The organism is Paracoccus contaminans (assembly GCF_002105555.1).
In the GTDB taxonomy this organism is placed as follows: domain Bacteria; phylum Pseudomonadota; class Alphaproteobacteria; order Rhodobacterales; family Rhodobacteraceae; genus Paracoccus; species Paracoccus contaminans.
This window is the reverse complement of sequence record NZ_CP020612.1, coordinates 1,396,358-1,615,410: the sequence shown is the minus strand read 5'-3', so window position 1 is coordinate 1,615,410 and position 219,053 is coordinate 1,396,358. Positions and strand designations below refer to the sequence as shown.

At 69.0% G+C, this 219,053-nt stretch carries 229 protein-coding genes, 1 tRNA gene and 3 pseudogenes (1 of these 233 cut by a window edge); 94 read left to right on the top strand and 139 right to left on the bottom strand.

Annotated elements, in window-relative coordinates; genetic code table 11:
* Positions 1-62 precede the first annotated feature (62 nt).
* From B0A89_RS07645 to queG, 5 genes are all read left to right on the top strand, one after another.
* Positions 63-1,577, top strand: a complete 1,515-nt coding sequence (locus B0A89_RS07645; protein WP_085377637.1) for a glycosyltransferase — start codon at positions 63-65, stop codon at positions 1,575-1,577.
* 86 nt (positions 1,578-1,663) lie between these two features.
* Complete coding sequence (locus tag B0A89_RS07640) at positions 1,664-2,206, top strand: DUF1269 domain-containing protein (protein ID WP_085377636.1); 543 nt, start codon at positions 1,664-1,666, stop codon at positions 2,204-2,206.
* A 46-nt stretch (positions 2,207-2,252) separates the two neighbouring features.
* Complete coding sequence (locus B0A89_RS07635; RefSeq protein WP_085377635.1) at positions 2,253-2,978, top strand: transglycosylase domain-containing protein; 726 nt, start codon at positions 2,253-2,255, stop codon at positions 2,976-2,978.
* A 75-nt stretch (positions 2,979-3,053) separates the two neighbouring features.
* Positions 3,054-3,734 carry an FtsZ-binding protein FzlA gene (gene fzlA, locus B0A89_RS07630; protein WP_085377634.1) on the top strand — a complete coding sequence of 227 codons (681 nt, stop codon included), beginning with the start codon at positions 3,054-3,056 and terminating at the stop codon, positions 3,732-3,734.
* A 58-nt stretch (positions 3,735-3,792) separates the two neighbouring features.
* Entirely contained in the window at positions 3,793-4,812 is a 1,020-nt protein-coding gene (gene queG / locus B0A89_RS07625; protein WP_420814374.1) for a tRNA epoxyqueuosine(34) reductase QueG, read from the top strand.
* Between the two features lie 111 nt (positions 4,813-4,923).
* Here queG and B0A89_RS07620 read toward each other — a convergent pair whose 3' ends face one another.
* The 4 genes from B0A89_RS07620 to B0A89_RS07605 form a co-directional block, all read right to left on the bottom strand.
* Positions 4,924-5,553: a nucleoside/nucleotide kinase family protein gene (locus tag B0A89_RS07620; RefSeq protein WP_240558447.1), complete on the bottom strand. Its 630-nt coding sequence runs from the start codon at positions 5,551-5,553 to the stop codon at positions 4,924-4,926.
* Positions 5,550-6,323: an ATP-binding cassette domain-containing protein gene (locus B0A89_RS07615; RefSeq protein WP_085377632.1), complete on the bottom strand. Its 774-nt coding sequence runs from the start codon at positions 6,321-6,323 to the stop codon at positions 5,550-5,552. The genes B0A89_RS07620 and B0A89_RS07615 overlap by 4 nt, the downstream gene beginning before the upstream one ends.
* Positions 6,320-7,348 carry an ABC transporter permease gene (locus B0A89_RS07610; RefSeq protein ID WP_085377631.1) on the bottom strand — a complete coding sequence of 343 codons (1,029 nt, stop codon included), beginning with the start codon at positions 7,346-7,348 and terminating at the stop codon, positions 6,320-6,322. The genes B0A89_RS07615 and B0A89_RS07610 overlap by 4 nt, the downstream gene beginning before the upstream one ends.
* A 63-nt stretch (positions 7,349-7,411) precedes the next feature.
* Positions 7,412-8,437 carry a substrate-binding domain-containing protein gene (locus B0A89_RS07605; RefSeq protein ID WP_205949735.1) on the bottom strand — a complete coding sequence of 342 codons (1,026 nt, stop codon included), beginning with the start codon at positions 8,435-8,437 and terminating at the stop codon, positions 7,412-7,414.
* Between the two features lie 174 nt (positions 8,438-8,611).
* Here B0A89_RS07605 and B0A89_RS07600 point away from each other — a divergent pair, with 174 nt between their 5' ends.
* On the top strand, positions 8,612-10,273 hold the full coding sequence (locus B0A89_RS07600) for a long-chain fatty acid--CoA ligase (protein ID WP_085378818.1): 1,662 nt from the start codon (positions 8,612-8,614) through the stop codon (positions 10,271-10,273).
* 240 nt (positions 10,274-10,513) lie between these two features.
* On the opposite strand, the gene B0A89_RS07595 is transcribed toward B0A89_RS07600, so the two are convergent.
* Positions 10,514-11,956 (bottom strand): aldehyde dehydrogenase family protein, encoded by a 1,443-nt coding sequence (locus B0A89_RS07595; RefSeq protein ID WP_205949806.1) that lies wholly within the window; start codon positions 11,954-11,956, stop codon positions 10,514-10,516.
* A 193-nt stretch (positions 11,957-12,149) separates the two neighbouring features.
* Here B0A89_RS07595 and B0A89_RS07590 point away from each other — a divergent pair, with 193 nt between their 5' ends.
* A complete protein-coding gene (locus tag B0A89_RS07590) occupies positions 12,150-12,809 on the top strand; it encodes a peroxiredoxin (protein ID WP_085377629.1) in 660 nt (219 codons plus the stop codon).
* A 108-nt stretch (positions 12,810-12,917) separates the two neighbouring features.
* Here B0A89_RS07590 and rpmD read toward each other — a convergent pair whose 3' ends face one another.
* The 22 genes and pseudogenes from rpmD to tuf form a co-directional block, all read right to left on the bottom strand.
* Entirely contained in the window at positions 12,918-13,103 is a 186-nt protein-coding gene (gene rpmD / locus B0A89_RS07585) for a 50S ribosomal protein L30 (protein WP_085377628.1), read from the bottom strand.
* Between the two features lie 3 nt (positions 13,104-13,106).
* The gene (gene rpsE, locus B0A89_RS07580; protein ID WP_085377627.1) at positions 13,107-13,724 is read right to left on the bottom strand and encodes a 30S ribosomal protein S5; all 618 of its coding nucleotides are present in this window, start codon (positions 13,722-13,724) and stop codon (positions 13,107-13,109) included.
* A gap of 123 nt (positions 13,725-13,847) precedes the next feature.
* Complete coding sequence (gene rplR / locus B0A89_RS07575) at positions 13,848-14,207, bottom strand: 50S ribosomal protein L18 (protein WP_085377626.1); 360 nt, start codon at positions 14,205-14,207, stop codon at positions 13,848-13,850.
* A gap of 11 nt (positions 14,208-14,218) precedes the next feature.
* On the bottom strand, positions 14,219-14,752 hold the full coding sequence (rplF, locus tag B0A89_RS07570; protein ID WP_085377625.1) for a 50S ribosomal protein L6: 534 nt from the start codon (positions 14,750-14,752) through the stop codon (positions 14,219-14,221).
* A 10-nt stretch (positions 14,753-14,762) separates the two neighbouring features.
* Positions 14,763-15,161 (bottom strand): 30S ribosomal protein S8, encoded by a 399-nt coding sequence (gene rpsH / locus B0A89_RS07565; protein ID WP_157115284.1) that lies wholly within the window; start codon positions 15,159-15,161, stop codon positions 14,763-14,765.
* A 10-nt stretch (positions 15,162-15,171) separates the two neighbouring features.
* Positions 15,172-15,477 carry a 30S ribosomal protein S14 gene (gene rpsN / locus B0A89_RS07560; RefSeq protein ID WP_085377624.1) on the bottom strand — a complete coding sequence of 102 codons (306 nt, stop codon included), beginning with the start codon at positions 15,475-15,477 and terminating at the stop codon, positions 15,172-15,174.
* Positions 15,478-15,496: 19 nt separating this feature from the next.
* Entirely contained in the window at positions 15,497-16,057 is a 561-nt protein-coding gene (gene rplE, locus B0A89_RS07555) for a 50S ribosomal protein L5 (protein ID WP_085377623.1), read from the bottom strand.
* Positions 16,057-16,362 (bottom strand): 50S ribosomal protein L24, encoded by a 306-nt coding sequence (gene rplX / locus B0A89_RS07550; protein ID WP_085377622.1) that lies wholly within the window; start codon positions 16,360-16,362, stop codon positions 16,057-16,059. Before rplX ends, rplE begins: the two co-directional genes overlap by 1 nt.
* Positions 16,362-16,730 carry a 50S ribosomal protein L14 gene (gene rplN, locus B0A89_RS07545; protein ID WP_036717337.1) on the bottom strand — a complete coding sequence of 123 codons (369 nt, stop codon included), beginning with the start codon at positions 16,728-16,730 and terminating at the stop codon, positions 16,362-16,364. The genes rplX and rplN overlap by 1 nt, the downstream gene beginning before the upstream one ends.
* 92 nt (positions 16,731-16,822) lie before the next feature.
* Positions 16,823-17,095 (bottom strand): 30S ribosomal protein S17, encoded by a 273-nt coding sequence (gene rpsQ / locus B0A89_RS07540; RefSeq protein ID WP_085377621.1) that lies wholly within the window; start codon positions 17,093-17,095, stop codon positions 16,823-16,825.
* Positions 17,096-17,105: 10 nt separating this feature from the next.
* Positions 17,106-17,312 (bottom strand): 50S ribosomal protein L29, encoded by a 207-nt coding sequence (gene rpmC, locus B0A89_RS07535; protein WP_085377620.1) that lies wholly within the window; start codon positions 17,310-17,312, stop codon positions 17,106-17,108.
* A 198-nt stretch (positions 17,313-17,510) separates the two neighbouring features.
* On the bottom strand, positions 17,511-17,924 hold the full coding sequence (rplP, locus tag B0A89_RS07530; protein ID WP_085377619.1) for a 50S ribosomal protein L16: 414 nt from the start codon (positions 17,922-17,924) through the stop codon (positions 17,511-17,513).
* A gap of 13 nt (positions 17,925-17,937) precedes the next feature.
* Positions 17,938-18,663 (bottom strand): 30S ribosomal protein S3, encoded by a 726-nt coding sequence (gene rpsC, locus B0A89_RS07525; protein ID WP_085377618.1) that lies wholly within the window; start codon positions 18,661-18,663, stop codon positions 17,938-17,940.
* Positions 18,664-18,764: 101 nt separating this feature from the next.
* A pseudogene (rplV, locus tag B0A89_RS07520) lies at positions 18,765-19,142 on the bottom strand (50S ribosomal protein L22); the annotation flags it as partial.
* A 5-nt stretch (positions 19,143-19,147) separates the two neighbouring features.
* Positions 19,148-19,426 carry a 30S ribosomal protein S19 gene (gene rpsS / locus B0A89_RS07515; RefSeq protein WP_085377616.1) on the bottom strand — a complete coding sequence of 93 codons (279 nt, stop codon included), beginning with the start codon at positions 19,424-19,426 and terminating at the stop codon, positions 19,148-19,150.
* 3 nt (positions 19,427-19,429) lie between these two features.
* On the bottom strand, positions 19,430-20,269 hold the full coding sequence (gene rplB / locus B0A89_RS07510) for a 50S ribosomal protein L2 (RefSeq protein ID WP_085377615.1): 840 nt from the start codon (positions 20,267-20,269) through the stop codon (positions 19,430-19,432).
* Between the two features lie 90 nt (positions 20,270-20,359).
* Positions 20,360-20,659, bottom strand: a complete 300-nt coding sequence (locus B0A89_RS07505) for a 50S ribosomal protein L23 (protein WP_085377614.1) — start codon at positions 20,657-20,659, stop codon at positions 20,360-20,362.
* Between the two features lie 131 nt (positions 20,660-20,790).
* Positions 20,791-21,405, bottom strand: a pseudogene (gene rplD, locus B0A89_RS07500) (50S ribosomal protein L4); the annotation flags it as partial.
* Positions 21,402-22,301, bottom strand: coding sequence for a 50S ribosomal protein L3 (gene rplC / locus B0A89_RS07495; RefSeq protein ID WP_085377612.1), 900 nt, complete (start codon positions 22,299-22,301; stop codon positions 21,402-21,404). The pseudogene rplD and the gene rplC, both read right to left, overlap by 4 nt.
* 6 nt (positions 22,302-22,307) lie before the next feature.
* A complete protein-coding gene (gene rpsJ, locus B0A89_RS07490) occupies positions 22,308-22,616 on the bottom strand; it encodes a 30S ribosomal protein S10 (RefSeq protein ID WP_085377611.1) in 309 nt (102 codons plus the stop codon).
* 195 nt (positions 22,617-22,811) lie between these two features.
* Positions 22,812-23,441, bottom strand: a complete 630-nt coding sequence (locus tag B0A89_RS14615) for a hypothetical protein (protein WP_157115283.1) — start codon at positions 23,439-23,441, stop codon at positions 22,812-22,814.
* Between the two features lie 166 nt (positions 23,442-23,607).
* Positions 23,608-24,783 carry an elongation factor Tu gene (gene tuf / locus B0A89_RS07485; RefSeq protein WP_085376690.1) on the bottom strand — a complete coding sequence of 392 codons (1,176 nt, stop codon included), beginning with the start codon at positions 24,781-24,783 and terminating at the stop codon, positions 23,608-23,610.
* Positions 24,784-25,069: 286 nt separating this feature from the next.
* On the opposite strand from tuf, the gene B0A89_RS07480 reads away from it, so the two are divergent.
* On the top strand, positions 25,070-26,011 hold the full coding sequence (locus B0A89_RS07480) for a tellurite resistance TerB family protein (protein WP_240558444.1): 942 nt from the start codon (positions 25,070-25,072) through the stop codon (positions 26,009-26,011).
* Between the two features lie 51 nt (positions 26,012-26,062).
* On the opposite strand, the gene parC is transcribed toward B0A89_RS07480, so the two are convergent.
* Positions 26,063-28,282 carry a DNA topoisomerase IV subunit A gene (parC, locus tag B0A89_RS07475; protein WP_085378816.1) on the bottom strand — a complete coding sequence of 740 codons (2,220 nt, stop codon included), beginning with the start codon at positions 28,280-28,282 and terminating at the stop codon, positions 26,063-26,065.
* Positions 28,283-28,593: 311 nt separating this feature from the next.
* Here parC and B0A89_RS14825 point away from each other — a divergent pair, with 311 nt between their 5' ends.
* The 9 genes from B0A89_RS14825 (at position 28,594) to B0A89_RS14600 (ending at position 34,783) form a co-directional block, all read left to right on the top strand.
* Complete coding sequence (locus tag B0A89_RS14825; RefSeq protein WP_085377609.1) at positions 28,594-28,923, top strand: SH3 domain-containing protein; 330 nt, start codon at positions 28,594-28,596, stop codon at positions 28,921-28,923.
* Positions 28,924-28,942: 19 nt separating this feature from the next.
* Positions 28,943-29,761: an SDR family NAD(P)-dependent oxidoreductase gene (locus B0A89_RS07465; RefSeq protein ID WP_085377608.1), complete on the top strand. Its 819-nt coding sequence runs from the start codon at positions 28,943-28,945 to the stop codon at positions 29,759-29,761.
* 43 nt (positions 29,762-29,804) lie between these two features.
* The gene (locus tag B0A89_RS07460; RefSeq protein WP_085377607.1) at positions 29,805-30,005 is read left to right on the top strand and encodes a twin transmembrane helix small protein; all 201 of its coding nucleotides are present in this window, start codon (positions 29,805-29,807) and stop codon (positions 30,003-30,005) included.
* Positions 30,005-30,574: a cob(I)yrinic acid a,c-diamide adenosyltransferase gene (locus B0A89_RS07455; protein ID WP_085377606.1), complete on the top strand. Its 570-nt coding sequence runs from the start codon at positions 30,005-30,007 to the stop codon at positions 30,572-30,574. The genes B0A89_RS07460 and B0A89_RS07455 overlap by 1 nt, the downstream gene beginning before the upstream one ends.
* 111 nt (positions 30,575-30,685) lie before the next feature.
* Positions 30,686-31,444, top strand: coding sequence for an electron transfer flavoprotein subunit beta/FixA family protein (locus B0A89_RS07450; RefSeq protein WP_085377605.1), 759 nt, complete (start codon positions 30,686-30,688; stop codon positions 31,442-31,444).
* Positions 31,444-32,370, top strand: coding sequence for an electron transfer flavoprotein subunit alpha/FixB family protein (locus B0A89_RS07445; RefSeq protein WP_085377604.1), 927 nt, complete (start codon positions 31,444-31,446; stop codon positions 32,368-32,370). Before B0A89_RS07450 ends, B0A89_RS07445 begins: the two co-directional genes overlap by 1 nt.
* 513 nt (positions 32,371-32,883) lie before the next feature.
* Positions 32,884-33,759, top strand: coding sequence for a 3-hydroxybutyryl-CoA dehydrogenase (locus B0A89_RS07440; RefSeq protein WP_085377603.1), 876 nt, complete (start codon positions 32,884-32,886; stop codon positions 33,757-33,759).
* Positions 33,760-34,340: 581 nt separating this feature from the next.
* Positions 34,341-34,613: a hypothetical protein gene (locus B0A89_RS14605; protein ID WP_157115281.1), complete on the top strand. Its 273-nt coding sequence runs from the start codon at positions 34,341-34,343 to the stop codon at positions 34,611-34,613.
* Complete coding sequence (locus B0A89_RS14600) at positions 34,613-34,783, top strand: hypothetical protein (protein WP_157115280.1); 171 nt, start codon at positions 34,613-34,615, stop codon at positions 34,781-34,783. Before B0A89_RS14605 ends, B0A89_RS14600 begins: the two co-directional genes overlap by 1 nt.
* On the opposite strand, the gene plsY is transcribed toward B0A89_RS14600, so the two are convergent.
* The 5 genes from plsY to B0A89_RS07415 form a co-directional block, all read right to left on the bottom strand.
* A complete protein-coding gene (gene plsY, locus B0A89_RS07435) occupies positions 34,780-35,364 on the bottom strand; it encodes a glycerol-3-phosphate 1-O-acyltransferase PlsY (RefSeq protein ID WP_085378815.1) in 585 nt (194 codons plus the stop codon). The two genes, B0A89_RS14600 and plsY, sit on opposite strands and share 4 nt — an antisense overlap.
* Positions 35,357-36,631, bottom strand: a complete 1,275-nt coding sequence (pyrC, locus tag B0A89_RS07430; RefSeq protein WP_085377602.1) for a dihydroorotase — start codon at positions 36,629-36,631, stop codon at positions 35,357-35,359. Before pyrC ends, plsY begins: the two co-directional genes overlap by 8 nt.
* Entirely contained in the window at positions 36,628-37,287 is a 660-nt protein-coding gene (locus B0A89_RS07425) for a hypothetical protein (protein ID WP_085377601.1), read from the bottom strand. The genes pyrC and B0A89_RS07425 overlap by 4 nt, the downstream gene beginning before the upstream one ends.
* 13 nt (positions 37,288-37,300) lie before the next feature.
* Positions 37,301-38,269: an aspartate carbamoyltransferase catalytic subunit gene (locus tag B0A89_RS07420; RefSeq protein WP_085377600.1), complete on the bottom strand. Its 969-nt coding sequence runs from the start codon at positions 38,267-38,269 to the stop codon at positions 37,301-37,303.
* Between the two features lie 125 nt (positions 38,270-38,394).
* Complete coding sequence (locus tag B0A89_RS07415; protein WP_085377599.1) at positions 38,395-38,991, bottom strand: YqgE/AlgH family protein; 597 nt, start codon at positions 38,989-38,991, stop codon at positions 38,395-38,397.
* Positions 38,992-39,101: 110 nt separating this feature from the next.
* Here B0A89_RS07415 and B0A89_RS07410 point away from each other — a divergent pair, with 110 nt between their 5' ends.
* Positions 39,102-39,908, top strand: coding sequence for a protein-disulfide reductase DsbD domain-containing protein (locus tag B0A89_RS07410; RefSeq protein WP_085377598.1), 807 nt, complete (start codon positions 39,102-39,104; stop codon positions 39,906-39,908).
* Here B0A89_RS07410 and B0A89_RS07405 read toward each other — a convergent pair.
* Positions 39,887-40,702, bottom strand: coding sequence for a uracil-DNA glycosylase (locus B0A89_RS07405; protein WP_085377597.1), 816 nt, complete (start codon positions 40,700-40,702; stop codon positions 39,887-39,889). The two genes, B0A89_RS07410 and B0A89_RS07405, sit on opposite strands and share 22 nt — an antisense overlap.
* 10 nt (positions 40,703-40,712) lie before the next feature.
* Positions 40,713-41,756, bottom strand: a complete 1,044-nt coding sequence (locus B0A89_RS07400) for an L-threonylcarbamoyladenylate synthase (RefSeq protein ID WP_085377596.1) — start codon at positions 41,754-41,756, stop codon at positions 40,713-40,715.
* Positions 41,757-41,873: 117 nt separating this feature from the next.
* Between B0A89_RS07400 and B0A89_RS07395 the strand changes: the two genes are divergently transcribed.
* The 4 genes from B0A89_RS07395 to B0A89_RS07380 all read left to right on the top strand — a co-directional run bounded on the left by B0A89_RS07395 (position 41,874) and on the right by B0A89_RS07380 (position 45,717).
* Complete coding sequence (locus tag B0A89_RS07395) at positions 41,874-43,565, top strand: acyl-CoA dehydrogenase (protein ID WP_085377595.1); 1,692 nt, start codon at positions 41,874-41,876, stop codon at positions 43,563-43,565.
* Positions 43,562-44,725: an MBL fold metallo-hydrolase gene (locus B0A89_RS07390; protein WP_085377594.1), complete on the top strand. Its 1,164-nt coding sequence runs from the start codon at positions 43,562-43,564 to the stop codon at positions 44,723-44,725. The genes B0A89_RS07395 and B0A89_RS07390 overlap by 4 nt, the downstream gene beginning before the upstream one ends.
* Before the next feature lie 112 nt (positions 44,726-44,837).
* Positions 44,838-45,020, top strand: a complete 183-nt coding sequence (locus B0A89_RS07385; RefSeq protein ID WP_157115279.1) for an aa3-type cytochrome c oxidase subunit IV — start codon at positions 44,838-44,840, stop codon at positions 45,018-45,020.
* A 49-nt stretch (positions 45,021-45,069) separates the two neighbouring features.
* Complete coding sequence (locus tag B0A89_RS07380; RefSeq protein WP_085377592.1) at positions 45,070-45,717, top strand: hypothetical protein; 648 nt, start codon at positions 45,070-45,072, stop codon at positions 45,715-45,717.
* Positions 45,718-45,774: 57 nt separating this feature from the next.
* Here B0A89_RS07380 and B0A89_RS07375 read toward each other — a convergent pair whose 3' ends face one another.
* From B0A89_RS07375 to B0A89_RS07315, 13 genes are all read right to left on the bottom strand, one after another.
* Positions 45,775-46,107, bottom strand: coding sequence for an AzlD domain-containing protein (locus tag B0A89_RS07375; RefSeq protein ID WP_085377591.1), 333 nt, complete (start codon positions 46,105-46,107; stop codon positions 45,775-45,777).
* A gap of 1 nt (position 46,108) precedes the next feature.
* The gene (locus B0A89_RS07370) at positions 46,109-46,813 is read right to left on the bottom strand and encodes an AzlC family ABC transporter permease (RefSeq protein WP_085377590.1); all 705 of its coding nucleotides are present in this window, start codon (positions 46,811-46,813) and stop codon (positions 46,109-46,111) included.
* Between the two features lie 116 nt (positions 46,814-46,929).
* On the bottom strand, positions 46,930-47,256 hold the full coding sequence (locus B0A89_RS07365; RefSeq protein WP_240558442.1) for a DUF1491 family protein: 327 nt from the start codon (positions 47,254-47,256) through the stop codon (positions 46,930-46,932).
* Entirely contained in the window at positions 47,256-48,263 is a 1,008-nt protein-coding gene (gene era, locus B0A89_RS07360; RefSeq protein ID WP_085377588.1) for a GTPase Era, read from the bottom strand. Before era ends, B0A89_RS07365 begins: the two co-directional genes overlap by 1 nt.
* Positions 48,260-48,949 (bottom strand): ribonuclease III, encoded by a 690-nt coding sequence (gene rnc, locus B0A89_RS07355; protein ID WP_085378814.1) that lies wholly within the window; start codon positions 48,947-48,949, stop codon positions 48,260-48,262. The genes era and rnc overlap by 4 nt, the downstream gene beginning before the upstream one ends.
* 13 nt (positions 48,950-48,962) lie before the next feature.
* Complete coding sequence (gene lepB, locus B0A89_RS07350) at positions 48,963-49,754, bottom strand: signal peptidase I (RefSeq protein WP_085377587.1); 792 nt, start codon at positions 49,752-49,754, stop codon at positions 48,963-48,965.
* Positions 49,755-49,808: 54 nt separating this feature from the next.
* On the bottom strand, positions 49,809-50,234 hold the full coding sequence (gene acpS, locus B0A89_RS07345) for a holo-ACP synthase (protein WP_085377586.1): 426 nt from the start codon (positions 50,232-50,234) through the stop codon (positions 49,809-49,811).
* Complete coding sequence (locus B0A89_RS07340; protein ID WP_157115278.1) at positions 50,231-51,130, bottom strand: hypothetical protein; 900 nt, start codon at positions 51,128-51,130, stop codon at positions 50,231-50,233. Before B0A89_RS07340 ends, acpS begins: the two co-directional genes overlap by 4 nt.
* A gap of 3 nt (positions 51,131-51,133) precedes the next feature.
* A complete protein-coding gene (locus B0A89_RS07335) occupies positions 51,134-51,586 on the bottom strand; it encodes a hypothetical protein (RefSeq protein WP_085377584.1) in 453 nt (150 codons plus the stop codon).
* Positions 51,583-52,323 carry a pyridoxine 5'-phosphate synthase gene (locus tag B0A89_RS07330; protein WP_085377583.1) on the bottom strand — a complete coding sequence of 247 codons (741 nt, stop codon included), beginning with the start codon at positions 52,321-52,323 and terminating at the stop codon, positions 51,583-51,585. The genes B0A89_RS07335 and B0A89_RS07330 overlap by 4 nt, the downstream gene beginning before the upstream one ends.
* A gap of 28 nt (positions 52,324-52,351) precedes the next feature.
* On the bottom strand, positions 52,352-53,209 hold the full coding sequence (locus tag B0A89_RS07325; protein WP_085377582.1) for a 4-(cytidine 5'-diphospho)-2-C-methyl-D-erythritol kinase: 858 nt from the start codon (positions 53,207-53,209) through the stop codon (positions 52,352-52,354).
* Positions 53,206-55,179 (bottom strand): tetratricopeptide repeat protein, encoded by a 1,974-nt coding sequence (locus B0A89_RS07320; RefSeq protein ID WP_240558440.1) that lies wholly within the window; start codon positions 55,177-55,179, stop codon positions 53,206-53,208. Before B0A89_RS07320 ends, B0A89_RS07325 begins: the two co-directional genes overlap by 4 nt.
* Before the next feature lie 92 nt (positions 55,180-55,271).
* Positions 55,272-56,927 carry an electron transfer flavoprotein-ubiquinone oxidoreductase gene (locus B0A89_RS07315; protein WP_085377581.1) on the bottom strand — a complete coding sequence of 552 codons (1,656 nt, stop codon included), beginning with the start codon at positions 56,925-56,927 and terminating at the stop codon, positions 55,272-55,274.
* A 225-nt stretch (positions 56,928-57,152) separates the two neighbouring features.
* On the opposite strand from B0A89_RS07315, the gene greA reads away from it, so the two are divergent.
* From greA to B0A89_RS07300, 3 genes are read left to right on the top strand one after another with little or no spacing between them, the layout of a single operon-like run.
* Positions 57,153-57,623 carry a transcription elongation factor GreA gene (gene greA, locus B0A89_RS07310; protein ID WP_085378812.1) on the top strand — a complete coding sequence of 157 codons (471 nt, stop codon included), beginning with the start codon at positions 57,153-57,155 and terminating at the stop codon, positions 57,621-57,623.
* A complete protein-coding gene (locus B0A89_RS07305; RefSeq protein WP_085377580.1) occupies positions 57,616-58,548 on the top strand; it encodes a hypothetical protein in 933 nt (310 codons plus the stop codon). The genes greA and B0A89_RS07305 overlap by 8 nt, the downstream gene beginning before the upstream one ends.
* Before the next feature lie 28 nt (positions 58,549-58,576).
* Positions 58,577-59,821 (top strand): glycerate kinase type-2 family protein, encoded by a 1,245-nt coding sequence (locus tag B0A89_RS07300; protein WP_085377579.1) that lies wholly within the window; start codon positions 58,577-58,579, stop codon positions 59,819-59,821.
* A 340-nt stretch (positions 59,822-60,161) separates the two neighbouring features.
* Here the strand turns inward: B0A89_RS07300 and leuB are convergent, their stop codons facing one another.
* A complete protein-coding gene (leuB, locus tag B0A89_RS07295) occupies positions 60,162-61,283 on the bottom strand; it encodes a 3-isopropylmalate dehydrogenase (protein WP_085377578.1) in 1,122 nt (373 codons plus the stop codon).
* 148 nt (positions 61,284-61,431) lie between these two features.
* Between leuB and B0A89_RS07290 the strand changes: the two genes are divergently transcribed.
* Positions 61,432-61,839, top strand: a complete 408-nt coding sequence (locus B0A89_RS07290; RefSeq protein WP_240558438.1) for a hypothetical protein — start codon at positions 61,432-61,434, stop codon at positions 61,837-61,839.
* Between the two features lie 10 nt (positions 61,840-61,849).
* On the opposite strand, the gene B0A89_RS07285 is transcribed toward B0A89_RS07290, so the two are convergent.
* The 4 genes from B0A89_RS07285 to leuC form a co-directional block, all read right to left on the bottom strand.
* Positions 61,850-62,749: a DUF2270 domain-containing protein gene (locus B0A89_RS07285; protein ID WP_240558437.1), complete on the bottom strand. Its 900-nt coding sequence runs from the start codon at positions 62,747-62,749 to the stop codon at positions 61,850-61,852.
* Positions 62,746-63,846 (bottom strand): endonuclease/exonuclease/phosphatase family protein, encoded by a 1,101-nt coding sequence (locus B0A89_RS07280; RefSeq protein ID WP_240558435.1) that lies wholly within the window; start codon positions 63,844-63,846, stop codon positions 62,746-62,748. The genes B0A89_RS07285 and B0A89_RS07280 overlap by 4 nt, the downstream gene beginning before the upstream one ends.
* Positions 63,847-63,853: 7 nt before the next feature.
* Positions 63,854-64,459: a 3-isopropylmalate dehydratase small subunit gene (leuD, locus tag B0A89_RS07275; RefSeq protein WP_085377576.1), complete on the bottom strand. Its 606-nt coding sequence runs from the start codon at positions 64,457-64,459 to the stop codon at positions 63,854-63,856.
* 208 nt (positions 64,460-64,667) lie between these two features.
* Entirely contained in the window at positions 64,668-66,104 is a 1,437-nt protein-coding gene (gene leuC, locus B0A89_RS07270) for a 3-isopropylmalate dehydratase large subunit (RefSeq protein ID WP_085377575.1), read from the bottom strand.
* A gap of 274 nt (positions 66,105-66,378) precedes the next feature.
* Between leuC and rsfS the strand changes: the two genes are divergently transcribed.
* Complete coding sequence (gene rsfS, locus B0A89_RS07265; protein ID WP_085377574.1) at positions 66,379-66,873, top strand: ribosome silencing factor; 495 nt, start codon at positions 66,379-66,381, stop codon at positions 66,871-66,873.
* A gap of 18 nt (positions 66,874-66,891) precedes the next feature.
* Complete coding sequence (gene rlmH, locus B0A89_RS07260; protein ID WP_085378809.1) at positions 66,892-67,365, top strand: 23S rRNA (pseudouridine(1915)-N(3))-methyltransferase RlmH; 474 nt, start codon at positions 66,892-66,894, stop codon at positions 67,363-67,365.
* Here rlmH and B0A89_RS07255 read toward each other — a convergent pair.
* Positions 67,362-68,900: an ArnT family glycosyltransferase gene (locus tag B0A89_RS07255; protein ID WP_085377573.1), complete on the bottom strand. Its 1,539-nt coding sequence runs from the start codon at positions 68,898-68,900 to the stop codon at positions 67,362-67,364. The genes rlmH and B0A89_RS07255 overlap by 4 nt on opposite strands.
* The gene (locus B0A89_RS07250) at positions 68,897-69,718 is read right to left on the bottom strand and encodes an LOG family protein (RefSeq protein ID WP_085377572.1); all 822 of its coding nucleotides are present in this window, start codon (positions 69,716-69,718) and stop codon (positions 68,897-68,899) included. Before B0A89_RS07250 ends, B0A89_RS07255 begins: the two co-directional genes overlap by 4 nt.
* Positions 69,719-69,822: 104 nt before the next feature.
* On the opposite strand from B0A89_RS07250, the gene dapD reads away from it, so the two are divergent.
* Positions 69,823-70,647: a 2,3,4,5-tetrahydropyridine-2,6-dicarboxylate N-succinyltransferase gene (gene dapD / locus B0A89_RS07245; RefSeq protein ID WP_085377571.1), complete on the top strand. Its 825-nt coding sequence runs from the start codon at positions 69,823-69,825 to the stop codon at positions 70,645-70,647.
* A 26-nt stretch (positions 70,648-70,673) separates the two neighbouring features.
* Here dapD and B0A89_RS07240 read toward each other — a convergent pair whose 3' ends face one another.
* The gene (locus tag B0A89_RS07240) at positions 70,674-70,886 is read right to left on the bottom strand and encodes a hypothetical protein (RefSeq protein WP_085377570.1); all 213 of its coding nucleotides are present in this window, start codon (positions 70,884-70,886) and stop codon (positions 70,674-70,676) included.
* Positions 70,887-70,910: 24 nt separating this feature from the next.
* Entirely contained in the window at positions 70,911-71,066 is a 156-nt protein-coding gene (locus B0A89_RS14595) for a TM2 domain-containing protein (RefSeq protein ID WP_157115277.1), read from the bottom strand.
* Between the two features lie 167 nt (positions 71,067-71,233).
* On the opposite strand from B0A89_RS14595, the gene B0A89_RS07235 reads away from it, so the two are divergent.
* On the top strand, positions 71,234-71,482 hold the full coding sequence (locus B0A89_RS07235) for a GlsB/YeaQ/YmgE family stress response membrane protein (protein WP_085377569.1): 249 nt from the start codon (positions 71,234-71,236) through the stop codon (positions 71,480-71,482).
* A 72-nt stretch (positions 71,483-71,554) separates the two neighbouring features.
* On the opposite strand, the gene B0A89_RS07230 is transcribed toward B0A89_RS07235, so the two are convergent.
* From B0A89_RS07230 to rsmI, 5 genes are all read right to left on the bottom strand, one after another.
* A complete protein-coding gene (locus tag B0A89_RS07230; RefSeq protein WP_157115276.1) occupies positions 71,555-72,820 on the bottom strand; it encodes a lytic murein transglycosylase in 1,266 nt (421 codons plus the stop codon).
* 80 nt (positions 72,821-72,900) lie between these two features.
* Entirely contained in the window at positions 72,901-74,415 is a 1,515-nt protein-coding gene (locus tag B0A89_RS07225; RefSeq protein WP_085377568.1) for a YifB family Mg chelatase-like AAA ATPase, read from the bottom strand.
* Positions 74,416-74,937: 522 nt separating this feature from the next.
* Positions 74,938-75,885, bottom strand: a complete 948-nt coding sequence (gshB, locus tag B0A89_RS07220; RefSeq protein WP_085377567.1) for a glutathione synthase — start codon at positions 75,883-75,885, stop codon at positions 74,938-74,940.
* A gap of 72 nt (positions 75,886-75,957) precedes the next feature.
* Positions 75,958-76,395, bottom strand: coding sequence for a YraN family protein (locus B0A89_RS07215; protein WP_338045716.1), 438 nt, complete (start codon positions 76,393-76,395; stop codon positions 75,958-75,960).
* 4 nt (positions 76,396-76,399) lie between these two features.
* Positions 76,400-77,353 (bottom strand): 16S rRNA (cytidine(1402)-2'-O)-methyltransferase, encoded by a 954-nt coding sequence (rsmI, locus tag B0A89_RS07210; RefSeq protein ID WP_085377566.1) that lies wholly within the window; start codon positions 77,351-77,353, stop codon positions 76,400-76,402.
* Positions 77,354-77,485: 132 nt separating this feature from the next.
* Here rsmI and B0A89_RS07205 point away from each other — a divergent pair, with 132 nt between their 5' ends.
* The 3 genes from B0A89_RS07205 to murJ all read left to right on the top strand — a co-directional run bounded on the left by B0A89_RS07205 (position 77,486) and on the right by murJ (position 83,192).
* Positions 77,486-78,682, top strand: a complete 1,197-nt coding sequence (locus B0A89_RS07205) for a penicillin-binding protein activator (protein ID WP_085377565.1) — start codon at positions 77,486-77,488, stop codon at positions 78,680-78,682.
* 2 nt (positions 78,683-78,684) lie between these two features.
* The gene (locus B0A89_RS07200; RefSeq protein ID WP_420814373.1) at positions 78,685-81,486 is read left to right on the top strand and encodes a [protein-PII] uridylyltransferase; all 2,802 of its coding nucleotides are present in this window, start codon (positions 78,685-78,687) and stop codon (positions 81,484-81,486) included.
* A 173-nt stretch (positions 81,487-81,659) separates the two neighbouring features.
* Positions 81,660-83,192, top strand: a complete 1,533-nt coding sequence (gene murJ / locus B0A89_RS07195) for a murein biosynthesis integral membrane protein MurJ (protein WP_085377563.1) — start codon at positions 81,660-81,662, stop codon at positions 83,190-83,192.
* 16 nt (positions 83,193-83,208) lie between these two features.
* Here the strand turns inward: murJ and B0A89_RS07190 are convergent, their stop codons facing one another.
* Positions 83,209-83,919, bottom strand: a complete 711-nt coding sequence (locus B0A89_RS07190; protein ID WP_085377562.1) for a rhomboid family intramembrane serine protease — start codon at positions 83,917-83,919, stop codon at positions 83,209-83,211.
* Between the two features lie 83 nt (positions 83,920-84,002).
* Here B0A89_RS07190 and trpS point away from each other — a divergent pair, with 83 nt between their 5' ends.
* Entirely contained in the window at positions 84,003-85,025 is a 1,023-nt protein-coding gene (gene trpS / locus B0A89_RS07185) for a tryptophan--tRNA ligase (protein WP_085377561.1), read from the top strand.
* A gap of 132 nt (positions 85,026-85,157) precedes the next feature.
* Here the strand turns inward: trpS and B0A89_RS07180 are convergent, their stop codons facing one another.
* On the bottom strand, positions 85,158-86,237 hold the full coding sequence (locus B0A89_RS07180) for a PA0069 family radical SAM protein (RefSeq protein ID WP_085377560.1): 1,080 nt from the start codon (positions 86,235-86,237) through the stop codon (positions 85,158-85,160).
* Between the two features lie 144 nt (positions 86,238-86,381).
* On the opposite strand from B0A89_RS07180, the gene B0A89_RS07175 reads away from it, so the two are divergent.
* Entirely contained in the window at positions 86,382-86,591 is a 210-nt protein-coding gene (locus tag B0A89_RS07175) for a hypothetical protein (RefSeq protein ID WP_085378806.1), read from the top strand.
* Between the two features lie 4 nt (positions 86,592-86,595).
* Here B0A89_RS07175 and B0A89_RS07170 read toward each other — a convergent pair whose 3' ends face one another.
* From B0A89_RS07170 to B0A89_RS07155, 4 genes are all read right to left on the bottom strand, one after another.
* Entirely contained in the window at positions 86,596-87,198 is a 603-nt protein-coding gene (locus B0A89_RS07170; RefSeq protein ID WP_085377559.1) for an HNH endonuclease, read from the bottom strand.
* A 168-nt stretch (positions 87,199-87,366) separates the two neighbouring features.
* Positions 87,367-88,017, bottom strand: a complete 651-nt coding sequence (locus tag B0A89_RS07165; RefSeq protein WP_085377558.1) for an alpha/beta hydrolase — start codon at positions 88,015-88,017, stop codon at positions 87,367-87,369.
* Positions 88,014-88,637: a DNA-3-methyladenine glycosylase family protein gene (locus B0A89_RS07160; RefSeq protein WP_085377557.1), complete on the bottom strand. Its 624-nt coding sequence runs from the start codon at positions 88,635-88,637 to the stop codon at positions 88,014-88,016. The genes B0A89_RS07165 and B0A89_RS07160 overlap by 4 nt, the downstream gene beginning before the upstream one ends.
* Positions 88,634-89,281 carry a GntR family transcriptional regulator gene (locus B0A89_RS07155; protein WP_085377556.1) on the bottom strand — a complete coding sequence of 216 codons (648 nt, stop codon included), beginning with the start codon at positions 89,279-89,281 and terminating at the stop codon, positions 88,634-88,636. Before B0A89_RS07155 ends, B0A89_RS07160 begins: the two co-directional genes overlap by 4 nt.
* Positions 89,282-89,739: 458 nt before the next feature.
* Between B0A89_RS07155 and B0A89_RS07150 the strand changes: the two genes are divergently transcribed.
* From B0A89_RS07150 to B0A89_RS07140, 3 genes are read left to right on the top strand one after another with little or no spacing between them, the layout of a single operon-like run.
* Entirely contained in the window at positions 89,740-90,411 is a 672-nt protein-coding gene (locus B0A89_RS07150; RefSeq protein ID WP_085378805.1) for a pyrimidine 5'-nucleotidase, read from the top strand.
* Positions 90,412-90,450: 39 nt separating this feature from the next.
* A complete protein-coding gene (locus tag B0A89_RS07145; RefSeq protein ID WP_085377555.1) occupies positions 90,451-90,684 on the top strand; it encodes a hypothetical protein in 234 nt (77 codons plus the stop codon).
* On the top strand, positions 90,684-91,895 hold the full coding sequence (locus B0A89_RS07140; protein WP_085377554.1) for a UbiH/UbiF family hydroxylase: 1,212 nt from the start codon (positions 90,684-90,686) through the stop codon (positions 91,893-91,895). The genes B0A89_RS07145 and B0A89_RS07140 overlap by 1 nt, the downstream gene beginning before the upstream one ends.
* 53 nt (positions 91,896-91,948) lie before the next feature.
* On the opposite strand, the gene B0A89_RS07135 is transcribed toward B0A89_RS07140, so the two are convergent.
* Positions 91,949-92,407 carry an Lrp/AsnC family transcriptional regulator gene (locus B0A89_RS07135; protein WP_085377553.1) on the bottom strand — a complete coding sequence of 153 codons (459 nt, stop codon included), beginning with the start codon at positions 92,405-92,407 and terminating at the stop codon, positions 91,949-91,951.
* A complete protein-coding gene (locus tag B0A89_RS07130) occupies positions 92,404-92,859 on the bottom strand; it encodes an Lrp/AsnC family transcriptional regulator (RefSeq protein ID WP_085377552.1) in 456 nt (151 codons plus the stop codon). The genes B0A89_RS07135 and B0A89_RS07130 overlap by 4 nt, the downstream gene beginning before the upstream one ends.
* Positions 92,860-92,981: 122 nt before the next feature.
* On the opposite strand from B0A89_RS07130, the gene ilvC reads away from it, so the two are divergent.
* Positions 92,982-94,004, top strand: a complete 1,023-nt coding sequence (gene ilvC, locus B0A89_RS07125) for a ketol-acid reductoisomerase (RefSeq protein ID WP_085377551.1) — start codon at positions 92,982-92,984, stop codon at positions 94,002-94,004.
* A gap of 96 nt (positions 94,005-94,100) precedes the next feature.
* Here the strand turns inward: ilvC and B0A89_RS07120 are convergent, their stop codons facing one another.
* The 6 genes from B0A89_RS07120 to ndk all read right to left on the bottom strand — a co-directional run bounded on the left by B0A89_RS07120 (position 94,101) and on the right by ndk (position 100,866).
* Complete coding sequence (locus B0A89_RS07120; RefSeq protein ID WP_085377550.1) at positions 94,101-94,349, bottom strand: DUF333 domain-containing protein; 249 nt, start codon at positions 94,347-94,349, stop codon at positions 94,101-94,103.
* Positions 94,350-94,428: 79 nt separating this feature from the next.
* Entirely contained in the window at positions 94,429-97,899 is a 3,471-nt protein-coding gene (gene dnaE, locus B0A89_RS07115) for a DNA polymerase III subunit alpha (protein ID WP_085377549.1), read from the bottom strand.
* Positions 97,900-98,130: 231 nt separating this feature from the next.
* Positions 98,131-98,367, bottom strand: coding sequence for an acyl carrier protein (locus B0A89_RS07110; protein ID WP_085377548.1), 237 nt, complete (start codon positions 98,365-98,367; stop codon positions 98,131-98,133).
* 153 nt (positions 98,368-98,520) lie between these two features.
* Positions 98,521-99,258, bottom strand: a complete 738-nt coding sequence (gene fabG / locus B0A89_RS07105) for a 3-oxoacyl-[acyl-carrier-protein] reductase (protein WP_085378804.1) — start codon at positions 99,256-99,258, stop codon at positions 98,521-98,523.
* Positions 99,259-99,328: 70 nt separating this feature from the next.
* Positions 99,329-100,255, bottom strand: coding sequence for an ACP S-malonyltransferase (gene fabD / locus B0A89_RS07100; RefSeq protein ID WP_085377547.1), 927 nt, complete (start codon positions 100,253-100,255; stop codon positions 99,329-99,331).
* 188 nt (positions 100,256-100,443) lie between these two features.
* Entirely contained in the window at positions 100,444-100,866 is a 423-nt protein-coding gene (ndk, locus tag B0A89_RS07095) for a nucleoside-diphosphate kinase (protein ID WP_085378803.1), read from the bottom strand.
* A 139-nt stretch (positions 100,867-101,005) separates the two neighbouring features.
* Between ndk and B0A89_RS07090 the strand changes: the two genes are divergently transcribed.
* The 4 genes from B0A89_RS07090 (at position 101,006) to B0A89_RS07075 (ending at position 104,746) form a co-directional block, all read left to right on the top strand.
* Positions 101,006-102,868 carry an ABC-F family ATP-binding cassette domain-containing protein gene (locus B0A89_RS07090; RefSeq protein ID WP_085377546.1) on the top strand — a complete coding sequence of 621 codons (1,863 nt, stop codon included), beginning with the start codon at positions 101,006-101,008 and terminating at the stop codon, positions 102,866-102,868.
* A gap of 76 nt (positions 102,869-102,944) precedes the next feature.
* Positions 102,945-103,700, top strand: a complete 756-nt coding sequence (locus tag B0A89_RS07085; RefSeq protein WP_169712144.1) for a MipA/OmpV family protein — start codon at positions 102,945-102,947, stop codon at positions 103,698-103,700.
* Between the two features lie 105 nt (positions 103,701-103,805).
* Complete coding sequence (locus B0A89_RS07080; RefSeq protein ID WP_085377544.1) at positions 103,806-104,180, top strand: SUF system Fe-S cluster assembly protein; 375 nt, start codon at positions 103,806-103,808, stop codon at positions 104,178-104,180.
* A 50-nt stretch (positions 104,181-104,230) separates the two neighbouring features.
* On the top strand, positions 104,231-104,746 hold the full coding sequence (locus B0A89_RS07075; RefSeq protein WP_085378802.1) for a DapH/DapD/GlmU-related protein: 516 nt from the start codon (positions 104,231-104,233) through the stop codon (positions 104,744-104,746).
* Between the two features lie 5 nt (positions 104,747-104,751).
* On the opposite strand, the gene B0A89_RS07070 is transcribed toward B0A89_RS07075, so the two are convergent.
* The 6 genes from B0A89_RS07070 to B0A89_RS07045 form a co-directional block, all read right to left on the bottom strand.
* Entirely contained in the window at positions 104,752-105,441 is a 690-nt protein-coding gene (locus B0A89_RS07070) for a DUF1523 family protein (protein ID WP_085377543.1), read from the bottom strand.
* Positions 105,442-105,454: 13 nt separating this feature from the next.
* Positions 105,455-105,733, bottom strand: a complete 279-nt coding sequence (locus B0A89_RS07065; protein WP_240558432.1) for a hypothetical protein — start codon at positions 105,731-105,733, stop codon at positions 105,455-105,457.
* The gene (locus B0A89_RS07060) at positions 105,733-107,145 is read right to left on the bottom strand and encodes a DUF6638 family protein (protein ID WP_085377542.1); all 1,413 of its coding nucleotides are present in this window, start codon (positions 107,143-107,145) and stop codon (positions 105,733-105,735) included. Before B0A89_RS07060 ends, B0A89_RS07065 begins: the two co-directional genes overlap by 1 nt.
* Positions 107,142-109,070: an AAA family ATPase gene (locus B0A89_RS07055; protein WP_157115275.1), complete on the bottom strand. Its 1,929-nt coding sequence runs from the start codon at positions 109,068-109,070 to the stop codon at positions 107,142-107,144. Before B0A89_RS07055 ends, B0A89_RS07060 begins: the two co-directional genes overlap by 4 nt.
* Positions 109,067-110,239 (bottom strand): hypothetical protein, encoded by a 1,173-nt coding sequence (locus tag B0A89_RS07050; protein WP_085377540.1) that lies wholly within the window; start codon positions 110,237-110,239, stop codon positions 109,067-109,069. Before B0A89_RS07050 ends, B0A89_RS07055 begins: the two co-directional genes overlap by 4 nt.
* Before the next feature lie 69 nt (positions 110,240-110,308).
* Entirely contained in the window at positions 110,309-111,388 is a 1,080-nt protein-coding gene (locus B0A89_RS07045; RefSeq protein WP_085377539.1) for a hypothetical protein, read from the bottom strand.
* Positions 111,389-111,498: 110 nt separating this feature from the next.
* On the opposite strand from B0A89_RS07045, the gene B0A89_RS07040 reads away from it, so the two are divergent.
* The 6 genes from B0A89_RS07040 (at position 111,499) to B0A89_RS07015 (ending at position 117,475) form a co-directional block, all read left to right on the top strand.
* Complete coding sequence (locus B0A89_RS07040) at positions 111,499-112,797, top strand: acetylornithine deacetylase/succinyl-diaminopimelate desuccinylase family protein (RefSeq protein WP_085377538.1); 1,299 nt, start codon at positions 111,499-111,501, stop codon at positions 112,795-112,797.
* Between the two features lie 77 nt (positions 112,798-112,874).
* Positions 112,875-113,123 (top strand): FtsB family cell division protein, encoded by a 249-nt coding sequence (locus B0A89_RS07035; RefSeq protein WP_420814436.1) that lies wholly within the window; start codon positions 112,875-112,877, stop codon positions 113,121-113,123.
* A gap of 93 nt (positions 113,124-113,216) precedes the next feature.
* On the top strand, positions 113,217-114,278 hold the full coding sequence (pdhA, locus tag B0A89_RS07030; protein WP_085377536.1) for a pyruvate dehydrogenase (acetyl-transferring) E1 component subunit alpha: 1,062 nt from the start codon (positions 113,217-113,219) through the stop codon (positions 114,276-114,278).
* 12 nt (positions 114,279-114,290) lie between these two features.
* A complete protein-coding gene (locus B0A89_RS07025) occupies positions 114,291-115,691 on the top strand; it encodes a pyruvate dehydrogenase complex E1 component subunit beta (protein WP_085377535.1) in 1,401 nt (466 codons plus the stop codon).
* Positions 115,692-115,760: 69 nt separating this feature from the next.
* Positions 115,761-116,027, top strand: a complete 267-nt coding sequence (locus B0A89_RS07020) for a hypothetical protein (RefSeq protein WP_157115274.1) — start codon at positions 115,761-115,763, stop codon at positions 116,025-116,027.
* 14 nt (positions 116,028-116,041) lie between these two features.
* Positions 116,042-117,475 (top strand): pyruvate dehydrogenase complex dihydrolipoamide acetyltransferase, encoded by a 1,434-nt coding sequence (locus tag B0A89_RS07015; RefSeq protein WP_085377533.1) that lies wholly within the window; start codon positions 116,042-116,044, stop codon positions 117,473-117,475.
* A gap of 356 nt (positions 117,476-117,831) precedes the next feature.
* Here the strand turns inward: B0A89_RS07015 and B0A89_RS07010 are convergent, their stop codons facing one another.
* A complete protein-coding gene (locus tag B0A89_RS07010; RefSeq protein ID WP_085377532.1) occupies positions 117,832-118,608 on the bottom strand; it encodes a division plane positioning ATPase MipZ in 777 nt (258 codons plus the stop codon).
* Between the two features lie 159 nt (positions 118,609-118,767).
* On the opposite strand from B0A89_RS07010, the gene B0A89_RS07005 reads away from it, so the two are divergent.
* Positions 118,768-119,652, top strand: coding sequence for an MBL fold metallo-hydrolase (locus B0A89_RS07005; protein ID WP_157115273.1), 885 nt, complete (start codon positions 118,768-118,770; stop codon positions 119,650-119,652).
* A gap of 185 nt (positions 119,653-119,837) precedes the next feature.
* Here the strand turns inward: B0A89_RS07005 and rpmE are convergent, their stop codons facing one another.
* The 9 genes from rpmE to ffh form a co-directional block, all read right to left on the bottom strand.
* On the bottom strand, positions 119,838-120,059 hold the full coding sequence (gene rpmE, locus B0A89_RS07000; RefSeq protein ID WP_085377531.1) for a 50S ribosomal protein L31: 222 nt from the start codon (positions 120,057-120,059) through the stop codon (positions 119,838-119,840).
* Positions 120,060-120,070: 11 nt separating this feature from the next.
* The gene (gene rplS / locus B0A89_RS06995) at positions 120,071-120,469 is read right to left on the bottom strand and encodes a 50S ribosomal protein L19 (RefSeq protein WP_085377530.1); all 399 of its coding nucleotides are present in this window, start codon (positions 120,467-120,469) and stop codon (positions 120,071-120,073) included.
* Positions 120,453-121,325, bottom strand: coding sequence for a tRNA (guanosine(37)-N1)-methyltransferase TrmD (gene trmD, locus B0A89_RS06990; RefSeq protein ID WP_085377529.1), 873 nt, complete (start codon positions 121,323-121,325; stop codon positions 120,453-120,455). The genes rplS and trmD overlap by 17 nt, the downstream gene beginning before the upstream one ends.
* Positions 121,322-121,645 carry a hypothetical protein gene (locus B0A89_RS06985; RefSeq protein WP_085377528.1) on the bottom strand — a complete coding sequence of 108 codons (324 nt, stop codon included), beginning with the start codon at positions 121,643-121,645 and terminating at the stop codon, positions 121,322-121,324. Before B0A89_RS06985 ends, trmD begins: the two co-directional genes overlap by 4 nt.
* Positions 121,638-122,144, bottom strand: a complete 507-nt coding sequence (gene rimM / locus B0A89_RS06980; RefSeq protein WP_085377527.1) for a ribosome maturation factor RimM — start codon at positions 122,142-122,144, stop codon at positions 121,638-121,640. Before rimM ends, B0A89_RS06985 begins: the two co-directional genes overlap by 8 nt.
* A 65-nt stretch (positions 122,145-122,209) precedes the next feature.
* Complete coding sequence (rpsP, locus tag B0A89_RS06975) at positions 122,210-122,662, bottom strand: 30S ribosomal protein S16 (RefSeq protein WP_085377526.1); 453 nt, start codon at positions 122,660-122,662, stop codon at positions 122,210-122,212.
* A gap of 24 nt (positions 122,663-122,686) precedes the next feature.
* Entirely contained in the window at positions 122,687-122,983 is a 297-nt protein-coding gene (locus B0A89_RS06970; protein ID WP_085377525.1) for a chorismate mutase, read from the bottom strand.
* On the bottom strand, positions 122,980-123,534 hold the full coding sequence (locus tag B0A89_RS06965; protein WP_338045715.1) for a GNAT family N-acetyltransferase: 555 nt from the start codon (positions 123,532-123,534) through the stop codon (positions 122,980-122,982). The genes B0A89_RS06970 and B0A89_RS06965 overlap by 4 nt, the downstream gene beginning before the upstream one ends.
* Positions 123,531-125,027: a signal recognition particle protein gene (ffh, locus tag B0A89_RS06960; RefSeq protein WP_085377524.1), complete on the bottom strand. Its 1,497-nt coding sequence runs from the start codon at positions 125,025-125,027 to the stop codon at positions 123,531-123,533. The genes B0A89_RS06965 and ffh overlap by 4 nt, the downstream gene beginning before the upstream one ends.
* A gap of 212 nt (positions 125,028-125,239) precedes the next feature.
* Between ffh and B0A89_RS06955 the strand changes: the two genes are divergently transcribed.
* Positions 125,240-125,821 (top strand): peroxidase-related enzyme, encoded by a 582-nt coding sequence (locus B0A89_RS06955; RefSeq protein WP_085377523.1) that lies wholly within the window; start codon positions 125,240-125,242, stop codon positions 125,819-125,821.
* A gap of 4 nt (positions 125,822-125,825) precedes the next feature.
* Here the strand turns inward: B0A89_RS06955 and B0A89_RS06950 are convergent, their stop codons facing one another.
* Together B0A89_RS06950 and B0A89_RS06945 are read right to left on the bottom strand one after the other, a co-directional pair.
* Positions 125,826-126,608, bottom strand: a complete 783-nt coding sequence (locus B0A89_RS06950; RefSeq protein ID WP_085377522.1) for an aldolase/citrate lyase family protein — start codon at positions 126,606-126,608, stop codon at positions 125,826-125,828.
* Positions 126,609-126,625: 17 nt separating this feature from the next.
* Positions 126,626-128,608: a protein meaA gene (locus tag B0A89_RS06945; RefSeq protein ID WP_085377521.1), complete on the bottom strand. Its 1,983-nt coding sequence runs from the start codon at positions 128,606-128,608 to the stop codon at positions 126,626-126,628.
* Positions 128,609-128,806: 198 nt separating this feature from the next.
* On the opposite strand from B0A89_RS06945, the gene ccrA reads away from it, so the two are divergent.
* Complete coding sequence (gene ccrA, locus B0A89_RS06940) at positions 128,807-130,099, top strand: crotonyl-CoA carboxylase/reductase (RefSeq protein WP_085377520.1); 1,293 nt, start codon at positions 128,807-128,809, stop codon at positions 130,097-130,099.
* A 65-nt stretch (positions 130,100-130,164) separates the two neighbouring features.
* Here ccrA and B0A89_RS06935 read toward each other — a convergent pair whose 3' ends face one another.
* The gene (locus B0A89_RS06935; RefSeq protein ID WP_085377519.1) at positions 130,165-130,392 is read right to left on the bottom strand and encodes a hypothetical protein; all 228 of its coding nucleotides are present in this window, start codon (positions 130,390-130,392) and stop codon (positions 130,165-130,167) included.
* Between the two features lie 313 nt (positions 130,393-130,705).
* Here B0A89_RS06935 and B0A89_RS06930 point away from each other — a divergent pair, with 313 nt between their 5' ends.
* Both B0A89_RS06930 and B0A89_RS06925 read left to right on the top strand, forming a co-directional pair.
* Positions 130,706-130,912: a cold-shock protein gene (locus tag B0A89_RS06930; RefSeq protein WP_085377518.1), complete on the top strand. Its 207-nt coding sequence runs from the start codon at positions 130,706-130,708 to the stop codon at positions 130,910-130,912.
* A 147-nt stretch (positions 130,913-131,059) separates the two neighbouring features.
* The gene (locus B0A89_RS06925) at positions 131,060-132,601 is read left to right on the top strand and encodes an AAA family ATPase (protein WP_085377517.1); all 1,542 of its coding nucleotides are present in this window, start codon (positions 131,060-131,062) and stop codon (positions 132,599-132,601) included.
* Positions 132,602-132,673: 72 nt separating this feature from the next.
* Here B0A89_RS06925 and B0A89_RS06920 read toward each other — a convergent pair whose 3' ends face one another.
* Positions 132,674-133,843 (bottom strand): aspartate aminotransferase family protein, encoded by a 1,170-nt coding sequence (locus tag B0A89_RS06920; protein WP_085377516.1) that lies wholly within the window; start codon positions 133,841-133,843, stop codon positions 132,674-132,676.
* 153 nt (positions 133,844-133,996) lie between these two features.
* Positions 133,997-134,818 carry an ABC transporter permease gene (locus B0A89_RS06915; RefSeq protein WP_085377515.1) on the bottom strand — a complete coding sequence of 274 codons (822 nt, stop codon included), beginning with the start codon at positions 134,816-134,818 and terminating at the stop codon, positions 133,997-133,999.
* A gap of 115 nt (positions 134,819-134,933) precedes the next feature.
* Between B0A89_RS06915 and B0A89_RS06910 the strand changes: the two genes are divergently transcribed.
* From B0A89_RS06910 to B0A89_RS06895, 4 genes are all read left to right on the top strand, one after another.
* Positions 134,934-135,716, top strand: coding sequence for a GcrA family cell cycle regulator (locus B0A89_RS06910; protein ID WP_085377514.1), 783 nt, complete (start codon positions 134,934-134,936; stop codon positions 135,714-135,716).
* A 357-nt stretch (positions 135,717-136,073) separates the two neighbouring features.
* Complete coding sequence (locus B0A89_RS06905) at positions 136,074-136,508, top strand: DUF2335 domain-containing protein (RefSeq protein ID WP_085377513.1); 435 nt, start codon at positions 136,074-136,076, stop codon at positions 136,506-136,508.
* Positions 136,509-136,584: 76 nt separating this feature from the next.
* Positions 136,585-138,282: a methionine--tRNA ligase gene (gene metG / locus B0A89_RS06900; RefSeq protein ID WP_085377512.1), complete on the top strand. Its 1,698-nt coding sequence runs from the start codon at positions 136,585-136,587 to the stop codon at positions 138,280-138,282.
* Positions 138,275-139,051, top strand: a complete 777-nt coding sequence (locus tag B0A89_RS06895) for a sulfite exporter TauE/SafE family protein (RefSeq protein ID WP_169712143.1) — start codon at positions 138,275-138,277, stop codon at positions 139,049-139,051. Before metG ends, B0A89_RS06895 begins: the two co-directional genes overlap by 8 nt.
* A 127-nt stretch (positions 139,052-139,178) precedes the next feature.
* On the opposite strand, the gene B0A89_RS14590 is transcribed toward B0A89_RS06895, so the two are convergent.
* Positions 139,179-139,379, bottom strand: a complete 201-nt coding sequence (locus B0A89_RS14590; protein WP_157115272.1) for an AbrB/MazE/SpoVT family DNA-binding domain-containing protein — start codon at positions 139,377-139,379, stop codon at positions 139,179-139,181.
* Between the two features lie 246 nt (positions 139,380-139,625).
* On the opposite strand from B0A89_RS14590, the gene rocF reads away from it, so the two are divergent.
* Together rocF and argF are read left to right on the top strand one after the other, a co-directional pair.
* Entirely contained in the window at positions 139,626-140,546 is a 921-nt protein-coding gene (rocF, locus tag B0A89_RS06885) for an arginase (RefSeq protein WP_085377509.1), read from the top strand.
* A 240-nt stretch (positions 140,547-140,786) separates the two neighbouring features.
* Positions 140,787-141,713 (top strand): ornithine carbamoyltransferase, encoded by a 927-nt coding sequence (argF, locus tag B0A89_RS06880; RefSeq protein ID WP_085377508.1) that lies wholly within the window; start codon positions 140,787-140,789, stop codon positions 141,711-141,713.
* Positions 141,714-141,790: 77 nt separating this feature from the next.
* On the opposite strand, the gene B0A89_RS06875 is transcribed toward argF, so the two are convergent.
* Positions 141,791-142,246 carry a hypothetical protein gene (locus tag B0A89_RS06875; protein WP_085377507.1) on the bottom strand — a complete coding sequence of 152 codons (456 nt, stop codon included), beginning with the start codon at positions 142,244-142,246 and terminating at the stop codon, positions 141,791-141,793.
* 64 nt (positions 142,247-142,310) lie between these two features.
* Complete coding sequence (locus B0A89_RS06870) at positions 142,311-143,354, bottom strand: A/G-specific adenine glycosylase (protein WP_085378798.1); 1,044 nt, start codon at positions 143,352-143,354, stop codon at positions 142,311-142,313.
* Positions 143,355-143,493: 139 nt separating this feature from the next.
* Between B0A89_RS06870 and B0A89_RS06865 the strand changes: the two genes are divergently transcribed.
* The 5 genes from B0A89_RS06865 (at position 143,494) to lpxK (ending at position 148,152) form a co-directional block, all read left to right on the top strand.
* Complete coding sequence (locus B0A89_RS06865; protein ID WP_085377506.1) at positions 143,494-144,006, top strand: DUF721 domain-containing protein; 513 nt, start codon at positions 143,494-143,496, stop codon at positions 144,004-144,006.
* A gap of 10 nt (positions 144,007-144,016) precedes the next feature.
* Complete coding sequence (locus B0A89_RS06860) at positions 144,017-144,784, top strand: DsbA family protein (RefSeq protein ID WP_085377505.1); 768 nt, start codon at positions 144,017-144,019, stop codon at positions 144,782-144,784.
* Between the two features lie 913 nt (positions 144,785-145,697).
* Positions 145,698-145,952 (top strand): DUF4170 domain-containing protein, encoded by a 255-nt coding sequence (locus B0A89_RS06855; RefSeq protein ID WP_085377504.1) that lies wholly within the window; start codon positions 145,698-145,700, stop codon positions 145,950-145,952.
* 14 nt (positions 145,953-145,966) lie between these two features.
* The gene (locus B0A89_RS06850; protein WP_085377503.1) at positions 145,967-147,145 is read left to right on the top strand and encodes a hypothetical protein; all 1,179 of its coding nucleotides are present in this window, start codon (positions 145,967-145,969) and stop codon (positions 147,143-147,145) included.
* 5 nt (positions 147,146-147,150) lie between these two features.
* Complete coding sequence (gene lpxK / locus B0A89_RS06845; protein WP_085378797.1) at positions 147,151-148,152, top strand: tetraacyldisaccharide 4'-kinase; 1,002 nt, start codon at positions 147,151-147,153, stop codon at positions 148,150-148,152.
* Here the strand turns inward: lpxK and B0A89_RS06840 are convergent.
* Positions 148,131-148,216, bottom strand: a tRNA-Leu gene (locus tag B0A89_RS06840). The two genes, lpxK and B0A89_RS06840, sit on opposite strands and share 22 nt — an antisense overlap.
* A 100-nt stretch (positions 148,217-148,316) precedes the next feature.
* Here B0A89_RS06840 and B0A89_RS06835 point away from each other — a divergent pair.
* Positions 148,317-149,444, top strand: coding sequence for an alkane 1-monooxygenase (locus tag B0A89_RS06835; protein WP_085377502.1), 1,128 nt, complete (start codon positions 148,317-148,319; stop codon positions 149,442-149,444).
* Positions 149,445-149,502: 58 nt separating this feature from the next.
* Positions 149,503-150,738, top strand: coding sequence for an MFS transporter (locus B0A89_RS06830; protein WP_157115271.1), 1,236 nt, complete (start codon positions 149,503-149,505; stop codon positions 150,736-150,738).
* A 110-nt stretch (positions 150,739-150,848) separates the two neighbouring features.
* Here the strand turns inward: B0A89_RS06830 and B0A89_RS06825 are convergent, their stop codons facing one another.
* The 6 genes from B0A89_RS06825 to B0A89_RS06800 all read right to left on the bottom strand — a co-directional run bounded on the left by B0A89_RS06825 (position 150,849) and on the right by B0A89_RS06800 (position 157,405).
* Positions 150,849-151,970, bottom strand: a complete 1,122-nt coding sequence (locus B0A89_RS06825; RefSeq protein WP_085378795.1) for a site-specific DNA-methyltransferase — start codon at positions 151,968-151,970, stop codon at positions 150,849-150,851.
* Positions 151,971-152,062: 92 nt separating this feature from the next.
* Positions 152,063-152,707, bottom strand: coding sequence for a ribonuclease HII (locus B0A89_RS06820; protein ID WP_085377501.1), 645 nt, complete (start codon positions 152,705-152,707; stop codon positions 152,063-152,065).
* Between the two features lie 39 nt (positions 152,708-152,746).
* Positions 152,747-153,685, bottom strand: coding sequence for a bifunctional allantoicase/(S)-ureidoglycine aminohydrolase (locus B0A89_RS06815; protein WP_085377500.1), 939 nt, complete (start codon positions 153,683-153,685; stop codon positions 152,747-152,749).
* Positions 153,686-153,785: 100 nt separating this feature from the next.
* Positions 153,786-155,198 (bottom strand): allantoinase PuuE, encoded by a 1,413-nt coding sequence (gene puuE, locus B0A89_RS06810; protein WP_085377499.1) that lies wholly within the window; start codon positions 155,196-155,198, stop codon positions 153,786-153,788.
* A 98-nt stretch (positions 155,199-155,296) separates the two neighbouring features.
* Complete coding sequence (locus B0A89_RS06805) at positions 155,297-156,463, bottom strand: MFS transporter (RefSeq protein ID WP_205949805.1); 1,167 nt, start codon at positions 156,461-156,463, stop codon at positions 155,297-155,299.
* A gap of 150 nt (positions 156,464-156,613) precedes the next feature.
* The gene (locus B0A89_RS06800) at positions 156,614-157,405 is read right to left on the bottom strand and encodes an oxepin-CoA hydrolase, alternative type (RefSeq protein WP_085377497.1); all 792 of its coding nucleotides are present in this window, start codon (positions 157,403-157,405) and stop codon (positions 156,614-156,616) included.
* A gap of 191 nt (positions 157,406-157,596) precedes the next feature.
* On the opposite strand from B0A89_RS06800, the gene B0A89_RS06795 reads away from it, so the two are divergent.
* Both B0A89_RS06795 and B0A89_RS06790 read left to right on the top strand, forming a co-directional pair.
* Positions 157,597-158,919, top strand: a complete 1,323-nt coding sequence (locus B0A89_RS06795; RefSeq protein ID WP_085377496.1) for a L,D-transpeptidase family protein — start codon at positions 157,597-157,599, stop codon at positions 158,917-158,919.
* 209 nt (positions 158,920-159,128) lie between these two features.
* Entirely contained in the window at positions 159,129-159,794 is a 666-nt protein-coding gene (locus B0A89_RS06790; protein ID WP_240558669.1) for an extensin-like domain-containing protein, read from the top strand.
* A gap of 323 nt (positions 159,795-160,117) precedes the next feature.
* On the opposite strand, the gene B0A89_RS06785 is transcribed toward B0A89_RS06790, so the two are convergent.
* The 3 genes from B0A89_RS06785 to B0A89_RS06775 form a co-directional block, all read right to left on the bottom strand.
* On the bottom strand, positions 160,118-160,987 hold the full coding sequence (locus tag B0A89_RS06785; protein WP_205949789.1) for a YsnF/AvaK domain-containing protein: 870 nt from the start codon (positions 160,985-160,987) through the stop codon (positions 160,118-160,120).
* 33 nt (positions 160,988-161,020) lie between these two features.
* Entirely contained in the window at positions 161,021-161,488 is a 468-nt protein-coding gene (locus B0A89_RS06780; RefSeq protein ID WP_085377494.1) for a YsnF/AvaK domain-containing protein, read from the bottom strand.
* Positions 161,489-161,592: 104 nt separating this feature from the next.
* Complete coding sequence (locus B0A89_RS06775; RefSeq protein WP_085378793.1) at positions 161,593-162,903, bottom strand: FliI/YscN family ATPase; 1,311 nt, start codon at positions 162,901-162,903, stop codon at positions 161,593-161,595.
* A gap of 109 nt (positions 162,904-163,012) precedes the next feature.
* Here B0A89_RS06775 and B0A89_RS06770 point away from each other — a divergent pair, with 109 nt between their 5' ends.
* The 9 genes from B0A89_RS06770 to B0A89_RS06730 are packed head-to-tail and all read left to right on the top strand — an operon-like array spanning position 163,013 to position 167,685.
* The gene (locus B0A89_RS06770) at positions 163,013-163,402 is read left to right on the top strand and encodes a FlgB family protein (RefSeq protein WP_085377493.1); all 390 of its coding nucleotides are present in this window, start codon (positions 163,013-163,015) and stop codon (positions 163,400-163,402) included.
* Positions 163,403-163,413: 11 nt separating this feature from the next.
* The gene (flgC, locus tag B0A89_RS06765) at positions 163,414-163,803 is read left to right on the top strand and encodes a flagellar basal body rod protein FlgC (protein WP_085377492.1); all 390 of its coding nucleotides are present in this window, start codon (positions 163,414-163,416) and stop codon (positions 163,801-163,803) included.
* A 13-nt stretch (positions 163,804-163,816) separates the two neighbouring features.
* Positions 163,817-164,134: a flagellar hook-basal body complex protein FliE gene (gene fliE / locus B0A89_RS06760; protein WP_085377491.1), complete on the top strand. Its 318-nt coding sequence runs from the start codon at positions 163,817-163,819 to the stop codon at positions 164,132-164,134.
* A gap of 9 nt (positions 164,135-164,143) precedes the next feature.
* Positions 164,144-164,410 (top strand): flagellar biosynthetic protein FliQ, encoded by a 267-nt coding sequence (locus B0A89_RS06755; RefSeq protein ID WP_085377490.1) that lies wholly within the window; start codon positions 164,144-164,146, stop codon positions 164,408-164,410.
* Between the two features lie 2 nt (positions 164,411-164,412).
* Positions 164,413-165,126, top strand: coding sequence for a flagellar hook-basal body complex protein (locus tag B0A89_RS06750; RefSeq protein ID WP_085377489.1), 714 nt, complete (start codon positions 164,413-164,415; stop codon positions 165,124-165,126).
* Between the two features lie 11 nt (positions 165,127-165,137).
* Positions 165,138-165,923: a flagellar basal-body rod protein FlgG gene (flgG, locus tag B0A89_RS06745; RefSeq protein ID WP_085377488.1), complete on the top strand. Its 786-nt coding sequence runs from the start codon at positions 165,138-165,140 to the stop codon at positions 165,921-165,923.
* Positions 165,923-166,336 (top strand): flagellar basal body P-ring formation chaperone FlgA, encoded by a 414-nt coding sequence (gene flgA, locus B0A89_RS06740; RefSeq protein WP_085377487.1) that lies wholly within the window; start codon positions 165,923-165,925, stop codon positions 166,334-166,336. Before flgG ends, flgA begins: the two co-directional genes overlap by 1 nt.
* An 11-nt stretch (positions 166,337-166,347) precedes the next feature.
* Complete coding sequence (flgH, locus tag B0A89_RS06735) at positions 166,348-167,088, top strand: flagellar basal body L-ring protein FlgH (protein ID WP_085377486.1); 741 nt, start codon at positions 166,348-166,350, stop codon at positions 167,086-167,088.
* Between the two features lie 9 nt (positions 167,089-167,097).
* Positions 167,098-167,685 carry a hypothetical protein gene (locus B0A89_RS06730; RefSeq protein WP_240558668.1) on the top strand — a complete coding sequence of 196 codons (588 nt, stop codon included), beginning with the start codon at positions 167,098-167,100 and terminating at the stop codon, positions 167,683-167,685.
* A gap of 698 nt (positions 167,686-168,383) precedes the next feature.
* Here B0A89_RS06730 and B0A89_RS06725 read toward each other — a convergent pair.
* On the bottom strand, positions 168,384-169,544 hold the full coding sequence (locus tag B0A89_RS06725; protein ID WP_085377485.1) for a glycosyltransferase: 1,161 nt from the start codon (positions 169,542-169,544) through the stop codon (positions 168,384-168,386).
* A 622-nt stretch (positions 169,545-170,166) separates the two neighbouring features.
* Complete coding sequence (secA, locus tag B0A89_RS06720) at positions 170,167-172,869, bottom strand: preprotein translocase subunit SecA (protein WP_085377484.1); 2,703 nt, start codon at positions 172,867-172,869, stop codon at positions 170,167-170,169.
* Between the two features lie 199 nt (positions 172,870-173,068).
* On the opposite strand from secA, the gene B0A89_RS06715 reads away from it, so the two are divergent.
* The 4 genes from B0A89_RS06715 (at position 173,069) to B0A89_RS15320 (ending at position 176,133) form a co-directional block, all read left to right on the top strand.
* Positions 173,069-173,950 (top strand): peptidylprolyl isomerase, encoded by an 882-nt coding sequence (locus B0A89_RS06715; RefSeq protein ID WP_085377483.1) that lies wholly within the window; start codon positions 173,069-173,071, stop codon positions 173,948-173,950.
* A 2-nt stretch (positions 173,951-173,952) separates the two neighbouring features.
* Entirely contained in the window at positions 173,953-175,440 is a 1,488-nt protein-coding gene (gene argJ, locus B0A89_RS06710) for a bifunctional glutamate N-acetyltransferase/amino-acid acetyltransferase ArgJ (RefSeq protein ID WP_085377482.1), read from the top strand.
* On the top strand, positions 175,437-175,865 hold the full coding sequence (locus B0A89_RS06705; RefSeq protein ID WP_085377481.1) for a (deoxy)nucleoside triphosphate pyrophosphohydrolase: 429 nt from the start codon (positions 175,437-175,439) through the stop codon (positions 175,863-175,865). Before argJ ends, B0A89_RS06705 begins: the two co-directional genes overlap by 4 nt.
* A gap of 139 nt (positions 175,866-176,004) precedes the next feature.
* The gene (locus B0A89_RS15320; RefSeq protein ID WP_276207449.1) at positions 176,005-176,133 is read left to right on the top strand and encodes a hypothetical protein; all 129 of its coding nucleotides are present in this window, start codon (positions 176,005-176,007) and stop codon (positions 176,131-176,133) included.
* 215 nt (positions 176,134-176,348) lie between these two features.
* Here the strand turns inward: B0A89_RS15320 and infB are convergent, their stop codons facing one another.
* The 7 genes from infB to B0A89_RS06670 all read right to left on the bottom strand — a co-directional run bounded on the left by infB (position 176,349) and on the right by B0A89_RS06670 (position 185,986).
* On the bottom strand, positions 176,349-178,889 hold the full coding sequence (infB, locus tag B0A89_RS06700) for a translation initiation factor IF-2 (RefSeq protein WP_085377480.1): 2,541 nt from the start codon (positions 178,887-178,889) through the stop codon (positions 176,349-176,351).
* Positions 178,879-179,517, bottom strand: a complete 639-nt coding sequence (locus tag B0A89_RS06695; protein WP_085377479.1) for an RNA-binding protein — start codon at positions 179,515-179,517, stop codon at positions 178,879-178,881. The genes infB and B0A89_RS06695 overlap by 11 nt, the downstream gene beginning before the upstream one ends.
* A 15-nt stretch (positions 179,518-179,532) precedes the next feature.
* Positions 179,533-181,212: a transcription termination factor NusA gene (nusA, locus tag B0A89_RS06690; protein WP_085377478.1), complete on the bottom strand. Its 1,680-nt coding sequence runs from the start codon at positions 181,210-181,212 to the stop codon at positions 179,533-179,535.
* A gap of 2 nt (positions 181,213-181,214) precedes the next feature.
* Entirely contained in the window at positions 181,215-181,874 is a 660-nt protein-coding gene (gene rimP, locus B0A89_RS06685) for a ribosome maturation factor RimP (protein ID WP_085377477.1), read from the bottom strand.
* 207 nt (positions 181,875-182,081) lie between these two features.
* The gene (locus tag B0A89_RS06680) at positions 182,082-183,467 is read right to left on the bottom strand and encodes an AI-2E family transporter (protein ID WP_085377476.1); all 1,386 of its coding nucleotides are present in this window, start codon (positions 183,465-183,467) and stop codon (positions 182,082-182,084) included.
* Between the two features lie 123 nt (positions 183,468-183,590).
* Positions 183,591-184,871 carry a saccharopine dehydrogenase family protein gene (locus B0A89_RS06675; protein ID WP_085377475.1) on the bottom strand — a complete coding sequence of 427 codons (1,281 nt, stop codon included), beginning with the start codon at positions 184,869-184,871 and terminating at the stop codon, positions 183,591-183,593.
* A 14-nt stretch (positions 184,872-184,885) separates the two neighbouring features.
* On the bottom strand, positions 184,886-185,986 hold the full coding sequence (locus tag B0A89_RS06670; protein ID WP_085378791.1) for a carboxynorspermidine decarboxylase: 1,101 nt from the start codon (positions 185,984-185,986) through the stop codon (positions 184,886-184,888).
* A gap of 200 nt (positions 185,987-186,186) precedes the next feature.
* On the opposite strand from B0A89_RS06670, the gene grxC reads away from it, so the two are divergent.
* The 3 genes from grxC to B0A89_RS06655 are packed head-to-tail and all read left to right on the top strand — an operon-like array spanning position 186,187 to position 187,738.
* Positions 186,187-186,447, top strand: a complete 261-nt coding sequence (gene grxC / locus B0A89_RS06665; RefSeq protein WP_085377474.1) for a glutaredoxin 3 — start codon at positions 186,187-186,189, stop codon at positions 186,445-186,447.
* 8 nt (positions 186,448-186,455) lie between these two features.
* A complete protein-coding gene (locus B0A89_RS06660) occupies positions 186,456-187,295 on the top strand; it encodes a carbon-nitrogen hydrolase family protein (protein ID WP_085378790.1) in 840 nt (279 codons plus the stop codon).
* Entirely contained in the window at positions 187,292-187,738 is a 447-nt protein-coding gene (locus B0A89_RS06655) for a MarR family winged helix-turn-helix transcriptional regulator (protein WP_085377473.1), read from the top strand. Before B0A89_RS06660 ends, B0A89_RS06655 begins: the two co-directional genes overlap by 4 nt.
* On the opposite strand, the gene ubiG is transcribed toward B0A89_RS06655, so the two are convergent.
* Entirely contained in the window at positions 187,735-188,502 is a 768-nt protein-coding gene (ubiG, locus tag B0A89_RS06650; RefSeq protein WP_085377472.1) for a bifunctional 2-polyprenyl-6-hydroxyphenol methylase/3-demethylubiquinol 3-O-methyltransferase UbiG, read from the bottom strand. The genes B0A89_RS06655 and ubiG overlap by 4 nt on opposite strands.
* A gap of 55 nt (positions 188,503-188,557) precedes the next feature.
* On the opposite strand from ubiG, the gene pip reads away from it, so the two are divergent.
* Entirely contained in the window at positions 188,558-189,532 is a 975-nt protein-coding gene (gene pip / locus B0A89_RS06645) for a prolyl aminopeptidase (RefSeq protein WP_085377471.1), read from the top strand.
* A 112-nt stretch (positions 189,533-189,644) separates the two neighbouring features.
* Here pip and der read toward each other — a convergent pair whose 3' ends face one another.
* From der to B0A89_RS06630, 3 genes are read right to left on the bottom strand one after another with little or no spacing between them, the layout of a single operon-like run.
* A complete protein-coding gene (der, locus tag B0A89_RS06640) occupies positions 189,645-191,144 on the bottom strand; it encodes a ribosome biogenesis GTPase Der (protein ID WP_085377470.1) in 1,500 nt (499 codons plus the stop codon).
* Complete coding sequence (locus B0A89_RS06635; RefSeq protein ID WP_085377469.1) at positions 191,141-192,472, bottom strand: PQQ-like beta-propeller repeat protein; 1,332 nt, start codon at positions 192,470-192,472, stop codon at positions 191,141-191,143. The genes der and B0A89_RS06635 overlap by 4 nt, the downstream gene beginning before the upstream one ends.
* Before the next feature lie 35 nt (positions 192,473-192,507).
* On the bottom strand, positions 192,508-193,236 hold the full coding sequence (locus B0A89_RS06630; protein ID WP_085378789.1) for a tetratricopeptide repeat protein: 729 nt from the start codon (positions 193,234-193,236) through the stop codon (positions 192,508-192,510).
* Between the two features lie 160 nt (positions 193,237-193,396).
* Here B0A89_RS06630 and B0A89_RS06625 point away from each other — a divergent pair, with 160 nt between their 5' ends.
* Complete coding sequence (locus B0A89_RS06625) at positions 193,397-193,996, top strand: superoxide dismutase (RefSeq protein WP_085377468.1); 600 nt, start codon at positions 193,397-193,399, stop codon at positions 193,994-193,996.
* 301 nt (positions 193,997-194,297) lie between these two features.
* On the opposite strand, the gene B0A89_RS06620 is transcribed toward B0A89_RS06625, so the two are convergent.
* The 6 genes from B0A89_RS06620 to B0A89_RS06590 all read right to left on the bottom strand — a co-directional run bounded on the left by B0A89_RS06620 (position 194,298) and on the right by B0A89_RS06590 (position 201,233).
* Entirely contained in the window at positions 194,298-194,831 is a 534-nt protein-coding gene (locus B0A89_RS06620) for a sarcosine oxidase subunit gamma (protein ID WP_085377467.1), read from the bottom strand.
* Positions 194,824-197,754, bottom strand: coding sequence for a sarcosine oxidase subunit alpha family protein (locus tag B0A89_RS06615; RefSeq protein ID WP_085377466.1), 2,931 nt, complete (start codon positions 197,752-197,754; stop codon positions 194,824-194,826). The genes B0A89_RS06620 and B0A89_RS06615 overlap by 8 nt, the downstream gene beginning before the upstream one ends.
* Before the next feature lie 121 nt (positions 197,755-197,875).
* Positions 197,876-198,277 carry a sarcosine oxidase subunit delta gene (locus B0A89_RS06610; RefSeq protein ID WP_085377465.1) on the bottom strand — a complete coding sequence of 134 codons (402 nt, stop codon included), beginning with the start codon at positions 198,275-198,277 and terminating at the stop codon, positions 197,876-197,878.
* Positions 198,278-198,522: 245 nt separating this feature from the next.
* Positions 198,523-199,794 carry a sarcosine oxidase subunit beta family protein gene (locus B0A89_RS06600; protein WP_085377463.1) on the bottom strand — a complete coding sequence of 424 codons (1,272 nt, stop codon included), beginning with the start codon at positions 199,792-199,794 and terminating at the stop codon, positions 198,523-198,525.
* A gap of 206 nt (positions 199,795-200,000) precedes the next feature.
* Positions 200,001-200,192, bottom strand: a complete 192-nt coding sequence (locus B0A89_RS06595) for a DUF1127 domain-containing protein (RefSeq protein ID WP_085377462.1) — start codon at positions 200,190-200,192, stop codon at positions 200,001-200,003.
* Between the two features lie 324 nt (positions 200,193-200,516).
* Positions 200,517-201,233, bottom strand: a complete 717-nt coding sequence (locus B0A89_RS06590; protein ID WP_085377461.1) for a 16S rRNA (uracil(1498)-N(3))-methyltransferase — start codon at positions 201,231-201,233, stop codon at positions 200,517-200,519.
* Between the two features lie 15 nt (positions 201,234-201,248).
* Between B0A89_RS06590 and ubiA the strand changes: the two genes are divergently transcribed.
* The 3 genes from ubiA (at position 201,249) to B0A89_RS06570 (ending at position 204,950) form a co-directional block, all read left to right on the top strand.
* On the top strand, positions 201,249-202,193 hold the full coding sequence (gene ubiA, locus B0A89_RS06585; RefSeq protein ID WP_085377460.1) for a 4-hydroxybenzoate octaprenyltransferase: 945 nt from the start codon (positions 201,249-201,251) through the stop codon (positions 202,191-202,193).
* 37 nt (positions 202,194-202,230) lie between these two features.
* Positions 202,231-204,222, top strand: a complete 1,992-nt coding sequence (locus B0A89_RS06580) for an OmpA family protein (protein ID WP_085377459.1) — start codon at positions 202,231-202,233, stop codon at positions 204,220-204,222.
* A 470-nt stretch (positions 204,223-204,692) separates the two neighbouring features.
* Complete coding sequence (locus tag B0A89_RS06570; protein ID WP_085377457.1) at positions 204,693-204,950, top strand: hypothetical protein; 258 nt, start codon at positions 204,693-204,695, stop codon at positions 204,948-204,950.
* Between the two features lie 20 nt (positions 204,951-204,970).
* Here B0A89_RS06570 and B0A89_RS06565 read toward each other — a convergent pair whose 3' ends face one another.
* Positions 204,971-205,840, bottom strand: coding sequence for a 50S ribosomal protein L11 methyltransferase (locus tag B0A89_RS06565; protein ID WP_085377456.1), 870 nt, complete (start codon positions 205,838-205,840; stop codon positions 204,971-204,973).
* The gene (gene msrA / locus B0A89_RS06560; RefSeq protein WP_085377455.1) at positions 205,840-206,514 is read right to left on the bottom strand and encodes a peptide-methionine (S)-S-oxide reductase MsrA; all 675 of its coding nucleotides are present in this window, start codon (positions 206,512-206,514) and stop codon (positions 205,840-205,842) included. The genes B0A89_RS06565 and msrA overlap by 1 nt, the downstream gene beginning before the upstream one ends.
* A gap of 138 nt (positions 206,515-206,652) precedes the next feature.
* On the opposite strand from msrA, the gene B0A89_RS06555 reads away from it, so the two are divergent.
* Positions 206,653-207,624, top strand: a complete 972-nt coding sequence (locus tag B0A89_RS06555; RefSeq protein WP_085377454.1) for a P1 family peptidase — start codon at positions 206,653-206,655, stop codon at positions 207,622-207,624.
* A 78-nt stretch (positions 207,625-207,702) separates the two neighbouring features.
* Here the strand turns inward: B0A89_RS06555 and B0A89_RS06550 are convergent, their stop codons facing one another.
* Complete coding sequence (locus tag B0A89_RS06550) at positions 207,703-208,371, bottom strand: DUF1236 domain-containing protein (protein WP_085377453.1); 669 nt, start codon at positions 208,369-208,371, stop codon at positions 207,703-207,705.
* A 177-nt stretch (positions 208,372-208,548) separates the two neighbouring features.
* On the opposite strand from B0A89_RS06550, the gene B0A89_RS06545 reads away from it, so the two are divergent.
* On the top strand, positions 208,549-210,015 hold the full coding sequence (locus B0A89_RS06545) for an NAD-dependent succinate-semialdehyde dehydrogenase (RefSeq protein WP_085377452.1): 1,467 nt from the start codon (positions 208,549-208,551) through the stop codon (positions 210,013-210,015).
* A 51-nt stretch (positions 210,016-210,066) separates the two neighbouring features.
* Here the strand turns inward: B0A89_RS06545 and B0A89_RS06540 are convergent, their stop codons facing one another.
* Positions 210,067-212,298 carry a M10 family metallopeptidase C-terminal domain-containing protein gene (locus B0A89_RS06540; protein ID WP_169712142.1) on the bottom strand — a complete coding sequence of 744 codons (2,232 nt, stop codon included), beginning with the start codon at positions 212,296-212,298 and terminating at the stop codon, positions 210,067-210,069.
* Between the two features lie 234 nt (positions 212,299-212,532).
* Between B0A89_RS06540 and B0A89_RS06535 the strand changes: the two genes are divergently transcribed.
* Together B0A89_RS06535 and B0A89_RS06530 are read left to right on the top strand one after the other, a co-directional pair.
* Positions 212,533-212,916 (top strand): STAS domain-containing protein, encoded by a 384-nt coding sequence (locus tag B0A89_RS06535; RefSeq protein WP_085378788.1) that lies wholly within the window; start codon positions 212,533-212,535, stop codon positions 212,914-212,916.
* Complete coding sequence (locus tag B0A89_RS06530; protein ID WP_085377450.1) at positions 212,913-213,518, top strand: ATP-binding protein; 606 nt, start codon at positions 212,913-212,915, stop codon at positions 213,516-213,518. Before B0A89_RS06535 ends, B0A89_RS06530 begins: the two co-directional genes overlap by 4 nt.
* An 823-nt stretch (positions 213,519-214,341) precedes the next feature.
* On the opposite strand, the gene B0A89_RS06525 is transcribed toward B0A89_RS06530, so the two are convergent.
* From B0A89_RS06525 to mtaB, 6 genes and pseudogenes are all read right to left on the bottom strand, one after another.
* Positions 214,342-214,962, bottom strand: a complete 621-nt coding sequence (locus tag B0A89_RS06525) for a COG3650 family protein (protein WP_085377449.1) — start codon at positions 214,960-214,962, stop codon at positions 214,342-214,344.
* Between the two features lie 15 nt (positions 214,963-214,977).
* A pseudogene (locus tag B0A89_RS06520) lies at positions 214,978-215,690 on the bottom strand (VIT1/CCC1 transporter family protein).
* Between the two features lie 117 nt (positions 215,691-215,807).
* Positions 215,808-217,754, bottom strand: a complete 1,947-nt coding sequence (gene dxs, locus B0A89_RS06515) for a 1-deoxy-D-xylulose-5-phosphate synthase (RefSeq protein WP_085377448.1) — start codon at positions 217,752-217,754, stop codon at positions 215,808-215,810.
* A 52-nt stretch (positions 217,755-217,806) separates the two neighbouring features.
* On the bottom strand, positions 217,807-218,676 hold the full coding sequence (locus B0A89_RS06510) for a polyprenyl synthetase family protein (protein ID WP_085377447.1): 870 nt from the start codon (positions 218,674-218,676) through the stop codon (positions 217,807-217,809).
* Between the two features lie 2 nt (positions 218,677-218,678).
* Positions 218,679-218,921 (bottom strand): exodeoxyribonuclease VII small subunit, encoded by a 243-nt coding sequence (locus B0A89_RS06505; RefSeq protein WP_085377446.1) that lies wholly within the window; start codon positions 218,919-218,921, stop codon positions 218,679-218,681.
* Between the two features lie 128 nt (positions 218,922-219,049).
* Positions 219,050-219,053: the 3' end of a tRNA (N(6)-L-threonylcarbamoyladenosine(37)-C(2))-methylthiotransferase MtaB gene (mtaB, locus tag B0A89_RS06500; RefSeq protein WP_085377445.1), read on the bottom strand. It continues 1,268 nt past the right edge of the window; the window shows 4 of its 1,272 coding nt (coding positions 1,269-1,272); the start codon falls outside the window, past its right edge; its stop codon occupies positions 219,050-219,052.

The window sequence follows — 219,053 nt, the reverse complement described above, 5'->3', positions numbered from 1 at the left end:
TGGATTGAGCCGTCCGCGCCGCTGCGATAAACCGCCCGCGCAACCGGGGCGGCGGGGCGCGCATGGCTGTCGTTTATTCCATCTTTCATCGTCTGGGAAAGGGCGGGGGCGGCAAGGTCCGGGCGGTGCAGCACCGGCTCAATGCCTTTGCCGAGATGCGCGGCTTTGATCCGGTGCTGCTCAATCTCGATCACCATATCCGCCAGCGGCTGAACTTTGCCGCGCTGCGCCGTGCAGGCGCCCTGCATCCCGCCGTGACCTATGCCTCGCTGCCCGATGCCTGCCTGGGCGCGGCGATCAAGGCCGGCATCGGGGTCTTTACCGACTATCCCGCAGGCGCGGCGACCAGGGCCCGCGTCAGCACCGGGCGCAACAAGGGGTATGATGCCCTGGGCGCAGTCGTCACCAGAACCTACCAGACGGGCAAGGATGTCAGCCGGATCACCCTGATGGACGATGTGCCCTATCAGCTGAACGTCGCGCGGCCGGATGGATCGGTCGTCACGACCGATTTCGCCGCGGGCCGGCCGATCGGGCGCTGGCGCAGGCTGGGCGGCGAATTCAAGGGCGGCACCAACCTCGTGACCGGCACCTTCCACCAGATGGCCCGCATGTTCGAGGCGAGCCTGTTCGAGCTTGTGGACTGGACGGACGCGGTCGTTTTCTTCGATGGGATCACGTCGGCCTATCTGGCCCCCTTTGCCACGCCGCGCAGCATCCTGTTCCTCCATACCGATCACCGCGACCCCGACGGCAGGATCAATGCACGCGCCAGGGGTCTGATCGAAGGCTATCAGGGCGCCGCCATCGTGACCGCGACCGAGGTGCATCGCAGGCGCCTTGAGGCCGACCTGGTGCCCGCCCGCCCTGTCGAGGTGCTGCCGCACTTCATCCAGATCGAGGCGCACCCGCCCGTGCCGCGCAGGCATCTGGTCACCGTCTCGCGGCTGGACCTTGCCGGAAAGCCGATCGACCAGGCGATCCGGGCCTTTGCCGCGATCATGGATGATTTTCCCGGCGTCGATTACCTGATCCATGGCGACGGCGCGGGCGAGGCCCAGCTGAAGGAACTGATCGCCAGGCTGGGCTGCGGGCATCGGGTGCGGCTGATGGGCTATACCGATGCGCCGCTGGCCGTCTTTCGCGGGGCGCTGGCGGCGGTCTGCCCGACCTTGACCGAAGGGTTCGGGCTGTCCATCCTCGAGGCGCTTTCCTGCGGGTGCCCGGTGATCTCGCATGATGTGGATTATGGCCCCCGAGAGATGATCGACGGCCGGAACGGTCTGCTGGTGCCGCCGGGGGACGAGGCGGCGCTGGCGGCGGCGATGCGGCATGTGCTGGCCGATCCCGCCCCGTTCCAGCAGGCGAGCGCAGAGGGGCTGGAGCGCTACAGCCGCCCGCGATACCTGGAAAACTACAGACGGCTGGTCCTGCAGGTGCTGCACGGGGCCGCGGCAGGGCCGCCGGCCGCGGCGCAGGACGGCCCTGCGGGGGCGCAAAGAGAGCCATCTGCCCCCGGCAGGCTGGATCATTACGCCTGGCATGACAGCGCGCGGGCCTATCGGCTGGACGGCTGAAGGCGTGGAATTTTCCGCCTGACCTGCCTGAACCGCCCTTTCATCCGCCGCGTTGTGCAGCCGGTTCCACCATGCGGAGAATCGGGATGCCCCAACTGATCGTCATCGGCTTTGACCGGCAGCAGGATGCCTTTGCCCTGCGCCAGGAATTCGCAGCGGCCCAATCGGAATACCTTCTCAAGCTTGAGGATGCCGTCGTCGTCACCCGCCCCAGCGAGGGTGAATACCAGCTGCACCAGGCATTGAACCTGACCGCGGCGGGCGCGCTTGGCGGCACCTTCTGGGGCGGGCTGATCGGGCTGTTGTTCCTCAACCCGCTGGCCGGGGCCGCGATCGGCGCCGGGGCGGGGGCGCTGTCAGGATCGGCAACAGATTATGGCATCCCGGATGATTTCATCCGCCAGATCGGCAAGACCGTGCCGGTCGGCAGCGGCGCCGTCTTCATCCTCGCCGACGAGATGAACCTCGACAAGCTGCTGCCGCGCATCGCCCATTACGGAGGCAGCGCGCGGGTGATCAAGACCTCGCTGTCGAACGAGGACGAGGCACGCCTGCGCGAAACCCTGTCCGCCCCAGGCTGGCCCGCCCGCGGCGTCACGTCCGGCAGCGCGGGTTCTGCGGCGCCCTGAACGGGCCTGCTTGACGCATGCGGCTGCGGCATGAGACGAGCCGTCCATGCCGCAGCCTTCCGCCCTTGGCGCCCCTGCCCTGCCGGACCCGCCTGCCGCGGCAAGGCGCCGTTCGCCTGCAAGGCATATGTGGCGGCTGGCCCGCTGGGCGGTGCTGCGGCTGTTCTGGATCATGCTGGCGCTGGTCATGCTGTTCGGCTGGCTGGTCAATCCGCCCACGACCTGGACGATCGCCACCCAGGCGGGGGCGCCGCATCCGTGGACCCGCGCCGATGACATCGCGCCGGTGATGCTGCGTTCGGTCGTCGCGGCCGAGGATGCCAATTTCTGCGCCCATTGGGGTTTCGACATGGCCGAGATCCGCCGCGTCATCATGCGCGGGGAACGGCGCGGCGCATCGACCCTGACCCAGCAGACTGCCAAGAACGTCTTCCTGTGGCAGGGGCGAAGCTGGGGGCGCAAGCTGATGGAAACGCTCTACACCCCGATGATCGAGACGCTGTGGACCAAGCGGCGCATCCTTGAAGTTTATCTGAACGTGGCCGAGTTCGGCCCCGGCATCTTCGGCATCCGGGCGGGCGCCGCCCATCATTTCGGCCTGGCCCCCGACCGGCTGAGCGCCGCGCAGGCGGCGGCGCTGGCATCGGTCCTGCCCGCGCCCAAGCAGCGCCTTGCCCGGCCCGGCTCGGCCCGTGCGCGGGCGATCGCCGACGGGGCGGAAACCATCCGGCGGGACGGCCGCTCGGCCTGCTTCGAGGGAACGGGGCACTGACCGCCGCCGGTTGAAAGGCGCGGCCTGGACGCGTATCACCGCGCGATCCCGACGATGGCCGGACAAAGACGCACGATGAATACCCATTCCACGCCGCGGCTGTATCATGTCGCCCTGTCCCCGTTTTGCCGCAAGGTCCGGCTGGTGCTGGGCGAGAAGCGGATCGAGGTCGAGCTGGTCGAGGAACGCTGGTGGGAGCCGGGGTCCGAGATCATGCGCCGCAACCCTGCCGGCAAGATCCCGGTCCTGCGGATGGATGGGCGGCTGCTGTCGGAAAGCCAGGCGATCGTGGAATATCTGGACGAGACGATCCCCTCGCCCCCGCTGATGCCGGGCACGCCGGCCGAGCGCCACGAGGTCCGCCGCCTCTGCGCCTGGTTCGACGACAAGTTCAACGACGAGGTGACGCGGCCGATCCTGTCGGAGCGGGTGTGGAAGAAGATGATGAAGGCCGGCTATCCCGACAGCAAGCTGGTCAAGTCCGGCCTGCGGGCGATCAAGGATCATATCGACTATCTGACATCGCTGCTGGAAACGCGCAAATGGCTGGCTGGCAACATGTTGACGCTGGCCGATTTCACCGCGGCGGCGCATCTGTCCTGCCTCGACTACATCTCGGACGTTGACTGGGACCGCTCGCCGACGCTGCGCGACTGGTATGCGACGGTCAAATCGCGCCCTGCCTTCCGCAGCGTGCTGGCCGACCAGGTGTCGGGGCTGTCGCCCGCCCCCCATTATGCGCAGCTCGACTTCTAGGCCGCAGGGGGGCGCTGCCCCCCGTCCGCCGGGGGCGGACTCCCCCCGGGATATTTCCGTGCAGAAGAAGGATCTGGTCGCGCAGGCGCTGGCCGAGGGGTTTTCCGCGGTGCGCGTGACCACGCCCGATGCGGTGCCGCAGGCGGCGGCGCGGCTGGCGGCATTCGTGGCGGCGGGGCGGCACGGGCAGATGGGCTGGATGGCCGAGCGCATGAACTGGCGCGGCGATCCCGCGGCGCTGTGGCCCGAGGCGCGGGCGGTGATCATGCTGGCCGAGGCCTATACCCCCCCGCACGACCCGCGCGAGGATCTGGCACGGCCGGGGCGCGGCGCGGTCAGCGTCTATGCGCAGGGGCGGGATTACCACGACATCGTCAAGGCGCGGCTCAAGCGCGTCGGCCGCTGGCTGATCGACCGCGCGGGGGGCGAGATCAAGGTCTTTGTCGATACCGCGCCGGTCATGGAAAAGCCGCTGGCACAGGCAGCGGGCCTGGGCTGGCAGGGCAAGCACACCAACCTGCTGAGCCGCGCGCTGGGCAACTGGTTCTTTCTGGGGGCGATCTTCACCACCCTGCCTTTGCTCCCCGACCCGCCCGAGGCCGAGCATTGCGGCTCCTGCCGCGCCTGTCTGGACGCCTGCCCGACGGATGCCTTTCCCGCGCCCTTTCAGCTCGATGCACGGCGCTGCATTTCATACCTGACGATCGAACATCGCGGCCCGGTGGACGAAGGGCTGCGCCCGCTGATGGGCAACCGCATCTATGGCTGCGACGATTGCCTTGCCGCCTGCCCCTGGAACAAGTTCGCGGTTGCGGCGGGCGAGATGCGCTATCACGGCCCCCACCGCGCCCCGCTGCTGGAGGATCTGGCGGTGCTGGACGATGCGGGGTTCCGCGCGCGCTTTGCCGGCAGCCCGATCAAGCGGATCGGGCGCGACCGGATGGTGCGCAACGTGCTGTATGCGATGGGCAACAGCGGCATGGCGCGGCTGCGCCCCCTTGCGCAGGGGTTGGCGGAGGACGCCGACCCGGCCGTGCGCGATGCCGCCCGCTGGGCGGCGGGGCGGCTGGCAGGCTAGCGGGCATCGGCTGGCCAAGACGGTGCGAGTGATGCTGCGGGCAATCCCGCAGCGGCGCCCGCGGCCATCCGCCACGGGAGAGGGCGCCGCGGCTTTACCGCGGACCGCCCGTCAGTCTGCCGAACCGCCGCTTTCCAGCGTCAGGTCGGCCGCGGCAGAGCCGTGCAGGACAAGATCGAGATTGGCCAGGTCATTGGCGAGATGCCGGGCAATGGCGGCCTCGTCGCGCCCGAGGCCCTGCCAACGCCGGCGCAGCCGCTCCGCCAGCACTGCCCGGTCGGCCGTTACCATGACCGTCAGATCGAACAGCGGCCGCATATCGCGCCAGACCGGACGGTCGAGCAGCAGATAGTTGCCCTCGACCAGCACCAGCGGATGTTCGGGGCCGATGCGGCCCGCGCCTGCGATGGCGATGTCCCGCTCGCGGTCGAACAGGGGATGGATGACCTCGCCCCCTTGTCGCAGACGGCCGAGCAGCGACAGGAACCCGGCCGCGTCAAAGCTGCCTGGGCTGCCCTTGCGATCCAGCAGGCCGCGCGCGGACAGGATGCGGTTGTCAAGGTGATAGCCGTCCATCGGCAGCACCGTCGCCCCTGGCAGCATGGCGGCGGCCTGTTCGGCAAGCGTGGACTTGCCTGCCCCCGGCGGGCCGGCCAGCGCGACCAGCCGGCGGCCCGGCGCCAGGGCGTCGATGGCCGCGGCCAGCGGCCCGGCGATCGCCTCGGCCCAGGGGCCGTTCACGCCGCCACGCCTTCGGGCATCTTGGCGCCCGTCATGTAGGCGACCGCGTCGGACATGCTGTGCTCGCGCGGGTTGATGACGCATAGCCGCCGGCCCAGGCGGTGGATATGGATGCGGTCCGCGATCTCGAAGACATGCGGCATGTTGTGGGAAATCAGCACGATGGGCAGCCCGCGCGAGCGCACGTCAAGGATCAGGTCGAGCACCCGCCGGCTTTCCTTGACGCCCAGCGCCGCCGTCGGCTCGTCCAGGATCACGACCCTCGAGCCGAAGGCCGCGGCCCGCGCCACCGCGATCCCCTGCCGCTGGCCGCCCGACAGGGTTTCAACCTTCTGGCCGATGTTCTGAATCGTCATCAGCCCCAGCTCGGTCAGCTTTTCACGGGCGATCCGGTCCATCCGGGCGCGGTCGAGAATGCCGAGCCAGCGCCCCAACAGGTCCCCCCGCCGCAATTCGCGCCCCATGAACATGTTGTCCGATATGGACAGCGCCGGCGACAGGGCGAGCGTCTGATAGACCGTCTCGATCCCCGCCTGCCGCGCCTCGAGCGGGCTGGCAAAGCGGACCGGCTTGCCGTCGAGCAGCAGATCGCCCTCGTCCGGCTGGACCGCGCCCGACAGCGCCTTGATCAGCGTGGATTTGCCGGCGCCGTTGTCGCCGATGACGGCCAGGATCTCGCCCGGACGCAGGTCGAAATCGGCCCCGTCCATCGCGGTGACGCGGCCATAGCGCTTGGTCAGTCCGCGCGCTTCCAGGACATAACCGCTCATGACGAAATCTTCCTGATCCACTGGTCCACGGCGACCGCGATGATGATGAGCCAGCCGGTCGCAAACAGCTGCCACAGGACATCGACGCCCAGCAGCCGCAGGCCGGAATTGAACACGCCGACGATGATCGCGCCGATCAGCGGCCCGGTGATCGAGCCGCGCCCCCCGAACAGCGAAATCCCCCCGATCACCACGGCGGTAATGGATTCAAGGTTTGATTCCGCAAAGGATGTCGGGCTGACAGAGCCGACGCGCCCGATCGCCGACCAGGCCGCCAGCCCGCAGATCAGACCCGCCGCCATATAGACCGACAGCAGCACCCGGTTTACCTGGATGCCGGCCAGCGCCGCCGCCTCGGTATCGTCGCCGATGGCATAGACGCGCTTGCCCCAGGCCGTCATGTTCAGCGCCACATAAAGCACCGCGAACACCGCCAGCATCAGCAGAACGCCCCAGGTGATGACAAAGCCGCCCGCCTGGAACTTGTTGCCGAACAGCTTGAGCAGGGGGGCGGCCGCGTCGATATCCTGGCTGCGGATCGTGTTGCGGTCGGACAGGTAATAGACCAGCGCGATAAAGATGTTCAGCGTGCCCAGCGTGGTGATGAAGGGCGGCAGCCGCAGCCGCGTGACCAGCATGCCGTTCACCCAGCCCGCCGCAAGGCCGCACAGGATGCCGGCCAGGATGGCCAGCGGGGCGGGAACGCCCATCTCGACCCCCAGCTTGCCCATCACGACGCTGGCCAGCACCATGACCGCGCCGACCGACAGGTCGATCCCGGCGGTCAGGATCACCAGGCTCTGCGCCGCCGCCAGCGTGCCGACCACCGCCACCTGCTGCAGGATCAGCGACAGGTTGAAGGGCGACAGGAAGTTGGGCGCGACCAGCCCGAAGCCGATCACCGAAACGATCAGCACCAGCACCGGCACCATCGTGGGATAGCGGTGCAGGAAATGCTGCAGGGATTCCAGCGGGGTGCGCCGGACGTGAAACTGTGCGACCTCGGCCGGCGTGGTCTGGCTCATGGCGCCCTCTCGTGTTCGCGGGGCGGTCCCTGTTGCCGGAACCGCCCGTCATGGTTCAGCGCCTCAGCCCCAGCAGAGCTTCAGCCCCTCGTCCGAGGTGATCGAGGGAACCCCCTCGACCGGCTGGTCGGTGACCAGCTGGACGCCGGTGTTGACGAAATCCAGCCCCTCGGTGGCCTTGGGGCGCGTCCCGTCCTTGGCAAAGGCGGCGATCGCCTCGATCCCCATCTCGGCCATCTTGAACGGATATTGCTGCGAGGTGGCGCCGATCACGCCTTCCTTGACGTTCCTGACGCCGGGGCAGCCGCCATCGACGGACACGATGGTCACGTCCTTTTCCTTGCCAAAGGATTTCAGCGCCTCATAGGCGCCCGCCGCGGCCGGCTCGTTGATCGTGTGGACAACGTTGATCGAGGGGTCGCGCTGGAACATCGCCTCCATCGCGCGGCGGCCGCCCTCCTCGTTGCCGTCGGTGTATTCCTGGCCGACGATGCGCTTGTCATCCTCGTCGCCGTATTTCGACTTGTCCTTGGGGTCCATGCCGAAACCTTCGACGAAACCCTGGTTGCGCAGGACATCGACCGAAGGCTGGGTCGCGTTGATGTTCAGCATGGCGATATGGGCATCCGCCGCCTTGTCGCCCATATGGCCCTTGGCCCAGGCGCCGATCAGGCGGCCGGCCTCGAAATTGTCGGTGGCAAAGGTCGCGTCCGCCGCCGTCGCCGGTTCCAGCGGCGTGTCCAGCGCGATGACCAGGATGCCCTGTGCCTTGGCCTGCTCGACCGCCGGAACGATCGCCTTGGGGTCGGATGCGATCAGCAGGATGCCCTTGACCCCTGCGGCGATGCAGCTTTCCATCGCCTGCTGCTGGGTTTCATGGTCGCCGTCGATCTTGCCGGCATAGCCCATCACCTGCACGCCCAGTTCCTTGCCCTTGGCCTCGGCGCCTTCCTTGACCTTGACGAAGAAGGGATTGATGTCCGTCTTGGTGATGACGCAGGCCTTGACCGGTTCCTGAGCGGCAGCGGCCAGTGTCGAAACGCCCAGTGCCAGCGCCGCAAGGCCGGCGCGCCTTCCATAGTTCATCATGATGCTCCCTGCTGGCGCCTTGTTCTGGCGCATGATCGGGCAAGCTGACGGCGCGGAAACATCTTGTCAATCCGCTCTGTCGCAGGCCGCCCGCGGCAAGGGCGCCGCCGTCCTTGCAGCGCGCGTCCGGGCGCGCGAACATGGCCCCAGGCACCAGGGGGGGGACATGCCATGCTGCTTGGCCGGATGATGCGCCAGCCACTGACGATCGCGTCGCTGATCGCGCACGCGGCCCGATACCACGGGGGGACGGAAATCGTGTCGGCCGAAACCATGGGCGGGTTCGAGCGGACAAGCTGGGGCGCGGTCGCGCGGAACGCCCGCCGGATCGGGTCGGCCCTGCGCGGGCGAGGGATCGAGCCGGGCGACAGGGTCGGCACGCTGGCCTGGAACAACCGCCGCCATCTTGAACTGTATTTCGGCGTTCCCGGCGCGGGAATGGTCTGCCACACCGTCAACCCCCGGCTTTCGCCGGACCAGATGGCCTATATCATCAACCATGCCGCCGATCGGATGCTGTTCATCGACCGCAGCTTCGTTCCCGCCATCGCGGCATTGCGGGGCCAGCTGGCATGCCTGCGCGGGATCGTGCTGCTGGATGGCCGCGACGATGAGGCGGCAGAAGCGATCCCCGGCCTGCTGTTTCACGACGAGCTGCTGGAGGAAGGCGATCCTGACGCGCCCTGGCCCGAGGTGGACGAGAATGCGCCCTCCTCGCTGTGCTATACATCGGGGACGACAGGCAACCCCAAGGGGGTGCTGTATTCGCATCGCTCGACCCTGCTGCACGCCCTGTCGGCCAACAACGTGGACGGGCTGGCGATCGGTGCGGCCGATTCGGTGATGCCGGTGGTGCCGATGTTCCACGTCAACGCCTGGGGCATCCCCTATGCCTCGGCGATGGTGGGCGCGCGGCTGGTGCTGCCCGGCCCGCGCCTTGACGGGGAAAGCCTGGCGCGCCTGATCGTGGACGAGAACGTGACGATGGCCGCCGGCGTTCCGACCATCTGGATGGGCCTGCTGAACGCGCTTGAGGCGACGGGGCTGCAGCCCACCAGCCTGAGGCGCACGATCGTTGGCGGATCGGCGCTGCCCCCCTCGATGCGCGCCGCATTCCGCGAGCGTTACGGGGTCGAGCTGGTCCATGCCTGGGGGATGACGGAAACCAGCCCGCTGGGCACGCTGAACGCGCCCCTGGCCAAGCATCTGGCGCTGCCGTTCGAGGAACAGGACCGTATCGGCAACGGCCAGGGCCGGCCGCTGTTCGGCGCGGAACTGCGCATCGTCGATGCCGAAGGCCATGTGCTGGCGAATGACGGCACGACCGAAGGCGAATTGCAGATCCGCGGCCATTGGGTGGTTGACAGCTATTTCGGGGCCGAGAAAAGCAGCCTGACCTGGGACGGCTGGTTCGATACCGGGGATATCGCCACGATCGACGCCGATGGCTACATGATCATCCGCGACCGGTCCAAGGACATCATCAAGTCGGGCGGCGAATGGATCTCCACGGTTGACTTGGAAAACATCGCGGTGGCCCATCCCAAGGTCGCCAACGCCGCCGCCATCGCCGCGCGCCACCCCAAATGGGACGAGCGCCCGGTGATCTGCTGCCAGAGGCGGCCGCAATCCGACCTGACCGAAGACGAGCTGCTGGCCTGGTATGACGGCAAGGTGCCGCGCTGGCAGCGGCCCGACCGGGTGGTCTTCGTGGACAGCCTGCCGCTGGGACCGACCGGAAAGGTGGTCAAGGCCGTCCTGCGCGAGGCGCATGGCGGCATCCTGTGGGACGACGCCATGGCCGCGCTTGAAGCCGAGCAGGTCGCGGCGGGCTGATGGCGCCGGCCGGCTAAAAGGGGGCGGCCTTGGGCGCGGGCGGCGGTGTGGAACCCTGGACGCGTGCGCGCAGAGCGGGGCGCGCTGCCGTTCTGCCCTGGGCGGGCGCAGTGCCGGTCTGAGGTGCCGGACCGGGGGCCAGCCCCCGGACCCCCGGGATATTTCAGGACCGAAGATGGATCCCGGACACAGGAAAGGGCGCCGCGGCGGGCGCCCCCTCTGGTGCTTTCTTGCGGGCGATCAGGCGTCCTTGTCCCAGCCGCTGATCTGCTTGGAGTCCATGAACTCCTCGATCCCCCAGACGCCGCCCTCGCGGGCGCGGCCCGATGCCTTGACGCCGCCAAAGGCCGATCCGCGGCCCCGGCTGACGCCGTTCATCTCGACCATGCCCGACCGCAGCTGCCGGGCCAGCCGGTTGCGCCGCGCGCCGTCCTGCGTCTGGACATAGTTGGTCAGGCCATAGATCGTGTCATTGGCCGCGGCGAGGGCCTCGTCCTCGGTGTCGAAGGGGATGATCGACAGCACCGGGCCAAAGATTTCCTGCCGCGCGATGGTCATGTCGTTGGTCACATCCGCGAACACCGTGGGGCGCACGAAATAGCCGCGATTGACGCCTTCGGGCAGGCCGGGGCCGCCCGCAACCAGACGCGCGCCCTCGTCGATGCCCTTCTGGATCAGATCCTGGATCTTGTCCCACTGCTGCTTGCTGACCACGGGGCCGATATGGGCGCCCGGCTCGTGCGCGCTGGCGACGGCGGTTTCCTCGGCCACGCGGCGCGCGGTTTCCACGGCCTTTTCATAGACAGGCCGCTGCACGAACATCCGCGTCGGCGCATTGCAGGACTGCCCCGAGTTGTAGAAGCAGTGCCGCGCCCCGCGTTCGACCGCCTTGTCATCCGCATCGGCAAAGACGAGATTCGCCCCCTTGCCGCCCAGTTCCAGCGCGACCTTCTTGACCGTGTCCGCCGCCGCCTTGGTGATGGCGATGCCGGCGCGGGTCGATCCGGTGAAGCTGATCATGTCCACGTCAGGATGGATGGACAGCTGCGTGCCGACCCCCTGCCCGTCGCCGTTGACCAGGTTGAACACGCCCTTGGGCAGCCCCGCCTCGTCCAGCACCTCGGCAAAGACCATCGAGGACAGCGGCGCGATTTCCGATGGCTTGAGCACCACCGTATTGCCTGCCAGGATCGCGGGGATCACCTTGAGCGTGACCTGGTTCATCGGCCAGTTCCACGGCGTGATGAGGCCGATCACACCGATCGGCTCCCACGCGACCATGCTGGTGGGGGCATGATCGCCCAGCGGGCGGATGAACTCGAAATCCTTGAAGCTGCTGATGAATGTCTCGATGTGGAACGAGCCTGAGCCGGCCTGGTCCTCGCGCGACATGTCGGTGGGCGCGCCCATCTCGGCGGTCATCGCTGCGGCGATGTCGTCGTTGCGGCGCTTGTAGACCTCAAGGACCTTCTCGACATGGGCCAGCCGCTCGGCCGGCGGGGTCGCCGACCAGGAGGGGAAGGCCGCCTTGGCCGCGGCCACCGCGCGGTCGGTGTCGGCCTGCGCGCCCAGCGAGATCACCGCGCAGGGTTCCTCGGTCGTGGGGTCGATGACGTCAAGGTCATGGGGTGCCGCCGGGTCCACCCAGGCGCCGTCGATATAGAATTGCCGCTTGTCCAACAGATCGGCCATCGCCGCATCCCCTCTGCCATGCCAGGTCGCGCCAGCGTTGCACCCTGCCCGGCCGTCCGCAAGGCCGATGGCTTCGTCGTTTCGTCCGGGCGCCCCGGCGTTTCGACGGCAAGGGGATGGCTGGCAATTGGGCGGTTGCAGCCTATCTTCCAGTGCAGGTGAGATAACGCCAAAGGAACGCCTCATGGCCCTGCGCATCAACGACATCGCCCCGGACTTTGCCGCCCAGACATCTGAAGGCGAGATCCGCTTTCATGACTGGCTGGGCGACAGCTATGGCATCATCTTCAGCCATCCGCGCGATTTCACCCCCGTCTGCACGACCGAGTTCGGTGCCGTCGCCCAGCTGGCCCCCGAATGGGAAAAGCGCGGTGTCAAGGTGCTGGGCGTGTCGGTGGACAGCGCCGAGGATCACCGCAAGTGGAAGCGCGACATCGAGGCTTTCGCCGGCAGCCCGGCCGATTTTGCCATCGTGGATGACACCGACCTGACGGTGGCCAAGCTGTATGACATGCTGCCCGCCGACGCCTATCTGCCCGACGGCCGGACGGCCAATGACAGTGCCACGGTCCGCACGGTCTATATCATCGGGCCTGACAAGAAGGTGCGGCTGATGCTGACCTATCCGATGTCGGTCGGCCGCAACTTTGCCGAAATCCTGCGGGCCGTGGACGCGATCCAGGCTACCGACGGGGTGCCGGTCGCCACGCCGGCGAACTGGGTTCCGGGACAGGATGTCATCGCCGCCCTGTCGCTGTCGGACGAACAGGCCGAACAGCGTTTCGGCAAGCTGGACAAGAAGCTGCCCTATCTGCGCTTTGTTCCCCAGCCCCGCAAGGGATGAAGGGAAAGGCGCGCCGGCCCGCCCCGCATGCCAGGGCGGACTGGATTGCGGAAATGAAGACGCCCCGCCGGCACCGGCGGGGCGTTTTGTTTCAGACCGGCAAAGGGATTACTGCTTTTCGCCGATGATCTGGACCAGATGCGGGATCGAGCGGACCATGCCGCGGATCGCGGGCGTGTCCTCAAGCTCGCGCGTGCGGTGCATCTTGTTCAGGCCAAGGCCCTTGAGCGTCGCGCGCTGGCTGGCCGGGCGGCGGATCGGGCTGCCAATCTGCTTGACGATGATGGTTGCCATGGATCAGGCCTCCTGCAACTGGGCCGGCGCCGGGGCGGCATCGGCAGCCTGCTGGGCTTCGGGCGCGCGATCATGCGAGGGCAGGATGTCGGCGACCTTCTTGCCGCGGCGGCCGGCGACCGAACGGGGCGACGCCTCGGCCTTGAGCCCGTCGATCGTCGCACGGATCATGTTGTAGGGGTTCTGCGAACCCAGCGACTTGGCCACCACGTCCTGCACGCCCAGCATTTCGAACACGGCGCGCATCGGGCCGCCGGCGATGATGCCGGTCCCCGGAACGGCGGTGCGCATGACGACCTTGCCGGCGCCGTGGCGCCCTTCGATGTCATGATGCAGGGTGCGCCCGTCGCGCAGCGGCACGCGGATCAGGCCGCGCTTGGCCTGCTCGGTCGCCTTGCGGATCGCCTCGGGCACTTCCTTGGCCTTGCCCTTGCCGAAACCGACGCGGCCGCGCTGGTCGCCCACGACGACAAGCGCCGCAAAGCCGAAGCGCTTGCCGCCCTTGACGGTCTTGGACACGCGATTGATCGCGACCAGACGATCGGCGAATTCCGGGGTTTCCTCGCGCTGCTCGCGGCGGCGATCGCCCCCGCGGTCACGGCGCTGTTCACGTTCTGCCATGTGGCAATTCCTTGATCTGGCGCGTGTCCGCGCCGGTTGGGGCCGATCCTGGTGGGCCGCCGCAATGGACGGCCCCCGGATCATCGGGGCGGCGCGCTCGTCATGAACGCGCCGCCCGCATCATCAGAACTTCAGACCGCCCTCGCGGGCCGCATCGGCCAGCGCCTTGATCTTGCCGTGGAACAGGAAGCCGCCGCGGTCGAACACGACCTCTTCGACACCCTTCGCCTTGGCACGTTCCGCGATCGCGGCGCCGATCTTGGCGGCAGCCTCGACATTGTTCTTGCCGACGAAGCCCAGATCCTTTTCCAGGGTCGAGGCCGATGCCAGCGTCACGCCCTGCGCATCGTCGATCAGCTGGACGCTGATGTTCTTGGACGAGCGGTGGACGGACAGGCGCGGACGTCCGGCGGACATCGCGCGCAGTTTGTTCCGGACGCGCAGACGGCGCTTCTGGAACAGCTCTCGTTTGTTCAGTGCCATATGCGTGATCCTTACTTCTTCTTGCCTTCCTTGCGGAAGACGACCTCGCCCTTGTAGCGGATGCCCTTGCCCTTGTAGGGCTCGGGCCGCTTCCAGTCGCGGATGTTGGCGGCGGTCTGGCCGACGGCCTGCTGGTCGATACCCTCGACCACGATTTCCGTCTGCTTGGGCGCGTTCACCGTCACGCCCTCGGGCGCATCGAAGTTCACGTCATGCGAATAACCCAGCGCCAGCTTGAGCGTCTTGCCCTGCATGGTCGCGCGGTAGCCCACGCCCTGGATTTCCAGGTCCTTGCGGAAGCCGGTCGTCACCCCGGTGACGAGATTGGCCACCATCGACCGCGACATCCCCCATTGCTGGCGGGCGCGCTTGGACAGGCCGCGCGGCTTGACGGTGACGGTGCTGCCGTCCAGCACCAGATCCACGTCGTCGGTCGCGGTGAACGACCGGGTGCCCTTGGGGCCCTTGACCGAGATGGTCTGCCCCTTCACCTCGGCCGTGACGCCCGAAGGCAGTTCGACCGGCTTCTTGCCAATACGAGACATTCTGCCCTCCTCAGAACACGGTGCAGAGGACTTCGCCGCCGATATTGGCGTTGCGAGCCGCTGCGTCCGACATCACGCCCTTGGGCGTCGAGACGATGGACACGCCCAGGCCGTTGCGGACCGAGGGCAGTTCCTTGGCGCCGGCATAGACGCGGCGGCCGGGCTTGGACACCCGTGCCAGTTCGCGGATGACGGGCGCGCCTTCGAAGTATTTCAGCGAGATTTCCAGCTCGGCGTGACCGGCATCGGTCGTCACCTGCTCATAGCCGCGGATGTAGCCCTCGGCCTTCAGCACGTCCAGAACCCAGGCGCGCAGCTTGCTGGCGGGGGTGCGGACGGTGGATTTCCCGCGCATCTGCGCGTTGCGGATACGGGTCAGCATATCGCCGAGCGGATCGTTCATCGACATGATTACCCCCTTACCAGCTCGATTTCACCATGCCGGGGATCTGGCCGAACGAGCCGAGCTCGCGCAGCATGATCCGCGACAGTTTCAGCTTGCGGTAATAGGCGCGCGGACGCCCCGTCAGTTCGCAGCGGTTGTTCAGCCGGGTGGCCGAGGAGTTGCGCGGCAGTTCGGCAAGCTTCAGCGTCGCCTTGAACCGCTCTTCCATCGGCTTGGACTGGTCGTTGATGACATCGGTCAGGGCGGCGCGCTTGGAGGCGTATTTCGCCACCATCCGCTCGCGCTTCTTCTGACGTTCGATCATGGATTTCTTGGCCATATCGTCTTTCCTCGCGCGGTCAGCTGTTGAAGGGCATGTTGAAATGCTTCAACAGCGCCTTGGCTTCGGCGTCGGTCTTCGCCGTGGTCGCGATGATGATGTCCATCCCCAGAACCTCGTCGACCTTGTCGAAGTTGATCTCCGGGAAAACGATGTGCTCTTTCAGGCCCATGGCATAGTTGCCGCGGCCGTCGAACGCCGTGCCCTTGACGCCGCGGAAGTCGCGCACGCGCGGCAGCGCGATGTTGATCAGGCGATCGAGGAATTCATACATCCGGTCGCCGCGCAGCGTGACCTTGGCACCCAGCGGCATCTCCTCGCGCACGCGGAAGCCGGCGATCGACTTCTTGGCCTTGGTGATGACGGCCTTCTGCCCGGCGATCAGCGACAGCTCGTCGGCGCCCTGCTTGACCTTCTTGGTGTCCTTGACGGCCTCGCCGATGCCCATGTTCAGGACGATCTTGTCCAGACGCGGGATCTGCATGTCGTTCCGGTAGCCGAACTCTTCCTTGAGCGCGGCGCGGATCTGGTCCTGATAGACCGACTTGAGGCGGGGGGTGTACTTGGCTTGGTCCAGCATCAGATCACATCCCCCGTGGTCTTGGCAAAGCGGACCTTCTGGTCGCCTTCCATGCGGAAGCCGACGCGCGTGGCCTTGCCGTTCTTGTCCAGCAGCGCGAGGTTGGACAGGTCGATCGGCATGTTCTTGGGAACGCGGCCGCCCTGGCTGGTCTGCGACTGGCGGGTATGGCGCAGGGCGATGTTCACGCCGTCCACGACCGCCTTGTTGTCCTTGGGCATGACCTGCGTGATCTCGCCGGTCTTGCCCTTGTCCTTGCCGGTCAGGACGATGACCGTGTCACCCTTCTTGAGCTTGGCGGCCATCACAGCACCTCCGGCGCAAGCGAGATGATCTTCATGAAGTTCTTGGCGCGCAGCTCGCGCACGACCGGCCCGAAGATGCGGGTGCCGACCGGCTCGCCTTGGTTGTTCAGGATGACGGCGGCGTTCGCGTCAAAGCGGATCGAGGTGCCGTCCTCGCGCTTGACTTCCTTGGCGGTGCGCACGACGACGGCCTTGCGCACGTCGCCCTTCTTCACGCGGCCGCGCGGAATGGCTTCCTTGACGGAGACGACGATGATGTCGCCGACCGACGCATAGCGCCGATGCGATCCGCCCAGAACCTTGATGCACTGCACCCGGCGCGCGCCGGAGTTGTCAGCAACATCCAGGTTGGTCTGCATCTGGATCATGGTTAGCTCCCGACCTTTGGGGACCGGTTGCAGTCCCGGCCCCAGGGTTTCGATATGTCACTGGCGGGCCACCCGGCCCACCCGCGGTTGCATCAGGCCTGATCTGCCGCAGCAGTGGTCAGGGCAGCAGCCGACTGGTCCGTCAGGACCGTCCAGCGCTTGGTCTTGGAAATCGGCGCGCATTCGACGATGCGGACGGTATCGCCGACCTTGAACTGGTTCAGAGCGTCATGCGCCCGGTATTTCTTGGACGACCGCACGGTCTTGTGCAGCAGCGGATGCTTGAAGCGCCGCTCGACCAGAACGGTGATCGTCTGCTCGTTCTTGTCGCTGGTGACGCGGCCCTGAAGAATGCGTTTCGGCATGGCAGCCCCCTCAGTTCGACTGGGCCGCGGCAGCGGCCTTCTGGTTCATGACGGTCAGAACGCGGGCCACGTCCTTGCGGACGGCGCGCATGCGGGCGGTCGATTCGATCTGGCCGGTGGCCTGCTGGAAGCGCAGGTTGAACGCCTCCTTCTTCAGCGCGACCAGCTGCTCGCGCAGCTGTTCGGGCGTCTTGTCCTTCAGTTCGGCGGCTTTCATGCCCCTGGTCCTTTCAACATCACCGGAAGGCCCCTGCTGGCAGGGACACCCTGATTCCCGGTGGAGTGCGAGATGAAGGCTTGGCCTATACGCGCGCATGCCCTGTGTGGCAAGGAAAAACATGGTTTTCAGGGCAAGAGAAAAGCCCCGCCGTCACCGGCGGGGCCTCTCTGTCTGCCAGGCGCAGCGATGCGCGCCTTACCAATCTTCGCGGTGCACGATCCGGGTCAGGACGGGCAGCTTCTGCGCGCCAAGGCGCAGGGCTTCGCGGGCGATCTCGTCATCGACGCCGTCGATCTCGAACATGATCCGGCCGGGATGGACGCGGGCCGCCCAGAAATCGATCGAACCCTTGCCCTTACCCATCCGCACCTCGGTCGGTTTCGAGGAAACCGGCACGTCCGGGAAAATCCGGATCCAGACCCGGCCCTGACGCTTCATGTGGCGGGTGATCGCGCGGCGGGCCGCCTCGATCTGGCGCGCGGTGACGCGCTCGGGCTCGGTCGCCTTCAGCGCGTAGGAGCCGAAGTTCAGGTTGAACCCGCCCTTGGCCTCGCCATGGATGCGGCCCTTGAATTGTTTGCGGAACTTGGTCCGTTTCGGTTGCAGCATTCCTTGTTACTCCTCAGCGCGCCGGACGGTCGTCGCGGTCGCGGCGCGGGCCGCGGGGGGACGGACCGTCCTGGGCCTCGGCGGCCTTGCGGTCGCGGGCCTGCGGATCGTGTTCCATGATCTCGCCCTTGAAGATCCAGACCTTGACGCCGATGATCCCGTAAGGGGTCGATGCTTCCGACAGCGCATAATCAATGTCGGCGCGCAGCGTGTGCAGCGGCACCCGGCCTTCGCGGTACCATTCCGTCCGCGCGATCTCGGCGCCGCCGAGGCGGCCCGCGACGTTCACGCGGATGCCCAGGGCACCCATGCGCATCGCGTTCTGCACCGCACGCTTCATCGCGCGGCGGAACGAAACCCGGCGCTCAAGCTGCTGGGCGATCGATTCGGCGACGAGCTGAGCGTCCAGCTCGGGCTTGCGGACCTCGACGATGTTGAGGTGCAGCTCCGAATCGGTGAAGTTCGCCAGCTTCTTGCGCAGCGTCTCGATATCGGCGCCCTTGCGGCCGATGATGACGCCCGGACGGGCGGCATGGATCGTCACGCGGCACTTCTTGTGCGGACGCTCGATGATGACGCGGCTGATGCCGGCCTGCTTGGCTTCCTCGTGGATGAACTCGCGGATGCGCACATCCTCGATCAGCAGGTCGCCGTAATCCTTGCTGTCCGCAAACCAGCGGCTGTCCCAGGTCCGGTTGACCTGCAGGCGCATCCCGATGGGGTTTACCTTCTGTCCCATTACGCGAGCTCCTCGGCAGCAGCTTCAGGGGTGGTGGTGGCCTCGGCCTGGCGGTTCGAGGCGGTGCGCTTTTGCGCTTTGGCAGCCTTCTTGGCGGCTTCGGCGGCGGCATCGATCTCGCGCACGGTGATGGTGATTTCCGAGAACGGCTTCATGATCTTGCCGAACCGGCCACGGGCACGGGGGCGGCCACGCTTCATCACCATGTTCTTGCCGACCCAGGCCTCGGCCACGATCAGGCTGTCCACATCCAGGTTGTGGTTGTTTTCAGCATTGGCGATTGCCGACTGCAGGCATTTCTTGACGTCGCCGGCGATGCGGCGCTTGGAAAACGTCAGATCGGCCAGCGCCTTGTCCACCTTCTTGCCGCGGATCATTGCGGCGACAAGGTTCAGCTTCTGCGGCGAGGTGCGAAGCATCTTGGTCTTCGCCATCGCCTCGTTCTCCGCCACGCGGCGCGGATTTTGTTCCTTACCCATGGGGATTACTTCCTTTTCGCTTTCTTGTCGGCGGCGTGACCGTAATAGGTCCGGGTCGGCGAATATTCACCGAATTTCTGGCCGATCATTTCCTCGGTCACGTTGACCGGGATATGCTTCTGGCCGTTATAGACGCCAAAGGTCAGGCCGACGAATTGCGGCAGGATGGTCGAGCGGCGCGACCAGATCTTGATGACGTCCGAGCGTCCCGATTCCCGTGCCTTTTCCGCCTTGCGCAGGACATAGGCATCGACAAAGGGGCCTTTCCAAACAGAACGTGCCATGGATCAGCGCCCCTTCTTCTTGGCGTGGCGCGACCGCAGGATGTACTTGTCGGTCGCCTTGTTGGAACGGGTGCGCTTGCCCTTGGTCGGCTTGCCCCACGGGGTAACCGGGTGCCGGCCGCCCGAGGTGCGGCCCTCGCCGCCGCCATGCGGGTGGTCGATCGGGTTCATCGCGACGCCGCGGACGGTCGGGCGCACGCCCATATGGCGCTTGCGCCCGGCCTTGCCGAGGTTCTGGTTGGAATGGTCGGGGTTCGACACGGCGCCGATGGTGGCCATGCATTCCTGACGGACCAGCCGCAGCTCGCCCGAGGACAGGCGGATCTGGGCATAGCCGCCGTCGCGGCCGACGAACTGCGCATAGGCGCCGGCCGAACGGGCCAGCTGCCCGCCCTTGCCCGGCTTCAGCTCGACATTGTGGACGATCGTGCCGATCGGCATGCCGCTGAAGGGCATGGCGTTGCCCGGCTTGATATCGGCCTTCTTCGAGGCGATCACCTTGTCGCCCACCGCCAGACGCTGGGGCGCGAGGATATAGGCCTGCTCGCCGTCCTCGTATTTCACCAGCGCGATGAAGGCCGTGCGGTTGGGATCATATTCGATCCGCTCGACCGTCGCGGGGACATCGAACTTGGTGCGCTTGAAATCGACGATGCGGTAGAGCCGCTTGGCCCCGCCGCCTTTGTGCCACATGGTGACGCGCCCGGTATTGTTCCGGCCGCCCGTCTTGGTCAGACCCTCGGTCAGGGTCTTGACGGGGCGGCCTTTCCAAAGCTCCGAACGGTCGATCAGTACCAGCCCGCGCTGGCCAGGCGTCGTCGGCTTATACGACTTGAGTGCCATGGTTGCTGTCTTCCGTTTGCCTTGGACCTGAGGTCCGTTTCAGTCGAATTGACGGCGGCCGGGCAATGCCCCGCCGCCGTTGTCCGGGCCTTACAGCCCGGTGTTCACGTCGATGCTGTTGCCAGCCTCGAGCATCACATAGGCCTTCTTGACGTCCGAGCGGACGCCGGGACGGCCCTTGAAGCGCTTGACCTTGCCCTTGGTCACCACGGTGTTGACCGCCTTGACCTTGACATTGAACAGCGTCTCGACCGCCTCGCGGATCTGCGGCTTGGTGGCGGCCTTGGCCACTTCGAAGGTGACGGCGTTGGACAGCTCGCCCGCCAGCGTCGCCTTTTCGGTGATGATCGGCTTGACGATCACGTCGTAATGTTCGGGTTTCGCAGCCATCACACGGCCCCTCCGTTCACGTCCGCGCCGGCCGACGAGGCGCCGGCGACGGGTGCATCCGTGGCGAACAGGACCGGCGCCTGCGCCTCGGCCGCGCTGCGGCCTGCGCCATTGCCGCGGTTCGCCCCGTTCAGACGCGCAACCAGCGCCTCGACGCCGGCGCGCGTGATCACCAGCGTGTCGCGGCGCAGGATGTCATAGACGTTCGCGCCCATCGAGGGCAGCACGTCCACGTTTTCCAGGTTGCGGGCCGCGCGGGCGAAGTTCTCGTTCACGTCGACGCCGTCGATCACCAGCACGCGCTTCCAGCCCTGTTCCTTGACCGCCTTGGCGACGGCCGAGGTCTTGGCTTCGGCCAGGTCCAGATTGTCCAGGATCACCAGCTTGCCGCGCGATGCCTTGGCCGACAGCGCATGCCGCAGACCGAGCGCCCGGACCTTCTTGGGCAGATCAAAGGCGTGGCTGCGCGGGGTCGGGCCCTTGTAGACACCACCCTTGCGGAAGATCGGCGCCTTTCGCGAGCCGTGGCGTGCGCCGCCCGTGCCCTTCTGGCGATAGATCTTCTTGGTCGAATAGCTGACCTCGGACTTGCCGAGGACCGAATGCGTCCCCTGCTGCGCCTTGGCCCGCTGCCAGCGGACGACGCGGTGCAGGATGTCCGCGCGCGGCTCCAGCCCGAAGATGTCGTCGGCCAGTTCGATGTCCCCGGCCTTGCCCGAGGAAAGCGAAATCACGTCGAGTTTCATTCCTTGTCCCCTTCCGGCGCGGCCCCGCCATCCAGATCGGATGCCTTGTCGGCATTCGGATCGGCGGCTTCCTTGTCGGCAGCGATCGACGCCTCGGCCTCGGCCAGGGCAGCCGCCTGCGCAGCAGCCTCAGCCTCCAGCGCGGCCAGACGCGCGGCTTCTTCCTCGGCAGCGGCCTGGGCGGCGGCTTCCTCGGCCAGGCGCTTGGCCTCGCGTTCGGCCGAGCGCAGCGCGGCCGGATAGATCGTGTTCTCGGAGGCGGGCTTCTTCACCGCGTCCTTGACGATGACCCAGCCGCCCTTGGAACCGGGCACCGAGCCCTTGACCATGATCAGGCCGCGATCGGCGTCGGTCTTGACGACCTGCAGGTTCTGGGTGGTGACGCGCACGGCGCCCATGTGGCCGGCCATCTTCTTGCCCTTGAACACCTTGCCGGGGTCCTGGCACTGGCCGGTCGAGCCGTGCGAGCGGTGGCTGATCGACACGCCGTGCGTGGCGCGAAGACCGCCGAAGTTGTGCCGCTTCATCGCGCCGGCAAAGCCCTTGCCGATCGAGGTGCCCGCGATGTCCACGAACTGGCCCGCGAAATAATGCGCCGCGATGATTTCCTCGCCGACCGGGACCAGGTTCTCCTCGGTCACGCGGAACTCGACGATCTTGCGCTTGGGGGCCACGTTCGCCTTGGCGAAATGGCCGCGCATGGGGGCCGAGACGCGCTTGGCCTTGGCGTCGCCCGCGCCCAGCTGGACGGCGACATAGCCGTCGGTCGCCTGGGTGCGCTGCGCGATGACCTGGACATTGTCCAGCTGCAGCACGGTCACGGGCACCTGGCGCCCGTCTTCAAGAAACAGCCGGGTCATGCCCAGCTTCTTGGCGATGATACCTGTCCGCATGATGCCCCCTTACACCTTGATCTCGACATCCACGCCGGCGGCGAGGTCGAGCTTCATCAGGGCGTCAACCGTCTGGGGCGTGGGATCCACGATGTCCAGCATCCGCTTGTGCGTGCGGATTTCCCACTGGTCGCGCGACTTCTTGTCGATATGCGGACCGCGCAGGACGGTGAATTTCTCGATCTTGTTCGGCAGCGGGATCGGGCCGCGAACCTGAGCGCCGGTGCGCTTGGCGGTGTTGACGATCTCGGCGGTGCTGGCGTCCAGCACGCGATAATCGAACGCCTTGAGCCGGATACGGATGGTCTGGCTTTGCATCAAAGCATCCCTCTATCGGGGATTTCAGTCGAGAGGCTGACCACGCACCACGCGGGGCCAGCATCGGACCTGGCAGTTCTGAAAACCGCAAGGCCGCCCCCGTTGCGGGCGGCCTTGGCGGGCGCTGTCGATTCGGTTGGAGCGACGGCGATGGGGGCTTATGGCGGGCGGGGCTGGGGGTGTCAAGCGGGGAAGCTACACCCGACGTCTTAGGAAGTTATCCAACGCCAGTATTTCGGCTGCACTGAGGTTTTTGCTGACCGGCGAACGGCTGAATATCGCGTTCGCTTCATTTCGAAAGACGTCCGTCGCTGAGCCCCATCGTGCCCAACGGTGGACGATAACGAAACGTTCACCTCGTTGCACCTGCGGCAAGATAGTTTCGGTTAGCCAACGGCGATGTTCCTGAGCTGATCGCAAAAGGCCGGTCAACGCTTTGATGGAAGAGTGGCGCCCATCACGTGATCGGTACGCCACTCCATTCACGAGTGCAGCGTCTCCTGAACGGAGGTAGGCAGAGTAGTTTGATGATCGGTAATATTCTGAAAGATATGGTGCGCAGTACTGGATCGGACGCGGGTCGGCTAGTGAAGCGCGAAACATTCGGTCGGCATCGGGTGACGCGAATTCTTTTGGAGTCATTATTTCATCATAGCCACCGTTGTTATCAAGGATAATAACAGGCGCGTTTAAGACGTCTCCGACAAAGGCGGGTGGAGGATGATCAAGATTAAAGCTGTGCCTCGCGAAGACGGCGAAAATCTCGACGTCGTCCGGGTGAACATTTTCAGTGAGACGAGACCAATAGGCGGCTAAGTTGACCAAGGCTCAAGCCCTTCTCTTCTCTGCGGTAAGATTTCGCGTCTCATTAAGTCGGTGCAAACGAGCGCGTTATATACAAGTGCACACAGGAGTCGTTTGTGAAAAAAGCCCGCCCCTTCTGGGACGGGCCTTGCATCGTTGCTATGGGGCGCCGCAGCGGCCCTTCAGCTCACTTCAGGATCTTGGACACAACCCCTGCGCCGACCGTGCGGCCGCCTTCGCGGATGGCGAAGCGCAGCTTTTCTTCCATCGCGATCGGGGCGATCAGCTCGACCTCGAACTTCAGGTTGTCGCCCGGCATCACCATCTCGGTGCCCTCGGGCAGCTTCACCGTCCCGGTCACGTCCGTCGTGCGGAAGTAGAACTGCGGGCGGTAGTTCGCGAAGAACGGCGTGTGGCGGCCGCCCTCTTCCTTGGTCAGGATGTAGGCCTCGGCCTCGAAGGTCGTGTGCGGCTTGACCGAGCCGGGCTTGCACAGCACCTGCCCGCGCTCCACCCCCTCACGGTCGATGCCGCGCAGCAGCGCGCCGATGTTGTCGCCCGCCTCGCCCCGATCCAGCAGCTTGCGGAACATCTCGACGCCCGTGCAGGTCGTCTTGCGGGTGTCGCGGATGCCGACGATTTCCAGTTCGTCGCCGACGTTCACCGCGCCACGTTCCACACGGCCGGTCACCACGGTGCCGCGGCCCGAGATCGAGAACACGTCCTCGATCGGCATCAGGAAGGGCTGGTCCACGGCGCGCTCGGGCGTCGGGATATACTCGTCGACGGCCTTGATCAGCGCGCGGATCGAGTCCTCGCCGATCTCCTTGTCGCGGCCTTCCATCGCCGCCAGGGCCGAGCCCTTGACGATCGGGATGTCGTCACCGGGATAGTCGTAGGAGGACAGCAGCTCGCGCACCTCCATCTCGACCAGTTCCAGCAGCTCCTCGTCGTCCACCTGGTCGACCTTGTTGAGGTAGACGACCATGTAGGGGATGCCGACCTGACGGCCGAGCAGGATGTGCTCGCGCGTCTGCGGCATCGGGCCGTCAGCGGCGTTCACGACCAGGATCGCGCCGTCCATCTGCGCGGCGCCAGTGATCATGTTCTTCACATAGTCGGCGTGGCCGGGGCAGTCCACATGCGCGTAGTGGCGCGCGTCCGATTCGTATTCCACATGCGCGGTCGAGATCGTGATCCCGCGCGCACGCTCTTCCGGCGCGCCGTCGATCTGGTCGTAGGCCTTGAATTCGCCGAAGTATTTCGTGATCGCAGCCGTCAGCGTCGTCTTGCCGTGGTCAACGTGACCGATCGTCCCGATGTTGACGTGCGGTTTCGTCCGTTCGAATTTTGCCTTTGCCATCATGGCCTCCTGGTCGTCGGGCGGCCGGTGGCGGGCGCGCCTCGTGCAATGATCGCCGCGATCTATAAGCGAAACGCCAGAAAATCAAGGCGCACGGCGGCAACGCCGGCGGCAGGACGGGTCCGCCTGCTTCCCTTGCGGACAACCCCTTAACGCTATCCACAACTGCCTGACCTGCCAGCGGTTTTCCACGCAGCCCGGAACCCTGCCATAACGCTGCGCGTTGACCGGCCTGAATGAGCGGTGACCGCTCGCCCCTGTTCTTTCGGAGGATACGATGTCTCTCATGAAATCCCTTGCCCGCGTTGCCGCTGGTGTCGTGCTGGCCAAGGGCGTCGGTTCGATGATGCGCCAGCAACAGCAGGGCCAGGCCCGTTCGGGTGCATCGCGCCATACCGGCGGCGGGATCTTCGGCGATCTGCTGAATGGCGGGGTTGCGGGCACCCGCGGGGCCGCGGCGGCAGGGTCCGGCGGGATCGGCGACATCCTGGGACAGGTCCTGGGCGGCCAGACGCCGGGCGCGGGGCGCGGCCGGCCCTATGGTGGGCCCAATGCGGCAGGCGCAGCGGGCGGGCTGGGCGGCATCCTCGACCAGCTGACCCGCCAGTCGGCGCAGCGCAGCGGGACGGTATCGGCCTCTGCTGGCGCGATGGGCGGCGGGCTGGGCGGCATCCTGGGCGGCCTGCTTGGGGGCGCGGCAGGCGGTATGGCGGCCGGATCGGCCAGCGCGGGCGGACTGGGCGGGCTGCTGGGCGGGCTGCTGGAGGGCCCGGCGCAACGCGGCGCGCAGCGTAGCAATGACGCCAGCTTTGGCGAGGTTTTCAACGACGCGCTGACCCGCCAGGACGAGCCCGAGGTCGCCCCCACGGCCGAACAGAATGCCGTTGCCGGGCTGATGCTGCGGGCGATGATCCAGGCCGCCAAGGCCGACGGCAAGATCGACGAGGCCGAAAAGAGCCGCCTGCTGGGGCAGATCGGCGATCTTGACGACGAGGATCGTGCCTTTATCCGCGAACAGATGGCTGCGCCCGTGGATGCGCAGGCGCTTGCGCGCGAAGTGCCCAAGGGGCTTGAGGCGCAGGTCTACATGATGTCGCTGATGGCGATCGATTTCGACAACCGGGCCGAGGCGGAATATCTGAACAGCCTTGCGCAGGCCCTTGGCGTCGACCAGCAGACGGCCAACGCGATTCACGAGCAGGTCGGCGTGCAGAACCTCTACGCCTGACAAGCGCTTGCCTGCGGCCGGGTGATAATGACCCCGGCCGCATTTTTTCTTTCAGGTGAAGCGGTTGTCGCGCGGAAAGCCGCGCGGCGCCATGCGCCCTGCGGTCGCGCGCCGGGCCAGCCACTCGGTCAGATCCGGTTCGGTCCTTGTCCGGCCGGCAGGGTCGCGCCAGGACAGGCCCGTTGAAAGGGTGATGCATTTCGCATCCGCCAGCCCGCCATCCTTGAACTTCTGCAGCCGCACCCCCTTGCCCCGCGCCATCTCGGGCAGTTCGGACAGCGGGAAGACCAGCAGCTTGCGGTTGTCCCCCACGGTCGCCAGGTGGTCGCCCTCGACCCGCCGGACCAGCAGCGCCTCTCCGTTCAGCACCTGCTTGCCGGCGCGGGTCTGCGCCAGGATGTCGCGCGCCGCGACGATGAAGCCGTCGCCCTCCTTCGAGGCCACGATGAACTGCTGGTCCTCGCGCCACGGGAACATGTCGAGCACGGCGGAATCATTGGGCAGGTCGATCATCAGGCGCAGCGGCTCGCCAAGGCCGCGCCCGCCGGGCAGCGTGTTCGCCGGCAGGGTATAGAACCGCCCATTGGCGCCAAAGACCATCAGCTTATCGGTGGTTTCCGCGTGCAGTGCCATGAACGGGCCGTCGCCGTCGCGAAACTTGACCTCGGCGTCCAGCGGCTGATGGCCCTTGATCGCACGGATCCAGCCCATCTTCGAGAGGATCACGGTAAGCGGCTCACGCTCGATCATCGCGTCCAGATCCAGCGGCTGCACGTCCTCGGATGCGGTGATCTCGGTGCGGCGCGCGCCTGCCGGGGTCGACTTGCCGAACAGGCCGCGCACCTCGCGCAACTGGTCCGCGATGCGCGCCCATTGGCGGCTTTCATCCGCGGTCAGGGCCAGCAGGCCCTCGCGTTCCTCGGCCAGGCGGTCGCGCTCGGCCCGCAGCTCCATCTCCTCCAGCCGGCGCAGGGCGCGCAGGCGCATGTTCAGGATCGCCTCGACCTGCACCTCGGACAGACCGAACTCGGCTATCATCACCGCCTTGGGATCATCCTCGTTGCGGATGATCTCGATCACGCGGTCGAGGTTCAGATAGGCGATGATATAGCCTTCCAGCACCTCAAGCCGGCGGGCGATCTGTTCGAGCCGGTGGGCCGTGCGGCGCAGCAGCACCGTGCGCCGGTGATCGAGAAAGGCGCGCAGCACCTCGCGCAGCGAACAGACCTTTGGCACCCGCCCGTCGATCAGCACGTTCATGTTCAACGAGAAGCGGATTTCCAGATCCGACACCCGGAACAGCGCCGCCATCAGCTGTGCCGGGTCCACAGTGCGGGCGCGCGGCTCCAGCACGATGCGGATGTCCTCGGCCGATTCATCCCGGATGTCGGCCAGGATGGGGATCTTCTTCGTCGTGACCAGCTGGGCCAGCCGCTCGATCAGCCGGGACTTCTGCACCTGATAGGGGATCTCGGTCACGATGACCTGCCAGGTGCCGCGGCCCAGATCCTCGACCTGCCAGCGGGCGCGCAGGCGCAGGCTGCCGCGGCCGGTGCGATAGGCCTCGGCCAGCGTCGCGGCATCCTCGACCAGCACGCCGCCGGTGGGGAAGTCGGGGCCGGGCATGATCGCCATCAGCGTCTCGTCGCGCGCCTCGGGCGACTTGATCAGATGCAGGCAGGCGTCCACGACCTCGTGCAGGTTATGGGGCGGGATGTTGGTCGCCATGCCCACGGCGATGCCGCTGGCGCCGTTGCACAGCAGGTTCGGAAAGGCCGCGGGCAGGACAACGGGTTCGGCCAGGGTGCCGTCGTAATTGGGACGGAAATCGACCGCGTCCTCGGCCAGCCCCTCCATCAGGCCTTCGGCGGCCAGCGTCAGCCGTGCCTCGGTATAGCGGCTGGCGGCGGGGGCATCCCCGTCGATCGAGCCGAAATTCCCCTGCCCGTCCACCAGCGGATAGCGCATGACGAAGGGCTGGGCCAGCCGCGCCATCGCGTCATAGATCGCCCCGTCCCCGTGCGGGTGATAGTTGCCCATCACGTCGCCGGTGATCTTGGCCGACTTGCGGAACGCGCCGCTGGGCGACAGGCGCAATTCGCGCATGGCGTAAAGGATGCGCCGATGCACGGGTTTCAGCCCGTCCCGCGCATCCGGCAGCGCCCGGTGCATGATCGTGGAGAGCGCATAGGTCAGATACCGCTCGCCGATGGCGCGGCTGAGCGCCTCGGACAGGGTGGCGGGGTTGGCGTCGGAAGGGGCCGGGGCCATGGGGGCGGCCGGGGGGGCTGCCGGGCCGTTCGGCGCGGGATCATCAGGGCTGGTCGTCATCGCGCCTGACTAAAGGCATGGCGGTGCCCGGTCCAGCCCTGCCGCGCCCCCTGGCCCGCCGGCGCCTGCTTGCGGGCCTGTGCTTGGGGCGCCACGCTTTGTGGGCCCTGCGCGCCTTGGCCTGCCGGGCGCGGCCCGGCTGGCAGGGCGGCGCTGCGATCGCGCGCATGCTGCCCATGCAGCATGGCGTGGAACGATTCGGCTGTCACAGACTTGTATTGAAACCCGCAAGCCAACCCCATGCCTGTTCCATGTTCCGCCTTGTCGCCGCCGCCCTTGTCCTCGCCTACGCCGTTCTGGCCCTGACCGGCTCGGCGCCGTCGCCTGCCGATCCGCAGGCGGCGATGATGGCCCTGCGGACGGCGCCCGTGCGCGATCTGCGCGTGGGCAGCAGCTATGTCGTGGCGGCACCCGTCAGGCTGCGCCAGAAGCCCGGCCATGAGCAGGAGCCGCTTGCCCGCCTGGGGCCGGGCGAGGCGGTGATCGTGCTGTCGGGCGCGCCTTCGGGCTTTGCCCAGGTGCGCGACGATGCGGGGCGCACGGGCTATATCCCCGCAGCCGCCCTGTCCGAGGCGCTTTAGCGCGGCACGGGAGGCAACGATGCCATCGGTTCTTGTCACCGGCTGTTCGTCCGGCATCGGCCTTGATGCCGCACGGCACCTGCAGGCGCGCGGCTGGACCGTGCTGGCCACCTGCCGGGCCGAGGGCGACCTTGCCGCGCGCCGGGCCGAGGGGATGGTCGCGCTGCCGCTGGAACTGGCCGACCCGGCCAGCGTCGCCGACTGCGCGCGGGCCGCGCTTGACCATGGCCCGGTGGACGCGCTGGTGAACAACGCCGCCTTTGCCCTGCCCGGCGCGGTCGAGGATCTGCCGCGCGAGGCGCTGCGCGCGATCTTCGAGGTGAACCTTTTGGGCACCCATGACCTGACGCGCCGCCTGATCCCCCATTTTCGCCAGCGCGGCGCGGGGCGCATCGTCAATGTCAGCTCTGTCCTGGGCCTCGTCGGGATTCCCTGGCGCGGCGCCTATGTCGCGACCAAGTTCGCGCTCGAGGGATTGACGGATGTCCTGCGGATCGAGATGGCCGATACGCCGGTGCGCGTCGTGCTGGTCGAACCCGGGCCGATCACCAGCCGCATCCGCGCCAACTCGATCCCTCATTTCGAACGCTGGATCGACTGGCAGGCCAGCCCCCGCGCAGAGCATTATCGCGCCTCGCTGCTGCGGCGGCTGTATCATCCCTCGGGCCCCGACCGTTTCGAATTGCCCCCCTCGGCGGTCAGCCGCGTCATCGCGCAGGCGCTGGAAAGCCCGCGCCCGCGCGCCCGCTATCGCGTGACCCGCCCGACCCAGGTTGCCGCGCTGGGGCGCAGGCTGCTGCCGACAGCGGCGCTGGACTGGTTCGCCCGGCGCAGCTAGACTGGGCGGAACGGGGCAATGGCCTTGTGGAAAGGCGGACCCGATGCAGGACAAGCCCCTGTTCATCCTTGTGGCGCTGTCAGTGCTGGTCGTGACGGCCATCCTCATGACGGGCATCGGCGGCTTTGCCCGCGGCGGCACCTTCAACCGAAACAACGGCAACCGCCTCATGCGCTGGCGGATCATCGCGCAGGCGGTGGCGATCGGGTTGATCTTGCTGTTCGTCACCGTGCGGGGGCACTGATGGTCGTTCTGAATCGTATCTATACCCGTACGGGCGATGCCGGCGACACCGCGTTGTCGGACGGCAGCCGCGTGCCCAAGCATGCCCTGCGGGTGGAAACCTATGGCACCGTGGACGAGCTGAACGCGACGCTGGGCCTTGCGCGGTTGCACGGGGCGGGCGAGATGGCCGATCGTCTCGCCGTGATCCAGAACGACCTGTTCGACCTGGGCGCGGATCTGTCGCGCCCCGGAATGGAACGCGACGCCGAGGCGCCCTATCCGGTGCTGCGCATCATCCAGTCACAGGTGGACCGGCTGGAGGCGGAAATCGACGCTATGAATGCCGCGCTGCCCCCCCTGCGCAGCTTTGTCCTGCCGGGGGGCAATGCGCTTGCCGCGGCCCTGCATCTCAGCCGCACGGTGGCGCGGCGGGCCGAGCGGCGGGCGACCGAGCTTGCCGCCGCCGAGGACGCCAATCCCGCCGCGATCCGATACCTCAACCGCCTGTCCGACTGGCTGTTCGTGGCCGCAAGGCTTGCCAATGGGGCCGATGGCGACGTGCTGTGGGTGCCGGGCGCCTCGCGCTAGGGCGGGCGCACTGCTGTCCGGTTTCGTGGGGGGCGTCTTTTTCCGCTGTAAATACCGTCACCGGACCGTTATCCCATCATGCAAACGGACGTAACTGTGGGAGAGTGACCGATGAAGGTTCTCGTGCCGGTCAAGCGCGTGATCGACTATAACGTCAAGGCGCGCGTCAAGGCCGACGGTTCGGGGGTGGACCTGTCGAACGTCAAGATGTCGATGAACCCTTTTGACGAGATCGCCGTCGAGGAGGCCATCCGGCTGAAGGAAAAGGGCGCGGCAAGCGAAATCGTCGTCGTGTCCATCGGTGTCAAGCAGGCCGCCGAGACGATCCGCACCGCGCTGGCCATGGGGGCCGACCGCGGCATCCTGGTGGTCGCTGCCGATGACGTGCATCAGGATATCGAGCCGCTGGCGGTGGCCAAGATCCTCAAGGCCATCGTCGCCGAGGAACAGCCGCAGCTGGTGCTGCTGGGCAAGCAGGCCATCGACAACGACATGAACGCGACCGGCCAGATGCTCGCCGCGCTGCTGGGCTGGGCGCAGGCGACGCAGGCGGGCGCGGTCGAGCTGTCGGGCGACGCCGCCACCGTCACGCGCGAGGTGGATGGCGGCTTGCAGACGATCCGCGTCACCCTGCCGGCGGTCGTGACGGCCGACCTGCGCCTGAACGAGCCGCGCTATGCCAGCCTGCCCAACATCATGAAGGCCAAGAAGAAGGAACTGGCCGAAAAGACCGCCGCCGATTACGGCGTGGATACCGCGCCCCGCCTGACGGTCGTGTCCACCCGCGAGCCCGAGGGCCGCAAGGCCGGCATCAAGGTCGCTTCGGTCGATGAACTGGTGACGAAACTGAAAGCTGCGGGGGTGATCTGATGGCTGTCCTTCTGCTGGCCGAAATGGCCGAAAACGGGCTGAACCGCGATGCGACCGCCAAGGCGGTAAGCGCCGTCAAGGCCCTGGGCGAGGTGACCGTGCTGGTCGCAGGCGAGGGCGCGCAGGCGGCCGCGGCGGACGCCGCGCAGATCGACGGCGTCAGCAAGGTGCTGGTTGCCGAAGGGCCGGCCTATTCCCACCGCCTGGCCGAACCGATGGCCGCGCTGATCGTATCGCTGGCGGGCGGGTTCAGCCACATCGCCGCCCCCGGCACCACCGATGCGCGCAATGTCCTGCCCCGCGCCGCCGCGCTGCTGGACGTGATGATCGTCCCCGAGGTGTCCAAGGTCATCGACGCCGACACCTTCGAGCGGACCATCTATACCTCGGCCGCCGTGCAGACGGTGAAGTCGTCGGACAAGGTCAAGGTGCTGACCGTCCGCATCGCCAGCTTTGACGCCGCAGGCCAGGGCGGCTCCGCCCCGATTGAGGCGGCTGCCGGCGCCCAGGATCCGGGCCTATCCTCCTGGGTCGAGGACAAGGTCGCGGCCAGCGACCGCCCCGAGCTGACCTCGGCCAAGCGGATCGTGTCGGGCGGGCGCGCGCTGGGCTCCAAGGACAACTTCGCCGTCATCGAAAAGCTGGCCGACAAGCTGGGCGCCGCCGTGGGCGCATCGCGTGCGGCGGTCGATTCGGGCTATGCCCCGAATGACTGGCAGGTCGGGCAGACCGGCAAGGTCGTGGCCCCGGACCTGTACATCGCCGCCGGCATTTCGGGCGCGATCCAGCACCTTGCGGGCATGAAGGACAGCAAGGTGATCGTCGCCATCAACAAGGACGAGGAGGCGCCGATCTTTCAGGTCGCCGATTACGGCCTCGTGGGCGACATCTTCACCATTCTGCCCGAGCTGACCGAAAAGCTGTAACCGGCAGCCGTTCCGCCAATCCCGAAGCCGGCGCGGCGACGTGCCGGCCCCTTTGCATCGGACAGCCGCGACAAGCCGGCAGCCGTCCTGAACGGCCCCGCCGGCATCACGGCCGGCACGGGTGCCAGCATCGGCCATCCCGGCTTGTCCGTTCCAACGGCGCCCCCGTGCGCCCCCGCCTGTCCGTCACCGGCGCAGGCGCAGGCAGATGAGCGGCAGCCAAGAGCGCGCGGCCCGGCCGTGGATATGACGCCTGCCCGATCCCGCATCAGGCTGCCTTGCAAGGGCCTGCCATGGGCCTTGCCGCTTTTGCGGCCATTTGCCTCCGGCAGGGGGACAGGCCCGCGCTATGGCCGCATGATCCTGGCAGGGCCGCGCTGCCCTCGTGCCCGCCGGCGCAGCACAGCGGCGCGGCGACGGCCCATCCCGACCCGCCCGGCGGCGCATTAGTCATTGAGGCGCCAAGCCGTTGTGCCTATCGTCGCCGCGACAAAGCGAGAGGGACGGCGGGAAATGGCGATTCAGTCGGTGGGCGTGGTCGGGGCGGGCCAGATGGGCAACGGGATCGCCCATGTCTTCGCGCTGGCCGGCTATGACGTGCTGCTGAACGATGTCAGCGCCGAAGCGATGGTGAAAGCCGTCGCCACCATCGACCGGAACCTCGAACGGCAGGTCGGGCGCGGCAAGATCGCGGCCGATGACAAGGCTGCCGCGATGGCGCGCATCCGCACCACCGAACGCATCGAGGATATCGCCCGCACCGACCTGGTGATCGAGGCCGCCACCGAAAACGAAGCGGTCAAGAACCGGATCTTCGATTCCATCGTTCCGCATCTGGGGCCGGACACGATCCTGACCTCGAACACCTCGTCGATCTCGATCACGCGGCTGGCCAGCCGCACGGACCGGCCGGAAAAGTTCATGGGATTTCATTTCATGAACCCGGTCCCGGTGATGCAACTGGTCGAATTGATCCGCGGCATCGCCACGGATGAGCCGACCTATCGCGCCCTGGTCGACGTGGTGGAACGGCTGGGCAAGACCAGCGCCTCGGCCGAGGATTTCCCGGCATTCATCGTCAACCGCGTCCTGGTGCCGATGATCAACGAGGCGGTCTATGTCCTTTACGAAGGTGTGGGCAATGTCCGCTCGATCGACGAATCGCTGAAACTGGGCGCCAACCACCCGATGGGCCCGCTGGAACTGGCGGATTTCATCGGGCTGGATACCTGCCTGGCGATCATGAATGTCCTGCATGACGGGCTGGCAGATACCAAATACCGCCCCTGCCCCTTGCTAGTGAAATATGTCGAGGCGGGCTGGCTGGGCCGCAAGTCCGGCCGGGGCTTTTACGATTACCGGGGCGAGACGCCCGTTCCGACGCGCTGACGCAACCGGGCGCGGCCAGCGGCGGTGGACCCTGCGACCGCGGGACAAGGCCGCTTGGGGTGACAAGCAACGGTCTGTGAGACATTCGCCTGATCGGGCTGGGCACGGCCTTGCCGCCCCACGTTTTTCCCCAGCCGGGCGTGGTCGAGAGGGCGTGCACCCTGCTTGCGCATCGCGACGCCGGCTTTGGCCGCCTGTTGCCGGTGTTCAACAATGCCGGGATCAATACCCGCTATTCGGTCATGCCGCTGGACTGGTTCGGGCAGGGGCATGGCTGCGGCCTGTCCCGGTGCGCGGCTCCTGATGGTCGCCGTGGAAAGCTGAACGCTGCCGGTCCGCCTCGACCACCTGGACAAGCCCGATACCGCCGCGACGGCACTGTTCGGGGACGCTGCGGCAGCGGCGGTCGTCGCCGCGGCGCCGGGGGGCGGCCCAAGGCTGGGCCGCGATCTCCAGCATAGGTGGCCCGACAGGCTGGGCATCACGGGCTGGCCGGCCGACGCCGACATCGGGCTTGGCGTGATCTTCCACCGCCCGAGGCCCGGCTTTGCCCCGGTCATCTGTCGCATGCCACGGCGCGGATGCAGCCCGATCCGGGCGACGCGCCAGCCACGCGCCCGGTCTGCCATCCGGTGGGTGCCAAGGTCATCACCGCGATCAAGGAGGCGCTGGACCTGCCCCCCCGGCCTACTGCCTGCGGAACGCAATCTCCTGCGCCATGCAGGCAACATATCTGCTACTACGGTGCTGTTCGTGCTGGAGGAGGTGCTGCCGCACAGCCCTTGGGCCGGCTGCTGATGACGGGGCTGGGTCCGAGGTTCACCCTGTCGCTGTTGCCGCTGGACATCTTCTGATGCCCTCGGCCGTCTTTACCGCATTCCTGCTGAAGCGGTTCATCCGGCTGCAGGGGCTGCGGGCATGGATCTTGCCGATGCTGGGTCGGCGCTGGACCATCCGGATCATCGCACTGATGCTGCCCATCCCCATCGGCGCGGAAAACCGAGCACTGCGGCCGATGCGCTAGGCGCGGCGGCCGATCCTTGGCTCGGTCCCTGCGGCGATGCGGCGGATATTGGCGGCGTGGCGGATGAACACCAGAATTGCCATCAGCGCCAGAACCGCCGCCAGACCCCGCAGCCCGAAGGCCAGCGCCGCCACCGGCGCCCCGGCCGCTGCGACAAGCGCCGACAGCGATGACACCCGCGTGATGGCCGCGCTTGCCAGCCACAGCCCGCAGGCGATCAGCCCCACCGGCCAGAACAGCGCCAGCGCGGTGCCCAGAAAGGTCGCGACCCCCTTGCCGCCCCGGAAGCCCAGCCAGACCGGGAACAGGTGCCCCAGGAACGCCGCGCCCCCCGCGGCCAGGGCAGCGGCTTCCCCGCCCCAGCAGCGCGCCAGCAGCACCGCGGCCGCGCCCTTGCCGCCGTCCAGCAGCAATGTCGCCAGCGCCGCGCCCTTGTTGCCGGTGCGCAGCACATTCGTCGCGCCGATATTGCCCGACCCGATCGCGCGCAGATCGCCCAAGCCCAGCGCCCGCGTGATGAGAACGCCGAAGGGCACCGATCCCAGCAGATAGCCTGCAACGGCGGCCAGAACCTCAGCCATCGCCACCCCCGAACACCCGCCTGCCGCCAACCCAGGTGCCGATCACCCGCCCCTCCATCCGGGCGCCGTCAAAGGGGGTGTTCCGTGATTTCGAGCGCAGCGCAAAGCGGTCGAGAACGAAAGGCGCATCCGGATCGAACAGCACCAGATCGGCCGGCGCCCCTGCCGACAGCCGTCCCCCCGGCAGGCCCAGCCGCCCCGCCGGGTTCAGCGACAGCGCGCGCCACAGCTGCGGCAGGCCGATCCCCCCCTGATGATACAGCCGCATCGCCGCGGGCAGCAGCGTTTCGAGCCCGACCGCGCCCGGCGCCGCCGCCTCGAACGGCAGGCGCTTGGCCTCTTCGTCCTGGGGGGTGTGAAAGCTGCCGATGATGTCTATGCGGCCGTCGGCCACCGCCTCGACCATCGCCATCCGGTCGTCCTCGGACCGCAGCGGCGGCGTCAGCCGGAAGAAGGTGCGATAGTCGCCCACATCATATTCGTTCAGCGTCAGGTGGTGGATCGAGGTGCCCGCCGTCACGTCCAGCCCCGCTGCCCGGGCGCGGTCCAGCACCGGCAGGGCGGCGGCGGTGGTGATCTGGTCGGCATGCCAGCGCACGCCCGTCGCCTCGACCAGCGCCAGATCGCGCTCCAGCCCCATGCGCTCGGCCAGCGGGCTGACGGCGGAAAGACCATAGAGCGAGGCGAACTTGCCCGCGGTGGCCGCCGCGCCCCGCGACAGGCCTGCATCCTGCGGATGCCCGACGATCAGCGCCCCCAGCCCCCTGGCATAGGCCATGCAGCGCGACAGCAGCCTGGTATTTTCCACCACCCGCACGCCATCGGTGAAGGCCACCGCACCCGCATCCAGCAGAAAGCCCATCTCGACCATCTCGCGCCCCTCGCGCGCACGGGTCAGGGCGGCCTGATGGCGGATGCGCACGGGCTGTTCGCTGGCGCGGCGGGTGACGAATTCCAGCGATTCGGGCGTGTCGATGGGCGGCAGCGTGTCGGGCCGCGCGATGATCGTCGTCACGCCCCCCGCCGCTGCGGCCAGCGCGGCGGATCGCATGGATTCGCGGTGCCGTTCACCGGGTTCGCCGATCTTGACGCCCCAATCGACGATGCCAGGGGCCAGGCACCTGCCGCCGCAGTCGATGACCGCCGCCCCTTCGGGCGCGTCCCCGTCCAGCGCGACAATGCGGCCGTCCTGCACCGTCAGGCTGCCCGGCTCGTCGCTGAGCGCCTCGGGGTCGATCAGGCGGGCGTTCTGGAAATGGGTGATCATGTCAAACCCCCTTGGGGCCACGGAATGACGAGGCCGACCCGGACGGCTTTGGCCAAGCGGGCAAGACGAATGAGCAGATCGAACGGTGAGTCGATGGGGTCCAGCGCCCGAAAGCTCAGCCGAGGGCTCTTGTCGTCGGGGCCGCTGCGGATCAGCCACGATCCGTCCAACCGCAGCCAGCGCGTGGCATTGCCCAGCCCCACGACCACGTCGCCCAGATCGATGATCGTCCCGCAGCGGCTCTGACGCTGCCGGGGGAGCGATGCCCCATGCTTGACCGACAACATCCGCCATGGATTGACCAGACCGCCGAGTGAAAACGCCTGGCGGTCAGTGACGACATAGTGCAACCGGGCCAGTTGACTCCCGGTCTTCACGAAGACGACCACCAGCGCCAGCGCAGCCAGGGCGGGCACGGCCAGCAGCGATGTCAGGCTGACGCGACCCTGCACCACCGCGAAGAAGACGCCCAGCGGCAAAACGGCCCCGGCGGCCAGCCACGCGTCGCGGTCGCGCAGCATGCAGCGCCAGCCGGCGCCGCGCCGGGGGCGGCCCTGCCACAGCACAACCTCGCCCGGCAGCAGGAACTGCGGCAACGGGTCATGCGGCTGCGCGGCAGTTCCCTGCCGCAGAGCGGCCGGGTTGTTGACGATCATCCCCCATTCGTCCTCAGACATGCACCCCCGCCCCCGCCGCGCGCACGCCGCGTTCGGCGCGCAGGTTGCGCGCCAGCAGGTCCATCGCCGCCATGCGGACGGCCACGCCCATCTCCACCTGGGCCTGGATGACGCTGCGGTTGATGTCGTCGGCGATGGTGCCGTCGATCTCGACGCCGCGGTTCATCGGGCCGGGATGCATCACGATGGCATCGGGGGCCGCCAGCGCCAGCTTTTCCCCGTCCAGCCCCCAGCGGTGGTAATATTCGCGCTCGGACGGGATGAAGCCGCCATCCATGCGTTCCTTCTGCAGGCGCAGCATCATCACCACGTCGGCGCCCCGCAGCCCTTCGGCCATGTCCTCGTATATCTCGCAGCCCCATTCCCTTGCGCCCGAAGGCATCAGCGTGGCCGGGCCGACCAGCCGCACCCGGTTTTCCATCTTGCCCAGCAGGATCAGGTTGGACCGGGCGACGCGGGAATGGGCGATGTCGCCGCAGATCGCCACGGTCAGGCGGTGCAGCCGGCCCTTGGCGCGGCGGATGGTCAGCGCGTCCAGCAGGGCCTGGGTGGGGTGTTCGTGCCGCCCGTCGCCGGCGTTGATGACGGCGCAGTCCACCTTGGACGCCAGCAGGTTGACCGCGCCCGAGTGCGGATGGCGCACCACCAGCAGGTCTGGCTGCATCGCGTTCAGCGTCAGCGCGGTGTCGATCAGCGTCTCGCCCTTTTTGACGCTCGACTGCGCGACGGCCATGTTCATCACATCCGCGCCCAGTCGCTTGCCGGCCAGTTCAAAGCTGGACTGGGTGCGGGTCGAGTTCTCGAAGAACAGGTTGATCTGGGTCAGCCCTTCCAGCGCATCGCCGTGTTTGACGGTACGCCGGTTCAGCGCGACATAGCTTTCGGCAAGGTCCAGCAGCGCGGTGATGTCGGCGGGCGCCAGCGGCTCGACCCCCAGAAGGTGGCGTGCGCGGAACGTCATGGCGAGCCTCCGGGTGGCGGATGGCCCCGTGTATTGCAAACCGCGCCGCCGGGGGCAAGCGCCGCGGCGCAGGCCCTCTGCCCCGTCCCGCCCCGTCAGGCGGCCCCGCGCCCCTGCCCTGCGGCTCAGGCGTGTCCGGCCGCGGCGGACAGCATCACCGGATCGACGCCAAGCGATTTCAGCGCCGCCTGCCACTTGCGCGCATTGTCGCGGCCGAAGACCAGCTCGTCCCCCGCATCCGCGGTCAGCCAGCCGTTCGCCAGCACCTCGCCCTCAAGCTGGCCCGCATCCCAGCCCGCATAGCCCAGCGACAGGACCGCGGGTTCCGGCCCCCTTCCCTGGGCGATGTCCTCAAGGATGTTGCGCGTCGTCGTCATGGCAAGCCCGTCCTCGCCGATGCGCATCACGCCCTCCTCCTCGCCCGCCTGCCCGGCCAGGCGGTGCAGGACAAAGCCGCGGCCCGGCTCGACCGGGCCGCCGAAATGGACCGGAACGGGCGGTGTGGCGCTGCGGGCCTCGATCCCCAGCTGGTCCAGCAGCTCGGAAAAGGCGATGCCGGGCAGGGGCTTGTTCAGGACAATGCCCAGCGCCCCCTCCTCGCCATGGGCGCAGACGAGCACGACGGCCTGGGCGAAACGCGGATCGGCCATCCCCGGCATGGCGATCAGGATCTTGCCGGTCAGGTTGTCCGCCGAGGACGGGGAAGCGATGCGGTCGATCATGGAACGGTCCTTTCGTCCCCTACATCGGCATTGCCGGGGCCGCCCGCAAGATCGCCCCCCGCGCGCCCAAGACGCTTCTACCGGGGCCGCGGATGGGCTAGAGGGGCGGTATGAAAGCCACTGTCGTCACGCTGGCGGGCGCCCTCTGCGCCCTGCTGATCGCCGCGCTCACGCCGGCCGGCCCGGCGCGGGCGGCCGGGCTGCCGCCGGGGCTGGTATCGGCCAGCCTGCTGCCGGCGGCGCCGCAGCCGGACGGCACCGTGATGACGGCGCTGGCGCTGGAACTTGCGCCGGGATGGAAGACCTACTGGCGCAGCCCCGGAGAGACGGGCATCGCCCCGGCCTTCGACTGGTCGGGCGCGCCGAATGTCGCCGCGGCGGCGGCGCTGTGGCCAAGCCCGCAGATCATCGAATCCGAAGGGGCGCAGACGCTGGGCTTTCGGGATCGCCTGGTGTTGCCCCTGCGCCTGACCCCCGCCGATCCGTCCCGGCCCATCGAGGGGATGCTGGCGGTGGAGCTGGGCCTGTGCCTGAACATCTGCGTGCCGGCCCATCTGCGGCTGGCCGCGCCAGGGGCCGCAGCCGCGGCGCTCGACCCCCGCATCGCCGCGGCGCTGGACAGCGCCCCCCGCAAGGGCGAGGGCACGGCGCATTGCAGCCTTGCCCCCATCAGCGACGGGATGCGGGTTTCCGTTTCAGTCCCGGCAGCGGGCGCGCGCGCGGCGGCGGTCGAGGTCGATGGCCCCGGCATGTGGGTATCGGAACCCGACCTGACGACGGCAGGAGGCATGGTCACGGCAGCGGCCGATGTGGTCGGGCCGACCGGCAAACCCTTCGCGCTGGATGGGGCGCGGGTCAGGCTCACGCTGATCGGGGATGCGGGCGCGGTCGAATATCAGGGCTGCGCCCCGTCCTGAAGCCGTGCCGCCAGCGACAGCAGGTCCGCCCAGGCCTCGCGCTTGGCGATCGGGTTGCGCAGCAGATAGGCCGGGTGCGTCATCGGCAGCGCGGGCCGGCCGAAGGCGGCCGTCCATTGCCCGCGCAGGCGCAGGATGCCCTGCCGGCCCAGCGCCGCCTGGCATGGCGTGTTCCCCATCAGCACCACCACCTGCGGATCGGCCAGCGCGACATGGCGCGCCAGGAAAGGCAGCATCGCCTCGATCTCGGCGGGCTCGGGCCGGCGGTTGCCGGGCGGGCGCCAGGGCAGGACATTGGTGATATACAGCGCCTGCCGGGCATCGGGGGCCGTGCGCGACAGGCCGATGGCGGCGAACATCTGGTCCAGCAACTGCCCGGCGCGGCCCACGAAGGGGCGGGCCTGGCGGTCCTCCTCCTCTCCGGGCGCCTCGCCGATGACCATCACCCGCGCCGCCGGGTTTCCATCGGCAAAGACAAAGTTGCGGGCGCCCCTGCGGATGTCCAGCCCTTCGAAATCGGCCTGCAGGCGGGCCAGCGCATCCAGCGTATCGGCGCCCCCGGCCAGGGCGGCGGCGCGGGCGGGCAGCCCTTCGCCTTGCGGGGCGGCGGCGGGCGGCGGCGGTGGGGATGAGGGTGCATCGGGGATGGCGGGGGCGGCGGGCGTTTCGGCATAGCGGTCGACCGGGGCATCCAGCATCGCCTCGTCCACGCCCATCTCGCACTGCCAGTCCAGCAGGGCCAGCGCGGTGGCGGCGTCCAGCACGCTGCCCTTCCAGGTGGGATCGGCGGTCATGGACGGCAGGCTATGAGGACCGCGCCGCAGAGTCGAGCGCCCCGCCCCGCGGGGCGGCGGCCGGACCGGGGCTGGCGGGGTTTCTGGCGGGGTTGACGGGGCGGGGGGCGGCGGCGCGCGACAGGCGGTCGTTGATGGCCAGCCCCAGCCCGTGCCGCGGCACCGGGGCCACCGCGATCGGCCGGCCCAGCCGGTCGGCGGCGCGCAGCGTCTCGAACAGGCGGGCCGCCGCCTCGGCCAGATCGCACGAGGGCGACAGGTTGAACCTTGCGGCGCCGGGGCCAAAGCCGATCAGCGTCTCGTCCGGCCCCGCATCCCGCGCCTCGAGCCGCAGGGCGGCGGCGGGCGCATAATGGCTGGCAAGCTGACCGGGCGAATCGGGCAGGCCGGCCGATTCGGGGCGGGCCAGCCGCCGGTCCAGCACCGTCTCGACCGCCTCGGCCCGGATGCCGCCGGGGCGCAGCAGCGTGGCCCGCCCCTCCCGCCAGCCGATGATGGTCGATTCGAGCCCGACGGCACAGGCGCCCCCGTCCAGCACCGCCGCGATCCGCCCGTCGAGGCCCCCGGCCGCGTCCAGCACGTCCGCCGCGCGGGTCGGGCTGATGCGCCCCGAGGCATTGGCCGAGGGCATCGCCAGCGGCACACCCGCCGCCTGCATCACCGCCCGCGCAAGCGGATGGGCGGGCACCCTCAGCCCCACGCTGTCCAGCCCCGCCGTGACGAGCGAGGCGATCCCCGCCTCGGGGCGCAGGGTCACGACCAGCGTGAGTGGCCCTGGCCAGAACGCATCCGCAAGCCGCGCCGCCTCGCCCTCGATGACGCCGATGCCGGCTGCCGCCGCCGCGTCGGGCAGATGCACGATCAGCGGGTTGAAGGCGGGCCGGCCCTTGGCCTCATAGACGCGGGCGACGGCCAGGGCGTTGCGGGCATCGGCAGCCAGGCCATAGACGGTTTCGGTGGGCAGGGCGACGACCTGCCCGCCCGACAGCAGGGCGGCGGCATGCGCGATCCCCTCTGGATCGGGACGCAAGGTCAGTGTGGGAACGTGGGTCATCGCACCGTGTTTCCGGGTTGCGGGTCTGTGGCGCGGCATTAGGCTGCGCCTTGTTCGTATCGCAATACGCCCGCGACGCGCATTTGCAACAGCGCGGTCCGGCAGAATGGGGGCAGCATGGCTTATCGGGCACCGGTCGCCGACATCGCATTCATCCTGGACAAGGTGGTGCCGCTTGCCCCCGTGGCAGCGACCGGACGCTTTGCCGAGGCGACGCCTGAAACGGTGGCCGCGATCCTGGCCGAGGCCGGCCGGCTGACCTCCGAGGTGCTTGCCCCGCTGAACCGGGCGGGCGATCTTGCCCCGGCGCGGCTGGAAAACGGCGCGGTGCGGTCTGCGCCGGGCTTTGCCGAGGGGTTCCGGGCCATCGCCGAGGGCGGCTGGATCGGCCTGTCGGCCGATCCCGAACATGGCGGGGCGGGCCTGCCGCAGACGCTGAACATCGCTGTCAGCGAGATGATGGCGGGCGCCTGCCTGTCGCTGCAGCTGAACCCGCTGCTGACGCAGGGGCAGATCGAGGCCTTGCAGCACCACGCCTCGGACGAGATCAGGGCGCTGTATCTGCCGCGCCTGATCGCCGGCGACTGGAACGGCACGATGAACCTGACCGAGCCGGGCGCAGGCTCGGATGTGGGGGCGCTGACCACCCGCGCCGAACCTGCGGGCGACGGCACCTATCGCATCACCGGGCAGAAGATCTACATCACCTGGGGCGACAGCGATGTGACGGAAAACACCTGCCATCTGGTTCTTGCCCGCCTGCCGGGCGCCGGCGCGGGCACGCGCGGCATCAGCCTGTTCATGGTGCCCAAGTTCATCCCCGACCAGCAAGGCAGGCCGGGTGTCGGCAACAGCCTCAAGGTCGTCAGCCTGGAACACAAGCTGGGCATCCACGGCTCGCCCACCTGCGTGATGAGCTTCGAGGGCGCGACCGGCTGGCTGGTCGGCGAGGAGAACAAGGGCATGGCGGCAATGTTCACGATGATGAACAATGCCCGCCTTGCCGTCGGCGTGCAGGGGGTTGCCGTGGCCGAGGCCGCCTTGCAGCAGGCCGCCGCCTATGCGGCCGAACGCAACCAGATGGGGCCGATCATCCGCCACGCCGATGTGCGCCGGATGCTGGCCGCCGCGCGGGCCGAGGTGTTCGCCGCCCGCGCGATCTGCCTGGCCTGCGCGCAGGCGCTGGACCTTGCCGCGGCCACCGGCGACGCCGACTACGTCGCGCGCGCAGCCTTCCTGACCCCGATCGCCAAGGCCTGGGGCACCGATGTCGGCGTGCGCGTGGCCGATATGGGCGTGCAGGTGCATGGCGGGATGGGCTATGTCGAGGAGACCGGCGCCGCCCAGTATCTGCGCGACGTGCGCATCACCCCGATCTATGAAGGCACCAACGGCATCCAGGCGATGGACCTGGTGGGCCGCAAGATGATGGACGGGGGCGAGGCCGCCTTGCGCCTGATCGACGAGGTGCTGGAAGGCGCCGAAGCGGCGCGGGCGGCCATGCCGGATCTGGCCCAGGCCGTGCAGGAAGCCGCCGAAAGCCTGCGCGAGGCAACCGCCGCCATGGCCGGCGCCTCGATGCAGGACCGTTATGCCGGCTCGGTCCCCTATCTGTCGGCCTTTGCGCGGGTGCTGGGGGCGCATGTCCATCTGCTTGCCGCGCGCGAGGGGGATGAAGCGCGCAGGCTGCTGGCGCGGGTCTTCGTCACCCGCATCCTGCCCCGCAATGCGGGCGACCTGGCCGAGGCGCGGGCAGGCGTCGCCGACCTGGATTCGATCCCTGACGCAGCCCTTGCCGGGGCGGCATGACCGCCGGGCAGGCCGGGCAGGCCGACGCCCCCGCTACGGCGGATGAGGCAGAAGGGCGGGCCGGGAAGGCCGGCGTGCCGGCCCCGGCCGCGGCTGCTGCCACCGGCATCGTCCACCCCTGGAACGCCGCCCCGCCCGAGGGCGAGGCGGCAGAGGTCGCGCCCGGCATCCTGTGGATGCGCCTGCCGCTGCCCATGCGGCTTGATCACGTCAACTGCTATGCGCTGCGCGAGCCGGACGGCTGGACGATCGTGGACACAGGGTTCGATACGCCCGCCGCCCGAGCGGTCTGGCAGCGCCTGATGGACGGCCCGCTGGAGGGCGCCCCTGTCCGGCGGGTGCTGGTGACGCATCATCACCCGGATCATGTCGGCCTTGCGGGATGGTTCATGCAGCAGGGGGCGGCGCTGCTGGCCAGCCGCACCGCCTGGCTGATGGCGCGGATGCTGCAGCTGGACGTGCAGGAACGGCCCACGCCGCAGCAGGTCTGCTTCTGGCGGCGCGCCGGGATGGACAGCGCGCAACTGGCGCGGCGCGGCGCCGAGCGCCCCGTCAACAGCGCCGATGTGACCCATCCCCTGCCGCTGGGCTATACCCGCGTTTGCGAAGGACAGACCCTGCATCTGGGCGGGCGCGACTGGCATGTGGCGGTTGGCCATGGCCATGCGCCCGAACATCTGGTGCTGTTCGGCGCCGATGCTGATCTGGTGATCGGGGGGGATCAGCTGCTGCCCGGAATTTCGCCCAATCTCGGCGTGCATGCGACCGAGCCGGGCGCCAATCCGGTGCAGGACTGGCTGGACAGCTGCGCCCATCTTGCGCCGCTTGCGAATGCGCGGCAGCTGATCCTGCCGGGGCACAAGCTGCCTTATCGCGGCCTGCCCGAACGGCTGGCACAGCTGGCCGAGAACCACGAATCGGCGCTGGCGCGGCTGGCCGCCTCGCTGGCCGAACGGCCGCGCACGGCGGCCGACTGTTTCGACGTGCTGTTCCGCCGCCGCATTGGCGAGGGCGAATACGGCCTCGCGCTTGTCGAAGCGGTCGCCCATGTCAACGCGCTGGCCGCGCGCGGCCTGGCCTGCGAGATCGGCCTGACGCCCGAGGGCGGCGTGATCTGGGGCGCGCCGGCGGGGCGTGACAGCGCGGCGCATTTCGGCTAGCAGGACACGGGCGCCGCCCTGCGTCCCGGCCCGGCCATCCATGCCGGACCCGGACAGGACGGGCGGCGCAGGGACAGGACGCGCAAGGGCACAAGGGGCAAGGGACCGCAGGATGGCCACGATCCAGACACGACACATCACCCACGGGGCCGCGAACACCCATGGGCAGGGCACCGACAGCGTGACCGACCTTGCCGCGCACCAGCGCACGTTCGACGGCTTTGTCAGCATGCTCAAGTGGAACGTGATCGCCATCATCGCGATCCTGATCTTCCTGGCGCTTTCCAACGCCTGAGCGATACGGAACCCCCCGGAACAAGCGGCGGGACTGAGGGACAGCAACGATGCAACGGCGATCCTTTATCGCGCTGGCGCTGCCGGCTGCGCTGGCGGCCTGCGGGGCGGACAACAAATGGGCCGATGACGCCACGGTGCGGGCGGCGCGCTATCATTCGGACGATCCGCCCTCGATCTCGCTGCTGACGGTGATCGGAATCCCGCGCGGCGAAGGCGGCCATTCGGCGCTGATGATCAATGGCAGCCAGCGGGTGATCTATGACCCGGCCGGCAGCTGGGAACACCCGCGCATCCCCGAACGCCATGACGTCCTGTACGGGATCACCGACAACTTCCTGCATTTCTACATCGATTACCACGCCCGTTCGACCTATTGGGTCGCGCAGGATACCGTGCCGGTCAGCCTGGCGGTGGCCGATGCGGCAATCCGTTCGGCCGAGGGCGAAGGCCCCTCGAACAAGAGCTTCTGCGCCGTGAATACCGGCCGGGTGCTGCGCCGCGTGCCGGGGTTCGAGGGCGCGCCGACCGGGTTCAGCCCGCTCAAGCTGCGGGCATGGTTCCTGACGCTGCCGGGCGTCGTCTCGCATCGCTATCAGGACGGCGATCCGGCGAACAACCACGATGTCCTGCTGCGCCAGAAGGACGGCTCGATCGAGGGCTACGAACGCGGCAGGCTGGTGCGCCGGCCGGGCTGATCCCGGCCCTCCCCCAAGGGCCTGCCCGCAGCCGGATGGGGCCGGCGGGCGCTTCGCTCAGCCCATCAGCCCCATGCCAAGGGCCAGCGCGGCTCCGCCTGCCAGGATCGCCCAGAGGGTATGGCGGGTCAGCAGACCGGCCGCGACGGTGACCGCGGCGGCCAGCAGCCGCGCCGGATCGGGATGGCCCTGCGTGGCCGCCGGCCAGATCACCTGCGGAGCGACCAGCGCCGGCAGCACGGCGACCGCCGTATAGCGCAGCAGCCGCTGCGCCCATTCGGGCAGCGGCCGGTTTCCCACCGCGCCCAGGAACGACCAGCGCATCAGATAGGTGCCGATCCCCAGCACCACGATCACCGTCCAGATGGTCAGGTCGGAATAGCCGCCCATCTCAGCCCCGCGCGCGGGCGGTGCGGCGGCCTTGCCATGTCTCGACCAGCGCGCCTGCCGCCATGCCCAGCGGGCCGGCAAGCAGAACGCCCGTCCCCGAGGGCAGCCCCGCCATCGCCAGCGCCGCCGCAACCGACACGCCCGCCGCCGCCAGATGCGCCAGCGTGCGCAGCATCGGCGCGATCATCGCCAGAAAGGTGATGGGCACGGCGAAATCCAGCGGCCAATGCGCCGGGATCAGCGATCCCGCCGTCGCCCCGACATAGGTAGAGGCGATCCAGGGCAGGCACAGCACCGGCGAGGCGCCGAAGACATAGGCAACGCGCTGGGTCACCGAAAGCTGCGGCTGCCGCTCGAACCTCTGGATCGCCAGCCCATAGGTCTGGTCGATCAAGACATAGGCGATCACCGCCCGCTGCCATGCTGGCGCGCGGCCCAGCCATGGCGTCAGCGAGGCGGAATACATCGCCATGCGCAGGTTGATGGCCAGGGACGAGGCCAGCACGATCAGCACCGGCGCATGATCGTTCAGCAGCTGCAACGCGGAAAACTGCGAGGCCCCCGCCAGCACCAGAACCGAGAACCCCATTGTCTGCGCAACCTTCAGCCCCGAGGCGGTCGCCACCACCCCGAACAGCAGCGCAAAGGGAACCAGCACCAGCAGAAAGGGCAACGCCTGCAGCGCCCCCATGCATGCCGACCGCATCAGGGATGGCCCGGCCCCCTGGGCATCAGGGGGGGTCCGGCAAGGGGTCGGCGTCATGAAAGGCTGGCCTGCGATGATCCGCGTGCAGCTTTATCAACCGGCCCGGCGCATGCAAGTCAGTCGATCAGCGCGCCGGGGGCCTGATCCTCGGGCAGCTCAAGCTCGATCACCCACAGGTCGGGATCGGCGGCGCGCCGGCGAGTGGCGGCGGCGTCGATCTCGGCGGGGGTGCCGCTGGCCTGCAGCACCCAGGGGCGGGTGTCGGTGGCCATGTCGTATTCCTGCGACCACAGCTCGGCCCTGCCCGAGGGGCGCAGGACGCCCAGCGCGATGGCGCCCGCCATATCGTCGCCGCGGCGCAGCACATAGGCCCCCCGCCCGGCAAGATCGGCCCGCCGCAACAGCGCCGCGACCCGCAGCCCCGCGGTCAGGCGCGGCTCCATCAGTCGCCGTCCCGGTAATCCAGCCCCATTTCGCGATAGCGCTCGGCCTCGTCGAGCCAGTTCTCGCGCAGCGCGACGCGCAGGAACAGATGCACCGGGCGGCCCATGAAGGCGGCGATCTCGGCCCGCGCGGCGGTGCTGACGGCCTTGATCGTCTCGCCCCCCTTGCCCAGCACGATGCCCTTGTGGCCGGGCCGCGTGACGTAGATCACCTGGTCGATCCTGGCGCTGCCGTCCTCGCGTTCCTGCCAGTGTTCGGTTTCCACTGTCAGCTGATAGGGGATTTCCTCGTGCAGCCGCAGGGTCAGCTTTTCGCGCGTCATCTCGGCCGCGATCATGCGCATAGGCAGGTCGGCGATCTGATCCTCGGGATAAAGCCAGGGGCCGGCCGGCACCTCGGCCGCCAGCCAGTCCAGCAGGTCGCCCGTGCCATGCCCCCGTTCGGCCGAGATCATGAAGGTGCGCAGGAAAGGATAGGCCTCGTTCATGGCCTGCGACAGGGCCAGCAGTTCCTCGGCCTTGACGCGGTCGATCTTGTTGATCGCCAGCGCGACGGGGGTCTGGCCCGCCTTGCCCTGCAGGCTGTCGAGGATGGCGCGCACGCCGTCGGTCAGGCCCCGATGCGCCTCGATCAGCAAGACCACGATATCGGCATCGGCTGCCCCGCCCCAGGCGGCGGCGACCATGCTGCGGTCCAGCCGCCGGCGCGGGCGGAAAATGCCGGGCGTGTCCACGAACACGACCTGGCTGGCCCCATGCATGGCGATGCCCCGAATGCGCGCCCGCGTCGTCTGCACCTTGTGCGTGACGATCGAGACCTTGGCCCCGACCAGCCGGTTCAGCAGGGTCGATTTGCCGGCGTTCGGCTCGCCGATCAGGGCGACGAAACCGGCGCGGGTCGGCCCGGCAGAAGCGGCATCCCCGGCAGCGGCCGGATCGGGATGGGCCGGGTGATCCGACTCGGGTCGGGCCGGGTCAGGGCGGGCGGAATCGCCGGGCTGGGTCATTGCGTCACTCCGATCTTGTCCAGCATCGCCTGGGCGGCGGCCTGTTCGATGCTGCGCTTGGTGCCCGCGCCGCTTGCCTCGGCGCTGCGGGCGTCGTCCAGGATCACGACAATGCGAAAGCTGGGGGCATGATCGGGTCCGCTGCGTTCGGCGACGTGATAGCGGGGCAATCCCATGCCCTGCGCCTGCGCCCATTCCTGCAAGGCCGTCTTGGGGTTGAACGATGCCGCCTCGGCCCCGGCGATCCGGTCGCCCCACAGGCGCAGGATCATCGCCCGCGCCGCCGCGAATCCGCCGTCCAGATAGACGGCGGCTATCACCGCCTCCATCGCGTCGCCCAGCAGGGCGTCCTTGCGGCGCCCGCCGGTCATCATCTCGGACCGGCCCAGCTTGAGCATCTCGCCCAAGCCGATCTGGCGGGCGATCTCGGCGCAGGTCTCGCCGCGCACCAGCGCGTTCAGCCGGGGCGCAAGCTGGCCCTCGCTCGCGCCGCGGTCCTGCCGCAGCAGCGCCTCGGCAATGGTCAGGCCCAGCACGCGGTCGCCCAGGAATTCCAGCCGCTGGTTGTCGGGCCGCGTGGGCGATGACAGGCTGCTATGGGTCAGGGCGCGCACCAGCAAGGCGGGGTCGGCGAAATCATGCCCCAGCCGCGCCTGAAAGGCGCGCAGCTCGGCCGACAGCTTCACCGCCGCCATGCCATCAGTGCACGGCCCGGAAGAAACGGTCCGCCCGCCATGTCCAGAAATACAGCAGCGAACTGCCCGCGGCCGAGAACATGATCCGGTCGGCGCGCCCGATCAGATATTCGGCCGGGACAAAGCCCAGGCCCCCGGCGACGGCAGGCACGCGGCTGTCTTCGGAATTGTCGCGGTTGTCGCCCATGAAGAAATAGCTGCCCGCCGGGACGGTGAAGACGGGGGTGTCGTCCAGCGGCCAGTCATCAAGGATGTTCAGCACGTCATGCTCGACGCCATTGGGCAGGGTTTCCGTGAATCGCTGCTTTTCGCACAGCCCCCCCTCGGCGACCGGCTCGTTCCAGCAGCGCGGCAGGTTGCGGCCCGGACCCTGCGGCAGCTTGGCCTCGGCGAAGACCCCGTTCGGGGTCTGCGGAACGGGCTGGCCGTTCAGGATCACCTGCCCCTGCGTCACCTGGATCGTATCGCCCGGCAGGCCGATCACCCGCTTGACGAAATCGACCCCGCGCGTGGGGTGGCGGAACACCACCACGTCGCCGCGCTGCGGCTCGCGCCCCAGGATGCGGCCCGAAACGGGGCACAGCGAGAAGGGACAGGAATGGCGCGAATAGCCATAGGCCATCTTGTTGACGAACAGGAAGTCCCCGATCAGCAGCGTGTCCTTCATCGAGCCGGAGGGGATCCAGAACGGCTGGAAGAACAGCGTGCGGAACACGCCCGCGATGAGCAGCGCCCAGAACACGGTCTTGACCGTTTCCCAGATGCCGCCCTTTTCCCTGGCCGTGCTGCGCGCCATGTCGTCCTCGTCGGTTCTTATTAGCGGGTTCTTGGGCAGGCCCGGCCGGGGAAGTCAAGCGCCGCCGGATGGGTGGGGCCCATTCTCGGCCAGCGCCTCGATCACCACGAAGGCCTGCGCCCAGGGGTGATCGTCGGTCAGGGTGACATGGATGCGGGCGCGGTGCCCCGGCGGGGTCATCGCCGCCAGCCGTTCGGCGGCCCAGCCCGTCAGGGCCATGCCCGGCTGGCCCGAGGCCAGGTTGGATACCGCCATGTCGCGCCAGGCGATCCCCATCGCCAGCCCGGTGCCCAGCGCCTTGCTGCAGGCCTCCTTGGCCGCCCATCGCTTGGCCAGCGTCGCCGCCTCGTGCGGGCGGCGGCGGGCACGGGCAAGTTCGGTCGGGGTGAACACGCGGTTGCGAAAGCGGTCGCCGTGGCGTTCCAGCACGGCCGCGATGCGGTCGATGTTGCACAGATCGGTGCCGATGCCGAGGATCATCGTCCACCCAACCAGTCGAGCGGGTTGAGGGCGGCAGGGGCGGGCGGCTCGGCTTCGGCACCCGCCCCGGCGGCGGCCTCGGGGGCGGGATCTTCACCGAAGACCCAGCCCCAGGTGCCGCCAAGCCAGGCAAGGGCGCGGTCATAGGCTCCGGTCAGCGACAGCTCGGGCAACCCGGCATACATGGCGCGCGTGCTGTCCCATATGGTCGCGGGGCTGGCCTTTACCATCGACCAAAGCTCGGCGCGGGAGGGAACCTTCATCCCGCAGACCTCGTCATCGGAAATCGGGTTCTCGGGGTTGAAGGCCGCGTCCAGGGCCCGCATCTCGCCCATCATCTGGCAGGCGTCGTGCATCTCCCACGCGGTGGCGGCGGCGATGACGCCGATGCCGATGACGGGCAGCGCCTCGCCCGCCATGCTGCCGACATTGCGGGTCGCGGCAAATGCGGTGCGGCGCGAGACGCGGGCGGCGGTGTCCTTGACGGCAGCGCGCGCGGCCATGCGCTGGCCGCGATAGGTCACCGTGCTGTCGGCGGCCTCGCGCGCAAGCCGCGGACCGGCGGCGCGGCTTTCGGCCAGCGCGCGGGCAAGGTTGTCGGCGCGGCCGCTGATGGCGCGCCGCTCGGCCGCCTCGGCTGCGGCGCGGCGCTCGGCGCGGGCAAGATCGCCCGTCAATCCTGCCTCGCGCGCCACCTGCCGGCTATAAAGCGAGCGGATCTCGGTCACCGATTCGACTGCGCCCGATACGGCCGCAAAGACTGCAGGCACCACCGCTATTGCCACACTCAGCGCCAGCGAGCCGGCCATCAGCAGCATCATCAGCACCGACCAGATGCCGCCCAGCGCCGCGAGCGTCCAGCGCAGGGCGCGCAGCAACCCGCGCAGCAACCGCATGGTTCAGGGCACCAGATCGGCCGCGATCGCGCCGGAGTTCTGGTCGATGGTCACGGTCAGCGTGGCGGGGCGGCCCTGCCCTGACCGGGGGTCAAAGCGTTTGGCCGGAATGGTCAGCGTCAGCCCGCGCGCGGGGTCATAGCTGCCCTTGCGCCCCGGAAAGTCGAGATCGTAGAACCCCGACCCCTCGGCGCTAAGCGAGACGATCCGGCAGCGGCGCGCGCCGATCTCATCGAGCGGCGGCGCCAGCACCAAAAGCTGCACCGGGGCGCCTGCCGGCTCAATCGTGTCCAGCACCGCGACCCGGATGGCGCCCTGGGCATAGCTTGCGGAATGCTGCTCCCACGGCTCGGCCAGGTTCCAGGCGCTGGCGGTTCCGTCGCATTGGCGCACCGCCGCCGCATGACCGGACAGCGGGGCGAGGGCCGCGGCCGCGATCAGGACCGGCCGGATCATGCCGGCGCCCGCGCCGCATCCATGCGCCGGCGCATCTGCGCGATCGCGGGACCAAGGCCGGTAAAGATCGACTCGGCGATCAGGAAATGGCCGATGTTCAGTTCGGCGATCTGCGGCAGCGCGGCGATCGGGCCGACCGTGTCGAAGGTCAGCCCATGGCCCGCATGCACCTCGAGCCCCAGCGAGGCGGCCAGGCGCGCGCCCTCGGCCAGGCCGGCAAGCTCGGCATCGCGCCGGGCGATGTCGCCTGCGGTGTCGAAATCGCAATAGGCCCCGGTGTGCAGTTCGACGACGGCCGCGCCGGCGGCGGCCGCAGCCTCGATCTGGCGGGGATCGTGGCCGATGAACAGCGACACGCGGCTGCCCGCCTCGCGCAGGGGGGCGACATAATCGGCCAGGCGCGCCAGATCGCCGGCCACGTCCAGCCCCCCTTCGGTCGTGCGTTCCTCGCGCTTTTCGGGAACGAGGCAGACAGCATGGGGGCGATGGCGCAGGGCGATCGCCTGCATTTCGGCCGTGGCCGCCATTTCAAGGTTCAGCGGCACGTCAAGCGCATCGGCCAGATGCGCGATGTCGGCATCCGAAATATGGCGGCGATCCTCGCGCAGATGCGCGGTGATGCCGTCCGCGCCGGCCTGCTGGGCCATCAGCGCGGCGCGCAGCGGATCGGGCCATGGCGTGCCGCGCGCGTTCCGCACGGTGGCGACATGGTCGATATTCACACCCAGACGCAGCATCACGCCCCCCTTTCCTGCTGCACCAGCCTTAGCCCTGCGGCAATGCGAGGGGTAGCCCCTCGATGGTGCGGGTGGCCCTGACCCACCAGTCCGGCCGCGCTGCGGCCAGGCGCGCCGCGGCCGCCTCGGCGCCTGCGCCATCGGCAAAGATGCCAAAGCAGGTCGCCCCCGAACCCGACATGCGGACAAAGCCCGCCCCCTGCCCGGCCAGTGCCGCCAGGCAGTCGCCGATGACCGGCGCCAGGCGCAGCGCGGGGCCTTGCAGGTCGTTGCGCGTCTGCCCCAGCCATTCCAGCAGCGCCGCGCGCGTGCCCCCGCCCCAAGGCGGCAGCCCCGGATTGTCCCGCCGCTCCAGCGCCGCGAAGACGGCAGGGGTGGGCACCTCGATGCCCGGATTGACCAGTACCAGATCCAGCAGCGGCAGCCCGGCCACAGGGTCGAGCAGCTCGCCCACCCCGCGCATCCGCAAGGGCGCGCTGACCAGGCAGGCGGGCAGGTCGGCGCCCAGCATCTCGGGGCGCCGGGGCACACGGCCGAGCGCGCGCAGCACCGCAGCCGCATCGGCCGTGCCGCCCCCGATTCCCGAGGCGGGGGGCAGATGCTTGTCCAGCGTGATCGCAGCCCCCGCCCCGACCGCACGCGCCGCGCGCAGCACCAGGTTGTCCTCGCCGCCGGGGACAGCATGGGCGAACGGTCCCGTCAGGCGCAGCGACGGGGGGCCGGGCGCAACCGTCACCCTGTCGCCCAGCGCCGTGAACACCACCAGCGAATCGAGCAGGTGATAGCCGTCGTCCCGCCGCCCCGTGACGTGCAGCGCCAGGTTGATCTTGGCCGGCGCCGGCTGGGTGGCCGGCTGGGTCGCCGGCTCGCGGGCGGGGGCGGTCACGGCTTGGGCGGCGCGTCCGCAGGGGCGGAAGGCGGCAGGGACGGATCGGCGGCCTCGGCCGGGGCGGCCGCCGGGCCGGGGGCGGGGGGCGCAGGCGGCTGGCCGAACCCTTGCGGCAGCTTGCCCCCATTGGCCTTTTCCGCGGCCAGCACCGCATCCAGCCCGACCTCCAGCTTGGCGCGGATGCGGTTCAGGTCGGTGTCGGTATCGTCGGGCTTGTAAAGGCTCAGCGCCCGTTTCCACTGGATCTCGGCCTCGCGCTTGCGCCCGACCATCCAGTAGATGTCGCCCATATGGTCATTGACCAGACTGTCCGAGGACATGGCCGCGACCGCCTTTTCCATCGGATCGACGGCCTGGGCATAATGGCCCATGCGGTAATGCGCCCAGGCCAGCGAATCGAGGATGTAGCCATCGTCCGGGCGCAGCGCCACGGCCTTTTCGATCAGCTTCAGCCCCTCGTTCAGCCGGATGTTGCGATCGACCCAGCTGTAGCCGAGATAGTTCAGGATCGGCGCCTGCTCCGGCTGAAGCTTGAGCGCGGCCTGAAAATCGGCATCCGCCCGGTCGAACTGGCCGGTGCGTTCCAAGGCGATGCCGCGCGCATACAGCGCAAACCAGCTTGCCTGCGGATCATCCGTCTTCTGCAGCCGCTTGAGCGCCTCGTCATAGACGGGCACGGCCTCGGCAAAGCGGTCATGCTGGCGCAGCAGATCACCCAGCGCCATCCAGGCTGCGGGCAGATCGGGCCAGGCCTCGGTCAGGCGGCGGGCGGCCGCCTCGGCATCATCGCCCCGGCCGGCGCGGGCCAGCGCGTCGATGCGGGAAAGCTCGGCGCCGGGGCGCAGGTCGCCCTTGGCGCGCAGGCCGTCGAATTCCTTTTCCGCCAGGTCGAACTGGCCGGCCGATTGCAGCAACTGGGCCGCCAGCAACTGCGCATCGGCCATCTGCGGGTCAAGATATTGCCCCAGCCGCGCATAGATCAGCGCCAGCTGATCGGTATCCTCGCCCCCCATCAGCACCCCGCCGAAGGTGACGAAGACCTGCGCCAGCCCCGCAACCGGCGATCCGACCACGTCGAAGGGCAGCGTTTCGCCAGCCGCCAGCCGGGCGCGCATCGCCTTCAGCGACGGCTCTGTCTCCAGCGCGTCGACGCCATCCAGCACCTTGATGGCCTCGTCATTGCGCTCCAGCTGGGAAAGCACCTGGACCCGCGCGGTGATGCCGCCCAGATGGCCCGACGCCTCGGGCGCGCGCAGCGCCTTTTCGGCCGCCTCGTAATCCCCCACGCTGGCCTTGGCCAGCGCGAGCTGATACTGCGCGATCCCCCCCGCCCCGCGGGTCTTGGACAGATGCTCCAGCGTGGCGAAGGCATCCCCGGCGCGGCCCGCGCCCAGTTGCGCCCAGGCGCGGATCATGCCGTCCAGCAGCGGCCCCGCCGCCCCGTCGGCGGTCGAGGGCCGCTCGTCCAGCGATTTCAGGACGCCCGCCCAGTCGCCCTTGCGGGCCATTTCCACGCGCGCGATCAGCCCGGCCAGTTCGGTCGCCTTGTTCGAGCGCACGAGATTGTCCGACAGCGCGACGGCATCGCCCATCTCACCAGCCGACACCAGCGACACCAGCGCGCCATCCTGCAGGAAGATGTCGGCCGGATCGTTCCGCACGGCCTGGCGGAAATAGCGCGCGGCAGGGGCATAATCGCTGCGCGCCGCGGCAAGGCGCGCGGCAAGGTAGGGGCCGGCGCGGCCGGGGACGGGCGCCATCGCGGCAGCAGGCGCGGCCGGATCGCGCGCGCCGTCCGTGGCGGTGCGGGGCTGCGTTCCGGCCGGGGCGGCCTCCGCCTGCGCAAGGCGCAGCGGCAAGCCGGTCAGGGATGCGGCGCGGGGCGCGGCGGAAAGCGCGGCGGGGGCTTGGGCCATGGCCGGGGCGCACAGCCCGCCGGCCACCGCGAGGATCAGGATAGGTTTCATCGCTGGCAACGGCCCCGCATCGGCTGATGGACGAGCCCCGACCCTAGCGATTGCCGCAGGCGGCGGCAACGCCGGGTCTGCGGGCGATGCGCTCACATGTTGGGATAATTCGGCCCGTCGCCGCCCTGGGGGGTCGTCCAGACGATGTTCTGCGAGGGGTCCTTGATGTCGCAGGTCTTGCAATGGACGCAGTTCTGGAAATTGATGACGAACCGCGCGCCCTCAGGAACGCTCGCATCCTCGACCACCTCATAGACCCCCGCCGGGCAGTATCGCTGCGCCGGTTCGGCATATTCGGGCAGGTTGACCCGGATCGGAACGCTCGGGTCCTTCAGCCGCAGGTGGCAGGGCTGGCTTTCCTCGTGGTTGGTAAAGGAAAAAGCCACATTGGTCAGCCGGTCGAAGGACAGCTTGCCGTCGGGCTTGGGGTAGTCGATCGGCTTGTATCGGGCGGCCTTGCCGGTCGCGGCAGCGTCGGTCTTGCCGTGCTTCCAGGTGAACAGGACGTTGCGGTTGAAGATGCCCGCCCCCCACATGTCGATCCCGCCCAGCATCAGGCTGCCGATCATGCCGGTGCGCGACCAGGCCGGCTTGACGTTGCGCACCCGCTTGAGATCGCGCGCGATCTCGCCCGAACGGACATCGGCCTCATAGTCGGTCAGCTCGTCGCCCTCGCGCCCGGCCTTGATTGCGGCGGCAGCCGCCTCGGCGGCGGCGATGCCGGACAGGATGGCATTGTGGTTGCCCTTGATGCGGGGGACGTTCACGAAGCCCGCCGAACAGCCCAGCAGCGCCGCGCCCGGCACGGTCAGTTTCGGGATCGATTGCCAGCCGCCCTCGCTGATCGCCCGCGCGCCATAGGCGACGCGCTTGCCGCCCTCGAGCAGTTCGGCAACCATCGGGTGGTGCTTGAAGCGCTGGAACTCGGCATAGGGATAAAGATAGGGGTTGGCATAGTTCAGGTGAACGACGAAGCCGATGAACACCTGATTGTTCTCGGCATGATAGATGAAGCTGCCGCCGCCCGCATTCTTGCCCAGCGGCCAGCCCATCGTGTGAACGACCGTCCCCTCGCGGTGCTTGGCGGGGTCGATCTCCCAGATTTCCTTCATGCCGATGCCGAACTTCTGCGGCTCGTGCCCGGCGGACAGGTCGTATTTCTCGATCAGCTGCCTGGCGAGGCTGCCGCGCACGCCCTCGGCGATGAAGACATACTTGCCGCGCAGCTCCATCCCCGGCTCATAGGACGGGCCGGGGGTGCCGTCCGACTGCTTGCCCATTTCGCCCGCGACGACGCCGGCGACGCGCTCGCCCTCCATGACCAGGGCCGAGGCGGCCATGCCGGGAAAGATCTCGATCCCCAGCCCCTCGGCCTGCTCGGCCAGCCAGCGGCAGACATTGCCCATGCTGACGATGTAGTTGCCGTGGTTGGACATCAGGCGCGGCATCGGCCAGTTGGGGATGCGCACCGAACCGGACGGGCCAAGGACGACGAAGCTGTCGGACTTGACCTCGGTGCGGATGGGGGCGCCCTTTTCCTTCCAGTCGGGGATCAGCGCGTTCAGCCCCACCGGGTCCAGCACCGCGCCCGACAGGATATGGGCGCCCACCTCGGACCCCTTTTCCAGCACCACGACATTCAGATCGGGGTCGATCTGCTTGAGGCGGATGGCCGCTGACAGGCCCGCCGGCCCGGCGCCGACGATCACCACGTCGAATTCCATCGATTCGCGTTCGATATCGGCCATGGCTGCTTTCCTCGTGACGGTGGCGGGGCTTGGTCGGTTGATAGCTGCATATTCACATCCGGGGCGTGAAACAACCGCAAGGCTCCGTGTCGCTGCGGTGCAATCGCCCGCCGCTGGCCCGCCGCCGGGCAAGGGCGCTTGCGTCAGGAACGGCACTGCGCCACGATGCGGCCCGAACCAGACGCCCCCGCGACATTGCCGGGGGCGTTTCCGCACGAGGGCGCGATGGAAAAGATACCGATGACGCGGGCAGGCTTTGACCTGCTGGACGAGGAACTGCGCGGGCTGAAGGCCAATGACCGCCCGGCCGTGATCCGCGCGATCGCCGAAGCGCGCGAACATGGCGACCTGTCCGAGAACGCCGAATATCATTCCGCCCGCGAAAAGCAGTCCTTCATCGAAGGCCGCATCAAGGAGCTTGAGGGCATCTTGTCGCGTGCCGAGGTGATCGACCCCTCGAAGCTGTCGGGCAGCATCAAGTTCGGTGCCCGCGTCACCCTGGTGGACGAGGACACGGGCGAGGAAAAGCTGTTCCAGCTCGTGGGCGAGCAGGAGGCCGATCTTGAACGCGGCCTGTTGAACGTGCGCTCGCCCCTCGCACGGGCCCTGATCGGCAAGGACGAGGGTGACAGCGTCGAGGTGGTCACGCCTGGGGGGCAGAAATCCTACGAGATCCTTGCGATCCGCTATGAATGAGGCGATCGCGCGGCTGCGTTCCCGCCTGGCGGGCCGGCGGGGCGGGGATCGCGCGTCGATCGCGGGTGCCGCGGCCACGCTGGCCTGGGTGCTGCTGGTGCTGCTGTTCTGGCTGGCCGGGCCGTCGGATGGCTCCGCGTCAGGGCTGGGGCGGCTGGCCGCGCTGGTCGGGGTGGTCCTGCCGCTGGTGCTGATCTGGACCGCGGTCGGGCTGGCCCGGATGCTGGCCGACCTGCGTGCCGAAGCGGCCATGCTGCGCGCCCGGATGGAGGCGCTGCGCCCCGACGAGCGTGCCGCGGCCGACCGTGACGCCGCCCTGCCCGCCGCGCCGGGCCGCACTGCCCTTGCCGCGCTGCGCCCGGCCCCGCGCCCCGCCCGGCCCGAGCAGAAGCAGGCCGGCCTGCGGCAGGGCGAGCCGAGGCAGAGCGATCTGCCCCTGGACCCGCCCGAGGCGGTCCGGATCTCGCCGGATGAGCTTGTCGCGGCCTTCGATTTCCCGGACGGGCCGGACGACCATGCGGCCATTGCGGCGCTGCGCAAGGCGCTGGCCGACCCGGAAACGGCGCGCTGCATCCGGGCGGCGCAGGATGTCATCACCCTGCTGGCCGGGCACGGCGTCTATATGGACGACCTGCCCGACAGCCGCGCCGATGCACAGGGCTGGCGGCGCTTTCTGGAGGGCCAGCGCAGCGGCGCGCAGGCGCTGGGCGACATCGGCGACCCGGCCGCGCTGGACACCGCGGCGATGCTGATGCGCGAGGACGAGGTGTTCCGCGATGCCGGCCACCACTTCCTGCGCCAGTATGACCGCACCCTGTCCCGCGCGGCGGCCGACATGAACGACCCGACCCTTGCCGCCGCGGTCGACAGCCGTTCGGGCCGGGCCTTCCGGCTGCTGGCGCAGGTGACGGGCATGTTCGGCTGAGCGGGGAGCCTTGCATGAGGATGCCCGCATGACCCCGGCCGGGCTGCTGCGCGCGATGTTCGACCGCGCCGTGGCCGTCGCCGACCCGATGATCGGCCTTGGGCGCTTTCTGCCGCCCCGGCCGCCGGGACGGGTGCTGGTGGTCGGCGCCGGCAAGGCCAGCGCCCGGATGGCCGAGGCGGTCGAGGCCGCCTGGGGGCCATGCGAGGGGCTGATCATCACCCGGCGCGGCCACGGACGGCCCACCCGCGGGGTGGAGATCGTCGAGGCGTCACACCCCGTTCCCGATGCCGCCGGCCTGGCGGCCAGCGAACGGATGCTGGCCATGCTGCAGGGCCTGGGGCCGCAGGATTTCGTGCTCGCGCTCATCTCGGGCGGGGCATCGGCGCTGCTATGCGCGCCCCGGCGCGGGATCGGCCTTGCCGAAAAGCAGGCGGTCAACCGCGCGCTGCTGGCAAGCGGGGCACCCATCGGGCAGATCAACATCGTCCGCAAGCATCTCAGCCGGGTCAAGGGCGGACAGCTTGCCGCCGCCGCCTGGCCGGCGCGGATGCTCGCTTTGTGCCTGTCGGACGTGCCGGGGGATGATCCGGCCCTGATCGGATCGGGGCCGACAGTGGGCGATCCGTCCAGCCCCGCCGATGCGCTGGCGATCCTGGACCGCTGGGGCATCACCCCGCCGGCTGGGGTCAGGGCGGCGCTGGGCGCGCCGGGCGGGGTTGTGGCGCCGGGCGATCCGCGGCTGGGGCACACCCAGACCGTCGTCTATGCGGCGCCCTCGCTGTCGCTGGACGCGGCTGCCGAGCTTGCGCGGGCCGGGGGCTATGCGGTGCGCTGCCTCGGCGACGCGGTCGAGGGCGAGGCGCGCGCGGTTGCCGCCACCCATGCCCGGCTGGCGCTGGCCGAAGGCGGGCCGCTGGTGATCCTGTCGGGGGGCGAGCTGACCGTAACCCGCCGCGGCGACGGCATCGGCGGGCCGAATGCCGAATATGCGCTGGCGCTCGCCCTCGCGCTGGATGGCGCGCGGGGCATTCATGCGCTGGCCTGCGATACCGATGGGGTGGACGGGGCGGCCGAGATCGCGGGGGCCATGATCGGCCCCAACACGCTGGCGCGTGCCGCGGCGCTGGGCGCCGATGCGGCCGCGGCGCTGGCCCGCAACGATGCGCATGGCTTTTTCGGCCGGATCGGGGGGCAGGTCGTGACCGGCCCCACCCTGACCAATGTCAATGATTTCCGCGCGATCCTGATCGAGGCAGCGCCGCCGCGCTGAGGAAGGCCCCGCCCCCCTGCATTCGCCTGGGTTGACGTCATCATCGGGCCAAGGCGCGGCCATCACGGCGGCGGCCTGAACGCGGCGGGCTGCGGCGGGCCGTCACCCCGTGCCCTGAACTGTTCCGTCGCCAAGCGTCAAGGCGCGGCGGCCCTTGGCCCAAGCCACGGGATGCGGAGCGGCGGGTCCGTCACAAAGGCCCAAATCAAGCCGGCTTCCTGACGCGGCCGGGCCTGCGACCACCCATCCTGCGCCCCACCGGCCGGGCGTCATCGCGCCCCCCCGCATCGCGGCGCAAGGGGCATGCCTGGCCGGCTGGGCCGCGCCCGGTTCTGGCCCCTCAGCCTGCCAGGGCGGCGACGATGTGATCGCCCATCTGTGCGGTGCTGACGGGCGTGCCGCCCTCGGGGCCCATCAGATCGGCCGTGCGCACGCCGTCGGCCAGAACCTTTTCCACCGCCCGTTCAAGCTCGTCGGCCGCCGCCCCTTCGCCCAGCGAATAGCGCAGCGCCATTGCAAAGCTGAGGATGCAGGCGATCGGATTGGCCTTGCCCTGCCCCGCGATATCGGGGGCCGAGCCGTGGACGGGTTCATACATCGCCTTGGGACGGCCATTGGCCATCGGCGCGCCAAGGCTGGCCGAGGGCAGCATGCCGAGGCTGCCGGTCAGCATCGCCGCCGCATCCGACAGGATGTCGCCGAACAGGTTGTCGGTCACGATCACGTCGAACTGCGACGGGCGGCGCACCAACTGCATCGCGCCGTTATCGGCATACATATGGGTCAGCTCGACATCGGGATATTCGTTGTCGTGGACCCACTGCACTTCCTCGCGCCACAGGATGCCCGATTCCATCACATTGGCCTTTTCCATCGAACAGACCCGGTTCGACCGCTTGCGCGCCAGATCGAAGGCCGCGCGGGCGACGCGGCGGATCTCGCCGCTGGTATAGCGCTGGGTGTTGATGCCCACCCGCCCGCCTTCGTTGTCCGGGTTGTTGTCGTCGGCATGGATGCCGCGCGGTTCGCCGAAATAGACGCCCGAGGTCAGCTCGCGCACGATCAGGATGTCGAGGCCGGCGACCACCTCGCGCTTGAGCGAGGAAAAATCGGCAAGCGCGTCAAAACACTGGGCCGGGCGCAGATTGGCGAACAGGTCCATTTCCTTGCGCAGGCGCAGCAGGCCCCGTTCCGGCTTGACGCTGAAATCGAGGCTGTCATAGGCCGGCCCGCCGACCGCGCCCAGCAGCACCGCATCGACCTGCTGGGCCTTGGCCATCGTGGCATCCGCCAGCGGCGTGCCGTGCCGGTCATAGGCAGCGCCGCCGACAAGATCCTCGGACACGTCAAAGCGCATCCCGCGGTTCGCCTGGAACCAGTCGATGACCTTGCGCACCTCGGCCATCACCTCGGGGCCGATGCCGTCGCCGGGCAGGATCAGAAGGGAATAGGGCTGGGACATGATGGCTCCGCGGCGATGGTCAGGAAGGCGAAAAGGCTGCCTACCGCCTAGCCAAGGCCGGACGGACGGTCAAGTTCACGGCCATTTGGCTTGCGGTTGGGCGGCGCAGGGGCCCCTATGGCCAAGCTGCATGGAAGGAGAACGCACCATGACGCGCATGCCTGCCGCCCTGCTGGCGGTTCTGCTGGCATCATCCCTGCTGGCCCGACCTGCGGCAGCCGATACCGGCGCGACCGTGGTGCTGCCCGACACCTCTGCCCTGCCCCCGGCCGAGGCCCGCGCCCTCTTGACCCAGCTTGCCCAGGTCAATGTCATCACCTCGAACTGCCCCGCCTATGCGCTCGGCGATGCCGACTGGACGCTGCTCACCGGCACGGGCGACCAGCTTGCCGCCCAGCTGGGGCTGGACGCCTCGGCCTATGACCGGCAGGTCTATGCGCCGGCCTTCCGCCTTCTGGACGATCCGGGGGCCTGCGACCGGGTCGGGCCGACGGCCGCCGGGCTGATCGGAAGGCTCAGGGCGATGGGGGGCGCGGCCGAAGGCGCGGGACGGTAAGGACGCCCCTTCAGCCCATGCTGCCCCCGCCGCCGTCCGGCCCCCAGCGGGCGCGGTCCACCCGCCAGGACCACAGCGCGACGGCAATCCACATGCCGTTATAGACGACCCCCGCGATCAGCACCGCAACCCCCGGCACTGGACCGATCGCGGCACGCCCGATCAGGTCATGGATATCCTGCGCGGGAAAGGGATGGATGGCGATCTTGCCCCAATAGGCCCCCGACTGGATCGCCAGGATCCAGATGAAGTTGCGGCGCAGCCGCCGCCCCAGCGCCTGCACGAAGCTGATATGGTGGACCGGCGTTTCGTAATCGCGCGCCAGCACGTCGCGCCAGGCCGGATCAACAGGCTGGCCGCGCAGCATGGGGGCGTAAAGATGCGTTTCCATCCAGCGGGCGCGGGCGCGCCAGACGTTGAAATAGCGATAGCGCCGCGCCTCGAACACCAGAAAGACCAGCAGCAGCATGCCCACCACCAGCAGCGGCAGGGACGAGGATGAAGGGCTGGAAAAGGCCGAGGTCAGCGCCACGCCCATCATGACGATCGACCAGTTGGTCGTATTGTCCAGCCGCGTGCGCCACACGGTCGAACGATAGACCTCGCCCCGGTAAAGATGGGCCATCGCGCCAAGCTGCGCCGAATCGAAATCGGACAGGCGCATCGACAGGGTCGCGGCCTGTCCGGCGGCAGGCTGGATGGCGGGCTGGTCCAGCGGATGGGCGGCATTGCGCGGTGGGTCGGCGGACGGGGCAGCCTCGGCCCCATCGGCTTGCAGCAGGGCCGCATCCGGGCCGGCGATGGCGGTGCGCGGCACCCCATCCTCGGGCGCAGGCGGCGTGACGGCGGGGGGCAGCGGCGCCCCCGGCCCTTTCCACATCGCGCCCTCGCCCGCCCTTTCATCCGTCATTGCGCCATCCTTACATCGACCCAGACCAGCCGGTGCCGCGATGCCGCCGCGGCAGCCTCGGCCAACGGCATCCCCGGCGGGGGCCACAATACGCCCGATCCGGTGACCGCCAGATCAGGGGACGGCAACACCAGATCCACGCGCAGGTTCCCGGGGCCGCCCTCGTCAGCCCAGTCGGCCGTGTCCAGCGCCGGATCGCCCCGCTGGCGGGCATTGACGCCCGCCTGCGGAGCGGCGGCGGCTCCTTCGCTGCGCGGGGCCGGGTCGCGGGCGGCAGCGATCAGCGCCCGCAGCGCCTCGGGCCGCCCCTCGCCGTCCTCGGGATCGAGATTGGCCTTGCCCATCAAGGCAAAGCGGCCCGGCGGCAGGTGGCGCAGCCAGAATGCCGCCTCGTCATGGTTGCGCCGGCCATTGCGGTCATCGGGCCCGTCAAAGACCGGCGGCGTCGCCGACCAGGCCAGCAGCGTCAGCCCTCCAGCCGGCAGCGAAACCGGCACCTGCCAATGCGCGACCGAGGACAGGCGCTGCACCGCCGCCACCTCGGGCGGCGCGGGCGGCATCAGGTTGCCCGGCAGATCGCGCCAGAGCGTGCCCGAATGATCCGTCACCTGCCCCAGCGGATGACGCGACAGCACCGCCATCCCGCCCTGCCCCGTGAACAGCCCGAAGCCCTGCGCATCCCCCGGCCCGCCCTGCCGGCCGTCCTGGTCGAGATCAAGCCCCGTCGCCAGCCCCGCATTGGGCTGGCCCGCATGGCGATAGGGGTAATCCGCGCCCGCCTTGGCCAGCAGCGCCGCAAAGGCGGCGAGTGCCTCGCCCCCCCAGTCCCAGTCGAACCCGGTCAGGACCAGCACGTCGGGATCGGCGGCGGCAATCACCTGCACCGCAGCCGCGACCTGCGGGTCCGTGCCCGAACGGATGTCCCTCAGCAGCAGCCCCGGCCCCGCACGCGTCAGCTCGGGCGACCACGTCGCCAGCCGGACCGATCCCTCGGCCGGCGGCTGCAGCCCTTCCTGCGGCACGGGCGCCGCGCCCCTAGCGCCCGGCGCGATGGCCAGCGCCGCCAGCAGCATCAGGGCAGCGGCCCCTGCCCGCATCACCGCCTCAAACCCAGGGCTGGGTCTGCGCGATGCGGCTTTCATAGGTTTCGATCGCGGAAGCCTTTTCCATCGTCAGCCCGATATCGTCGAGGCCGTTCAGCAGGCAGTGCTTGCGATGCGGGTCCATCTCGAAATGATGGGCGGTGCCGTCCGGGGCGGTGACGGTCTGGCTTTCCAGATCGACCGTCAGGCGGGCATTGGCCCCGTTTTCGGCATCGGCCATCAGGGCATCCACCGCCTCTTGCGGCAGGATGATGGGCAGGATGCCGTTCTTGAAGCAGTTGTTGTAGAAGATGTCGGCAAAGCTGGTCGCGATCACGCAGCGGATGCCGAAATCCAGCAGCGCCCAAGGCGCGTGTTCGCGCGAGCTGCCGCAACCGAAATTGTCGCCCGCGACGATGATCTGCGCATCGCGCCAGGCCGGCTTGTTCAGGACGAAATCGGGATTTTCCGACCCGTCGGGGAAATAGCGCATCTCGTCGAACAGGTTCTTGCCCAGCCCCGAACGATGGATCGTCTTGAGGAACTGCTTGGGGATGATCATGTCGGTGTCGATGTTGACCAGCGGCATGGGCGCCGCGATGCCGGTCAGGGTGGTGAAGGGGGTCATGGATGGCCTCTCAGGCGACAAACGGCACGGGACGCATCACCGCATCCCGTTTGCGGTTTCGGAACAGGTCGGGTGGCAGCGGCCAGGGCGGCCTGCGCCCTGCATGAGGCACGGGCCCGTCGGGGCGGCCCCGCGCCGCGGCGCAAGGCCCCTCCCGCGCTAGACGCGGCCCATGGGACGGGGTGCGCGCTGCTGCCGGGCAGGCGCATCAGGCGCGCTCGGCCAACACCTCGCGCACATCGACCAGATGGCCCGCGATGCCGGCTGCGGCCGCCATGATGGGCGACATCAGGTGGGTGCGCCCGCCCCGGCCCATGCGGCCCTCGAAGTTGCGGTTCGAGGTGGCGGCGCAACGCTCGCCGGGGGCCAGCTGGTCGGGGTTCATGCCAAGGCACATCGAACAGCCCGCAAGGCGCCATTCGAACCCGGCCTCGGTGAAGATGCGGTCGAGCCCTTCCTCCTCGGCCTGGGCGCGGACAAGGCCGCTGCCGGGCACGACCATGCCGCGCACCGAGGGCGCGAGATGCCTGCCGCGCACGATCTCGGCCGCGGCGCGCAGATCCTCGATCCGCCCGTTGGTGCAGGAGCCGATGAACACCGCGTCGATGGCGATCCTGTCCAGCGGGGTTCCGGGCGTCAGGCCCATGTAGTCGAGGCTGCGGCGCGCCGCCTCGACCTTGCCGCCCTCGAAATCCTCGGGCGCGGGGACGGCGGCGGTGATCGGCAGCACGTCCTCGGGCGAGGTGCCCCAGGTGACGACCGGGGCGATGTCCTCGGCGCGGATGGTCACGACCTTGTCCCAATGCGCGCCCTCGTCGCTGGACAAGGTGCGCCACCAGTTGACCGCGGCCTCCCATGCGGCGCCCTTGGGGGCGTGGGGACGGCCCTTGACATAGGCGAAGGTCGTCTCGTCGGGGGCGATCAGGCCGGCGCGGGCGCCGCCCTCGATGGCCATGTTGCAGACGGTCATGCGCCCTTCCATGGACAGGGCGCGGATCGCCTCGCCGCAGTATTCGATGACATGGCCGGTGCCGCCGGCGGTGCCGGTGCGGCCGATGACGGCCAGCGTGATGTCCTTGGCCGTGACGCCGGGGCGCAGCGTGCCGGTGATCTCGACCTTCATGTTCTTCGATTTCTTCTGGATCAGCGTCTGGGTGGCCAGGACATGTTCCACCTCGGACGTGCCGATGCCGTGGGCCAGCGCGCCGAAGGCGCCATGCGTCGCGGTGTGGCTGTCGCCACAGACGACCGTCATGCCGGGCAGCGTCCAGCCCTGTTCGGGGCCGACGATATGCACGATCCCCTGGCGCACATCGTTCATCGGGTAATAGTTCAGGCCGAAGTCGCGGGCGTTCCTGTCCAGCTCGGCGACCTGAATGCGGCCTTCGGGGTTTTCGATGCCCATCACCCGGTCGGGCGTCGTGGGCACGTTGTGGTCGGGGACGGCGATCGTCTGGTCGGGACGGCGCACCGTGCGGCCGGACATCCGCAGCCCCTCGAAGGCCTGCGGGCTGGTCACCTCATGCACAAGATGGCGGTCGATATACAGCAGGCAGGTGCCGTCGGGCTGGCGATCGACGACATGGGCATCGAAGATCTTGTCGTAAAGCGTGCGGGGGCCGCTGGCGTTCGGGGTGCCGGTCATGGCTGTCACTTTCGGATTGGCTGGCGAGGCAGGGGACATCGGGCGCGCCCGTCGGGACGCGGCGGCCCTCACGCCCGCGCGGTCACGGTCCGGCTGACGCCGTAAAAGCGGCCGGGCAGGCGGATTCGATCATGGATGTCGAAATACCGGAACATTCCATCACGCTAACGCGCCTTGCGGCCAGCCTGCAAGGGGGAACAGGGTGCATGGCCGCTTGCCGCGGACGGGCCCTGTTGCAACAAATCCCCGGATGCGGTTGAGAAACGGCCGCGCCATGCTATCTTTGTGCCATCCCGGCGCCGGGACGTGCGGCGCGCTGACCGGAGGGAAGCCCCTGTCCACCACTGTCCCGTCGCCCCGACCGGCGACCGCGACCGCCGCGGAACCCAGCCCCAGCCTGCTGGACCGCATCCTGTCCTCGCTTGACGACGACAAGGCCGAGGACATCGTCACCATCGACCTGCGTGGCCGTTCGGCCATGGCCGACCACATGGTCATCGCCTCGGGCCGCAATGCCCGCCAGGTCGCCTCGATCGCCGAGCATCTGATCGACCGCCTCAAGCAGGACACCGGGCGCACCGCCCGCGTGGAAGGCAAGGACACCGGCGACTGGGTGCTGATCGACACGGATGATGTCGTCGTCCACGTCTTTCGCCCCGAGGTGCGCGAGTTCTATCAGCTCGAACGGATGTGGATGCCGGCCGATGCGCTGGGCGGGCTGCGCGCCGATGCGGCGCGCGAGGACGCTGCCGTTTCGCTGACGCGCTGAGCGGACGCGCGGCGGATGATGCGGGTCCGCATCGCGGCGGTCGGCCGTCTGCCCGCCCGTGCGCCCGAGGCCGCGCTGGTCGCGGATTACCTGACCCGCTTCGGCCAGGTCGGCCGGGGCCTCGGCCTCGGGCCGGCAACGGTGGCCGAGGTCGAGGACAGGCGCGGCGGCGGCCGGGTGGCCGAGGCTGCGCTGCTGTCGCGCCAGATTCCTGAAGGCGCGGCGATCATCGCGCTGGACGAACGCGGCCGGGTCCTGTCCTCGCCCGACCTTGCCGAAGCGCTGGCACGCTTCAGGGATCAGGGCAGGCCCGAGACGGCCTGCCTGATCGGCGGCGCCGACGGGCTGCATCCGCCGCTGCGCGAGCAGGCCGATCTGGTGATCTCATTCGGGGCGATGGTCTGGCCGCACATGCTGGTGCGGGTGATGCTGGCCGAACAGCTTTATCGCGCGGCCACGATCCTGGCGGGCGGGCCGTATCACCGGGCCTAGGGCTGCGGCGTCCAGACGCACCAGTCCTCGCCGTAAAAGCGCAGCTGGTGCGCGGGCGGGCCAAGCGGCACGTCCTTGCAGCGCGCGGCCAGCGCCCCGCCGGGATGGGCGGCCAGCCAGCTCGGCGCATCGGCGGGCGACAGATCGTCCAGCGGGCCGGGCAGCCGCCCGGCAAAATTGAACTGCGCCTCATAGCGCCCGCCGGCCACCGCCAGGCCCTGCCGCTGATGGGGGGCCAGCAGACGGGCGATCCGGCCGGCATCGTTTTCGCGGCCGATCCGGGTCGTGCCGATCACCACGCTGGCGCACAGCATGACGCTCATCCCCAGGGCCAGCCCTGCCGGGATCGCCGCAAGCGCCAGCGCCGCCACTGCGGCAAGAGCCAGCGCAAGGCTTGCGGCAAGGGGACCGGCCAAGGGGGACAGGGCCGCCTGCGCCCCGTTCCCCAGCAGGCCCAGCGGCGCCAGTGCCAGCGCCGCGGCGGCCCCGATGACGACCAGCGCCGCGACCCGCGCACCGCGCCAGCCCGTCAGATCCGCCAGCCCCGCCGCCCGCGCCACCAGCAGCGCCGCGGCCGGCATCTCAGGCAGGAGATAGTGCAGCTGCTTGCCCGAAATCACGCTGAACAGCGCCAGCCCTGCCCCGGCCCAGATCACGCACAGCCTGATCCCCCGGTCCGACCATCGCAGCCGCGCCAGCCCCTTCCACATCCCCGGCATCCACAGCCAGGGAAACAGCATCAGCGGCAGGCCGGCGATCAGGAACCACCATGGCCGCGCATGGGCGAAACTGGACACCATGCGCCCGGTGGACTGCTTCCACAGGATGAGATGGCGGTATTCCGGCCCGCCCAGCACGATCGCGGGCACCACCCACAGCGCCACCAGAACCAGCGCCGAGCCAAGCGCCACCGCCGCCCCCCTGAGCAGGCTGCGCCAGCCCGAACAGCCCGGCACCCACAGCGGCGCGCTCGCCAGCGCAGGGCCGAGATGGAACAGGATGACCGGGCCTTTCGCCAGGATGCCGAAGGCAAGCGCGGCGCCGACCAAGGCCCAGGGGCCTGCCCTGTTACCGGCGGCGGCGCGCCGGATCGCCAGCAGGCCCAGCAGCGTCGCCGTGCCCAGCAGGGTGTCGAACATGGTCAGCCCGGCATAGACCTGAAACCCCAGCGCGCCCGCCAGCACGGCCATCGCGGCCCGGCCCGTATCCTCGCCCGGCCACAGGCGGCGGCCCAGCACCCCCGTCAGCCACAGCATCGCCACGCCGAAGGCGGGCGCGACCAAGCGGGCGGCGACCCCGGACGGGCCGACCACCGCCCAGACCAGCTGGATCAGCCAGAACAGCAGCGGCGGCTTGTCCGAATAGAGTGCGCCGTTCTTGTGGGGCAGGACATACTGCCCCGACTGCGCCATCTCCCAGGCCACGGACAGATAGCGCGTCTCGTCGATGGGCAGCGCCGGGCGCAGCAGCACGCCGGCGACCGCGATCAGGGCAAGGCCTCCCATCGACAGAGCGGCCAGGCGGCGCGCGTTCATGGAGCGACCTGCGCATCAAAGCCGTCGATGATCGCCAGGGCCTCCTCGGCGGTTTCGGCAAAGCTGAAAAGGTCCAGATCCTCGGGCGAGATGGTTCCCGCCTCGACCAGCGCCTGCCAGTTGATGATGCTTTCCCAGAAACCCTGCCCGAACAGCACGAAGGGCAGGCGCGCCATGCGCCGCGTCTGGATCAGCGTGAGCGCCTCGAACATCTCGTCAAGTGTGCCGAACCCGCCGGGGAACACGGTGATCGCCCGCGCCCGCATCAGGAAGTGCATCTTGCGAACCGCGAAATAGTGAAAGTTGAACGACAGCGCCGGCGTCACATAGAGGTTGGGGGCCTGCTCGTGCGGCAGCACGATCCCCAGCCCGATCGACTGCCCGCCCGCTTCCAGCGCGCCCTTGTTGCCGGCCTCCATCACACCGGGGCCGCCGCCGGTGCAGATCACCCAGTCCCCGCCGCCTGTCGCCAGGCTGCGCTGCGTGACGGCATGGGCAAACCGCTCAGCTTCGGTATAATAGCGCGCCAGTGCCGCGGTCCGGCCCTGCGCCGCCTCGGCTGGGGCGGGGATGCGGGCGCCCCCGAACATCACCACGGTCGAGCGGACGCCGCGTTCATCCATGATCATCTGCGGCTTGAGCAGTTCGAGCTGCAGGCGCACCGGCCTCAGTTCGTCCCGCAGCAGGAAGTCGGTGTCGGTGAAGGCCAGCCGATAGGACGGCGCGCGGGTCTGCGGGGTGTCGGGTTCATGGGCAGTGATGAGCGCGTCCAGATCGCTGGAGCGCAGCACTTCCGTGCGGTTTTCATCGGCAGGCATCGTCAGACCCTCGTCAAGCGGCCGGTCGGCGTTGCGCGGCCCCTGCCGACCGGCTTATAGCCCATCGGCAGACAATGCCACCCGCCCCCTTGGAAGGAGCCGCCATGTCCGACGCCGCATTGGGAGCCGCCATCGAAACGGCATGGAGCGAGCGCGATTCCATCAGCCCCGCCACCCGCGGCCAATCGCGCGATGCGATCGAGGCGACGCTGGATGCGCTGGACCGGGGCGAACTGCGCGTCGCCGAAAGGCGCGGGGCCGACTGGCATGTGAACCAGTGGGCCAAAAAGGCGGTGCTGCTGGGCTTTCGTCTGAAGGACATGGAAATCCATGCGGGCGGGCCGCAGGGCGGCACCTGGTGGGACAAGGTCGACAACAAGTTCGCGGGCTGGGGCGAAAACCGCTGGCGCGAGGCCGGTTTCCGTGCCGTGCCGAACTGCGTCGTGCGTCGCTCGGCCCATATCGCCAGGGGTGTCGTGCTGATGCCGTCCTTCGTCAACCTGGGCGCCTATGTGGACGAAGGCACCATGGTCGATGCCTGGGCAACGGTCGGCAGCTGCGCCCAGATCGGCAAGCGCGTCCATCTGTCCGGCGGTGTCGGCATCGGCGGCGTGCTCGAACCCATGCAGGCCGGCCCGACCATCATCGAGGATGACTGCTTCATCGGCGCCCGCTCCGAGGTGGTCGAGGGCGTGATCGTGCGCGAAGGCTCGGTCCTGGGGATGGGCGTCTATATCGGGCAGTCGACCAAGATCGTTGACCGCGAGACCGGCGCGATCACCTATGGCGAGGTTCCCGCCGGATCGGTCGTCGTCTCGGGCTCGCTTCCCTCGAAGAACGGCGTGAACCTTTATTGCGCGGTGATCGTCAAGCGGGTGGATGCCCGGACCCGCGCCAAGACATCCATCAACGAATTGCTGCGGGACTGAAGGCGGCGGCGGATCAGCCGCCGCGATCACGCATCGGCCGGCACGGCGTCAGCCCTTGCCGGCGCGCCCAGGGCGGCCATGGCGAAACCCTGGCCCAGCCTGCTGCGCAGCCCGTCCCCGTCGCGCGGGATCAGGACGGGGACCAGGAAAAGATCGGCCAGCACCCAGACCCAAAGGATGGCAAGCGGCACAATGCCGATCCCGAGGGGAAGGGTGATCCGGCCCAGCACCCACAGCACCGAAATCGCGGCGGCCGAGCCGCCCTAGCCCAGATAGCGGCGATGCGCGCCAAAGCCGCCCACCGATACCAGCACCAGACAGGCGATCAGCGGCGATTTCGCGCCATGGCCCACCCGCTGTTCGATGAGTGTCTGTTGCGGGATATCCAGCGCCTTTGATCCGTTCCTCCTCAAGATCATCCGATCCTGGCGCAGGATCGGCCGCCGGCCTTTAACCGGGCACCGACGGGGACCAGGAGACGGGGACCACGAAAAGACGCGGCCCCCTGGCGGAAGGCACGACGCCGATGCAACCCCGCGGCCTTCCGGGCGTTCACTGGTCAATCTTCAGCAACAGGGATCATGCAATGCAAGGATTGGGCTGGATCGCCTCGATCATCGTGGGGGGCCTTGCGGGCTGGATCGCCTCGTCGATCATGGGCACGCATACGGGCGTCATCGCCAATATCATCGTCGGGATCGTCGGCGGGATGGTGGGCAACTGGCTGCTGGGACTGGCGGGCATCAACATGCGCGCGGGCAACGCGATCGCGCAAGGCATCGCGGCGCTGGTCGGTGCCATGTTCATGATCTGGGTAGTGCAGGGCCTCGCCTGACGGCAGGCCAGCCGCCGCACAAAGCTGCGCCGGGAACAAGCCGCTTGTTCCCGGCGCAGTCATGCAAGCCGGTCAGCCCTGGCGCAGACGGCCCAGCAGGGTCGATGTCGCATAGCCGTCGGGCGCGACCCCGATCGAACGCTGATAAGCGGCGACCGCCTCCATCGTTCCGGTGCCCAGCTTGCCGTCGATCTCGTCGCGGTAGAAACCGCGGGCGGTCAGCAGGCGCTGGACCTCCATCCGTTCGGCCTGGCTGAGGGGACGGTCTGACCGGGGCCAGGCGCCGATGATGCCCTGCCGCCCGGCGATCGCCTCGCCCAGATAGACCACGCCTAGCGCGTAGTTGTCCGAATTGTTGTAGCGCAGCACGGAGCGGAAATTGTCTAGGATCAGGAAGGCCGGACCATTCGCCCCCGCCGGGCGGATGATCGAGCCGCTGCCATTGGGCAGGCTGCCCCCGCCCTTGCGGCTGACACCCATCGCGGCCCAGGCAGAGGAGGATTTCCGCGTCCCCTTCCCGACGGCGGCAAAGCCCGAAGGCAGGTCCACCTCGGTCCCCCAGGCCTGCCCGCGCACCCAGCCGTTGCGCGCCAGATAGGCCGCGGTCGAGGCCAGCGCATCGGTCGGATCGTCCGACCAGATGTCGCGCCGACCATCCCCCGTGAAATCGACGGCATAGGACAGATACGAGGTCGGCATGAACTGCGTATGCCCCATCGCCCCCGCCCATGAGCCGAGCATGTGCTGCGCATCCACGTCCCCCGCCTCGATGATGCGCAGCGCGGCGATCAGCTGTTCCTGGAACATGGCCGAGCGGCGGCCGTCATAGGCCAGCGTGGCCAGCGAGGGGATGATCTGCATCTTGCCGCGGTTCGCGCCGAAGTTCGATTCCATCCCCCAGACGGCAAGGACGATCTCGCGCGGGACGCCGTATTGCGCCTCGATCCGGGCAAGCGGTTCGGCATAGCGGGCCAGCATCTGCCGCCCCGTCGCGACGCGCACATCGCTGACCGCCCCGTCGAGATAAAGCCAGACGGGCTTGGAGAACTCGGACTGCTTGCGGTCGAGGCGGATCACCTCGGGGTTGTAGCGGGCGATGGACATCGCGCGGTCATAGGTTGCCGGGCTGATCCCCGAGGCGATGGCGCGGGGGCGGAAGTCGTTGACCCAGCGCTGGAACCCGGCGGCCGTTCCAGGGTCGGTCGCGGGGATCGGCGCAGGCGCACCCGGCCCGGTGCCGACGCCGACCGGAACCCTGATCCCGCAGGAACTCAGCGCCGCAACCAGCGCGGCCGACAGCGCCAGCCGTCCCATGCCCCTGCCGAAATGGATCGTCATCTGCCCTCTCGCCCCCTCGCCTGTGATGAAGCGCAACCTTAGCCGCGACAGCCGCCCGCTGGCAAGCAAGGCGCCGCCCTTCATGCCGCCATGGCAAAGGGAATGCGGTATCCGATGGCCTCGGCAAGATGCGGGGCGCGAACATGCTCGCTGAGGTCGAGATCGGCGATGGTGCGGGCGGTCCGCAGGATGCGGTGATAGCCCCGCGCGCTCAGCCCCAGCCGATCGGCCGCGCGCCCGATGAGATCGCGCCCTTCGGCATCGGGTTCGGCGATCGTCTCGAGCAGCGCGCCCGAGGCATCGGCATTCACGCGCAGGCCCGGATGGGCGGCAAAGCGGGCCGCCTGCCGCCCCCGCGCCGCCGCGATGCGCCCCGCAATCGCCGCGCCTGGCTCTCCTTGCGCCGGGGCGCCCAGATCGGCGATGGCGACGGGCGGCACCTCGATCCTCAGGTCGAAGCGGTCCATCAGCGGACCCGACAGCTTGCCCATGTAATCGGCCCCGCATCGGGGCGCCCGCGCGCAGGCCCGCCCCGCATCGGCAAGATGGCCGCAGCGGCAGGGATTGGCGGCGGCGACCAGAAGAAAGCGGCACGGATAGCGGACATGCGCATTCGCGCGGGCCACGACCACCTCGCCCGTCTCAAGCGGCTGGCGAAGCGTCTCGAGCACCTGCCGCGGAAACTCGGGCAGCTCGTCCAGGAACAGGATGCCGTTATGGGCAAGGCTGATCTCGCCCGGCCTGGCCCCCCTGCCGCCGCCCACGATGGCCGCGACCGAGGCGGTGTGGTGAGGGTCGCGATAGGGTGCCTGGCGCGAGATGCCGCCATCGACCAGCATCCCCGCAAGGGAATGGATCATCGAGGTTTCCAGCGCCTCGGCGGGCGTCAGTTCGGGCATCAGGCCGGGCAGGCGCGCCGCCAGCATCGACTTGCCCGAACCGGGCGGGCCAACAAGCAGCAGATGATGCCGCCCGGCGGCGGCGATCTCGATGGCGCGCTTGGCCCGCTCCTGCCCCCTGACATCGGCCATGTCCGGGCCGGGCGGCGGGCGGCGCAGGCTGCCCGGCGCGGCCTGCGCCAGGGGCGCCCGGCCGGTCAGGTGGTCCACGGCCTGCCGCAGGCCCTGCGGCGCGATGACCGGGACGGCGCCGACCCAGGCGGCCTCGGCCGCGCAGGCGGGCGGGCAGATCAGCATGCGCTGTTCCTCGGCCGCCGCCATCGCGGCGGGCAGGGCGCCGGCCACGGGAACGAGCCGTCCGTCAAGGGCGAGCTCGCCCAGCGAGACCACGGTGGCAAGCTCCTCGGCCGGGATCACCTGCAGCGCGGCGAGGATCGCAAGGGCGATGGGCAGGTCGAAATGAGAGCCTTCCTTGGGCAGGTCGGCCGGCGAAAGATTGACCGTCACCCGCTTCGAAGGCATCGCCACCGCCATTGCCGCAAAGGCGGCGCGGATGCGCTCGCGCGCCTCGCTCACCGCCTTGTCGGGCAGGCCCACGACGTTGAAGGCGGGCAGGCCCGGCGCGACCGCCGCCTGAACCTCGACGAGCCGCGCCTCGATCCCGTCAAAGGCGACACTATAGGCGATCGCCACCATCCCTGCGCCCCGCTGGTCCCTTTTTGCAGGAACGCTAGGGCGCGAAGGTTGAAAAAGGGTTAACGGCCTTCGCAGGAACCGGCCGCGCAGCCCGACGCAAAGGCTGCTGGGGAACCGGGAACGGGGCGCGGCCCCTGCCCCGCCCGGGATGAACCGGGCAAGGGGCGATCCCCACGGGCGCTCGGCCAGCATCGCGGCGAGCAGGCGGTCTCGCTGCGGCAGGATCGCCTTGGGCGAACAGCTCGCTCCGGCATGGGCGCGCGGCCAGTGGCGCGGCCCGTGGCCAGCGACAAGGCAACGGATCGCCACCTCGGTAGCAGGGGATCATCAGGCGCAACAAGCAGGCCCGCCTCGCCACCCCCGATCAGCGGGCAGGCGCCGTCACCGCGCGCTGCGATCACCGGCAGCCCTGCCGTGCCGGCCTTGGCGATGACATGGGGCCTCCCTTCGCCGCGCGGCGCCTGCGGCACAGGCAGCGGCGCCGGGCCGCCGCGGGCCGGGGGCAATGCCCCTGCGCGCCCTTCAGCCGGCCTGCCGGCGCCGCTCGATCGCCTGCCAGATCAGGGCCGCGGCGTTCACCCCGTCGAAACGCTCCAGCTCCTGGATGCCGGTGGGCGAGGTCACGTTGATTTCGGTCAGCCAGCCGTCGATCACGTCGATGCCGACGAAGATCAGCCCCTTGTCGCGCAGCACGGGTCCGATGCGCCGGCAGATCTCCCGCTCCCGCTCGGTCAGGGCGACCCGTTCGGGGCGGCCGCCCACATGCATGTTGGACCGCGCCTCGCCCTCGGCGGGAACGCGGTTGATGGCGCCCACCGGCTCGCCGTCCACCAGGATGACGCGCTTGTCGCCCCTGACCACGGCAGGCAGGTATTTCTGCACGATCACGGGTTCGCGGTTGATGCCCCCGAACAGTTCCAGCAGCGCCGAAAGATTGGCGTCCCCCGTCTGCAGGTGGAACACCCCCGCCCCGCCATTGCCGTAAAGCGGCTTGAGGATGATGTCGCCGTGGCGGGCACGGAAGGCGCGGACCGCCTGGATGTCGCGGGCGATCATCGTCGGCGGCGTCAGCTCGGGAAAATCCAGCACCATCAGCTTTTCGGGCGAATTCCTGACCCAGAACGGATCGTTCACCACCAGCGTGCGCGGATGGATGCGGTCCAGCAGGTGGGTCGAGGTGACATAGGCCATGTCGAAGGGCGGGTCCTGGCGCAGCCAGACGACATCGAAATCCGACAGGTCCGCCATGCGCCAGTCGCCAAAGGCAACATGGTTGCCCTGTTCGCGCCGCAGGGTCACGTCGCGGCCATGGGCCAGCAGCCGGCCTTCGTCAAAGACCAGCCGGTCGGGCGTGTACTGGAACAGGCTGTGCCCCCGCACCTGCGCCTCCAGCCCGATGCGGAAGGTGGAATCGGCGTCGATCGAGACATGCTCGACCGGGTCCATCTGCAGGGCGACCTTCAGGCCCATGGCCACACCTTCCCCCAGGCTGTTTGCGTCGGCCGCTTGTCGCGCGCCGCCGGGCGCAATGCAACCCGCAGGTCAGTCCGCGCCAAAGGCGTTTTCAACGATGCCAAGCGCCCCCTGCGCGTCGACCAGCGCCGCATCGAAGCGGATATCCGTCATTGCCCCGTCCGGCAGGCGGCAGACGTAAAGCAGGGCCGCGGCGCAGATCCTGTCCATCTGCCGGCGCGACAGGCGGCTGGCGGCCATGTCATGCGTCGGGGCCTTCTTGACCTCGACAAAGACGATCTGCGCGCCGTCGCGGACGATCAGGTCCACCTCTCCGGCAGGGCTGCGCCAGCAGCGTTCAAGGATGGCGCAGCCGCGCGCCTCGTAATGGGCGGCGACGCGGGCCTCGGCCGAATGGCCGCTGACATGGGCGGCAAGGCCGCGGACGGCCCGCATCTCCTTGCGCGCGCCCGCGGGGCCGCGGGCGGGCGGGCGCGAAAGGCCGGCGCGGGGGCTGGGGGCCTGCATCGCTTCATCCCTCCTGCATGGCGAGGGCCATGCGATAGACATCCTTGCGCGGCCGCCCCGTCTGGGCCGCGACCGCCGCGGCGGCATCGCGCACTGTCATCGTGGCCAGCCGTTCCCGCAGGGCATCGCGCACCGCCCCGTCATCGGCCGCGCCCCTGGCCGGTGGGCCGAGGATAACCACCACCTCGCCGCGCAGCCCCTCGTCGGGGATGGCCTGAGACAGCGCGCAGGCCGTGCCGCGCATCACTTCCTCGAACCGCTTGGTCAGTTCCCGGCACACCGACACGGCGCGGTCCGCATCGATCTGGCATAATTCATTCAACAAAGCCTTAACGCGCCTGGGGCTTTCGAACAGGACGGCGGTCGCCTCCACGGCGCAGACATCCTCGAGCCAGCGGCGGCGGGCACCGGCCTGCGCGGGGGCGAAGCCGGCGAACAGGAACCGGTCGGTCGGCTGGCCCGCCACCGTCAGCGCCGCCAGCAGCGCCGATGCCCCCGGCACCGCATGGACCGCCCCGCCCGCCGCCGCGACATCGCGCGCGAGGGTAAAGCCCGGATCGGCCACCAGCGGCGTTCCGGCGTCCGAGCAATAGGCGACGGCCCCGCCCTGCGCGATCGCGGCAAGGATGGCGGGGGCGGCACGCTCGGCATTGTGGTCATGATGGGACAGGATGCGCCGCCCGCGCAGGGGGATGCCATGGATCGCCAGAAGATGGCGCAGCGTCCGCGTATCCTCGGCCGCCAGCAGGTCGGCCGCGTTCAGCACGTCAAGCGCGCGCAGCGTGATGTCCCGCGCCGTCCCGATCGGGGTCGCCACCAGGTAAAGGCCAGGGTCCAGCCGCGGGGCCTCGACCGCGGCCGCGATCCTGCCCGGCAGCGGGCGGGCATCCCCCTGCCCCTCGGCGGCGGCGCCGTTCCGGTCACTGCCCCGCGCCCGGTCCCCGTCAGCCTGTCTCATCCCGCGCCTTCCGCCCCGTGCAAGATCCGCCGCGGCAATCAATGCACGCAAGGCCCCGTCAGGTTGCCACAGGGCGGGCAACAAGGCTACCCTCGGTCAATCCTGCCCCCCAGCATAAGGGAATCAAACCGCATGACCGCCATCCTGTCCGGTCGTCCGACCGATCTGTTCGGCCGCTCGCTGAGGCGTGTTGCCGCGCTGGCTTCGGCGCTGGTGCTTTCCGCCTGCGCCGGCGATCAGCTCGCATCCGGCCCGCAGACCGGGCCGATGATCGACCCCGCGCAGCCCGTTCAGGTGGCGCTGCTGGTGCCGGGCGGCTCGGGCGACGCCAATTACGACTATATGGCGCGTTCGATGGCGAACGGCGCGCGGATGGCGGTCGCCGACGCGCAGGGGGCCAGGATCGACCTGCGCGTCTATGATTCGGGCGATGACGCGGCCCAGGCCGTCGCGGTGGCCAACAAGGCGGTGGCCGAGGGCGCCAAGGTCATCGTCGGCCCGCTGCACGCCGAATCCGCCAATGCGGTCGGCAATGCGGTCAAGGGGCGGGTCAACGTGCTGGCCTTTTCCAACAACGCCGACATCGCCGGCGGCAACCTGTTCGTGCTGGGCAACACCTTCGCCAACACTGCCGACCGGCTGGTGTCCTATGGCGTCGGCAAGGGGCTGCGGCGTTATCTGATCGTCCATGAAAAGGACGTGGCCGGCCAGCTGGGCGAGGCCGCCATCGAAAGCGCCATCGCCCGCAACCGGGCCACGATGGTCGGCAAGACAGCCCATGGCGACAGGCGGGCCGACATGGATGCCATCGCCCCCACCATCGCCGCGGCCGCCGCGGCCAACAAGGCGCAGGCCCTGTTCCTGACCGGCAACCACCAGGACACCCTGCCCGAGATCACCGCCGCCCTGGCCCGTGCCGGCGTCACCGGCCAGTCGCTGCAGATGATGGGCCTGACGCGCTGGGATCTGCCGGCAAGCCGGACGGGCCTGCCGCAGCTGCAGAACGGCTGGTTCGCCGTCCCCGACCTGGCCCGCATGGCCGAGTTCAACGCCCGCTACAAGGCGGCCTTCGGCGAGACGCCGCATGATTTTGCCACGCTCGCCTATGACGGCGTCTCGGCGATTGCGGCCAATGTGCGGGCCGGCCGCAAGAATGCGGTGACGACCGCCGGGCTGACCCAGGGCGCCGGCTATGCCGGGGTGCAGGGCGCGTTCCGCCTGCGCCAGGACGGCACCAACCAGCGCCAGCTGTCCATCGCGACGCTGCAGGGCGGCAAGCTGGTCGTGATCGACCCCGCGCGCCGCAGCTTCGGCGGCCTCGGCTTCTGACCTTGGCCGAGCCTGACCCCGCAGCGGCTAGGGGCGGCCCTGCGCCGCCCCCCGTCCAAAGCGCCCCGGCCCTGCCCGGGGCGCATCCGCTCTTTGACGCGGCCGGCACGCAGGCATCCCTTGATGCCTTGCTGGAGGGAGCGACCGATGCGCGCGAGATGCGCGCCCGCACCGTAGCCTGGCTGGCCACGGCCCGCGCCGGGGCGATGGCGGACATCGTGGCCGGCCTTGCCGCCCATCCGCGCAAGGGGCGCGAGACGGTCCGCGCCATTGCCGAACTGACCGACGCCACGGTGCGCGCCGTCCACCACGTCGCCACCACCCACCTGCATCCCAACCTTGCCCCCACCGAGGCCGAGCGGCTGGCGGTGCTGGCCGTCGGCGGCTATGGCCGCGGCGAGATGGCGCCCCAGTCCGATGTGGACCTGCTGTTCCTGCATCCCTGGAAGGCCTCGGGCTGGATCGAGAGCGTCGTGGAATCGATGCTCTACATGCTGTGGGATCTCAAGCTGAAGGTCGGGCAGGCGACCCGGTCCACGGATGAATGCCTGCGCCTTGCAGAAGGCGACATCACCATCCGCACCAGCCTGCTGGAACATCGCCTGGTCTGCGGCGATGCGGTGATCGCGCAGGGGCTGCGCGCGCGGCTGTGGCCCGAGCTTTTCGCCCGCACCGTCCCCCAGTTCATCGAAGCCAAGCTTGCCGAACGCGAGGCCCGCCACCTCCGCCAGGGCGGCCAGCGCTATGTGCTTGAACCCAACATCAAGGAGGGCAAGGGGGGCCTGCGCGATCTGCAGACGCTCTACTGGATCGCCAAGTACATCCACCAGGTGGACCGCGCGATCGAGCTGGTGGATCTTGGCCTGTTCACGCGGGGCGAACACACGACCTTCTGGGCGGCCGAGGATTTCCTGTGGGCGGTGCGCTGCCACCTGCACCTGATCGCGGGGCGCCCGGTGGACAAGCTCAGCTTCGATCTTCAGCCTGCGGTGGCCGAGCGGATGGGCTATCACGATGCGGGCGGGCGGCGGGCGGTCGAGATCTTCATGCAGGATTATTTCCGCTGCGCCACGCGGGTGGGCGAGCTGACGCGGGTATTCCTGACCGCGCTGGAACAGCGCCACCTGTATCGCGTGCCCCTGATCGAGCGGTTCCGCCGCAAGCGGGTGCGCCCCGGATTTCGGATCGACACCGGGCGGCTGACCGTCACCGACCCCGAGCATTTCTTTGCCCGGCCGCTGAACATCCTGCGCCTGTTCGAGGAGGCGCTGCGCACCCGCGTCCTGCTGCATCCCGATGCCATGCGCCGCGTCGCCCGCAACCTGCGCCGCTTTGACGAGGGCGTGCGGTCCGACCCCGAGGCGGCGCGCATCTTCCTTGATCTGCTGCTGCGCCATGGCAACCCCGAACGCAGCCTGCGCCGGATGAACGAGCTGGGCGTGCTGGGCGCCTACATCCCCGAATTCGAACGCATCGTCGCCATGATGCAGTTCAACGTCTATCACCATTTCACCGTGGACGAGCACCTGATCCAGTGCGTGGCGGAACTGGCGCGGATCGAACGGGGCGAGGTGGCGCCGGACCTGCCTGTCGTCAGCCAGATCATGCAGGGCGGCATCGATCGCACCGTGATCTATCTGGCGGTTCTGCTGCACGACATCGGCAAGGGCCGGCCCGAGGATCATTCGATCATCGGCGCGCAGCTTGCCCGGCGCATCTGCCAGCGCCTCGGCCTGCCCGCCGAGCGGATCGAGCTGATCGAATGGCTGGTGCGCAACCACCTGCTGATGTCGGACGTGGCGCAAAAGCGCGACATCGCCGATCCCCGGACGGTCCGCGATTTTGCCAAGGCGGTCAAGACGCGCAGGCGGCTTGACCTGCTGCTGGTGCTGACGGTCTGCGACATCCGCGGCGTGGGGCCGAACACCTGGAACAACTGGAAGGCCGAGCTGCTGCGCACCCTGCACCGGGTCACGGCCGATGCGCTGGAAAACGGGCTCGAGGATGTCAACCGCGACCAGCGCGTGGACGATGCGCGGCGCAGCCTGCGGCACCTGCTGACCGCGCAGGGCTGGCCCCCGGCCGATATCCGGGCCGAGACGGGCCGGCACTATGACAGCTATTGGCAGGGCTTGCCGACCGGAACCCAGCAGCTGTTCGCGCGGCTGCTGCGCGGCATCTCGCCGGCCGAGGTGCGCATGGACCTCGAGCCCGATCCGGGGCGCGATGCGACGCGCGCCGCCTTTGCCATCGCCGATCATCCGGGGCTGTTCTCGCGCCTGGCAGGCGCGCTGGCGCTGGTGGGGGCCAATGTGGTGGATGCGCGGACCTATACGACGCGGGACGGCTATGCGACGGCGGTATTCTGGGTCCAGGACGAGGGGGGGCGCCCCTATGCCGCCGAACGCCTGCCCCAGCTGCGCCGGATGATCGAACGGACGCTGCGGGGCGAGGTGGTGGCGCGCGACGCGCTGGCCGGGCGCGACAAGGTCAGCCGGCGCGAGCGGGCCTTCCGCTTTCCCACCCATGTCACCTTCGACAACGAAGGATCGGAGATCCACACGATCATCCAGGTGGACACCCGCGACCGTCCGGGGCTGCTCTATGACCTGGCCCGGACGCTGGCGGCCAACCACATCCAGATCGTCAGCGCGGTGATCGCGACCTTCGGCGCGCAGGTCGTGGACAGTTTCTATGTCAAGGACATGTTCGGCCTGAAGCTGCACCAGCAATCGCGCCGCGACGCGCTGGAGAAGAAGCTGCGCCAGGCGATCCGCGAAGGGGCCGAGCGCGCCGGCAGCTGATCGGGCACGCGGCGCAAGGGGGGGCTTTGCCCCCCGGTCGCTGACGCGCCCTCCCCCCAGGATATTTGCGTGCAGAAGAACGCCCATGGCGGCCGGGACATGCCGCCGGGGCTTGCGGGCCTTGGGGCGGCAGGTCTAGGCGGGGGGCCGGAAACCCGGCCGAAAGGATCAGGATGCGCGGCGGATTGGTGCGAGGCTTTGTCTCGGTCGGATTGTGGACATTCCTGTCGCGGCTGTCGGGCTTCGTGCGCGACATCCTGATGGCCGCCTGGCTGGGCACCGGCCCCATGGCCGAGGCCTTCCTGGTCGCGCTGTCGCTGCCCAACATGTTCCGGCGCTTCTTTGCCGAGGGTGCCTTCAACACCGCCTTCGTGCCGATGTTTTCCAAGAAGCTGGAGGGCCGGGACGATCCGCAGGGCTTTGCGCAGGACGCTTTTTCGGGGCTGGCCTGGGTCGTCGCGCTGTTTTCGGCGGTGGCGATGGTGGCCATGCCGGCGCTGGTGTGGCTGATGGCGGCCGGGTTTGCCGGGGACGACCGCTTCGGCCTGGCGGTGGAATACGGGCGCATCACCTTTCCCTATATCCTGCTGATCTCGCTGGCCTCGATGGTGTCGGGGGTGCTGAATGCCAATGGCCGCTTCACGGCGGCGGCGGCGGCGCCGGTGCTGCTCAACCTGCTGTTCATCCTCGGGATGCTGGCGGGCCGGGCGCTCGGCTGGGATCTGGGGCTGACGCTGGCCTGGGCGACGCCGGTCACGGGCATCGCCCAGCTGGGGCTGGTCTGGTGGGACGCGGCGCGCAGCGGATGGCGCTTTGTCCCGCGCCGGCCGCGGATGACGCCGGACATGCGCCGCCTGCTGGCCATCGCGGTGCCGGCGATCTTTGCCGGCGGGGTCGTCCAGGTGAACCTGCTGGTCGGGCGGCAGGTGGGATCCTTCTTCGACGGGGCGATCGGGTGGCTGTCCTATTCCGACCGGCTGTATCAGTTGCCGCTGGGTGTGGTGGGGGCGGCGGTGGCCGTGGTGCTGCTGCCCGAACTGTCGCGCCGCCTGCGGGCGGGGGACGAGGCGGGCGGGCAGTCCGCCTATTCCCGCGCGACCGAGTTCGGGATGTTCCTGACCCTGCCGGCGGCCTTTGCCATCGCGATCATCGCCGTGCCGATGGTGGCGACGCTGTTCCAGCGTGGCCAGTTCGACGCCCATGACACCCAGCAGACCGCGCGGGCGCTGATCGTCTATGCGCTGGGCCTGCCCGCCTTTGTCATGCAGAAGATCCTGCAACCGCTGTATTTCGCGCGCGAGGATACGCGCACGCCGTTCCGCTATGCGCTGATCTCGATGGTGGTGAACGCGGCCGTTGCCTTCGGCCTGATGGGCGCGGCGGGCTTTCTGGCGGCGGCGCTGGGCACCACGGCGGCGGCATGGGTCATGGTGGCCCAGCTGTGGCGGGGCACGCGCGGGATGGGACAGGCCGCTCGCGCCGATGCAAGGCTGCTGCGCACCGTGCCGCGCATGATCCTCAGCGCCGCGGGCATGGCGGCGGGGCTGTGGTTCCTGCGCCGCTGGCTTGCCGCAGATGGCGAAGGGGATGCCGCCGGCCTTGCCGTTCTGGTCATCGCGGGCGCCGCGCTTTATTTCGCGCTGAGCTTTGCGACAGGCGCGGTCAGCACACAGGCGCTGCGCAGCGCCGTGCGCCGCGGACGCTAAGGGGGCGCAGCGCCCTTCAGCGGTGGCGGATCGTGCGGCGCAGGCGCGACAGCCCCCCCGGCGCCAGCACGAAGGACAGCAGGAACCCGATCGCAAAGCCGGTGACCTCGCCGATCCAGTTCTTGCCCGAACTGCCGAACAGGATGCCGAACACAAGCTGGAAGGCCAGCATGATCCCGATCAGGGAAAAGGCCCTCAGCTGGTTGGCATGTTCCTGCCCCAGCCGCGTCCACAGCAGGAAGGTGAAGGCGCCCAGCAGGCCATAGACCGCCGGATAGCCCCCCACCAGCGCATCAAAGCGCAGCCCCGGCAGCAGCGCCGCGACCAGCGCATAGACGATGCCGGCCCCCACCGCCGAGGCGATGAACAGCACGGCGACCGCAAGGGGACGCATCGCCCGCGCCACCATGTTTCCCAACGCCAGCAGGAACACGGTCACGAAGACCGCATGGGTCAGGGAATAATGCACGAAGGGATAGGCCAGCAGGCGCCACAGCTCTGCCCCCTCGATGCTGCGCCGGCCCCAGGCGCGGATCAGGAATTCGGGCGCAAAGGCGGTGCGTTCGACCATGATCTGGCGCGCGACCGATCCCGCCCCCGTGCCCCCCGCCAGAAAGCCGAGCCGTCCCAGACCGAAATAAACCTCGGATGCGATGATGGGCAGGGCCAGCAGCCAGACCACGGCGGGAACCGGGTTCACGGGGCTTTCGTCATATCCGGGGCGCATGGTTCATCCTTTGCTGGGGCGGTTGCGCCCGTTCGGCCCTAGCGGTAATCCGGCCGGGACCATTTTTCCAGCAGGCTTGACCCATGGCGCCCGACCGAACCCCCCGCATCTTTTCCGGCATCCAGCCGTCCGGGGGGCTGACGCTGGGCAACTACCTGGGCGCGCTCAAGCGGTTCGCGGACGGACAGGGCAAGGTCGAGACGGTCTTCTGCCTTGTGGACCTGCACGCCATTACCGTCTGGCAGGATCCCGCGGCCCTGCGGCGTCAGACGCGCGAACTGGCGGCGGGCTTCATCGCGTCCGGCGTCGATCCCGCGCAGTCGATCCTGTTCGCGCAGAGCCACGTTCCCGCCCATGCCGAGCTGGGCTGGATGCTGTCATGCGTGGCGCGCATGGGCTGGATGAACCGCATGACCCAGTGGAAGGACAAGGCCGGCAAGAACGCCGAGGCGCAGTCGCTGGGCCTGTTCGCCTATCCGGCGCTGATGGCCGCCGATATCCTGGCCTATCACGCCACCCATGTCCCGGTGGGCGAGGACCAGAAGCAGCATGTCGAGCTGACCCGTGACATCGCGGCCAAGTTCAACCACGACTATGGCGTTGATTTCTTCCCCATCCCCGAGCCGGTGATCGAGGGCGCCGCAACGCGCGTGATGTCGCTGCGCGACGGGACGAAGAAGATGTCCAAGTCCGACCCCTCGGACGCCAGCCGCATCAACCTGACCGACGACGCCGACACCATCGCGCAGAAGATCCGCAAGGCCCGCACCGATGCCGACCCCCTGCCCGCAACGATGGACGGGCTGAAGGACCGCCCCGAGGCGCGCAACCTGGTCAACATCTTCGCCGCCCTGTCGGGCGAGCCGCAGGACGCGGTGCTGGCCCGGTTCGAGGGTCAGGGCTTTGGCGCCTTCAAACCCGCGCTGGCCGAACTGGCGGTCGAGATGCTCGCCCCGATCACCCGCCGCATGGCCGAACTGACCGCCGCCCCGGACGAGATCGACCGCATCCTGCAGGACGGCGCCCATCGCGCCAATGCCATTGCCGAGCCGATCATCGCCGAGGCGCGCGAGATCATGGGCATGATCCCCGCGGCGCGGCGGTAAGGGGGGCGCTGCCCCCCGCGCGTCCCGCGCTCCCCCCGGGATATTTGGGGCCGCCCGAGGGACATTCGGGCGGCCCTAAATATCCCACGGGGGTCCGGGGGTGTGAAACCCCCGGTCCGGCCGCGCCGCGGGTCAGAACAGCGTCAGCTGGTCGCCCCGCCGCGGCGGCGGGGCAAAGCGCGAGCAGTCCAGCGGCGGGCTGTCGCTGTCATAACCGAGGCGCCTGCGGGCAAGGCGGAAGCGCTGGTGAAGAAGATCGGCCTCGATCCCCTCGCCCCTCATGCGGGTGCCAAAGCGCGGATCGTTGTCGCGCCCGCCCCGCATCGCCTGGATACGGTGCATGACATGGGCGGCCTTGCCGGGGTGGTGGCGGTCCAGCCAGTCGCGGAATAGCGGCGCAACCTCATGGGGCAGGCGCAGGGGGATCATGCTGGCTGTCGCGGCCCCGGCCTCGCGCGCGGCGGCAAGCAGCGATTCGATCTCGTGGTCGGTCAGGCCGGGGATGATCGGGGCGCATAACACGCGCACGCGGACCCCGGCCGCCGCCAGTGCCCCGATCATCGCCAGCCGCGTCGCCGGGGCCGGGGCACGGGGCTCCATCCGGCGCGCCAGCGCCGCATCCAGCGTGGTCAGCGATACCCCCACGAATACCTGTCCGCGTGCGGCCATCGCGCCGATCAGGTCAAGATCGCGCAGGACGGTGCGCCCGCGCGTCACGATGCTGACCGGATGGTTCCAGTCGGCCAGCACCTGCAGGCAGCCCCGCATGATGCCCAGCCGCGATTCGGCCGGCTGATAGGGGTCGGTGTTGGTGCCGAAGGCGATCGGGGCAACGGCATAGCCGGGGCGGGCGATCTCCTCGGCCAGGCGCGCGGGCGCCTCGGGCCTGGCGATGATGCGGGTTTCGAAATCCAGCCCCGGCGACAGGCCCAGATAGGAATGGCTGGGCCGGGCAAAGCAATAGATGCAGCCATGTTCGCACCCCCGATAAGGGTTCACCGATCGGTCGAAGGGCACATCGGGCGAGCGGTTGCGGGTGATGATGCTGCGCGGCGATTCGATCGCGATTTCGGTGCGGACGGGCCGTTCCTCGGGCGGGCTGTCCCACCCGTCATCCTCGGGCACGGCCTGATAGGGCTCGAACCGGCCGGCCGGGCGGTGGACCGCGCCGCGGCCCTTGGGCGATTCGTGGCGATTGCGCGGGGGCAGCATAGCGGCACATTGGAACAATATAAGAATATCGGCAAGCCGCCCGCTTTAACGCAGGGCTGCGGCGGGGAACTTGCTGCCGCCGGACGGCGCAAGGGTTTTCATCCGCAGCCCATGCGCCCATATTTCTCCGATACGGAGGATGCGATGCCCCTGCCCCATTTTCTCATGCTGGTCGCCGTGGTGATTCTGGCTGCCGGAACGTCGCTGCTGCTGGCGCTGGCCGCCGGGGTTCCGCCGGGCGTCCTGGCGTTGGGGCTTGGTTCCGCGGCCTTGCTGGCCCATCTGCTGACGCGTCAGGGCGGGGGTCCGGGCCGGGGCCTCGGCCCCGGTTCGCATCGCACGCCCGGGGCCTGAGGGTTCAGCTTTCCAGCTCGGCGTCCCAATAGAGATAGTCGATCCAGCTGACATGCAGGTGATTGGGCGGAAAGCGCCGTCCGATGGCGTGCATGTCCTCGGCCGTCGGCCGGGCGGGCGTGCGGCGCAGCCGCATCCCCGAGGCGCGCAGGCTCTTGTTGGCCTTGCGCAGGTTGCAGGGCGAACAGGCGGCGACCACGTTTTCCCAGCTGGTCACACCCCCGCGCGAGCGGGGCACCACATGATCAAAGGTCAGATCGCCCCGTGAGCCGCAATACTGGCAGCAGAACTCGTCCCGCAGAAAAAGATTGAAGCGCGTGAATGCCACGCGCTTCCTGGGTTTCACATAATCCTTCAGCACCACGACCGAGGGGATGCGTATCGCCTCGCGCTGGCTTCGCACGACCTCGTCGTATTCGGCCAGGATCGTGACGCGGTCCAGAAAGACGGCCTTGATCGCCTCCTGCCAGGGCCACAGCGACAGCGGGTAATAGCTGAGCGGGCGGTAATCGGCGTTCAGCACCAGCGCCGGGTTGCGGCGCAGTGCGGCCGGGTCGCGCACGAAGTGGCTGCGAAAATCCGCCTCGCCCTGTCGCTCGTCCAGCATCCTTGCCCCCTTCCCGTGCATGCGGCACCGGCGTCAGCAGCATCCTTGCGGCCTACCTTATCCAGCGCAAGTGCTGCCGCAAGCCGTCCTGCCCCGCGGCAGCAACGAGGGAATGACATGTTCGTGACGATTTTCCGACAAGCGCCGGCAAGCCGGCCGGCGTTGCGCCTATCCCAGCACGCGCTGCACGAATGCCAGCGCGGCGGCGACGCCATCGGGCGCAATGCCGTGGCCGGTGCCGCGCATGGTATGGTCCGCGACATCGAACCCGGCGCCCTGCAACGCAGTCCGGGCCAGCGCCATGTCGGCATAGGGGACAACCGGATCATGGTCGCCATGGATCAGCAGGATCGGCGGACGGGCACGCACCTCGTCCAGCAGGTCGGCCCCCAGCAGCCGCCCCGAGATGCCCACAACCCCTGCCACCGGCCTGGGCCGCCGCGGCAGGACATGCAGCGCCATCATCGTGCCCTGGGAAAAGCCGATCACGACCATCCGGTCCGGGGCCAGCCCCTCGGCCGCCAGAACCCCGTCCAGATAGGCGTCCAGATCCGCCGCCGACCGCATCAGCGAGGCGCGCGCCTGTTCCTCGGTCGAGCCGTCCATCCAGGGGATGGGAAACCACTGGTATCCCATCGGATTGTTGGCGCAGCGTTCAGGCGCATTGGGCGCGTGGAACGCGGTATCGGGCAAATGGCGGGCCAAGGGCTCGGCCAGACCCAGCAGGTCAGGGCCGTCGGCGCCATAGCCGTGCAGGAACACCACGGCAGAACCCGCCTTTAGCGGCCCCCGCCGTCCCGATTGCAGCGTCCGTGTCATGCGATCCCCTCGCGTCCCTTGGCGATGCGGTAATAGGCCCACAGCCCGCGCGCCGCAACCGAACGCCATGGCTGCCATGGCCGGGCCATGTCGGCCAGCGCCCGCCCGCGCGGGCGTTCGGGCAGGCCGTAAAGCATCCGCACCGCCTCTTGCAGGGCCAGATCGTCGGGACAGAAGGCATCCGCGCGCCCCAGAGCGAACATCAGATAGATTTCGGCCGTCCAGCGGCCGATGCCCGGCAGCGCCGTCAGCACGGCGATGGCCTGTTCATCGGGCATCAAGGCCAGCGCATCGAAATCGAGATCGGCCGTGGCGATCCCGCGCAGATAGCGGATCTTCTGCGCCGACAGCCCGCAGGCGCGCAGCGCCTCGTCGCTGGCGGACAAGATCGCAGGTGCCCCGTCCAGCCCGGCCGCCGCCAGCTTGCGGCCGATCGCCGCGGCCGAGGCCACCGAAAGCTGCTGCGAGACGACCGCATCGCGGAGCGCCCCGAATCCGCCGGGTTGCCGGCGCAGCGGCAGGGGGCCGATCTGCGGCAGCATCTTTGCCCAGATCGGGCAGGCCGCGGCCAGATGAGCGGCGCCCTCGGCCAGATCGGCCGCTGTTTCGATCACCCTCATTGCCGTTCCTGTTCGATGGTATCCGCCCAGGCGCGCGCGGATTCGCGCAGCCGCGTTTCAAAGGCGGTCGAGATATGTTCGCGCAGCGCCGCTTCGGCGGCCGCGGCATCACCGGCCGCGATGGCATCGACGATGCGCTGGTGTTCGGCCAGCGTCTTTTCCCCCCTACCCGCGGCGGCCAGCGAGGTGCGCGCCATCAGGGCCATGGTCCGGTGCACGATGTCGAGCTGCTGCACCAGATAGCGGTTGTGCGAGGCAAGATGGATCTGGTGGTGAAAGCGCCGGTTGGCGCGGCTGAGCGCCTGCGGATCGTCGATCACCGCCCGGTCCTCCTCGACCATCCGGCCCAGAACGCGCGTTTCCTCGCGCGTGGCATGGCGCGCCGCAAGACGGGCGGCCAGCGCCTCAAGCTCGGTGCGGACGGTGTAAAGCTCGGCCAGCTGGTTGTGGTCGAGCGTCGCCACCACCAGCGAACGCCCGTCGCGCGCCAGCATCGACTGGGTTTCCAGCCGCTGCAGCGCCTCGCGCACGGGGGTGCGGCTGACGCCGAAGCGTTCGGCCAGTTCGGATTCGACCAGCCGGTCGCCGGGGCAATAAGTGCCGTTGTCGATGGCCGACAGGATCAGGGAATAGGCATCTTTCATGGCCTGCTAGGATCGCGGCGCGCGGCGCGAAAGGCAAGGCGGCCCGGCCCGTGCCCCTTGGGGGATATCCTTTCGCGCCGGACTGCCGCGGACCGCAGGGGGGATGAAGCGGGACGGGCAGTCTTGATCTGCCCGGCCGATCTGCTTTGATGGGCGGCGATGCAGCGACAGGCGATCCCGACATACGGCCCTGAAACGCCCCCGCAGGCGCGCGCAGGGGCATCAGGCACCGCCGCGGCAGGCGGCATGGCCGGGCGCCAGGCCGCGGCCTTGCCGGGCGGGCACGGACCTGCCCACGGCCCCAAAGGCGGCCGGCCTTGAAGGCGCAGCCCCCGGCCCGCCCGCCGCGCACGCGCGGCAGCGATGCCCCGCACCCCCCGCAGGCAGCTGCGCCTGCCCCGCTGGCGCCCGGCAGGGCAACCGCCACCGCGGCCGCGCTGGCCCGCGACTTCGCGGGCGTGACCTGCTGGATCTTCGATCTGGACAACACCCTCTATCCGCCCGAAACGGCACTGTTCCCGCAGATCGAGGCGCGGATGACCGCCTTTGTCGCCCGCCTGACCGGCGCCTCCGCGGACGAGGCGAGCCGCCTGCGCGCGCAGTACTGGCGCGAGCATGGCACCACGCTGGCCGGGCTGATGGCCCGCCACGCGGTCGATCCGCGCGCCTTTCTGGACGATGTCCATGACATCGATCTTTCGCCGCTCAGGCCCGATCCCGTCCTCGCGGGCGCCATCGCCGCGCTGCCGGGGCGGCGGATCATCCACACCAATGCCGACGCGGCCTATGCGGGCCGGGTGCTGGCGGGCCGCCGGCTGGCCGTCTTCGATGCGATCTGCGGGATCGAGGAAACCGGCTTTCACCCCAAGCCGGACCCGCGATCCTTTGCCGCAGTCCTTGCGGCCCATGGCATCAACCCGTCCCGCGCCGCCATGTTCGAGGACGACCCGCGCAACCTCGAAGTGCCGTTTTCGCTGGGAATGCGGACGATTCTGGTGGGTCCGGGGCGGCATGGGCCTGATGCCCTGCCCGCCGGCCAGCCCCCCGGCCCCCATGTGCGCTGGCACATCCAGGACCTGCCCGGCTTCGTGGCCGCGCTTGCCGCAGCGCTGCAAACCGTGGCAGACTGACGCCGCCATCCGGTCAGGCGGCACAAGCACGAGGCCATCATGTCGAACTCCTCCTCCGCCCAGGCGGTGAACCATGCCCTCAGCCCCGATGAGGCGCTGCAGACGCGGCGCGAGCGGGTGCTGGCCGGCCGCATCCTGCTGGCCGTGCTGGTGGTGGCGGTCCTTGCCGTGCTGCTGGTCGTCCAGTTCGGGCTGGTCGCGCTGAACGTCCTCGCGCTGGCCTCGACCGCGCTCGTCTTTTTGGTGCTGATCGCCTACGCGGCAGGGTTCTGATGAGCCCGCCGGTCCGGGCCGGCGGCCCGGTCCCTGTAGACGTTCTGGTGTCGGGGGGCGGCATCGCCGGGCTGATCGCCGCGGCGGCCTTCGGCCAGGCGGGGCTGTCGGTCCTGTGCGTCGATCCCGCGCCCCCTGTCACGCAGGAAGCCGCGGCGGGCGCCGACCTCAGGACAACGGCCTTTCTGCAGCCATCGGTGGCGCTGCTGCGCCGGATCGGGCTGTGGGATCGGCTGGCCCCCTTTGCGACACCCTTGCAGGTCATGCGGATCGTCGATGCCGGAGGGGCGCAGCCGGTGCCGCGCCTGGTGCGCGAATTCGCCGCCGCCGAGATTTCGACCGAGCCATTCGGGTACAACCTGCCCAACTGGCTGCTGCGGCGTGAGCTGGCGGCGCGTCTGGCCGAACTGCCGGGCATGCGCTTTGCGCCCGGCACCGGCACGGCGGCGCTGATGGCGCGGGCCGATTCGGCGCTGGTGGATCTGACCGATGGCAGCCAAGTGCGGGCAAGGCTGGTCGTGGCGGCGGACGGGCGCGATTCGCCGGTGCGCCGGGCGCTGGGGATCGGGGTGCGCACGATCCGCTATGGGCAAAGGGCGCTGGCCTTTGCGGTGACCCATGACATCGCGCACCAGAATGTCTCGACCGAGATCCACCGCTCGGGCGGGCCGTTCACGCTGGTTCCCCTGCCCGGCCGCGAGGGACGCCATTCCTCGGCGGTGGTGTGGATGGAGCGGGGCCCCGAGATCGCCCGGCTGCGCGCCCTGCCGCCCGCCGCCTTCGAGGCGGAGCTGAACGCCCGCTCGGCCGGGGTGCTGGGGCATCTGCGGCAGGCGACCGCGCTGACCGAATGGCCGATCATCAGCCAGATCGCCGACCGTTTTGCCGGCCCGCGCACCGCCCTGATCGCCGAGGCCGCCCATGTCGCCCCGCCCATCGGCGCGCAGGGCCTGAACATGAGCCTTGCCGATCTGTCCGTCCTGCTGGACCTGATGACAGCCGATCCGGGCAATGCCGCGGCGCTGGACGCCTATGCCCGCGCCCGCCGGCCAGAGGCGCTGGCGCGGCTGGCAGGCATAGACGCGCTGAACCGCGCCTCGATGCTGAGGGCGCGGCCGCTGCGCGACCTGCGCGCGGCGGCGCTGGGGGCGATGCATGCGCTGGCCCCGGTGCGGCGGACGATGATGCGGGCCGGGCTGGGGCTGCGCTGAACCCAGGGGCCAGGCGGGTTTCCCGGCCGCACGGCACGATGGCCGCACCCCGCCTAGCCCAGGGGGCCGGGGCGGCGTTCCTCGGACAGGACGACATTCGCCTCGACCTGCCCCACGCCGGGCAGGGTCATGACGCGGCGGCGCAGGATGCGTTCGAAATCGGGGATGTCGCGGGCGATCACCCGCAGACGGTAATCGAACCGGCCCAGCACATGCTGGACCGTCTGCACCTCGGGGATCGCCGTGACCGCCCGTTCGAAGGTTTCCAGATCGGGCCGGCCGCGCACCGCAAGGCGGATGCCCAGAAAGACGGTCACGGCAAAGCCGACCGCCGCGTGATCCAGCACCACGCGCCGACCGGCGATCACGCCCGCCCCGGCCAGGCGGCGGATGCGGCGCCAGGCGGCCGGCTGGGTCAGGCCGACCGCGCGCCCGATCTCGGCCGCGCTGAGCGTTCCGTCCCCCGCCAGCAGCCGCAGGATCGCCAGATCGGTATCGTCCGGCTCGATCACAGCGCCAGTTCCCCGGTGTCCTTGATCGTGGACACCAGCATCAGCGGCTCGATGTCCGTCACATGCGGCAGCGGCAGGATGCGGTCGCGGTAGATGCGCTGCCAGTCGCCCATGTCGCGGGCGATCACCGACAGGCGCACATCGACCGAACCCAGAAAGCTCTGCAATTCGATCACCTCTGGCACCTGCCGGGCGGCTGCTGTGAAGGCGTCGAAGGCGCGCGGTTCGGTCTTGTCGAGGGTGAAGCGCAGGCTGACCTCGACCGCATAGCCCAGAGCGCGCCAGTCGATCCGCGCCTCGACCCCGCGCAGGATGCCGCGCGCGCGCAGCCGGTCAAGCCGCCGCCACAGCGTCGCCGGGGCGACATTGGCGCGCCGGGCCAGTTCGGCACTGTCCGCGACCGGGTCGGCAAGAAGCTGACGCAGGATGCGGCGGTCGGTATCGTCGAGCATGATCTTTCCGAAAATGCAGCCGAGTCTTTATGGATGTCGCTGCTTTCTGTCGAAGCGGCTGAATATTGCAACTATTTCCCCCACGATCTGCACTAGCCTGCCGGGAGCAGAAGGAGAAGATCATGCGCGTTTATTACGACCGCGACTGCGACGTGAACCTCATCAAGGACAAGAGGATCGCCATCCTGGGCTATGGCAGCCAGGGCCATGCCCATGCCCTGAACCTGCGCGATTCGGGGGCGCGGAATGTCGTCGTCGCCCTGCGCGAGGGATCGGCCAGCAAGGCCAAGGCCGAAGGCGAGGGCCTGCAGGTGATGGAGATCGCCGAGGCCGCGAAATGGGCCGACCTCATCATGTTCACCATGCCCGACGAGCTGCAGGCGGAGACGTACAAGAAGTACGTCCATGACAACCTGCGCGAGGGCGCAGCGATCGCCTTTGCCCATGGACTGAACATCCATTTCGGCCTGATCGAGCCTAAAAAGGGCGTTGACGTCATCATGATGGCGCCCAAGGGTCCCGGCCACACCGTGCGCGGCGAATATGTCAAGGGCGGCGGCGTGCCCTGCCTTGTCGCGGTCGCCAATGACGCGACAGGCAAGGCGCTGGACATCGCGCTGTCCTACTGTTCCGCCATCGGCGGCGGCCGGTCGGGCATCATCGAGACCAACTTCAAGGAGGAATGCGAGACCGACCTGTTCGGCGAGCAGGCCGTCCTGTGCGGGGGGCTGGTCGAGCTGATCCGCATGGGCTTCGAGACGCTGGTCGAGGCGGGCTATGAGCCCGAGATGGCGTATTTCGAATGCCTGCACGAGGTGAAGCTGATCGTGGACCTGATCTACGAAGGCGGCATCGCGAACATGAACTATTCGATCTCGAACACCGCCGAATACGGCGAGTATGTCTCGGGTCCGCGCATCCTGCCCTATGACGAGACCAAGGCGCGGATGAAGGCGGTGCTGCGCGACATCCAGTCGGGCAAGTTCGTGCGCGACTTCATGCAGGAAAACGCCGTCGGCCAGCCCAGCTTCAAGGCGACGCGCCGCAACAACGACGCCCACCAGATCGAGGAAGTGGGCGCCAGACTGCGCGAGATGATGCCCTGGATTTCCAAGGGCAAGATGGTGGACCGCGCCCGAAACTGAACCGCCGGACCGGGGGCTTCGCGCCCCCGGACCCCCGCGGGATATTTCCTGACCGAAGATGAGAGGGGCGCAGCCTTGCGGCGGCGCCCCTCTCATTCACAGATCGTTATGGCTGTTGAGCAGATCGGCGGCGCTGACGGTGCGCCCGTCCGCCATCCGGCACAGGTCGGCCCGGCGCCCCCCCGACGTGCGCGCAATGACGGTGCCGCCGGTCCCCTGGCAATAGAGCGCCGCCGGGTCCACGACCGCCGCCGAAGGCGCCGCCCGAACGGTCGTGGTGGTGGTCCCGCCGCCGCAGGCGGACAGCATCCCCAGGGCAACGGCGGCAGCGATTTTCGGGCGCATCGGCAGGTTTCCTTGACTTGCGGGCAGGTCGGCATGTTGCGCCCAGTCTGGACGGCGCGCGGCGGTCCTGCAAGCCGCCCTATTCCTCGGTCACGTCGATCACGCCCTCGACCGCGCGCAGCGCCTGGCGCATCCGCGGCGTCACCGGCACGTCATCGCCCACCTGAACGTCATAGACGATGTGCCCTTCGCGCACGCGCAGCAGCAGGGGACCGCGCCCCTTGGCCGACACCGCCATCTCGGCCGTGGCGGCGCGCAGGCGGTCCAGCACGGCCAGGGCGGTGCCGGGATCGCCCACCTCGACCGCCAGCCTGCCCGACCCCGCATCGGCGACCGCCTCCTCAAGCGCCTGCACCCCGCGCGCCAGCATCTTCACCTGGTCGCCCGAAGGTTCGGCATTGACCGTCAGCAGCACGTTCATGCCCGGTTCCAGCAGGCTGCGATGGGCGTCGAGCGTGTCGGAAAACACTGTCGCCTCGTAAAGCCCGGTCGGGTCGGACAGGGTGACAAAGGCATAGCGCGTCCCCTTGGCCGATTTCTTTTCCGCCCGCGCCGCGACGGTGCCGGCGATCTGGGCGACCAGCGGGCCATCAAGGCTGGCGGCCTGCACCTCGGCCAGGGTCATGGCGCCCTTGCGCCGCAGGGCGGGCACATAGTCGTCCAGCGGATGCCCGGACAGGTAAAAGCCGATGGCGCTGCGTTCCTCGGCCAGCTTTTCGGCCGGCATCCAGACGGGGGCCAGCGCCGGGCGAGGGGGCGGCAGATCCTCACCCCCGCCGAACAGGGTGGTCTGCGAGGATACTGCCTGTTCCTGCACGGCCGCGGACCAGGCGACCAGCGCATCGAGCGATTTCAGCACCCGCGCCCGGTTGGGCTCCAGCTCGTCAAAGGCGCCCGCGCGGGCCAGCATTTCCAAGGCGCGCTTGCCGATCTGCTTCATCGGCACGCGGCGGGCGAAATCGGTCAGATCGGCAAAGGGCCGGTCGCCCCGTGCCGCGACCAGCTGGCGCATCGCCTCGATGCCCACGTTCTTGAGCGCGCCCAGCGCATAGACGATCCGCCCCTCGCTGACCGAAAAGGTCGGCTGCGAGAGGTTGACCGAGGGGGGGACCACCTCGATCCCCATGCGGTCCACCTCGCGCCGATACACCGCCAGCTTATCGGTCAGGTGGATGTCGCAGTTCATGACGGCGGCCATGAATTCGACCGGGTGGTTCGCCTTCAGCCAGGCGGTCTGATAGCTGACCACCGCATAGGCGGCCGCGTGGCTTTTGTTGAACCCGTAATTGGCGAATTTTTCCAGCAGGTCAAAAACCTCGCCGGCCTTCTTCTCGTCCACGCCCTGCGCCTTGGACCCTGCGACGAATTTTGGCCGTTCCTTGGCCATCTCCTCGGCGATCTTCTTGCCCATGGCGCGGCGCAAGAGGTCCGCCCCGCCAAGGCTGTAGCCCGCCATGACCTGCGCGATCTGCATCACCTGTTCCTGATAGACGATGATGCCCTGGGTTTCGGCAAGGATATGGTCGATCGAGGGGTGGATGGACTCCAACGGTCGGACGCCGTTCTTGACGTCGCAATAGGTGGGGATGTTCTCCATCGGGCCGGGACGATAAAGGGCGACCAGCGCCACGATATCCTCGATGCAGGTGGGGCGCATGCGGCGCAGCGCGTCCATCATCCCCGAGGATTCAACCTGGAACACCGCCACCGTGCGGGCCGAGGCGAAGAGGCGATAGGTCGCCTCGTCATCCAGCGGGATCAGGTTGATGTCGTCCACCGCGCCGGGCGGCGGGTCATACAGCTGGCGGCCGTCCGCGGCGATGTGCAGGTGCCGCCCGCCCGCGCGGATCAGATCGACGGCGTTCTGGATGACGGTCAGGGTTTTCAGCCCGAGGAAGTCGAACTTGACCAACCCGGCCTGTTCCACCCATTTCATGTTGAACTGCGTGGCCGGCATGTCGGATGCGGGGTCGCGATATAGCGGCACCAGCTGGTCCAGCGGCCGGTCGCCGATCACCACGCCGGCGGCATGGGTCGATGCGTTGCGCAGCAGCCCTTCGACCTGCGCGGCATAATCAAGCATCCGCTTGACGTTCTCCTCGGCGGCCGCAGCCTCGCGCAGGCGCGGCTCGTCGGCCAGCGCCTTGGTGATGCTGACCGGCTTGACGCCCTCGACCGGGATCATCTTGGACAGGCGGTCGCGCTGGGGAAAGCCCATGCCCAAAACGCGGCCCACGTCATGCACGGCGGCCTTGGACAAGAGCGCGCCGAATGTGATGATCTGGCCGACCTTCTCGCGCCCGTATTTCTGGCAGACGTAGTCGATGACCTCCTCGCGGCGGTCCATGCAGAAGTCGATGTCGAAATCGGGCATCGACACGCGTTCGGGGTTGAGGAACCGTTCGAACAGCAGCGAATAGCGCAGCGGGTCGAGGTCGGTGATCGTCAGCGCATAGGCGACAAGGCTGCCCGCCCCCGATCCGCGCCCAGGCCCGACCGGGATGGCGTTCTGCTTGGCCCATTTGATGAAATCGGCCACGATCAGGAAATAGCCGGGAAAGCCCATCTGCTCGATGATGCCAAGCTCGAAATCCAGGCGGGCCTGGTATTCCTCGACGCTGACGGCATGGGGGATGACGGCCAGCCGCGCGGCCAGCCCCTCGCGCGCCTGGCGGCGCAGCTCCTCGACCTCGTCCTCGGCGAAACGGGGCAGGATGGGCTTGTGCTTGGCCACCGCAAAGGCGCAGCGGCGCGCGATCTCGACGGTGTTTTCCAGCGCCTCGGGTAGATCGGCGAACAGCACGGCCATATCCTCGGCCGACTTGAAGTCATGGTTCGCGGTCAGCCGCCGGCGGGGCGCGGACTGATCCACCATCGCCCGTTCGCGGATGCAGATCAGCGCGTCATGGGCGCCGAACATGTCGGGCTGTGGAAAATACACGTCATTGGTCGCCACCAGCGGCAGGCTGAGCGCATAGGCAAGATCGATCATCCCACCCTCGGACGCGGCCTCGGCGGGCATCATCTGGCCATTGTCCTGCAGATGACGCTGCAGCTCGACATACAGCCGGTCGCCGAACATCGCCGACAGATCGCGCAGATGCGATTCGGCATCCGCCTGCTTGCCAGCCGCGACCATCTGCCCCAGCGGCCCGCCCGCACCCCCCGTCAGGCAGATCAGCCCGCCAGAACGGGCCGCCAGCTCCGCCATGGTGACATGCGGAAAGTCCCGCGGGGGCGTGACATACAGGCAGGTGGACAGCGCCATCAGGTTCATCCAGCCCGTGCGGTCCTGCGCCAGCAACACGACCGGGCCACAGACCGGGCCGGCGTCCAGCGTCATCTGGCAGCCGATGATGGGCTGGATGCCCTCGTCCATCGCCTTGACCGAAAACTCCAGCGCCGCGAACAGTGCGTTGGTATCGGTCAGCGCGACGGCGGGCATGCCGCGTTTCGCGGCCAGTCCGGCCAGCTTCTTGACCGGGATCGCCCCTTCCAGCAGCGAATGTTCGGAATGGCAGCGCAGGTGAATGAATCGGGGATTGGGCATGGCGTCAGACATAGCCCTGCCGCCCGGCCGCGCCAATGCCGCGCATCAAGGGGGCGCAGGAAAAGGCGCCCTTCCCCTTGCCCCGGCCCCGGCCCTCCCGCTGCCGCGCCCCGGCCCCTTGCGCCGGTCGGCGCGTCCGCTGCGGCCGGGCGGCATCCAAAGGCGCAGCGCAGAAAAGAAAACGGCGCCCCGGTCGGGGGCGCCGCATAGTGATGACCAAGGCAAGGCGCCTCAGGCGGTCGCGCCCTCGATGAACTTGACCGCATCGCCGAAGGTCTGGATCGTCTCGGCCGCATCGTCGGGAATCTCGATGCCGAACTCTTCCTCGAACGCCATGACCAGTTCCACGGTGTCCAGCGAATCCGCCCCCAGGTCGTCGATGAACGAGGCGGTTTCGGTCACTTTGTCTTCTTCGACGCCCAGATGCTCGACGACGATCTTCTTCACGCGATCAGCGATATCGCTCATGTCTCGTTCCTCAATCTGCGGGCACTCCGCCCGAATGCAGCCGATGGGTGAACCGGCGACAGCCGCGGGCGGTTCCGCGCGGCCTCGGGGCGGGGATATAGCACCGCGCCTTGCCTCTGCAACTGCTTTCACGGCCGCGCGAGCGGCGCGTCCTCAGATCATCGCCATGCCGCCATTGACGTGCAGCGTGGCCCCCGTGACATAGCCTGCCTCGGGGCTGCAAAGATACAGCACGGCTGCCGCCACATCCTCGGGCGTCCCCATCCGGCCGGCGGGGATCTGGCCGGTGATGCGGGTTTTCTGCTCCTCGGTCAGCTTGTCGGTCATGGCTGTCCCGATAAAGCCGGGGGCCACGCAGTTGACCGTGATCCCGCGGCTCGCCACCTCGGCGGCGAGGCTTTTGGACATGCCGACCAGCCCGGCCTTGGCGGCGGCATAGTTGCCCTGGCCCGGATTGCCTGTCGCCCCCACCACCGAAGTGACCTGAACGATCCGCCCCCACCGGGCCTTCATCATGCCGCGCAGCACGCCGCGCGACAGGCGGAAGGACGCGGTCAGGTTCACGTCGATGACCTGCGCCCATTCCTCGTCCGACATCCGCATGAACAGGTTGTCGCGCGTGATCCCGGCATTGTTGACCAGGATGTCCACCGACCCCATCGCCTCGGCCGCGCGCGCGGGCAGCGCCGCCACCGCCGCGGCGTCCCCCAGATCGGCCGCCAGCACATGGGCGCGCGCGCCCAGCTGATCGGCACGCTCGCGCAGCGGGGCCTCGCGCGTGCCCGACAGGGCGACGCTCGCCCCCGCGGCATGCAGCGCCGCCGCGATCGCCCCGCCGATCCCCCCCGAGGCGCCGGTGATCAGCGCGGTCTTTCCGGTCAGGTCGAACATCCCGCCTGCTTCCTTCTTCTGCATGAAAATATCCTCCGGAGGTCCGGGGGTGGAAAACCCCCGGTCCGGCCTAGCCCCGCAGCGCCGCCAGATCGGACGGGCCGCCAAAGCTGCGCGTCGCCGCGCCCGGCACGATCCGCCGGATCATGCCCGACAGCGCCTTGCCGGCCCCGATTTCCCAGAACTCGGTGACGCCCTGCGCGGCCATGAACTGCACCGACTCGCGCCAGCGCACCGACCCGGTGACCTGTTCGACCAGCAATTGCCGGATCGCGCCGGGCTGCTGCACCGGCTCGGCCCGGACATTGGCGATCAGCGGCACCGCCGGCTCGTGGATGTCCACGCCGGCCAGCGCATCGCCCATCACCGTAGCGGCCGGCTGCATCAGCGCGCAGTGGAACGGCGCCGAGACGGGCAGCATCAGCGCCCGCTTGGCCCCCGCTGCCCGCGCCAGCGCGGCGGCCCGTTCCACCGCCTCCTTGTGGCCCGAAATGACCACCTGCGCGGGATCGTTGTCATTGGCGGCCTGGCAGACCTCGTCGCCGGCAGCCTCGCGCGCGATGCGGTCCACCGTGGCAAGGTCAAGGCCCAGGATCGCCGCCATGGCGCCCTGCCCGACCGGCACAGCCTCCTGCATCGCGGTCCCGCGGATCTGCAGCAGCCGCGCCGTGTCGGCCAGCGTGATCGCCCCGGCCGCACACAGGGCGGAATATTCGCCCAGGCTGTGGCCCGCGACGAAAGCCGCGTCGCGGATGGAAAAGCCCTCCGCCTCGAGCGCCCGCATCGCGGCGACCGATGTCGCCATCAGCGCCGGCTGGGCATTGCGGGTCAGTGTCAGCGTCTCGATATCGCCGTCCCAGATCAGCGCCGACAGGTTTTCGCCCAGCGCCTCGTCCACCTCGTCAAAGACGGCGCGGGCGGCCGGATAGGCCTCGGCCAGTTCCCGGCCCATGCCGATGGCCTGGGCGCCCTGCCCCGGAAAGACGAATGTGCGCATGATCTCTTGCTCCTCTTTCGTCCGGGATAACTTCTGCCGGCGGGCGAGGCAACGGCAACGGGGGGCAAGGGGGCCTTGCCCCCCGCCGGCCCTGGGGCCGGCTCCCCCCAGGATATTTGCATGCAAAAGAATGCGCATGAAAAAGGCCGCCCCCTGGGGCGGCCTTGCAGCGTCTGGGGCGAAGCGGGTCAGCCGACCAGTTCGAGGCCCGAGAAGAAGAATGCGATTTCCTCTTTCGCCGTCTCGGCGGCGTCCGAGCCATGGACCGAGTTCTCGCCAACCGACAGGGCGAACTCCTTGCGGATGGTGCCCGCGTCGGCATTGGCCGGGTTGGTCGCGCCCATCACTTCGCGGTTCTTTGCGATGGCGTTCTCGCCTTCCAGCACCTGGACCACGACGGGTTCCGAGGCCATGAACTCGACCAGCTCGCCATAGAAGGGACGGTCCTTGTGGACCTCGTAGAACTTGCCGGCCTGGGCGGGCGACAGGTGGATGCGCTTTTGCGCCACGATGCGCAGGCCCGCATCCTCGAACTTCTGGTTGATCTTGCCGGTCAGGTTGCGGCGGGTTGCGTCGGGCTTGATGATCGACAGCGTGCGTTCGACGGCCATGATGTCCTCGGATGAATGGGATTGGCGATTGCCGCGCGCGGTATCACGCACCGCCCGGCTTGGCAAACACCGCGGCGGGACGGGCCGGCAGGCCCCGCCGCGATTGACGCGCGCCCCCGCGTGAGGCAAGCGGGCATCCATGCTGCGCATCGACGACATTTCCTATTCCATCGCCGGACGGCCGCTGTTCGAACATGCCTCGGCGGTGATCCCGGAGGGGCACAAGGTCGGCCTGGTCGGCCCGAACGGCGCGGGCAAGACGACGCTGTTCCGCCTGATCCGGGGCGAGCTGAGCCTGGACGGGGGCGCCATCACGCTGCCGTCCCGCGCGCGCATCGGGGGCGTTGCGCAGGAAAGCCCGGCCACCGATGCCAGCGTGCTGGACACGGTGCTGGCCGCCGATACCGAACGCCACAGCCTGCTGGCCGAGGCGGACAGTGCGACCGATCCCCACCGCATCGCCGAAATCCAGACGCGGCTGGCCGATATCGACGCCTGGTCGGCCGAGGGGCGGGCCTCGTCCATCCTGCAGGGGCTGGGCTTTTCGATCGCCGATCAGGCGCGTCCCACGGGGGATTTTTCCGGCGGCTGGCGGATGCGGATGGCGCTGGCGGGGGTGCTGTTCGCCCAGCCCGACCTGCTGCTGCTGGACGAGCCGACCAACTATCTCGACCTTGAAGGGGCGCTGTGGCTGGAAGGCTATCTGGCGCGATACCCCCATACGGTCATCGTCATCAGCCATGACCGCGGATTGCTGAACCGGGCGGTGGGATCGATCCTGCATCTGGAGGATCGCAAGCTGACGCTGTATTCGGGCGGCTATGACGCCTTTGCCCGCGCGCGCGCCGAACGCCGTGCCCTGCAGGCCGCCGAGGCCAAGAAGCAGGAGGCGCGCCGCGCCCATCTGCAAAGCTTTGTCGATCGCTTCCGCGCCAAGGCGACCAAGGCGGCGCAGGCGCAATCGCGCATCAAGGCCCTGGCGCGGATGGAGCCGATCACCGCCCCCGAGGAGGCGAAGTTCCACCGCTTCACCTTTCCCCAGCCCGACCAGCTGTCGCCACCGATCCTGTCGCTGGACGGGGTTTCGGTCGGCTATGGCGACCGCGCGGTGCTGCGGCGGCTGAACCTGCGGCTGGACCAGGACGACCGCATCGCCCTGCTGGGCCGCAACGGGCAAGGCAAGTCGACGCTGTCCAAGCTGCTGGCCGGGCGGCTGGACCCGATGGAGGGGCGGCTGGTCCGGTCGTCCAAGCTGCGCGTGGGCTATTTCGCCCAGCATCAGGTGGACGAGCTGCATCTGGACGAAACGCCGCTGGACCATGTCCGCCATCTGCGGCCCGGCGAGGCCCCGGCGCGGCTGCGTGCGCGTCTGGCTGGCTTTGGCCTGATGGAGGCGCAGGCCGAGACGCGCGTGGGCGCGCTGTCGGGGGGGCAGAAGGCCCGGCTGTCGCTGCTGCTGGCCACCATCGACGCGCCGCATCTGCTGATCCTCGACGAGCCGACCAACCATCTTGACATCGAAAGCCGCGAGGCGCTGACCGAGGCGCTGAACGACTATACCGGCGCGGTGGTGCTGGTCAGCCATGACATGCACCTGCTGGAACTGGTCGCCGACCGGCTGTGGCTGGTCGCGGACGGGGCGGTGATGCCCTATGCGGATGATCTGGAAACCTATCGCCGCAGCCTGCTGTCGGGCGAGGATGGGCGCCCTGCCGGCAAGGCGGCCCCGGCGGCCGAGCCGCCCGCGCCCCGCAAGCGGGCCAGCCGGGACGAGATCCTCGATCTGCGCGCCGAGGTCCGCCGCTGCGAGGAGCGGGTCGAAAAGCTGACCGAGATGCTGGGCAAGATCAGCGTCCGCATGGCCGATCCGGCCCTTTACAACGATCCGCACGAGGCCGAGCGCTGGGGCCGCAAGCATGCCGAGGCCGAAGCGGCCCTGCCCCGCGCCGAGGCGCTGTGGCTTGACGCGCTGGAACGGCTCGAGACCGCCGAGCGGGGCTGAGAAGCGGCCCCATGGCTGGACAGCAGCGCCGCCCGCCGGCACACTGCAACCCGCAATGACATTCGAGGGCCGTGCCATGAACCATGCCGCCGTCGCGCTTGCCGCCCTGCTGGCCGCGCTGACCGTCACCCCCGCCGCCGCGCAGGAGGGCTGGGGGGTGGCAGCCGACATCGGTCTGGGCGGCGAGGTCGAACCGGACTGGATCGGCTCGCAGGACATGGAGGCCGGTCCCTGGGTCATCTTCCGCAACGTGGACATCCTGCGCCCCGGTCAGGCGGCAACCTCGGACGGATCGGCCGACGGCTTCCGGGTGCTGCCGACGCTGAACCTGCGCGGCGGGCGCAGCGCCGATGACGCGGACGCGCTGCGCGGGCTGGACGACATCGACCGCACCATCGAGGCGGGCGCCCGCTTTCGCTATACCCGCGGGCCGGTCAGCGGCTATCTGGTCATCCGCAAGGGCCTGGGCGGGCATGACGGGCTGGTCGGATCGGCGGGCGCACGTTATCGCATCGCCCCGAACGAACGGCTGACCCTGTGGCCGCAGGTCGAGGCCAAATTCGGCGATGACACCTTCACCCAGGCTTTCTTCGGCGTTTCGGCCGATGAATCGCGGCGCAGCGGCCATGACGAATACAAGCCGCAGGGCGGCATCTATGCCGCCGGCATCAGCCTTGAAGGGCGCTATGCGCTGGGCGGAACGCTCGCGTTGGTAGGCGAGGTGGAATACGACCATCTGGTCGGGGACGCCGCCGATGCCCCCTTCATCGAGGACAAGGCGCAGCCATCGCTCAAGCTGGGTCTGGTCAACCGCTTCAGCCTGCGGTTCTGATCGCGCCCGGCCGGGCGTCCCCGGATCAGGCGGGCGGCAGGGCCTTTCGCCCATGCCGCGCTTGTCCTATATATTCACTCAGCCAAGTGAAGGGGAGCCGCCCGCGTGGACCAGCCGCAGACCCAGTCGTCAGCCCCGAACCAGGGCGAACCGGTGATCGCACCCTCTTCGACCGAGCATCCGCTCTATGACGCGGTGGTCGAGGCTTGCCGCACCGTCTATGACCCGGAAATCCCGGTCAATATCTTCGATCTGGGGCTGGTCTATACCATCGCCATCGATGACACCGACGCGGTGCGCATCATGATGACGCTGACGGCCCCCGGCTGTCCGGTGGCGGGCGAGATGCCCGGCTGGGTCGCGGATGCCGTGAACGCCCTGCCGGGCGTCCGGCAGGTCGATGTCGAGATGACCTTCCAGCCCCCCTGGGGGATGGAGATGATGTCAGACGAGGCGCGGCTTGAACTGGGCTTCATGTGATCGCTGGGCGGCCGCCCCGTTCCGATGACATCGGCCCGCCCCGCCGCGCCATGCTTGCGGGGCTGCCCTACGATCCCGCCGCGCCCGAGCTGGTTGCCCTGCGCCGCCGTGCCCAGGCCATAGCCGCCCGCCGCACCGGGATCGAGGGCGATCCCGCAGATGAGGCCCTTCTAGCCGAATTGCTGGGGACGTGGAACGGCGCGGTGATCCGCGCGCCGTTTTCCGTCGATTACGGGCTGCATATCCATTTCGGACCGGGCTGTTTCGTCAACTACAACTGCGTCTTTCTGGACGTGGCGGAAATCCGCATCGGCGCGCGGGTCCAGATCGGGCCGGGCGTTCATCTGGCCACGGCCGACCATCCGCGGCAGGCAGAGCGCCGCGCCGCGGGCGAGGAAAGCGGCCGGCCCATCACCATCGGCGATGACGTGTGGATCGGCGCGGGCGCGCTGGTGCTGCCAGGGATCCGCGTCGGCGCAGGCGCCATCATCGGGGCGGGCGCGGTCGTCACGCGCGATGTGCAGCCCGGCACGACGGTGACGGGAAACCCCGCCCGCGCCCGCTGAGCGGGTCAGCGCCGGGGCTTGCCGCGCCAGCTATCCAGCCAGCCGCGATAACGGCCCCGCGCCTCGCGCCCTTCGGCGACGACACGGTCCCGCGCGGCATCAAGCCGCTGGTCCACCTGTCCGATCGCCCGGTCGGCCCGCGCCACCACGGGATCGATGCTGCGTTCGCGGAACTGGTTCCACATCCGCCACAGCAGGAGCAGCAGCGCCCCCATCACCCCCAGAACGATCATCGCCGGCCAGTTGAGCGGCGCATCGCCCGGCCCCGAAACCTGCCGCATCGAGATGGCATTGGGATAGATCGTCGCCCAGGAAATCCGCCAGCCATAGGAGGTGACGTTCATCCAGCGCGGCTCGGCCGCGGTGGACACGCTGTCGGCGGCGATCGCATGCAGGTTGGCGCTGTCATATTTGAAATAGGGCGGCCAGATCCAGCCCGTGTCCTCGTTGCGATAGACATAGGGCCGCCCGTTCGGCTGCACCGTGGCGATATAGCGGATGTCGCGCCGCCCGTCGGCTGTCTCGACGGTGCCCGAATCGGCCGAGGCGTAGAAGATCGTGTTCGCGCCCAGGTCGGTGATCTGGTTATAGACATTGGTGACGCGCACGGTCGTGCGCGAGGGCAGCGCATAATCCAGAAACAGGAACACGGCGACGCCGAACAGCACCCCCAGCACCACTTGCAGATTGCGCATCCCTGACCCCGCCCTATCTGTAGTTCACGAAATAGATGATCGCCGCGACCGCAAGGGTGGGCAGGATGAACACCAGCCCCACCAGACGCGCGCGCAGCGATGTCTGAAAGTCCGCCATCGAACGTTCAAGGAACTCATCGCGTTCCGGGCTGTCGGCGGGATCGCCGGGATGCCGCTCCTCCCACTCCTCCTCAAGCCGTTCGCGCCTGAGCGAGCGCAGATAGAACCACAGCAGAACATAGAACAGCGCCTCGAAGGCAAAAAGGATCGCTGCCAGCCGGATGATGCCCATCAGCGTGCCGCTCCCCAGGGCCCGCCGCGCGGCGCCGGCCCGCGATCGCCTCGGGCCGGGCCCCAAGGCCCCGCCGGCACAGCGGCGCCAGCGCGGGGCCCGGCAGCCGCTGTCCCCGGCCCGGCCTGATCGGGTTCGGCCATGCCGGGTTCGGGGCCGAACAGCGCGGCCCGTGTGCCCTGCCGGTCGATCTGGTATTCGCGGGCCAGCTGATCGGCCACATAGGCCTGCTTGGCGGCATCCCAGGTCTGGAACAGCCGATGGAACACCGGCTTGTTCACGAGGAACAGCGTGCGCACGTCATGCGGGGCAAGCTCGGCGATCAGCTGGTTCACCGTGCCCTGCCACGGGCCGGTGGTGGCGCGCAGGGCATAGAAATAGGCCGGGTTGGCGCTGTCGATCACCGGCCAGTCGCCGCCCGTTTCCACATAGCGCAGCATGGCGCCCAGACCGGGCAGCTCGGGCGGCAGGGCCGCGGGGTCCAGCCGCGCGGCGGCCCGCCGCAACGCCGCGCGGCTGCCGTCGCCGGGGTCGATGCGCGCCTCTGTCGCGGCGTCCACCAGGACAAAGTCGATCTTCTGCCGCAGCACCGCCGCCGTGGCCGCTCCGCCCGAGGCCGTCACCTGTTCGGCCAGCCCGTTGCGGGCCAGCCAGGCGGCGATGGCGTTGCGGTCCGAAAGGGACATGACCTGCACGCCGCCTAGCGGCACCTGCTGCGAGGGATCGGCAAAGACCACCGCCGGTTCGGGTGCCGAGCGGATGACATAGACCCCGCCGAAGGCGGGCGCACGGAAATCGGGCACGTCAAAGCTGGTGTGCGACAGGCGCACCGGGTTGCGCGTCACGTCGCCCGATTTCCGGGCCTGCTCGATCATCTCGGCGATCAGCACGTCGTCCCACCAGGCATCGGGCTGGCTGCGGAAGCGGTCGATCATCGCCGTCAGCTTGTCGGCCTCGGCGACATGGCTGCCGGTAGTGTCGGCCGTGATACGGACCTTGCGGATGTCCAGCAGGTCGGCAGGCTGGGCAAGCTGCCAGACATCGTCATCGATCTCGCCGACCACCGCGTCGCGTGCGGTCAGGCTGAACAGCTGGCTTTCGTTTTCCGCGATGAAGCGGCGCAGGATCGCCGGATAGACGGACAGGTCTGCGGCCAGCATCGGCGCCGTCTTCTGTTCGGTCGTCAGCAGGATGAACTGCCGGTTGCCGCCCCTTGGGGCAAGATAATCCAGATCGCCAAGCTCGTCCCCGACCTCGGGTGACAGGCCGGTCAGGTCGATGTGGAATTCGGCCAGCGCGGTCGTCTTGCCGGTCAGCTTTTCCAGTGCGCGGTTGTAAAGGCCGACCCAGGCAGGGCTGTCCACCCGGATCAGGTTGGCAAACATCAGCCCGCGTTCGACCAGGGGGTTCATGCGCTCGCCCCGAACCGCCGCTGCGCCTCGGCCATCCGCTCCATCCCGCGCACCGCCTCGTCGATCGCCGTCTCGTCGGCGGTTTCGGCATAGCGCCATTCGCTGTCGGCGTAACGGTTGATTTCCTGCAGCACCATCGCCGGCGTGATCGGCTGGCGCAGGGCGGCGATCATCTCGAGCTTGCGGTCATAGGGCTGGTGCAGGAACGGCTCGGGCGAGGCGAACCATTCGTCGGGCATGTCGAAATCCATCGCGCGGGTCTTGATCGCGTCGGTGATGTTCTTGACAGCGCGGCCGGTAAAGCGCGGCTCGGCCGACGCAATAGCGTGCAGATAGGTGCCGATCTCGGCCAGCGTGTCGATGGGGCCAAGGCGGGCCGACACATCATCCCAGATGCGGGCGAGCGAGGCCTCGGCCGGGCGGTCGTGGCCGGCATAGCCTTCCCGCACGGCGGCCTTGATTTCCTGCGCCTTCATCAGGTCGTGTTCGCCCACCGGGATGTCGTGGCGCTTGCCCAGCAGCAGCGCGAAGATGTCGATGTAATCCTCGCGCGTCTTCGGCCCGTCGATCAGGAAGCGGGCGCCGGCGCGCTGGCGCAGGGCGTCGTCGATTGATTCGGCATGGTTGGAAAACATCCCGAATGTCGCGTTGCCACGCACCACCGTCCCCGCGCCGGCAAAGGCGTCCATCAGCACGGCGGTGATTTCCTGCTGGCCGCTCGATGACTGCCGGTCCCCGCGCCGCCCGGCCACCTGGTCGATGTCGTCGATGGTGCCGAAGCCGATCACCCCAGGGTCGATCACGCTGTCGATGAAGGCGCGGGCATTCTGGCCCGACTTGCCCTGATAGCTGTCGACATTGTCGATGCCCAGATTGGCATAGCGGAACGGATAGCCCGCAATGGTGCAGTAATCGTTCACCAGCCCCGCCATCATCTGGATCAGCGTGGTCTTGCCCGTCCCCGGCCTGCCGTCGCCGAGAAAGGTGAAGACGAACCCGCCCAGTTCGACGAAAGGGTTCATCCGCCGGTCGAAATCATAGGCGACCAGCATCCGCGCCAGCCGCATCGCCTGATGCTTGGCGATGGCGTTGCCCACCACCTCTTCGGGGCGCTTGAAGGCCATCTGCACGGGCTTGCCGCGGGCGCGGGTCGCAGGGGCAAAGCCCGCGATCGGCAGATCATCCGCCGAAACCCGCCAGCGCGCGCCGGTAAAGGGCGCCATGCGCGGGGCGGCTTCGGCGCGGGCGGCGACGGCGGCGGCCAGCGCCTCGGCCCAGGCGAGCGTGATGGCGGCCACCGCCTTGTCATCCGCGGCGGCCGCCAGCTTCTGATCCAGTTCCCACAGCGCACCCTGCAGCGCGACATGGGGGGCGTCGGTGAGGATTTCCGCAACGCCGCCGATATCGGGCGTCTCGCCGCCTGCCTGTTCGGCCAACAGGAACCCGGTCGCGTTCGCCAGCACCGACAGCACGGCAAGCGATTCAGCGGCCAGCATTTCCCGGAAGGCGCCGCCTTGGTCAGGGGCCAGCCGGTTTTCCAGATTGGCCCGTTTCAGTTCTGTTGCGCCGGAGCGTGCCGATACCTCGTCCCCCAGCGCCAGCGCGATCGCCGCCGCCCGGCGCAGGGCGCGGATCACCGTCGCCGAAAGGGGAGAGGGCAGGTCGTCGCCGCCGACCCGCTCGATCCGTTCGATCAGGCGAACCGCGCCGGGGCGCTGGGTGGACAGCCCTGCAAGCCCCGGCGTCGTGGACCGAAAGCGCGAGGAGGCGCGGGGGATGCCGGGCGACAGATCACCCTGCGTGGCGGGGGCGGCCGACGCCAGCCGCGGCGCATGGTCAAACCCGGTCAGCAGCGCCAGCGCCTGCGGGTAATGGGCGCGGATGCGATCCTCGGGCAGCTCCATCTCGTCGCGGGTTTCCATCAGTTCACCCCCATCACCCGGCCATCCGGCATGGGCACATATTTGCGGATGCCCCGGAAGCCCGGCGGGTCCAGCCGCGACAGCGCCTGGAACGGCCGCTGCGGAATGACCAGCATCCGCTGGGCCGAGGTCAGCCCCTGCCCCATCCCATGCGCGCCTGCGGTGTCGATGCGGTAAACCTGTTTCTCGACCACCCCGAACAGGCCGGCGCTCTGCATCTCGACCCGGCCCGATTGCAGATCCTCAAGCGCCATGGCCAGTGCCCAGTCCTCGCCCGCGGCAGCCCTGGCATCCTCGAGCACGCCCTTGATCGGACCTTCCTGCACGGTGAATTCCCGCGAATGGATCGGCCCCAGCGTCAGGCGGCGCAGACGGAACGGATGCAGCGTGTCGAAATCGGCGTCGAACCCCTGGGCGATGGTCAGCAGTTGCAGCGCGCCGACCGACTGCGCCAGCAGATGGGCCTGCGCCTCGGGCCAGCGGCGGGCGTCGTCGGGCAGCGGGCGGCGGCCGGTATCGTCGCAGTCCAGCAGATAGACGACCGGCAGGTTCTGGCGGCTGTCATAGACGCCCCAGTGGATCAGCCAGCGGCGGCGGTGCCCGTCATCGCCCATCGCCAGCGCGACCGGGTTCATCTGCGGCCAGAACAGCCCGCCCGCGGCCAGCGCCTCGTAATACATCCGCTGCGACATGGCGTATTGCAGCCGGGTGGGATGACGCAGGTCCGACACGATCTCGCGCACCATGTCGTCGCGGATCGCCTCGGCCGTGGGGGTGCGGGCAAGCTGTTCGCCCGCCTGCGCGGCATCCGCGGCGGTCTGGGCGATCTCCTGCCACACAGGAAAACCCGAATCGAGGATGTCGATGGTCAGGCGGCGCGACAGCGGCCCCTCGACCCGGCTGGCGACCAGATATTTCATCGACAGCGCCTGGGCGGTGGCCAGAAGGGCGCGGATATACCCCTCGATCACCTGAACATCGGTCGGACCGAAGACGCGGTCGCGCACCATCTCGCCCAAGGCGGGCGACAGCGCGGCAGCGATCCGGCGCAGTTGCAGGAAATAGCCGCGCGCCACCAGATCATCGGCGATCTCGCGGTGGTCGGCCGAAAGGCCCGCGGCCTCGTTCACGACCGTCGCCCGCGCAGGCTGGCGGCGCGCCTGGGCGACCATTCCCCGCGTCCGATCCGGGGAGGGCGCGGGGCAGCCCTGCGCCCGTGGTCCAGCGCCCGCGCCACGCCCTCAGCCGCCCGAATACAGGTTCTTGTCGTGCTTTTCGACGATCGCGGCAAAGCGGCGGGCAAAGCGTTCGTCGGCCTTGGCCTTTTCCTCCAGCACCTTGCGGGCAAAGACCATGTGCTCGCCATGCGCCTCGAGCATGTCGGCCATCCGGGCATTCGTCGCGGCCCCGATGCCGGCCATGGCCTGCGCGGCCTCCTGGTCGGTCCTGACGCCGATCTCGTTGATGCGGTGGGCCACGTCCTGCTGCTGCGCGGTCTTGAGCGATTTGGTCAGCGCGTCATACAGCACGACACGCTGGCGGGTGTCGGTCTGCAGCTTGTTGATCAGCACAAGCTGGGTCGCGGCCTGGTTCTGCAGGCTGTCCACCCAGGTCTTGCCCGCCTCGATATAACGCTCCAGCGTCTGGCTGCGGGCCAGGGCGACCTGTTCGGCCTGCACCAGTTCGTTATGGTCGCGGTTGGCATTCGCCAGTTCGGTTTCCAGCTTGGTGCGCTCGGCCGGATCGGTGGTGGTGGAAACCTTGTTCTCAAGCTCGATAAGCCGCGGGTCCATGGCCCGGATGCGGCCGCGCAGGGATTCCAGTTCGGCCACCGCCCCCTCGCGGTCGGTCAGCGTCTGGGACAGGTTCGCCTCGACCTTGGCCTGCTGATCCTTCAGCAGCGCGAGTTGGTCGGTCAGCAGGCGCGTGATCTCGTCCGACTTGGAGATCAGATCCTGCAGCTTGTCGTCGATGGATGCGGTGCGCAGCCGTTCCTGGCGCATCGATTCGGCCTTGCCGCGGGCGAACATGCCCACAAAGCTTTCCCAGCCGGTGCGCGAGCGCATCGCCTCGAAATCCTTGCTGAAGCCGGCGGTCACATCGTCCAGCCCCATGATCAGTTCGGCGATGTTGGCGTTCATCTGGTCGGTATGGCGATGCACATCGGCCAGGGTGGCGCTGGCGATGTCCAGTTGCGGGGCAGCGGCGGCCGTGTCGGCGCGGGCCAGCCGGTCCAGCGTCACGCCGACCTGGCTGATCTTTTCCTGCGTGACCGCCACCTGTTTCTGGCTGTCGATGATCTGCTGGTCGAGGCTGGCCATGCGGCACTCCGTTCCGTCGCGCGCTTTGCTGACCGCCCTTAACGGCAGGCGGGCGGGCGCGGTTCCCGACACGATTGCCCAAGGCGCCGACCGCGTCTAGGGTCTGGCGCATGAACATCACCACGACCGCCATCGAGGCACGCAGGGCCGCGCTGATCGCCCTGACCCAAGACCTGATCCGCATCCCGACGCTGAACCCGCCGGGGCTCAACTATCGCGACATCTGCGACTATGTCGCGGCCCGGCTGCAGCCGCAGGGCTGGACGGTGCAGATGATTCGCGCCCATGACGCGCCGGGCGATTGCGAGAAATATCCCCGCTGGAACGTCATCTGCACCCATGACGCCGGGCGCCCCGGCGACACGGTGCATTTCAACAGCCATCATGACGTCGTCGAGGTCGGCCATGGCTGGACGCGCGATCCCTTCGGGGGCGAGCATGTCCCCGCCGAGGACCGCATCTATGGCCGCGGCGCCTGCGACATGAAGGGCGGGCTGGCGGCCAGCATCATCGCCGCCGAGACATTCGTGGCCATGTATCCGGACCATGCCGGCCGGGTCCAGATCAGCGCCACCGCCGACGAGGAATCGGGGGGCTATGGCGGCGTTGCCCATCTGGCCGAACAGGGGCACTTCGCCAATGTCCAGCACGTCATCATCCCCGAGCCGCTGCACAAGGACCGCATCTGCCTGGGGCACCGCGGCGTCTGGTGGGCAGAGATCGAGACCCATGGGCGCATCGCCCACGGCTCGATGCCGTTCCTGGGCGACTGCGCCGTGCGCCACATGGGCGCGGTGATCGAGGAAATGGAGCGCACGCTTTATCCCCTGCTGGCCGGCAAGCGCACGGCGATGCCGGTGATCCCCGAGGGGGCGCGGTCCTCGACGCTGAACATCAACTCGATCCACGGGGGCGCGCCCGAGCCGGAGGAGGGCAATACCGGCCTGCCCGCCCCTTGCGTGCCCGACCGCTGCCGCATCGTCATCGACCGCCGCTTCCTGATCGAGGAGCAGCTGTCCGAGGTCAAGGGCGAGATCGCCGCCCTGATGGAACGGGTCCGGGCAGAGCGCCCCGGCCTGTCCTATGAGATTCGCGACCTGTTCGAGGTGATCCCCTCGATGACCGACCGCGACGCCCCCGTCGTGCGCACCACCGCCGCCGCCATCGAGCGGGTGCTGGGCACCGAGGCAGGCTATGTCGTCAGCCCCGGCACCTATGACCAGAAGCATATCGACCGCATCGGCCGGCTGAAGAACTGCATCGCCTATGGGCCGGGCGTGCTGGACCTGGCCCATCAGCCCGACGAATGGATCGGGGTCGGGGACATGCTGGACAGCGCCCGCGTGATGGCGCTGGTGCTGGCCGATCTGCTGGGCAGCGAGGCCGATTCGGGCGGGACGGCCGCATGAACAGGGCCGCGCCCCGCATCGAGCGCCCGGCAGGGCGCAGCGGCCTGCCGCTGGGCGCGGTCGTCTATTTCTTCATCATGCTGCTGCTGGGCCTTTATTTCGCCTTTGCGGCCGTGCAGGGGCCGTCGGGCATCCTGCGGCAGGTGCAGCTGACCGCCGATACCGCCGACCTGGTCGCCCAGCGCGACGGGCTGACAGCGCAGGTCGCGCAGATGCGCAACCTGACGCGGCGGCTGTCGGACGATTATCTTGATCTGGACCTGCTGGACGAACGGGCACGCGATGTCCTGGGGCTGATCCGTGCGGACGAGCTGATCCTTCCCTAGCCCGCGCGGTGTCGGGAAACCGCTTGCACCCGGTCAGGCGGCGCGTCAGGAATAGTTCAACGTTGAACCATACCGCGAGCCCCGGAGACGAGAATGGCCAGAAAGCCGACGGAACCCGCCCAGGCCCAGGAACACGCCGCCCCTGCCGGGGCTTCCAACATCGCGCCGGACGAGCTGCTGCAGTATTACCGCGACATGCTGCTGATCCGCCGGTTCGAGGAAAAGGCCGGCCAGCTGTACGGCATGGGCCTGATCGGCGGCTTTTGCCATCTGTATATCGGGCAGGAAGCGGTCGTCGTCGGCCTGGAGGCCGCGGCAAAGGAAGGCGACAAGCGCATCACGTCCTACCGCGACCACGGCCACATGCTGGCCTGCGGGATGGAGGCGCGGGGCGTCATGGCGGAACTGACCGGCCGCGCGGGGGGCTATTCCAAGGGCAAGGGCGGCTCGATGCACATGTTCTCGAAAGAGAAACATTTCTACGGCGGGCATGGCATCGTCGGCGCGCAGGTGCCGCTGGGCGCGGGGCTGGCGTTTTCCGACAAGTACAAGGGCAACGACAACGTCACCTTCGTCTATTTCGGGGACGGCGCGTCGAACCAAGGCCAGGTCTACGAGACTTACAACATGGCCGAGCTGTGGGACCTGCCGGTCATCTTCGTGATCGAGAACAACCAGTATGCCATGGGGACCAGCATGAAGCGGTCCACCAAGTCCGCATCCCTGTATGGCCGGGGCGAGGCGTTCGGCATTCCGGGCGAACAGGTGGACGGCATGGACGTGCTGGCCGTCAAGGCCGCCGGTGAAAAGGCGGTCGCCCACTGCCGCGCCGGCAAGGGGCCGTACATCCTTGAGATGATGACCTACCGCTATCGCGGCCATTCGATGTCGGACCCCGCGAAATACCGCACCCGCGAGGAGGTGCAGAAGATGCGCGACGAACGCGACGCCATCGAGCATGTCCGCCAGCTGCTGCTGACCGGCAGTCATGCAAGCGAGGATGACCTGAAGGCCATCGACAAGGAAATCAAGGATATCGTCAACGATGCCGCCGACTTTGCCCGCGAAAGCCCCGAGCCGGCCGAATCCGAGCTGTGGACCGACATCTATGCCGACGAGGTGCCGCAGAAGGCGCCTGCGGACGTGAACGTGTAAGGGGGCGCGAGAATGGCAACCGAAATCCTGATGCCCGCCCTGTCCCCCACGATGGAGGAAGGGACGCTGGCCAAATGGCTGGTCAAGGAAGGCGACACGGTGAAATCCGGCGATATCCTGGCCGAGATCGAGACCGACAAGGCCACGATGGAATTCGAGGCGGTGGATGAGGGCACCATCGGCAAGCTCATGATCGCCGAAGGCACGCAGGGCGTGAAGGTGAACACCCCCATCGCCCTGCTGGTCGAGGAAGGCGAGGATGCCACGGCCGCACCCGCCGCGGACGCGCCCGCGCAGCAGGGCAAGGGCGAGAACAGCCGCGACGAACGGGGCGAGGCCCCCGACCGCGCCCCCGCCGCCGCGAAATCGGCCGTCGAGGCGGTCAACACCCCTGAACCGGACCAGTCCCCCGACTGGCCCGAGGGCACCGAGATCCGCCAGATGACGGTCCGCGAGGCCCTGCGCGAGGCGATGGCCGAGGAGATGGAGCGCGACGAGACCGTGTTCCTGATGGGCGAGGAGGTTGGCGAATACCAGGGCGCCTACAAGATCAGCCAGGGCCTGCTGGAACGCTTTGGCCCCCGCAGGATCGTGGACACCCCCATTTCCGAAATGGGCTTTGCCGGCATCGGCACCGGCGCCGCCTTTGGCGGGCTGCGCCCGATCGTCGAGTTCATGACCTTCAACTTCGCCATGCAGGCGATCGACCACATCATCAACTCGGCCGCCAAGACGCTGTACATGTCGGGCGGGCAGATGGGCTGTCCCATCGTGTTCCGCGGCCCGAACGGGGCGGCGGCGCGCGTTGCGGCCCAGCACAGCCAGGACTATGCCGCCTGGTATGCGGCGATCCCCGGCCTCAAGGTCGTCCAGCCCTATTCGGCGGCCGATGCCAAGGGCCTGCTGAAGCAGGCGATCCGCGATCCCAACCCGGTGATCTTCCTGGAAAACGAGATCCTCTATGGCCGCACCTTCGACGTGCCGGTCTTGGATGATTTCACCATTCCCTTCGGCAAGGCGCGCATCGCCCGCAAGGGCCGTGACGTGACGATCGTCAGCTTCGGCATCGGCATGGCCCATGCGCTCGAAGCGGCCGAGACGCTGGCCGGGGACGGGATCGAGGCCGAGGTGATCGACCTGCGGACCCTGCGCCCGATCGACTATGGGACGATCCTGAAATCGCTGCAAAAGACCAACCGCATGGTCACGGTCGAGGAAGGCTTCCCGGTCGGCTCCATCGGCAACCACCTGTCGGCCTGGGCGATGGAGAACGCCTTTGACTGGCTGGACGCGCCGGTCATCAACTGCACCGGCAAGGACGTGCCGATGCCCTATGCGGCGAATCTGGAAAAGTTCGCGCTGGTGACTGCCGTCGAGGTGGTCGAGGCGGTGCGCAAAGTGACCTATCGGTGACGGGGGGCCATGCGTATTCGCCCGCTCCTTGTTCCGTGCCTGCTGCCGGCGGGCACTGCGATGGCAGACATGCCGCGCTATGACGTCAAAGCCCATTGCGCCGAGATCGCCTCGTTCGGCGGCTCCTACAGCGAAAGCCTGAACCAGTCCTGTTTCGAGATGGAGCAGGTGGCCTATGACGGCCTCAAACCCGGATGGGACGCTCTGCCCTCTGCCATGAGGACGCATTGCGACGAGATCGCCAGGTTTGGCGAAAGCGGCTCCTACTCCCTGCTTGAGGCCTGTATTCAACAAGAGGCCAAGGCTGCCTCTTCCCCGAAATCCTTCAAATACTGAAGGAGGCACTGACAATGGCAACCGAAATCCTGATGCCCGCCCTGTCGCCCACGATGGAGGAAGGGACGCTGGCCAAATGGCTGGTCAAGGAAGGCGACACGGTGAAATCCGGCGACATTCTGGCCGAGATCGAGACCGACAAGGCCACGATGGAATTCGAGGCCGTGGATGAGGGCACCATCGGCAAGCTCATGATCGCCGAAGGCACGCAGGGCGTGAAGGTGAACACCCCCATCGCCCTGCTGGTCGAGGAAGGCGAGGATGCCGCGGCCGCACCCGCCGCCGCACCGGCTGCGGGCACGGCCAAGGGCGGGGCGGATGAGGAAAACGCCGCTGCCGAAAAGGGCTATGGCGGACCGCAGGGCGCACCTGTCGCCGGCGGCGGCCATGCAGGCGGCGGCGCGGGCGCGAGCGGCGCAGCCGCGGGCGGTGCAGGCGGCCGGGCAGGCGACAGCGGCGGCGCCTCATCCCCCCGGCCTGCCGAAGGGGGCGCGGCGGACGGCGCCTCCGGCAGGCGCATCTTTGCCTCGCCTCTGGCCCGGCGCATCGCGGCCGAGAAGGGGATCGACCTGTCTACCCTGGCCGGCTCCGGCCCCCGGGGGCGGATCGTCAAGGCGGATGTGGAGAATGCACAATCCGGCGCCGCCAAACCCGCGGCCCCGGCACTCGCGGCCGAGGCGCCCAAGGCCGCCCCGGCCCAGGCCGCCGCGCCGCAGCAGGGCATGGCCTACGCGACCGTCGCCAAGATGCTGGAAGGCCGCGAGACCGAGGAGGTCGCGCTGGACGGCATGCGCCGGACCATCGCCGCGCGCCTGTCCGAAGCCAAGCAGACCATCCCGCATTTCTACCTGCGCCGCAGCGCGAAACTCGACGCGCTGATGGAGTTCCGCGCCACGCTGAACCATCAGCTGCACGGGCGCGGGGTCAAGCTGTCGGTGAACGACTTCATCATCAAGGCCTGCGCGCTGGCTCTCCAGCAGGTGCCCGACGCCAATGCCGTCTGGGCCGGCGACCGGATCATCAAGCTGAAGCCTTCGGATGTCGCGGTGGCCGTCGCGGTCGAGGGCGGCCTGTTCACCCCGGTCCTCAAGGATGCCGACAAGAAGACGCTGTCGGCCCTGTCGACCGAGATGAAGGATCTGGCGGGCCGCGCCAAGGCGCGAAAGCTTGCCCCCCAGGAATACCAGGGCGGCAGCTTTGCCATCAGCAATCTGGGGATGTTCGGGATCGAGAATTTCGACGCGGTCATCAACCCGCCCCATGGCGCGATCCTTGCGGTCGGCGCCGGGGTGCAGACCCCCGTGGTCGAGGATGGGCAGGTCGTCATCCGCAATGTGATGTCGATGACCCTGTCGGTGGATCACCGGGTCATCGACGGCGCGCTGGGGGCGCAGCTGCTTCAGGCGATCGTCGAGCATCTGGAAAACCCCATCGGCATGCTGGCCTGAGGCCGCGGGCGGGGCGCTGACCGGCGCCCCGCCGCCGCGACCGGGTGCCGGGTGGTCGGCCACCGGCCACGGCCTGCATTTGCCTGCCGCCCCATCGCAGGATGCCGGCTGCTGCCCCGCTGACCGCAAGTCTGGCCTGGCGGCGCGCGCCCTTGGCCTTTGTGACCGGCATAACGGCCGGATCGCAACCGCCGCCCAGCAGGGGCGTCCTGCCGGGGCATGTCGGCGCAATGCGTCAGGCCCCGGCCAGGGTCTGCATGGCCGATGCGGGACGCCCGGCGCCAGCCGGTTTCCTGCAGCGCCTTACAACCAGGCCATCCCGGCCCTGCGGCTCGGGCATCCCGCGGGGCGCCATCCTAAAGCCTGACCGTCACCCCCGGCAGGCGCAGTTCGATCAGCACGTCGCGCAGTTCCTGCCGCGCCGCGATGTTGGACATCGACAGGCTTTGCGTTCCGATATCGCGCAGGTCCAGCAGCGTCAGGCCGCGCGGGAACAGTTCGCGAAAGATCACCCGCTCGGCAAAGCCGGCGGCGACGCGAAAGCCGATGCGCCTTGACAGCCGCTCAAGCGCGGCGCCGACCTTGCGCTTGTTGTGCATCTCGGTCGTGCCAAGGCGGTTGCGCAGCACGATCCAGTCAATCGGGCCGGCCCCGGCCTGGCCGCGCAGCTGGCGCGCGTTCCAGACCATCTCGGCATAGATCGAGGGGCCGAGCACCTCACCCTCGGGCGACATCCGCGCCAGCAGGTCGAAATCGATGAAGCTGTCGTTCATCGGCGTGACCAGCGTATCGGCCACGGCATGCGCCATCTGGCTGAGCCGGGTATGCGATCCGGGGCAGTCGATCACGACAAAGTCGTGATCGGCCGCCAGCGCGGTCAGCGCCGCCGACAGCGGGTCATCGCCTCCGCCGCGCGGCAGCTCGCCCAGGGTCGGGCTGGGCAGATCGGCGCCTTCGCGCCGCAGATAGGCCGCGCGGTTTTCCAGATAGCGGCCAAAGCTGCGCTGACGCACGTCAAGATCGAGCGCGCCGACCCGATGCCCCATCCGCGCCAGTGCGATCGCCACGTGCATCGAGGTGGTGGACTTGCCCGACCCGCCCTTTTCGTTGCCGACAACGATGATATGCGCCACGAATCGTCCCTTTGTCCCAGCCTGCGAAAGCTAGCCCCCAGCCGTCATGGTGTCATGGCAGCCCCTGCAATCACCTGCGGAAAACCGCCGCGTTGACGCACGGCTCTCAGGCGTGACAGTGACGCGCAGCACCTGTCCGCACTGCAAGAGGAGCCAGAGTTGGCGCAGTCTCCCATCGTCCACAGCTTCTTTGATCGCCCGACGGGCAGCCTGCAATATGTCTTTCACGATCCGGCGACGATGCGGGGGGCCATCGTCGATCCGGTGTGGGATTTCTGCCCGCGCGCGGCCCGCACCGGCACCGCCAACGCCGATCGCATCCTGGCCCATGTCCGCGACCAGGGGATCGGCGTCGACTGGATCCTGGATACCCACCCCCATGCCGACCATTTCTCGGCCGCGGTCTATCTGTCCCAGCAGCTAGGCGGCGTGCCCCGCGCCATTGGCGAAAAGGTGAGCCAGGTGCAGGCCATCTGGCGGCGCCTTTATGACGATGACCGGCTGCCGCAGGATGGCAGCCCGTGGGACCGGCTGCTTGCGGATGGCGAGACGTTCAGCGTCGGCACGATTCCCGTGCGCGTCATGCTGTCGCCGGGGCACACGCTGGCCTCGGTCACCTATGTCGCGGGGGATGCGGCCTTTGTCCATGACACGCTGATGATGCCCGCGGCCGGCAGCAGCCGGGCGGATTTTCCGGGCGGTGACGCGGGAATGCTGTGGGATTCCATCCGCGCGATCCTGGACCTGCCGGCGGAAACGCGGCTTTTCGTCGGGCATGACTATCCGCCCAAGGGGGCCGAGCCGTCCTGCATGGCCACCGTGGCCGAGCAGCGCGCCACCAACCGGCATGTCCGCGACGGGATCGGCCGGGACGAGTTCATCGCCCTGCGCGAGGCACGCGACCGCACCCTGCCGCTGCCCGCGCAGATGCTGTATGCCCTGCAGGTGAACCTGCGCGGCGGGCGCCTGCCCGAACCGAATGCCGGGGGGCAGCGGTTCTTCAAGGTGCCGGCGGATCTGTTCGAGATGCCCGCCATGGGCTAGGCGCATCCAAGCGGGCCGCGATGCGGCAATGCCTCGTTGACAGGCAAAGGCCGCCGCTCAGGGATGGCGCGCAGCCCGTGCGGCGGCGCGCCGGGACAACGCCCGTCCCTCGCACCCGGACGGCCCGCCCCTGCGAATGAAAAACGCCGCCCCGAGGGGCGGCGTCGTCAGCAGGCTGCGCCGGATCAGAAGCCCAGGCCGGCGTATTTGTTCTTGAAGCGCGAAACGCGCCCCCCGGTGTCCATCAGCTTGGCCGAGCCGCCCGTCCATGCCGGGTGCGAGGTCGGGTCGATGTCCAGCGACATCGTGTCCCCTTCCTTGCCCCAGGTCGAACGGGTCTGGTAGGTCGTGCCATCCGTCATCTTGATCGTGATGGTGTGGTATTCGGGATGAGTGTCGGCTTTCATCGCGCAGGGCCTCAGGCGTTTGCGTTGGCGTCGGCCTTGGCGGCCTTCGGCTTGTAGTTGGTGACTTCGGCGATGCGGGCCGACTTGCCGCGGCGATCGCGCAGGTAATACAGCTTGGCGCGGCGCACACGGCCGCGGCGCACGACCTCGATCGAATCGATATTGGTCGAATACAGCGGGAACACCCGCTCCACCCCCTCGCCGAACGAGATCTTGCGGACGGTGAAGGACGCGCCCAGCGTCGCGCCGCCCTTGCGGCTGATGCAGACGCCCTCATAGTTCTGCACGCGGGTGCGGGTGCCCTCGGTCACCTTGTAGCCGACGCGGATGGTGTCGCCGGCCTTGAAATCCGGGATGGTCTTGCCGAGGCTGGCGATCTGCTCGGCCTCGAGTTCAGCGATCAGGTTCATCGCAATCGTCCTTGTCATGGCTCGCGGCGGTCCCGCGATTGGTGTGATGCGCCCGAGAGCTGCGGTCCTTTGCCGGGTCGATACCATCCTGGTATGCCCGCCACAGATCGGGGCGGCGTTCCTTGGTCAGCCTTGCGGCCTCGTCCGCCCGCCATTGCGCGATGGCCGCATGGTTGCCGGACAGCAGAACGTCCGGGACGCGGCGGCCTTCCCATTCGGCGGGCTTCGTATACTGCGGATGTTCAAGAAGACCGTGAGAGAAGGACTCTTCGGCCAGCGAATCCTGATTCCCCAGCACGCGCGGTATAAGGCGGACGGTCGCGTCGATCAAGACCTGAGCGGCCAGCTCGCCCCCTGTCAGGACATAATCGCCGATGCTGATTTCCTCGATCCCGCGGGCGTCCAGGATGCGCTGGTCCACCCCCTCGAACCGGCCGCAGATCAGCGTGACGCCCCGTCCCTGCGCCAGCGCCCGCGCGCGGGCCTGTGTCAGCGGGCGGCCGCGCGGCGACAGATAGAGGATCGGCAGCGCCGGATCTGCCTGGCGCAGCGCCGCGTCCAGCACATCGGCGCGGATCACCATGCCCGCCCCGCCGCCGGCGGGTGTGTCATCGACATTGCGGTGCCGGCCCAGCCCATGATCGCGCAGGCCGATGGTGCGTAGCGACCACAGCCCCTCGGCCAGCGCCCGGCCGGTCAGGGACAGGCCGAGGACACCGGGAAAGGCCTCGGGGAACAGGGTGACGACATGGGCGGCCCAGGCGGACGCCAGTTCGGCCGGGGCCATCAGATCGCGGGGGGCAAGACTGGCGCGCACGGCGATGCGGCCATGGCTGCGCGGGGGCGGGCTGCTCATCGGCGCACCGCGAACCAGTCGGTTCCGGCAAGGATCGCCCCCGCCCCCGACAGCGCCAGAGGCCCCGGCGCGCCCCAGGGTGCAACGATGCCCAGCGACAGGCCGGCAAGGAACAGAAGGCCGGTGCCCAGCGCGGCCGCCGCCGCTGCCCCGGCCAGATGCAGGGGCGTCGCCCATATCCGGCCCGGCCGGGCCAAGACCAACGCAGCAGCCGACAGCACGGCCAGCAGCCCGGCGGCCCAGCCCCCTGCCCGGCCCATGCCGGCCAGCAGCGGTCCTGCCGCCAGCAGGGCGCCGCCAAGCGCCTGCCGGCTATTCATCGCTGCCCGGGGGGTCGGCGACGATGCGCCCAGCCGCAAGGTCGATGGTGGGCACCGCCGCGCGGGTGAAGGGGATCAGCAGCGCGCCGCCCGGCCCTGCCACATCCAGGATGTCGCCCGCGCCGTGATCGTGGATGGCGCGCAGCCGGCCCAGCACCGCGCCCCCGGTATCGACAACCGTCAGCCCGATCAGGTCGGTGTGATAGAATTCGTCATCAGGCAGCGCGGGCAGCGCGCCGCGATCGGCCCACAATGTCGCGCCCTTCAGCGCCTCGGCCTGCTCACGGGTTTCCACCCCTGACAGCCGCGCCCCCAGCCCGCCATTGACGGGGCGGGTCAGGCGGACGGCAAAGCTTTGCCGGCCATCCTCGGTCCATAGCGGGCCATAGGTGGCGATATCCTCGGCCACCGCGCAAAAGCTTTTCAGCCGCACCTCGCCGCGCACGCCGAAGGCGCCGCCGATGGCCCCGACACAGATGCGATTGGACGGATCAGCCATGCGGGCCCCCTGCGGTCAGGGCGGGCGCAAGACGCGCCCGCCGCATTATCCGGCCTGTGCGGCGATCAGGCCGATTCGGTGCCGCTGGTCGCTTCGGATGCGTCCAGGGCGGTTTCGTCGGTGACGCCGGCCTGCGCGGGGGCCGGGCTGTTCGCTGCCTCGGCGGCGGCGGCACGGGCGGCTTCCTCGCGGTCGGCGCGCTTCTGGGCGCGATCCTTGGCAGCCTTGCCCGGTTCAGCCTTCTTGGGGTTGTTGCGCGCGGTCTTTTCCTGCACGCCGGCGGCTTCGAGGAAACGGGCAACGCGGTCGGTCGGCTGCGCGCCCTGGCTCAGCCAGTATTGCACGCGCTCCATGTCCATCCGGATCCGATCTTCGGAATCCTTGGGCAGCAGCGGGTTATAGATGCCCAGCTTTTCCAGGAAGCGGCCGTCGCGCGGCATCCGGCTGTCGGATGCGACAATGGCATAATGGGGGCGTTTCTTGGACCCGCCGCGGGCGAGCCTGATCTTCATGGCCATGTTCTGTCTCCTTGGATGGCTTGGTCATTTCTGGAACTGTTCGTGATGCCGGATGACCTCGGAAATCACGAAATTGAGCAGCTTGCGGGCAAAGGCCGGATCGAGGTCGGCCTCGCGGGCCAGCCGCTCGAGCCGTTCGATCTGCACCGCCTCGCGGCTGGGGTCGGAGGGCGGCAGGTCATGTTCGGCCTTGAGCCGCCCCACCGCCTGCGTGTGCTTGAAGCGTTCGGCCAGCGTGAAGACCAGAACGGCATCCAGCCGGTCGATGCTGGCCCGGTGATCCTTCAGCAGCGCGGCGGCGCGGGTGGCGTCATCGGTCATGCCTGCACCTCGGGGTGGCGCCAGATCTGGCAGGGCTTGCCCAGCAGTTCGGCGTTCCGCTCGAACGTCGCGCCCAGCCGTTCGGCCAGCCGGATCGAGCGGGCATTTGCCGGGTCGATATGGGAAATGACACCGTTCAGCCCGAACAGCCGCGGTCCGGCGGCGCGGGCCGCCAGGGCCGCCTCATAGGCGATGCCCTGACCCTCGAAGCCCTCATAGACCTGCCAGCCCAGTTCGGGTTCGGACCAGACAGTCGGGTTCAGAAACCCGGCGCGGCCAGCCACCTGACCCGTTGCGCGCAGCTCGATTGTCCATGATCCGTAGCCGCGCAGCAGCCAGTGCCCCAGCGCCGAGGATGTCCCGCGCCAAGCCGCCCAGTCAGCGCCGCGCGGTCCGTCCCTGCCGACGACCGCAGAGCCGCCGCCGACAAAGACCGACCGTTCCGACGCATAGAAACCCGCAACCGCCGGCAGGTCTGCCTCGCGCGGCTCGCGCAGGATCAACCGTTCGGTTTCGATCACCGGAATATCGACGGACAGCGTCGTCATCATTTCTTTCCGAACAGCCCCGACAGCCCGCCGGGCAGGTTCAGCCCGCCAAGTTGCCCGCCAAGCCCGCGCGGATCCTGCAACAGCTTCGTCGCCTCGGCCATCTTGGCCGGATCGACATCGGCCAGATCGGGCAGACCGCCGCCCTTGCCGGACATGGCGCGCATCGCCTGCTTCAGCATCGCGCCCTTGCCCATCTTGCTGACCTTCTTCATCGTGTCGGCCATCTGCTTTTGCATCTTGAGCAGCTTGTTCAGCTCGGCCACATCCATGCCGGCGCCGGCGGCGATGCGCCGCTTGCGTGATGCCTGCAGCAGGTCGGGATTGGCCCGTTCCTTCTTGGTCATGGAATTGATCAGCGCGATCTGGCGGCGGATCATCCTGTCGTCGATGCCGGCGGCCTCGGCCTGCTTGGCCATCTTGCCCATGCCGGGCATCATGCCCATGATGGACTGCATCCCGCCCATCTTCTGCATCTGTTCCAGCTGGCCGCGCAGGTCGTTCATGTTGAACAGACCCTTGGCAAAGCGCTTCATCATGCGCTCGGCTTGCTCGATCTCCAGCGTCGCCTGCGCCTTTTCGACCAGGGCCACGATGTCGCCCATGCCGAGGATGCGGCCCGCGATGCGTTCGGCGTCGAAGGTTTCCAGCGCGTCCATCTTTTCGCCAAGTCCGACGAAGCGGATCGGCTTGCCGGTCACCGCGCGCATCGACAGCGCCGCGCCGCCCCGGCCGTCGCCGTCCATCCGCGTCAGCACGACGCCGGTGACGCCGACCTTGGCGTCGAACTCGGTCGCCACGTTCACGGCGTCCTGCCCGGTCAGACCGTCCACGACCAGCAGCGTCTCGCGCGGGTTGGCCACGTCGCGGACCTGCTGGACCTCGTCCATCAGCGCCTGGTCGATGTGCAGCCGGCCGGCGGTATCGAGCATATAGACATCATAGCCGCCAAGGCTGGCCTGCTGCTTTGCCCGCCGCGCGATGGCGAGGGCGTTCTCGCCCGGCACGATGGGCAGCGTATCGACCCCGATCTGCCGGCCCAGGATCGCCAGCTGTTCCATCGCGGCGGGGCGGTTTGTGTCGAGGCTGGCCAGCAGCACCCGCTTGCGATCGCGTTCCTTCAGGCGCCGGGCCAGCTTTGCGGTCGTCGTGGTCTTGCCCGACCCTTGCAGGCCGACCATCAGGATCGGCGCGGGCGGCGTGTCGATGCGCAGCGTTTCGGGCGCATCCTCGCCGCGCAGCATGGCGATCAGTTCGTCATGGACGATCTTGACGACCTGCTGGCCGGGGCTGATCGACTTGGTGACGGCCGCGCCCGTGGCCTTGGCCGTGACCGCGCGGACGAAGCTGCGCACGACGGGCAGCGAGACATCGGCGTCGAGCAGCGCCTGGCGCACCTCTCGCATGGCGGCGGTCACGTCATCCTCGGTCAGCGCGCCCTGCCTGGTCAGGCGGTCGAAGACACCGCCGAGGCGGTCTGAGAGGCTTTCGAACATCCGCGGACCCTCCGCTTGCGATAAAACCAGACGCCCCCGTGGGCGCAGCCGCGCTGACGGGGGGCGATCCCCGGCCATGCGGGGACCGGAAGGGCATCCTTCCGGGAATCCGGGTGGACATTTCAGATCAGGGCATGAGAGTCAACCGGGGCGATGGGGGCGCTGCCCCCGCCCTTCGGGCCCCCCCGGGGTATTTGGACCAGAAAGAAGCCATGGACGCACCGATCAGCCGCTTCACCATTCCCAACCTGCGCGCACTGCCGCCCGACATGCAGGAAATGATCCGCGCCGTTCAGGAAAAGTCGGGATTCGTGCCGAACATCTTCCTGGCGCTGGCCCATCGCCCGGCCGAGTTCCGGGCCTTCTTCGCCTATCACGATGCGCTGATGGACAAGGACGAGGGGCTGTCCAAGGCCGAGCGCGAGATGATCGTGGTGGCCACGTCCGGCCTGAACCGCTGTCAGTATTGCGTGGTGGCGCATGGCGCCATCCTGCGCATCCGCGCCAGGGACGCGCTGATCGCCGACCAGCTGGCCATCAACTGGCGCAAGGCCCCGCTGTCGGACCGGCACTGGGCGATGCTGAACTTTGCCGAGATGGTGGCGATGGACGCCGAGAACATCACCCAGGACGATCATCTGGACATGGCCGAGGCGGGCTTTACCCCCGACGAGATCTGGGACATCGGCGCGATCGCGGCGTTCTTCGGGATGTCGAACCGGCTGGTGAACATGGCCGAGATCCCGCCGAACGAGGAATTCTACATGCTGGGCCGGGTGCCCAGGGGGGCATAGGTCATCAGCGCGCCGGCTTGAGCGCCAGCCCCTCGGCCGCAGCGGCGCGAATTGCGGCGGCATAGGTTGTCACGTCGATCGCAGTCGCAACAAAGCGGGCGCCCTGCGCCAGCGCCCAGGCGGCCTCGTCCCGCCGCGTGAACAGCGTCCCTGGGGCCTTGCCCGCCGCGGCGATGCGGGCCAGCGCATCCGCGATCGCCGCCCGCACCTCGGGGTGGGCGCTGTCGCCCGGATGGCCCATGTCCGCCGCCAGGTCGGCGGGGCCTATGAATACCCCGTGGACCCCTTCGGTCGCCACGATCTCGTCCAGCGCCGCCAGTCCGCGGCGGGTTTCCACCTGGACGCCCAGCCAGATCTGTGCGTCGGCCGTCGCCAGATAATCGGGGATTCCCGAGAACCGCGAAGCCCGCGCCAGCGCCGCCCCCACCCCGCGATGCCCGTCGGGCGGATAGCGGACGGCGCGCGCCAGATGCGCCGCCTGCGCCGCGCTTTCGACGAAGGGGATCAGCAGCGACTGCGCCCCGATGTCCAGCGCCTGCTTGATCGCCCAGTCCTCGCCCATCGGCAGCCGCACCAGCGGCAGGCTGGCCGAGGCCTCGACCACCCGCAGCTGCGACAGGATCGAGCGCAGGTCGTTGGGCGCATGCTCGCCATCGATCAGCAGCCAATCGAAACCGGCTGTCGCGGTGATCTCGGCCAGGTAGGGATCGGCAAGGCCGACCCAAGCGCCGATCAGCGTCTCGCCCGCCGCCAGCCGGGCCTTGAAGCGGTTTTCCGGCGCGGGCATGGGCGCGTCCTTTCGTGTCAGGCCGCCCGGTCCGCCGGATCAACCAGCGTCACGAGATCGAGCATGATCCGGTTCAGTTCGAAGTCCTTGGGCGTATAGACCCGCGCGACACCCATCGCCAGCAGCCGGCGGGCATCCTCGTCGGGGATGATGCCCCCGACGATCACCGGCACATCGCCCAGGCCCGCTGCCTGCATGCGGGCCATCACATCCTCGACCAGCGGCAGGTGGCTGCCCGACAGGATCGACAGGCCGACGACATGGGCCTGTTGCTCGCGCGCCGATTGGACGATCTGTTCGGGCGTCAGGCGGATGCCGTCATAGGTGATGTCCATGCCGCAGTCGCGGGCGCGAAAGGCGATCTGTTCGGCGCCGTTGGAATGGCCGTCGAGGCCCGGCTTGCCGACGACGAACTTCATGCGCCGCCCTAGCTTGGCGCTGACCGCGTCCACCGCCTCGCGGATCGGCTCCAGCCCCTCGGTGCGGTTCGAGGGCGCAGGCGAGACGCCGGTCGGCCCGCGATATTCGCCGTGGACCTGGCGCATGACGCCTGCCCATTCGCCGGTGGTGGCGCCGGCCTTGGCGGCGGCGATCGAGGCCGGCATGATGTTGCGCCCAGCCGTCGCGTCCTCGCGTAGCTGCGCCAGCGCGGCCGCGACGGCGGCCGCGTCGCGGCTGGCGCGCCAGTCGTTCAACCGGGCGATCTGGTCGGCTTCAACCGCCGGATCGACGACCATGATGCCGCCATCGCCCGCGGTCAGTGGCGAGGGCTCGCCCTGCTGCCAGCGGTTCACGCCGACCACGACCGTCTCGTTATCCTCGATCCGGTTCAGCCGGGCGGCGTTCGAGCTGACCAGCTGCGACTTCATGTAGTCGATGGCCGCGATCGCGCCGCCCATCTCGTCCAGCAGCTTCAGCTCGGCCCGCGCGCCGTCCTTGAGTTCCTCGACCTTGGCCGCCACCGCCGGGTTGCCGTCGAACAGGTCGCCAAATTCCAGAAGGTCGGTTTCATAGGCCATGATCTGCTGCATGCGCAGCGACCATTGCTGGTCCCAGGGGCGCGGCAGGCCCAGCGCCTCGTTCCACGCCGGCAGCTGCACGGCGCGGGCGCGGGCGTTTTTCGACAGGGTGACGGCCAGCATCTCGATCAGGATGCGATAGACGTTGTTTTCCGGCTGCTGCTCGGTCAGGCCAAGGCTGTTGACCTGCACGCCATAACGGAAGCGGCGGTATTTCTCGTCCTCGATGCCGAAACGGTCGCGCGTGATCTCGTCCCACAGCTCGGTGAAGGCGCGCATCTTGCACAGCTCGGTGACAAAGCGGATGCCGGCGTTCACGAAAAAGCTGATGCGGCCGACCATCGCGGGGAAATCTTCGGCCGCGACCTTGGTTTTCAGATCGTCCAGCACCGCGATGCCCGTCGCCAGCGCATAGGCGAGCTCCTGCTCCGGCGTCGCCCCGGCCTCCTGCAGGTGATAGGAACACACGTTCATCGGGTTCCACTTGGGCAGGTGCTGCGCGGTATAGGCCGCGACGTCGGTGATCATGGCCAGCGAGGGCTTGGGCGGGCAGATATAGGTGCCGCGCGACAGGTATTCCTTGACCAGGTCGTTCTGAACCGTCCCCTGCAGGGCCGCCACGTTCGCGCCCTGTTCCTCGGCCACCGCGACATACAGCGCCAGCAGCCAGGGCGCGGTCGCGTTGATGGTCATCGAGGTGTTCATCTGGTCCAGCGGGATCTGGTCGAACAGCGCCCGCATGTCGCCCAGATGGCAGACGGGCACGCCGACCTTGCCGACCTCGCCGCGCGCGAGCACGTGATCGCTGTCATAGCCCGTCTGGGTCGGCAGGTCGAAGGCGACGGACAGGCCGGTCTGCCCCTTGGCCAGATTGCTGCGATACAGCGCGTTGGATTTCGCCGCCGTGGAATGGCCGGCATAGGTGCGAAACAGCCAGGGCTTGTCCTTGGGCTGAGCTGATTGGACCGTTGTCCCGACCATCTTTCACCGCCTGCGCAAGATTCTTACATCTTGGACAGGATACAGAACATAATGATGCGCAGTCAATTCGCTGCAACGCGGCGGACACAATATTGCGCATATACACATCAATGCTGTTGCAAAGTTGCGGGGACGGTTCTAGCGATTCCGCAGGATGCGCCGATTCCACGGCGCCGCACCGCCTGACGAGGACACGACATGGCCCTTGACGCACCCAGCCCCATCGCCCCCTATGACGCGCCTGAAAAGGATCTGTACGCGATCGGCGAAATGCCCCCTCTGGGCTATGTTCCGCGCCAGATGCATGCATGGGCCATCCGCCGCGAACGCCATGGCGAGCCGGAACAGGCGATGCAGCTCGAGGTGGTGGACACCCCCTCCATCGACAGCAACGAGGTGCTGGTCCTCGTGATGGCGGCGGGCGTCAACTACAACGGCATCTGGGCAGGGCTTGGCCAGCCGATCAGCCCCTTCGACGGACATGGGCAGCCCTATCATATCGCCGGCAGCGATGCGTCCGGCATCGTCTGGGCGGTCGGCGACAAGGTCCGCAACTGGAAGGTGGGCGACGAGGTCGTCATCCACTGCAACCAGGACGACGGCAATGACGAGGAATGCAACGGCGGCGACCCGATGTTCAGCCCCACCCAGCGCATCTGGGGCTATGAGACGCCGGACGGCAGCTTTGCGCAGTTCACCCGCGTGCAGGCCCAGCAGCTGATGCCCCGCCCCCGCCACCTGACATGGGAGGAATCGGCCTGCTATACCCTGACCCTCGCCACTGCCTACCGGATGCTGTTCGGGCATGAGCCGCATGAACTGAAACCGGGCATGAACGTGCTGGTCTGGGGGGCCTCGGGGGGCCTTGGCTCCTATGCGATCCAGCTGGTCAACGCGGCCGGCGCCAACGCCATCGGCGTGATCTCGGAGGAGGACAAGCGCGATTTCGTCATGGGGCTCGGGGCGCGCGGCGTCATCAACCGCAAGGATTTCAGGTGCTGGGGCCAGCTGCCCACCGTGAACACCCCCGAATACAAGGACTGGTTCAACGAGGTCCGCAAGTTCGGCAAGGCGATCTGGGACATCACCGGCAAGGGCAACAACGTCGACATCGTCTTCGAGCATCCGGGTGAGGCGACCTTTCCGGTCAGCACCTTCGTCTGCAAGAAGGGCGGCATGGTGGTGATCTGCGCCGGCACCACCGGGTTCAACTGCACCTTCGACGTGCGCTACATGTGGATGCACCAGAAACGCCTGCAGGGATCGCATTTCGCCCATCTGAAACAGGCTGCGGCCGCCAACCGCCTGATGCTCGAACGGCGGCTGGACCCCTGCATGTCCGAGGTCTTTCCCTGGTCGGAGATCCCGCAGGCGCATACCAAGATGATGCGCAACCAGCACAAGCCCGGCAACATGGCGGTGCTCGTGCAGGCGCCGGTGACGGGCCTGCGCACCTTCGAGGACGCCCTCGAAGCGGGACCGCAGGGCTGAGGCGCCATCTTCGGTCCGGAAATATCCTCGGGGGTCCGGGGGCAGACAGCCCCCGGTCCGGCCGCTCAGTAATTTCCCGGCGGGTCGCTGGCGGGAAAGGATTGGTCGATCTGCTCGTCAAGTTCGTCCCAGTCGCGCGGCGGATCGCGCATGGCATCGGCCCCGGCGGGGCGCACGAACTCGGTCGCCGGCAGGTCGGCGGCAGCAGCGGCCAGCCTGGGGTGAATCGCGGCCAGCCCAGGCGCTGAGGCAGGCCTGCGAGGGCGATCGCGCAGGAACGAGGCGATCAGCATCGCCGTCCCGCCAACAGCGATCAGAGGAAGGATGGATAGGGGACGATGGCGGCAACGCATGGGCTTGACCTTTCCTGCACGCAGCATTCCCCCACAAACGTGCCGGCCAAGCACAAGGTCCACGGATTTTCCTGAAATCGGCGGCGTGCGGCCCGGCAAGGGGGTTGACCTTTGCCGACCCATCATGAATAAGGGCCACGTAGCCTTTCTCTCTGCCTTCTGTTTGTCGTTCCGGCTTCAGTCTGCATCCAGTGACTGTCGCCTACCGGGTCGCCGCGCAATGCGGGCGGCAAACATCAGAAGGAATATCACGATGGCCAAGGGCACCGTGAAATGGTTCAACGCCACCAAAGGCTTCGGCTTCATCGCTCCGGAAGGCGGCAAGCGCGACGTGTTCCTGCACATCAGCGCCATGGAACGCGCCGGCATCCGCGAACTGCCGGATGGAACCGCTGTCACCTATGACCTGGAAACGGGCCGCGATGGTCGCGAATCGGCGACCAACCTGTCGCTCGCCTGAACTGCCGGGCAGGACGAAACGAAAGGCGCCCCGATCGGGGCGCCTTTTGCGTTCCGCCCCACCTGCGCAATGCCGCGGCATTGCCCACCCGCGCATTGCCTGTCACGCGCTTTGCCTTTGGCCCGCGCGCCCGCTAAGCCGGCAGCCATGACCGCCCCCACTCTTTCCCCCGACCAGGCCCAGGCCTGGGATGCGCTGGCCGCAACGCTGGCCGCGGCCGGTGTTGACCTGGCCGCACAGGAGGTCGTGCCCGCGGCGCAGGGCAAGGGCCGGGTTCTGGCTGTTCTCGGCAAGGCAGGATCGGGCAAGACGATGCTGCTGGCCGAACTGACCGCGGCGCTGGCCGCGGCAGGCGTGCAGGTGGTCAGCGGCGATTACGAAGGCCGGCGCCGCAAGGATGCCCGCACAGCCGCCGTGCTGGCCCCGACCAACAAGGCCGCCTTCGTGCTGCGCATGCGGGGCGTGCCGGCGACGACGATCCACCGCATTCTTTACACCCCCGTCTATGATCCCGAATATGAACGCCTGGCCGAATGGCTGGCCGGAAATGGCGAACGGCCGGTGATCGCGAACCTGACCGATGAGGCGCTGGACCGGGCCCTGGCCTTTCATCAGCAGCACGGCTCGATCCCCGGCGCGCTGGCCACGGCGGGGCTGCGCGGGTCCGACTTCATCCAAGGCTGGAAGCGGCGCGAGGACATGCTGGACATCGGCCTGATCGACGAGGCATCGATGCTCGACGAGCGCCAGTTCGACGACCTGCGCGAGATCTTTCCCACGCTGGTCCTGTTCGGCGATCCGGCCCAGCTGGCCCCCGTCGGCCAGTCGGGCGAGATGGTGTTCGACCGCCTGGCCGCGCCGCAGAAGCTGACGCTGAGCCGCATCCATCGGCAGGCGGGCGACAGCCCGATCCTCGACCTTGCCCATGCGCTGAGCGATCCGGCGCTCGACTTTGCCGCCTTCGAGCGGCTGGTCCGCGAGGCAGCCGCGCGCGATGCGCGGGTGGTCTGGGCGGAACGGGTGGAAAGCGACCTGATGGCCCGCTCGCCCGTGCTGGTCTGGCGCAATGCCACGCGGGTGCGCCTGATCGCGGCCTTCCGCGCCGCCTACGGGGCGCCGGCCGATGCGCTGCTGCCGGGCGAGCCGCTGATCTGCGACGGGATCGAACTGCCGCTCAAGCACCGCAAGAAACGCATCGACCTCGAGGCGCGGGGCCTCATCAAGGGCGCCCAGGTCGTCTATCTCGGCCCCGGCCGCAAGCCGGGCTTTTCACGCCTGCACGTGATCGGCGCGCCCGAGCCGCGCCTGTCGGCGGCCAGCATCGTCAGGATCGAGACGCCCGAGGTCGAGGAGCCCTTCATCCCCTATGCCGCACGGATGGGGGCGACCTTCCTGCACGGCGCCGCCGTGACGATCCACAAGGCGCAGGGGTCGCAATGGCCGGACGTGCAGGTGTTCGCCCCCGACATCTTCGCCGCCGCCATGGCCAACCGGACCGAGGCCGGCCTGCCCCTGTGGAAACGCCTCGCCTATGTCGCCATCACCCGCGCGCAGGACAGGCTGCTGTGGGTGACGCGGGCGCGGCTGGCCCGCCCCTCGGGCGCATTGTCGCTAAGCGATCTGGATGCCGCGGGAACGGCACCCCTGACGCTTGCGCCCGAAGCCGAGGCCGAAACCGAGGCCGGGTGAGCTTCTTCTGCACGGAAATATCCTGGGGGGGCCGCCCGGCGGGCGGCGGGGGCAAGGCCCCCATCCCGGCCGTCAGGCCAGAGACGCGGCCGCCTGGTCAAGCCGCAACGCCGCCTCGGCGATTTCCGCGTCGGTGATGGTCAGCGGCGGCAGCAGGCGCACCACATTGTCGGCGGCGGGCACGGTCAGCAGATGCTGGGCATAGCCCGCCCCCACCAGCTCGGCCGGCGCGATCCTGCACTTCAGCCCCAGCATCAGGCCCTGCCCGCGCACCCCCTTGAACAGATCGGGATGGGCGGCGACCAGCCCCTCCAGCCGCTGGCGGAACAGCGCGCCCTTGCGCCTCACATCGGCCAGGAAGGCCTCGTCTGCGACGATCTCCATCACCTTGCAGCCGACCGCGCAGGCCAGCGGGTTGCCGCCATAGGTGGACCCATGCGTGCCCGCGCCCATGCCCGCTGCCGCCGCCTCGGTCGCCAGCACCGCGCCCAAGGGAAAGCCCCCGCCGATGCCCTTGGCGACCATCATGATGTCGGGGGCAATGCCGGCCCATTCATGGGCGAACAGCCGGCCCGTGCGCCCCATCCCGCATTGCACCTCGTCCAGCACCATCAGGGCGCCGGTCTCGTCGCACAGGCGCCGGATCTCGCGCAGATCGCCGTCGGGCATCGGACGAATGCCGCCCTCGCCCTGCACAGGCTCGAACATCACCGCCGCCGGCCGGTCGGCCATGGCGGCGCGCAGCGCCTCCATGTCGCCCCAGGGCAGTTGCCGGAACCCCGGCATCAGCGGGCCAAAGCCCCTGACCATCTTTTCCGATCCCGCCGCGGCGATGGCACCGGTGGACCGGCCATGGAAGGCGCCCTCGAAGGTAATAATTCCGATCCGCTCGGGCTGGCCCTGCTCGAACCAGTGATGGCGCACCATCTTGATCGCCAGTTCCGCCGCCTCGGTGCCCGAATTGGTCACGAACACCGTGTCGGCAAAGGTCGCATCCACCAGCATTTCGGCCAGCCGCTGCTGCTGGGGAATCCGGTATAGATTCGAGACATGCCAGATCCGCCCGGCCTGCTGCGTCAGCGCCTCGACCAGATCGGGATTGGCATGGCCCAGCGCATTGACCGCAATGCCCGCGCCAAGATCGAGATATCGCGTCCCCTCCGCCGTGATGGCCCAGGCGCCCTCGCCCCGTTCAAAGGCGATGGGCGCGCGGTTATAGGTGGGCAGGACGGCGTCGATCATGGGTCGGTCCCTCGGCAGATATGGAAAAAGGCTGGACGAACGGCTGCGCCCGGCCGCAGGGGGACCGGGACGGGGGACGCATCAGCGTCGCAGGATCGCGCGAATCGTCATGGGACGCAGCGTTACAGCCTGCCCCCCGGCCCCGCAAGCGTCCTAGGCCTTCATGCGATAGCCCGAGCGCAGCCAGCGCCAGGCGATCCCCGCGACCAGCGCCGCCGCCAGCGCGCAGACCGCCAGCCCGCGGGCGGGCGGTGCATCGCTGACCCCGGCAAAGCCGTAACGGGCCCCGTCGATCAGGTAGAAGATCGGGTTCCAGTGCGACAGGGCGCGGAACGGCTGCGGCAGCGCCTCGACCGAATAGAAGGTGCCCGACAGGAACGACAGCGGCGTCACGATGAAATTCGTGATCGCCGCCATCTGGTCGAACTTCTGCGCGACGATGCCGGCGATGATGCCCAGCCCGCCCAGCATCAGCGCCCCCAGGACGACAAAGGCAAGCGCCCAGCCCGGATGCGCCGGCCCGCCCCCCGTCAGCAGCGCCAGCCCCGAGCCGATCACCGCCGCGACGATCACCGCCCGGCCCAAGCTGCCCAGCAGATAGCCGGCCAGGATCTCGCCGGCCGACAGCGGCGCCATCAGCGTGTCGACGATATTGCCCTGCATCTTGGCCGAGATGATCGAGGACGAGGAATTGGCGAAGGCGTTCTGGATCACCGTCATCATCAGCACGCCCGGCCCCATGAAGGCCAGATAGGGCAGCCCCGCCACCGTCCGTCCCCCGCCCAGCGCCAGTGCAAAGACCATGACGAACAGCCCCGCCGTCATCAGCGGCGCAAAGATCGTCTGCTGCCAGACGGACAGAAAGCGCATGATCTCGCGCCGTGCCAGCGTGGCCAGGCCCAGCCAGTTCACCCGGCCGAAGCGGCGCACCGGAACGGCGCGGTAATGGGCGGGTCCGGGGATTGTCTCGGTCACGGCGGTCGTCCTTGAAATCGCGGGGGGCAGGCGCTATTTCCAGCCATCCGCCTTAGAGCGCCGCAGCACGCGCAGTGCAAGCCCGCCGCCCGATCCGACCCGCAGGGAGCCTTCGATGTCCTGGACCGACGAACGCGTCGAGACGCTGAAACGCATGTGGGCCGAAGGCCAGTCCGCCAGCCAGATCGCCAAGGAGCTGGGCGGCGTGACCCGCAATGCCGTCATCGGCAAGGTCCACCGCCTGGGCCTGTCCAACCGGGTCGAGGGCGAGGAACAGCCCGCCCCCCTGGCCGGGCAGGCGGCAGGGCCGATCCCCTCGGCCGCGGCCGAACCGGACAGCATCCCCGGTGAGGCGGCGATGGCCGGCGACCCTTCCGCCCCGCTCGGCGCGGCCCCTGGCGCCGCGGCAGAGAGCGCCCGCCCGGCCGCAGCCGCAGCCGACGTGCCCGGCGATACCGCCGCCGCCCCCCTGCCCGGCGAGGGCGTTGCGGCCAGCACCTTGCCCGAGGAAGCGGCTGCCCAGGCCCGCCCCGGCCCCGCGGCCTCGCCGGACGAGGCCGAGCCCGATCCCATGGACGAAGAAGAGGCCCCTGCCCCCCAGCCCGTCTTTTCGCCGCGCCGCCCCATCGTGCCGGCCGGTCAGCCGCTGCCGCCCCAGCCCTCGGCCAACGAGATCTCGCCCGAGGCGCTCGCCTCGGTGCGCGAGGTGGAAAAGCGCGCCCGCAAGCTGACCCTGATGGAACTGACCGAGCGCACCTGCAAATGGCCCATCGGCGATCCGGCCACCGACAAGTTCTGGTTCTGCGGCCTGCCCGCCCAGCCCGGGAAGCCCTATTGCGAGGCGCATGTCGGCGTCGCCTTCCAGCCGATGAGCGCGCGGCGCGACCGGCGGCGCTGAGACAAGACCTGCTAGACCTTCACGAAGTCGAAACGAATATGTGATCCGGTGCGTGCAGTTGTATCCGCCTCAAGGCAGTTGCAACCCTGAAAATGTCGCTTATTCATGACTAACCGCTTCGCAAAGGACAGATGATGGCAAAAAGCCTATACTCCCTCACGAAGTCGTCCGGCTCTCGGCGCTTTGTCGCTCCTTCCCCGAAGGGGCAGCGGTTGCTTAAGATTTATGCAACTCTGGCTGCTGGGCCTGCTTTTGTCGATTTAAAGCCCAAGCAGAGCTATGATGGTCTAGTCCAAGACGCCGGACATATAAGAAGCTACTTTGACACAGCAGTGCGTCGGATGAGGTCAGCCGAACGTGTCAAATAAGGTTGAGAGCGATCAATCAGCTAAGTTACCGCAGAACGTTGAAGACGTACCCGTCGACGAGCTTATCGACCGGCTTCCCCCCGATACGCCAAAGGAACTTATCGCTGTCCTAGAGCGGACAGCAGTGCACTCTGGCCCCATTCCTTCGCCGGACGCGCTCCGCGGGTATGAACAGGTCTACCCAGGGGCAGCGCATCGCATCTTTGACATGGCGGAGCGTGAGCAGCAAATTCGGTGTGATGACAATAAGCACGTTAACTGGAATGATACGTTCAAGATAGCTGCCAGTGTTGTCGTATCCCTTGGACTTGTCGGAGCTGGCTTAACCTGCGCTTTCATTGATCAGCCTTGGCTAGGCGGGGTCCTCGGCACATCAGGGATCGTGTCGGGAATCATTCAAGCCTATCTTCGTCGCGGCGACTGAACCACGCTAAGCGGTAGTAATCTTTAACATGTCACTATCCGTCGCTAGAAGCACGTCACGTTAGCACGGACCCCCCATGACCCGCCATCTCATCACCTCGGCCATCCCCTACATCAACGGTATCAAGCACCTGGGGAACCTGGTCGGCAGCCAGTTACCGGCCGATCTGTTCGCCCGCTATCAGCGCGGGCGGGGCAACGAGGTGATGTTCATCTGCGCCACCGACGAACACGGCACGCCGGCCGAGCTGGCGGCCCAGAAGGCCGGCAAGCCGGTGGCCGAATACTGCGCCGACATGCACGCGGTGCAGGCCGACATCGCCGCGCGTTTCGGTCTGTCATTCGATCATTTCGGCCGCAGCTCCAGCGACCGCAACCGGGCGCTCACCCAGCATTTCGCCGCCCGGCTGGCCGAAAACGGCTGGATCGCCGAGGTCGAGGAACGGCAGGTCTATTCCATCGACGACGGCCGTTTCCTACCCGACCGCTATATCGAGGGCACCTGCCCCAACTGCGGCTATGACAAGGCCCGCGGCGATCAGTGCGAGAACTGCACCAAGCAGCTTGACCCGACCGACCTGATCGACCCGCGCAGCGCGGTCAGCGGATCGACCAATCTTGAAATCCGCACCACGCGGCATCTGTATCTGCGCCAGTCGGCCCTGAAGGGGCAGATCGCGGACTGGATCGACAGCAAGGCCGACTGGCCGATCCTGACGACCAGCATCGCCCGCAAATGGCTGAACGACGGCGAGGGCTTGAAGGATCGCGGCATCACCCGCGATCTGGACTGGGGCGTGCCGGTGCCGGGAATGCCGGGCAAGGTGTTCTATGTCTGGTTCGACGCGCCCATCGAATACATCGCCGGCACCGCCGAATGGGCCGACGCGCAAGGGCTGGACGATGCCGCCTGGCGGCGCTGGTGGCGGCTGGACGAGGGCGCGGGGGACGTGACCTATACCCAGTTCATGGGCAAGGACAACGTGCCCTTCCACACGCTGTCCTTCCCTGCCACGATCATCGGGTCGGGCGAGCCGTGGAAGCTGGTCGATTACATCAAGTCCTTCAACTACCTGACCTATGATGGCGGGCAGTTCTCGACCAGCCAGGGCCGCGGCGTGTTCATGGACCAGGCGCTGTCGATCCTGCCCGCCGATTACTGGCGCTGGTGGCTGCTGTCCCATGCCCCCGAAGGATCGGATGCCGAGTTCACCTGGGACAATTTCCAGGCCAGCGTGAACAAGGATCTGGCCGACGTTCTGGGCAATTTCGTCAGCCGCATCACCAAGTTCTGCCGCGCCAAGTTCGGCGAGACGATCCCCGAGGGCGGCGCCTGGGGCGAGGCCGAGCACGCGCTGATCGACGCGCTGGCCGCCCGCCTGCGGGCCTATGAGGCGCTGATGGAGGCGCGCGAGGTCCGCAAGGCGGCCGCCGAGCTGCGCGCCATGTGGGTGCTGGGCAACGAATACCTGCAATCGGCCGCGCCGTGGTCCAGCTTCAAGACGGACCCGGCGCAGGCGGCGATGCAGGTCCGGCTGGGGCTGAACCTGATCCGGCTGTATGCGGTGCTGTCGGCGCCCTTCATCCCCTTTGCCGCCGATGCGATGCTGGCGGCGATGCGCACCGGCGACCGGGCCTGGCCGGACGCGCTGGACGGGGCGCTGACCGCGCTGCCGCCCGGCCATGCCTTCGACGTGCCCGAGGTGCTGTTCGCCAAGATCAGCGACGAGGACCGCGACATCTGGGCGCAGCGATTCAGCGGCATCCGTGACTGACGCGGGCACCGGCTGGACACAGCTGGCGCTGTTCTGGGCGCTGGCGGCGCTGGGGGGCTGGACGCAGACGCTGACCGGCTTTGCGCTGGGGCTGCTGGTGATGAGCGGCGCGACGCTGTTCCACCTGCTGCCCGTGCCGGCCACGGCGCAGATCATTTCGGTTCTCGTGCTGCTCAACGGCGCGATGGTGCTGGCGCGCGATCATCGCCACATGGACCGCCGGGCGCTGTGGCCCGCCGTGGCCGGGGCGCTGCCGACGATCGCGCTGGGCTATTGGCTGCTGCAATGGATGACGGGCGCGGCGGTGGACTGGCTGCGGCTGGTGCTGGGCCTCTTCATCGCCGCGGCTGCGGCGCAGCTGGCGCGGCGGCCGCAGCCCTGGCAGGCCCGATCGGGGCGGGGGGCCTTTGCCGCCGCGGGCGCGACGGGCGGGATCATGGGCGGGCTGTTCGCAACCTCGGGTCCGCCGGTGATCTGGCTGTTCTACCGCCAGCCGATGACGCTGGATGCGGTGCGGGTGACGCTGGTCAGCTATTTCGTCATCACGCAGGCCTGGCGTCTGCTGCTGTCCCTGTCGGGGCAGAGCATGGACCGCATCACGGTGACGGCACTGGCGGGGGCGCTGCCGGCGATCGCGCTGGGCACGCTGCTGGCGCGGCACGCGCCGCCGCGCGTCACGCCGCTGACGATCCGCAAGGCGGCGCTGGCGCTGCTGTTCCTGTCGGGCGTGGCGCTGGTGCTGACGGCCGCCTCGGCGCTGCTGCGCTGAGCGGGTCGGCGGGGGCGCCGCGGCCTGCATCAAGGCTGCGCCCGGCCGGTCCGCGCCGGCGCCTGCCCTTGCGTGACCTGCCCCCAGCTCGCCCCCCGCCCGCCGGGGACGTGCCGGGGCGCGCCGCTCAGGCTGTCTCGTCCGGGACGGGGCGCACGCGGATCGCCATCCATGGCGGCTCGTCGCGCTCGTTCTTGACCAGGATCGCCTCGATCTCGTCGAATTCCTCCAGCTCGAGCGCCTCTGCGATCCGCTGGGGGATGTACAGCGTCTGGTCGTTGTCCACACGAACCGCATACGCGCCGCGACCTTCCTCGCTGTTGGTCACGATGCATCTTGCCTTGACTGCCATGTCGTCCGCATTGCCAAAAGGGGGGGCTGCGGGGGCATGATCCCGCAGCGCCGGAAACGCCTGATAGGGTCCGCGGCGCCCCTCTTGCAAGGGCAAGCCGACAGGGGCACGGGGCCATGGGCGGCGGAACGCCGGCTCGTGCCCCCTTGGCCGCAGCCCGCAGCCGCCACTAGAGTGATGCCGCCCGGCCCGGCCGGCAATGCGCAACCATGAGGAAAGCCCATGACCCATTGCATCCTGATCGGCGCGCCGGTCGACAGCGGCCAGCAGCGCCCCGGCTGTCTGATGGGGCCAGCCGCCTATCGCGTGGCCCGCCTTGCCGACACGCTGGCCGCGCTGGGTCATTCGGTCGAGGATCGGGGCGATCTGACGCATGGCGAGATCGGGGCCGAAACCGCCGCCAACCCCGCCGTCCACCACCTGCCCGAAACGCTGGGCTGGACGCGCGAACTGGCGCGCGCGGGGCGCGAGGCCTGCCGCGCGGGCATGCCCATCTTCCTGGGGGGCGATCATTCGCTGTCGCTGGGGTCGGTCGCTGGCGTGGCGCAGCACGCGGCCGAACTGGGCCGGCCGCTGTTCGTGCTGTGGCTGGACGCCCATTCCGACATCCACAGCGTCGATACGACCGAAAGCGGCAACCTGCACGGAACGCCCCTGGGCTATCTGGCCGGGCGGCGCGGCTTTGACGCCTTTCCGCCCTTTCCCGCCCCGGTGCCCGAGGAAAACATCTGCCTTTTCGGCATCCGCTCGGTCGATCCGGCCGAACTGGCCGCCTTGCGGGAAACCGACATCGTCGTGAACGACATGCGGGTGCTGGACGAATTCGGCTTTGCGGTGCCGATGCGCGCCTTTCTGGACAAGGTGCGCGCGGCGGGGGGGATGCTGCATGTCTCGCTGGACGTGGACTTCCTCGACCCCTCGGTCGCGCCCGCGGTCGGCACCACGGTGCCGGGCGGCGCGACCTTCCGCGAGGCGCATCTGGTGTGCGAGCTGATCCATGAAAGCGGGCTGATGACCAGCCTCGACCTGGTGGAGCTCAACCCGTTCCTCGACGAACGCGGGCGGACGGCCCGGATGATGGTGGACCTGGTCGGCAGCCTGATGGGGCGCAAGGTCTTCGACCGCCCCACCCGCTCGGGCTGACCGCAAGCCCTTCCGCCGCCGGCAGACATGCCCCGATTTCAGGGCTTTGGGCTTGACCCTTGGGCGCGGGCGCTGTGAGATGCCGCGATCATGTCGCCTCATGCCCTGCGCCCGGCACCTGCCGGTCATCCTGCCATCCCGATCCCCGCCGCCGTCGCGGCGGACGAGCGCGCGCAGCGTGCGCACCGACGAGAGGCGCGCACCGCCGCCCCCATCTCATCCGCGCCACAGGACCCCGACATGAACAGCTTTCTCGACATCCACACGACCCCCAAGGACGAGCTGCGCGCCATCATCGACACCGCCCGCGCGATGAAGGACGCCCGCGACGGCCAGCCGAGGGGCGCCCCCGACGCCGCCCAGCCGCTGGCCAACCGCATGGTGGCGCTGATCTTCGAAAAGCCGTCCACCCGCACCCGCGTCAGCTTTGACCTCGGCGTGCGGCAGATGGGCGGGCAGACCATGGTTCTGTCCGGGGCCGAGATGCAGCTGGGCCATGGCGAGACGATCGCCGACACGGCGCGCGTCCTGTCGCGCTATGTGGACCTCATCATGATCCGCACCTTCGAGGAAGCGACGCTGCTGGAAATGGCGGAATATGCCAGCGTTCCGGTCATCAACGGGCTGACCAACCGCACCCATCCCTGCCAGATCATGGCCGACGTGATGACGTTCGAGGAAAAGCGCGGCTCCATTGCCGGGCGCAAGGTGGTCTGGGTCGGGGACGGCAACAATGTCTGCGCCAGCGTCATGCATGCCGCGGGCCAGTTCGGCTTCGACTTCACCTTCACCGGCCCGCCGCCCCTGGACCCCGAGGCGGAATGGTTCGCCTTTGCCCGCGCCCAGGGCGTGCGGGCCGAGATCGAGCGCGACCCGGCCAGGGCGGTCGAAGGCGCCGATCTGGTCATCGCCGATACCTGGGTGTCGATGCACGATCCGCAATCGGCCAAGGAACGCCGGCACAACATGCTGCGCGGCTATCAGGTGAACGAGGGGCTGATGGCCCGCGCCCGCCCCGAGGCGCTGTTCATGCACTGCCTGCCCGCCCACCGCGAGGACGAGGTGACCAGCGCCGTCATGGACGGGCCGCAATCGGTCATCTGGGACGAGGCCGAAAACCGCCTGCATGCGCAAAAGGCGGTGATGCGCTGGTGCCTGGGGCTGTAGGGATCAGGGGCGGTTGCCGCGCCGCCGGGCACGAAGCCGCCGCCCCAGCCACCGCGCCGCCCGGCAGACGGCCCGCCTCAGCAGCATCCCCGCCGCGAACAGCGCCCCGCCGGGCAAAGCCGCAGCATGTTCCAGCCGTCCAGCACCCAGTTGACCAAGGAGGCAAGGGCGGCAAAAGCCAGCGCCGCAGGCATGACCGCAGCCGCGACCAGCAGGGCTGGAAGCAGCCAGGCCCTGGGGTTCCACGGGCTGCTCGGTTCCCGCATCGCATCCCTTATCGCCAGGACCAGCGCGCCGGTGGTCAGCACCACCAACGCAACCAGCACGATATGGACCAGTGCCTGATAAAAGGGCGTGTCGTCGGCATTCACGGCGGCCAACTGGACTACCGCAATCGCCCCCAGCCGCGTCGCCCAGCTGTCAATGGCGGCCCGGTCGATGACGCCCCATGCGCCAGTCGGCGGCGCAGAGGCAGGCAGGGCAGGCGCAGCGCCTTGGGACGCGTGGCAATCGTCCGATTCGTCGGCTGGCATTCGAACATACCTTCTGGCCTCAGACCAACCTTGCCGGGCCGGCGGCGTTTGGCAAGCGGCGGCCCTAGGCCGTTGACATCCCCGCCAGCGTCCAGACCTTGCGCATCAGGCCAGGCAACGCGCGGGGGTCGAAGTCCCGGCGCGGCACGAGCGTTCCGCGCGTCACCGCACCGGGCACCGGCGCGCCCAGGACGCGCAGGCGCAGCTCGAAATGCGTGAAGACATGGCGCACCTCGCCGCAATCGCGCCAGTCGGCCTCGGCCGGGGGCGGCAGGTCGGTGCCGTCCCAGCCGGTCGTGGGAAAGCTCAGCGTGCCCCCCAGCAGGCCGCGGGCGGGGCGGCGTTCGACCAGCACCTGATCGTCATCGGCCGCGACCCATACGGTGCCCTGGCGCAGGGGCCTGGCCGCCTTGGGCGCGCGGCGCGGCAGCTCGGCCGCAATGCCAAGGGCGCGGGCCGCGCATAGCGGTGCCAGCGGACAGATGACGCAGGCGGGATTGCGCGGCGTGCAGATCGTCGCGCCCAGGTCCATCATCGCCTGGGCAAAATCCCCCGGCCGCCGGATCGGGGTCAGCGTCCCGGCCAGGGCGGCCAGTTCCCGCTTGGCCGCAGGCAGCGGGGTTTCCACCGCAAAAAGCCGCGCCACGACCCGCTCCACATTGCCGTCCACGACCGTTTCGGGCCGGTCAAAGGCGATCGCGGCGATCGCGGCCGAGGTATAGGCCCCGATGCCGGGCAGCGCCGCCAGCCCCTCGCGCGTCGTCGGAAACCCGCCCGCCGCCGTGACGGCGCGGGCGCAGGCCATCAGGTTGCGGGCGCGGGCATAATAGCCCAGGCCCGCCCATTCGGCCATCACTTGGGCCTCGTCCGCGGCTGCGAGGGCGTGGATATCGGGCCACAGGGCGGTGAACCGCTCGAAATAGCCGATGACCGCCGCAACCGTGGTCTGTTGCAGCATGATCTCGGACAGCCAGACGCGATAAGGGTCCATGGCCGGGGTGCCGGGGGGCGCGCGCCAGGGAAGGCGGCGGGCATGGCGGTCATACCAGGGCAGCAGGAAGGGCGCGACCGGCCCGGCGGCTGCCCCTGCCGCAGCGGTTTCACGCAAGTTTGCGCCGTTTGTCATCGCCTTCATCTGGCATCGGGCGGCGGCGCGGTCCAGACTGGTTGCGCAATTGCCAGACCGAAAGCCCTGCATGGCCCGACGCCGACCTCCTGCCAGCCCCGATGCCCCGCCGCCGCGGCGCATGCGCGGGTTCGAGGCCGCGGCAAGCCTTGTCTCGGCCCGCCTGCGCGCGGGCGCGGAATCGCGCGGCTTTGCCGTGGCGCGGCTGCTGACCCATTGGGCCGAGATCGTGGGCGCGGAAACGGCCGCCTTCACGCGCCCCGTGCGTGTCGCCCATGGCCGGGGGCTTGGCGCCACGCTGACGATCCTGACCGACGGGGCCCATGCGCCGCTGGTCCAGATGCAGCTGCCCCATATCCGCGACCGGGTGAACGCCGTCTATGGCTTCAACGCCATCGCGCGGGTGACGCTGACCCAGACCGCCGCACAGGGATTCGCCGAAGGCCAGGCCGTCTTCCGCCCCGCCCCCAAGGGCCGCGCGCGGCCGCCCTCGCCCGACCAGATCCAAGCGGCCGAGCGGGTGGCCGCATGCTTTGCCGATCCTGCGCTGGCGCAGGCGATGCACGCCCTTGCGCTGAACCGGGCCGCCCGGCGCCCCGCCGAGCCCGGCCGCACCACCATGTTCAAGGAATGAAAGGCACGACATGAGCTTTATTTTTGGCCGCATCCTGTCGGCGGCTGCGCTGGCCGCCCTTGCGGGGACGGCGCTGCCCGCCGCCGCGCAGCAGACCCCCGCCGCCCCGGAAACGGCAACGGCAACGGCCCCGGCTGCGGCCCCCGCAGCCGACCCGGCCCCGGCGCTGATCCCCGACATCTTCCTGGGGTCCGAAAGCGCGCCGGTGACGATCTATGAATATGCCAGCCTCACCTGCAGCCACTGCGCGGCGTTCCACAAGGACGTGTTCCCCAAGCTCAAGGCGGAGTATATCGACACCGGCAAGGTGCGCTTTGCCCAGCGCGACATCTATTTCGACGAGGCCGGCCTGTGGGCGGCGATGGTTGCCCGCTGCGGGGGGGACGACAAGTTCTATCCCCTGGCCGGGATGATGTTCGACGAACAGGGCAAGTGGCTGTCGGCCAAGACGGGCGAGGAGCTGACCGCCAATCTCAAGAAGATCGGCGCCAAGGCCGGCCTGACGGGCGAGCAGATCGACGCCTGCTGGAACGACCAGAAAAAGGCCGAAAGCCTGGTCGCGACCTTCCAGAAAAATGCCGTCGCAGACAAGATCGAGGGCACCCCGACCTTCATCATCGCCGGCGAGACGGTGGCCAATGCGCCCTGGGAGGAGCTGAAGGCCAAGATCGACGCCAAGATCGCCGCTGCCGCGCCCGCCGCCGCCCCGGCATCGGCGCCCAACCCTGCGCCTGCGCCCGCAGCGGCCGGCAACGCCCCGGCCCCCGCCGCGAACTGAGATCGGCCATGGCGGGCGGGCTGACGCGGCCGCCCGCCATGCCGCCTTGGGCGGGACGCGCCCTGCCGCCTGCGGGCGGCATGTCAAACTGCGATGCTGCCCGACCCGCCTTGGCCTTTTGCAGCGCGGGTTGCTGAGGAATGCCATGCGCCGGAAAAGGAATGGTCAGCCCGCACCTGCCCTGGTGATCGGGCATCCTGCCCCTGCTCAGGCATAGCGCCTGCCTGTCCGACATGCCGCCGCGCCGGTCCTTGCAGCGCATCCCGGCTGTCCGCCGCCCTGTTCCCTTTGTCCCCTATCGTGCGCCATGCCGCTCTGCCGCGCCGATCCGCGCTGCGCCGGGCAGGGCGCGATGCCCGGTCCGGGCGTCGCCTGCTCCATCCCGGGGTCCGCTTGCCGGGCGTCTCGCCTGCCGGTCTGGCATTGCGCCCTGCCTGTGCAGCATCCCGCGCCACGGCCCGGCGCCCTGCTTGTCTTGCCTTGCGCCCCTCGGGGTGCGCAGCATCCGGTTCTGCCTGATGCGCAGCGGCCTGCGCTGCTTGCGTCCGTCCACCCCGGCCATGGCATCGCCCGAACGGCTAAGGGAGTATTTGTCGGGCACCGCCAAGCCGATACTGGGCGACAGCCATGCGGCGCATAACTGTCCTGCTGATCGCAGCCGCGCCCGGTCTGCAAACAGGGGGTTCCGGCACCACGACGAAACCGGAACCCCCGCCCCCCCGCGTGCCCAACCACCACACGCGAACCGCAGGACAAGCTGCCCGCGCCGCTAATGCCACGCCGCCCGCTTCGGGGCAAAGCCGGAACATCGCGCATTTGAACGATTGCCGGGGGGCGGCGCGCATAGCCCCCTTGGTCTTGCGGGCGGTACCGGCTATCCCCCCCTCAACCCAGACAGCCACAAGAGGGCAGGATGATCCAGCGGCTTCATCTCGTTTACGGAGGCGAGCTTGTCGCATCGGACTCGACCGAGTTCCGCGACCCGGCAGCCATCCACATCGTCGGGATCTTTCCCGATTATGCCTCGGCCCTGGCCGCATGGAAGGCGCATGCGCAAAGGACGGTGGATCAGGCCCAGACGCGCTATTTCATCGCGCATCTGCATCGCCTGCACGACCCCGAGGGCGCCGGCCCGACCCTGGCCCGTTCCGCCGGCACGCCGGCCTGACGGCAGGCGGACGCTTGGCGGGCCTTGGCGATCTTGCCTATTGGCTGAACCCGCGCAGCCCGCGCGGCGGGGTTCCGCTTGACGAGGCTGCGGTCCCCCATGGCAGCGGGCCACTGGTGCTGATTCACGGCGATGCCGGGGGGCTTGCCCAGGCCCTGCGGCGCCGCCGCCGCGGCCTGCGGCTGGGCGGGCTGGGCCGGACCGCGGCGGGCCTGTCGCCCATCCTGCCCCAGGCCCCTGCCGATCCGGCCGCCGCGCGCGCCCTGATCGAACGGCTCGGCCCCGCCGCTGTCCTGCTGGCGGATGGTGCGATTCCGGGCGCGCTGGTCGCGGCCTGCGACGACTGCGACGTTCCGGTGACGCTGATCGCGGACCGCCACCAGATCGCTGCCGCTGCCGCGCGCACCGCCTGGCGCGGGCTGCGGCGTGGCCCGATGACGCGGCTGTCGCGCGTGCTCGTCCCCGACCCCATGGCCGAAGAGGCGGCGCTGCGTGCTGGCATTGCCCCGCAGCGTATCGAGATCATCGGCAGCGCCGCCCCCCTCGTGGCGCCGCTGCGCTGCAACATGCGCGAATTCGCGGCGCTGCGCCCGATGATGGCCAACCGCCATGTCTGGCTTGCCGCCGGGCTGCCCGCGGCCGAGGCACCCGCCATCATGGCCGCCCAGCGCGCGGCGCTGTCATCCTATCACCGGGCGCTGCTGATCGTGGCGCCTGCCCGCCCCGAGGATGCGCCCCCGATCGCCGCCGCCGCCCTTGAGGCGGGGCTGGAGATCGCCCGGCGCGATGCCGACGAGGACCCTAGCCCCGGCGTGCAGGTGCTGCTTGCCGAGGATTGCTCGGAACTGGGCCTGTGGTATCGGCTGGCTCCCATCACCTTCATGGGCGGAACGCTGGCCGCCGAAGGGGCGGCGCCGCGCCATCCCTATGAACCGGCCGGCCTCGGCTCGACGATCCTGCATGGCCCGCAGCTGACCAGCCAGGCCGATCTGTGGAACGCGCTGCATGACAAGGGGGGCACGCGCCTTGTGCGCAACGCGGCCCAGCTTGGCACCGCGATAGAGGAACTTGGCGCCCCCGATGCCGCCGCCCGCCTTGCGCTGGCCGCCTGGCAGCACGCCACAGCCGGGGCCGAGGTGGCGCGCCGCATCGTCAATGCGGTGCTGTCGGACCTGCCCGAGGATGGACCGTGACGGGGCTGGGCGCGCCTGCCTTCTGGGACAGGCCGGCAGGCACCCTGGCCCGCGCCCTGTCGCCGCTGGGCGCGGTCTATGCCGCAGCGACAGCGCGCCGGCTGGCGCGGGGGCCGCGCGCAGGGGCCGGCGTGCCCGTCATCTGCGTGGGCAACATCAACGCGGGCGGCACCGGCAAGACACCGACCGTCATCGCCCTGCTCGAACGCCTGGCCGCGCGCGGGATCGCGGCCCATGTGGTCAGCCGCGGCCATGGCGGATCGGCGCGCGGGCCGCTGCGCGTGCAGCCCCGCCACGCCGCCGCCGAGGTGGGCGACGAGCCGCTGCTGCTGTCGGCCTTTGCCCCGGTCTGGGTCGCGCGCGACCGCGCGGCAGGGGCGCGCGCGGCTGTCGCCGCCGGCGCAGGAGCGATCGTTCTGGACGACGGGTTCCAAAATCCCGCGCTGGCCCATGACCTTGCCCTGGTCGTGGTCGATGCGGCGCGGGGCTGGGGCAATGGCCTGTGCCTGCCCGCCGGCCCCCTGCGCGAGCCTGTCGCCGCCGGCCTTGCCCGCGCCGACATGGTGCTGAGCATCGGCGACGCTGCCGCGCAGGGGCGGTTTTCGGCCCGCTGGCCGCGGCTGCCCCTGCCCCGCATCCGGGGCGCGCTGGAAACCCTGCGCACGGGCATGGACTGGCACGGGCAGCGCGTCCTTGCCTTTGCCGGGATAGCCCATCCGGACAAGTTCTTCGCCACCCTGCAGGCCGAGGGCGCCAAGATCGTGCGGGCCGAGCCGCTGCCCGACCATCAGCCCTTTTCGCCCCAGCTACTGGCCCGGCTGGACACCGAATCGCGGATGCTGGGGGCGCAGATGGTCACCACAGAAAAGGACGCGGCAAGGCTGCCGCCGCGCTTTCGCCCCAAGGTGCTGGTCCTGCCCGTCCGGCTGCGGCTGGAAGACCCCGCCCCGCTCGACAAGGCGCTGGACCGGCTGTTCGGGGCCGTTGGTGCGGGCGGCGGGACTTGAACCCGCACGGCCTTCAGGCCCAGGGAGTTTAAGTCCCATGCGTCTACCGTTCCGCCACGCCCGCGCCATCTGCTGGGTATGCGCCAACGGCGCGCCTCGCAAGGCCCGGCGCGGGCGCGCGGGGGCGGTGGCGCCGGCCCGCGCCGGGCGCTAGGCTGCATGCCATGAACCGGCCGCTCGGACCTGCCCTGCCCTTCTGGATGTCGCTGGTCATGGTGCCGCTGGCGATGCTGGCGGCGGCGCGCGGCGGGTGGTGGTGGGTGCTGATGCCGGCCTATGCCTGGTATCTGGTGACCGGGCTTGACGCGGTTCTGGGGCGAAGCACGGGCAACCCCGATACCGAAACCCCGGTCGGGCGGCTGCTCTGGCACCGCGCGATCACCGTCATCTGGTTTCCGCTGCAGGCCGCCGTGATCTTCGGCGCGATCTGGCATGCGGGCCATGCGGGCCAGCTGTCCGGCTGGGAAAAGATGGGGCTGTTCTTCGGCATCGGCGTGATGTCGGGCACCATCGGCATGGTCTATGCCCATGAGCTGTTGCACCAGAAGCCCGCGCATGAACGCTGGCTGGGCGATCTGCTGCTTGCCTCGACCCTGTATTCGCATTTTCGCAGCGAACACCTGCTGGTTCATCACGCCTGGGTGGCAACGCCCCGCGATGCCGTCTCGGCCCGCTACAATGAAGGATTTCACCGCTTCTTCGCCCGGGTGCTGCGCGAATGTCCGCGCTCGGCCTGGGCGGCCGAAACGCGGCTGCTGGCGCGGGCGGGGCGGGCATGGTCGGACCGGCGCAACCCCTTCTGGCGCTATGGCGCGCTGCAAGGGGGGATGCTGGCGCTGGCGGCGGCCCTGGGCGGCTGGCAGGGGATGCTGCTGTTCGCATGGCAGGCGCTGGTCGCCATCTGGCAGCTCGAGCTGACGAATTATGTCGAACATTACGGCCTGACGCGCCGCCATCTGGGCGGGGGCCGCTATGAACATGTCCTGCCGCGCCACAGCTGGAACGCCAGCCACACCGCGTCGAACTGGCTGCTCATCAACCTCCAGCGCCATTCGGATCATCATTACAAGCCCGACCGCCGCTTTCCCCTGCTGCAGACCTATGCGGATGACGAGGCGCCGCAACTGCCCTTCGGCTATCCGGCGATGACCTTCGTGGCGATGGTCCCGCCCTGGTGGCGGCGGCGGATGAACCCCCGCGTGCGCGCCTGGCGCAGGCAATTTTACCCCGAGATCACCGACTGGAAGCCCTATACGCGGGGCGATCTGCCCATGCCGCGCGGATCGTTGTAAACCGCCCCCATTGCGGGAGGGTCGATCTGACCCAGCCCTGCCGCAGGAGCCGCCCTTCGTGATACCGCAGCTTGTCCGACATAACCGCGGCTTTCGGCTGCTGATCTCGGCCAGTGCCTTGTCCAATCTTGGCGATGGGATCGCTCTGGTGGCTTTTCCCTGGCTCGCCACGCTGATGACCCGCGACCCGGTGCTGATCGCCGCCACCGCTGCCGCGCAGCGCCTGCCCTGGCTGCTTTTCACGTTGCCTGTCGGGGTCTGGACAGACCGGGCCGACCGGCGGATGATGATCGTGCGGACCGACATGCTGCGGCTCGTCCTGATGCTTATTGCGATGACGATGGCGCTGTCGCCGGCAGCCATCGGCGACGGGGCCGGGTCGGTCCTCGCTCTTGCGGTCGTGACATTCCTGTTCGGAACCGCCGAGGTCGTGCGCGACAATGCCGCACAGACATTGCTGCCGGCGGTCGTGGATGCACCTGATCTCGAACGCGCGAACGGCCAGTTGATGACAGTCGAGCAGATTGCCGGCCAGTTCATCGGCCCGCCTCTGGCCGGTCTTTTGATGGCCTTGGCTGCGGCGCTGCCGTTCGGGGCCAATTCATGGGCCTATGCTGCATCGGCGGCGCTGATCGCGCTGATCGCCCTGCCCCGGCATCAGCCCTCGGCATCACCGGAGGGTTTTCTGACTGCCCTCAGCGAGGGGCTGCGCTGGCTGCGGGGGAACCCGCTCATCCTGCGGCTGGCCGTCATGCTGGGTGCGATCAACGCCGGCTTCGCAGGCGGCATGGCGGTGCTGGTGCTTTACGCTCAGGACGTTCTGGGCCTGCCCGCCTCGGCCTACGGGATGCTGCTGACCTTTGGGGCCATCGGCGGGGTTGCGGGCGGGCTGGCCGCGCCGCATGTCGCGGGCCGGCTGGGGATGCGCAACAGCCTTCGTGTCGCGCTGGCCGGCTTTGCGATCAGCAATCTGACGCTGGGCCTGACGGCCGATCCGGCGCTGGCTGCAATGGCGCTGGCGACCGAGGCAGCGTCCGGCATGCTTTGGAACGTGGTCACGATCAGCTATCGCCAGCGGCTGATCCCCGGCACGCTGCTGGGGCGGGTCAATTCGGTCTATCGTTTTCTGGGTTGGGGCGCGATGCCGCTGGGCGCGCTGGCGGCAGGCATGCTGGTATCGGCCTTGACGCCGGCATGGGGGGCCGGACCGGCGTTGCATGCGCCCTATCTGGTCGCGGCGTTGACATCAGCCTTGCTGATCCTGCTTGCGTCGCGACGCCTGCAGGGGGCCTGAGCCAGCAACGGCCGATCACGAAAAAACCCCGCCGAGCGGGCTCGGCGGGGCAAGTTTGTCCCGTGGCTGAGGGGACTATCCCCCCGGTCCGAGACACCGGCGAAGCATGGTCAGCCGTGATGGGCCATTTCCGAGCGGATCTGCTGGCGCAGGATGTCGATCGGGATCGTCTGGCCGTCGCGGCGGAAATGCCAGTATGTCCAGCCGTTGCAGGAGGGCGCGCCTTCCAGCGCCGCCCCGACCTGGTGGATCGAGCCGCGCACGTCGCGCCCCACCAGCGAGCCGTCGGCGCGCACCCGCGCCGTGTGGCGCCCGCTCAGCGACACCAGTTCCTCGCCCGGACGCAGCATCCCCCGTTCGACCACCTGGCCGAACGGCACGCGCGGCTCGGCCCGCTTGGCGGTGGTGGTGGCCAGCGCCGAAGCGTCCAGCCGGCGCACGCGGGCCAGGCGCCGCTCGGCCACCTCGCGATAGGCGGCCTCGCGTTCGATCCCGATCCAGTCGCGGCCCAGCATCTTGGCGACCGCGCCTGTGGTGCCGGTGCCGAAGAATGGGTCCAGCACCACATCGCCGGGCCTGGTGGTGCCCACCAGCACCCGGTGCAGCAGGCTTTCGGGTTTCTGCGTGGGATGGGCCTTGGCCCCGCCCTCGTCCTTGAGCCGCTCGCCCCCCGTGCAGATCGGCAGCGTCCAGTCCGAGCGCATCTGGATGCCCTCGTTTAGCGACTTCAGCGCCTCGTAGTTGAAGGTGTATTTCGCGCCTTCGGATTTCGAGGCCCAGATCAGCGTCTCATGCGCATTGGTCAGGCGCTTGCCGCGAAAATTCGGCATCGGGTTCGACTTGCGCCAGACCACGTCGTTGAGCAGCCAGAAGCCCTGGTTCTGCAGCTCGGCCCCGACGCGGAAGATGTTGTGATAGCTGCCGATCACCCAGATCGCCCCGTCGGGCTTGAGAACGCGGCGCGCGGCGGCCAGCCATTGCCGGGTGAAGCGGTCGTAATGGGCAAAGCTGCCGAACTGGTCCCAGGCATCATCGACCGCATCCACGCGGCTGTTGTCGGGGCGCCGCAGCTCTCCGCGCAGTTGCAGGTTATAGGGCGGATCGGCAAAGATCAGATCCACCGACGCCTCGGGCAAGGTGTTCATCACCTCGATGCAGTCGCCCGCAAGGATGGTGTTCAGCGGCAAATCGGTTGCGGGGCATGCCGCGCGTGCCTTGGTATCGGTTTTCATCATCTCTGCTCTCATCGGCGGCGTTCGGGGCCGCTCACTCGTTGTGGATAACAATGAGTCAGAGGTGATTCGGCGTCAAATACTATTTTGAATCAGGATGTTACCGTTAGTTCTGGACACAATATCTTGCGCATTGCCGGAAATCCCATCCTATGGAGTGGTGTGGGCCCGCGTTCCGCCAGCGCCCGGCGATGCGTTAGCGTGGGGTAACCCATGTTCCTGTCCCAGCCATAGCCGGGATGCTGTTGCGCCAAATCCACCATGATCCGGTCGCGCGCCACCTTGGCCAGGATCGAGGCGGCGGCGATGGACAGGCTTTGGGCATCGCCCCTGACGATGGCCCGGGCCGGGCGCCCCAGCTCGCGCGGCACGTGCCTGCCATCGACCAGCACGGCGCAGGGCGCCTGCCCCAGCGCCGCCACCGCGCGGCACATGGCCAGATGGGCGGCGTGGTGGATGTTCAGGGCCGCGATCTCATCGACGCTGGCATGGGCGACGGCCCAGATCGCGCAGGCCTCGATGCGGCGGGCCAGGCTTTCGCGCCGGGCCGGCGACAGTTTCTTGGAATCGTCGATGCCGCGCGGGATGCCGCGCGCGGGCAGGATCACCGCCGCGGCCGTGACCGGCCCGGCCAGCGGGCCGCGCCCGACCTCGTCCACGCCGCAGACGAAGCGGGCGCCCTCGGCGATGCAGGCCTTTTCGTGGCGAAGGGTCGGGCGGGCGCGGCGGGCAGTCATGGCTGCCCTCCTAGCGCCCGTCCGCCCCGTCCGCCAGCGTCAGGTGGACCGTCCTGTGCCGTGGGTGCCGAACCACAGCGGCGCGTGGCGGTTCACGTCCTTGTAGAGCAGATAGCGGAACCGCCCCGGCCCACCGGCGTAACAGGCCTGCGGGCAAAAGGCGCGCAGCCACATGAAATCGCCCGGCCCGACCTCGACCCAGTCACGGTTCAGGCGATAGACCGCCTTGCCTTCCAGCACGAAGAGCCCGTGTTCCATGACATGGGTTTCGGCAAAGGGGATCGAGCCGCCGGGCATGAAGGTTACCACCGTGACATGCATGTCGTGGCGCAGGTCGGCCGGGTCGACAAAGCGGGTCGTGGCCCAGGCGCCTTCGGTGTCGGGCATGGCGCTGGGTGTGACGTCGGCTTCGTTGGTGACGATCGGATCGGGCCGGTCAATGCCGGCGGCGGGCTGCCAGCGTTTGCGGATCCAGTGGAATCCGCAATTGCCGGGGGTCGCGTTCCACACCGACCAGGGCGTGCCGGGCGGCACATAGGCGAACCCGCCCGGCGTCAGGCGGTGGCGCTGGCCGTCGATGGCGATGTCCATCTCGCCGCCGGTGACAAAGATCGCGGACTGGATCTCAGGGTCGTCCTCGGGCGTGTCGCAGCCCCCGCCCTCGGCCAGTTCCACGATATACTGGCTGAAGGTTTCGGCAAAACCCGACATGGGCCGGGCGATGATCCACATCCGCATCCCCGTCCAGCCGGGCAGGAAACTGGTCACGATGTCGCGCATGACGCTGCGCGGGATCACGGCATAGGCATCGGTGAAGACAGCCGTGTCGGTGGTCAGTCCCGTCTGGGGCGGCAGCCCCGCGACCGGGCCGGCATAGCGCGGCCCCCGCGCGGCCGAGGGCACGGCGGCGGGGCCGGGCGCGGCAGGCTCGCCGGGGATCGGGGCCGGGTTTCCGGTGGGGGTCGTCTCGTCGATCATCGCTGCTCTCTTGTTCTTGGCCCGGTCCTGCGCCGCCGCCGCATCCGGGGGTTTTCCACCCCCGGACCCCCGGAGGATATTTGGGGCTGCCCGAAACCCCTCAGCCCTGCCCCAGCGCGGCATGCAGTCGCAGCTGCGCGATGCGCGTGACCTGCCGTTCCGCCTCGGCCCGCTCGGCGGGGGTGTCGTTATCAAGGCGGCGGGTCATCGCGGCCATGATCCCGGCCTTGTCATGATCGCGCACGGCGATGATGAAGGGAAAGCCGTGCTTTTCCGTATAGGCCCCGTTCAGCCGGGTGAAGGCGGCCCGTTCGGCATCGGTCAGCGCATCAAGGCCGGCGCTGGCCTGCTCGGCCGTCGAATCGGCGGTCAGGCGTTTCGCCGCGGCCAGCTTGCCCGCCAGGTCGGGATGGGCGCGCAGCACCGCCAGCCGGTCGGCATCCGACCCCTGCCGGAACATTTGCGCCATGCGCGCGGCCAGGCCGTCGGCGCTGTCATGGACAGCGCCCATCTCGGCGTCCCAGACCCGCTCGGCAACCCAGGGAGAGTGTTCGTAGATCGAGCCGAACCGGGCGACGAAGCTGTCCCTGTCCATCTGCGAGGGCCGCTCGGCCGGCCGGAAGGGATGCACCCGCGCCCAGTGGCGGGCGATGTCGAGCCGGGTGGCGAACCACACCCCCTCATGCGCGCGGGCATGGTCGAGAAAGCGGCGGATCGCCATGGCCCGGCCCGGACGCCCCGCCAGCCGGCAGTGCAGCCCGATCGACATCATCCTGGGCGCGCCCGCGGCCCCTTCGGCATACAGCATGTCGAAGCTGTCGCGCAGATAGTCGAAGAAGTCGGTCCCGGTGCCGAACCCCTGCCCCGAGGAAAAGCGCATGTCGTTGGCGTCCATCGTATAGGGCACCATCAGCTGCGCCCGTCCCTGATGGACGTGCCAATAGGGCAGGTCATCGGCGATCGTGTCGGCGAGATAGGCAAAGCCCCCTTCCTCGCATCCCAGCGCCACCGTGTTCATCGAGGTGCGTCCCTGGTAAAAGCCGTGGGGCCGCTCGCCCGTGACGGCGGTGTGCAGGCGTATCGCCTCGGCGATATGGGCGGCCTCGATCGCGCGCGGGACATCGCGGTAGTCGATCCATTTCAGGCCGTGGGTGGCGATTTCCCAGCCCGCCGCCTGCATCGCGGCGACCTGTTCGGGGGCGCGTTCCAGCGCCGTGGCAACGCCATAGACGGTTACGGGCACATCCTTGAGCAGCCGGTGCAGCCGCCAGAACCCGGCCCGCGCGCCATAGTCATAGATGGATTCCATGTTCCAGTGGCGCTGGCCGGGCCAGGGCTGGGCGCCGATGATTTCCGACAGGAACGCCTCGGACGCGGCATCGCCATGTTCGATCGAGTTCTCGCCGCCCTCCTCGTAGTTGAGGACGATCTGCACCGCGATCCGGGCGCCGCCGGGCCATTGCGGGTCCGGCGCATGTTCCCCGTAACCCCTCATGTCGCGGCTGTATCGCATCGCTGCCCCTTCGTGCATCGCTTCGCGGGCAGAGTTGCCGGCCCGGCCGGGCTTGTCCAGACGCCGCCCGCCGATTTCCGGCAGGCGGCAAGCACGGGTCAGCGCGCCGCCAGCAGCTCGCCCTGGCGCGGCAGAAAGGCCGTCAGCAGCCCCAGCAGCGGCAGGAACGAGCAGAGCCGGAACACGAACCCGATGCCCTGGGCATCGGCGACCCAGCCCAGCACCGCCGCGGCGATCCCGCCCATGCCGAAGGCCAGGCCGAAGAACAGCCCCGCGATCAGCCCGGTCCGCCCCGGCACCAGTTCCTGCGCAAAGACCACGATGGCCGGCGCGGCCGAGGCGAAGATCGCACCGATCAGCACCGCCAGGATGCCGTTGGCGACCAACCCCACATGCGGCAGCAGCAGCGTGAAGGGTAGCGCGCCGAGGATCGAGAACCAGATCACCTTGCGGCTGCCCACCCGGTCCCCGACGATGCCGCCCAGCATCACCCCCGCAGCCGAGCCGAACAGCAGCAGGAACAGCATGACCTGCGAGGTCGAGGCGCTGACCCCGAAACGGTCGATCAGGAAGAAGGTGTAATAGCTGGTCAGGCTGGCCATGTAGAAGGCCTTGGTCATCGACAGCACCCCCAGCACGCCGATCGCCATCAGGATGCGCCCGCGGGCCAGGGCGGGCGCAGGGGCGTGGCGCAGGGTGCCGGCCTTGCGCCGGCCATCGGCCCAAGCGCCGACCCGCCACAGGGTGATCGCCCCCGCCAGGGCGATCAGCGCCAGCCAGCCCAGCACCGGACGCCCGAAAGGCACGACAAGGAAGGCAGCCAGCAGCGGACCCAGCGCCTGCCCGCCATTGCCGCCCAGCTGGAACAGCGACTGCGCCGTTCCAAACCGGCCGCCCGAGGCGATGCGGGCGACGCGGCTGCTTTCGGGGTGAAAGATCGACGAGCCGAGGCCGATCAGCATCGCCCCGGTCAGCAGCACGCCATAGCTGCCGGCGCCCGCGAGCGTCAGCACCCCGACAAAGCTGCACAGCATCCCGATGGCCAGCGACCGCGGCATCGGCCTGCGGTCCGTCACCACCCCGACCAGCGGCTGCAGCAGCGAGGCGGTGACCTGGAAGGCAAAGGTCATCCAGCCGATCTGCGCATAGCTCAGCGCGAACTCGTCCTTGAGCAGGGGATAGATGGCCGACAGCAGCGATTGCAGGATGTCGTTGACCATGTGGCAGGCGCTGATGGCGATCAGCACCGGCCAGACCGGGCCCATCGAGGAGCCGGCACGAGGCGGGTGCGTCGCATCGACAGGATTTGCAACCGGCATCTTGCCCCTCCTTGCTTGCATGCAACGACCGAAATCGCGCGCGCCCGGCCGAAATACAAGAGCGGGATCGCCCCTGCCCGCCCCCATGGCGACCGCTCAGCGGCGGCGCAGCGCCGCAAAATCGGGGGCGCGCTTGGCGAGGAAGGCGGCAATCCCTTCGGCCGCCTCGGGCGCGGCCAGGGCGGCGGCCATGGGGGCGATCTCGGCGGCAAGCTGGCGATCCATCAGCAGCCGGCGCCCCCCGGCGATCAGCCGCTTGATGCTGGCCATGGCCTCGGCCGGACCGGCCGCAAGCCGGCGGGCCAGCGCCTCGGCGGCGTCCAGCGCCCCGCCGGGGGGCACGATCGCATTGATCGCGCCAAGCTGGTGCAGGCGGGATGCCGCCACCGGCTGCCCGCCAAGACACAGTTCGGCGGCCAGCGCGGGGGGCAGCGCGGCCAGCAGGCTGCCGGTCAGCCCCCCGTCGGGGACCAGCCCCGCATTGACATAGGATGCGGCAAAGCGCGCATCTTCGGCCGCGACGATCAGGTCGCAGGCAAAGGCCAGGGAAAAGCCCGCCCCCGCCGCGCCCCCTTCGACGGCGGCGATCACAGGGCGGGGACAATCCAGAACCGCACCGATCAGGGCGGCAAGATCCTCGATGCGGGCGCGGCGGTCCGCCTCGCTCATCCCCTGGGCGGCGATCAGCATGTTCAGATCCCCACCCGCCGAAAAGAACCCCTCGGCCCCGGTCAGCACCACGGCGCCGATGCGGGGCTCCTCCGCCGCCTGCGCCAGCGCCGCCCTCAGCCCGGCCTGGAACCCCGGGCTGAGCGCGTTGCGGCGGCCGGGGTTGACGTTCACGACGACAAGATGCGTCGCCTGGTCGATGATCGTGCAGGTTTCCATCGGGCCTCCGCCGGGTTTGCGCCAGATTGGCCGGCGCGCGGCACCGGATGCAAGGCAGCAGACGCAGCGCGCGCGGGTAGGGCGCGGGCGGCGATGCTGCGGTCAATCATTCTTGAATCGCCGGGACTTGGCAGCTGGCGCCGCGCCTGCGAGTGAGGCATCATCCCCTTTCCCTGCAGGAGCCGTCGTCCATGCCCCGCCCCGCGCCGCCGTCCCTTTCGCCTGTCCGCCTGCTGCGGTCCCGTCCGGCTGCGCTGGCGCTGTGCGCGGTGCTTGCCGCCGCCCCGGCGGGCGCGCAGGACAAGCGCGCCGACATAGCCCCCGCCGATATCGAGGCGGCGCAGTTCTCGGGCACGGGCGAGCTGCCGCCTGGCCAGTCGGCGCTGACCGCCAAGGTCCAGATCCTGCTGGACCGCTCGGCCGTGTCGCCGGGCGTCGTGGACGGCTTTCGCGGCGGGATGAGCGAAAGCGCCATCCGCGCCTTCGAGCGGATGCACGGCCTGCCGCAGGACGGCCATCTGGACCCGCAGGTCTGGGCCCTGCTGCAACAGTTCGCCAATGCGCCGCTGACCGCGACCTATACGGTCACGGCCGATGACGCCAGGGGGCTGGTGGACAGCATACCCACCGACTATGCCGAAAAGGCGGCCATGTCCTCGATGGGATATACCTCGATCGCCGAAAAGCTGGCCGAGCGGTTCCACATGGACGAGAAGTTCCTGCTCCAGCTGAACAAGGGCACCCGGATCGTCCCCGGCGCGACCATCAACGTCACCGTTCCGGCCAAGCCGATCAAGGCGCAGGTGGCGCGGATCGTGGTGGACAAGGCCTCGGGCCGGGTGGCGGCCTATGACGGCGCGGGGACCATGGTGGCGGACTATCCGGCAACGGTCGGATCGGCCGCCACCCCGTCCCCCCATGGCAGCCACCTGGTCGAGGCGGTCGCGCTGGATCCGACCTATACCTACAACCCCAGGATCAACTTCAAGCAGGGTGAAAACGACAAGGTGCTGACGATCCCGCCGGGACCGAATGCGCCGGTCGGCAATGTCTGGATCGACCTCAGCGAGCCGACCTACGGCATCCACGGCACCCCCACCCCCTCCAAGCTGTTCGTCAACGAAAGCCATGGCTGCGTGCGCCTGACCAACTGGGACGCGCGCGAACTGGCCGGCATGGTCCGTCCGGGGGTGACAATCGTGGATTTCCTTGCCCCCGGCGTGGCCATAGCCGATGTGACGCGCCCGGTGCCGCCGGCGGCGCTGCCCGATGCCGTAACGCCGGCTGTCCCGGCAGGCCCCCGCCCCGCGCCGCGCCGCCTGCCCGCAGGCATGCCCGTGCCCGTGCCGGCGGCGCCGGCTGATGCAGCACGGCAGGCCGGCGCGGCCCAGCCGGCGGCGGGGAACCCGGCGTCCGGCATGGCCGTGCCAGCCCTGCCCGCGCAGGCAGCTGCCCCGGCCCTTGCGCCCCCGCAGCCTGCGGCGAGCCTGCCGCCCCCGGCGGCAGCGAAGTGATGGGGGCCATGGCGGCCACGCTGGCCCTGGCCCTCGCGCTGAGCGCCAGCGCACAAGAGCCGCCCGCCCCATCGTCCGAGCGCGGCAGCGCCAGCGCGCATCGCCCGCCGCAAAGGCCCGCCGATGCACAAGCGACGCGCGAGCAGAAAGGATCGGCAGCGGCCGGGGGCAACAGCCCCCGCCCGGATCCTGGTCAGGCGGCGCCTTCCGTGCCCGTCCCTTCCGCTGCGCCCGCCGATGCCGGCGGCACGGCCGCGGGCGAACCCCCGCCCCCGCCGGGACCGCCGCTGCCCGAAACCCTGCGCGAAAGCGATTTCGACAACGCCGCCTGCCGGCTGGCCCTGTTCAGCTGGGGTGTCGAATACCGGGAAATTCCCCCGCTTGCCGACGATGATCAGCGTGACTGCGGTATCGCACGCCCGCTCGAGGTGACGCAGATCCTGCCCGGCATCGCGCTTGAGGGCGCCGCCCCCATGCGCTGCGACACGGCACGGTCACTGGCCCGCTGGATGCGCGAAATCGTGGTGCCCGCCGCCTCGCATCTGCCCGGCGCCCCGCGCGTCATCGCCCTGACACCCGGCAGCACCTATCAGTGCCGCGCAGTGGTGGGAAACGGGGACGGGAACAGGATATCGGAACACGCCCTGGGCAATGCCATCGACATTGCCGCCTTCACCTTTGACAATGGCACGCGGATCGAGATTGCGCCCGTTCAGGACCGGGGCGATCTGTCGGTCGCCTTCCAGAATGCGGTGCAGGGCGCGGCCTGCCTGTTCTTCACCACCGTGCTGGGGCCGGGCAGCAACGCCGCCCATGACGACCACCTGCATTTGGACATCAAGCAGCGCCGCGGCGGCTTTCGCCTGTGCCAATAGCCCTCAGGGGCGCATGGGGCCGGGCCAGAGGCGATGCGAATGCATGGCCATGATTCGTGAAGCAACGTGCGTTCCAGGGGCTTGCGTTCGGCTGGAGGCACGGCGACCGCTCGGCAGTTCCACTGGCAGGCAGGCATGGCTGCCCTTGGCAGAAGCCGGAAAAGCCGAAAGGTAGCGCAGCGCGCCAGACGCGCCCCTGCGCTGAAAGCGCCACCGGGGCGTCGCTAGGCCTGCGCCCTGCCATCAACGCAGCGCGCTGACTGCGACAGGAAAAAGGGGCAGCCCGCAAGGGCCGCCCCGATTTCATTCAGCTCTGACGGCGATCAGCGGTTGTTCAGGTCGGTGTCGCGGTCCGTGCGGATGGTGCCGGTGCGCTCGTCCTCGATCTCGACCTCGGTCTTGCGAACGGTGTCGCGGACCGTTTCGACATGGCTCTCCACGTCCTTGTTGAGGTTGATTTCCTCGACGACGCGGGCGTCCTTGGACACGACCGGGGTTTCCACGTATTCGCGCGCCTCGATGGTGCGCTCGCCGAATTCAGCGCCGGTCGCGGGACGGTCAACGGGACGGCGCTCGATGTTCACGCGCTCCGAACGCAGCTCGACCGACTGCTCGACCGGAATTTCGCGGACATAGGACCGCACGCGGACGCGGCCGGCCTCGGCCTCGCGCTTGGACACGAGCATGCGTTCCTCGACGACATCAATGGTGCCGTCATTGTTCAGATCGCCTTCCATCGTCGGAGCGGCGAGTGTGTCGCGGTCCATGGCGCGGGTCGCGGTTTCCGTCGCCGTCCGGTCATAGCCCGACCAGCCTTCGCTGCGCCATTCCGCCTCGCGCTGGTCCAGGTCGACGGCGCCTTCGTCGTCGAGAATGTCCAGAGCGGTTGCATACTGGCTGTCGGACAGGTTCGACACGGTGACCAGATAACCCCCGCGGCTCAGCCCTTCGGCATAAGCATAGCGGTCTTCTTCGGGAAAGAAGAAATCGCCGATCGATTCAAAGAAGCCCTTGTCGGCGTCACGGTTGTCGCGGGGCACGCTGCCATAGCCCGGGTTCTCGCCGCCGGTCAGAACGGCATCGGCAATGCCGGCAGCCGACAGGGCGGCAACGGCGCGGTCAGCCTCGGCGCGGGTGTCGAACATCGCCGACAGGGTGCGGAAGGTTCCGGTGTTCATGGTTTCCATGGCCATCTTGCTTGGTCCTTTCAAAAAAGTCTGGTCTGATCAAAGGTCGGGATCGTTCGGTCCGGTATGTGCCAGCCCGAGGTCGGCGGAGCCGGGTTCCAACTGCTCGACCACGGCATGCTGGCGGCGCAGGGTCACCGGGACGCTGACCATTTCGGTCAGGCGTGTCCGGCGAATGTGGATTTCCTCGGTCAGGAACAGCTTGGTCACGATGACCGCGCGTTCCTCGACCACGGGAAGAATCAGAAAGTCGCCCTCCTCGCGCGGTTCGGGCATGGCGTCGATTTCCCGGCCGACAGAATGACGGGTGACCTCGACGCGCTGCGAGGACAGTTCGACATCATGCGGTTCCTCGACCTCGTCGGTCGTAACCGTGACCCGGACACCGCCCGTTTCACGACGGGCGACCGATACATGCGCGAACTCCTCGACAACGGGGATGACTTGTGATTGTTCGGAAACAAGATTCTCTTGAGCGGTGATCTCGCGCTCCGTCGTCGTGGTCATCAGGGCATCCTCGTCACAGGTCGCCGGCCGTCTGGCGCGATCTGTGCATAAACATGCAAGGCCGCAAAAGGTTCCGGGCAGGGTGCGTTTCAGCGCCGTTCTGTCTATCTGGCCGCGCGCCGGGCCCCGCCCGCCAGGGCATCGGCAAGCAGGTTGAAGCTGTCCGCCGCCGTGGGCGCCGTCCGCGCGGCAAAGCCGTCCAGTGCGGGCCAAAGCTGCACCGCCTCGTCCAGCCGCGGATCGGACCCGGCGGCATACAGCCCTGCCTTGATCATCAGTTCGGATTCCGCATAAAGCCCCAGCGCCGCGCGCGCCCGGCCGATCATCGCGTTTTCCGCCGCCGTGGCGGCATGGGGCAATGACCGGGATACCGAACGCAGGACATCGACCGCAGGAAAGCGCCCGCGCTCGGCGATGGCGCGGTCTAGCACCACATGCCCGTCCAGCACCCCGCGCAGGATGTCGGCGACCGGCTCCTCCATGTCCGATCCGGCAACCAGCACGCTGAAGATCGCCGTAATGTCGCCCGCGCCCTCAGGGCCGGGACCAGACCGTTCGGCGAGCGCCATGATCATCTGCGAGGTCGAGGGGGGAAAGCCGCGATAGCTGGGCGATTCGCCCGAGGCGAGCGCGATTTCCCGGTGTGCCTCGGCAAAGCGGGTGATCGAATCGGCCAGGAACAGCACGTGCCGGCCGGCATCGCGGAAATGTTCGGCCACCGCCATCGCGGCCCAGGCACAGCGCCGCCGCATCAGGGGCGACTGGTCCGAGGTCGCCGCCACCACGACCGCGCGCGCCATTCCCTGCGGCCCCAGGGTTGATTCGACGAATTCACGCAGCTCCCGCCCCCGCTCGCCGATCATGGCGATGACGACGACATCCGCCGTCACACCCCGCGCCAGGGCCGACAGCAGGGTCGATTTCCCCACCCCTGAGCCGGCGAAAAGCCCGATCCGCTGGCCGCGCACGATCGGCAGCAGCGTGTCGAACACCGCAAGGCCCGTATCGAGCCGCTCGCCCAGGCGCCGGCGCGAGGCCGCGGGGGGCGCGGGCGCGCGGTAGCGCCGTTCGGCATGGCCCGAGGGCAGCGGGCGGCCGTCCAGCGGCTTGCCCAGCGGGTCGATGATCCGCCCGATCCAGCCGTCGCAGGGCGCAAGCGTGGGGCGGAACAGCAGTTCCACGGCCGAGCCGATGGACAGCCCGTCGGCGGGGCCTTCGGTCAGCACCTGCGCCGAATCGGCCGTCAGCCCGATGATCTCGCCCGCCAGCGCCCCCTGAAGGAAACCGACCCGGTCCCCGACCGAGGCCGCGTGGACCAGCCCCCCCACCTCGACCACGCCGGCCCGGATCGCCAGCACGCGCCCGAAATGCCGGCCGATGCGCAGGCTGCGGATGCGTGCGGCAATCGATTCGATCCTGTCCAAACCCGTTCCTCGCTGGTCCTGCGCAAAATCGCCGCGGCGAAACGGTTTTTAAACCTGTCGGGGTTAAGCCCCGGTTTATCGGAACCGGAAGGAGACGCCCTTGTTCGGACAGATCGACAGCATGCGGATGGCACGAGAGCTTGGCGCCCACGCCGCGCTGCGCCAGCGCGTCATTGCCGCCAATGTCGCCAATGCGGATACGCCCGGATACCGGGCGCAGGATCTGCGCGGCTTTGCGCAAACCTATCGCGACAGCCCCGCCATCGGGCTGCGGACCACGCGGCCTGATCATGTATCGGCCGGCGACTGGGGCAGCGCGCAGGGCGCGCGAATCGATGCGGGGGGCGAGCCGGCGCCGAACGGCAACACCGTCTCGATCGAGGATGAACTTGTCCGCGCCGCCGAGGCGCGGCGCGAATTCGACCTGTCCTTGTCCGTGTTCCAATCGGGAATGATCATGCTGCGGACCGCCATCGGGCGGCGCGGCTGAAGGGAAACGCCATGCCGGATCTCACCTCCACCCAGATTTCCGCCTCGGCCCTGCGGGCGCAGGGTGTGCGCCTGCGTCACATCGCGGAAAACATCGCCAATGCCGACACGCCCGGCTATCGCCGCAAGCTGGTCAGCTTTGAGCCCGAGCGCGATTTTGGCCGCAATACGGGCGCGGTGGCGGCAAGCCGGACGCTGCATGACCGGCGCGAGCTGCCCGAGGTCTATGACCCGGGCAACCCGATGGCGGGCGAGGACGGCTACTATCTGGGCTCGAATGTCGATCTCGTGGTCGAGGTCGCTGACGCGCGCGAGGCGAGCCGCAGCTATGAGGCCAATCTGAAGATGTTCGAACAGGCGCGGGCCATGTCGTCCTCGCTGCTCGATCTCATCCGCCGCTGAAAGGATTGCCTGCATGATCTCGCTTACCGCCGCCGCCCTGCAATCGGGCACACGCGTCGCCTCGGCCTATGCCGAGGCCCGGGCGGCCGCCGCGCCCGCAGCTGCGCCCGCCGCCCCCGGCGCCGGAACCGGCCTGGGCGCCGCCGCCCGCGAATTCGAACGCGTCATGGATGCCGCCGACAGCGCCGCGACAGGCGCGATGCAGGGCAAGGCCGATACCGAGCTGCTCGTCCAGTCCATCGCCGAGGCGCAGATGGCGATGGAAACCGCCGTCGCGATCCGCGACCGCGTGGTCGAGGCCTATCAGGAAATCCTGCGGATGCCGGTGTGAGGCGCGCCGATGGATGAGAACCTGATCTTCGACCTGACCCGGCAGGCACTGTGGATCGCGGTGCGCATGGCCGCGCCGCTGCTGGCGGTGGCCCTGGTCACGGGCATCGTCATCGGCCTGTTCCAGGCCCTCACCTCGGTGCAGGAGATGACGCTGACCTTCGTGCCCAAGGTCGGCCTGATGATCGCGGTGTTCTGGGTCACGATGAGCTTCATGACCGCCACCCTGGCCGGGTTCTTTTCCGACCAGATCCTGCCGCTGATCGCGGGAGGCTAGGGATGGACAACGCGATCTATGCCGCCCTGACCCGGCAATCGGGTCTGATGCGCGAGATGCGCACCGTTGCCAACAACATGGCCAACAGCGCCACCACCGGCTTTCGGCGCGAGGGGGTGGTCTTTTCCGAACACATGACCTCGCTCGGCCAGGGGACCGAGACCCTGTCGATGGCGAATGCGCGGGGCCGCGAGGTGGACCTGACACCCGGCAGCCTGACAACGACCGGCGGACGCTTTGACCTGGCGCTGGAGCGCGATGGCTTCTTCATGGTCCAGACGCCGCAGGGCAACCGCCTGACGCGCGCCGGCGCCTTCATGCTCTCGGCCGAGGGCGAGCTGGTGAACGCCGATGGCCACCGCGTCCTCGACGACGGCGAGGCGCCCATCGCCCTGCCGCCGGGCACACGCAGCATCGGCGTGGGCACCGACGGGACGATCTCGGCCGATGGCCAGCCGGTCGGCCGCGTGGGGGTGTTTGACCAGCCCGACCGGTCCAGGCTGACGCATGAGGGCGGGACGCTGTTCTCGGCCGAAGGCGCGGCCCCGGTGCAGGATGCCGTTGTGCGGCAGGGTTTTCTTGAAGAATCCAACGTCAATCCGGTGCTGGAAATCGCCCGCATGATCGAGGTGCAGCGCGCCTATGAACTGGGCCAGTCCTTTCTTGATGGCGAGGATCAGCGCATCCGCTCGGCCATCACCGCCACAACCCGCTGACAGGTGCCGAAATGAGAGCATTGCAGATCGCCGCAACGGGCATGGCCGCCCAGCAGACGCGGGTCGAGGTGATTTCACAGAACCTCGCGAACATGTCCACAACCGGCTATAACGCCCGCCGGGCGGAATTCGCGGATCTCGCCTATCAGCAGGTGACGCGCCCCGGCACCATCGCCGCCGCCGACGGAACCATGGTTCCCGCGGGTGTCCAGATGGGCCTGGGGGTGCGCCCGACCGCGGTGTCGATCACGCTGGCCCAGGGCACGCTCAGCGCCACGAACGGCGATCTGGACCTGGCGATCGACGGATACGGCTATCTCGAGGTGACGCTGCCCTCGGGAAGCTCGGCCTATACCCGCGACGGCGGGCTGAAACGGTCGGCCGAGGGGCAGATCGTGACCTCGGACGGCTATCCAGTCGTGCCCGGCATCACCATCCCGCCCGAGGCGCGCAGCGTCTCGATCAGCGCCTCGGGTGAGGTGAACGCCTATTTCGACGGACAGGTCGAGCCACAGAACCTGGGCCAGATCACGCTGGCCAGCTTTGTCAACGAAAAGGGCCTTGAGGCGACCGGCTCGAACCTGTTCCTCGAAACGCCGGCCTCGGGCGCTCCGATGGTGGGCACGCCGGGCGAGCAGGGGCTGGGCACGCTGCGGCAGGGTTATCTCGAGGAAAGCGCGGTCGATCCGGTGCGCGAGATATCGGAACTGATCAAGGCGCAGCGGGGATACGAGCTGAACTCCAAGGTCATCACCGCCGTGGACCAGATGCTCGGCGCAACGGTGCAGGTGCGCTGATGCATTGGCTCGTCCTGATCCTGGCGCTGCTGCCGCTGTCCGTCGCCGCGGACGAGATCACGGCCGCGCAAACCCTGCCCGCCGGCACCGTGCTGACCGAGGCTGACCTGATCGTCCGCACCAGCGCCGAGGCTGGCCTGACGCCGGCCGACGCCGTGGGCAGGCAACTGCGCATCGCCGTCTATGAAGGCCGGCCCATCACTCGCAGCCAACTGGCCGCCCCGACCCTCGTGGCCCGCAACCAGCTGGTCACGCTTGCCTACGAACACGCCGCCCTGCGGATCGAGACCGAAGGCCGCGCGCTTGGCGCGGGCGGGGAAGGCGACGTGATCCGCGTCATGAACCTGAGCTCGCGGGCGACGCTGACCGCCCGCATCAACGCCGACGGCTCTGTATCCGTCGCCCAGCGCTGAAGGATTCGCGCATGAAGACCACTGCCCGCCACCGCGCCGCACTGACCTGCTGCGCCCTGCTGACCGCTACCGCCTGCGGGCGCGTGTCCGAAGCGACCCGCGTGCCCGCGATGAGCGAGCCGCACGCGACCCGCGAGTTCCAGGCGATGGCCGAGCCCGTGGTCGAGGTGCCCGGCCGCGTGCGCCCCGACAGCGTCGCCTCGCTATGGACGGGCGAGCAGATGTCTCTGGTCAGCGACCGGCGCGCCCGGCAGCGCGGCGACATCCTGACCGTCGTGATCGAGATCGACGACAAGGCCGAGATCCAGAACAGCTCGGGCCGCTCGCGCAGCGCCTCGGACAGCGTGGGCATCCCGCAGATGATCGGGATTCCCCAGCGCGCCGACGAGGTGATGCCCAAGGGGGCGAGCTTTGCCGATCTGGCATCGGCCAAGGGCGCCTCGACCTACAAGGGGTCGGGCAACATCTCGCGGCGCGACAAGGTCACGCTGCGCGTTGCGGCGACGGTCATCGACAAGCTGCCCAACGGCGTTCTGCATATCGAGGGCAGCCAGCAGGTGCGCGTCAATTACGAGGTGCGCGACCTGACCATCAGCGGCTTCGTGCGGCCCGCAGACATCAGCCGCGAAAACGAGGTTTCCTATGACCGTGTTGCGGGTGCCCGGATCAGCTATGGGGGCCATGGGCAGATCAGCGACGTGCAGCAGCCGCGCTATGGCCAGCAGCTTGCCGATATCGTGCTTCCATACTGAGGACGGGCCATGATCCGCAAACTCGTTCCGGCTTTTCTGGCTCTGGCGGCCTTTCTGGGCGGGGCCGCGGCCGGCGACATGCTGAAGGCGCCGGGGCCTGCCTCCGCCGAGGGCCAGGACAAGGCCGCTGAGCATTCGGCAGACCAGGCCGATGCGCCGGGCGCGGGGGCCGCCCCTGCAGAGGCGGCTGCCCCTGCGGCCCACGCGCCGGCCGCCCCACCGGCCGCCGAAAGCGCCGGCCATGGCGGCGGCGGCCATGGCGCAAGCGCCGGCAGCAGCCCGGCATGGTTCAAGTTTCCCCAGCAATTCTTCGTTCCGATCCTGCATGATGGCCAGCTTGACAGCACGATGATCCTGTCGCTCTCGCTCGAGATGCCCGAGGGCGACAGGGAAACGGTCAACGCGCATGAGCTGAAGCTGCGCGACGGGCTGCTGCGGCAGCTGCTGATCCGTGCGAATACCGGCGGCTTCGACGGCAATTTCACCGCCGAGCCGCAGTTGCGCGCATTGCGGGCAGAGCTGCTGGCCACCGCGCAAGGCATCGTTCCCGCCATCACCGGCATCCTGATAGAGGACATTGCCCGGCAGGAACGATAGAGCGCCCCGCATTGCCGCCCTGCCGAAACAGGGATGTCAAACCGGCTGCTTTGCCCTCACCTTCAGCGACAAGACAGGCCCTCTCTTGCCCAAGGCGGCTTCCGCCGGGGTGTGGGTAAAGGACAAGGGTGCGGATACCCGAGAAGGAAACAGGCAAAGCGGCAGCGCCAGCGGCACCGGCAGCGGCAGCGGCTAAGAAGCCAAAAACACGGATGGAAAGGCAAGAATGGCCGGATCCTGGCGCCATGACCATGCGCCAGGGGCAAGCGCCGTCGCCAAGCTTGTTTCGCGCCGGTGCGCACCGCACACCGGCAGAACCGCCGGTGGCTGCGGCGCAGGGCGCAGGTGCTTTTTGGGGGTGCCGCATGGCGATCAAGAACGGTCCCGGCGGAGGATGGCGCATCGGAGCCGTCCTGAGGGACTTTGCCCGCGACGGGCTGCCAGGACGGTAGGCGGGGCGCCTGGCAGAAACGGGAAAGGACCGGGGCTTTTGTGCAGGGGTGATCTGTTTCGTGTTTGCTGACACGCGCAAGGACGATGACGGTTTCACCGCGTTTGTGCACAGGCGCTTCTATCCCGGCCAGCATCCTTAGGATCGGTGGGGCAGCAGGATCGTCCCCTCGTCATGCAGCACAACCGCCATCGCATGGGCGGAACAAGGGGGACGTTGCTGCCGTGCCGGCGGCCATCTGCTGTCATCATTGGGGCGGCGGCCTGATTGCCCCTGAGGATGAGCCATGATGGTCTGGCCCGAGCCGCGGCGCAGCCGGCAGGATGAAAGCCGATCCCTTTGCTGCACAATCCGGTGGTGGCGGTCGGCGGAATGGCATGGCCCTCTTGCCGCAACGATCAGCCTCTTGGGCAAAGGCACGGGCTTTCAGGCGCGCTGCAAGGCGCCTCGCGCCCCTATCTCGCCCCCGCCCCGCCCCTAAGGCGTCCGGCGGCCGCAGCGGCCAGCAGCGCCGCCGTTCCCATGCGGGTCTGGCGATAAAGGCCGAGGCGCATGAACTCGGCCGCCATGCTCGCCCCCCCATCCCCAGCGCGGCGCCAAAGCGGCGCAGCAGCGCCCGGTTTTCCCCGGTCAGCAGCTCCGCAGCGCCGGACAGCGCATGGGCATTGGCCCGCAGCCATCCGCCGTAATCGCCCCGCCCCAGCCCCTGCAGCCGGGCCAGCATGGCGCGGGCCGTGTCGTTCCGGCCCATCACGTTGCCCGGATGCTGGCGATAAAGCACCGTCTGCGCGGGATCGCGGATGACCTGCCCGCCCGCCCCGGCGATCATCTGATAGCTCCACCAGTCATGCGAGATGACCGAGGCGGCCGCGGCCGCAGGGGCGCCGGCGGCAAGCAGCGCCGCCCCTTGCGGGTTCACCAGCATGGTATTGCCGGGGGTGCATGCCTGCACCAGGGCATTGCGAAAGGACGGTGCCCTGCGATACAGCGGCGCCGGGCAAAGCGGGCGCAGCGTCTGGTCGCAGATCGTGGTCCGCGTGACATGCAGGGCGGGGCCGTCCAGCCCCCCCAGCGCCCGGACCCCGCGCGACAGGCGGTCGGACAGCCAGACATCATCCTGATCGCAGAAGGCAAACCCCTCGCCCGGCTGCACGGCGCCAATCAGCGACAGGAAATTGCGCGTGGCACCGGCCCGCGGCCCGTCGATCAGGCTGATGTCGCGTCCGGGGTGTTCAAGCGCGAAGCGGGTGACCGCCTCGGCTGTGCCGTCAGTGGATCCGTCGTCCGAAACGACCAGCCGCCAATGCCGATACTCCTGCCCGGCCAGGCTGGCCAGCTGGGCCGCGATGAAGGGCGCGCCATTGCGCGCGGCAAGCAGGATGGCGATCCGAATGGGGCTGGGGGGCATGGGAAAAGCATAGGGCCACTGGCCCGCCCTGACCAGTGCCGTGCCGCCCTGACCGATGCCGTGCCGGGAGGAAGGCAAGGCCTTGCCCGGAAACCAAGGGCCACCCCGGCCAGGCGGCCTGTGGTGCCGCACAGGCCGGGCCCGGCTTGACCGGCCGATCAGGCGCCCTTGCGACCGGCCTCTGACCGCCGAGGCTTGCGCCCGCCCTTCGGGGACAAAGGCGAGCGGAACATCCGCCGCGCATGCGCTGTCCCGCAGGGGCGATGCGGACACCCGGTCCGGCTTCGTGTTTCAAGACCCAAAGGCGAAACAGCCGGTGGCCGTTCAAGCAGCCGCCCCCCCCGCGCCGGAAATGGCCGCCGGTCAGCCCTGCGGCGGTGCTGCCTGCCGGCCCGCGGCCACCCGCAAGGCGCGGCCTCTCGCACCGGCAGGGGCAGGCGGCCGCGCCGCCTCGATCACAAGGCGGCGCCCTGCGGGAAAAGCCGGCCCTCCTGCCGATGCGATCTGTGCCCAGCGGGCATGGGTCGCAATGGGCTGCCACGGCCCGCCCATCCGCGCCGCTGCACGGCCCGGCCTGTCCGCGCCGCTGCGCGAGCCGGGCACCCGCCGTGGCGGGGCGATCTCAGACCAGCCGGCCGTGGCAGTTCTTGAACCGCTCGCCCGACCCGCAAGGGCAGGGATCGTTGCGCGAGGGATCGCCCCAGGTCGCCGGGTCCGATTCGTCAAAGCCGGGGGCGGCGGCGGTGACCGCGCCGCCTTCGGCCTCGACATGCTCTGCCTCGATCGGGGGCTGGGCCGCCAGCTGTGCCTGATACTGGCGCAGCATCTCCTCGCGCTCGGCATCGGTCAGCGGGCGGATGCGGGCAAGGTTCTGCGTCACCTCGCCGCGCAGCCCGTCCAGCAGGTTCTCGAACAGCTGGAAGCTCTCGGTCTTGTATTCCGCCAGCGGGTCGCGCTGCGCATAGCCGCGAAAGCCGACGACCGAGCGCAGATGTTCCAGCGTGACCAGATGTTCGCGCCACTTGCCATCGATCTGCTGCAGGATCACCTGCTTTTCGATCTGTGCCATCTGCTCGCGGCCGAACTGCTCGGCCTTCTGCTCCATATAGCCGTCGGTCGCCTCGCGGATGCGTTCGGCGATGATGTCGCGGTCCACCCCATCCTCGGCCGCCCAGTCGGCGATCGGCAGGTCCATGTTCAGCCGCTCGATGACGGCGGCATGCAGCCCGGCGCTGTCCCACTGTTCGGCATAGGCCTTTTCGGGCAGGAACTGGTCGATCAGATCGTCGATGACCTGATGGCGCATATCGGCGGCTATGTCGCCGACATCCTCGGATTCCATGATCTCGCGGCGCTGCGAAAAGATCGCCTTGCGCTGGTCGTTCATCACGTCGTCGAATTTCAGCAGCTGCTTGCGGATGTCGAAGTTGCGCCCCTCGACCTTGGCCTGGGCGCGTTCCAGCGAACGGTTCACCCAAGGGTGAACGATCGCCTCGCCCTCTTTCATGCCCAGGCGCGAGAGCACCGCGTCCAGCCGCTCGGACCCGAAGATGCGCATCAGGTCATCCTCGAGCGACAGGAAGAACAACGAGCGCCCCGGATCGCCCTGGCGGCCAGACCGGCCGCGCAGCTGGTTGTCGATCCGCCGGCTTTCATGGCGTTCGGTGGCCAGCACGAACAACCCGCCCGCATCCAGCACCGTCTGCTTGTCGGCGGCATGTTCCGCCTCGATCCGGGCGCGCAGCTCGTCGGGGTTGGCTTCGGGGTTTGCGGCCAGGGCCTGCATCACCTTCATCTCGACATTGCCGCCCAGCTGGATGTCGGTGCCGCGGCCGGCCATGTTGGTGGCGATGGTCACGGCGCCGGGCTTGCCCGCCTCGGCGACGATATAGGCCTCCTGCTCGTGCTGGCGGGCGTTCAGGACGTTATGGGGGATGCCCTCGGCAGCAAGCATGCCCGACAGCATTTCCGATTTCTCGATCGAGGTCGTCCCCACCAGCAGCGGCTGGCCCTTGGCATGCGCTTCCCTGATGGCCTCGATAACGGCGGCATATTTCTCGGCCGCGGTGCGATAGACGCGGTCGTGTTCGTCAAGGCGCTGGATGGGCCTGTTTGTCGGCACCTCGACCACGCCCAGCTTGTAGATCTCAAAGAATTCCTCGGCCTCGGTCGCCGCGGTGCCGGTCATGCCGCCCAGCTTGTCGTAAAGGCGGAAATAGTTCTGGAAGGTCACGCTGGCGAGCGTCACGTTCTCGGGCTGGATCTCGACCCCTTCCTTGGCCTCGATCGCCTGGTGCAGCCCGTCCGACAGGCGGCGGCCGGCCATCATGCGGCCGGTGAATTCGTCGATCAGCACCACCTCGCCGTCCTTGACGACATAGTTCTGGTCGCGCCGGAACAGCTTGTGCGCGCGCAGGGCCTGGTTGGCGTGGTGGACGATGGTGGTCGATTCGGGATCATAGAGGGTCTGCCCCTCAGGCAGGATGCCGGCGGCGTGAAGCCGCCGCTCCATGAACTCGTTACCGTCCTCGGTGAAGGTGGCGTTGCGGGTCTTCTCGTCCAGCTTGTAATGCGCCTCGGTCAGTTCAGGCACGATCGCGTCCAGCAGCTTGTAAAGGTCGCTGCGGTCCTGGCTTGGCCCCGAGATGATCAGCGGCGTGCGCGCCTCGTCGATCAGGATCGAATCAACCTCGTCCACGATGGCGAAGAAATGCCCGCGTTGGGTCATTTCCTCGATGCTGCCCTTCATGTTGTCGCGCAGATAGTCAAAGCCCAGCTCGTTGTTCGTGGCATAGGTCACGTCGGCGCGATAGGCGTCGCGCTTTTCCTGATCGGGCTGGAAGGGGTAGACAACGCCCGTGGTCATCCCCAGCTGGGCGAACACCTTGCCCATCCATTCGGCGTCACGCTTGGCCAGATAGTCGTTGACGGTGACGACATGGACGCCCTTGCCGGCCAGCGCGTTCAGATAGGCGGGGAAGGTGGCAACCAGCGTCTTGCCCTCGCCCGTCTTCATTTCGGCGATGTTGCCCTGGTGGAGGAAGATGCCGCCCATCAGCTGCGTGTCGAAGGCGCGCAGGCCCAGCGCCCGGCGCGCGCCCTCGCGGCAGTTGGCGAAGGCCTCGGGCAGCAGCGCATCAAGGCTTTCGCCCGACTGCGCGCGGCCCTGCAGCTCGCGCGTCTTGCCGATCAGGTCGGCGTCGGACATCGCCTGGAACTGCGGCTCGAGCGCGTTGATGCGCGCCACCAGCGGGCGGACGGATTTCACCTTGCGATCATTGGGGGTGCCAAAGATCGATCTTGCCAGATTGCCGATGCCGAGCATGTCGTCCTGTCTGGTTGAGCGCAGGGGCATCCGCCCACTTGCCCCCACCAGCGGCCTTGCCCTATCACGAGGCCTGAAAACCGGCAGCAGGGCGCGCATTTTCGGTTGCGCCGGATGTAGGCCCCGCCCGACCCACTGTCAACGCTCGCCCCCCGGCGCTGTCGGGGCATCTGGCGCCATCCGAAAGGACACCCCTCCGATGTTCAGACCCACCCTGGCGCTGGCCGCCGCCCTGACGGCGGCCTTGCCGGCGCTGGCCCAGACCCCTGCGCCCGCCCCCGCCCCTGCGCCCGCCCCCGCGACCGGGGCGCCGCGCGCCGACACGGTGGTGGCAAGCGTCAATGGCGAGGCGATCACCCTTGGCCAGATGATCGCCGCCAAGGAAGGGATGCACGAGGGCGCGGCAGCCCTGCCCGCCAGCGCGCTGTGGGATCTGATGCTGGACCAGATGATCAGCCAGACGGCCGTGGCGCAGGTTCAGGCGCAATCCCCGACCCAGCGCGACAAGGCGATGCTGGAGCTGGATCGCCGGTCCTACCTGTCGGGCGCCGCGCTGGAACGGATCGCCGCGGCCGAGCCGGGCGAGGCCGAACTGCATGCCGCCTATGACGCCGTCTTTGGCGCCGAAAAGGCCGCCAAGGTCGAATACAGCGCCTCGCACATCCTCGTGAACACCGAGGAGGAAGCCAAGGCGATCGAAAGCGAACTGGCCAAGGGCGCCGATTTCGCCAAGCTGGCCGAGGAGAAATCCACCGACAACAGCAGCGCGAACAAGGGCGATCTGGGCTGGTTCACGCCCGACATGATGGTCAAGCCCTTTGCCGATGCCGTAGTCGCGCTCAAGAAGGGCGAGGTTTCCGCCCCCGTCCAGTCGCAGTTCGGCTGGCATGTCATCCGGCTGAACGATACCCGCACCCAGGTCGCCCCGGCCTTCGAGACGATCCGCGATCAGCTGGCCATGCAGGTCCGCCGCCAGCGGGTCGAGGCCGAGATCAGAAAGCAGGTCGCTGCCGCCAAGGTCGAAAAGACGCCCGGCATCGACCCTGCGGTCATCAACAAGACAGAACTGCTGGACAAGTGATCATGGCCAAGTCCGACAAGAAAGCCGCTGACAAGGCCGACAAGGCCGCCCGGAAAGCCGCCAAGGCTGACAAGCGGGACGGAAAAGCCGCCAAGGTGGAAAAGCAGGACGGCAAAGCCGCCAAGGCGAAAAAGGCGGCGCCTGAATCCCTCAAGGCCGAAAAGGCGGCGGCGAAATCCGTCAACGCGGAAAAAGGCGGCAAGGCCGGCAAGAAAGCGGCCAAGGCGGACCAGAAGGCAGCGAAAAAGCCCCTTCCCGTCTCGCCCTTGGCCCCTGCCGCCTTCCCCGAGCTGCCCGTGATCGAAGGCGTGGCCTTCGCGGCAGGGGCGGCGGGGATCAAGTATCAGGGCCGCACCGATGTCATGCTGGTGCATCTGGCGCCAGGCACCAGCATCGCGGGCGCGTTCACCCGTTCGTCCACCCGCGCCGCCTGCGTGCTGGATTGCCAGGACAAGCTGCGGGGCACCCAGGACACCGCGGGCGGGGCAGCGATCATCGTCAATTCGGGCAATGCCAACGCCTTTACCGGGGCCGAAGGCCAGCGCAGCGTCGATGCCGTGACGGGCGCGGTCGCCCAGGCCCTGGGGGTGCCGACGCGGCGGGTATTTTCCTCCTCCACCGGCGTGATCGGAGAGCCGCTGCCCGCCGGCAGGATCGTCGGCATCGTCGATGAGCTGAGCGCCGGGCTGGATGCAGGCGGCATAGCCGCGGCAGCCCGCGCGATCATGACCACCGACACCTTCCCCAAGGGCGCCTCGGCCGAAATCGAGGCGGACGGCGGGGCCATCCGCATCGCCGGCATCGCCAAGGGCTCGGGGATGATCGCGCCCGACATGGCGACGATGCTGGTTTATCTGTTCACCGATGCCGCGATCGAACCGGCGCTGCTGCAGCGTATCCTGTCCGCGCAGATGGACGAAACCTTCAACGCCATCACGGTGGACAGCGACACCTCGACCTCGGACGCGCTGATCCTTGCGGCGACGGGCCGCTCGGCGGCTGCGCCGATCACCGATCTGCGCTCGCGCACCGGCCGGGCCTTTGCAGCGGCGCTGCGGGGCGTGATGCTGGACCTGGCCCAGCAGGTCGTCCGCGACGGCGAGGGCGCGACCAAACTCGTCGAGGTTCAGGTGACGGGCGCTGCCAGCACGGCCGATGCGCACCGTGTCGCCATGGCCATCGCCAACAGCCCGCTGGTCAAGACCGCCATCGCCGGCGAGGACGCCAATTGGGGCCGCGTCGTGGCCGCGGTGGGAAAGTCGGGCGCCCAGGCCGACCGGGACCGGCTGTCGATCCGCTTTGGCGACATGATCGTGGCCCAGGACGGCTGGCGTGCGCCCGGCTATGACGAGGCTGCTGCCAGCGCCTATATGAAGCGCGACAGCCTGGTTCTTGCCGTGGATCTCGGGATCGGGCGCGGCGCGCGGACGGTGTGGACCTGCGATCTGACGCATGGCTACATCGACATCAACGCCGATTATCGTTCGTGACCGGGAACGCCGCGACCCGAAAGGGCAGGCGCCTGCTGCTGGTTGCGGCGGTGGCGCTGATCGACGGCGAAGGGCGGGTGCTGCTGGCGCAGCGCCCGCCCGGCAAGCCCCTGGCGGGCCTGTGGGAGTTTCCGGGCGGCAAGGTCGAGGCGGGCGAGACGCCCGAAGCGGCCCTGATCCGCGAGCTGGGCGAAGAACTTGGCATCGAAACCTGGGACAGCTGCCTTGCGCCGCTGACCTTTGCCAGCCATGCCTATGCCGATTTTCACCTGCTGATGCCCCTGTTCGCCTGCCGCCGCTGGCAGGGGATCGTGCAGCCGCGCGAGGGGCAGGCATTGGCCTGGGTCCGGGCGGCCGAACTGTCGCGCTATCCGATGCCGCCGGCTGACCTGCCGCTTGTCCCGATCCTGCGCGACTGGCTTTGAGCCGGCCAGGATGTGGCGCATTTGTGTCATTTATGCCATTTAAGCGGGCATTAGGGGGATTTCCTTAACCCCTGGGTAGTTTTTCCCCTTTAATGATCATGTGGCCGCAAGATGCGGGCCACAACGAGGGGAGGAACAGATGATTCGCACGATCACGGTAGGCAGCTGCATTTCCGTCCAAGGGATGTTTGAACGCGATATGGGCAACGGCCAGATCGCCGTCCGTGTCGGGGAACAGACCTATATCGGCAAGGCTGTCAGCCGCTGACCCGATCAGGGGGGCGGTGCCTCAACCGCCGCTGCAAAAGGCAGGCCCGACCGCGCATCCGCCCTTGCGGCGCGGCCGGGCCGCCGCCGAACCGTGCCGCGCGATGACAGACGCCGCTCAGCAACCCAGCCCATCCGCAGGACCGCTGTGCCAGCGCAGAAAAACGGCGCGTTCCGAAAGAAACGCGCCGCCATCCAGCCTCTGATCCAGGTGGATCAGAGCCGCCGTTCGACCTCTTCGCGTTCGAAGATCTCGATGACATCGCCCTTGCGGATATCGTCGTAATTCTCGAACGCCATGCCGCATTCCTGCCCCGACTGCACTTCGCGGACCTCGTCCTTGAAGCGCTTGAGCGTCTTGAGCGTGCCTTCGTGGATCACCACGTTGTCGCGCAGCAGGCGCACCCCGGCAGAGCGGCGCGCCACGCCCTCGGTGACAAGGCAGCCAGCCACGTTGCCCACCCCGGTGACGCGGAAGACTTCCCTGATCTCGGCATAGCCGATGAAGTTCTCGCGCACCTCGGCCTTGAGCATCCCCGAGGCCGCTGCCTTGATGTCATCCACCAGGTCGTAGATGATCGAGTAGTAGCGGATCTCGACGCCCTTCTGCGCGGCGGAACCGCGCGCCGGCGCATTGGCGCGGACGTTGAAGCCGATGACCGGCGCGCCCGACGCCTCGGCCAGGCCGATGTCGGATTCGGTGATCGCGCCGACGCCGGAATGCAGCACGCGCACCCGCACCTCGTCGTTGCCGACCTTTTCCAGCGCCTGAACGATCGCCTCGGCCGAACCCTGCACGTCGGCCTTTACCACCACCGGCAGTTCGGCGACATTCTCGTCAGCCTTGGCCTTGGCCATCAGTTCCTGCAGCGTGGTCGCCGCGCCGGCAGCCGCGCGTTTGTCCTTGGCCGCCTGGATGCGGTAATCAGCGATCTCGCGGGCCTGCGCCTCGGTCTCGACGACGTTCAGCACGTCGCCCGCCTCGGGCGTGCCCGACAGGCCCAGCACCTCGACCGGAACGGACGGACCTGCCTCGGCGATCCGCTCGCCGCGGTCGTCGATCAGGGCGCGCACCTTGCCCCACTGTTCGCCGACGACAAAGATGTCGCCCTGCTTCAGCGTGCCGTGCTGGACCAGAACGGTCGCCACCGGGCCGCGGCCCACGTCCAGCTTGGCCTCGATCACGGCGCCTTGGGCCGCGCGCTGAGGGTTGGCCCTGAGTTCGAGGATCTCGGCCTGAAGGGCAATCGCCTCGAGCAGCGCGTCAAGGCCCTGGCCGGTCTGGGCGGAAACCTCGACATCCTGCACGTCGCCCGACATCGCCTCGACGACGACCTCGTGCTGCAGCAGATCGGTGCGCACTTTCTGGGGGTTGGCGGTCGGCTTGTCGATCTTGTTGATCGCCACGATCATCGGCACGTTGGCGGCCTTGGCGTGGTTGATCGCCTCGATCGTCTGCGGCATGACCGCGTCATCGGCAGCGACGACCAGCACGACAATATCGGTGACATTCGCGCCCCGCGCCCGCATCGAGGTGAAGGCGGCGTGGCCCGGCGTGTCGAGGAAGGTCAGCACCGCCCCGGCATCCGTCGTCACCTGATAGGCGCCGATATGCTGGGTGATGCCGCCCGCCTCTCCCGACACGACATTCGCATGGCGGATCTTGTCCAGCAGCGAGGTCTTGCCATGATCGACATGGCCCATGATGGTGATGATGGGCGGGCGCGGCTGCAGATCCTCGGCCCTGTCCTCGACCGTGTCGATGACCTGCTCGACATCCGCATCGGACACGCGCACCGCCTTGTGGCCGAATTCCTCGATCACCAGTTCGGCGGTATCGGCGTCGATGGTCTGGTTGGCGGTAACCATCATGCCCATCCGCATCAGCGACTTGATGACATCCGTCACCCGTTCGGCCATGCGGTTGGCCAGTTCGCTGACAACGATGGTTTCGGGCAGCTGCACATCGCGCACCTGCTTTTCAGCGCGCGCCGACTGGCCCATCGCCTTGGCGCGGGCTTTTTCCTGCTTGCGCTTCATCGCGGCAAGGCTGCGTACGCGCCCGCCTTCACCCGACAGCGCCTGGGTGACGGACAGGCGGCCCGTGCGGCGGTTCTCGTCCGCCTTGGCCTTGGCCTTGGCATCGCTGTCCCCGCCCGTGTCGCGGCGGTCGCGGTCAGTGCGGCGGGGGCCGGTGGCAACGCCCGGCTTTTCGGCACGCGCGGCGGCGGCCTCGGCCGCGGCACGGTCGGCAGGCGCGGTGCGTTCGGCAGGCTTGGCGGTAACCTCGGCCTTTTTCTGGGCGCGCAGCTCGGCCTCGCGGGCGCGGCGGGCATCCTCTTCGGCCTTGGCCTTCAGCGCCTCTTCGCGCTCGCGTTCCTCGCGTTCCTTGGCTTCGATCTCGGCGCGGCGACGGTCGCGCTCTTCCTCGCGGGCCTTTTCCTCGGCGGCGCGGCGGGCATTATCCTCGGCCTCGCGGGCCTTGGCGGCGGCAAGCGCCTTGAGCCGGCGCTCCATCTCGGCTTCGGTGATCCCGGCCGGACGCTTGGAGGGGTCCGAGGCAACGGCCGCGGGCGAATTGGGACGCGGCACGGCGCCGCCGGGCGCAGCGCCCGGCTTGGGCACCACGACGCGCTTGCGCTTGGTCTCGACCACCACGTTATGCGTGCGCCCGTGGCTGAAGCTCTGCTTCACCTGTCCCGGCCGACCCGCGCCGCCGCCCAGACCCAGGGGTTTCTTTCCGTCTTTATCGCTCATCCGTTCCCGCATCCCTTTCGGCAGCCGAACTGCCACCGTGCCCGCGCAGACCATCCAGTCTGCTGGCGTCCCTGATTACCTTGTCGGTCAGGCCCCCCGGCGCGAGCGCGCTGTGTATGACATGATCGCGCCCGAAAGCCAAACCGATTTCGGACGCCGTCAGGCATCCGAACCAGCGCCCGCCCGGCGGCGTCCACAGCTTGCCCTTGCCCCGGTCCGATCCGTCGCTGGCCTGCAGCAGCACCCTGGCCTTGCCGTCGGCCAGCCAGCCCTTGACCTTCTCGAACCCCGCGACGGCATCGCCGGCCTTGCGGGCAAGTGACAGCAGATCGACCACCCGCCGGGCCAGGCCCGCCTCGATGCCGTCGATCAGGCCCTCGTCGGCCCTGACATGGGCCTTTGCCCCGCGCGAGAAAAGGCCCTTGAGGACCGCTTTTTCAAGAATTGCGCGATCGGCCGTGACCCAGAAGCCGCGGCCCGGCAGTTTTTCGGCCAGATCGGGCACGACCAGGCCATCGGGCGCTGCGACAAAGCGGATCAGGCCGCCCTTGGGCTGAACCTCGCCCGTGACGAGACAGCGCCGTTCCGGCGGTGCCTCGCGGTCCTTTTCACGACCTCCACGCGTCAAGAAGGGTCCGGGGCGTTACACCCCGGCCTCCTCGGTCGGGGCGGCTTCGTCCTCGGGCGCGGGGTGCAGCTCGTCGGGATCGACCCAGCCCAGCATGACGCGCGCGGTCATCACCATGTCCTGCGCCTGTTCCAGCGTGATGCCGAAGGGTTCGAGCAGGCCGTCATCCTTGACGCGCTGGCCGTCCTGGGTCGTCCAGCCGCCCGCCAGTTCCCAATCGGCGCAGGTGGCGAAATCCTCGAGCGTCCTGACGCCGTCCTTGGCCAGCGCCTCGACCATCTGGGCGGTCAGGCCCTCGAACTCGATCAGGCTGTCCTCGGCACCCAGGGCGCGCGCATTCTCAAGCGCGGCGCGGGCCGCGGCCTCGATATGGTCGCGGGCGCGGGCCTGCAGCTCCTCGGCCGTGCCCTCGTCCACGCCCTCGATCGCCAGCAGCTCGTCAAGGTCGACATAGGCGACCTCCTCAAGATTGGTGAAGCCCTCGGCAACCAGCAGCTGGGCAAAGAACTCGTCCAGATCCAGCGTGTCCATGAACAGCTGGGTGCGGGTGTTGAACTCGGCCTGGCGGCGCTTGGATTCCTCTTCTTCCGTCAGGATATCGATGTCGAGGCCGGTCAGCTGGCTGGCCAGCCGCACGTTCTGCCCGCGCCGGCCGATTGCCAGGGACAGCTGTTCCTCGGGCACGACAACCTCGATGCGGTTGGCGCCTTCCTCGTCGATGACGACCTTGGCGACCTCGGCCGGCTGCAGCGCGTTCACCAGGAAGGTGGCCTGATCCTCGGACCAGGGGATGATGTCGATCTTTTCGCCCTGCAATTCGCCCACCACGGCCTGCACGCGGCTGCCGCGCATGCCCACGCAGGCGCCGACCGGGTCGATCGAGCTGTCATAGGAAATCACCGCGATCTTGGCGCGCGATCCCGGATCACGGGCGCAGGCCTTGATCTCGATCACGCCGTCATAGATTTCCGGCACTTCCATCTTGAACAGCTCGGCCATGAACTGCGGATCGGTGCGCGACAGGAAGATCTGCGGGCCGCGCGCCTCGCGGCGCACGTCCTTGACATAGGCGCGGATACGGTCGTTGGGCCGATAGCTTTCGCGGCCGATCTTTTCGTTACGGCGCAGGATCGCCTCGCCCCGGCCGATATCGACGATGATGTTGCCGTATTCCTCGCGCTTGACGATGCCGTTGATGATCGTGCCGGCACGGTCGCGGAACTCTTCATACTGGCGGTCGCGCTCGGCCTCGCGCACGCGCTGCAGGATCACCTGCTTGGCCGACTGGGCGGCGATCCGCCCCAGCTCGACCGGCGGAACGGTTTCCTCGAACACGTCGCCCGGCTGGGGGCCGCCGGCGAAATCCTCGATCCGTTCGCCGCCGCGGCTCCAGAACCTGGCAGGGTCGCGCGATTTCTCGAAATAGGGGCGCGCCTGGTCCGGGGTGAACTGGGCCTGATAGTTTTCCAGCTCCGCCTCGTCCACGACGGTGCGCACACGGGTAAAGACCGCATTGCCCGTCTTGCGGTCGATCACCACGCGGATGTCCATTTCCGAGCCATAGCGCGACTTGGCTGCACGGGCGAGGCTGTCCTCCATCGCCTCGATCACCAGACCGGGGTCGATCATCTTTTCCCGCGCGACCGCCTCGGCGGTCTGCAACAGCTCAAGCTGGTTGGCAGAGGTGATGGCCATAATCACTCCTTGTCGTCGTCGGCGTCGTCATCGTCGCCGGAATAGGTCACGATCTCGTCGAACTGGTCGTCATCGGCGGCGCCGGCCCCGCGCCTGTCGCCGATGCCCGCGCCTGCCTCGGCGCCGGGCGGCAGGGTGCCGGCCTCCTTGCGTTCCTTGAGCATCAGGGCGATCAGCTCATCCGTCAGCAGCAGCTTGGCATCGGACAGCAGGTCGAAATTGAGCCCGATGGTCACGGTCTCGCCCCGCTCCTCGATGTTCAGCAACACCTCGCTGCCGTCAACGCCCGCCAGCACCCCCTTGAAGCGCTTGCGCCCGTCGATGGGCTGGCTGGTTTCCAGCCGCGCGTCATACCCCTCGAAGGTGGCGAAATCCTTGAGCCGCGTCAGCGGCCGGTCGATGCCGGGGCTGGACACCTCGAGATGGTAGGCGTCCTCGAGCGGGTCCTCGACATCCAGCACCGCACTGACCGCGACAGAGATGGCGCCGCAGTCATCGACATTGATGCCGCCCTCAGGCCGGTCAGCCATGATCTGCAGCGTCGCTGTCTTGCCCCCCTGCAGGCGCAGGCGGACGAGTTCATAGCCCAAGCCCTCGATCACCGGCTGGATGATCTCGGCCAGGCGGCGGTCTATGGCGGTTTTGGCGATAAGGTCGGTCATTGTCCGATCCCAGAAATGAAAAACGGGCCGTCAGCGGCCCGTGCGTCGATCCGGTGGGACAGGGGGTGGAAGCCTGCGCCGCATTGACCTTCATATAGGGTGGCCGGGCTGGCAGCGCAAGGAAAAAGCGGCGGGCCTGAGGGAGGGGCCGCGGCCCGCGCGCAAAGGGGCGGCCCGCAGGGTGCGCCTCTTCCTTTCAGGGTGATGTCACGAGGCGGGCTGGGGCGCCTTGTCCTGATCCCCGTCCTCATCCTCGGCAATGGCAGGGGGATCCTCGCCGGCCAGGAAGTTGCCGAATTTTTCAAGGCCCGGGATGTGATCGGCCAGAACCCGGATCACCACCAGCATCGGCACCGCAACGACCATGCCCAGCACCGACCACAGCCAGGCCCACAAGGCCACGGTGAGGAACACCACCACCGTATTCAGTTGCAACCGGCGCGAGACGAAATAGGGCGTGATGAACTGTCCCTCGATGGCGGTCAGGCCGAAATACACCCCCCCGACCATCAGCGCCCACCACACGTCGTCGAACACGACCAGCCCCACCACGAACGCGCCGACATAGCCGATCGCCGCCCCGATATAGGGCACATAGTTCAGCAGCGCCGCCGCGATGCCCCACAGCAGCGGCGAGGGCATCCCCAGCGCCCACATCGCCAGCCCCGAGGCCACGCCCAGCCCCACATTGATGATGGTGATGGCACCCAGATAGTTGCCCAGGCTGTTCTCGATCTCGCGCAGGGCCTCATAGGCGGTGCGCTTTTCCTTGAGGGCGCCAAAGCTCTGGACGATCCGCAGGTAAAGCAGATCCCCCGAGGCCAGCAGGAAGAACAGGAAGATCAGGGTGAAGAACAGCTGGCTCACGATGGCCGGACCCATGCTGACCAGCATTTCGGTGACCTGGCTTCCCTGCTGCGGGGCGGTCACCTCGACCTTGAGCTGGCCGGGCGCCGCGGCGGTGGCCTCGACTGTCGGCGCGGGGACGGTCGCGGGCAGCGAGACGGGCGCCCCCAGCCGATCCTCGGGCCGGGTGATGTCCGGGCCGGAGGGGCCGGCGACCGAGGGGGGCGTTCCGGCCGGCGGCGTGATGGCGGTGCTGGTCGCAACCGATTGCCCCGCAGGGTCGGTCGCCACGGTCGTCACCGTCGCCGCGCCCCCGCCAGAACCCGCCAGTTCCTCGATCCCCTTGGCGGCGCGCTCGATTCCGCGGAAGTTCTGGCGGAAATCTTCGTATTTGGCCTTCAGCTTGCGGCTGATCTGGGGCGCGTCCTGGATCAGCTGGCCGGCCGGACCCGAGGCGAACCAGCCCAGGATCGCGATGCCCGCGACGATGCCCAGGACGACGATCCCGGCGGTCGCGCCCGGCGGCACCCCGCGGCGCGTCATCCAGCGCCGGAACGGGACAAAGACGAAGAACAGCAGGATGCCCAGACAGACCGGCATCAGGAAGGCCCGCGCCGTCGCCAGCATCTGGAAGGCCAGGATGATGAAGATGCCGATGATCGCCCAGTTCGCGACCGAAAGGGGCGGCCGGCCCTCGGCCGGAACCGAGGGGAACATGTGCCGGCCAGAGGGCTGACGATCCATCATGCGTGCCTTTCCTGTGCTTCGCAGACACCGGCTGCATCATCAGCGGCGCCGTGGAACGGCAAAGCAAAGGATTGGTTCCCGGCTTTTGCAGGGCAGGCCCCGGCCTGCCCGGCCGGCGCCCCGTCAGGCGGAACGATCCGGGTCAGCCGCGGCCGCAGACGGGCCGGACGCAGCCTCGATCGGCCGGTCGCCCTGCGCGTCGATGATGCGCGAGGGCAGCCCCATCCGGCCCAGCAGTTCAAGGAAGGGGCGCGCGGGCAGTTCCTCGACATTGGCCATGCGCCGCACGTCCCAGGGGCCGCGGGCGATCAGGATCGCCGCCGCGACCGGCGGCACCCCGGCGGTATAGCTGATGCCCTGGCTGCCGACCTCGGCATAGGCGTCGCCGTGGTCGGCCACGTTATAGACGAACACCTCGCCCGGCTGGCCGTCGCGGATGCCCTTGACCAGATCCCCGATGCAGGTCTTTCCCGTGTAATCGGGCGCCAGCGAGGCCGGGTCGGGCAGGACCGCCTTGACCAGCTTCAGCGGCACGACCTCCTGCCCCTCGGCGGTGCGCACGGGCTGTTCGGACAACAGGCCAAGATTCTTCAGCACCGTGAAAACATTGATGTAATGGGCGCCAAAGCCCATCCAGAACCGCACATCCGCCTGCGGATAGCGGGCCGACAGGGAATGCACCTCGTCATGGCCCGACAGATAGGCCGTCTGCCGGCCGACCACCGGCAGGTCCCATTCGCGGCCCACCTCGAACATCGCATTCTCGCGCCATTCGCCGCCCTGCCAGGAATAGACGGTGCCGGTAAACTCGCGAAAGTTGATCTCGGGGTCAAAGTTTGTGGCGAAATACCGCCCGTGCGATCCCGCATTGATGTCCACGATGTCGATCGAGGTGATCTCGTCGAAATATTCGTCCTCGGCCAGCCGCGCATAGGCGTTCACGACGCCCGGATCAAAGCCCGCGCCCAGGATGGCGGTGATCCCCGCCTTTTCAACGGCCTCGCGCCGCTTCCATTCGTAATTGCCATACCAGGGCGGCGTTTCGCAGACCTTGGCCGGATCCTCGTGAATGGCGGTATCGACATAGGCGGCGCCCGCGTCGATGCAGCCTTCCAGCACGCTCATGTTGATGAAGGCGCTGCCGACATTGATGACGATCCGCGCGCCGGTGCGCCTGATGAGATCGGCCACCGCCGCGCTGTCCATCGCGTCCAGCGAATGGGTGGTGATGGTCAGCCCGGCATGCCCCTTGTCCCGGATCGTGCCGACGATGGCGTCCGCCCGTGCCTGGGTGCGGCTGGCGATGTGGATGTCGCCGAACTCGGCCGCCCATTGGGCGACCTTGTGGGCCGTGACCTGCGCCACCCCGCCGGCGCCGATGATCAGGACATTGGGCTTTTCCAAGACAGCAGGCTCCTTCAGGACAGGGAATCGCGATAGTCTTCGTATCCGAAGCGGCGGACGGTCGTGATGGTCCCGTCCGCTTCGCGGATGCAGATGGCCGGCATGGCGACGCCGTTGAACCAGTTCTTCTTGACCATGGTATAGCCGGCCGCGTCCCCGATGCTGATCCGGTCCCCTGCCCTCAGCGGCGCCGCAAACCGCCCCTCGCCAAAGATGTCGCCGGCCAGGCAGGACTTGCCCGCGATCTGCCAGGCATGCTCCCCGTCCTGCGGCAGCCGGGCGCTTTCACGATAGATCAGCAGGTCCAGCATGTGCGCCTCGATGCTGCTGTCGACCACGGCCACGTCCTTGCCGTTGTGCAGCGTATCCAGCACCGTGACCTCAAGCGTCGTGGTGCCGGTGATGCTGGCCTCGCCCGGCTCCAGATAGACCTGCACGCCGAAGCGGTCGGCAAAGGCCCGCAGGCGGTCGGCCAGCGCATCCAGCGGATAGCCCTCGCCGGTGAAATGGATGCCCCCGCCCAGCGATATCCAGTCGAGCTTTTCCAGAAAGCCCCCGAATTCGGCCTCGATCCGGTCGAGCTGGCCTGCGAACAGGTCAAAGTCGCGGTTCTCGCAATTGTAATGGATCATCACCCCGCTGATGCGGCCCAAAGCCGCCTCCAGCCGCGCCATGTCCCATTCCCCCAGGCGCGAGAAAGGCCGCGCCGGATCGGCAAGGTCGAATCCGCTGGTCGAAAAGCGCGGGTTCAGCCGCAGCCCCCGTGCGATCCCGCCGCAGCGATCGGCAAATCGGTCCAGCTGGCCGAGGCTGTTGAAGATGATCTTGTCGGCGTAACCCACCGCCTCGTCGATCTCATGCTCGGCCCAGGCGACGGAATAGGCATGGGTTTCGCCGCCGAACTTTTCGCGCCCCAGCCGCAGTTCATACAGGGATGACGAGGTGGTGCCGTCCATGAACTGCGCCATCTGGTCGAACACGCCCCAGGTGGCAAAGCATTTCAGCGCCAGCAGGGTCTTTGCCCCGGACCGCTGCCGCAGCCGCGCCATCTTGTCCATGTTTTCCTGCAACCGGGCGCGGTCGATCAGGTAGAACGGCGTCTGGGGTTGGGTCATGACGCAGAAGCCTCGGGCGAAAAAGGAAAGCCGGAACATAGGATCGCCCGCCAAGGCTGGCAAGCATATGCGTCAGCAGGGTGACAGCCGCGCCCTCATCGCGCCTGTGGCGGCGGGTTGCGGGGGCCGGCGCGGGGCGGGGCACTGGAACTGCGCCGCCGCGCACCCCATTGTTCCCCTGCATCAAACAGGAGCCTTCTATGACCGCCCGCGTCGAAGTCTATGCCACCCAGAGCTGCCCCTATTGCCAGCGCGCCCGCGCCCTGCTGTCCCGCAAGGGGGTCGATTACGAACTGATCGACGTGGGCCAGCATCCCGAAAAGCGCGCCGAGATGACCCAGCGCGCAAGCGGGCGCCGCACGGTTCCGCAGATCTTCATCGACGGCGTGGGGATCGGCGGGTCCGACGACATCCATGCGCTGGACCAGCAGGGCAGGCTCGACGCGATGCTGGGCCTGTGAACGGGACGCTGCGCGCCGCGCTGGTGCAGCTGAGCGTGGGGGACGACCCCGCGGCGAACCTGGCCGTGACGCGCAGCCTGGTGCGCGAGGCCGCGGCAGCGGGCGCGCGGCTGGTGCTGACCCCCGAGGCGACGAACCTGCTGACCCCTGATCGCGCGCGTCAGGCCGCGCTGCTGCGCCCCGAGGCCGAGGACGAGACGCTTGCCGCCCTGCGGGGCGAGGCGGCGCGGCTGGGCATATGGCTGTCCATCGGCTCGTTGTCCCTGCGCGCGGACGAGCCGGCCGAGGCGCGATTCGTGAACCGCAGCCTGCTGGTCGCGCCCGACGGGCGCATCGCCGCGCGCTATGACAAGATCCACATGCTCGATGTCACCATCTCGGCCAGCGAATCCTATCGGGAAAGCGCCGCCTTCCGCCCCGGCAACCGCGCCGTCCTTGCCCCCGGCCCCGTGCCGATCGGCATGACGATCTGCTATGACCTGCGCTTTCCCCATCTCTACCGCAGGCTCGCCAAGGCAGGCGCGCGCATCCTGACCGTGCCCGCCGCCTTCAACGACACCACAGGGGCGGCGCATTGGCAGGTGCTGCTGCGCGCCCGCGCGATCGAGACGGGGAGCTTTGTCCTTGCCGCCGCCCAGTGCGGCACCCATCCCGCCCCCCATTCGCCCGGCTGCCCGCCCCGCCGCAGCCATGGCCATTCGCTGGCCGTCGCCCCCTGGGGCGAGGTGCTGGCGGATGGCGGGACAGGGCCGGGGGTCACGCTGGTCGATCTTGACCTTGCCGCCGTCGATGACGCGCGCCGGCGCATCCCCGCCTGGCGGCACGATCCGGTGATCTGGGGACCATGACCGACGAGACGACCCGCGCCCTGGCGGCCAGCCTCTTTGCCGAGCTGATCGTCGGCGAGCAGCTGACCAGCCGGCTGGTCACGCGCAGCCTGCCGGGCGGGATGCAGCTGTCGCATTTCTCGGTGCTGAACCTGCTGGCCCATCTGAACGAGGAGCGCACCCCCGCCCAGCTTGCCGAGGCGTTCCACGTCCGGCGCAGCGCGATGACCAACACCCTGTCGCGGCTGGAATGGGCCGGGCAGGTCCATATCCGCCCTGACTGGGACGATGCGCGGCGCAAATGGGTGGCGATCAGCCCCGCCGGTCGCGCGGCGCGCGATGCGGCGCTGGCGGCCTTCCTGCCGCGCCTCACCGCGATCGTGCGCGATCTGGGCACAAGCGAGGTGCGCCGCGTCCTGCCCGTCCTGCGGCGCCTGCGCGAACATCTCGAGGATGCCAGCTAGCCGGCCGCGCCCATGCCCGGCCCGCGCACAGCCGTCATCAGATAGTTGACCGACAGATCGCGCGCCGACAGCGACCACCCCCAGGCGAGGGGGTTGAACACCATGCCCGCGCTGTCCACGACGCCAAGGCCCGCAGCCTGCAACATCGCGGCCAGCTCGTCCGGGCGGATAAAGCGCCGCCAGTCATGGGTGCCGCGCGGCAGCCAGCGCATCACCCATTCCGCCCCCAGGATGGCGGCGGCAAAGCTCTGCGGCGTGCGGTTCAGGGTCGAGGCGACCAGCAGCCCGCCCGGCCGCAACAGGCGCGCGCAGGTGGCGATGAAATCCGCCGGATCGGCGACATGTTCGACGATCTCCAGCGCCAGGACGACATCGAACCGCTCGCCGCCCGCCAGCAGCGCCTCGGCGGTGGTGGCGCGATAGTCGATGTCCAGCCCCGATTGCGCGGCATGGATGCGGGCGACGGCGATGTTGCCCTCGGCCGCGTCGGCGCCCGTCACGCCGGCGCCAAGGCGCGCCATCGGCTCGGCCACCAGCCCGCCGCCGCAGCCGATGTCCAGCAGCCGCAGCCCCTCGAAGGGCCGCAGGCTCCTGCGGTCGCGCCCGAACTCGGCCGCGATCTGGGCGGCGATATAGTCCAGCCGCACCGGGTTGAGCATGTGCAGCGGCCTGAACTTGCCCGCGGGGTCCCACCACTCGGCGGCCATCGCCTGGAACTTTGCAACCTCGGCATCGTCGATGCTGCTGCGCGGCGGCTGGGTCATGGCGGGAATCCTCGGGTGGTTGGCTAGGGGACGCGCTTGCCTCTATAGTGCCGACATGGACCGCACGGCAGCGCAAAACACCGCGTCATCGTCCCTTGGCCGGCTTTATCCGCCGATCGAGCCATTCGACAGGCGGCGGCTGGACCGGGGTGACGGCCACAACCTTTATGTCGAACAATGCGGCAACCCGCATGGCCGGCCCGTCATCGTCCTGCATGGCGGGCCGGGGGGCGGGTGCAGCCCGATGATGCGGCGCTTCTTCGATCCCGGCCACTGGCGCATCGTGCTGTTCGACCAGCGCGGCTGCGGCTGGTCCACCCCGCAGGCCAGCGTCGAGCGCAACACCACCGCCGATCTGGTCGGCGACATCCGCGCGATCGCGGCCGCGCTGGATCTGGAACCGGCGGTGCTGTTCGGCGGCAGCTGGGGTGCCACGCTGGCGCTGGCCTTTGCCCAGGCCCATCCCCATGCGGTCAGCGCCCTGGTCCTGCGGGGCGTGTTCCTGGGCCGCCAGGCCGAGCTTGACTGGTTCTATGGCGGCGGCGCCGGACGGTTCTGGCCTGACCTCTGGGCGCGCTTCATCGGCCCCATCCCCCTGGCCGAGCGGGGCGATCTGATCGCCGCCTATCACCGGCGGCTGTTTTCGGGCGACCGCGCGGCCGAGCTGCGGCATGCGCAGGACTGGATGGCTTGGGAAAACGCGCTGGCCGGAATGGACACGATGTCGTCGGGAACGGCGCCGCCCGATTACGCCCGAGCGTTCTCGCGGCTTGAAAACCACTATTTCACCAACAGCTGCTTTCTGAAGGAAGGCCAGCTTCTGCGCGAGCGCCACCGGATCGAGCATCTGCCCGCGGTCATCGTGCAGGGCCGCTATGACATGGTCTGCCCGCCGATCAGCGCCTGGGATCTGGCGCAGGGCTGGGCGCGCGCCGATCTGCGGATCGTCCCCGCATCGGGCCACGCCCTGACCGAGCCGCGCATAACCACCGAACTGGTGCGGGCGATGCAGGAAATGGCCGCGGGCTGAGGCGCATTCTTCTGCACGGAAATATCCCGGGGTCCGGGGCAGAGCCCCGGTCGGGCCGCGCGGCCCTGCCGCCCTGCCTTTCGCAGGCCGCGTCACCGCGCCGCCGGCAGCCCTAGCCGCTCTCCGGGCCCTGCGCGCCCTTGGGGCGCTGGCGGGCCTTGTGCTTGGCCAGCGCGCCGGTGGGCCGCTTGTTGGAACGGTCCTTGTAGGGGTTCTTCTCGCCCTGGTCGCGGAAGGTCAGCCGGATCGGCGTGCCCGGCATGTCGAAATCCACGCGCAGCCCGTTGACGAGATAGCGGCGATAGCTTTCCGGGATCTGGTCGGTATGGGTGGCCATGACCACGAATCCCGGCGGCCGCGTCTTGACCTGGGTCATATAGCGCAGGCGGATCCGCCGCCCGCCGGGCGCGGGGGGCGGATGCGCCTCGGTCATCGCGGTCAGCCACTGGTTCAGCCGCGCGGTGCCGATCCGGCGGTTCCAGACCTCATGGGCCTTGAGGATGGCGTTATGCAGCCGGTCCAGCCCCTTGCCGGTCCGCGCCGAAACAGTGACCAGCGGCGCGCCCTTGAGCTGCGGCAGCAGCCGCTCGAACGCCTCGCGCAACTCGTTCAGCTTGTGGGGCTTGTCTTCCTCAAGATCCCACTTGTTCGCGGCGACGACCACGGCGCGACCTTCGGTTTCGGCGAAATCGGCGATGCGCAGATCCTGCTGTTCGAACGGGATCGCCACGTCCAGCAGGACCACCACCACCTCGGCGAAACGCACCGCGCGCAGGCCGTCGGCGACGGAAAGCTTTTCCACCTTGTCGCTGATGCGCGCCTTTTTCCGCATCCCGGCGGTATCGAAGATGCGCACCGGGGTGCCCATGAAATCGCTGCGCACGGAAATCGAATCGCGGGTGATCCCGGCCTCGGGTCCGGTCAGCAGGCGGTCCTCGCCGATGATCTTGTTGATCAGCGTGGACTTGCCGGCGTTCGGGCGGCCGATGACGGCGACCTGCAACGGCCGGGCGGCGGACGGGCGCCAGTCCTCGGCGCCCTCGCCCGACTCGGCCTGCTCATCCGTCAGGGCAATGTCGGTTTCCGGCGTGACGGGCGCGGGGCGCTCGGCCTCGACGATCTCGGCCAGGGGTTTGAGGGCGCGGTAGATGTCCTCCATCCCCTCGCCATGCTCGGCGGAAATGCGCAGCGGCTCGCCCAGGCCCAGCGACCAGCCTTCGGATGCGCCCGCCTCGCCGGCGTGCCCTTCGGCCTTGTTCGCGGCCAGGACGACATGGCGCGCGCGCCTGCGCAGGATGTCGGCGAAATATTCGTCTGCGGCCGTCACCCCGGCGCGGGCGTCGATGACGAACAGGCAGATGTCGGCCTCGTCCACCGCGCGTTCGGTCAGGCGGCGCATCCGGCCCTGCAGGCTGTCATCCTCGACCATCTCGAGGCCCGCCGAATCGATCACGACAAAGCGCAGATCGCCCAGCCGGGCGTCGCCCTCGCGCAGATCGCGAGTCACGCCGGGCTGGTCATCGACCAGCGCCAGCCGCTTGCCGACCAGACGGTTGAACAGGGTGGACTTGCCGACATTCGGACGCCCGACGATGGCGAGTGTAAAGCTCATCGGAAGGCGTTCAGCCGGCCGTCGCGGCCGACGACATACAGCGTTCCGCCCGACACCACGGGCGCGCTGGCGGCCCCGCCGGGGATCGCCGCCTGCGCCACCAGCGCGCCCGATCGGGGGTCGAAGGCCCGCAGCAGGCCATCGGTCGAGGCGATGAACAGCCGCCCCCCCGCAAGGACCGGGCCGTAATGAACGGTGATGTCGTCCTGCTTCTTGACGCGGTCGGTGGTGTAAAGCGGCAGCTTGATCGCAAAGATGCGCCCGCCGGTCGCCGCATCCAGCCGCACCAGCTGGGCCTGGTCATTGACCGCAAAGGCCGATCCCCCGGCCAGCAGAACGGGGCTGTTCGCCCCGTCCCTGTCGCTCCACAGCTCGGCCCCTGTCGCGCGGTCAAAGGCATAGATGCGCCCCGAGGACGATCCGGCAAGAACCACATTGCCCGCGATGACCGGATCGCCCGTCATGTCGCGGATGAAGGCGATCGCCCGGCCGCGGCGGGTGCCGGCGACCTGCGCGCTCCACCGCTCCAGCCCGGTTGCCGCATCGACGGCCAGCAGCTGGCCCGAGGCGAAGGGGAACACGACCAGATCGCCGTCCGCCGCCGGGGCCGAAACGCCCGTGACGCCCGATTGCGCGGCGATGCCCGATACGGTCCACAGGACCTTGCCATCCGCCGCCCGGACCGCCCATCCGGTCGCATCACGCGCCGCCACATAGACGGTGCCGTTCTGCACGGTCGGCGCGCCGCCGACCAGCGCATCCACCCGCTGGCGCCACAGCACCGCGCCGCTGGCGCCGTCCAGCGCGACCAGCTCGCCATAGCCCGTCGTGACAAAGATCCGCCCGCCCTCATAGGCGATGCCCCCGCCCGAGGCGCTGTCCCCTGCCTCGGTCGCGGGGGTCAGGTCGCGCGACCAGGCAGTGCCCCCCGACAACGCGGTGGCGACCACCCGTTCATGGCTGTCCAGCGTGAAAATGCGCCCCCCCGCCACGACCGGATCGGCGGTGATGCGGTGGCGCCGTTCGTCGGGCGCGCCGATGGGCGCCGACCAGATGCGCTGCGTCCCCGCGCCCAGCGCCGCATGCGGGATCAGATGGGCCGCATTGGCCGCGCGGGTGGTCCATTCCACCGAGCGCGGGGCGGGCAGGTTCAGCGCCGTCGAACGGACCGCCGGTCCCTCCTCGACCGCCGGTCCCTCGGCCGAGACGACCGCCCGCGGGTCCAGCCTTGCGCCGGGAAGGATCTTCGCGCGTTCGGTGCAGGCGCCCAGCGCCGTGACCCCGGCGGTCAGGGCGATCAGGGGCAGCATCGCGGTCAGTCGGGACATCGCAGGCTCCGGCATGGGAACGGCAGGGGGTCGGCTCAGCGCCGCGGGGCGGGGCTGACGACCTCGGGCGAACGGGTCGGGTCGGGGGCGAGCTGGGCAGAGGGCTCGGGCTCCGGCTCGACGCCCAGGGTGATGAGCAGTTCGGACAGGCGGCGGCGCTGGGCCTGGCTCAGCCCGTCCTTCTGCTGGATCTGGCGGATCAGCGTCACCGCATCCTCGTCCCGGCCCGCATCCACCAACGCCAGCGCCTTCAGTTCAAGCGCGACCATCTCGAAGGGCGCGCCGGGTGTGGACAGCCCGGCCAGGGCGCCGTCGCGCGCCGCTGCATCCATGCTCCGGCCCTGCGCCATGACCGAGCGCAGAAGGGCCAGATCGCGCATCACGGGATCGCCAGCCGCCGCCGCGGCGGCGGCGTCATAGCGCTGCGCCGCGCCTGCCATGTCGCCCGCCTCTGCCATCGCATTGCCGGCCAGCAGGTTGCGCAGCGCGGCCTGCGCCTGCTGGGGGGCCTGCACGGCCGACAGCGCGGCAGCGCGCGCGGCGGCATCGCCCTGCGTGGCTTCGGCCGCCAGGATCGCATCGCCGAAACGCCGGGCGGCCGTCTCGCGCCGGCTTGCGTCCCATTCCCGCCAGCCGGCATAGCCGACCGCCAGCACGATGGCCGCCAGCGCGATCCAGCCATAGCGCCTGAGGACCCGGAACACCCGCTCGCGGCGCAGATCGTCCGTCACCTCGTCGATGAAGCTGTCGTTGCGGTTGGCCATGCCCATTCCCTGCGGTCTCTGGCGTCTTTCTATACGCGCCCCGCCGGGATTGCCAACGGCTGTGCGGAACCGCGCCCGGACAGGCCGCGTTACCGATCAGGAAACGTCTGCAAGTCATTGCAGGCGCGACATCCCCTGCCTTGTTCGAAAGGAACGCGAGATGGCCTTTACCCTGCCCGATCTGCCTTATGCCCATGATGCGCTTGCCGCGGGGGGCATGTCGCGCGAGACGCTGGAATATCACCACGACAAGCACCACAAGGCCTATGTGGACAAGCTGAACGAGCTGATCGCCGGGACCGAGTGGGAAGGCAAGTCGCTGGAAGACATCGTCCGCGGCACCTATCAGGAAGGCGCCGTGGCGCAGAACGGCATCTTCAACAATGCCAGCCAGCATTGGAACCACACCCAGTTCTGGGAAATGATGGCGCCCAAATCGCCCGCCATGCCGTCCGAGCTGGAAGCCGCCATCAAGGACAGCTTCGGTTCGGTCGAGGATTTCAAGAAGAAGTTCACCGAGGCCGGCGTCGGCCAGTTCGGTTCGGGCTGGGCCTGGCTGGTCAAGACCGCCGGCGGCGGGCTGGAGATCACCAAGACGGAAAACGGCGTGAACCCGCTGTGCAAGGGCCAGACCGCACTGCTGGGCTGCGATGTGTGGGAACACAGCTATTACATCGACTTCCGCAACGCCCGGCCGAAATATCTGGAAAACTTCCTGAGCAACCTGGTGAACTGGGAAAACGTCGCCGCGCGGATGTGATCCGCATCCCGCAGGCCAAGGGCCCGCGCCGGCATGTCCGGGGCGGGCTTTTCCATGCCGCAGGCTGCCCCTTGCACCGGGCGGCGCCGTAAGGCGCCGGATCGCTCGCAAAAGCCTGCACGAAAGCAGGGGCGGGCACAGCCAGGGTATCCTGCCGCTGATCGCGCCCCGCGTGATCCGGGCCTGCCCCGCCTTTGTCATCGCGCCCTTGCGCATGGGCCGCCGGTCGGGGTGCGGCCCATCGCATGCCGCTGTCGCTGTTCGCCGGGATGCGGGTCGCAGAGCTGGGCGCCGGCCGGGCCTAGCGGGGGTCCAGGTCGGTTCCGGGCGCCGCTGCCAGCGTCAGGATGTCGCGCAGATAATCGGCAACGGCCCGGAACGCGATGATCCGATAACCCGTCCCGCTGCGCCACAGGGCGCAGGCGATCTGCGCCGCGCGCGTGCGCCGCACGCCATCGGGCGGCAGCGCGCCCGGATCGACCGGGCAAAGCTTGGCGATCACCTGCCCCGGCTTGCGCCCGGTGATGTCGTAAACGCAGCGCATGTCGCTGACATCCATGACCAGCGCGTGATGCCCCTCGAGCGACTGCGACAGCGCCGCGACCGCCCCGGCCAGCTCGGCATGGGGCAGCATCAGCAGCAGCTCGTCCGGCGACATCCAGCCCAGCCAGTGCGCCCCCGCCGCCGTCCAGCGGCCCGGTGCCGGCAGCGCCAGCCCCGCCCCGGCGGCAACCGCCGCGCCCGAGCGGTCCAGCCGGGCGCGGATCAGCACCATGCCCATGCCGTTCACGGGGGTGATCTCGGCCAGCGGGGTCATGTCGATGGTCTCAGACATTCGCCTTGGCCCCTTCCTTGTCGTAGAACACCGGATCGACGATCCGCGCCTTGTAGGTATCGCCCGGCACCGGGAACTCCAGCACCTCGCCCATCCGCTCGGGGCCGTGCTGCACAAGGCCCATGGCAATCGGGGCCTTCAGCGTCGGCGACCAGTAGGTCGAGGTGACGCGCCCCTGCGTGTTGCGCTGGCTGTTGGCGTTCACGCCCTTTGCCACCGCATAGGCGCCGTCCGGCAGCACCCGCCCGTCAAGGCTTTCAAGGCCGACCAGCCGCCAGCGGTCGGGGCTGGTCATGAAGCTGCGCTCCTGCGCGCGCTTGCCGATATAGTCGGGCTTTTTCTTGCTGATCGCCCAGTTCATGCCCAGATCCTGCGGGATCACCGTGCCATCGGTTTCGTCACCGATCATGATGAAGCCCTTTTCGGCGCGCATCACGTGCATCGCCTCGGTCCCGTAGGGGGTGATGCCGAACTCGGCGCCCGCCTCGTGGATCCGTTCCCACATCTCCAGCCCGCGGTTCGCCGGCACGCAGACCTCGAACGACAGCTCGCCCGAGAAGCTGATGCGGTAGATGCGGGCCGGAATGCCGGCCAGCGTGCCCTCGGCAAAGGTCATGAAGGGCAGCGCGGCGTCGGACACGTCCATGCCGCCCAGCTTGTCCAGCACCGCCCGCGCCCTGGGGCCGACCACCGCGATCTGGGCATACTGTTCGGTGACATTGGCGGTGAAGACCTGCCAGTCCCACCATTCGCACTGAAGCCAATCCTCCATCTGCGCATGGATGCGGTCGGCGCCGCCGGTGGTGGTGTGACAGAGCCAGCTGTCCTCGGACAGCCGCACGGCCACGCCGTCATCGACGAGAAAGCCGTTCTCGGAACACATCAGCCCATAGCGGCACTTGCCCACCGGCAGGGTGGACATCATCCCGGTATACATCATGTCCAGGAAACGCCCTGCATCCGGCCCCTTGACCACGATCTTGCCCAGGGTCGATGCATCCAGCGTCCCCACCCCGCCGCGCACCGCCACAATCTCGCGGTTGACCGCGTCGCGGTGGCTTTCGGCCCCGCGCGGATAGCAATAGGGCCGCTGCCACAGCCCCACGGGTTCGAAGAACGCGCCGCGGGCGACGTGCCAGGGATGGATCGGGGTCTTGCGCAGGGGCTGGAACACGCCATCCCGCGCCTCGGCGGCGATCGTGCCCAGGGTCAGCGGCGTATAGGGCGGGCGGAAGGTCGTCGTTCCCGTCGCGGCAATCGGCTGGCCCAGCGTATCCGACAGGATCGCCAGCCCGTTGATGTTGCTGATCTTGCCCTGGTCGGTGGCCATGCCCAGCGTCGTATAGCGCTTGGCATGCTCGACCGAGTGATAGCCCTCGCGCGCGGCCAGCTCGACATCGCTGACCTTCACGTCATTCTGAAAGTCGAGCCACATCTTGTAGCGCGCCTTGCGCGTGGCCCTTGCCGGCATGACCCAGACCGGCATGATCGGCGCCTCGGGCGCATCGCCCGTCAGCTCGGCCACCTGCAGATCGCCCGCGGCCGCACCCACGGGCAGCACGTTCCCCTGCCCGTCCGCGCCGGTCGGGGGCTGCGCCGGATCGGGGACAAAGGCCGCCTGATCCTCGCGCCAGGTCAGCTTGCCGCCGCAATGGCTCCACAGATGGACAACCGGGGACCAGCCGCCCGACATGGCGATCACGTCGCAATCCACGCTTTCGCGCGAATCGCCGCTGCCGTCCTGCGCGCAGAGCGCCAGCCCGCTCACGCCCTTGCGGCCCAGCACCTTGGCAATGCCGGCATTCACCTCGACCCGGATGCCCCGCGCGCGGGCCTGACGCGGCAGCGGGCCTTCGGCCTCGGGCCGGGCGTCCAGGACGACCGGCACCTCAAGCCCCGCGTCAAGCGCCGCCAGCGCGGTGCGATAGGCGTCATCGTTATTGGTCACGACCGCGATGCGGCGGCCGGGCGCGACGGCGTAATCGACGATGTAATCGCGCACCGCCGAGGCAAGCATCACGCCCGGCACGTCATTGCCGGCAAAGCTGAGCGGGCGTTCCAGCGCCCCGGTCGCCGTCACGATGCGCCCGGCGCGGATGCGCCACAGGCGCTGGCGCGGCAGGCCCGCATTGGGATCGTGATCGGCGATCGCCTCGCGGGCCAGCAGATAGCCGTGATCGTAAAGGCCGCTCGCCATCGTGTTGCGGCGCAGCGTGACATTGGCCATGTCGCGCAGGCGCGACAGCAGCTCGTCCACCCGCGCCTGCCCGTCCGGGTGATCGACGGGGGTGCGCCCGCCCCAATGGCCGTTCTGTTCCAGCACCAGCACCCGCCGGCCCGCGGCGCCGATCTCGGCCGCCGCCGTCAGCCCCGCGATGCCGCCGCCGACGACCGCGACATCGACAAAGTCATAGGCCTGTTCGTAACGGTCCGGGTCGCGCTGGTCGGGCGCGCGTCCCAGGCCCGCGGCCCGGCGGATCACCGGCTCGAACAGGTGCTTCCACGCGGCGCGCGGATGGATGAAGGTCTTGTAGTAGAAACCGGCCGGAAAAAAGCGCCACAGCGCGTCGTTGATCGCGCCGATGTCGCGCTCGAGGCTGGGCCAGGCGTTCTGGCTGGTCGTGACCATCCCCTGCACCAGCGGGGTGGTGGTCGCGCGCTGGTTCGGCTCGAACCGGCCGGCCTGGCCGAGGCCCAGCAGCGCGTTCGGCTCCTCCGCGCCCGAGGCGATGGGGCCGCGCGGGCGATGATACTTGAAGCTGCGGCCCATCATCAGCTGGCCGCTTGCCAGCAGCGCCGAGGCGAGCGTGTCACCCGCCAGCCCCGAAAGCGGCCGCCCGTCAAAGCGGAAATCCCGCCGCGCGGCGCGGTCGATCAGGCGTCCGCCGGCGGGCAGGCGAAAGGGCGGGTTGCGGGTCGTCATCGGCTGCTGCTCCTTCTGGGGCGGCCGGCAAGAGGAACGGTCCGGGGCAGCCGAACCGCGGCGTGCCGGGCGCGCATGGCGGGCGATGCCTCGGGCCGGGCCGGGGCGGCGGGCCGCGCGATCATGCCAGGCTGTCCCGCGCGGGGGTGGGGTTTGCGGCATAGTCGTCCCCCGCGCGCCCCGCAGGGGCGGCCTCGACCGAGGCCGGGGCCTGCCAGCCGGGCCGCGCGGCCTGGATGCGGGCAAGCAGATCGGCGGGCGGGGCCTTGGACTGTGCCGGATAGGTGCCGAAGACCTGCAAGGTTACGCTGTCGCGGGCGGCCAGGAACCACTTGCCGCAGCCATAAGCGTGACGCCAGCGTTCGAACACGACGCCGCGCGTGTTCTGCCTGGCAAACAGATAATCCTCGAAATCGGCCTCCGAGGAGCCGGGACCATGGCGGGCGATATGCGCCTCGCCACCGGGGGCAAGCTCGGTCTCCTCGGCGTGAACGCCGCAATAGGGGCAGGTCAGGATCAGCATCCGTCAAACGGTCCGATAGAAGTTGTTGCGGTTGGATGTCATCGGGATGGCAGCCCGGCGGCAAGGCGGGGGGTTGCGGCGATCAGCCGGTCCGGCCTGTCCGGCCCGCCAGACGGCGCCGACCATGTTGCCTCGGCGCATGAGGCAAAGAGGGGCAATCGGCCTTTCGTTCAGCTGTGCCCCGCGCGGCAAGGCGGCCAGCACAGCATGGCGCAGCAGATCCCCGGCCTCTGGATCGCGGGCCATCAATGCGCCACCCCGGCGGCGACGCTTTCGTCGATGAACCGCCCTTCGGCAAAGCGTTCCAGCCCGAAGGGCGCCGCCAGCGGCCCCGGCGCGCCCTTGGCGACCAGTTCCGCCATCGCCCAGCCCGAGCCGGGGATCGCCTTGAACCCGCCGGTGCCCCAGCCGCAGTTGACGAAGATCCCCTCGACCGGGGTGCGCGACAGGATGGGCGAGCGGTCGCCCGTCATGTCCACGATGCCCCCCCACTGGCGCAGCATTTTCAGCCGGCTGAGCATCGGGAAGGTCTCGATCAGCGCGCGGACCGTTTCCTCGACATGCTGCCACGATCCGCGCTGGGTATAGTTGACGAATCCGTCGGTGCCGCCGCCGATCACCATCTCGCCCTTGTCGGATTGCGACAGATAGCCGTGGACGGTGTTGGCCATCACCACCGCGTCAAGGCAGGGCTTGATGGGTTCGCTGACCAGCGCCTGAAGGGCGATGGATTCGATCGGCAGGCGGAATCCGGCCATCCCGGCCAGAACCGAGGAATGGCCCGCCACGACGATCGCCAGCTTGTCGCATTCGATGCGGCCCTTGGCGGTGTTCACGGCCCGCACGCGCCCGTTCGCGGTCTCGACCCCCGTCACCGCGCAGTTCTGGATGATGTGCATGCCCATGGCCGAGCAGGCGCGCGCATAGCCCCAGGCGACGGCGTCGTGGCGCGCCGTGCCGCCGCGTTCCTGATACAGCCCCCCCAGCACCGGATAGCGCGGGCCGTGGATGTTGATGATGGGCACCAGGCGCTTCAGCTCGGCCGCCTCGATCCACCGCGTCGCGACCCCTTGCAGGTGATTGGCGTTGACCGTGCGCAGATAGCCGCGCTTTTCATGTTCCGTCTGCGCCAGCATGATCAGCCCGCGCGGGCTGAACATGACGTTGTAGTTCAAGTCCTGGCTGAGCGTCTCATACAGCTTGAGGGCCTTGTCATAGATCGCCGCCGAGGCATCCTGCAGATAGTTCGACCGGATGATCGTCGTGTTGCGGCCGGTATTGCCGCCCCCCAGCCAGCCCTTTTCGATCACCGCGACATCGGTGATGCCGAAGTTCTTGCCCAGGTAATAGGCGGTGGCCAGCCCATGCCCCCCGGCGCCGACCACGACGACCTGATAGCGCCGCCGTGGCTGGGGGCTGGCCCAGGCCGGGGCCCAGCCGCTGTGAAGGCGCATGGCCTCGCGCGCAATGGCGAACACCGAATAGCGGCGCGGCGGTGAAGAAGCAGTCGGGTCCATCGGCAAGCCCCGTGATTTCGGCAGGACATCCGCGCCACACTGGTCGGACGGGCACCGTCCTGCAAGACGGCTCGCGTCTTTTTTGCATCCGGCGAAAGGCCGGGCCGCGCCATTGCCTGAAAACCGGGCAGGGCCATGAAAAAAGGCCGGGGATGAACCCCGGCCCGCCAATCGCAAATGACAGAGGGTGAGCGATGCGGCCCCGATCAGAGACCGCGCGCGATCCGGTCGATGTCGCCGCGCGACAGCCCGATGTCGGACAGTTCGCGGTCGCTCAGACGGTTGAGCTGGTTGCGGGTCTCACGCACCTCCGCCCAGCGGCTCAGGGCCGCGCCCAGGCGCGAGAAGATGCCGGGACGCGAGGCGGCGGGGAAGCGGAAGGTTTCGACGGCAGACATGACATACCTTTTTTCTTGCAGGCCTGCCGCAGCGCAGCAGGATGAACATCTCGATGGCGGTGAGATAATCGGCAGATTGCCTTTCCGCTACGCACAGCGCCGAAACGCCGCCATGCGTCCGCTGCAACCATCCAGCCAGTCACGAAATATTAACATGCCTCGCATTTCCGAAAGGCAGCGAAAATCCTGTCAATCAAAGCGCAAAAAACAGAAGATTATTCGCTGAACAGCGCGGGTTTCGCCGACTGTTTTCGGGCAGCCCTGTCAATACGCAAGATGATGAACAATCGCTGACCCATGACGGTGGTGCGAATGCGTGGCGAATCACCAGTCGCCCAGCGCGGCCTGCCACAGCGTCAGGGCCGCGACGGCCGCGGTATCGGCCCGCAGGATCCGCGGGCCGAGGCTGATGCGCGCCACCCCCGCCATGCCGGCAAGGCGGGCCCGCTCGGCCTCGCTCCAGCCCCCCTCGGGGCCGATCAGGACTGCCCATGGCCCGCTTGGCAGCCCGGCCAGCGTCTGCGCCGGGCCGACCAGCGCCTCATCGGCCCACAGGATGCGCCGGGCGCTGTCCCATCCCTCCAGCAGCCGGGCCAGCGGTGTCAGCTCGGCCACCTGGGGAACGAAGGTGCCCCCGCATTGCTCGGCCGCCTCGACGGCATGGGCCTGCAGCCGGCCTTGGGCGATGCGCTCGGCATTGGTGTGATCGGTCTGCACCGGCAGGATGCGCGCGGCGCCGAGTTCGGCGGCCTTTTCGACGATGAAGTCGGTGCGCGCCTTCTTCAAGGGCGCAAACAGCAGCCAGAGATCGGGCGGATCGCGCTGCGGCGCCGACCGTGCGATCAGCGACAGCGCCCCGCCGCGCCTGTCCGCACGCTCGATCCGCGCGGTCCATTCACCGTCACGGCCGTTGAAAACGGCGATTTCGGCCCCTGGCCCCTGCCGCATCACCCCTGACAGGTAATGCGCCTGCTCTGGTCCCAGCAGCAGCGCTTGTCCGGGGACGAAGGGCTGATCTATGTAAAGCCTGATCTTTCCCATGCTGGCCGGAACCCTATGCAACCTACAGCGTCAACGCCAACGGTTTCCGACGCGCCGCAGGACAACTGGGTGGACCGCCGCGCCCCTGCGCGCTGGCGGCCCTTTCTGCGGCTGAGCCGCGCGGACCGGCCGATCGGCACCTGGCTGCTGCTGCTGCCATGCTGGTGGGGAACGGGGCTGGCCATGATCGTGGACCGGCCGCGCTGGGCCGATCTGTGGGTGGCGCTCGCCTGCGCCATCGGCGCGGCGGCGATGCGGGGGGCGGGCTGCACCTGGAACGACCTGACCGACCGGGATTATGACGCCATGGTGGCGCGCACCCGCTCGCGCCCGCTGCCCTCGGGGCAGGTCACGGTGCGGGGCGCGTGGCTGTGGATGGCGGTGCAGACGGCGCTGGGCGGGCTGATGCTGCTGACCATGAACGGGGCGGCGATCGCGCTGGGCGTCGCCTCGCTGGGGCTGGTGGTGATCTATCCCTTTGCCAAGCGTTTCACCTGGTGGCCGCAGGTGTTCCTGGGGCTTGCGTTCAACTGGGGCGCGCTGGTCGCATTTGCCGCCCATGGCGGCACGCTGCACCCGGCGGCGATGCTGGCCTATGCCGCGGGAATCGCCTGGACGCTGTTTTATGACACCATCTATGCCCATCAGGACACCGAGGACGACATCCTGATCGGGGTCAGGTCCACCGCCCGCCTGTTCGGCGAGGACAGCCCCCGCTGGCTTCTGGGCTTTGCCGCGGCGGCCGTGGTGCTGCTGTCCACGGCAGTCGCGGCGGCGCGGCCCGCGCCCCTTGCGGCGCTGGTAGCGATGCTGGGCATCGCCGCGTTCGCCGGCCATCTGTGGTGGCAACTGGGCCGGCTGCAGACCGGCGATCCGGCAGTGTGCCTGCGCCTGTTCCGGTCCAATCGCGATGCCGGTCTGATGGTTGCGCTCGCCCTTGTCCTTGCGGGGCTTGCATGAGCGGCGGGCCGGCGCGGCGGGCGGGGGGACATCGGCGATGATCCCTGCGCCGCGTCCTTCTCGCGCGCGGCGCGGCTGGGCCTGGCTGGCGGCCGCGATCCTGGCGGCGGCGGGCGGTGCGGGGGCCTGGCTGGCGGGCCAGTCTGCCGCGGCATGGGTCGAAAGCCGCACGGCCGGCGCGGCGCGGGCGGCCCTGGCCGAGGGGGGTTTTGGCTGGGCCGACGTGACGGCCGATGGGCTGGCGCTGCGCCTTGAGGGCACCGCACCCGATGAAAACGCGCGGCTCCATGCGCTGGCCGCTGTGGCGCGCAGGGTTCCGCTGGCGCGCCTTGACGATGGCGTTGCGGTCCGAAATGCCCGCGCCGGTGAAGCCCCGGCCTTTCGTCTGGAGATCCTGCGCAGCGCAGAGGGCGTTTCCGTCGCGGGGCTGGTGCCCGCCGCGCCGGGCGGGGCAGCCCTGGGCGCACGGCTGGGCCAGGCGACAGGCACCCCCGCACGGACCGATCTGGTCGAGCCTGCAGGCAGCCCGGCGCCCCCCGGCTGGAACGAGGCAGTCGCCTTCGCCATCAAGGCGGCCGGGCTTGCCCCGCGCGCCCGGCTGTCGGTTCTGCCCGGCCGCGTCACGATCACCGCGCTGGCCGACAGCGCAGGCGAAAAGGAACGGATCGGATCGGCGCTGCGCAAGGCGGTGCCGCCGGGGGTGGCGCTGATACTGGATGTCAGCACCCCCCTGCCCGTCATCGCGCCCTTCGCGCTGGATCTGGTGCGCGCCAACGGGGCGACGCGCCTGGCCGCCTGCGCCGCCGACAGCGCGGCCGCGCAGCAGCGCATCCTGGCTGCGCTGGGGGCGGCGGATGCGGCCTGCCCGGTCGGGCTGGGGGCACCCTCGCCTCGCTGGGCCGATGCGGCGGTGGCGGTGATCGACGCGCTGGGCACGCTGCCCGAGGGGCGGGCCGCAATCCGGGACAAAGCGGTGACGATGCAGGCACCCGCCTCTGTCCCCGCCGAGGTCTTTGGGGCGGCGCGGGACCGGCTGGCCGCGACGCTGCCGCCCGGATTTGCGCTGAGCGCGGCGCAGGATGCGCCTGCGGCCGCCGCCCCGGTCCGGTTCGACGCGATCGCCGCGGGCACGCGCCTGCGGTTGCGCGGCGCGGTTGCGGACGAACGGACGCGCGCGGCGGTCGAAAGCCTGGCGCGGGCGCAGTTCGGCCATGTGGACAGCCTTCTGGCCGTCAACCCTGCCGCCCCGGCGGGATGGACCGTGCGGGTGATCGGCGCGCTTGAGGCGATGAGATCCCTGCAGGAGGCCAGCGTCGCCGTGACGCCCGACGACCTGCGCATCGCAGGCACCACCGGAAGCCGGACGGCCGCCCGGGACATTGCGGCGGAACTGGGCCGGCGGATGGGACCGGGTGTCCCCTATCGGCTGGCGCTGACCTATGATCCGCGGCTTGACCCGGCGCTGGACATGCCGAGCGGGCCGGGCTGTGTCGCCCGCCTGAACGAGGCGGCGGCACAGGCCGAGATCGGCTTTCAACCGGCCAGCGCCGCGATCGCCGGGGATACCGGCCCGGCACTGGCCGCGCTGGCCGGGGCCATGCAGGGCTGCGGCGATTACCGCATCGAACTGGCATTTTACGCCGCCACGCCAGAGGCAGGGGCGATGGCCCTGTCGCAAAAGCGCGCGGATGCCGTGCTGGCCGCCATGAGCAAGGCCGGGATCGATACCGCCAACCTGGGCGCGATGGGCTATGGTCCGGCGGATCACGGCACAGGCGGGGAAGGCGACGGGGCCGAGGAAGGCGAGGATGACGCGGGGCCGGACAACCCGCGCATCGCGTTCCGCCTGCTTTCATCGGCCCCCGTCGGGGGACCGGCCCCGCCGGTCGTCACCCGCGGGGTGACCGAGGCGCAGCCCGCAGGGGGCGGCGAGGCCGCGGCCGCGGGGGCGGGGGCCGTGCCGCTGGTGGACCGCCTGTCCGGCCCGCCGCCTGCCCTCGGTCCCCCAAGCCCGAAACAGCCACGCTGACGCGGGGCCGCGGCACGATCGGCGGCCCTGGCCGGGAATGACGGGCGGAGCGCGAGCGATCCGCGACAAAGGCCCGCCGCGCCGGCCATGGCGCGGCGGGCCTGCAGGGCAGCGACGGCAAAAGCCCGCGCCGGCAAATGCAGGTGCAGCCCCCGTCGCCGCGCGTTCAGCCCGCGGGGCCGATCCCTCGCAGCCTTTGCCAAGGATGGCTGCATTAAGCGGCCACGGCATCCCCAATTGTGTGTGGATCGCAGCCTCCTGTCGGAACGGCGGGGACGGGCCGCCCGATCAGCTGGCCGGGGAACAGGGCAAGCCCAAGGGCACCGGGCCGCAGGCGTCCGGCCTGACCGCCGGCATCCCGATGGCCGCCAGCCTTGTCACCGATCCCGTGACGCCTGCTTGCATCGGTTCTGCTGCATGAGGGGGGCGCAGCTCTCGCTTGGGGCGGAAAAGCGCGTTATCACCGGGGCATGAACCACGATACTCTTGTCATGGCCATTGCAGGGGGTCTGCTCGCGGCCTTTGCGCTGGGCTGGCTTGCCGGATGGCTGACGCTGCGCGCAGGCGGCGATGCCGCGCGCGCCACGCCAGCGGCGGCCTTGCCGGTCTGCGACCAGCCCGCACAAGCGCCCGTGCAGCGCCCGTCCGGCGGCGGGGCGGCCGCGGAAACCCCGGCCGATCCGGGCCATGCGCCGGGCGACCTGCCGCAGGATCGGTCCGCGCCCTGAGGCGCGGCAGGCGCGGCCTCTCAGCCCCGCTGCACCACCAGCGTGGTCCAGTCGCCCAGATCGTCCCGGCTTAGCACCGGGATGCCCGCCTCGGCATAGGCGGCGGCAACCTCCTCGGCCTGCCCGGTCAGGATGCCTGACAGGATCGCCTGCCCGCCAGGGGCGAGATGACGGGCCATGTCGGGCGCCAGTTCGATCAGCGGCTGCTTGAGGATATTGGCAAAGACCAGGTCATAGGGCGCCGCATCATGCAGCAGCGGATGGCCGAAGCCCTCGGCCAGGACGCATTCGACCCGGCCGGCAAGGCCGTTGGCCAGCACATTCGCCTGAGCCGTCTCGACCGCCACGGGGTCGATGTCGCTGGCCAGGACCACCCCTGGCACAACCCGCGCCGCCGCCATGGCCAGCACCGCCGTGCCGCAGCCGATATCGGCGATCCGCTGCGGCGCCTCGCCCGCGTCGAGCATCCGGTCAAAGGCCAGCAGGCAGCCGCGCGTCGTGTCGTGATGGCCCGTGCCGAACGCCATCGCCGCCTCGATGCACAGCGCCTGGGCACCGGGCGGAACCTGGCCTGCATCATGGCTGCCGTGAACGAAGAACCGCCCGGCCGTCACCGGCGAGAGCGCGCGGCGGACATGGGCGACCCAGTCGACCTCGGGCAGTTCCGAGACGATGAAGGGCTGCGCGCCATGGGCGGCGGCCAGCAGGGCAAGGGCGATCTCGTCCGGCGGATCGGTGAAATAGACGCCGACCTCCCACCGGTCCGATCCGTCCTCGATCTCGAACACGCCGCTGCCGACCGGCGGGGGGACCAGATCGTCGCAGGCTTCGGCCAGGCCTTCGGCCGGGGCGCGCCCCTGCGCCTGGGTAAGCGCGGTCCAGGTCGGCATCAGACAGCCCCGCCAGCGCCCGCCACGACCGATCCGCCGCCCGCGGAGGAGGGCGACGGCTCGGGGTTGCCATCCGATGCGCCCGAAGCCGCCTCGCGCAGCGATTCGGCGCTGGACGCCTGCACACCCGTGCCGCGCAGGCCGCAATAGCCGTTCGGCACCTTGTGCAGGTATTGCTGATGATCTTCCTCGGGGGCGCGGTAAAAGGTGGTCAGCGGCGCGATCTGTGTGGTGATCGCCGGATAGCCCGCCACGGCAAGGCGGTTGTCGTAATCGGTCCGGCCGGTTTCGGCCGCGATCCGCTGGGCCTCGGTGGTGGTGAAGATGACCGAGCGATACTGGTCGCCCACATCGTTCCCCTGGCGGTTGCCCTGCGTGGGATCGTGGTTTTCCCAGAAGATCTTGAGGATCTGTTCGGTGCTGATCCGGCTGGGGTCATAGACGACGCGCACCACCTCGGCATGGCCGGTCCCGCCGGCGCAGACCTGGCGGTAGGTCGGGTTCGCGGTCGTGCCGCCGGCAAAGCCGACCTCGGTGGACCAGACGCCCTCCTGCTGCCAGAACAGGCGCTCGACCCCCCAGTAACACCCCATGCCGAGGATGATTTCCTCGAAACCGCTGGGAACAGGCTCGCCCAGGGGACGGCCGAAGATGGCGTGGATCGGAGCGGTCATGGCGGCTCTCTTTGCTGCTGCTGTGCATGAGGATGTAGGCGCGGGCGCGGCCGGGCACAACGGCTGCGCGCAAGGGCTTGCGCATGGGGGCACCTTCGGCTTGCCTGCGGGGCGCAACAAGGGCCGGAGGAAAGGCGATTGCGTCAAGGCACACGGAATCTGATCACCGACGTGGCTGGGCTGCGGGTCGGCAATGCCGGCGATGCGCGGCTGAAATCGGGGGTCACTGTCCTGACCGCCGATGCCCCCCTTGCCTGCGCCGTCCATGTGATGGGCGGGGCGCCCGGCACGCGCGAAACCGACCTGCTTGGTCCCGACAAGATGGTGCAGGCGGTGGATGCGCTGGTGCTGGCGGGCGGGTCCGCCTTTGGCCTTGCGGCGGCGGACGGGGTCATGGCGGCCCTGCGGGCCATGAAACGCGGCTTTGCGGTGGGCCCGGCGCGGGTGCCGATCGTTCCGGCGGCGATCCTGTTCGACCTGCTGAACGGGGGCGATCATGACTGGGCGGACAATCCCTATCCGGCCCTTGGGCGGGCGGCCCTGGAAGCGGCGGGCGCGGATTTCGCCCTTGGCTCGCACGGGGCGGGCAGCGGGGCGATGACCGCCAACTGGAAGGGCGGGCTGGGATCGGCCTCGGCCGTGCTGGAGGATGGCACCACGGTCGGCGCGCTGGTTGCCGTCAATGCGCTGGGGTCCGTCACCGCGCCTTCAGGGCAGCTATGGGCCGCGCCATGGGAACTGGACGGCGAATTCGGCGGGCGGGGCCTTGCCGGCCCCTATGCCCCCGGCGATGAGCCTGCCGCGATCAAGCGGCAGGGCGAGGCGACGACGATCGCCATCGTGGCGACCGATGCGGCCATGGACAAGGCCGGCCTGACGCGGCTGGCGGTCGCGGCCCATGACGGGCTGGCGCGGGCCATCGTCCCGTCGCACACGCCCCTTGACGGCGATCTGGTGTTTGCCGTTTCCACGGGCGCAAGGCAGACGGGCGATCCGTTCCGGTTGGGCCATGCGGCGGCCTGCACACTGGCGCGGGCCATCGCGCGCGGGGTCTTTGCCGCCGCGCCCCGGCCCGGCGATCTGCAACCCTGCCTGGCGCATCGCACCTGACCGGACGGCCGGCACAAAAAAGGGGCGAGGCCAAACGGCCCCGCCCAGTCATCGCATCAGGGAGATTGAGGGAAGCCCTTAGCGATAGATGTAAACGATCCGGCGGTCGGACGGGTTCACCAGGACCGGCTGCCCATTGATCGTAACATATTTGTAACCCGGCTGGTTGGGAATATCATACAGCGTGACCGTGTCGGGCACGCCCGCGCCCACGACGACCTCACCGTCCAGCACCACGGGCTGCTGCGGGTTGGCGTCGATATAGGTGCGGACCTCGGGGGTGGGTTCGGGGGTCGCGGCGTTGCCCGCCGTCCCGCCGATCGCAGCCCCGATCAGCGCGCCCACCGGGCCGCCCACGACCGCGCCCATCGCCGCGCCGCCGGCCGCGCCGACTGCGGTATTGGGCGCCTCGGCCGGGTTCTGGGCCGGGGTCTGGATCACGGTGACACCCGCTGCCTGGCGGTTGGGATAGAGCGGCTCGACCTTTTCGCCGATCGCGGTGGTCAGATAATCGCCATAGGCCCAGCCCTTCTGGTCCTTGTAGCTGACTTCGCACCAATTGGCCGATTCGATGCAGCCGTTGACCGATACCTTGTCGCCGTTGCCGATCACGGCGACGATCGAGGCGGTGGATTGCGGGGCCGACCGCAGGTTCAGGTCGGTCGCGGCGGTCGCGGTCGTTTCGGCGGCAGCCGCGCCCGCAAGGGCGGTGGCGGCCAAGGCGAGAGATGCGAGCAGCTTTGTCATTGTCGTTGTCCTTTCGGGCTTTGGGGGTTGCCCCCCGGCACGGGCACAATGCCTACGGGCTGCAACGGTTCGGCCGCGATCTTCACGTTTGCGGCAGCCCTTCGTGACGGGCGGGTGGACTTTGCCCAGGCAGGGTGATGACCTAGGCGCAATCCGCAAACCGCCGAGAGAGCCGCCATGAACGCCCATTCCACCGACCTGCGCACCCTGCTGAAAGATCCCTCGCTGCTGGAAACCCGCGCCTTTGTCGCCGGCGAGTGGGTTGAGGGCGAGAGCACCTTCGACGTGCTGAACCCCGCCCGCGGCGACGTGATCGCCAAGGTCGCCGACATGACCCGCGCCCACGCGGCCCGCGCCATCGAGGCCGCGCACAAGGCCATGAAGGGCTGGCAGGCCCGCACCGCCAAGGAGCGCGCGCAGATCCTGCGCAAATGGTTCGACCTGATGATGGAAAACCAGGATGACCTCGGCCGCATCCTGACGGCCGAACAGGGCAAGCCGCTGGCCGAGGCCAAGGGCGAGATCGCCTATGGCGCCAGCTTCATCGAGTTCTTCGGCGAGGAAGCCAAGCGCGTCTATGGGGAGACGATTCCGGGCCACCAGCCCGACAAGCGCATCACGGTGCTGAAGCAGGCGATCGGCGTCGTCGCCTCGATCACGCCGTGGAACTTTCCCAACGCCATGATCACCCGCAAATGCGGCCCGGCGCTGGCCGTCGGCTGCGGCTTTGTCGCCCGGCCCGCGGCGGAAACGCCGCTGTCGGCGCTGGCGCTGGCGGTGCTGGGCGAACGGGCCGGCCTGCCCAAGGGCATCCTGTCGGTCGTCACCTCCTCCCGCTCGTCCGACATCGGCAAGGAGTTCTGCGAGAATCCGCTGGTGCGCAAGCTGACCTTCACCGGATCGACCGAGGTGGGGCGCATCCTGCTGCGGCAGGCGGCCGACCAGGTGCTGAAATGCAGCATGGAGCTGGGCGGCAATGCGCCCTTCATCGTCTTTGACGACGCCGATCTGGACAAGGCGGTCGAGGGGGCGATGGCCTCCAAGTTCCGCAACAACGGCCAGACCTGCGTCTGCGCCAACCGCATCTATGTGCAGGCTGGCGTCTATGACGCCTTTGCGCAGAAACTGGCGGCGGCGGTGGACAAGCTGACCGTGGGCGACGGGCTGACCGATGGCGTGACCACCGGCCCGCTGATCAACAAGGATGCCGTCGAGAAGGTCGAGGAGCATATCCAGGACGTGCTGGACCATGGCGGGCAGGTCGTGACCGGCGGCAAGCGCAAGGACGGGTTGTTCTTTGAACCCACCGTCATGACCGGCGTGCGCGACGACGCCAAGGTCGCGACCGAGGAGACCTTCGGCCCCCTCGCCCCCCTGTTCCGCTTCGAGACCGAGGAGGAGGTGATCGAGAAGGCCAATGCCACGATCTTCGGCCTCGCCAGCTATTTCTATGCGCGCGACATGGCCCGGATCATCCGCGTGCAGGAGGGGCTGGAATACGGGATCGTCGGCGTGAACACCGGCATCATCTCGACCGAGGTCGCGCCCTTCGGCGGGGTCAAGCAGTCGGGCCTTGGCCGCGAGGGCAGCCATCACGGCATCGACGATTTCCTCGAGCTGAAATACGTCTGCCTGTCGGTCTGACATCCCCCGCGCAAGGGTTCAGGGGGCCGCCCGCGCCGGCGGCCCCTTTCATCAGGCGATGACCAGATCGTCATGCAGCGCCGCGATGCTGGCGCCGTCGATGCGCAGCAGCCCGCCGCCGATCCACAGATCCACGCCCCCCGCCCGTTCGGTTGCATCCGCCAGCAGCGCGGCGGCAGTCGCGCCCTGGGCCGCGGCGCTGGTGATGCGGATGGTGTCGGCATCGTCCTGGAAATCGCCGATCCGGCCCGACTGGCCGGCGGCAAAGACGAACACGTCCTGCCCGCCGCCCCCGAACATCACGTCCTGTCCGCCGCCGCCGGCTAGGACATTGGCCGCGCCGTTCCCCACCATCACATTCGCCAGCGCATTGCCGGTCAGATGAACGGCGCGGGTGCCCTCGGCCACCACCTTCTCGACGTTCTCGCCCAGAACCATGTCGTGCCGGGTGACGACCGTGTCATAGCCGCCATTCGCCGCCTCGACGATCGTGTCCTGCGCATCGCGCAGATAGGTGTCGTTGCCCGCCCCGCCCACCAGCCGGTCGGCGCCGAGATTGCCGGCCAGCGTGTCATCGCCGTTCATCCCGAACAGCGTGTCGTTGCCCGCGCCGCCCGACAGATAGTTGACCTGGCTGTTGCCGACGATGGTATTGGCCGCCGCGTTGCCGGTGCCGTATTTCGCGAAGGACTGGATCAGCAGCAGCGCCTCGATATTGTCGCCGATCGTCATGCTGATGGTGGCGCGCACCCGGTCGATGCCCTCGCCGGCCCGCTCGGTGACGGTGTCGGCGGCATCGACGACATAGAGATCGTCGCCCGCCCCGCCCGACAGGCGGTCCGCCCCGGCGCCGCCTTCCAGCGTGTCATTGCCCGCGCCGCCCGCGATCGTGTCGGCCCCGGCCATGCCGCACAGATGGTTCGCGGCCGCGTTGCCGGTGATGCGGTCGCTGCCCGAACCGGCCAGCAGGTTCTCGATCACCGTGCCCTGCGCGATCGAGAGGTTGCCGACCAGGCCATAGCAGCTTGAAACCTTGCCCCCGTTCAGGTCGATGACCTGCGCGGCCCGGTCCCCGCCCAGTTTCAGCCAGTCGATGCCGCCCTGGTCGAGGATGGTCAGCGTCACGTCCCTGCCCTGCACCATCAGGCGGTTGGCCATCCCGAAGGCGCCGCCGATCGTTGCGCCCTCGCCCCAGACCGAATTGCCCGCATTCAACCTCTGGGACGTTCCGTAGAGCGACTGGATCGCAATGATGTCGGCGATCATCGGCGTGACGACATAGGCCCGGCTGGCATCGACCAGGGTGTTTTCGGTCTGGTCGAAATACGACATCACCGTCGCCTGCCAGCTGTCATTGCCGTAGCTGTTGTTCACCCCGTAGACGGCCGATCCGTTGTAATCGCCCGCATGCCCCAGCCCGAGGGCATGCCCGATCTCGTGCAGGTAGGTCTGATAGAAATAGATGGCAAAGCCGGAGGCCGCGCCGGAGGCCCAGTTGGCGGGAATGTTGACGATCGCATGGGTCACGGTCGAGCCGGTCATGGCCATCGGCGCCGAATAGGCCCCTGCCGTGTCGTCGTTGACAAAGCGGATGGCGGCCCCGGCCCCGGCGCGGGAAGCGGTGTCGAAACGGATGCCGGTCACCTCGCTCCAGGCGCTCAGCGCCATCTGGGCGATCTGCCGTTCGCCAGCGCCCAGATCGGTCAGATCGCAGGTCAGCGTGCCCCCCGCACGCACGGCAAAGGAGCGGGGCGCCTGTCCCTGGTCGGCCCAGAAGCCGGTGGCCAGATAGTCGGCGATCTGGTCCATGGTCAGGATGCGCGACGATCCGGTGCCCGGCCCCGTCGCCCCTGTCTGAAGGGCGGTGATGCGATAGCTGCCGATGTCGTCGGACGAATAGCCCTGCGCGCCCAGGTAATAGACGCCCGAGGCAGCGGCCCGGAAGGTGATCCGGGAATGGTTGACGCTGCCGTAATCGTCATTGCTGGCGACATGCGTTCCGCTGGGGTCGAACAGGTGCAGAACCGTGTCCAGATCGCCGGTCATGTCGAACTGATAGGTGCGGCCGGCCACCAGGGTGACGGCGACCACGTCGCCGTCGCCGGCAAAGCCGATCGTCCCGGAAAAGCTGTCCCCCGGCGCGATGCGATAGGGCGTGCTCGCATCCGTCGGGGCGTCGCCGCCTTCGCGGATGGTTGCGGACAGGGGCGCGGGGCGCGGTTCGGGGCCCGGTCCGGCGCCGGGCAGGGCTTCAAGGCGGATGCTGGAAGGGACAGTGGTCACGAGATGTCTCCGGCGATCAGGATGCCTGCTGCGCCCTGTGCATGGGGGCCATGCGTATTCTACCCAGCCCCCCAGCCTTGGACAATCTGATCCGATCCTGCCCATAGGAACAGGTTTCCGCCTGCGCCGGGCTGTGCCAAATCACCGGTGCCGGCCGCAGGGCCGCTTACGGTTTGGCAAGGTTTTCCCGTTATCACCGGGCGAGGGTGGATTGAGCGCGGTATGGGGGCGGACATGGGCTTCAGGATCGAACACAGCGCAGGCGGGGTCGTGGTCAGGGTGACCGATACGCGGCTGGACGCCGCGCAGGCGATCCGGTTCAAGGACGGGCTGCGCGAGATTGTGGCCCGGCACGGGCCGGTGATCGTGCTTGACCTGGGCGCGGTCGATTTCATGGACAGCTCGGGCCTGGGCGCGATCCTGTCCATCCGCCGCACCCTGCCCTCCACGCACCGGCTGGAGCTTGCCGCCCTGACGCCCAATGTCCGGCGCGTGTTCCGCCTGACGCATATGGATACTGTCTTCACGATCCACGACGCCGCGCCAGCGACCCAGCCGCAGCCCTGCGAGGAGGCCGGCGGGCCGGGTGCGGCCAGGCCGCAGCGAGGAATGCAATGAACGCCGAAGCCCTGCCTGCGGCGCAAAAGCCCGCCGGCCCGCCCGGCGCCCCGGCGATTTTTCACCAGGCGATGGATGCAACGCTGGTCAATGTGCGCAAGGCGCTGGCGGCGCTGCGCCTGCGGCTGGGTGGCAGCGCCGATCCCGACGCGCTCGACCGTCTGGAGCTGGTCCTGGCCGAGGTGATGAACAACATCGCGCTGTATGGATCGGGGGGCCAGCCTGCGGCCGGCGCGCTGGCCGTCGAGGGGATGCCCGGAGAACGCGGCTGGCCATTCGAAGGCGTGCCCGATCCTGCACCCGGTCAGGCGCCAGCAGACGCCCGTCCGGTGACCATCCACCTGACCGTGACCCGGCATGCAAGCGGGCTTGCCTGCGCGGTGGTGGACAACGGAACGCCGCTGCCCCCCGACTGCCTTGCCCTGCCCGCAAGCACCGCGCCCGAGATTTCGGCGCTGCGGGCGGGCGGGTTCGGCTGGTCGATCATCCATGATCTGACCCAGTCGCTGTTCTATACCCGCGAGGATAGCCGGAACGTGCTGTGCTTTGACATCCCCCTGGGCACCGGGCGGGGGCTGAAAAGGCATGCCGTCGTGGCCTGACGCGCCCTGCGCAGGCGCCAGCTGCACCCCTTGCCTGACGGCAGAGGACAGCGCCTGCAGGGCTGAAGACGGTGACGCCCGCCGGCGAATGGATACGCCCCGCCTCAGCACTCAGCACTCAGCACTCAGCACTCAGCACTCAGCACTCAGCACTCAGCACTCAGCACTCAGCACTCAGCACTCAGCACTGAAGGCTGTGCAGCGGGCAGGCAGGCTGGCGCAAGGGTTGGGATGCTAGGCCGGGCTGCCGCAGGCCAACAGGCCGGGCCATAAGTGATTGCGCCAGGCTGGGCTGCGGGGGGATGCGGCAGGTCGCAGGGCTGGGCCGCCGTGACTGCCTGAACCGACGCCGCGGGGCAGGGGGCGGTCTGCGCCTGCACCCCGCCTTGCCCCAAGGGCACCGGCCCAGGCGGGAGGGGGCAGGCAGGGGCGGAAACCATCCACGCCAAGGGGCGAGGCCCTGCCGAGCGCCGCAAGGCCGCGGCTTGGCCGATGCCAGATCGCCCTGCCTTCGTCCACCAGGCCCTGCCCGCGCATGCTGGCCCCGGCCCGGCGTATGGCGGCGCGCCTGGCCGCTGGCCATGGCGGGCAGGCGGCGACGGATGGCGGGATCCTGACCCGCCGGCGCGGTCTTTGACAGGCGCGCAGATGCACGGGAAAGGCACAGGGCGATGGCCGGGTGCCGGCGTTCCACGGGCGCCTCGGATGGGCGGGCAGGCCGCTGGCCGTTTCGCCTCGGCCGCCCTGCACGGGGCGGGCCATGCCCTGCCGATCGGGGCCCCCTGCGTTTCTGCCCGGTGACCCTTGCCGAGCGATCGGCCGTTCAGGGCGCTATGCGGCAGCAGCCGGTCATCATGCGCGAGGCCTGCTCGCCCTGCTCGAACAGCAGAACCGCCGTCAGCCCATAGATGCGGTCGGACATGCCGTCGCTGCACTGCGCGGGCTGGATGACCGCCGTCATCCGCCCCTTGCCGTCGGCGGCCACCACCGTGCGCACCGGGCGCTGCGCGGCGGCTTCGCCCAGCACCGTCTGCCGCCTCATCGCGCGCGAGCTTGAGGGCGTTTCATAGACAAGCTGATCGCCCACCTGGCGCAGCGACCAGAACGGCTCGGTTCCCGCGCAGCTGAGCGTGGGGGGCAGCGCCCCATCGGCCCATATGCCGGGGCGGGGCTTGAGATAGCGCGCGTTCACCCAGCCCGCCCGTTCGGCGGTGTTGACCAGCGCCCATCCGTTCTGCCGGGCCACCACCTCGACCCCTCGCGCATCGGGGGCCAGCATGCCGATCACCGGGGCCTTGGCGGCGGGGCGTTCGCGGATGTTCAGCCTGTCATCGGCCGCAACGCCCGACACGTCGAACAGGGTCGGCAGGGCCGGATCGGGCGCGGCCATGGCCGGCGCGGCCAGCAGCATCGACAGGCCGAAGGTCAGGACGGGCAGGCGCATCGCAACTCCGCTGGCTTAAACGCTGATGCCGAATAGATGCCCTATCCCCGCCGTAACCGCCATGGCGAGACTGCCCCAGACCAGAACCCGCATCAGCGCCGGCCGGATCGGCGCGCCGCCCGCGCGCGCCCCCGCAATGCCCAGCACCGACAGCGCCAGCAGCGTCACCGCCAGCACCCAGGCCACGGTGGCGCCCCGCGGCGCCAGCAGGGCCGCCGACAGCGGCACCCCCCCGACAGCGAAAACGTCACCGCCGAGGCAAGCGCCGCCTGCAGCGGATTTGCGGCCAGCTCATCGACCAGCCCCAGCTCGTCGCGGATATGGGCCCCCAGCGCGTCGTGCTCGGTCAGCTCGACCGCGACGAGGCGGGCGGTATCGGGGGCCAGGCCGCGCGCCTCGTAGATCTGGATCAGCTCCTCAAGCTCGACATCGGGCTGGGCCTTCAGCGCCTTCTTTTCGCGGCGGATGTCGGCTGCTTCGATGTCGGCCTGCGAACTGACGCTGACATATTCGCCCGCTGCCATCGACAGGGCGCCGGCGGCCAGCCCCGCCGCGCCGGCAACCGCCACCGCGCCCGGCGCGGGGCTGGCCATGGCAACCCCGATGGTCAGCGAGCCGATCGACACGATCCCGTCGATCGCCCCCAGAACCGAGGCGCGCAGCCAGCCTGACCGGGTGATGTAATGGGGGTCGTGCGGATGCGCCTGGGGATGGGTGTTGCGAGTCATTGCCGGCCTCGTGGTCAGGAAGCGCCGCTTACCCGCTTGGCCCGCGGCGGGCAATCGCCCTGGCGGCAGGGACGGCCCGGCAGGCGCCCCGGCGGGCGGGCGCAGCGCCTGCCGGCGTCAGGCCCGGCGCTCGATCCGGGCGACGCCCAGCACCTCAAGCACCTTCGCCTCGATATGGGGGGCGTTCATCGCGGCGGCGGCATACATCGCCTCGGGCGAGGCATGGTCGATGAATGTGTCGGGCAGGACCATGCTGCGCAGCCGCAATCCCCCGTCCAGCGCCCCGCGATCCAGCAGAAGCTGCGCGACATGGCTGCCAAAGCCGCCGACCGCGCCTTCCTCGATGGTGATCAGCGCCTCGTGTTCGCGCGCCAGGCGCAGGATCATCTCCTCGTCCAGCGGCTTGGCAAAGCGGGCATCCGCGACCGTCGGCATGATGCCGCGCGCGGCCAGCGATTCGCGGGCGCGCATCACCTCGGCAAGGCGGGTGCCCAGGGACAGGATGGCAACGCGCGAGCCTTCGGCGATGATGCGGCCGCGGCCGATCTCGAGGGGGGCCGCGCGCTCGGGCAGCTCGACCCCCATCCCCTCGCCGCGCGGAAAGCGGAAGGCCGAGGGGCGGTCGTCCAGTGCGGCGGCGGTGGCGACCATGCGCATCAGTTCGGCCTCGTCCGCCGCCGCCATCACCACCATGCCGGGCAGGTTCGCCAGAAAGGCGATGTCATAGGCCCCGGCATGGGTCGCCCCGTCGGCGCCGACCAGCCCGGCCCGGTCTATGGCAAAGCGCACCGGCAGACGCTGGATGGCCACGTCATGCACGATCTGGTCATAGCCGCGCTGCAGGAAGGTGGAATACAGCGCGCAGAACGGCTTCATCCCGCCGGCGGCCAGCCCGGCGGCAAAGGTCACGGCATGCTGCTCGGCGATGCCCACGTCAAAGCAGCGGCGCGGGAAACGCTCGGCGAACAGGTTCAGCCCCGTGCCGTCCGGCATCGCGGCGGTGATCGCCACGATCCGGTCGTCGCGTTCCGCCACGGCGATCAGGGCGCGGGCAAAGACCGCGGTATAGCTGGGGGCGTTGGATTTCGCCTTGGCCTGCTCGCCCGTCAGCACGTCGAACTTGCCGCGGGCATGGCCGCGGTCGGCGGCGGCTTCGGCTGGGGCATAGCCCTTGCCCTTGCGGGTGACGGCATGGATCAGCACCGGCCCGTCCGCCCGCGCCTTGACCGCCCGCAGCAGCGGCAGCAGCTGCGACAGGTCATGCCCGTCGACCGGCCCGATATAGGAAAAGCCCAGTTCCTCGAACAGCGTGCCGCCGCCGATCGCCAGGCCCTTCAGCGCCTCCTTGGCGCGGCGCGCGCCTTCCTGGACGGGCTGGGGCAGCAGACCGACCGCGCCCTTGGCGGCCGCCTTGAGGTCGTGGAACGGCCCGCGCGCATAAAGCCGCGTCAGATAGGATGACAGCGCCCCGGTCGGCGGGGCGATCGACATCTCGTTGTCGTTGAGGATCACGAACAGCCGCTTGCCCAGATGGCCGGCATTGTTCAGCGCCTCGAAGGCCATCCCCGCGCTCATCGCGCCATCGCCGATCACGGCGATCGCATCGCCCGGATCGCCGCCCAGATCGCGCGCCGCGGCAAAACCCAGCGCCGCGCTGATCGAGGTCGAGGAATGGCCCGCGCCGAAGGGATCATGCGGGCTTTCGCTGCGCTTGGTAAAGCCCGACAGCCCCCCTTCCATCCGCAGGGTGCGGATGCGGCCGCGTCGGCCGGTCAGGATCTTGTGGGGATAGCACTGGTGGCCGACATCCCAGATGATCTTGTCGCGCGGGCTGTCCCAGACGGCATGCAGCGCGACGGTCAGTTCCACGACCCCCAGGCCGGCGCCCAGATGCCCCCCCGTCACGCTGACGGCGCTGATCGTCTCGGCCCGCAATTCGCCCGCAAGCTGTTCCAGTTCGCGGTCGGTCAGGGCCTTGAGATCGGCGGGAGAGGCGAGCCGGTCCAGCAGCGGGGTCGCGGGCGGCTGCGCGGCGGCGGGGGGTGCAAGGGAATCGTCGGACATCGGCTGGCCCCCTTTTCGGGATCGCTTGCCCTGCGCCCAGCAGGGCAGAGCGTCAGGTCTGGCGGTGGATAATGAAACGCGCCAGTTGCCGCAAGTTTTCCACCGGCTCGCCGCCCGGATAGGCGTTCAGCGCATCGACCGCCTTGCCGACGATGGCCGCAGCCTTGTCGCGCGCCGTGTCCAGGCCCAGCAGGGATACGAAGGTCGCCTTGCCCATGCGCGCATCCTTGCCGGTGCGCTTGCCCGTCTGCGCCGGATCGCCCGTCACGTCCAGAATGTCGTCGGCGATCTGGAAGGCCAGCCCCAGATGGCGGGCATAATCCTCAAGCGGGGCGGGATCGGCGGCGGCGATGACCGCCCCGGCGGTCGCGGCAAAGCGGATCAGCGCGCCCGTCTTGGCCTGTTGCAGCGCCTTGACGGCGGCAAGGTCGAGCGCGACGACGGCGGTCTCGGCCGCGATGTCGCAGGCCTGCCCCCAGACCATGCCGCGCGCGCCCACCGCCTCGGCAAAGCGGCGCAGCAGCGCCACGCGGATCTCGGCCTCTCCGATCGCGGGATCGGCAAGCATTTCAAAGGCCTGCGCCTGCAAGGCATCGCCTGCAAGGATCGCGGTGGCCTCGTTCCACTGGATGTGACAGGTCGGCATGCCGCGGCGCAGGTCGTCATCGTCCATGGCCGGCAGGTCATCATGGACCAGGCTGTAGGCGTGCAGCAGCTCGACCGCCACGGCGACGGGCATCGCCCTGGCATCGGGAACCGCATGCAGACGGGCCGATTCCAGCACCAGGAAGGCGCGGATGCGCTTGCCGCCCACGCAGGCATAGCGCATCGCGTCGGCCAGATCGCCGTCCGGCAGATCGGCCAGCGCCGCCTCGATCGCCGCATCGACGGCGTCGCGCACCGCCTCGAACCGGGCGATCATGGTCACAGGCCTTCGACCGGCGCGGTGCCGACCGGCTCTCCGGCGGCGGACAGCATGATCTTCTCGACCCGCTCCTCGGCCTGGCGCAGGCGGCGTTCGCAATGGGCGCGCAGCCTGGCGCCGCGTTCGTAAAGCGAGATGGACTGGTCCAGCGTCGCTTCGCCATGTTCGAGCTTGCCGACGACGGACTCCAGCTCCTTCATGGCGTCCTCGAAGGACATCTGGTCGATCTCGGAATCGGTCATGCCGCGGGTTCCCGGAAAGTTTCATCCGCGCCGCATGGCGCAAGGGCCATCATAGCCCCCTTCGCCGGCGGGCGCCACCGCCAGCACCGGGCAGCAAAAGATCGCGCGGCCGCGCTGCGGCGGGCCGGTCAG

What these genes read in the sequence shown, in the direction of transcription:
- B0A89_RS07645 (WP_085377637.1), top strand. Translation starts at nt 63, where the DNA reads ATGGCTGTCGTTTATTCCATCTTTCATCGTCTGGGAAAGGGCGGGGGC.
- B0A89_RS07640 (WP_085377636.1), top strand. Translation starts at nt 1,664, where the DNA reads ATGCCCCAACTGATCGTCATCGGCTTTGACCGGCAGCAGGATGCCTTT.
- B0A89_RS07635 (WP_085377635.1), top strand. Translation starts at nt 2,253, where the DNA reads ATGCCGCAGCCTTCCGCCCTTGGCGCCCCTGCCCTGCCGGACCCGCCT.
- fzlA (WP_085377634.1), top strand. Translation starts at nt 3,054, where the DNA reads ATGAATACCCATTCCACGCCGCGGCTGTATCATGTCGCCCTGTCCCCG.
- B0A89_RS07615 (WP_085377632.1), bottom strand. Translation starts at nt 6,323, where the DNA reads ATGAGCGGTTATGTCCTGGAAGCGCGCGGACTGACCAAGCGCTATGGC.
- B0A89_RS07610 (WP_085377631.1), bottom strand. Translation starts at nt 7,348, where the DNA reads ATGAGCCAGACCACGCCGGCCGAGGTCGCACAGTTTCACGTCCGGCGC.
- B0A89_RS07605 (WP_205949735.1), bottom strand. Translation starts at nt 8,437, where the DNA reads ATGATGAACTATGGAAGGCGCGCCGGCCTTGCGGCGCTGGCACTGGGC.
- B0A89_RS07590 (WP_085377629.1), top strand. Translation starts at nt 12,150, where the DNA reads ATGGCCCTGCGCATCAACGACATCGCCCCGGACTTTGCCGCCCAGACA.
- rpmD (WP_085377628.1), bottom strand. Translation starts at nt 13,103, where the DNA reads ATGGCAACCATCATCGTCAAGCAGATTGGCAGCCCGATCCGCCGCCCG.
- rpsE (WP_085377627.1), bottom strand. Translation starts at nt 13,724, where the DNA reads ATGGCAGAACGTGAACAGCGCCGTGACCGCGGGGGCGATCGCCGCCGC.
- rplR (WP_085377626.1), bottom strand. Translation starts at nt 14,207, where the DNA reads ATGGCACTGAACAAACGAGAGCTGTTCCAGAAGCGCCGTCTGCGCGTC.
- rplF (WP_085377625.1), bottom strand. Translation starts at nt 14,752, where the DNA reads ATGTCTCGTATTGGCAAGAAGCCGGTCGAACTGCCTTCGGGCGTCACG.
- rpsH (WP_157115284.1), bottom strand. Translation starts at nt 15,161, where the DNA reads ATGTCGATGAACGATCCGCTCGGCGATATGCTGACCCGTATCCGCAAC.
- rpsN (WP_085377624.1), bottom strand. Translation starts at nt 15,477, where the DNA reads ATGGCCAAGAAATCCATGATCGAACGTCAGAAGAAGCGCGAGCGGATG.
- rplE (WP_085377623.1), bottom strand. Translation starts at nt 16,057, where the DNA reads ATGCTGGACCAAGCCAAGTACACCCCCCGCCTCAAGTCGGTCTATCAG.
- rplX (WP_085377622.1), bottom strand. Translation starts at nt 16,362, where the DNA reads ATGGCCGCCAAGCTCAAGAAGGGTGACACGGTCATCGTCCTGACCGGC.
- rplN (WP_036717337.1), bottom strand. Translation starts at nt 16,730, where the DNA reads ATGATCCAGATGCAGACCAACCTGGATGTTGCTGACAACTCCGGCGCG.
- rpsQ (WP_085377621.1), bottom strand. Translation starts at nt 17,095, where the DNA reads ATGCCGAAACGCATTCTTCAGGGCCGCGTCACCAGCGACAAGAACGAG.
- rpmC (WP_085377620.1), bottom strand. Translation starts at nt 17,312, where the DNA reads ATGAAAGCCGCCGAACTGAAGGACAAGACGCCCGAACAGCTGCGCGAG.
- rplP (WP_085377619.1), bottom strand. Translation starts at nt 17,924, where the DNA reads ATGCTGCAACCGAAACGGACCAAGTTCCGCAAACAATTCAAGGGCCGC.
- rpsC (WP_085377618.1), bottom strand. Translation starts at nt 18,663, where the DNA reads ATGGGACAGAAGGTAAACCCCATCGGGATGCGCCTGCAGGTCAACCGG.
- rpsS (WP_085377616.1), bottom strand. Translation starts at nt 19,426, where the DNA reads ATGGCACGTTCTGTTTGGAAAGGCCCCTTTGTCGATGCCTATGTCCTG.
- rplB (WP_085377615.1), bottom strand. Translation starts at nt 20,269, where the DNA reads ATGGCACTCAAGTCGTATAAGCCGACGACGCCTGGCCAGCGCGGGCTG.
- B0A89_RS07505 (WP_085377614.1), bottom strand. Translation starts at nt 20,659, where the DNA reads ATGGCTGCGAAACCCGAACATTACGACGTGATCGTCAAGCCGATCATC.
- rpsJ (WP_085377611.1), bottom strand. Translation starts at nt 22,616, where the DNA reads ATGCAAAGCCAGACCATCCGTATCCGGCTCAAGGCGTTCGATTATCGC.
- tuf (WP_085376690.1), bottom strand. Translation starts at nt 24,783, where the DNA reads ATGGCAAAGGCAAAATTCGAACGGACGAAACCGCACGTCAACATCGGG.
- B0A89_RS07480 (WP_240558444.1), top strand. Translation starts at nt 25,070, where the DNA reads ATGAAATCCCTTGCCCGCGTTGCCGCTGGTGTCGTGCTGGCCAAGGGC.
- parC (WP_085378816.1), bottom strand. Translation starts at nt 28,282, where the DNA reads ATGGCCCCGGCCCCTTCCGACGCCAACCCCGCCACCCTGTCCGAGGCG.
- B0A89_RS14825 (WP_085377609.1), top strand. Translation starts at nt 28,594, where the DNA reads ATGTTCCGCCTTGTCGCCGCCGCCCTTGTCCTCGCCTACGCCGTTCTG.
- B0A89_RS07465 (WP_085377608.1), top strand. Translation starts at nt 28,943, where the DNA reads ATGCCATCGGTTCTTGTCACCGGCTGTTCGTCCGGCATCGGCCTTGAT.
- B0A89_RS07460 (WP_085377607.1), top strand. Translation starts at nt 29,805, where the DNA reads ATGCAGGACAAGCCCCTGTTCATCCTTGTGGCGCTGTCAGTGCTGGTC.
- B0A89_RS07455 (WP_085377606.1), top strand. Translation starts at nt 30,005, where the DNA reads ATGGTCGTTCTGAATCGTATCTATACCCGTACGGGCGATGCCGGCGAC.
- B0A89_RS07450 (WP_085377605.1), top strand. Translation starts at nt 30,686, where the DNA reads ATGAAGGTTCTCGTGCCGGTCAAGCGCGTGATCGACTATAACGTCAAG.
- B0A89_RS07445 (WP_085377604.1), top strand. Translation starts at nt 31,444, where the DNA reads ATGGCTGTCCTTCTGCTGGCCGAAATGGCCGAAAACGGGCTGAACCGC.
- B0A89_RS07440 (WP_085377603.1), top strand. Translation starts at nt 32,884, where the DNA reads ATGGCGATTCAGTCGGTGGGCGTGGTCGGGGCGGGCCAGATGGGCAAC.
- B0A89_RS14605 (WP_157115281.1), top strand. Translation starts at nt 34,341, where the DNA reads ATGCAGCCCGATCCGGGCGACGCGCCAGCCACGCGCCCGGTCTGCCAT.
- B0A89_RS14600 (WP_157115280.1), top strand. Translation starts at nt 34,613, where the DNA reads ATGCCCTCGGCCGTCTTTACCGCATTCCTGCTGAAGCGGTTCATCCGG.
- plsY (WP_085378815.1), bottom strand. Translation starts at nt 35,364, where the DNA reads ATGGCTGAGGTTCTGGCCGCCGTTGCAGGCTATCTGCTGGGATCGGTG.
- pyrC (WP_085377602.1), bottom strand. Translation starts at nt 36,631, where the DNA reads ATGATCACCCATTTCCAGAACGCCCGCCTGATCGACCCCGAGGCGCTC.
- B0A89_RS07425 (WP_085377601.1), bottom strand. Translation starts at nt 37,287, where the DNA reads ATGATCGTCAACAACCCGGCCGCTCTGCGGCAGGGAACTGCCGCGCAG.
- B0A89_RS07420 (WP_085377600.1), bottom strand. Translation starts at nt 38,269, where the DNA reads ATGACGTTCCGCGCACGCCACCTTCTGGGGGTCGAGCCGCTGGCGCCC.
- B0A89_RS07415 (WP_085377599.1), bottom strand. Translation starts at nt 38,991, where the DNA reads ATGATCGACCGCATCGCTTCCCCGTCCTCGGCGGACAACCTGACCGGC.
- B0A89_RS07410 (WP_085377598.1), top strand. Translation starts at nt 39,102, where the DNA reads ATGAAAGCCACTGTCGTCACGCTGGCGGGCGCCCTCTGCGCCCTGCTG.
- B0A89_RS07405 (WP_085377597.1), bottom strand. Translation starts at nt 40,702, where the DNA reads ATGACCGCCGATCCCACCTGGAAGGGCAGCGTGCTGGACGCCGCCACC.
- B0A89_RS07400 (WP_085377596.1), bottom strand. Translation starts at nt 41,756, where the DNA reads ATGACCCACGTTCCCACACTGACCTTGCGTCCCGATCCAGAGGGGATC.
- B0A89_RS07395 (WP_085377595.1), top strand. Translation starts at nt 41,874, where the DNA reads ATGGCTTATCGGGCACCGGTCGCCGACATCGCATTCATCCTGGACAAG.
- B0A89_RS07390 (WP_085377594.1), top strand. Translation starts at nt 43,562, where the DNA reads ATGACCGCCGGGCAGGCCGGGCAGGCCGACGCCCCCGCTACGGCGGAT.
- B0A89_RS07385 (WP_157115279.1), top strand. Translation starts at nt 44,838, where the DNA reads ATGGCCACGATCCAGACACGACACATCACCCACGGGGCCGCGAACACC.
- B0A89_RS07380 (WP_085377592.1), top strand. Translation starts at nt 45,070, where the DNA reads ATGCAACGGCGATCCTTTATCGCGCTGGCGCTGCCGGCTGCGCTGGCG.
- B0A89_RS07375 (WP_085377591.1), bottom strand. Translation starts at nt 46,107, where the DNA reads ATGGGCGGCTATTCCGACCTGACCATCTGGACGGTGATCGTGGTGCTG.
- B0A89_RS07370 (WP_085377590.1), bottom strand. Translation starts at nt 46,813, where the DNA reads ATGCGGTCGGCATGCATGGGGGCGCTGCAGGCGTTGCCCTTTCTGCTG.
- B0A89_RS07365 (WP_240558442.1), bottom strand. Translation starts at nt 47,256, where the DNA reads ATGGAGCCGCGCCTGACCGCGGGGCTGCGGGTCGCGGCGCTGTTGCGG.
- era (WP_085377588.1), bottom strand. Translation starts at nt 48,263, where the DNA reads ATGACCCAGCCCGGCGATTCCGCCCGCCCTGACCCGGCCCGACCCGAG.
- lepB (WP_085377587.1), bottom strand. Translation starts at nt 49,754, where the DNA reads ATGGCGCGCAGCACGGCCAGGGAAAAGGGCGGCATCTGGGAAACGGTC.
- acpS (WP_085377586.1), bottom strand. Translation starts at nt 50,234, where the DNA reads ATGATCCTCGGCATCGGCACCGATCTGTGCAACATCGACCGCATCGCG.
- B0A89_RS07340 (WP_157115278.1), bottom strand. Translation starts at nt 51,130, where the DNA reads ATGCGGTTGCTGCGCGGGTTGCTGCGCGCCCTGCGCTGGACGCTCGCG.
- B0A89_RS07335 (WP_085377584.1), bottom strand. Translation starts at nt 51,586, where the DNA reads ATGATCCGGCCGGTCCTGATCGCGGCCGCGGCCCTCGCCCCGCTGTCC.
- B0A89_RS07330 (WP_085377583.1), bottom strand. Translation starts at nt 52,323, where the DNA reads ATGCTGCGTCTGGGTGTGAATATCGACCATGTCGCCACCGTGCGGAAC.
- B0A89_RS07320 (WP_240558440.1), bottom strand. Translation starts at nt 55,179, where the DNA reads ATGAAACCTATCCTGATCCTCGCGGTGGCCGGCGGGCTGTGCGCCCCG.
- B0A89_RS07315 (WP_085377581.1), bottom strand. Translation starts at nt 56,927, where the DNA reads ATGGCCGATATCGAACGCGAATCGATGGAATTCGACGTGGTGATCGTC.
- greA (WP_085378812.1), top strand. Translation starts at nt 57,153, where the DNA reads ATGGAAAAGATACCGATGACGCGGGCAGGCTTTGACCTGCTGGACGAG.
- B0A89_RS07305 (WP_085377580.1), top strand. Translation starts at nt 57,616, where the DNA reads ATGAATGAGGCGATCGCGCGGCTGCGTTCCCGCCTGGCGGGCCGGCGG.
- B0A89_RS07300 (WP_085377579.1), top strand. Translation starts at nt 58,577, where the DNA reads ATGACCCCGGCCGGGCTGCTGCGCGCGATGTTCGACCGCGCCGTGGCC.
- leuB (WP_085377578.1), bottom strand. Translation starts at nt 61,283, where the DNA reads ATGTCCCAGCCCTATTCCCTTCTGATCCTGCCCGGCGACGGCATCGGC.
- B0A89_RS07290 (WP_240558438.1), top strand. Translation starts at nt 61,432, where the DNA reads ATGACGCGCATGCCTGCCGCCCTGCTGGCGGTTCTGCTGGCATCATCC.
- B0A89_RS07285 (WP_240558437.1), bottom strand. Translation starts at nt 62,749, where the DNA reads ATGACGGATGAAAGGGCGGGCGAGGGCGCGATGTGGAAAGGGCCGGGG.
- B0A89_RS07280 (WP_240558435.1), bottom strand. Translation starts at nt 63,846, where the DNA reads ATGCGGGCAGGGGCCGCTGCCCTGATGCTGCTGGCGGCGCTGGCCATC.
- leuD (WP_085377576.1), bottom strand. Translation starts at nt 64,459, where the DNA reads ATGACCCCCTTCACCACCCTGACCGGCATCGCGGCGCCCATGCCGCTG.
- leuC (WP_085377575.1), bottom strand. Translation starts at nt 66,104, where the DNA reads ATGACCGGCACCCCGAACGCCAGCGGCCCCCGCACGCTTTACGACAAG.
- rsfS (WP_085377574.1), top strand. Translation starts at nt 66,379, where the DNA reads ATGCTATCTTTGTGCCATCCCGGCGCCGGGACGTGCGGCGCGCTGACC.
- rlmH (WP_085378809.1), top strand. Translation starts at nt 66,892, where the DNA reads ATGCGGGTCCGCATCGCGGCGGTCGGCCGTCTGCCCGCCCGTGCGCCC.
- B0A89_RS07255 (WP_085377573.1), bottom strand. Translation starts at nt 68,900, where the DNA reads ATGAACGCGCGCCGCCTGGCCGCTCTGTCGATGGGAGGCCTTGCCCTG.
- B0A89_RS07250 (WP_085377572.1), bottom strand. Translation starts at nt 69,718, where the DNA reads ATGCCTGCCGATGAAAACCGCACGGAAGTGCTGCGCTCCAGCGATCTG.
- dapD (WP_085377571.1), top strand. Translation starts at nt 69,823, where the DNA reads ATGTCCGACGCCGCATTGGGAGCCGCCATCGAAACGGCATGGAGCGAG.
- B0A89_RS14595 (WP_157115277.1), bottom strand. Translation starts at nt 71,066, where the DNA reads ATGATCTTGAGGAGGAACGGATCAAAGGCGCTGGATATCCCGCAACAG.
- B0A89_RS07235 (WP_085377569.1), top strand. Translation starts at nt 71,234, where the DNA reads ATGCAAGGATTGGGCTGGATCGCCTCGATCATCGTGGGGGGCCTTGCG.
- B0A89_RS07230 (WP_157115276.1), bottom strand. Translation starts at nt 72,820, where the DNA reads ATGACGATCCATTTCGGCAGGGGCATGGGACGGCTGGCGCTGTCGGCC.
- B0A89_RS07225 (WP_085377568.1), bottom strand. Translation starts at nt 74,415, where the DNA reads ATGGTGGCGATCGCCTATAGTGTCGCCTTTGACGGGATCGAGGCGCGG.
- gshB (WP_085377567.1), bottom strand. Translation starts at nt 75,885, where the DNA reads ATGGGCCTGAAGGTCGCCCTGCAGATGGACCCGGTCGAGCATGTCTCG.
- B0A89_RS07215 (WP_338045716.1), bottom strand. Translation starts at nt 76,395, where the DNA reads ATGCAGGCCCCCAGCCCCCGCGCCGGCCTTTCGCGCCCGCCCGCCCGC.
- rsmI (WP_085377566.1), bottom strand. Translation starts at nt 77,353, where the DNA reads ATGAGACAGGCTGACGGGGACCGGGCGCGGGGCAGTGACCGGAACGGC.
- B0A89_RS07205 (WP_085377565.1), top strand. Translation starts at nt 77,486, where the DNA reads ATGACCGCCATCCTGTCCGGTCGTCCGACCGATCTGTTCGGCCGCTCG.
- murJ (WP_085377563.1), top strand. Translation starts at nt 81,660, where the DNA reads ATGCGCGGCGGATTGGTGCGAGGCTTTGTCTCGGTCGGATTGTGGACA.
- B0A89_RS07190 (WP_085377562.1), bottom strand. Translation starts at nt 83,919, where the DNA reads ATGCGCCCCGGATATGACGAAAGCCCCGTGAACCCGGTTCCCGCCGTG.
- trpS (WP_085377561.1), top strand. Translation starts at nt 84,003, where the DNA reads ATGGCGCCCGACCGAACCCCCCGCATCTTTTCCGGCATCCAGCCGTCC.
- B0A89_RS07180 (WP_085377560.1), bottom strand. Translation starts at nt 86,237, where the DNA reads ATGCTGCCCCCGCGCAATCGCCACGAATCGCCCAAGGGCCGCGGCGCG.
- B0A89_RS07175 (WP_085378806.1), top strand. Translation starts at nt 86,382, where the DNA reads ATGCCCCTGCCCCATTTTCTCATGCTGGTCGCCGTGGTGATTCTGGCT.
- B0A89_RS07170 (WP_085377559.1), bottom strand. Translation starts at nt 87,198, where the DNA reads ATGCTGGACGAGCGACAGGGCGAGGCGGATTTTCGCAGCCACTTCGTG.
- B0A89_RS07165 (WP_085377558.1), bottom strand. Translation starts at nt 88,017, where the DNA reads ATGACACGGACGCTGCAATCGGGACGGCGGGGGCCGCTAAAGGCGGGT.
- B0A89_RS07160 (WP_085377557.1), bottom strand. Translation starts at nt 88,637, where the DNA reads ATGAGGGTGATCGAAACAGCGGCCGATCTGGCCGAGGGCGCCGCTCAT.
- B0A89_RS07155 (WP_085377556.1), bottom strand. Translation starts at nt 89,281, where the DNA reads ATGAAAGATGCCTATTCCCTGATCCTGTCGGCCATCGACAACGGCACT.
- B0A89_RS07145 (WP_085377555.1), top strand. Translation starts at nt 90,451, where the DNA reads ATGTCGAACTCCTCCTCCGCCCAGGCGGTGAACCATGCCCTCAGCCCC.
- B0A89_RS07140 (WP_085377554.1), top strand. Translation starts at nt 90,684, where the DNA reads ATGAGCCCGCCGGTCCGGGCCGGCGGCCCGGTCCCTGTAGACGTTCTG.
- B0A89_RS07130 (WP_085377552.1), bottom strand. Translation starts at nt 92,859, where the DNA reads ATGCTCGACGATACCGACCGCCGCATCCTGCGTCAGCTTCTTGCCGAC.
- ilvC (WP_085377551.1), top strand. Translation starts at nt 92,982, where the DNA reads ATGCGCGTTTATTACGACCGCGACTGCGACGTGAACCTCATCAAGGAC.
- B0A89_RS07120 (WP_085377550.1), bottom strand. Translation starts at nt 94,349, where the DNA reads ATGCGCCCGAAAATCGCTGCCGCCGTTGCCCTGGGGATGCTGTCCGCC.
- dnaE (WP_085377549.1), bottom strand. Translation starts at nt 97,899, where the DNA reads ATGCCCAATCCCCGATTCATTCACCTGCGCTGCCATTCCGAACATTCG.
- B0A89_RS07110 (WP_085377548.1), bottom strand. Translation starts at nt 98,367, where the DNA reads ATGAGCGATATCGCTGATCGCGTGAAGAAGATCGTCGTCGAGCATCTG.
- fabG (WP_085378804.1), bottom strand. Translation starts at nt 99,258, where the DNA reads ATGTTCGACCTGACCGGAAAGACCGCGCTGATCACCGGCGCCTCGGGG.
- fabD (WP_085377547.1), bottom strand. Translation starts at nt 100,255, where the DNA reads ATGCGCACATTCGTCTTTCCGGGGCAGGGCGCCCAGGCCATCGGCATG.
- ndk (WP_085378803.1), bottom strand. Translation starts at nt 100,866, where the DNA reads ATGGCCGTCGAACGCACGCTGTCGATCATCAAGCCCGACGCAACCCGC.
- B0A89_RS07090 (WP_085377546.1), top strand. Translation starts at nt 101,006, where the DNA reads ATGCTGCGCATCGACGACATTTCCTATTCCATCGCCGGACGGCCGCTG.
- B0A89_RS07085 (WP_169712144.1), top strand. Translation starts at nt 102,945, where the DNA reads ATGAACCATGCCGCCGTCGCGCTTGCCGCCCTGCTGGCCGCGCTGACC.
- B0A89_RS07075 (WP_085378802.1), top strand. Translation starts at nt 104,231, where the DNA reads ATGCTTGCGGGGCTGCCCTACGATCCCGCCGCGCCCGAGCTGGTTGCC.
- B0A89_RS07070 (WP_085377543.1), bottom strand. Translation starts at nt 105,441, where the DNA reads ATGCGCAATCTGCAAGTGGTGCTGGGGGTGCTGTTCGGCGTCGCCGTG.
- B0A89_RS07065 (WP_240558432.1), bottom strand. Translation starts at nt 105,733, where the DNA reads ATGGGCATCATCCGGCTGGCAGCGATCCTTTTTGCCTTCGAGGCGCTG.
- B0A89_RS07060 (WP_085377542.1), bottom strand. Translation starts at nt 107,145, where the DNA reads ATGAACCCCCTGGTCGAACGCGGGCTGATGTTTGCCAACCTGATCCGG.
- B0A89_RS07050 (WP_085377540.1), bottom strand. Translation starts at nt 110,239, where the DNA reads ATGGTCGCCCAGGCGCGCCGCCAGCCTGCGCGGGCGACGGTCGTGAAC.
- B0A89_RS07045 (WP_085377539.1), bottom strand. Translation starts at nt 111,388, where the DNA reads ATGGCCAGCCTCGACCAGCAGATCATCGACAGCCAGAAACAGGTGGCG.
- B0A89_RS07040 (WP_085377538.1), top strand. Translation starts at nt 111,499, where the DNA reads ATGAACATCACCACGACCGCCATCGAGGCACGCAGGGCCGCGCTGATC.
- B0A89_RS07035 (WP_420814436.1), top strand. Translation starts at nt 112,875, where the DNA reads ATGCTGCTGCTGGGCCTTTATTTCGCCTTTGCGGCCGTGCAGGGGCCG.
- pdhA (WP_085377536.1), top strand. Translation starts at nt 113,217, where the DNA reads ATGGCCAGAAAGCCGACGGAACCCGCCCAGGCCCAGGAACACGCCGCC.
- B0A89_RS07025 (WP_085377535.1), top strand. Translation starts at nt 114,291, where the DNA reads ATGGCAACCGAAATCCTGATGCCCGCCCTGTCCCCCACGATGGAGGAA.
- B0A89_RS07020 (WP_157115274.1), top strand. Translation starts at nt 115,761, where the DNA reads ATGCCGCGCTATGACGTCAAAGCCCATTGCGCCGAGATCGCCTCGTTC.
- B0A89_RS07015 (WP_085377533.1), top strand. Translation starts at nt 116,042, where the DNA reads ATGGCAACCGAAATCCTGATGCCCGCCCTGTCGCCCACGATGGAGGAA.
- rpmE (WP_085377531.1), bottom strand. Translation starts at nt 120,059, where the DNA reads ATGAAAGCCGACACTCATCCCGAATACCACACCATCACGATCAAGATG.
- rplS (WP_085377530.1), bottom strand. Translation starts at nt 120,469, where the DNA reads ATGAACCTGATCGCTGAACTCGAGGCCGAGCAGATCGCCAGCCTCGGC.
- trmD (WP_085377529.1), bottom strand. Translation starts at nt 121,325, where the DNA reads ATGAGCAGCCCGCCCCCGCGCAGCCATGGCCGCATCGCCGTGCGCGCC.
- B0A89_RS06985 (WP_085377528.1), bottom strand. Translation starts at nt 121,645, where the DNA reads ATGAATAGCCGGCAGGCGCTTGGCGGCGCCCTGCTGGCGGCAGGACCG.
- rimM (WP_085377527.1), bottom strand. Translation starts at nt 122,144, where the DNA reads ATGGCTGATCCGTCCAATCGCATCTGTGTCGGGGCCATCGGCGGCGCC.
- rpsP (WP_085377526.1), bottom strand. Translation starts at nt 122,662, where the DNA reads ATGGCCATGAAGATCAGGCTCGCCCGCGGCGGGTCCAAGAAACGCCCC.
- B0A89_RS06970 (WP_085377525.1), bottom strand. Translation starts at nt 122,983, where the DNA reads ATGACCGATGACGCCACCCGCGCCGCCGCGCTGCTGAAGGATCACCGG.
- B0A89_RS06965 (WP_338045715.1), bottom strand. Translation starts at nt 123,534, where the DNA reads ATGATGACGACGCTGTCCGTCGATATTCCGGTGATCGAAACCGAACGG.
- ffh (WP_085377524.1), bottom strand. Translation starts at nt 125,027, where the DNA reads ATGTTCGAAAGCCTCTCAGACCGCCTCGGCGGTGTCTTCGACCGCCTG.
- B0A89_RS06955 (WP_085377523.1), top strand. Translation starts at nt 125,240, where the DNA reads ATGGACGCACCGATCAGCCGCTTCACCATTCCCAACCTGCGCGCACTG.
- B0A89_RS06950 (WP_085377522.1), bottom strand. Translation starts at nt 126,608, where the DNA reads ATGCCCGCGCCGGAAAACCGCTTCAAGGCCCGGCTGGCGGCGGGCGAG.
- B0A89_RS06945 (WP_085377521.1), bottom strand. Translation starts at nt 128,608, where the DNA reads ATGGTCGGGACAACGGTCCAATCAGCTCAGCCCAAGGACAAGCCCTGG.
- ccrA (WP_085377520.1), top strand. Translation starts at nt 128,807, where the DNA reads ATGGCCCTTGACGCACCCAGCCCCATCGCCCCCTATGACGCGCCTGAA.
- B0A89_RS06935 (WP_085377519.1), bottom strand. Translation starts at nt 130,392, where the DNA reads ATGCTGATCGCCTCGTTCCTGCGCGATCGCCCTCGCAGGCCTGCCTCA.
- B0A89_RS06930 (WP_085377518.1), top strand. Translation starts at nt 130,706, where the DNA reads ATGGCCAAGGGCACCGTGAAATGGTTCAACGCCACCAAAGGCTTCGGC.
- B0A89_RS06925 (WP_085377517.1), top strand. Translation starts at nt 131,060, where the DNA reads ATGACCGCCCCCACTCTTTCCCCCGACCAGGCCCAGGCCTGGGATGCG.
- B0A89_RS06920 (WP_085377516.1), bottom strand. Translation starts at nt 133,843, where the DNA reads ATGATCGACGCCGTCCTGCCCACCTATAACCGCGCGCCCATCGCCTTT.
- B0A89_RS06910 (WP_085377514.1), top strand. Translation starts at nt 134,934, where the DNA reads ATGTCCTGGACCGACGAACGCGTCGAGACGCTGAAACGCATGTGGGCC.
- metG (WP_085377512.1), top strand. Translation starts at nt 136,585, where the DNA reads ATGACCCGCCATCTCATCACCTCGGCCATCCCCTACATCAACGGTATC.
- rocF (WP_085377509.1), top strand. Translation starts at nt 139,626, where the DNA reads ATGACCCATTGCATCCTGATCGGCGCGCCGGTCGACAGCGGCCAGCAG.
- argF (WP_085377508.1), top strand. Translation starts at nt 140,787, where the DNA reads ATGAACAGCTTTCTCGACATCCACACGACCCCCAAGGACGAGCTGCGC.
- B0A89_RS06875 (WP_085377507.1), bottom strand. Translation starts at nt 142,246, where the DNA reads ATGCCAGCCGACGAATCGGACGATTGCCACGCGTCCCAAGGCGCTGCG.
- B0A89_RS06865 (WP_085377506.1), top strand. Translation starts at nt 143,494, where the DNA reads ATGCGCGGGTTCGAGGCCGCGGCAAGCCTTGTCTCGGCCCGCCTGCGC.
- B0A89_RS06860 (WP_085377505.1), top strand. Translation starts at nt 144,017, where the DNA reads ATGAGCTTTATTTTTGGCCGCATCCTGTCGGCGGCTGCGCTGGCCGCC.
- B0A89_RS06855 (WP_085377504.1), top strand. Translation starts at nt 145,698, where the DNA reads ATGATCCAGCGGCTTCATCTCGTTTACGGAGGCGAGCTTGTCGCATCG.
- B0A89_RS06835 (WP_085377502.1), top strand. Translation starts at nt 148,317, where the DNA reads ATGAACCGGCCGCTCGGACCTGCCCTGCCCTTCTGGATGTCGCTGGTC.
- B0A89_RS06825 (WP_085378795.1), bottom strand. Translation starts at nt 151,970, where the DNA reads ATGAAAACCGATACCAAGGCACGCGCGGCATGCCCCGCAACCGATTTG.
- B0A89_RS06820 (WP_085377501.1), bottom strand. Translation starts at nt 152,707, where the DNA reads ATGACTGCCCGCCGCGCCCGCCCGACCCTTCGCCACGAAAAGGCCTGC.
- B0A89_RS06815 (WP_085377500.1), bottom strand. Translation starts at nt 153,685, where the DNA reads ATGATCGACGAGACGACCCCCACCGGAAACCCGGCCCCGATCCCCGGC.
- puuE (WP_085377499.1), bottom strand. Translation starts at nt 155,198, where the DNA reads ATGCGATACAGCCGCGACATGAGGGGTTACGGGGAACATGCGCCGGAC.
- B0A89_RS06805 (WP_205949805.1), bottom strand. Translation starts at nt 156,463, where the DNA reads ATGGGCCCGGTCTGGCCGGTGCTGATCGCCATCAGCGCCTGCCACATG.
- B0A89_RS06800 (WP_085377497.1), bottom strand. Translation starts at nt 157,405, where the DNA reads ATGGAAACCTGCACGATCATCGACCAGGCGACGCATCTTGTCGTCGTG.
- B0A89_RS06795 (WP_085377496.1), top strand. Translation starts at nt 157,597, where the DNA reads ATGCCCCGCCCCGCGCCGCCGTCCCTTTCGCCTGTCCGCCTGCTGCGG.
- B0A89_RS06785 (WP_205949789.1), bottom strand. Translation starts at nt 160,987, where the DNA reads ATGGCCATGGAAACCATGAACACCGGAACCTTCCGCACCCTGTCGGCG.
- B0A89_RS06780 (WP_085377494.1), bottom strand. Translation starts at nt 161,488, where the DNA reads ATGACCACGACGACGGAGCGCGAGATCACCGCTCAAGAGAATCTTGTT.
- flgC (WP_085377492.1), top strand. Translation starts at nt 163,414, where the DNA reads ATGCCGGATCTCACCTCCACCCAGATTTCCGCCTCGGCCCTGCGGGCG.
- fliE (WP_085377491.1), top strand. Translation starts at nt 163,817, where the DNA reads ATGATCTCGCTTACCGCCGCCGCCCTGCAATCGGGCACACGCGTCGCC.
- B0A89_RS06755 (WP_085377490.1), top strand. Translation starts at nt 164,144, where the DNA reads ATGGATGAGAACCTGATCTTCGACCTGACCCGGCAGGCACTGTGGATC.
- B0A89_RS06750 (WP_085377489.1), top strand. Translation starts at nt 164,413, where the DNA reads ATGGACAACGCGATCTATGCCGCCCTGACCCGGCAATCGGGTCTGATG.
- flgG (WP_085377488.1), top strand. Translation starts at nt 165,138, where the DNA reads ATGAGAGCATTGCAGATCGCCGCAACGGGCATGGCCGCCCAGCAGACG.
- flgA (WP_085377487.1), top strand. Translation starts at nt 165,923, where the DNA reads ATGCATTGGCTCGTCCTGATCCTGGCGCTGCTGCCGCTGTCCGTCGCC.
- flgH (WP_085377486.1), top strand. Translation starts at nt 166,348, where the DNA reads ATGAAGACCACTGCCCGCCACCGCGCCGCACTGACCTGCTGCGCCCTG.
- B0A89_RS06730 (WP_240558668.1), top strand. Translation starts at nt 167,098, where the DNA reads ATGATCCGCAAACTCGTTCCGGCTTTTCTGGCTCTGGCGGCCTTTCTG.
- B0A89_RS06725 (WP_085377485.1), bottom strand. Translation starts at nt 169,544, where the DNA reads ATGCCCCCCAGCCCCATTCGGATCGCCATCCTGCTTGCCGCGCGCAAT.
- secA (WP_085377484.1), bottom strand. Translation starts at nt 172,869, where the DNA reads ATGCTCGGCATCGGCAATCTGGCAAGATCGATCTTTGGCACCCCCAAT.
- B0A89_RS06715 (WP_085377483.1), top strand. Translation starts at nt 173,069, where the DNA reads ATGTTCAGACCCACCCTGGCGCTGGCCGCCGCCCTGACGGCGGCCTTG.
- argJ (WP_085377482.1), top strand. Translation starts at nt 173,953, where the DNA reads ATGGCCAAGTCCGACAAGAAAGCCGCTGACAAGGCCGACAAGGCCGCC.
- B0A89_RS15320 (WP_276207449.1), top strand. Translation starts at nt 176,005, where the DNA reads ATGATTCGCACGATCACGGTAGGCAGCTGCATTTCCGTCCAAGGGATG.
- infB (WP_085377480.1), bottom strand. Translation starts at nt 178,889, where the DNA reads ATGAGCGATAAAGACGGAAAGAAACCCCTGGGTCTGGGCGGCGGCGCG.
- nusA (WP_085377478.1), bottom strand. Translation starts at nt 181,212, where the DNA reads ATGGCCATCACCTCTGCCAACCAGCTTGAGCTGTTGCAGACCGCCGAG.
- rimP (WP_085377477.1), bottom strand. Translation starts at nt 181,874, where the DNA reads ATGACCGACCTTATCGCCAAAACCGCCATAGACCGCCGCCTGGCCGAG.
- B0A89_RS06680 (WP_085377476.1), bottom strand. Translation starts at nt 183,467, where the DNA reads ATGATGGATCGTCAGCCCTCTGGCCGGCACATGTTCCCCTCGGTTCCG.
- B0A89_RS06670 (WP_085378791.1), bottom strand. Translation starts at nt 185,986, where the DNA reads ATGACCCAACCCCAGACGCCGTTCTACCTGATCGACCGCGCCCGGTTG.
- grxC (WP_085377474.1), top strand. Translation starts at nt 186,187, where the DNA reads ATGACCGCCCGCGTCGAAGTCTATGCCACCCAGAGCTGCCCCTATTGC.
- B0A89_RS06655 (WP_085377473.1), top strand. Translation starts at nt 187,292, where the DNA reads ATGACCGACGAGACGACCCGCGCCCTGGCGGCCAGCCTCTTTGCCGAG.
- ubiG (WP_085377472.1), bottom strand. Translation starts at nt 188,502, where the DNA reads ATGACCCAGCCGCCGCGCAGCAGCATCGACGATGCCGAGGTTGCAAAG.
- pip (WP_085377471.1), top strand. Translation starts at nt 188,558, where the DNA reads ATGGACCGCACGGCAGCGCAAAACACCGCGTCATCGTCCCTTGGCCGG.
- der (WP_085377470.1), bottom strand. Translation starts at nt 191,144, where the DNA reads ATGAGCTTTACACTCGCCATCGTCGGGCGTCCGAATGTCGGCAAGTCC.
- B0A89_RS06635 (WP_085377469.1), bottom strand. Translation starts at nt 192,472, where the DNA reads ATGTCCCGACTGACCGCGATGCTGCCCCTGATCGCCCTGACCGCCGGG.
- B0A89_RS06630 (WP_085378789.1), bottom strand. Translation starts at nt 193,236, where the DNA reads ATGGCCAACCGCAACGACAGCTTCATCGACGAGGTGACGGACGATCTG.
- B0A89_RS06625 (WP_085377468.1), top strand. Translation starts at nt 193,397, where the DNA reads ATGGCCTTTACCCTGCCCGATCTGCCTTATGCCCATGATGCGCTTGCC.
- B0A89_RS06620 (WP_085377467.1), bottom strand. Translation starts at nt 194,831, where the DNA reads ATGTCTGAGACCATCGACATGACCCCGCTGGCCGAGATCACCCCCGTG.
- B0A89_RS06615 (WP_085377466.1), bottom strand. Translation starts at nt 197,754, where the DNA reads ATGACGACCCGCAACCCGCCCTTTCGCCTGCCCGCCGGCGGACGCCTG.
- B0A89_RS06610 (WP_085377465.1), bottom strand. Translation starts at nt 198,277, where the DNA reads ATGCTGATCCTGACCTGCCCCTATTGCGGCGTTCACGCCGAGGAGACC.
- B0A89_RS06600 (WP_085377463.1), bottom strand. Translation starts at nt 199,794, where the DNA reads ATGGACCCGACTGCTTCTTCACCGCCGCGCCGCTATTCGGTGTTCGCC.
- B0A89_RS06595 (WP_085377462.1), bottom strand. Translation starts at nt 200,192, where the DNA reads ATGTCTGCCGTCGAAACCTTCCGCTTCCCCGCCGCCTCGCGTCCCGGC.
- B0A89_RS06590 (WP_085377461.1), bottom strand. Translation starts at nt 201,233, where the DNA reads ATGGGAAAGATCAGGCTTTACATAGATCAGCCCTTCGTCCCCGGACAA.
- ubiA (WP_085377460.1), top strand. Translation starts at nt 201,249, where the DNA reads ATGCAACCTACAGCGTCAACGCCAACGGTTTCCGACGCGCCGCAGGAC.
- B0A89_RS06580 (WP_085377459.1), top strand. Translation starts at nt 202,231, where the DNA reads ATGATCCCTGCGCCGCGTCCTTCTCGCGCGCGGCGCGGCTGGGCCTGG.
- B0A89_RS06570 (WP_085377457.1), top strand. Translation starts at nt 204,693, where the DNA reads ATGAACCACGATACTCTTGTCATGGCCATTGCAGGGGGTCTGCTCGCG.
- B0A89_RS06565 (WP_085377456.1), bottom strand. Translation starts at nt 205,840, where the DNA reads ATGCCGACCTGGACCGCGCTTACCCAGGCGCAGGGGCGCGCCCCGGCC.
- msrA (WP_085377455.1), bottom strand. Translation starts at nt 206,514, where the DNA reads ATGACCGCTCCGATCCACGCCATCTTCGGCCGTCCCCTGGGCGAGCCT.
- B0A89_RS06550 (WP_085377453.1), bottom strand. Translation starts at nt 208,371, where the DNA reads ATGACAAAGCTGCTCGCATCTCTCGCCTTGGCCGCCACCGCCCTTGCG.
- B0A89_RS06545 (WP_085377452.1), top strand. Translation starts at nt 208,549, where the DNA reads ATGAACGCCCATTCCACCGACCTGCGCACCCTGCTGAAAGATCCCTCG.
- B0A89_RS06535 (WP_085378788.1), top strand. Translation starts at nt 212,533, where the DNA reads ATGGGCTTCAGGATCGAACACAGCGCAGGCGGGGTCGTGGTCAGGGTG.
- B0A89_RS06530 (WP_085377450.1), top strand. Translation starts at nt 212,913, where the DNA reads ATGAACGCCGAAGCCCTGCCTGCGGCGCAAAAGCCCGCCGGCCCGCCC.
- B0A89_RS06525 (WP_085377449.1), bottom strand. Translation starts at nt 214,962, where the DNA reads ATGCGCCTGCCCGTCCTGACCTTCGGCCTGTCGATGCTGCTGGCCGCG.
- dxs (WP_085377448.1), bottom strand. Translation starts at nt 217,754, where the DNA reads ATGTCCGACGATTCCCTTGCACCCCCCGCCGCCGCGCAGCCGCCCGCG.
- B0A89_RS06510 (WP_085377447.1), bottom strand. Translation starts at nt 218,676, where the DNA reads ATGATCGCCCGGTTCGAGGCGGTGCGCGACGCCGTCGATGCGGCGATC.
- B0A89_RS06505 (WP_085377446.1), bottom strand. Translation starts at nt 218,921, where the DNA reads ATGACCGATTCCGAGATCGACCAGATGTCCTTCGAGGACGCCATGAAG.